Raw genomic sequence first — 230,686 nt, 5'->3', positions numbered from 1 at the left:
ATACAGCACGATCAAGGGTCGTTTTTTTAAAGGACTCACAACACTTTTCCCACGGGATATTGTCGCCTCTATTAAAAGTGTGACCATGGAGCTTTCCTTGAAGCCAAGGGGTAGATAACTCTTGTGGAACGTCCCATCTTTTCTCTTCTGTTAAGGACGAAAAATTTTTCGATACCTCCTTTTCATTTTTACAGCCATCGCAGTAGGTGCTGACAATTTCTCGAACGTCCCGTAATGATCGCGGCTCTCGTTGTAGTAGTTTTCCTATAACTTCAGGGTCTAAGTTTGCTGCACCCGCATAAGTACTGACAATCCACGCCTTAGAAATTGCATTATCTGATTGATCGATATTTGCACCAATCAAAAGTCGTATTTCTTCCCATTGCAGAGGGTTCCAAAAAGCAAAGCAGCGAACACCCGGAGCAGCCTCAATGGGTTGTATTTGTGGCGGAGATATAAGAAAAAGGCAGATAGATCGCTTTGAATACGCAGAATCATTCGTTTTGTAATATTTTGCTGTATCAGACAGAAAACTTTGCCACGCTTGGTCTAATCGACCATCACAATCAAGCTCGAGAACTATTGGTGGATCGTTACCATATGAGGCAAGCAATTCATCAAATCTAGGATCATCAAATGCAAGCTTCTCCGCCAAATCATTTTGGGGATTCTCGCTACTAGGATCCATTGATATGATGCCATCATATAATGCTCCCCTACCATTCTCCCCTAAGCATGCATCCATGGCGGCAATAAAATACTCTTGCCACTTCAACCAAACTTGTTTCGAAGGAAAAGAAAATAATATGAGTTGTCCTGAAGTATCGCCTAAAACTAATTCCTCAGCAATGCCACGAAGGCTGGGCAGAGAGCCGATGGTCAACATGTGATATTCACCTTACAAACCACTCACTATTTTTCAGCCAACAGAAATGTTTTAATCACTTTTCCAGCCAACCCCTCAATCATTAACCCTTCTTGATCTTTACTGTGGTGTGGCAAATAGGCAATATCCAATCCTTTCAACCACTCTTTTAATCGTCTTTCATTTTTTGCCAGCTCAGAGTCCTCTCCAACATCATCACGCCATGTTTCTAGCGAGTCCGAAGATATCTTGAGATGCTCTCCAGTATCACTCCAAGCAAAAAGCGTTGTCAGCATATCATCTCGTAATTGATCACCTGTATTTAGACCAAATTGTTCAAGGAGGAGTTGTGGGGATGAGACAAGTTGATTCGCAAACTCAACCTTTTGCTCTTCCCATAATTGTAATGTGTTAACCTTTTTACCGTTTCGCTTACTCAAGCGATCCAAGCCCCCTTTAATGTGACGATGCCAACCAGAATTCATGGCAAACACCTTTTCACCATTGGTTTTACCGCCAGCAAGTTCTTCTACATTATCCAAGGCATTTGTAATTGCACCATCACTCCATCTCTTCAGAGAGATATAATTAAATGAACTATTCGCTAATAGTTCATCGCGGCCGGGATCATCCAACCAGTTCCAGAGACAATTCGGATCCATAAGAAAAACAAGGTGACCACGGCTGTCTTTGGTGCAAACCTGACGTTGACATTCAGCAAGCACTTCTTTGAAAAAGGAAGATAACGGCAAGTCATGCGCCAATAAGGAAAGGTCTACAACCAAGTAATGGTGATCCCTTTTTCTCGGCTTTAGTTTTTTTGTGACAAAATGAATTAGCTTCTCGGGAATAACGCTTGCGTCAGCAGGAGGAATTAATTCGCTCCAATCTTCATCTTCAATCTCTTCTGAAAATATAACCTTGATTCTGTCTCGGACAGAATCAAGGCCCAAAGCAGCGCTGCCACTAATAACAGTCATGGAAAATGGTATATTGCCGCTAGCAATCTGTCCTTCTTGCTCGGTAGTTAAAGGACTAAAGGTCAAAGGTGTGGCAGGATTATTCGGGTGAAAATTTCTAGAGTTCAACACCCTTGGTTTATCGAGACTGGTAATCCTCATCAATTCATCTTCAATTTGGACCCGAGTGCCCAGCAAACGAAGTAAGTTAGGGCTACGAAGGCGATATGTCCTTACAGAACTTTCATCCTCCCGAACCAAAACTCCCAGTCCCACCATTTCATCCAACACGGCCCGAAGAGCCTGCTGGTCCATCGCCTTAAACACCTGTGGCCACCAGGATTGGGCAATTTGCATAAACTCCCTTTCAGTTCTGGATGCTGCTTGATCTTCCTCGAGTACAATCCCATAGGTCAAGACCTTGTAACGGTCATCCAAATCTAAGGTCCAATCAAAACGCTCCTTGATCTCTTCCTTGAAGCTCGAATTCCTTTCAATTGCTTGTAGATCTTCAGAACGAATCAACCGCTTAGCCTGGTCAGGAGAAGACATAACATTCCCCCATTTCTTGTAGAGATTTTCAACAAGTCGGTGACAGAATATCTGGATCAAACCAGGGTGATAATTCGCTTGTGACAAAATTCTCAGTATTAGGCCTGTTTTTTCAAAGGTAAACCCAATGGCACTTAGGGGAGAAAGAATCAAGCGCTGAGCTGCAGAAGCAGACAAGGGGTTGATAACAATATCGGCCCCAAGCTGAGCAAAAGGATGGTTTTTCCAATTCTTGTATCTCTGAACACTTTGCAGTCCAGCAAGTACTACTTTAAATTGCCTATTATTACTGGCGACCATTCCTCGTAATCGTCTGATAATTGGAAAATTACGGGATGAATCATTATCTAGAAAATTATCGGTTTCATCCAGGAGCAAGTACAAACTTCTCTCACCTGGCAAATCATGTAAAGCCTTGTTGATCTCGTCAACGATTTCGTCTTCAACGGTCTGTGATTTTTTCGCCCGTATTGTTCTTTCTTGTAAAAAACCGATTCGGCACAGATTTCGATAGACCTTTCGCCAAAACATTTCCATCATTTGTTCATGGGTTTGAGGTTCTAAGCCTAAGGAGTCAATTTCTACATAAGCCACATAGGTTTCTTCATTTGGATCATGGAATGTGTTGCAAAAATGGCGTAAAAGGGCTGATTTTCCTAATTGTCGACCTCCATAAATAATGCATGACCCATCTGGATTCTTTATGGACTCAACTTCTTTATCCCGCCCAACGAAGATTTCACTGGGAACATTAGCTCCTTTCATCATATAGGGCTGAACGAAACAGAAAGGCAGCGTTGTGTTGAAAAGAGAGGGCAATCTGTTTTTGATTCCTGAAAGGAAAAATGCTAGACAGAGATCGACAATAAGAACCGAGATCTTCCTCTTAAAGAATAAACGTTGATATTTTTGTCTTTGTTTCGGTCCCATTTCATTGAGATAAAACAAGAAAACCGGCTGATGTTGCAGCCTATTTCTAGTTAGAAAAGAATAAAGTTGATCAACCTCCATTTTGTTTTTCGAAACAACAATATTAGCCGAGGTACCCATGGCTGAACCAAACACTGGCACCGGGCTTGAATCAATGGGAAACTCCAGTGGTACCTGCAGCCATGTAAAATCATCAGCCAGTGGAGTTTTTTCCTTTATAGCTGACGCTTTTACTTTCAGACCAACGTAGCTCGCTATGGTAGCCACTCCATTGGACACATGCTTATTGGATTGATTGAAATTGAGCATGAGCAATTCATTCCAGGCAGAAAGCCCAGAAACTACTTGCTCCAGATGGGCCTTGTCCAATTCTGCATATTTAATCGGAATCTTTCCAATATTTTTTCTGCTTTTTATCGAAGCAATATATGACCGGATGCGTGACTTGTTCCCCAGCAAGTCCTGATAGGTAGGCAATTGCTTGATGAATTGATCAAAATCATCGTTCGCCCCCATGCTCGCTCGAGGGATTGGCATGCCGTCGTTTATGGCCATCTTAACGCGATTTAACAACTCAAAAGCGGCAATATTATCTCTTTGAGAGTTAGCCTCTCCAAAGGCCTTCTCAATATATTCTTTATCCTCTCTCCCTGTTTCAGTATCGGGGAGCTTTTTAATAATAGCAGTAAATTCCTCTCGGACTTTAGCTTGAGATTTGCTGTTTATTTCACTGAGTTCACTTTTGATGCTTTCCACTTTTGGTAAGATATCTCGTATCCTCCAGGAAATAGCAATGTCTGTGTGGTCCAACTGTTTTTCTATTTTATTGAGCTTACCTGTCAACTCACTCCTTAGGGATACTGGTCGCTCATCTGAGTCATGCTCCTCTAATACTGCCAGTTGCCCTAACAAATAAGCATCTTCAACCATATCGTTTAACGCCTTAATATCAGCGTTTAAAGAAGCTTTCAGCCGATCAACCTTATCATGTAGAAAATCATTAGCCCCTGTCAGTTCCTCATGGCTATCGATAATCGCTTTAGCCCTGACAAACTCATTTCGATCAAAAAGAACTTTTATATTTTCTTCTGACAACTCTAGCGTTTTTTCTGTCGAAAAATTCTGTAATAAACAATTCTTAGAGTTCCCTATTATTTCAAAGTCATCATCTAATTCGATTTGTAATTCAGCGATTAGCTCAGAACTAAGTGGTTCAATTTTTCGACATCGTTCACCATTGAGATTCCGTAACAATTGGGTAAAACAATTTTTCAACGCCTTAGCTGCAGTTTTCTCAAGCCCGTCGTGACCGACATCACCAAGATCATCAACCACTTTTTTCAGTGTTCTTTTAAGCTGGATTAATTTTTTCTCCTGTAACGTCTGGTCTCGCTCTTGTTTGCGATAGGACGAGAGGTTCAACCACTCGCGGCCAAGAGAAAGGGTTTCATTCAGTCTACGAATCACCTGGTTTCTCGGACTTCCTGTTATTGGTTTGGTAATCTTCTTTATGCCAAGCTTGTGCGCTTCTGAAACTATTTGTTCCCCTGTGGTATTTTTTATAATTTGCCGGACAAATGATATTTTAGATTCATCATTTTTCTCTACTGCACGGTGAAGCTCTGTAAGCTCGGCCCCCTCCTGATATAACTGCCTTAACAAAATAGTTGCTGGCTCATAGCTCGAAGAGGAACTTCTTATGCGATTTAGTAACTCAAGGGACATTTCCCTCAAGCGGATCACCTCATGTTCTTTGTCTTCTTTACTTAAAACAACATTTAGATCCTCAGATCTAACAGCCCCTTGATACAGGAAATCAGACTTAATCAGATTAACCAAATTATCCAGGTGTTTGACTCCAGTATCCACAAATGAAATCAAAGTAGAAACTTCACCTGACGGTGGGTCAGCAAAGAGTGCTACTCCGGCAATAGCACCAAGTAGGAATAACTTGGAGTGCAAAAAACTAAAATCTTCCGTTACCAGCTTACCGTATAGACTTTGCAATTCTCCAGGGATGGCTGACCCAATACCTATTTGTGAGCCTAAAGCATAAGCCCCTATCAAGTCAGCGGAGAGATCCATTTTGCAAGAGCGGACGACCCAGTAGGCTTTGGCAATTTCATTATTTGCAATACACTTTGCCACAAACTCTTCTTCCGGCAGGCTTGTCCCTTCACAAAAAGTTTCTTTCTCTTCTAGTTCAGGACTTTGAGCCTCGTGGCCGGTTCCGTTTTCATCATATACATCTGGTTTATTATTGTGGGAAGTTGATGGGACGTGCTCAATATTTTTTTGTCCCTCTACGACAGAGACACCTTCACTAAAAGGTTCTACATCTCCAAACTGTTCATCTTCTAATTCAACTGGTTCATTATTATCATCTAATAAAGCATCCTCATCCAGTTCTGCTTTACTAGATAATAAGGGTTCTGGTTCTACTACTTCTGGACCATCAATTTCCTCTAGCTCAGATACGACTGGCTCAGCTTCCTCTTTACCCTCTTCGAGTTTATCCTCTTCTTTAAACCTCAGCCAATCCCATTGACATTCAGCAAGAAACTCAGCCAATTCGGGAAAACTTTCATCAAGCTCATCCAACAACGCTTCGAGCTCTGCACCTTCTAAATTAAAGGCCCATTCAAACCACTCCCTTGCTTCGACCTCAGCACCTTCTAGATCAAACTCCAATTCAACCCAATCTCTTGGTTGTCTTGCATGTGGAAAATTTTTAGGACAATCATTATCTATCTGTTCGCTGAATTCTTCGATAATAGCTTTGAGTGATTCGTTAAATTTAGTTTGTTTACGTGGTAAACGATGAACAACCTCAAGAGTTTCAACAAAATCAATTAATTTTCCATAAAACTGAATCAATTTTGAGCTTTCACTTTCTTGTTCGGCTAAAATATTGCCTAAGTTTGTGCAGTACGTCTCAAAACTCTCTAAATCTCCCCATGGATCTTCTGTAAAACCAACACGTTCAGCCGACTCAAGAATCGTATTCTTTAATGCCGCCCCCTTATCTTTGAGTATCCTTATATAATTGATTGCTTGTTCATCATCTTCACAGAGACCAAGGGCAAGCTTTTGAACTATTTTTCCAAGATCACGGGTAATACCTTCGACTTCCTCGTTAAGTGAAGACCATGGTAAATTCCTTTTGCCTTCATCAGCACAACAGGCCTCATTCTCATCCTCATCGTTTTCCTCAAACAAAGCGGACATAAAATGATCATAGACTAATTCATACTCTGGTTTATCGTTCTCGCTCAGTAGTTCTATTAAATCCTTAACTGGATTTTGAGGCTCTTCTTGTTCGGCTATTTCATTTGCCTTCTCCCTATCAACCTGCTGTGCCATCCACTTAAGCTGAAGAAGAAATCGCTTCCAGAGATGGAAGATTGCTGTTTTCTTCTTAGGTTGCTGGTCATCAAGTTTCACCATAATCCGCTCTAACCTATACCCTTCGTCAAAGTCGGTAACCACAGCAAGTAATTCTTGGTAAAACTCATCATTCTTCAATTTACGATCTGGCCAAACACTACTAAGGCGACGTTTCAAAAACTGGTCAATTTTCTTAATCTGAGTAGGACTCCAGCGGAAAACTTTTTGTAAATCGTCACTGGTTATATCGCGCTCGAGTTCTGCATTCACAGCGCTTTTTTCTGACTCAGTAGTCACTTGGTTCTGTTCAGTTTTCATTTTATGCCTTTTGTCGTGATCAGATAGCAGGTTTTTAACCAATAAAATTAGACCCAGTTTTTTAACCTCAGGCCTCCGACCCTTTCAAACTCCTGCATATTATTTGAGATTAAAATTAGATATAAACTACGCACGTGGCTGGCAGTATGAAGATTGTTGATACCTATGGAAGTCAGTTCCAATAAATCTCACGTTTCCCTTTTTCACACTTTCAGGACATCGTGCTTTAACCGGCAACCTGATTGCTTAGGTTCGATAATTTTTGACAACAGATCCTGCAAACACAATGTCCTCCATATGTTTAGCCTAATATATCAAGAGTGTAGACCAATAAGATATATTCAGCAACGTTGCATAGTACCCAATTCTAAAAAGATAAATTTTTACCATTTTATTTGTCGAAAGACGTACGTTTTTTTACATAGGCAGATTTTTCCTATCAACATAAGGTTGGGTGTAAGATAACTTGTCGAGAATCAAAACAAGGTAAACGCATACAGCATTATCTTTTCGACAGCTTTACCCAATCTGTCAGGATCCCAAAAAGTAAACTTTATGAGACGTTCAGATTGACTTGTCTCAATAAATGTCTCAGAATGTGGTTCTCAAATCGTCTAAGAGTATTTGTGACTAATCTGGTACGGAGGAAATGGGATGGCACTGGTCGGGTATGCACGAGTAAGCTCAATTGGACAAAGTCTAGATGTGCAAATGGATATGCTCCAAGACTGTGATAAAGTTTTCAAAGAGAAAAAAAGCGGTTCTTCTGACAAGCGACCAAGATTGAAAGCCTGCCTCGAATATGTAAGGGAAGGGGATACCCTCGTCGTTACCCGTCTTGACAGACTTGCTCGCTCTACGCTTCACCTGTGCCAAATAGCAGATGAACTACAAAGAAAAAACGTGAACCTTCAGGTCTTATCACAAAACATTAACACCGGTGATGCCACCGGCAGGTTACTTTTCAACATGCTTGGAGCTATATCGCAATTTGAAACAGAGATTCGTGCTGAGCGACAGATGGATGGAATTCTTAAGGCTAAAGAAAAAGGGGTTAGCTTTGGGCGAAAAAAGAAATTGTCCCAGGACCAGATTCAGCAACTACATCAGAGACGAGCAAGTGGGGAGCTGATCAAAACATTGATGAAGGAATACGATCTATCCAAAGCCAGTATCTATCGTTACCTTTCCTCCCGAAAGGGATGATCCATTTTCCAATAAGCGAATAGCTGGTATTGAATTAGGTAAGAATTTAAAAGGTTCAGACGCCCGGAAAAAAGAAGACCTATCCAGGTCAGGTAATCGAAACTGACACCGCATCATTTGTTGCATGCCTAACCACTTTGCAATTCGAATTGCTTGTATGATTTGCTATGAAGAGTCCATTCCCGAAAACAAATCGGCGATAGGAAGACATCTCAGACTGCACCCGTTTAATCTGTTTGTTTAAGGTTTTGCCAATCCTGAAACTCTTTGGGACGAAGACGGTAGCGGGCGTAGTTCCCGGCGTGCAAAGTCTTGATTTCTTCGTTTACAACCTCAAGAAATTGTTCCAGATCATATTCAGGGACCAGTTTTATGGCCATCTGTGAAATAATTTTTGTCGGATCATCCGTATTCCCACTGCCGACTTTACGGATCACTTCCCTCACGCAATCAATCAAAGCCTGGCGATAACGCAGGCGAAACGTATCCGGCTCACCTATGGTATGTCGTATTGCCTGATAACGGGCGCATGATCGTTCATAAGTCCATACAAATACTTCTCGCATCAGTGCAATATGGTTCAACTCATAGATACCCAGCAAGCCATTAATATAAAGATCTTCAGGCACATCCATAAATGATAGAGGGCACAGATTGTGGGTAATAAAAGGAATATTGGCTGCCAGTCTGGAGACTCTTTTATTCACATCCTCAAACGGCTGCAGGTAAGGAAGGTGGACAGTGATAAAAAAAGCCTGCTCAAAGGGATCGGAAATAACGGCGGCGGTATCGAGAATTTTCCCGAAAATTTCATCAATGAGTTGAGGAACGGCCAAGGGCTCATATACCGACTTGCCTATACCAACTGGGATAGTGCGCAGACGGCCTGACGCCATGGAATTGCCAAGCAGATTGTCTGAAAGCAAGGCATGAAGATTTAAAATGGTTGCCCGGTCAAACCCTGCTTCATAGGTCGAATCAACAAGAAACTCAATTGCGGCCTTGTGATTGAGGATCATTTGGGTTTCAAAGGGGGTTTTCCCCGATGCGGCCTCCCCCTGTGCAATCAGGCGCTCAGTTTCCAGGAGAGAATAGGTGTTGCCTTCCATGCGACTCGATGCCCAGGAAAGATCAATTAACAACCTGTCAAGAATATGCCTGATGTATGCTCCCGCAGTATAGTCAACGCCCAACCGCCGTCCCTTGTCCATCAGGTGCAGTCGTATTTTGGGCGACAGGTAAAAAGTGTTATTCGGCTGATAACCATCGATAAATTCTCGCTGATATCCTACAGGATGGCGGGCGGGTATGGGGCGAGAAACCTGCTCAAGAATCTCTTTTGCATCAAGAGACAGGGGAATTCCACTGTCGGCTTCTGTTGGTTGTATGTCGAGGGTAAGGGGTAAGTAGCTGGTGGCTCGTCCAACACCGGTGATTTGTACTCGCCCTGCCTTTTCAAGCTGAACCAGTCGTCGCTGCAGGGTACGACGATTAAAAGACAAACCGTTATCTTTCAGCTGCTTTTCAATTTCACCAATTCGCCATCCAGTTGGTCGATCAGCGAGTAATACTGCGATAGCATGTAACTCTTTTTTAGAAATAGATTTCGGCATTCTTCATTTGTCGTGGAAAGTATTTTATACGACAAATAAACTTTTTTATTTGTCACAAATCAAGTTTTTGTGACAGATTTAATGTCACAAAAAACCGTTTGAAGGCCTGTAGCCACCATTTGGAAAGTTGCTCCATTGCCCAACTAATTACCTAACTGATTACCAAACTTCCCAGTAGTTGCTTACATGATCAATTTTTACTCACCTTTTTCACCTCTGATTTTTGCCTTCATTCAACTTCTGCCGACCACTCTTTTTGATGGCGTTAAAAAGATTTTCCGTCATCTCCACTCCCTTCTGATCATCTAAAGAGGAAATTCCTTTTTGGATGTCTGATTTTAGAGCGTTAATCTGGCCTTCATTGAGATCGTCACGAGATTTAAGCAGTCTCAAGGCCTCTCGAATGACCTCGCTGGCAGAGTTGTATAACCCGCTTTCAACTTTCATTTTGACAAGTTTCTCCAATTCAGGGGTCAGCGAAACGTTCATCTTGTATCTCCATGTTCTCGTTTGATTGCCTTCATTTAGAAATATTCCCGACAACAGACATTGTCAATTTTCGTTATTTTCTTATGCCGTGATAAAGCAATGGGAACCATCGCTCAACAATATCTATCGGAAAGCCTAAGCGCACTGGCCCTCTAGGAGTGTCAGAGACAAGCAACCCTTTCTTTACGAGGGCATACAACACCTCCCTGGCAGCACGATCTTTAAAGCCTGTAATTTCCTGAGTCTTTCCTCTTTGAAATTCACCAATCAGTAATGCTTCACGTAACAGGGCGTAACTACCCTTTGGAAGCTCTTTCATGGCAACCATTTCTTCAACATGAATACGCATACGTTTTGAAAGTACCTTGAAATCAAGAAGACTATTCATGTACTCTACTTGGTCGATACACGTTTCCAGAAAGAATTCACAGAATTTAACCAGAGCTTTTTGAGATAAAGTCCCTCTTCCATCCAAGTCTCCCTGCCTCGGAGCATCGGCTGCTTGCAATATTGATTTGTACTCATCTTTCCGTCTCGCCAGTCTTCGCGCAACTGACCAAAGCTCACTTTCCACCTCGATATTTTTAAAGGCAGCATTCCTGCAAAAGCACTGGCTTTAGAGACCAAGTCAAGCACAAGATCGTTAAGGTCACGTGCACTTTCAGGTGGGAGCATTGGCTCCATTGATCCAATTTTTTCCTTCATGGGAAGCCCTTTTTTTTACCACAATATTTGCCACTATTATTTATTACATAACAAGTGGTTAGGCTGGTATGTACAATGAAATATGCCACTAATTGAGCCGTAGCTATTGAAGCACGTGTGATGCCGTGCGGATCTGTCTGATGCATCAATTACCTAAAGACTTCTGCGTATTTTATCTCAATACCCTGTATTTCCTTATCTGTCAGTTTCTCAAACTCTTTGGTTCGACCACGCTTTGAGAGCTTACCGTTATTCTGGGACAAAAAGCGGATCAGCAGGTCAACCAGGTTGTCTGGCATATCGATATAGTTCTTAATAAACTCGTTGATCAGGTCATATTTTCGTAAATATTCAACCTCCTCAGGCAAAGTTTGTGACACTGTTTCCTCAACGCATTCAAAGAAAAATTCAGCCTGCTTGGTCGCATCAAAATAGCGGTACAGGTCAATTGTCTCATTGAGTACTTCCACGTTATTTTTCTCTGTTGGACGCCACTCAATTAAACCAAGCCTGGGCTTTGAGTAGTGCTCCAGGGTTTTCCGGTATTCATCGATACGTTCCAGGATAACGGCTGACACCGGAAATATGAGCCCTTTGGGCACAAAACCACTCTCGATCAGGATGTGGTGAAACAGGTAGCGGTGAATCCGGCCGTTGCCATCTTCAAAAGGATGAATGAACACAAAGCCAAATGCGATGATCGTGGCCATGAGGACCGCATCAAACTCATTCTCTCGAAGAAGCTCGTAAGTATCAAGCAGGCCTGACATGAGCGTTTCCAGATCGTCCGGACGTGCGGAAATGTGATCCGGCATGGGCATGCCGGATACCCGGTCATGTTCACCGACAAAACCGCCTTCCGTACGCAGTCCCGGTTTAATGAAACGGCTATCCGCTATAACCTGCTTTTGCAGGTACTCAAACTCTTCGACACTTAAGGGACGGCTTCCTGCTTCACCGATAATTCTGCCCCACCTTTCGATGCGGTTATGTGGTGGGCTCTCCCCTTCGATTGTGTATGAGGCTTTGGAGTCTTTCAGGAGAAGGAAAGCTGCTGCACGGCTCAAAAGGTCGGGATGTGTCTGGCCAATGTTGTTGACAGCTGCCTCTGAAAGCTTTTTACCCAGAAATTGTTCAAGCTTTTTTGTTTTTCTGATGAGAGGGCAGAAATTCTTAGTTCCTGGCAGGTTATTCCGGACCCGGTGACGTTTAGAAAGGACGTGTATGCCTTCAAACTGCAGCTTGCTATTAACCAAGGAGACGAAGTTACATTTTGCCGCGTCTTCAAGATCGAGCCGTTCTTCACGTAACCACTCCCATAAAAACCATATTTTCCGGCTATAAATCCCGGTTGGCTCTGATCGAACCATGGATTCAATGCCTGTCGCTCTCACCACCTGGAACAAGGCGTTAAGGAGTCCTAAATCAATCGCTTCATATTTTAGAGCAAATGTGAGGTGCCCATAAAGCGTATCTTCCGGCCTATGACGTGGCGTAAACACATTCCAGCGTCCATCTACGTATCTTTTATGCTTGGTCCCTATGATACAAAGGGTATCAGGCAAAGGCACTTTTAGCCCATGCGCTGCAATGAGCGCAGCGTACCCTGCCAGGAAGGACCCCTTTTCTGGGATAGAAAAACCACGAAAAATGGTTCCTGTATGTGAATTGTGTTTATATATAGTCATTATTATGAATTCCTTTTCCCTTTATTGAATTCATTATGGCACGAAAAAGGTTTTTCTGTCATGAAAAATCGTTTCAAAACTAGATTTTTCGTGAAAAACAAATTTGAATAACAGGCCATAATATCACACCTCCTGTTCGGGTTTCCTCTAATGATTACCCAAAAAAACATTGAGGCAGCAGCTCCCTTGATTATTTTAATGCCACAACTACGAAGTGCCTTGAACATTCCCTGAGTCTTTTGGCGCCTGTCTGTTTATAGCGACACAATCCCTCCGCTACTGTACTCTACTCACTCACATTGCAATACATTCTCATCGATTCACTTAACTCTCTCTTTTCAACAGATTTATCAAATGATGCAAAAATACATTCAGATGACTCGCAAAATAATCACCGCGAGCTATCACTTGATTTGAAATCTGAAAAGAGATAATCTTTACTGAGCAGACAACTTGTTATCTTTTTACCCTTTTCCCAATTAATCTTTTTATATTTGAAACAGCCATGAAAACCATCTCATTCGTCTCTCAAAAGGGCGGCGTAGGAAAAAGCACTCTGGCCCTGGCAACCGCATATGAGGCCTCTAAAAGTGGTGTATCTGTGAAGGTCGCCGATATGGACACTCAGCAGGGAACCCTCTCTGATCTCCATCGGCAGCGCCTTAATAATGGCATATCTTCGATTGGTTCGGTGGAAATCTTTGCGACAATTAACGATCTCCAAAAATCTGTGACAAATAGCAATTATGATTTTCTAATCATTGACGGTACTCCAAGAGCCAGTAAGGGGACCCTCGCTGCCGGGAAAATATCAGACCTCATTGTGTTGCCTTGCTGTTCAAGCAGGGCTGATCTCATCCCGACCATCAAGCTAGGAAATGAACTGGTTAAAAACCAGATACCTCGCGGCAAAATTGTTTTTGCTTTGTCCAGGGTAAACACTGCATCAGAAATCGAAGATGCTCGGGAGTTTATCACCGAGGCCGGCTTTAAGGTGCTTGATGGCTGTATTTTTGAAAAACCTGGTTACAGACAAGCTCAGAACGATGGATACGCTTTGACCGAAACAAAATGGAAAAGCCTCAACGACAAAGCAAACATTGTTCTGGAAAGCATCTTAACCAACTTATTGAGCGAGTAGGGTAATGGCAGACTTCAGCAAGATTAAACAGACCAAGAAAAGTCGTTTTGGTGACGCTCCCTCTCCTGAGGACAATGATAACAATCTCGAAGCGCCGGAAACTGCGCCTGCACGTAAACCACGGAACAAAACTGGTCGTACGGTGCCATTTGCCACAAAAGTCACCGCTGAGTTTGACGAAGAGTTCAGGCGTATTGCCTTTTTTGGAAAAATGAAAAAGGTCGAACTGCTTGAAAAAGCGTTAGAAGCATACAAGGAAGCAAACGATATTGAGTAGATAAATTTATATCTTTTTATCTAATTACCATTTTATCTTTTTCTCTATTTATACTATAATAAAATGATACAGAGAACATCGAGATACCCTCCAGTAAATATAGTAGATCCAGGGAGAAGGATGAAAAATGCTCTGCTACAAGTATTCATATTATGTGTGCATCATCCCCGACCGAAACAAAGAAGCTTTTTATGAGCTCTTCGCTGGAAAAGACCTTTGGGGATTTATCCTGATCAGAAGATGGGGAAGAATTGGTACTAAAGGGCAACCTGGGAAAAAACAGCGCTTTCTCGAAAAAACGGGAATGCTGAAGGAATATGAGCGTGTCCATCATGAACGGATAAAACATGGATACTTGCAGGTGAACCAAACTTTTCACGAGATCATGAAGCAGGAATCTGATACACCTGATTCTCACACATAGCAAAAAATTATATCATTCAACTAAACACAATCAGGAGCAATACATGAACAAGAAGGAACTGGTCGATTACATTGCAGACAACGCTGGACTTGAAAAGAAACAAGCGGCCGCAGCCCTGGATGCAACCCTCAAAGGTATTACCGAAACATTGGTTAAAAAAGACAAGGTCACCCTCATTGGTTTTGGCACTTTCTCAACCTCAGAGAGAGCTGAGAGGCAGGGTAAGAATCCTCAGAACGGCAAAGCTATGACTATTCCGGCCAAAACGGTTGTCAAATTCAAAGTAGGCAAAGCCATGGGAGATGAAGTAAATAATGGGTAACTCGGGATATCCTGAGTTTGACTGCCATAAAAAGTTTGTTAAGGAGTGATCTAGCCATACTCCATTTTCAATTAGTCGCGAGTAAACTTTCAATTGGTCGAGACTATTCTTGCAATTAGTCGGCTGTTCATTTACGATTAGCCGCTATGATAAACCAGAATCTATATCCCCGTTTTCTTCGTGCTCGTGTTGTAGAAGCCTTGGCTGATACGCCGGTGGTACTGATCCATGGACCGCGGCAATGCGGAAAGACTACCTTGGCGCAATTGGTCGGGGAAGAAGAAAACTTTGCGTATTACACCTTTGATGATGATGTACAGCGAGCTGCAGCTCAAGCTGATCCTGTCGGTTATGTAGCGGATCTACCAGAGCGGGTAATCCTTGATGAAGTGCAACGGGTACCGGAGTTATTTACCTCTCTAAAAGCGGAAGTGGATAGGCGGCGGGAGCCTGGTCGTTTCATCCTGACTGGCTCAGCAAATGTTCTGCTGGTACCCAGGTTAGGGGATTCACTGGCAGGACGTATGGAAATCCTGCGGCTGCACCCTTTATCTCAAGCTGAACTTGCCGGTGAAGATACCGGTTTCCTGTCATTGCTTTTCAAAGCTTCCTTCCGGGCAGGGCCATCGGGCAAACGTTTGGGTGTAAAACTCGCTGAGCGAGTGGCGTCGGGGGGCTATCCTGCGGCACTCGCGCGTGCCACATCACGACGGCAAATGACATGGTATAGGGATTATGCCGATACGTTGATTCAGCGCGATATCCGTGATCTTGCGCGGATCAGCGCGTTGGATGCTTTGCCGAGATTATTGGCTCTATCTGCCGGGCAGACGGCATGCCTGATCAACATAACCGAACTTGCCGCACCCTTCCAAATAAGCCGTCCTACTATTCGTGAATATATAACGTTGCTGTCGCGGATATTCTTGCTGGAGGAATTGCCTCCCTGGCACAGCAACCGGATAAAACGCCTCATCAAGACCCCAAAGTTGCATCTTGGTGATACCGGATTAGCCTGTGCTTTACTTGGGCTGGATGCAGAAATGCTGTGGAAGGATCGTGCTATTTTCGGGCACCTTCTTGAAACTTTCATCTATCAAGAATTACGTAGACATGCAAGCTGGCATGATGATGCCATAACCTTCAGCCATTTTCGAAATAAGGACAAGATTGAAATAGACATTGTCCTGGAATCAAGAGGCCTCGTGGCCGGTGTTGAAGTGAAAGCTGCGGCAACGGTAACTGGTGATGATTTTAAAGGGCTACGAAAACTCCAGGAATCCGTTAAAGAACGGTTTACTGCCGGTGTGGTATTATATGACGGTGACTCAGTTGTACCATTTGGAAGCAATCTGTATGCCGTTCCCATATCTTGTCTTTGGTAGACAAAAAGTAGAGCAAAAATCTGATAGAGGGGGCCTGGAGAAATTTCCACAGAACCCATAATTTTAATATGGGTGACTCCTCCAATCTTCATATTTCTATGAGGCGTTGCCTTTTCATTGTTCCGCAGGGAAGGGAACAAAAAAAGCCGCCTCCCCGAAGGAAAGCGGCTGGTAGTCAAGGGCACAGGGGGCAACCCTTGTCTATCCCTATGCGATTTCTTTAGCAAGTTTCCCCATTTCTTGAGTCAACACCCAGAGAGCCTGGTTTAACTTGAGATTCTTATCAAGGGCTTTTACCGGTCTGGTTGTCACCCTTCGTCTTCTTCCATTTGCTCCGATCTTTGATCCACGTAAACCACCATCGATGATATTCGATTGAATTACGTTAAAGGTTCTCCAGATATCACGACCTTCGTCCTCGTACCTTCGTGTCTTCAAAAGATCATCAGATTCGATGGGAGCTTCATCCGGTTTATCGTAAACCAGATTGTGTGCAGCCTTAGCAAAAGCACTCTGTGCCTGTGGTATAAGCTCAATCTGTTTCAACTCATCCATCTGACTGGCGATATCACCTGCAGAACCAGCGATCTGTATAGCGGATTGCATGAAATCATCTGGGTTGAATCCGATATGCTTGTGACTGAAATTGGCATATTCATCACCAATAACCAATCCATTAGAGCAAATGAATCTCCAAATCCCAGCCATTAGCTTGAAAGAGCAACCCCGATCATGGCTGTTATAGAGCAGGAGATCGATACGCTCATCACGCATTATCAAATCTGGCTGTACAAAGCGTATCAGATGTTTTTGATATCCGTCACGTGCTCGCTTTCTTACACCTGACTGCGTGGCAAAGATAGGTTGCCATCCTACGTCACGTAACAGGTCAATGGCCTTTACTGTAGGAACAAAGGAATATTTGGAAGAAACACCCTCCATGGGTTCCCAGGCTCCAGCTGCAGGTGCCATTTCGATGATATCGTCGTTTGAAAGTATAGAAATATTACGTGTCATGGTCTTGTCTCCAATTGGTAAAAATAAAAGCAGGGACAAGATACACCTCCCCCACCGGGGCTGTATGTTGCCCCTGTTGAGGGAGATCGGAACGAGCTTTCCAGCTGAACCGACAGTTTTTTATGTTTGGTTAATCTACTATCTCTCCATTATCATCACACACCCAGTACCAGTCTTCAGTCAGTGTCCGAGCTTCTTCAGGTGTGAGAGAGCTTCCTGCAAGTCTCTCCATAGCTTCAGAAATGAATATCTCTCGTTGCTTCCTGGCCGCCTCAAGAGTTGGATATCGATGGTGTAAGGGACCATGTAAATTGTCGCCTGCCCGATAATATTCAGACTGAGGTATTTTGTTTACATCGGGCTTGCTCACGCCGTTGCCTCCTTGAAAATCCATCTCCCAAACAGCTCAATAGCCTGGTCTCTGGTGACAACCTGAAACCGCCCACCTTTTTCCGACATCTTGCCAGCAAGAAAGCTGGCATTTGGGGAACCTGCTTTGGAAATCCAGGTTAAAACCTGCTGCCGCATATTTCCTGCAGTACGTTTGCAAATGGTGGTGGCATGAGCTGTGCGGATCAAAAGAACTTCGCCATGTACTTCATTGAGCAGCTGATCGCTGACCAACTCGTGGGATTCCGAAACAGTTACGGGATGGATAACGTGTGCTGTTTGCATATCTTGCCTCCATAAGTAAAAAAGGGGCAAGACTCCCCACCGGGGCAGAATTGCCCCTGGTGAAAGGGAATAGTTACTTTAACAAGCCGAGATCTGAGAAGGATGTAACCTCATCGCCGACAACAAGGTGATCAAGCACCTTGATTTGCAAGGGATCCAGGAGGTCTTTGAGCTTTTTAGTTAACTCAATATCCTCTTTACTCGGTGTTGATTGTCCGGATGGATGATTGTGGGCAATAATCACTGCCGACGCATCATGGTTGAAAGCAGCCTTCACCACTTCCCGTGGATGCACAGTATTACAGTTAATAGTCCCGGAGCAAATCACCTCAAAACTGAGACTGTTATGAGCGCTATCGAGAAACAGGCAGGCGAACACTTCCACCCTATGTTTCCGGATTTTCCAGCCCACTGCTACTTTGGCATCGCTTGAGGAGCCAATAAACTCGCCTTTTTCAAGACGCTTGTCACTGAGTCGACTTGCTTCCATAAATACAGCATCCGCTGAAGCCCGTTGATATGTTCCTTTTTCTTCTTGTATGTAGAGCATTGATTGATCCTCCAAAATAAAAAAGGGGAATCAATGCCCTTTTGCCAGGGTTTGATTCCCCTGGTTAATGGGTTTTCTTAGCTATTATTAGGAAGAGGCAGCGTCCTAAAATGGCACATCATTCTGGTAGCTCGGGGGAGCTCCATGGCCAGAATTTCCGTTGCCGCTGACTGCACCGCCAAGCATTTCCATTTCTTTGGCATGAATCTCTGTAATGTAATGCTCTACGTTGTTCTTATCTGTCCACTTACGGGTTTTATTCTTCCCCTCAATGTAGACCTTAGAGCCTTTACCAAGGTACTCGGTACAAATATTTGCCAGGTTGCCCCAAGCGACGATTCTGTGCCATTCGGTTTTTTCCTGCTTGTTTCCCTGTTGATCCTTCCAGCGCTCAGTTGTAGCCACGGAAAATAAGCATACAGGGGTACCGTTTGCATCCCGAAGTTCAGGGTCGTTGCCAAGATTGCCGATGAGAGTTGTTTTTTGCATGAGTTCTCCTTGCATTGAAATTCAGCCCGGAGAACAGAGAGATCCCCACCGCGGGGAAAAATGTTCCCCTGGTTGAGTTGAGGTAAGATTTAATTAACTGGAGCTATTTCTTTTGGAGCTTTCTTGATATCCAAAAAGGAAAATGTTGAAGGCTCCTGAAACTCGGATATGGACGTGCCGTTATCAGCTAAAAAAATATCCAGGCTGGTCATATCCAGATTCTGTCGTGTACGGGTTGTCTTTTTGAGAAGGTAGCCACCGGCCCTGAAATTTCCTCTGGCACGAACCATAGTGAGCAGGATTTTCTTCTGGATGGCGACTTTCTCCTTGTACTTCTTCTCCTTTTCTCTCAGTTCCTGAAAGTCAGCGATGAAGTCATCCATTTCAGGGATATCATCCGCTGCAAACCTGGGGCATGTCCTGATATGGTTACAAAAACCACAAAGCGGCCCCGGCTCTGTCTTCAGTTCTATCTTTTGGCCTTTCAGACTTTGCTGATAGTCGTTCCAGATAGATTCAGCTCTTTGAAGTAATCCATTGTAAAGCGTATCTTGCGGGGTGTAACCGTTGAAAAAAGCAGCGTCGCCATCACCTAGATCAAGGGATAACACCGCTCCTTTGACCATATAGTCAGGATACTTTTTAGCCAGGGCCCCCATCTGCAGATATAGCTGCGACTCCCAGGAGCTGTACGGCTGATCCGGTATCTTCCCGGACTTTACTTCAAGGATGGATTTGATCTTCTTCTGCTGCGCCGTGAACACAAAGTCAATGTGCACCAATGCCGGGAGCTTGTCTGTGGAGATGTCCACTTCCACCTGTCGCTCAAAATTACTGAATCCGGCTGCGGTAAACGCTGCGGCCACAATATCTTCAGTCATATGTCCCCGCTGAAAACGCAACAGGGTAGCCAAATCATGTTCACCGGGATAGATCCTTTCAAGAATTACCTTGCGAGGGCAATGTCCGACATCGGATGCGCCCAGGTAATTCCGTCTGTCACCAAGTGTTTCTTTGGTATGCTGCTTTGAGAGAAGCTGTAAGCTGTTTTGCAGGGTGTTTCGAATATCCATGTCTGTTCTCCTTTAATGAATCGAGGGAGGACACACGAGTATCCCTTTGAGGGAAAAGTGTATTACTCCCTCATTGGGTAAGGTCTCTTGTCGGTTGAAAAGGTGCTATTAATGTACGGCGACCTCCTTGTACCAGTTTTTCTCAGCACCATCCCACCGGAATCCATCAGCTTTTAACAGTTCCTTTTTGTTGAAAGTATCTCCAATGGCAATCAGTCTGCCATTGAGCTGCTGATAGTCAACACCGGCGATTTGAGGGCCGGGTTGAGGTGTCTGTGGAACCGATGTTTGTGGTTGCTGCTTCGGTTGATTATTTCGTTTTTTGTTTTTCTGTACAGATTTTTGTTGCTGTGGGGGAGACTGTCTATTGTTTGTAGGAGGCCTTTTTCCGGATCCACTTTTATATACATCTTCAAGCAGTCCCCGATAGGCATCGGAACCAATAGAGACAAGAGAAAAGCATTTCTGAAGAGCGTCGGTAACGGCACCTTTGTAGGCATCGCCAACGTTTTTTTTCACAATGTTCATCTGCCCTGTATGGGAGCCTTTGCAAAGCCATTCATTTGCTATGCGAATAAAAAGCTTAACCTCCACAACTGCCTGGAAATCAAAAATTTCCTTGCTGACAATTTCATAACGCCAGTTCTCAGGTTGCAGGATCTCATTGACCGCATCAAAAACATATTGTGGTTTGAACCCGTATCTGATCTGACCGATGACTTTGCCATCTCTGTCTTTGAACATTACCTGCTGCACCGCTTCGGAACCAAAGCTCCGTAACTGTGCATTGATCTGTTTTACTGTCTCTGAAAAAGTTTCTGACATGCTGTTTCCTCCTCGTTGTTGATAGGGAGGGAAACAACAATACCCCTGTGGGGAGTATGTAATTTCACTCCCTGGCTTGGGGTTTACTTCTATCTTTGAGGAAAAAAGTCGCAGTGAGGCACTCTCAGTGCTGCGTCAACAAGACGCAATTCTCCTGGACGATTTTCTAAGGAAAAAAGAGAACAGAATTTTTTTACTGCAATTCTGCAGGGGGATTTGCCTGGATTTATAGCAGGAAAGTTCGCTGCTGCAATTAAACTTTGCTGACCAGACGTGCCGTTCGGCTCTGAATCAAGTTCCAAGGGTCATCCACAAAACAAAAGAGGTTCACCTGTGTGATTAAACATTTTGTCTGGAGCCCAGCTAATTCCCGACTTTGCGGGATTACTTGAAAGAATCAAGTGGAATAATACTAAAAAAATATCTCTTTTTTCAAAAAAATCAAAGGAAAATGTTCCGCCCCTGGAAAAGAGTATATAAGAGGGGATTTTTCAGGAGCGGAAATTATGGGAGCGAAATTCCACCAGATCATCGATGCGTTCGTCAATAAACACGGCCTGAGCAAAGGTCAGGTAATAGCTGAGATTGAAAAAACATTTTCTTCCATGCTTTCACGTTGGCACCGGAAAAACGTGGTGGTTGTTTTCACAGACGGTCAGCTTTCAGCACTTGGTTACCATGAAGACGCCGCAGGTCCTCTCCAGATACAGATTGATCTCGCGACCATGCGCGGCTGGAACACGATCAAGCGGATACTGGATAAGAATCTCAGTACAGCTGCCTGTCTGGATGAGGTCGGCAGGTACAAGCGGAAGGAAAAGGGCATTGTATGGGGAGAGGTTATCTCAAGAGATGAGAATAGCCTGGGGATCGAGCTGGATATGAAATTTGGTGTTTCTCTGTATGCTACCTGTCCCCTTCAATATCTCGGCAAACATGAACGAGGGCGATTGCTCATTGGTGATAGAAAGTTTTTCCATATCAGGAGGGTTGAGTCAGTAATGTTTGGCGACATCCCTCGGACACAGATCACGGTCGACCGGGTATCAAAAACTCTTGTGGTTAAGCTTATCAAGCACCAGTTGAGCCCCAAGTTTCATGAGATCAAGCTCCGTTGCACCAAACGCTATGTGGGCCATAAGAGTTTTGTTGAATCCAGTATGTATGTACCCAGGAAAGCAATCACCGAAACTGCTGAAGAGCTGAGTGAACATATCCAGGTGAATGTGATCCGGGAGAGGACGTAAAAGCGCCCATGATATTTACACGCGAAAAGAACAACGAGTGTGCGGTTGAGTTGGGAAGCGGCATCAACCTGGATGCGCCCGAAACAATCATGCAGATCAGGTATCCAGATAGTTACCGAAAAGCCCATTTCTGGTGTTTTGGAACCACCAGGGTCGGCAAAACGAGAGCCATGGAAAACATCATTGAGCAGGATATCCGTAAAGGATACTCGGTGGTGACCATTGATCCTAAAGGTGACGGAGATCTATTTTCCAAGATTGTTCAGGTCGCATTTGAAACGGGCAGGGAAGGGGACCTGATGCTTATCAACCCGATCTTCCCACAGTACAGCGCAACCCTTGATCCTCTGTCTTCGTATTACATGGTTGAGGAGCTGGTCGCGCATATCACGGCAGGCGTAACAATCGGTCGGGAGCCCTACTATTACAGCGTAGCTTATGAGGTGAGCCTGCTTGTTGTGCAGTCCCTCATTATGCTCGCACGGGCTACCGGACAAAAACCGTCCTTCAATCTCAGTGATATCAAAAACAATATCGGCCATGATGATCTGGCTGAACTCAAAGAAAAGCTCGATTATATAGACGATCCGGAGGCCGAACAACTTTCACGAGATCTGGCAAAAATTCTGGTGACCCCGGCAGAATTCAACTCCAAGGTGGGCAGCTCCCTGCGGGTTGCCCTCACTGAGCTGACCTCGGGAAATATTGGCAAGATCATCGGCAATGCTGAAGAGGATCGATTCATTGAGCGACTGGAAGCTGATAAACCTGTCATTTTGGTGGTTCAGCTTGGTTCGCTTCTGACCAAGCGGGCTGCCTACTCCGCAGGAAAAGTGCTCATCTCCATGATGCAGGCCTTTGTTGGCCGTAGGTATTCCAGCGATAAGCGGGTTACTCCACCCTTGGCACTGCATATCGATGAGGCTCAGTCGGTTCTCTACCATGGCATCGAGGATCTTTTTGCAAAGGCCGGTGGTGCTGGGATCTATATTCATGGATACTGCCAATCCATCAGCCAGCTCTATTCAGAGATTGGCCAGGATAGAGCCAACACCATCCTTGATAACTGTAACACTAAGCTGTTCATGCGGGTGCCGGACACAAAAACTGCAAAGTATGTTTCAACCCATCTTGGTGAAAAACGAAGCTACAGTCCAATTATCTCCCTTGGCGGCGGACTGTCAATTCGAGAAACCGAAGAAACAAGGATCAAACATACGGAACTTCTGAATCTGGCTCCCCGGCAATTTTTCCTCACCACCTATTCCGGGGTGTATCGAGGGGTAACCAGGGATGTATCGGAAGCCTCCATTAAGGTTGTATTCCCGGATGTACAGGGGGCTCTCCAGTCATGATCAGTTTTAATAGATTTTTTATCGCCGCCATTGGTTCCCTGCTCCTTTATATCCTAAGCGTTGTGATCCTTGGCAGGCGAAAACAAACACGAACCATTGATCAACAGAAAATTCCGCTCAGTGAACTTGCCGGAATCTGGGCTGAGAGCAAACGTACCGGCCAGATTCATATAAAAGACATTGCACCCTTATGGCGAAAAAGCACAATTACCGAGGAAGAACGCTCTGCCTATCTTTTTAAGTATTCCAGAACCCATCAGTGGTTCCAGAAAAATATTTCAGATCAACCCTGGTTTAACCAGGCAGAAGCACATACGGAAATCTGTTACCAGCTCTTGCGGATGCTTGAGGAAGAAGATCCCTGTCCTTCTGTCGTGAACCCCTCTAACGATGTGGAAGCCTCCTGGAATACAAATACATACAACATGCTTGGCAAAACATCGCTTCTTGACCACAGCCTGCATGTTGCTGAGCAGACAGTTGCACTGCTTATCGATATTAAAGCACACCACGTCATTCCCGATGCCATGGTTGCCGCGCTGGGACATGATATCGGCAAACTACCCACCAATCGAACCCATCTCTACAGTCTGGGAGAGCATCCTCTGGCAGCAGGCCGGGTACTCGCTGAGATTAAATTGTTTGGAGAAATTTCCCGTAAAGAAGAAATTTCAAAAGCAATCAAACATCACCATATGAGGCCTGAAGGGTTGATCGGTAAAACCCTCAAAAAAGCGGATCAAAAAGCCAGGCAACAGGAGCTTGAAGAAGCCGTTAATCTGCAGAAACAGGGGGGAGAACCAGGTGAGGTGCCTGCACATAAATCGGGTTTCCTGCCAGCACCAGAAAACAGTCTGGCGAGACAGGCAGATATTGATATTTACGGTGGTGATGAAAAATCTCGCTCAAAAAATAATAATTCTTCCAGGGCGATTAACCAGATAAATATCTCAAGCTGGTTTGAGTCCAAAGCATTTCTGGATGAACTGAAACCGTATATCAACCGGCTTGAAGGCAGGAGGTTCATGGCCTTCTCCATGCCAGGCGGCCATGTCTATTTTCAACCCAAAGTCATTGAAAAAGTGACCCGGAAACTTGCCGAGAAAGCTGGTGCAATGGACATTGCCACCATGGCGGACAAAGACAAGTCCATGCAGAACGTTCTGTTCAGTGTGGTTGAACAATTTCGGAGCGGCAATGACATGATCGCAAGAGACCTTATCAATGATCAATATTTCGGCGGATATTTCACCATCAAAATGCAAAGCGGCAAAACAATGAAAGGGTATTTCACGCCCTTTAAAGCTGAAGCCTTTGGCTCAATAGCTGAGTTGGAAAATAACAAAAAGGGCATTCTCAAAAATTTTGTTTCCGTAGACGTATATCAGAGTTGAGATGAATCATGGCAGGAAAAGACGATTACAGTACGAATACCACGATTATCCCACTTGGCGGCAGCGGCAGTTACAGGCCACGCAATATCATCAGTGCGATTTCTGAGATCCAGCAGTTCTACGTCATAGAAAGCCAGGGGCAGAATATCCCTTCTGAATTTTTGACCCTGGAAGGTTCCCTGGACCTATTCAAGATTGGGATGAGAAGCGGATTTAACGAGGGGTTGTTTATCGTCCTTTTGTTCCCTGTTTTCTCTTTTTACCTGCTCCCTTTCGTACTTGATACCTCGGATCCATTCGCAAAAGGTATGGTGACCCTGGTTCCCTACCTTCCCCTGATAATCAATACCGTACTCTGTGTCTATATCGGCAGATATTACGTCGGAAACATAACCCGGCGTGCCATCAACTCTCTGTTTATCGGCAGGGGTATGCTGCTGCTCCTGAAAGGGTTCCTGATCTATGTGATCTACCAGATCATCTACAAACTGAGTACACCGGAATATGTCTGGGCTGTTGCACAGAAATTCAGCCAGCCGGAGAAAATCTATCAAGGTTATCTGGAAATCCTACCGGAACTGGTTCCCCTGGCCACCGAGACAGCCGTAGGAATGTGTTTTGCAGCTATCTCGCCCTATCTCGCCTCGTACGCTCTGGATAAATGGAGACTGTATAGAGCAAAGAAAAATATGGAAAAAATACAATAGTATCCATCCACAGGAGATGAATATATGACAAGCCAGCAAAAGAAAACGACAGAAAAAAATGTCACAAACCAAAAACGCCCCAAGTTGAGCCGTGAAGAGATCTTGGAGAGAAAAATCAGCATGGCAAGGGAAAGAGGATCAAGGGTAATTAAAATAAATTCTCCGTTGGGCAGCATAATGTTCAACGTATTACGCCAGTTTGACCAAGCATATGCCAACTTCAAAGGAAAACTCGGTGAGCCAGGTGGTATTTCTTACGAGGACGGTGCCCAGATGATGGCAAAAGCAAGAGACATAACCATGGAATTTTCAGATCTAACCAAGGAGCTCAGTGAACGGGTTGAATTTCGCTACTACACACCAGACGAATTAAAGGAGTTGCAGCCATGAGCGAGTTCGAACATTTGATTACAGTCAAAGAAGCTGCAAAAAAATATCCTTTTGCTGAAAAGACCTTTCGCAACTGGAGATCCTGCGGCATTAATCTGCAGATCTTCGTCAAGGTGAGCGGAAGACTTCTCATTGATACCAGAGAGATGGATTCTATCGTCTATGCAGACAAGCAAGATACGCAGGAGAAGGTTCGGAGGCTTGGTCTTTAACGCAGAGACACATCTACCGGATCAAAATATGTGTGAAGTAAAAACCAGAAAAGCATTCCTTGAAGAGGATATCCCGGTCAACCCGCCCCTACCAGAATACTTCAACTCCACCCCAAATGATGAACGTCCTGAATGGCAGATCGAAGTCTTTTGGAACAGACCGTTCGTTGAGATGATCTCCTTTTTTGGTAATGCGGAATTTCGAGAGGATTGGTACAAGCACTGGCCTTCAGGGATAAGATATGATGTCAGGTGTCTGGATGGTGGAGCATGGGACAGATCAACATGTTGGGGAATGTTTCCGACCCTTGATGAAGCTATCGAATGCTGTAAGAATGGGCCGATGTGGTAAAGTAATCCTTTGTGATATCTGCTATGCCAAAATTCCCCTCACAGAGCACCAGGTAACTAGCCATATACTCAGGGAAAGTATGGATTTTACCAGGCATCAGGCAAGAGGGAAATAACCGGCCATTTTTAAACAATCTCTACCTTGAGAGAAACACCTCCTATCGGAGTAGGTGAGTAGACTGTTCACCTTCGTACTGGCAATGTTAAATGCTGTGATCTCCGTTACTGAGGTTGGCGGTTCTTTGGTAAGGTACACCTTCCTGTCGCTCCATTTTCAACCAATTTCAGCAAATAGCCAGTTCTACCTTCACAGTGTAATGTAAATTTTCAGATTTGCTTAAATGGTTAACATTGCCAATAATAGCCTCTTCCATTTCCCCGAAAGGTATTCTCGTAAGTTAACAGTAGTGTAAGGTGGGGGGGACGATTAAAAAAATCAGATCTGTAATCCGGCAATTTTAATGGGCTTCTCAGAAACGGTGCGTAAGCTTTATCTATTACCACTTCTATTGTTGGCGATATTCATTTTTTCATCCACCGAATTAGTCTTTTTGGTTGGTTACTAAACGTTTGTCGAAGGTTGTGGTTTTGCTGCACGCAGTAAGACACCTTCAGTTTTTGGCGTACTACTAAAACCGGTTTCGCCAACAAGCTCCGCATTTTTGAAACCGGCTTTTTGTAACAAATCCAGGAAGTCCCTTCCCGGTATAGCGCCCCCTTCTCATTGGAACCAATTAGCAAGGCGGGCTGTCATATCTTTTTGGATATTGCCGACTGCCACCTGATCAGCCACCATCAGAAGACCTCCGGGCTTTAAAACTCTTAGCACCTCCTCTAACAAAGCTTCTTTGTCAGGAACGAGATTGATTGCGCCATTTGAGATTACGATATCAAATTCGCCATCCTTAAAAGGCAAATCTTCTCCGGACGCCATTTTGAAAATCACATTTCGTAAATCAGTCATGTTCAGATTTGATTCTGCCCGTTGCAACATTTCCGGCACGATATCAATGCCGACCGCTTTCCCGGTTGGCCCTACTTTCATTGCAGCAAGGATGGTGTCCACTCCTGCGCCACAACCGATATCTAAAACTGTATACCCTTTTTTTATCGTGCCTAAAGAAAAGGGATTGCCCACACCGCAATATGATGAAATAACTGCAGGCGGTAACCTGCCAACAAGTTCCGAGTCGTATTTCTGAGCCTCAATACCAGAACGGCCGGTCGGATATGCGAACAACCCTTCTGGGTTGGTGGCAACCTTGACGTATTTGTTCCGAATGCCTGATTGAATTATATTAAGATCATCCTGAGATATTTGGCTTGTCATGACGTGATCCTCTATTTTTTTTTCAAAGGTATTTATCAACAAATGACTATTTAATTCAACGGCTGTCCACCAATAGGTGCCGCGTTAGCGCCGCCGCACTTCTTCCCATTCACTAGGATAATGTGTTTGATGAGTATTTACACAATTTTTCTATAAGTTCCGCCGCTGCCAAGTAGGCCTGCTTTTTTGATTACCTTCTGAGGTATAGATCCAAATGTATTTTCACCGAGAGGCAATGTCCGGCACTCGGAACCTCCGCAACTATCAGAGCATTTGCTTTTGCTATTTTTACCACCTATCCACTCTTCAAGAAGTTTTCCGTTAAATAACAGGCTATTTGACAGTAACGGATTGTTGACGAAAGCTGAGAAATTCGGTCTAGGTTATGCCAGAAGCCGGTGTCGAAATCTACAGACCAGCAAGGGATAAAATCGATTCTTTTATAGAAAATTTACCCGAACAATTAATGCAAGAGTAACGCTCGGGCACAAAGAAGGTATATCTAGGGAACGAAAGGAATACACTGATGACCAGTTACATATGTTCTTGTTTGGGAAAAACGACCAAGTTGTCTACTTCTGTTGTTATACCAATGGGTTCTCCAAGGGAGTGGTTGTGATGACTTGATACCAGAGCCTGACATTGCTCACCGGAATCCAGCCCAAGCTGATAGAGAATGTTCGGCCCGCGAAATGACTTATGCCAGACCTTCGCCTGTACGGGGGAGTCTTCAACGTGAAGAACATCTTCAGGCCTCACCAATACGTCCACCTCACGGCCAGAGTCGCAAGGTAGCGAAAGATTACATTCCAGAATACCGAGGCTGCATTTAACCTTGTCAGGGCCTGTAACAGTACCGCTAATAAGACAGCCTTCGCCAACGAAAGTAGCGACTTCGAGATTCGTCGGCTTATGGTAGATATCATAAGCGCTGTCCCACTGCTGCATCTTACCCTCAAAAAGCACTGATCGCAGGTCATACTTTGTTATACTTACAGCTCAAGGCGAGGAGATGTTTGAAGAGCATCATCGTTTTCATGAAGCTTTTACCCATGAAATATCTACTGAGTTGTCGAACGATGAAGTTGATATTTTTTCGAATTTACTAGGTAAAATTCTTGTCAAAATGTAGCGGTTTGTTACTGACGAAAGCAGCATGTGAACCGCTACACTTGGTATTCACAAGGGGACCATCAGCAAGACCACCCTGCAGTGGATAGAAAATCTTTATGGGTAGGAAACTCACAAGGTAAATCGGGAAGGAGGCAGATACTGCTTAGAGCAGTACCGCCCAACGCCCCCCACAGAATCGATTAAACCAATTACGCCATCTGCCATTGTGCACCTACTCACGAAGGTGCCCAGCGAACAATGCAAAGTTGAAACTTCGTAAGAGTCGAATGGAGAAGGGTAAAGCAGACGGTAAAGGCTTCCCTTCCCCTTTATCAGAGAGTTGAACTGTATGAAGTTCACCTGTTCCTATTTTCGCCGAAAATCAGGCAACAGAAAGTTGTCTCTCAAGGATGTTAGCAAGTTGATCTGTACAGGATGTGCTTTTTTTACCACAGGTAATACCTTTTACCTTCTCAATAACTTCTTCTACGGGCATACCATCGAGCAATATTGAAATTGCACGGAGCTTTCCTTGACATCCCCCAGCAAAATTAACATTTCGTAATATGTGCCATCCTCTATGTCAAAGGTGATTTCTTTGGGTCTTTGTCATAGTTGCGGAGGAGGTGAAGCCTCCTGTCTAAGTTTCAAGTAAAGTAAAGGTAATTGAAGCAATACACCCGCCTGCTCGTTTTACGATCCTACTGATTGTGGCATTGAATACTTCCAGTTTAGCCGAGGTGGGTTACCCGATGCTTAATCCAGGCCAGATCATTTCTATTGCGGTCTATTGAAATTAAATTATAGGGGACACCTAAGGGGGGAGCAAACCGGAAAAACTATTCATTATCAAGGTGAATGTAGATTGTGATATTAATCACCCCATGAGAATTTCTTTCATCCTGCTATATTCTTCTTGAGAAATTTCTCCTTTCGCAAATCTATTTTTCAAAATAGTTAGAGAATCGTGTCTATCCGGATTGGCATTCGGCCTAGAAAATAGCAACATAACCAACTTCGCTATCACGTAAAGAATAAAAACGAATAGGACGAAGCCCAACAGACCACCAAAAGGACCAAATCCCATTAAATGGTTACCCAGGCCAAATGGTAACCCAGCACCCCAATTACTACAATTCCACATAATTAACTCTCTGGTTGGAAAAATATTTTTAAAGGGGAGCGGAACTCCCCTTTAAGCAACCTTCAATTTACCACATACATGGAACGTACCCATTATTCATCATTCGTCCGCCATGCATCCTTCCATTTCCGCCGCCATAAGCTCGTGCCTTTTCTTGCATTGCTATTTGATTAGTAGCAATACTTTCCGTTAACTCTCTCACACGTTTGCTATCTGGGTTTTGACCAGCCATTAGAGCATTTAACTCGGCCCTGTCCGCCGCAATCTTCACTCGAACCCCTTTTGTTTCATCCAGAAAATTCTGTCTCTCTTCAGCCGTGACTCCAGTACCGGACATCATTCCTGGACCACTCATATGATGACCTCCATTACCCCACCCCCACGCTGATGCGTTCATTGCAGAGAAACCAACGATAAGTGCTGTTGCTGCTATAGCTGCGATTATTTTAGTTTTCATGTTAAAAATCTCCTGTTTTAGTTTATGAGACAATATTATCTCTGTTGTTTATTTGCTTTCTATATAGCATCAACCATGCCAAAACAGAGTGTTTAATATTACAACAACAATAACAATATGTTATGCGCCTAGTTGTCGGTTTCTCGATACAGTCATGCTTGATTACTCTCAAATAGATGTTTAATTAATGTACACTAGCAACAGGTGGTGGTTAAAAAATAGACATCAAGCAAGAGGTAGAAACTCAAGGACACTATATGTCTCAACACCGAAAAAGATATTTTGATAATATTTCTATATGGTTAGTCATAGGCATGAGTGTCATTCTATCCATTGTTGTCCTTGCGCTTGCCTTCATGAATCACAACCGAGAAAAACAATTTATGGTCGAATTTTTAAACGATAAAGGTGCTTCTCTCATTCGTGCCTTTGAAGCTGGAGCCAGAACTGGAATGAAGGGTGGCTTTGGTACTCTGCCAAGACTTGAAACCTTGATTCAGGAAACCGCTGTACAACCAGACATATTATATATTGCCATTGTAGATTCAAGCGGCGAGATAATTGCTCACAATAAACCTGAGCAAATAGGTAGAACATTTCTAGACCAAAACGCCATGACAGCTCTTGAAGTCGATAGAGACGTCAAATGGCGTACTGTGTCAGACACGTCTATTTCAGCTTTTGAAGTATACAGACTATTTCTTCCAGTGCTACCTGGCCAGTCTCAGTCTCACGTGCGGCATATGATGAATAATGGAAGACAAATGATGAAAAATAGAATGGGGGGCTGGCATGGGTCAGAGTGGACCAAAGGACTACAGAGCGAAAAGCTGCTTCACCCGGACAACCGACCAGTTATTGTCATTGGTATGGACGCGGCATCCTTTGAGGAGGCAATGACTGAAGACATAAAACTCATGGTTCTTATTTCTAGCATCTTATTGTTACTGGGTATTGCCGGTGTTGTATCACTATTCTGGGCGCAAAACTATACTAGGTCCAAGAAACTCCTAAGTAATATTAGTGCGATATCTTCAGAAATGATCAACAATTTGCCTGAAGGGATCATCCTGACTGATAATGATCTCAATATTCACTATATGAATGAGATAGCTGGGGATTTATTAGGTGCCAACATACATGAAGCAATTGGGCGCAGTTCACAAGAGGTGTTACCACCTGCTGTTCATGCAATGCAGATAACTACAGACAACAGTAATAAATCAATAGAGACAGAGTTACTACTATATAACGATGGTGGAAAAGAAATTCCCGTTTCCGTGATAGCTACGGAGGTCGTGACAAATGATGGTTTTTATGTGGGACGAATGTACCTTATTAAAAATTTGACACAAGTTAAACAGCTACAAGCAGAGATACAAAGAAAGGACAAAATGGCGGCAATCGGCGATTTAGCTGCTGGAGTTGCCCATGAAGTAAGAAACCCTCTGAGCTCAATTAAAGGATACGCTTCATATTTCAAGTCTCTGTTTAAGGATGATCCTAAGAACAGTGAAGCTGCAGAGGTCTTGGTCAATGAAACTGATAGGCTTAATAGAGTAATCACAGAACTACTTGAGGTCTCAAGACCATCTGACATAAAACCCAAGCCTGTGGATATTAAAGCTATCTTTGATACAACGCTGAGGCTTATTCAACCTGATTCAAATCAGCAGGCGAAACCAGATATCGTGTTGGAAATTGAGGATGGTATTGAAACTATCTATGTCGATCCTGATCGCTTTGTACAGGTTTTGATGAATATTTACCTGAATAGCATCCAGGCTATGCCTGATGGAGGGCTTCTAAAAACAGCAGTAGCTGCTGATAATGGCAAAATCAAGATCGTAATAACTGATGCCGGTAGAGGCATGTCGCTTGAGACCAGGAAGCAGCTCTTTAATCCTTACTTTACAACTAAGAAAACTGGTACAGGCCTGGGAATGGCAATAGTTCTAAAAATTATTGAAGCACATAAAGGAGATATCGCTGTTTTCTCTGAAGAAGGAAAAGGAACTGAAATAACAATTCATTTACCCCAAGATAAAAGGCTGACTCTATCATGAAAGGCGAGATCCTGATTGTTGATGATGATAAAGCACATCTGTCCATGCTTAACACCGTTCTAAATGGTTGGGGGTTTCAAACCGTTGAAGTAGAAGATGGTTCAGATGCTATCAACGAAGTGCATGATAAACCATTTGACTGCATACTTATGGATGTTCGGATGGCTAATGTAGGTGGTATTGAAGCTTTACAGGAAATCAAAACAATTAACCCCTCTATACCCATTATTATCATGACCGCATATTCCGCAGTAGATACTGCTGTTGAAGCCATGAAGCTCGGAGCGTATGATTATCTAACCAAACCACTAAATTTTGACGAGCTCCAACTGACTATCGAACGATCGCTTGCACATCAAGAGCTAAGCAAAGAAAACCAGTCCCTGAAACAACTTCTAGGATCATCTGACGCACTTTCAGCAATCATTGGGTCCAGTACACCGATGAAAGAGCTCAAAGAAATGATTCAAGCCATTGCTCCATCTGAAGCTACAGTACTCATTCTTGGAGAAAGTGGTACAGGTAAAGAATTAATTGCCAAAGCTATTCATGGGTGCAGCAGCAGAAACAGTAAACCGCTTGTATCGGTAAATTGTGCTGCTTTGGCAGACACACTTCTGGAATCAGAGCTGTTCGGCCATGAAAAAGGTTCTTTTACAGGGGCTGACAAACGACGTGACGGTCGTTTTATGCAGGCTAACAAAGGAACAATTTTCCTGGATGAAGTCGGTGAAGTACCTTTACCAATGCAAGCTAAACTTCTGCGAGCCATTCAAGAACGAGAAATTCAGAGGGTTGGCAGTGACTCAGTCTTACATGCAGATGTTCGAATAATCGCAGCTACTAACAAAAACCTACTTGATGGGGTCAAAGAAGGTCGCTTTCGTGAAGATCTCTACTATCGATTAAATGTTGTAACCGTTGAAGTACCATCACTCAAAGAACGATTAGACGACATACCTCTATTAGCTAAATTCTTTTTGGGAAGACATGCTGAAAAAAACAGAAAAACCATTGTAGATTTTAACCCGTTGGCAATGGACTGTCTCACCAAATATGATTGGCCGGGTAATGTCCGTGAGCTTGAAAATGCTGTTGAGCGTGCAGTTGTACTTTGTACCGGAAACTATATCACCGAAAGAGAATTACCACCAACCGTTACTAAATATGTTGTCACAGCTGAATTACAGGATGAGCCATTGAGGAAGATGGCAGGGTTACCTTTAGAAGAGATCGAGAGAGAAGCAATTATCCAAACCCTCAACAAAACCGAAGGCAACAAAAGTGAGGCTTCCAAACTCCTAAATATTACGAGGACGACTCTAAATAATAAAATCAAGAAGTATGGAATTTAATTTAACCCCGAAAGGAGACAATCATGGAGTCGTTTCTAGCCCTTAGCCCTGTTACCCAAGCACTTCTTGCAACACTTTTCACCTGGGGCGTCACAGCTGCCGGTGCAGCATTGGTATTTCTGACACGGGATATTAACTAGAAGTTGATGGATTCCATGTTGGGCTTTGCTGCAGGGGTAATGATTGCCGCCAGTTTCTGGTCTCTATTGTCTCCAGGGATTGAGATGGCAGAAAATTTAGGTCAAATTTCATGGCTAACCGCTGCGATAGGATTCATGGGTGGCGGTATCTTTATGCGATTAATTGATAAGTTCCTGCCACATTTACACCCAGGATTAAGCATTGATAAAACTGAAGGCGTGAAAACCTCATGGCAACGCAGTACTCTCCTTGTGCTTGCCATCACGCTTCATAATATACCAGAAGGTTTAGCTGTCGGTGTGGCTTTCGGCGCTGTCGCTGCTGATCTTCCTTCGGCTACTATTGGTGGCGCAATAGCTCTCGCCCTTGGGATTGGGATTCAGAATTTCCCTGAAGGTACGGCCGTTTCCATGCCTTTAAGGCGAGAAGAAATGTCAAAAACAAAAAGTTTCCTGTACGGGCAGGCTTCCGGCATGGTGGAGCCAGTTGCTGGTGTGCTGGGAGCCTTGTTTGTTATGAACATGCGCTCAATACTTCACTATGCATTGTGCTTTGCTGCGGGTGCAATGATTTTTGTTGTTGTAGAAGAACTTATTCCCGAATCCCAGCGGGAGTATAAAAATATTGATATTGTAACAATGGCAACTATGGCAGGATTTTCAGTTATGATGATCCTTGATGTGGCTCTAGGATAGCCCCAGATCAACTAAACATTCTGTTGAGGTGGCATGAGAGGCATTTCATGCCAGCTCAAGAACTTATCAGGATAGCTATTGGTTTCTCGTATTTTCCCCAATGAAGAATGAGCCATCCTTTTCTATAAATACATTTTTATTCAGGTATTTTGAGGGGATACCTTTCTCTTTGAAGAGAACATAAACCATTTCTGCCCGGACACCGGATTTACAATAAATATATATCTGCTTTCCAGGTGGAATCTCTACTATTCGATTGCCAACTTCATCTGCCGGAATGGTTATGGCGCCAGGGATTATCCCCTGCTCGAATTCTTCGTAAGATCGCACATCGAGAAGTATTGTATTTGAATTTCTGGAAGTCGCTGCTTTTATAAATTCTTCACTATTAACAACCCCTTCCAACACCTTGACTACAGATGCTATCTGACCAGTATCTTTCGACGACGTTTTATATCCAGCATTTTTCCAGGCCGGAAGCCCGCCATAGAGCACTTTTACGTTCGTATAACCAGTTTTCTCTGCTCTCCGAGCAGATTGTGTACTGAGCTTTCAGGCTGTCCCATCACAGTAATAGACAATGAGATGATCTTTCTTTGCCGGGAGTTTGTCTATGTTCTTGTCAAATGCTCCAGTGTATATGGAAATAGCTCCTGGTATATGCTCCTGCTTAAACGATGAAGCTGACCGAGCATCGATTAAGACGACTTCTGCAGTTTTGTCTGAGAGCAGATCAGCCAACGCTCTGGCATTGACCTGGTTACTCGACAGTACAGCAGGGGCCTTAATCGTAGCCTCTATACCGACTGCGAGAAGCACTCCATCTTCCTTGAGGTACTCTATTTCCAAGTTTAAACCTGGTCTAATTAATGAAAAGTCATCGACTCCGGTCAGAATCGTGTCATCATTAAAACTGGACTATGGTGGCCCCGCTGCTTGTAGCCAACTGCAACATAGAAGCTTTGAAAGAAATGGTATCAAGTGTTCCGTTTAATATATTGGTCGCAACTCTACCAACACACTCTTCACAGGTATCGATTTCGGCTAGTGATGATTCTTCCTGGCTCACTCCGGTCATTGGGATTACAAGGAATAGTGTGGCAATTGCTGTGGCCAAAAATCTCATTTTATTGTTGTGCATAGTAACTTGAATTAAATGTTAATCTTTTAGTATTCTCGAGCTGTTTGCCACAGCCAGCAGTGCTGTGCCCACATCAGCAAAAACCGCTTCCCACATGGTGGCAAGACCAATAGCCCCCAAAGTGAGAAAAATAGCCTTCACGCCAAAGGCAAGAATGATATTCTGCCAGACTATATGACGAGTTTTCTTTGCAATGGATATTGATTCTACCAACTTGAGGGGAGAGTCAGTCATGAGTACGACATCCGCTGTTTCAATAGCCGCATCACTGCCAAGGCCACCCATTGCCACACCGACATCAGATCTAGCTAGAACCGGCGCATCATTTATTCCATCACCAACGAACACCGTTTTTCCTTTTCCTGCCGTTTCCCTGACTAATTCTTCGAATTTTTCAACTTTATCCTCTGGCAGTAAACCGGCTTGGTAACTGTTGAGACCTAGTTTTTTGGCAATTTTTCCTGCGGTTTTTTCAGTGTCTCCTGTCAGCATGGAAATGTGATCTATACCAATTTTACGCAATTGCACGATTGCCTCCGCGCTATCAGGCTTCAACTCATCACCGATAGCAATATATCCTCCATAAACACCATCAACGACAACGTGAACTTCAGTGGTATCAAGTTCAGACTTAATATACGGAATTGATTTAGTATTAAGAATGCTGCTGTTACCAACTATGATAGAGTGCTTGCCGTATTGGACAGATACTCCTTGCCCGGAGTAGTTTGTGTGGTTTGATATGTGTTGCTCATCCAATTTGCCACCCCTATCTGAAAAAGCTTTTGAGATAGAAAGGGCAATCGGGTGGTTTGAGTGAAATTCAGCTCCGGCGGCAAACTCAAGGAGTTCCCGTTCAGACCAGGTGGCGTGCGTGATGATCTCCTTAACTTTGAATACCCCACGTGTCAGGGTTCCGGTTTTATCAAAAACAACGGACTTTACGGCTGTCAGCGCGTCTATATAATTGGAGCCCTTAACCAAAATACCATTGCGTGATGCGCGTCCTATTCCTGCGAAATACCCAAGCGGTATGCTGACGACAAGAGCGCATGGGCAAGAGATGACCAGCATTACAAGTGCTCGGTAGAGCCATTCATCAAAAGATGCAGCAAAAAAGAGCGGTGGGATCAGCGCAACAGCTGCCGCAATAGCGACAACGGCAGGTGTGTAATACCTTGCAAAGGTTGTGATGAATTTTTCTGTTCGCGCTTTACGAGCTGTAGCATTCTCTACAAGCTCCATCACTTTGGCAATGGATGAATTCTCAAATAGCCTACTTACCTTTATGGTCAAGGCACCTGTTGTGGCAATTGTACCAGCAAGTACAGTATCCCCGATTTTTGCTCTCACAGGAACAGATTCTCCTGTCAACGCAGAATTATCAACCTGTGAACTTCCGTCTATAACCTGACCATCAAGGGGGATTTTTTCGCCTGGTTTTACAAGGATTATGTTATCGACCTGCACCTGATCGGGTTCGACCTCTTTCAAACCAAACGGTGTCTTGAGCAAAGCAGTATTTGGCCTTGCGGCTAAAAGGCTTCGAATAGACTTGCGGGAATTATTGACAGCACGATCCTGCAGCAGCTCTCCTATTTTGAAGAAAATCATCACGCCAATGGCCTCAGCATAAGCGTGTATAGCAAAGGCTCCGAATGTAGCTATGACCATGAGGACGTTTTCGTCAAAAAACAACCTTCTTTTTATGGTTTTGAAAGCTCCGATGATAACATTCCAACCAGCGAGGAGATAGGCTGTAAATGCAAGAATAAACTCAAGTTGTGTAAAACGTAGAGAATGTAGCCTGTTTTCCATGGTCAACTGTGTGCCAAAAAGAATCATCGCACTAAACAAGGCTAACGTCTCTAGATTGAGCCAATTTGTTGAAGCTGGTAGCGTAGTAGTTTTCGCGGTGCTTAGCTGATAAGGGGTTAGCTCAGCAGCAGGTTCCAGCGCCTTTATCTGTGAGATTACTTTTTCCAGATCAGTGGCCTGAAGGTGCAGAGTCTGGTTGGCAAAGTCAAGAGAGGCATAATCTACCCCCTCCATCTTTTGTAGGTTCCCTTCAATTTTGGCAGCACAACTAGCGCAATCTATATTGGAAATTGTGTATTTTTTAACGTTTTCTCTGTTCATAACTATCTACTTTGTAACTTAAATTATTCGGAGACGTGCTCCATTCCCATGGTAAAAATTTGGCGAACATGGTCATCCGAAAGAGAGTAAAATACCACCTTTCCATCCCTTCGATTTTTTACAATCCTCGACATTTTCAATTTGTTCAACTGGTGGGAAACAGTTGATTGCTTTAAGTTGAGCAATGCACAGATATCGCAAACACACATCTCTGATTCACTTAATGCCCATAAAATTGAAAGGCGTGTACCATCTCCAAACGCTTTAAAAAGGTTAGCGAGTGAACCAACACGCTCCTGACTTGGCATTTTTTGCGCAACTTTCATGACGACATCTTCATGTATTGTTTTTACTTCACACAATTGTGACTCCCGTTCCCGCATACTCTGATTCATTACACCTCCTGATATTTAACCCCAAGAACGTATCAACATATGGCCATGTTTTAATATGTATGCTTTGTGTCAAACCTTGTCAACGCTGTTTTGCGAGGTCAGGGAGTCATTTTTTTTTTGTTCCTAGTGTGTTTAAGAAGTGAGGTGAGGCGTTAAGTGACAGGCAACTCAACGCTTTTTAAAGCGAAGAGTTGCCGAGTTGAAAGGTAAATAAGCAGGATGTTGGACCTATTCTTTTTTGAGTTTCTCCATCTCCTCGTCAATTAGCGTCTGAAACCCACCCGTTGAACGTTCTTTCAGTTTTCGCCCGTTAACGAAAATGGAAGGGGTACTTGTAATTCCAAGTTGTTGAGCTTCAACCATATCGCTGCGGAGGTGGTTTATGCTCTCCGTTGATTGCATATCCGCTTTAAATTTCTTCAAGTCCAGGTTTAGTTCACTCGCTATTTGATCAAAGGATGCGGAATTGATCTTCTTTTCTGCAAACAATTTATCATGATATTCCCAAAATTTTCCTTGCTTTTGGGCTGCGAGTGCGGCCAGGGCAGCTGGTTGTGCCTGGTCATGTATCTTTAAGGGAAGATTCTTGAAAACAATTTTGATTTTCCCTTCATTCTGCTTGAGCACCTGCTCAAAAAGTGGCTTAATTTTGCCACAGTAAGGTCATTGAAAGTCTGAAAAAACGGCAACCACAACCGGTGCATTCATATCTCCTTTGGTTGGGGCATTGGCTGTGTTGATCTGTAGAACATAATCCAGAGCAAGCGTATAGAACGTATTACTGACACTGTCACTGAGATGTAGGTACTGTCCCTGAGGGCCAAGAGCGATTGCATTTACTCCCTGTTCGACGGGGATGCTACCTTGCAGAACACCTGCTTGATCATAAACGTTGACAACGTGTAGCTCGGTCAACACAAAGGCGTACTTTCCATCAAGGGAGTGGGCAATATCTACCGGTTTTTCGTTAACATCAATTTTCCGTACTATTTTCCATTCCAGTTTTTGGTCAGCACCTTTTTCCTGCATTTCAGCATTGGCGAACTGAAACGACAATGTGAGGAAAAAAACAATCATTAATATTCTTGAAATCATAAGATCTTCTCCTGAGTTAAATCAATTAACAGCTCATCAACCACCATAGCTATGAAGCCCTGAAAGCAGGAAGTTTACGCCATAATAGGTGATAATCACGGAAATGAACCCCACAATCGATGCCAAAGACATCCTTGTCCCATCCCAGCCTCGGGTGTATTTAGCATGAAGCGCAAGTGCATATACAAACCAGGTTATTAATGACCAGGTCTCTTTTGGGTCCCAACTCCAGTACGTACCCCAAGCAGAGTTGGCCCATATGGCACCAGTTATGATTCCTGCAGAGAGCCATATGAAACCAAAGACAATCATCCTATAATTAATATCGTCGATGGTATTGAGCAGCTTTTTGGCTTCAGAATCAGCTACATTTCGGTTGCTTTGGTACTTTTTCACCAGGTAAAAAATAGCCATGCCACAAGATACTGCAAAGGCGGCATAACCAATAAAACAGGTAACAACATGTGCTATCAACCAGTTCGACTGCAAGGCCGGGAGTAGTGGTTTAATTTCTTTACCAAACTCAGTAGAATAAGATGCATACGCCATTGCAGTGAAAGCAAAAGGAACAATATAGGTCCCAAAAATTTTTACCTTGTAACTCAGCTCAATAAAAAGGTAGAGCACTGCAATGCATAACGCAAAAAACACGAGTGATTCGTACATGTTCGACAGGGGCACATACCCGATCCCCTGCTTATGAGTTTCCACCCACCTGAGAACTATTCCAGCACTATTGGTAAGAATTGCGAGTATAATTGTTACAAGCCCTGCTTTGGCAAGTAGATCTTTGCGGAAAACTGCATAAGCAACATAGCACACAGTTGCCGCCATATAGATAAAAGTTGTTATCCCTAAAATAAATGAGGAATCCATTTACATCCTCCTTAAAGCTAGTTTTTCCTCTTGGAGAAGTGCAATTATAATCTTCTCTTTGAGACGCTCCATCTTCATGGTGTTTTTATTGGTTTTTCCAAGCACTATAACCTCTCCCCCTTTGTTACCTTGCAGGTATAATACCCAGACCCGAATGTGAGACATGAAAAACGATACATAAAGGCCAAGCAGCATAAGGCCGCATCCTGCATAAACAATCCAAACACCAGGGTCTTTCACTACTTGTAACCCGGTAGCATACCGTTGTGCCATGTTAAGGGTGAACACAGCCTCTCCTCGCTTAATAGTTATCTGCTCATGATCATTTAACAGTCTGGTAAGGGATGAACTGCTGTCTGTAAATTGGATTTTATAAGGGCCATGTCCATGTCCATCGCTACTGGAAGCAAGAATTTGGATTGAAGCTCCAAGACCATCCAATTTTTGTTCAGACTGAGGATGGAGAAAGAATGTTTTTCGAATTTGTTCACTTTTATTCGAGTTGCCAGATTTCGTTACAACAAGTTTATATTCATTGTCTATAGCCTGGTAGCTGGACTGGAAGAATGTTACTCCCTTGTATTTCAAGGGATCGTTGACAGTGATGGATTTATTTAGAACAGGGGTTCGGGCCTCAAGAACTTGAAGATCTGATTTGTATTCTTTTGGGCTACCGTTTGGGTAGTAGTCAGTTTTGAAATTCTGACAGTAGACTTCAAATCCTAGAGGAATCTCTTCGTGTCCTGCGCCGCGCTGGTACACTGATGATTTAGAAGTTCCTTCTGGCACCATAACAAAACCCTTATAGCCAAAATATTTACCAACAAGGGCTCCTAATATAATTAATAAAATACTAGCGTGTACAATGTATGCACCTGTTCGGCTCCATGCCCCCCTCTCGTGAAAGAACAGACATTCTTGCCCTGATGTTTTAGCCTTTTTAAACGAACATCCTCCAAGAGCATTTAATAACAATGACAAATTAGAAGAATCGTAAGGCAGTTTTGATGTTAATTTTTCTGCTTCCGAGTCCTTGGCTAATCTCTTCGTTTTAAGCGCAAGGTTGTCTTTTTTTATAATACTCAAAACACCTGGCAGACGAATCCAGGTGCATATTATGAGATTGAGGCAGAAAAGAAGAAGCAGCCCGTGAAACCAATAAGAAGAGTACATATTGGTAATGTCTAGCAGTTCCAAAATTACTGCAGGTTTGCCGCCATACTGCTGGGCATAAAACTGAAGCGATTCGCCTTGTGGAACTACTGTTCCGGCAATAGAAGTTATCGCTATAGCACTGATTACCAACAAGGCAAATTCTATTGAGGAAAACGTTTTAATTAACATGTTGTTTTTATTAAACATAGTGCAGTCACCATTTTATCCTGTTTTTCAAATTCAGTCCTTCATCGCTTCCAATAACTGTTGAATAGTCTGGCCTGTTGCAAGCTGAAGATCAGGTTTAACTGAGGCGACTTTCTCCCAAGTTTTCATTGCAGCACTTTCATCTTCAAGATCATGAAACTGAACAACACCTATATTAAATAGAGCCTGAAGATTATCTGGGTCATGGGTTATTGCTTTTTCAAAGGTATCAATTGACTTCTCAAACTGGCCATCCTTACGATAAACCACTCCCAGGTCTTGATATACTCCTGATTTTTTCTCAACTAAGGGAATTAGCTTTAAATAGGCTTGAATCGAGTTTTTGTAGTCTTGAGCCTTAAAGTATGCATTGGCCAGTTGAGACCAAACCTCTGCATCATTTGGGTTCTCATCAATGCTCTTTTTGAGATGACTGATATGTTCGGCCCAATCTATTTGATTTGAGGCTTGCTCACCTCTTCCAGTTAATTGAGATGTAATTGAAGGCGATTTGTAGACAGTAAAGACTACACCGCCAAGAAAACCTATTAATAACGAAACAGTAACTAGTGTAAGTATCGAGGGTGAGAATCCTATATTCTTCATGTTTTAATTCCATCTTGAAATTATATTTCCCTTTCCATTGTAAACAAACACACACAAGACCCCCAAAGGGGTCAAGTAGTTACTCTACAAGAAAGAGAACGGTATGTTTCCAGAGTTCTATGTTTTTCAATAATTCTAGACATGGCTAAGTTCCCTAAATTTACTTAGGAAAACTGAACGAATGATTTATTGCAAACTTAGGCAGAGAATTATGCAGTACTCGGAAAACGATTGTCAGTAAAAAATGACGAGACAGAACCAGGACGGTTCTATGATGGTATCAAATAATGAGAACTGTAGATTGGATTGACCTATGTAGATTTAGGCTTTTCCTAAACGGTTGTTGGGCAAGAAAAAGAAATGAACGAGATTGTGTCGGTTCCAACAAAACCATAGATGGAGGTTGGAAGTAAGCAATATTGGGGGTAAAAGTTAAATCTGACTGGTAATTCTGTGAAATAGTTGATGCATATTCTTCAAATGTTAGGTCAAGGCAATCATCGCAATCTACAGGTGATGCATCGTTGCTTTGCTCCATTGGCATACCCGAGGAAGCCAGACATGCTAAAGGAACGTAATGGCAATCTTTGAAAAGCATATCAGGAACGGCTATGGCATCTCCGTCATGGATACACCAACTACTTTGAGCAGGTCCCAACATCAATAGCAACAGCACAAAAATAATAAAATGGCTGCTTCGATATCTGAAGATGTTGAGCTGTAACATTTTAAAGTTTTTAACAATAGAGAGGGATAGTATTTTTTCGTAACAGTTCTAATGTGCCACACAGTATCATGCTGGGATGTTCATGTCAATTTATTGCAAATTGGCGGTGCAGCAAATCCAAGCCGATATATACTCATTTTCTGGGGCCAGGTTATATGTTAATATCATTGAATTGGCAGGTCTCAAATTTTTTTTCATTAATTAGAAACATAGATACATAAAGATGAAGGGCGACCTTGTTTGTTTCTGTTTTAAATATACTAAGTCAGACATTGAGGTGGATATTTTGAAAAACAGGAAATCTACCGTTGAAGAACGGATTAAGGCCGAAAAGAAAGCTGGGGTTTGTGAATGTGGCGCTAAAAATCCTTCGGGCAAGTAATGCTTGGGTGACGTTTACCGTGTTTGAACAAAATTTATGAACGAGAAGGTATTAGCCGAGATATCAACATTCCATTGATGTAACAGGTCATTTTTATAAGGAAAACTCCACGCCATAGTCTTGCAGCTTGTCCCCAAAGGTTAGTGCTGGCAGTATCACATTTCTTTCAACCCTCTCCGGTTAAGACTCTTACTGTCAATGACCGATGCTGACAAGTCGGTCTTTCAACGCCATATATTCCCAAAAATATTACTCCATTTCCATGATCATTGGAGGGAGCACCATTATGCTTCCAACACAAAAAAGAAGTGGTGGGGCACTCTGTCAGGTAATATTACCGTATCACTGAGAATAAAGGAAAGAGGAGGAAGGTGCCGTTTACATCACCCTATAAACGGGCTTTAAGATAGACGTTTTAGAGCAAGTTAATGTTCTGCAGACATTACTGCTAAGGTTAAATCATACCTCAAATGGCCTGTCTGCAGCCGTTTTCGGTACTAAAAACTGGTTCAATTTACCTTTATTAGGAGTTGTTTCCGAAATGGCAGGAATTATATTAACTTTCAGGTATTTATAATTAGTTAATATTGCCATTACAAGCCTCTTTATTGGCACTGGTGACGAATGATACTAGAGGATGCGGCGGCCAGCCGTCCGGTAACAAAACAAATCCGCAAAAGCTTCATGCTTCGGAAAATGGATGTACGGTAAAAACAGGCAGAATGTCTCCGACCGTTACTGGTGAATCCAAGGAGGTGAGAATGGTGATGCCGAGATTTTCGCCCCCACGTATTACTCACTGTTGCAGCGGAAGTTGAATGTGGTCCCGGGCACGACCTAAAAAAATCCAAAATAGTGTGAGAATCTCAAGAGGATCGTAACGCTATGAGCAAGAATATCGCTGCCCCGCTGCCCGCTGCTCATCGTCATTTTGGTCGCGGTTTTATACATCTGGCTTGAGGAGCAGGATAACACCAAACTCCGGGCAATCAGGCTCGGCTCCACTATCGTGCTGGTAGCCGTGCTGCTCTTTGTACACTAATATCCTGTAAGCTCAACAAGCCTGATGCAGAGAGTCATATTACTGCTGTCCAGTTTTACAGGAATCTCGTCCTGCTCCTTCCGATATTCTCAGACCATCACCAGTTAACGCACTTCGAGATATGAGTAGGGGTATGACATTTATAGTTGCCGCTGTTTTGGTCGATGCGAAAATATTAAAAGAAGACTGAGAGGACGGCAGCTCATTAAAATATAGCGGCATACTATTTGCACTGTAAGAGTTAAGGTGGCTCAGAAACGCTTAACGACTACTTAGCTTTTCTCATTAATGAGGTTTGCCAATGAATGATACCGATCACACAAATTCTGGAGAGGAAATACAAAAAACTGATCATACCTCGAGGCAGCAGTATGCTGATCCAGTGTGCGGCATGAAAACCGAGGATAAAGGTGAATTCATCCTGCACCGCTACGAGGGCGAGAGATATTTTTTCTGCAGCGAACATTGTCTTGAAAAATTCAAAGAAAACCCAGAATCATATTTTAATGAACATGACGAGACCCAGGACAGTAAACTATCCGAAAAAACTGACTCCAATGGTCAATACACCTGTCCTATGCACCCGGAAGTTATTGAGGATGAACCCGGTTCGTGCCCCAAGTGCGGTATGGCCCTGGAACCGATGACGGTCAGTCTTGAAGAAGAGGATAAAAGTGAATATCTCGACATGCGCACACGGTTCATTGTTGGCGCAGTCTTTACGCTGCCGTTGGTGATTATTGCCATGCGGGATATGTTACCGGGTGGACATTACATCGAAGAGCTTGCTTCAGCGCCAACCCTTGGCTGGATAGAACTTGTTCTGGCAACACCTGTTGTTGGCTGGTGTGGGTGGGTCTTTCTGATGCGAGCAATTAATTCATTGCGTCAACGCAGTCTCAATATGTTCACGCTGATAGGGCTCGGCGTTTCCATGGCCTATGCCTACAGCGTTATCGCCGTGTTCTCTCCGATGATATTTCCTGAGGCTGTGCGAGGCCCTGAAGGAGCCGTCGGCGTCTACTTCGAAGCAGCAGCGGTCATCGTAACCCTCATTCTTTTGGGACAGGTCCTTGAGCTTAGAGCACGCAGTCAGACCGGAGCGGCAATTAAGGCCCTGCTTGGCCTCGCTCCCAAGACGGCTCATAAGATTGACGATGCGGGAAACGAAACAGATATTCCTCTGGAAGATGTTCAGATCGACGATTTATTAAGGGTGCGACCGGGTGAAAAAATACCGGTAGACGGTGTCGTAACTGACGGTTCGAGTTCAGTTGACGAGTCGATGATCTCAGGCGAACCGGTTCCGGTTAAAAAAGGACGTGATGATAAAGTGATCGGCGCCACTGTAAATAGCACCGGCGCGTTGACTATTTGTGCCGAGAAAATCGGCAGCGATACCGTTCTTTCCCAAATTGTGCACATGGTGGCTGAAGCACAGCGCAGCCGCGCCCCGATTCAGAAACTGGCCGATGTCGTGGCCAGCTATTTTGTTCCGGCCGTAATCGGCACATCGGTAATAGCGTTTTTTATATGGCTCTTTATCGGCCCGGAACCGCGCCTGGCCTATGCGCTCATTGTTTCTGTCTCGGTACTTATCATCGCCTGCCCCTGTGCGCTGGGCCTGGCCACACCGATGTCAATCATGGTGGCGACAGGTAAGGGAGCCAGCCTGGGGGTTCTTTTCAAAGATGCTGAAGCGATTGAAACGCTTTGTAAAGTTGACACCCTTGTTGTCGACAAGACCGGTACGCTTACCAAAGGCCGACCGGAGCTGACTGATGTTGTACCGGTAGAAGACATGTCCGAAGACGCACTGCTTCTCCATGCTGCAAGCCTGGAGAAGGTAAGCGAACATCCGTTGGCTGAGGCGATTGTCCGAGGTGCAGAGGAGCGTGATATTACATTAACTGAAGCTACCGGGTTTGAATCGCATACTGGAAAGGGCGTCTCCGGTAATGTTGACGGCGCCACCGTATTGCTTGGCAATCAGAGATTCATGGAAGAATTTGACATCGATATCTCTTCATATCGTGATGAAGCCGATAAAATGCGCGGTGATGGCCGCACCGTTATGCATGTTGCCGTTGACAATAAGCTGGCTGGTTTGCTGGCCGTGTCCGATCCGATAAAAGAAACCACCCCGGACGCAATTTCAAAGCTTCACAGCGAAGGATTGCGGATTGTCATGCTAACCGGGGATAACCGCTCCACTGCCGAAGCGGTCGCTGCCAATCTCAATATCGATGAGGTGGTTCCGGAAGTTCTACCAGAGCAAAAAGCAGCAAAAGTAAAAGAATTTCAGGAGAATGGCAGTGTCGTGGCGATGGCGGGAGACGGCATTAATGATGCCCCAGCCTTGGCTCAGGCTGATGTCGGTATTGCCATGGGAACCGGCACGGATGTGGCCATGGAATCGGCTGGAGTCACGCTGGTGAAAGGCGATCTCAACGGGATTGTTCGCGCCAAAAAACTCTCCAATGCAACCATGACCAATATCAAGCAGAACCTGTTTTTTGCCTTTATTTACAACGGTCTGGGTATACCGGTGGCAGCCGGAGTTCTGTATCCATTGTGGGGAATATTGCTGTCGCCAATTATAGGTGCAGCTGCCATGAGCCTGTCGTCTGTTTCTGTTATTGGTAATGCTCTGAGACTGCATCGGAAGGAAATCAACTAAAACAATCCACGGCATTGATATGAAAAACAAAGTCAAAAGAAAGCATCTGATATTTCTCGTTTTGACAGTTTCTTTGCTGGTCCTATCAGGTTGTTCCCACCAAAAGATGGATCAGTCGTATCAAGGAGGGAATCATATGATGGGGTACGGTGGTTTTGGAGGGATGTTTATGTGGTTCATCTGGCTGCTCATAGGAGGAGCGATTATCTATTGGATTTTTTCGCGGATAAATAACGCAAATAACAAAGATGATCCTGCGCCGCAGAACTATCTTGATATTCTTAAGAACCGGTATGCCAGCGGAGAAATAAACAAAGAGGAATTTGACCGACTAAAAAAAGAGCTTGAAGACTAGGCAGTGTAAAACCCTAGCAACGGGTTCTGGGAGAACCGATATGAGTGATAAACAAAACTATATTATGAAAATCGAAGAACAGCTGGAATCATGGAGGCGGAATATATAAATTCAATATAATTACCGAGGAGATCGGTGAAGAGGAGCCTGATCATCAAATCAAATATTATCAGGTTATCGAGGATATCGTTGCGAAAGAAAAGAACGTTGCTAAAAAGCTTTCTGAATTAATAGAGAGTGGCGAAAAAGATTGGCAGCGGCTGAAATCTGAAATTGAAACACTCAGGGACCGCATCGACCATGCCATAGATTCAGCCCAGGCTGTTGTTAATTAACCAAGATTGACCGTGGAATGATAAATATTTCCTCCCGGTTTTACTCAGTGATCCGAGTATTGTATTGGTAGCGCTATGGTTATTAAATCATGAGAGGGAGAACCAGGTGTAATAAAAAGATAAGGGTAATAAAAGTAGTTACTTATCACCTGAAAAAATGCTCAATTTCTGTCTTTTTGGGGCTGTGATCAAATTGAAACTGAATAGAAAAAAGTTAAGGAGCCAAGGTTTGGGGACACTTTAGCTGTAGTGATTCAGACCTGATCTGACAGTTGCCGGTTTTTCAGCTGCAATAGCCTGATCCTCTTCCTTGTTTAAAAATCAACCTTCCAGGTCACACATGCCGATAAACGCTAGCATCGCCGCGGCCACAACCGAATATCCCGTGCATATCGAAATTGTACCTTAGGGTGTTAGTTGGCCCAGAGATAAAGCCAAAATCGCTTGAAAAACTGCAGGTTGGTATTAGTTTATTGAGCATTAGTGACTAGTTGAAAGGTAGTAGCGGATACGTTAGGTGCCTACAAAGCGGTTTCGTATTACCTTACTAACTCTTGTCTCAAGGACTGTCTTCTTTGACAACCGTGAGATGAAATGTGCCAGGTGTCGGTGGCGACAGCGATGTACCGCTGTGTTCATTTATCCGACCGTAAACATCACTTCCAGTGGCTATGGTCTAACGGATGACAATTAAATCTACCTAATATAAATACCGATGGGCGAGAACAATTCCTCAAACTACAAAAAAATAGCCTGAAGCTTTGGGGTGCGGTCTCTATGGGCACGGGCGTGATGATTGGCGCCGGCATTTTTGCGCTGACCGGGCAAATCGCCGAGCTGGCTGGTACATGGTTTCCATTGGCTTTTCTCATCGCTGCGATCATTGCAAGCTTCAGCGCCTATTCCTACGTAAAGATGGCACAGACCTATCCGTCGGCGGGCGGTATTGCCATGTTTCTCAAAAAAGCCTACGGCAAGAGCCTGATGACAGGCGCCTGCGCTCTGCTCATGTATTTTTCAATGATCATCAACGAGAGCTTGGTGGCTCGCACCTTCGGCACCTATACCTTGCAGTTGTTTAACGCCGAGCAAGCCGACTGGCTTGTGCCAGCGCTCGGGGTTGGCCTGCTCGTTTTCGCCTTCGGCATCAATCTGCTGAAGAATAAATACATCCAGTCTTTTTCTTTTTTCACCGCTTTCTTGAAGATCGCCGGGCTCGTTGTGCTTGCGGCTGGCGGTCTGTGGGCTTCAGGTCTGGAGTTTGAGAGCGTGAGTGCCACACCCCAGCAGACCGGTGTCGCCGGTTTCCTTGGGGCGGTGGCCTTGGGCATCCTCGGTTACAAAGGTTTCACCACCATCACTAACAGCGGCGACGAGCTGAAGGAGCCGGAGAAGAACGTCGGTCGCGCGATTATCATTTCGATTTTCACCTGCACCGTCCTTTATGTACTTATAGCTCTGGCCGTGGGGGCCAACCTATCGATCGAGGAGATTGTCAAGGCAAAAGACTATTCGCTGGCCGAGGCCTCGCGCCCGGCCTTTGGGCAATACGGACTCTGGTTCACGGTCGGCTTCGCCATCATAGCCACGGTCTCAGGCGTAATCGCCAGTGTCTTCGCCGTCTCGCGGATGCTGACCATGCTCACCACCATGCAGCTCGTGCCGCACCGTCACTTCAAGTTGCCCGGTGGGTTACAGATACACACGCTGATCTACACGGTCGCCATCGCCATCGTGCTGACAATTTTTTTCGACCTTAGCCGCATCGCTTCGCTCGGTGCGATTTTCTACATCATCATGGACATCGGTATCCACTGGGGTGTGTTCAGGCATCTCCGCAAAGACGTCGGCGCCAAAGCGTCCATTCTCATCACTGCTATCGTGCTCGACGTGATTGTGCTCGGTGCCTTTATATGGGTCAAGATACAATCTGACATGACCGTCATCTGGGCATCGATCATCGGCTTGATTCTGGTTTTTGCAGGCGAAAAGTTCTTTCTTAAAGTGCACGAACCCGACGAGGAAGATCCCAACTATAATGATCCTCAAGAGGCTCAATCATGATCTCGATTTTTCTGAACTGCAGCAAACCACACTTTCACCTGTTCCCGCTGGGGGCTATCCTCCCGTGGATGTTGTTTGGGAAGGGTAATTTTTCAAGATTTCATCTTAATCAATTCTTCCACTGGACCCACAAACAACGCGGCCAGTTAACGCCACGCAAACCATAATATTCGGAAAAGACATGAGCCACGGCCACAGTAATGGCATAGGAAATTACAATCGTTCCTTTGCTATTGGCGTTATACTTAATATCTTTTTTGTTGCTGTTGAAGCCAGCTATGGGATATTAGCTGACTCACTTGCACTGATAGCAGACGCAGGACACAATTTAAGTGATGTGGCCAGTTTGTTGCTTGCTTGGGGGGCAAGCGTGCTCGCCACAAAACCTGCAACAGAGAAACGGACGTATGGCTTCCGAAAGGCTACAGTAATGGCCTCTCTAGCTAGTGCGATACTTTTACTTATTGCGCTCGGAGGCATTGCCTGGGAAGCTATCGGGCGTTTTTTCGGCCCGAAGCCTGTTGAAGGTATGACGGTTATTGTGGTTGCTGCGATTGGAGTCGTCATCAACACCTTAACTGCATTACTTTTTGTCAAGGGACAAAAACATGACTTAAACATAAGAGGTGCCTTTCTTCATATGGCTGCTGACGCAGGGGTGTCGCTCGGTGTCGTTGTCGCTGGCATATTCATCATAGTCAAGGGGTGGCTGTGGATCGACCCTGTGGTGAGCCTTATGATCGTCGCTGTTATCCTTGTCGGCACATGGGGATTGCTTCGCGATTCCATAAACTATGCTATGGATGCGGTACCCGACAACATCGATGTCCCCGCAATAAGAAACTATTTGATGAGCTTTGATTATGTAAATCGCATTCACGATCTACATGTCTGGTCGTTGAGTACCACCGAAATTGCACTGACTGTTCATATAGTGGTCAATGACAAATCACTGGATAACAATTTCCTGCGGAACCTCCAGCAACATCTGCACGATCATTTCGGAATAGAGCATTCGACAATCCAGGTTGAGACATCCATGGGTGAAAATAACTGTATGCTGGATAGTAACAAATGCCAGCAGGAAGAGCTGACACGCCGTTCCAATTGAATACAAAAGACCGCGGTGACCTAATTCAGCGTTGGCCGACAAGGACGCTGCGATGCAATTAAGTGATGTCTCTAAAAAATACAATGGTGCTGCACGGTACTATGATCGACTGACCGACATCGTGTTTGGACGCATCCTTGGGCTTGAGCAGTATCGTCACCACGCGATCGACTTTCTCGGTAATCTTGAGGGGGCCACCGTGCTTGATGTCGGATGTGGTACTGGTCGCAACTTTCCATTGCTTGTTGAGCGAGTCGGCGAGCACGGCAATATTATTGGGGTCGACTGCGGTGGCTATTTCCACTATATTGTATCTTTCTTCGGTGTGCCGGTATCAATTCTGTTGAAGACTTAAATAACACTAAACTCGAAGCCAAATGGGCTCGTGGAAAAGACGTGTTGCAGGCACGTCTTGGTAGCTTTAATGAAGAGCACTCTTTGAATGGAGCTGGTTTGATCATCACAGCTGAAAAGCCATACGAAAACTAAATTCAGGGATTTTGATTCCACCATAAAGCGGCGAAACCGGCTAAACAGTTGGCTTACCTCGTCTCGGCAGCATTGGCAGGAAGAAATACAATTTCATGCCGCGGGACTCGGCCGAGCCCATAGATCGTCACCGAAAATTAGACTCGTGTAAGCTAAAAAAAACAAGAGATATCCAACAATTAATCACGGCAGCCAACTCATCAAGTCCGAAGCTGACGTCGCTGCAAGACTCCGTTAATACTGTCGAGCTTTATCCCGGATTTGCTGCTGGAGGTTGAAGATCTCTTTTTCTAAAGAGGCTATTTCCTCTCTGCCTGTCCCGCAATTCTCAGGTATGTGAGATCAAAAGCCAAGATAAATGGCCCGCACGTGGTTAACACGTTTATCAACACTAGTGGCAATAGCTTATAGTTATTCCATATCGGACCAGCGGGGGCATTTGAACGAAAACCTACGGTTTTGGAACTAAATGCCCCCGCTAGTCCTACCTATAAATAGTAGCTTATGCTTACCGTTAGTAAATAATTGTTTCTTACTCCTTACTCACACTCCATTTATAATCAAGCCTATGTACCATCCAAAAACACTACACCAGCGAACCGTGGTGTTTATTATACTACCGATTTTCCTCTTTCTGACTCTGACGGGTGTCTTTGGCTTTATAGCTGTCCGTAATGTTCTGATTGACCAGTGGGGAGAAACGGCGCTAGCTCAGTTGGAAAAAGCCGCCCATAACATTGACATGCAGCTTAACCGTCCGAAACAATTACTTTCTTTTCTCGACGGCATGTCAAAAAGAGATTTTGATACCGGCATCCATGAAATTATTGTTGATCGATTGCAACAAATTCAGGGAGTAACTGATATCAATGCCGAATGGCCCAGTGAAATGGGAAGCCAGGGACTCAAAATGAGACGGCATATATTACACCGGTTAGGAAATGAAAATTATACAGGTAAAGTACTGGGAGTTACCCCGCCTTTCTATGAAGTATCGTTTGAGCAAAATATCGTCCTGTTGAGCACCAGTCTTATCAATATGGAGGATGAAGTAATCGGTAATATAGAGCTATCTATGGATTTTGAACAACTCATAGCGCAAACAATTCAATCCAAATGGTGGAATATCTATAAAGCGTATATTGTTGATCAGGATGGCCACATTCTGGCTCAAACAATTAATAACAAAGAATATCCCGATCAACACTCCACCAAACGGTTTGGCCAGTTTAACGCTCTTGAAAAAAAGACATTAGCTGCGTTATCAACGGATGAGTCTGGAATTATTTTCGGTAAAGGGATTCCCCCGAAACAGATCAGCGGATTTTACCGACTCAATGAAGCCCCCTGGACGATGGTCATTATCACTTCAGGTGAGAAGGTGCTGCAGCCGCTGATAAAATTCAGATCTGCATACATTGTTACAGTTCTGTTCTGTATAGCTATTTTGCTCTGGTTTATTCGTTCCAGCTTTAAACAAACCACACAATCCATCAAGCAGGTTTCAACAGCAGCTGACGAGCTGGCAAACGGAAACTTCAGCAAACCATTTAAGGTGACCACAAAAGATGAAGTCGGTGATTTGCTCCATAGTTTTAATCGCATGACCTCTCAGCTCCAACGAGGCATGCAGCTTCAAAAATCCATGGAAATTGCACAAGAAGTACAAATGACGCTTTTACCACAAAACGACTACTCGGACAAAGGAATAACTGCCAGCGGTATAAGTCTATACTGTGACGAAACCGGAGGAGATTACTTCGATTTTATCGAATCAGAAACACATCCTGGAAAACTTCATGTAGCTGTCGGTGATGTTGTTGGCCACGGAATTGGTGCGGCGCTACTCATGGCAACTCTCAGGGCCCTTTTACGTGTTCGGGTACAGAAGCCAGGCTCCGCAGCAGAACGTATTAACGATGTTAATCGATATCTCTGCTGGGACACATTGCAATACGGTAATTTTTCATCACTGTTTTACCTCGAAATTGAGCCAGGCCTTAACACTGTTCAATGGGTTCGGGCCGGACATGAGCCAGCACTGCTCTTTACACCTGCAAACGGTACCTTTACTGAACTGCAAGGAGCAGGATTAGTGCTCGGCCTTGATGCAGACATCCAATACAATGGTAACGCGTTACAATTGACGCACCAACGGCATCTCCTCATTGTTGGGAGTGATGGAGTGTGGGAACAGGAAAATGAACAGCAGGAACAATTTGGCAAAGAAAGGGTAAAAGAGATTATCCGAAATTACCATCAGTCCCAACCTGCTCAAATAATAAAGCAAATAACAGATAAGGTTACGTTGTTCCGAGGAAAGGCTGAACAGGCGGATGATATTACACTGGTGATTATTGCATTTGAGTCAGACTCTTTGGGCAATAATCTCTCATCGCCCTCAACGATGTCAACCAACAGAAGCGGCAAAACGTGAAAGCTAAAACCCAACCAACAAACACGTCGGTAACTCAAAAAAGCTTGTTTTTCTGGGCGTTTCATAACAATCTAAAGTGGCAGCTGTTGTTACTCTTGTTGATAGCGATAATGGTGTTTGCGAGAGTCGTACCCTTGGAGATGCAAAAAAGAATCATCAACGAGGCAATAGTTCTCAAAAAAATTGACCAACTCTTACTTTATTGCACTATTTACCTTCTTGCTGTCACGGTTACTGGTGCAAGTAAACTGTGTGTCAATTTTCTTCAGGCGAGAATCGGTGAACAGGCCATGTTCTCGATGAGGAAAGAGCTCTATAGCCATATTATCTCCCTACCTCTTCTTTTTTTTCGTAACACCCAACCAGGTGTAGTAGTAGCCTCCCTTATGACCGAACTAGCATCGGCCGGCACCTTTGCCGGAATGGCACTGGCGGTTCCTGTTTCCAATATCTTGACGTTACTCGCCTTTGCCGGTTATTTGCTCTGGCTGCACCCGCAACTTGCTCTTTCCATTTTCGCTATTTATCCAATAGTGGTCATTTTAGTCCCTTACCTACAGAAAAAAGCCAACCGACTCAATAAAAAAAGAGTGGATCAATCCCGGCTGGTTGCAAGTCAAATCACAGAATCGATTACAGGCATACATGAAATCAATGTTCATGGTGCTTCTTCCGTTGAAAAACAAAAATTTAACGAACTCATTGAACGTCTCCGATCCATACGGCTTAAGTGGTCTTTATTTCGTTTTAGTATCAAATCGGTAAACAACTATTTTGTCAATCTTGGGCCCTTTATCGTTTTCATCTTTGGGGGCTATCTGGTCATGAACGGGCAGCTTGCACTTGGCTCAATGGTTGCGTTTCTTTCTGCTCAAGAAAAACTCTATGACCCCTGGAAAGAGCTGATTGAATTTTATCAAGTATATCAGGATGCCTCTGTACGATATCAACGAACCATGAGATCCTTTGATGTTCCTCCTGTGCCTCTACTTACTGGAGACGAAAAGGACTCTATTTCCATTTATGGAGCTTTGGAGTTGTCCAATGTGGGATACACCATTGCAGAAGGAAAAGCACTTTTGCAACAGGTGAGCTTCTCCTTACAACCAGGACAGCATCTCGCGTTGGTAGGTTTTTCCGGTAGTGGTAAGTCAACACTCGTACAATGCATTGCCAAAATGTTTGATTATACCAGCGGTTCCATACAGCTTGACGGGATCGAGATAAAGAATATGCAAAAAGATGAGCTTATTGAACACATGGGATATATTTCTCAAAATCCGTTTATTTTTTCAGGTAGCGTCATCGACAATCTTCTCTATGCACATCGTTCCGCTCACATTCATAACAGCGTTGATAGAGAAACATATAAAACACCTTCCCTTGACAATCTCATTCTGAGCCTACAACATACTGGTTTTTTTGTTGATGTCATTCGATTCGGCCTTGAGACAGTATATGAACATTCACCCACCGCTGTTACCTCAAAGATTATTACCATTCGGAAAAATTTTCAAAATACTGTTGGCTCAACTCTTGAATGTTACATTGAATTCTACGACTACAATGCATATCTACACTATTCAAATATCCTGGAAAATTTAACATTTTCCGTATCGCGGAATCCTGAAGATACCATTAACGCTCTTTTCACCCACACGTTCTTTATAGATTTCCTTAGCAAACACAACCTCATCACCCCTTTACTGACCTTGGGGACACAAATAGCAAAGCAATCTGTCGAGTATTACCTGGCACCTGGGAATAAAGAAAAAGCCATCCAGGCTACGCCGTTAGCTATTAGTAATGCATCGGAATATGCGTCACTTTTCAGTCGACTGGATACAACTCCGAACTATGACCTTTCTCATGAGGAGCAGTGCCTTCTCCTCAAGCCGGCATTGTTGTATAAAGCTGGCATTCAATCTATTTTTTCAATGCCACCTGGCCTTACAACAAGTATCCTCGCTGCCAGGTCGCATTGGACGCAGTTAAGCGATAAAGAATGTACCAGTTTACTTACTCCCCTGAAAAACAATGAACCTCTTAAAGGGCAATCAGTTTTTAATAACATTCTTTTTGGCAAGATGAAGACCGACGAATCGTTACCCAACGAAAAGGTGAACCGGACAATCATCCGTTTACTGATAGAAGAAGATTGCCTGGAAGATGTTGCCGAAGCTGGCATGCAGTATAATGTTGGCAATATGGGTGACAATTTATCCGGTGGACAAAGACAAAAACTTGCCATTGCCAGAGTTCTGTTGAAAGAACCAAAAGTAATCCTCATGGATGAGGCAACCTCCGCTCTGGACAACACATCACAGGCAAGGATCCAACGGCTTATGGAGAGGTGGAAAGGGGAACGAACGGTTATTGCAGTTGTACATCGACTGGATACTATCAAGCATTTTGATGCTGTCGGTGTAATGAAATCAGGTAAGATAGCAGAATACGGTACGTATGAAGAATTGATGCGTTGTAAGGGTGGGCTATACGAACTTGTCACCGGGAAAAAGGCACAATAATAACTGTAAACCCTCTTACGACAAGAGTGTCTGTTCAAAAACGAGGCGTTTGGGTTGGAATCGGTAAAAAACCGTTTCGGGAGAGGTCCGAGAAAAAGCAGTGGATGATATCATTAACAACATGAAAGCACACTTCCTTTTGGATTCATCGGACAAAACTTTCGAGGCATTTCGTATGCAATGCGAAAACTTGGCTGAAACCTGGAATATTTCTCACAGAACAATTTCAGAAATAATCCTGATAATCGAAGAGCTTTATACCAATTATTTCAAATATGCTTCAACAGGTACCACCAATTCAATTGAGGTGTCCCTTGAACGAACAGGCACTGAGCTTCTGATAGTATATAAAGACTCGGGCTCTGCTTTTAACCCTCTTCAAGTATCGCCTCCCGACATACACCTACCTTTTGAAGAGCGACAGGCAGGAGGACTCGGTGTCCACTTGGTACGACATTTTACAGATAGCTATACTTACATAAGAAAAGATCGGAAAAATATACTCAAGTTGACAAAAATTATAAAATAATCACTTAAAAAAAACTCTATGCAAATCACGACATCCGACAATAGCGGCTATATCACTATCGATATAATTGGTCGCCTTGACTCAGGGACAGCTGAAGATGCCGAAAATTGGATATCATCTTTTTCCATACAGCCTGAAAAAACAATTATCATAAATTTTGCTGAACTTGATTATATTTCAAGTGCAGGGCTCAGAGTTATTTTTAACTTTTCACGCAATCTTAAAAAAAGTGGCAATACATTCGCCATATGTAATGCTCAAGACCACGTTCGTGAAATATTTGAGATATCAGGGTTTGATTCCTTCATCCCAATGTTCAATACGTCTGAAGAATTCCTAGCATAGTCAATTCAGACGTTTTTTTTTGCAATCAATGAGTTAGAAGGTTGCGCAACCTTACTCCTCCTAATCAGCATTGGTAGTTTTGAGTTTCATTTTCAGAGCGATTTCAGCAAGGCCACAGTAAAAAATGGGAACCACAAAGATGGTAAGAATGGCAAGCATCATACCTCCGAATGTCGGTATTGCCATGGGCACCATCACATCCGATCCTCTACCAGTAGAGGTGAGTACTGGTAATAACGCCAGGACAGTCGTGGCACTGGTCATCATGGCCGGGCGAACACGTCTTTCAGCTGCTTCCACTGTCGCATCCCTAATTGCTTTAATAGTTGTGGGAGCCTTTTCTTTAAAGACCTGTTGCAGGTAGGTGCAGACAATGACACCGTTATCCGTAGCAATGCCAAAAAGGGCAAGAAAGCCTACCCAGACTGCAACACTCAAATTTATGGTTCCCATCTGGAATAAAGCACGTAGGTTATGCCCAAGGATCTCAAAATTAAGAAACCATGGCTGCCCGTAAAGCCAGATCATAATGAAGCCGCCAGACCAGGCAAAGAGGATCCCGGAGAAAACCAGCATGGTGGTCGAGTTCTTTTTAAATTGAAAATAGAGAATGAGCCAAATAGCAAACAAAGCAATAGGCAACACAACCCTGAGCTTCTTCTCAGCACGCACCTGGTTTTCATAACTGCCGGTAAAAGTATAGTTGACTCCCGCTGGAATGGAAAGCTCACCAGCGCGTATTTTATCCTGTAGAAAACTCTGCGCCTGCTCCACCACTTCCACTTCGGCATAGCCTTCTTGCTTATCAAAAATGACATAGCCGACCAGAAACGTATCTTCGCTTTTAATGACCTGCGGGCCCCGAACATAGTTGATAGAAGCCAACTCGCGCAGCGGTATCTGCGTTCCATCAGGAGCAGCTACCAGAATGGTGAAGATAGATTCAATACTATCTCTCAATTCTCTCATATAGCGCACACGAATTGAGTAGCGTTCACGTCCCTCTACTGTTTGGGTGATGGGTTTGCCGCCTATGGCGACTTCAATCACATCCTGAACCATCTTTACCTTTATTCCGTAACGAGCTATTGCCTCCCTATCTATATCCACCTCAAGGTAAGGTTTGCCGACAATGCGGTCTGCCAGGACAGCGTCAGCCTTGATAGAAGGAACTTGCTTCAAAAGGCCTTCAATTTTCAGTGCTGTCTTTTCGATTGTTTCTAGGTCCGGCCCATAGACTTTCAATCCCATGGGAGCGCGCATACCGCTTTGTAGCATCACTATCCGAGCTGCAATTGGCTGCAATTTAGGTGCTGATGTAGTTCCAGGGATCGAGGCCGCATCAACTATCAAATCCCAGATGTCGTCAGGGCTTTTAATCTCATCACGCCATTGCCGAAAAGGACGGCCATCTTTATCCAGCATCAAGTTGTCGTTATCATCACGGAGAAAAACACCTTTCTTCTCATCATAAGCAAATGTCAGAATACGGCCATCATCGTCAGTCTTAAACTCCGAGGCATAGGTGATAATTGTCTCTATCATTGAAATAGGGGCAGGATCGAGTGGACTTTCCACACGCCCGATTTTACCTACCGCGAGCTCAACCTCTGGGATCGCATTAATGGCCATGTCCTGCTTACGTAACACATCCATTGCCTCACCGATTGAGGCATGGGGCATGGTGGTTGGCATCAGGAGGTATGATCCTTCATCCAGTGCAGGCATGAACTCTTTGCCCAGGCCAGGGACGTTATGGGCCAAAGATACATAAGGACGAGAGTTCTTCACCATTTCCGGCATCCACCCTAACACCCTGTCTGTGCCAAGCCACACCATGAACCCAAAGAGTACGATAATACTGCTGAAGAGGAGGAAGGCTGTCTTGAAGCGTAAAATGGCAACCAGCATCTTTGCATAAAAATGGATGAAGAAATAAATAAATGTCAGTAACCCACCCACAGTAAGGAGTACGAAAATCATATTGTGGGATTGCTGTTCTGGTTCAAGTGGTTTCCAGTCAACGGCCAGCCATATGGCGACCAGCACTGCCACAATGATATTAAAAAGAAACAAAATGATTCGGCGTACCCTGGGAGGGAGCTGTTTATCAGCCAGATGGAAAGCAGCGGTAATGATCATCAGTGCGCCAAGCCACCAAGGAAACCATGAAAGAAAAAGTATCCCGACGAGGCCAGACAGGGCCATGGTTCCCCAAAGACCTATTTTTGACCATCCCGCCTTGTGTGTACCTGCAATAAGCCAGTGAGCGAGTGGTGGGAGGATGGTTAGGGCAACGACAATCGAACCGATAAGAGCAAAAGTCTTTGTATACGCCAACGGACGGAATAATTTCCCTTCTGCAGCTTCCATGGTGAAGACCGGTAAAAAACTGATAACCGTCGTAAGTACGGCGGTAACAACAGCACTGGCAACTTCCGTACAGGCTCGGTATACCACCTCCAGCCTATCTTCTTTAGGATCAGCATCGTCGAGATGTTTGAGGATGTTTTCGGTAAGCACTACTCCCATATCCACGATGGTACCAATGGCAATAGCTATCCCTGACAAGGCTACAACATTGGCATCGACCTTAAAAAGTCGCATACCGATAAAGGCAAAGAGCACTGCAAGGGGAAGAACGCCGGAAATTAACGCAGCGCTCCGTAAATGGAGAACCATCACAACTACAACGATGATCGTCACTAAAATTTGCTGGCGAACGGCATCCTCCAGGGTGCCCAAAGTTTCGTAGATCAGACCAGTACGATCGTAAAAGGGTACAATCTTAACCTGGCTGACAGTGCCGTCTTCCAGTGTTTTTTTAGGCAAGCCAGGCGATATTTTTTCAATTTTCTCTTTCAATCGCTTGATAACCGCAAGCGGATTTTCGCCATAGCGAGTGATGACAACCCCACCGACAGCCTCTGCGCCAGCTTTATCAAGAGCTCCCCGTCGCAGGGCCGGCCCATATGCAACCTGGGCAACCTGATCAAGGGTTACCGGAATGTTGTTGCGCTGGGTGATAACAGTCTGTCGTAGGTCATCAAGGTTTTCAATGAATCCTAGACCGCGGATAACATACTCGACACGATTGACCTCAATCGTACGGGCACCGACATCAAGGTTGCTCGCCCGTACAGCATCAAACACCTCGTGCAAGGCAATATTATAAGTTCGCAGGGCATCAGGATCGACATCGACCTGGTATTCTTTTACAAACCCGCCAATGGATGCCACTTCTGCCACCCCATCGACACCTTGCAAACCATAACGAACATACCAGTCCTGGGTACTTCGCAATTCTTCCAGGTCCCACCCACCGCTTGGGTTACCACTGCTATCCATGCCTTCTAAGGTATACCAAAAAACCTGGCCAAGAGCGGTGGCGTCCGGCCCCAATTGTGGCGTAACCCCCTGGGGTAAGGTCCCGGATGGCAAACTGTTAAGTTTTTCCAGAATTCGACTGCGTGTCCAGTAGAACTCAACGTCTTCTTTAAAAATGATATAGATGGAAGAAAAGCCAAACATCGAGTAGCTGCGAATGGTTTTTACCTGTGGGAGACCAAGTAACGCTGTTGTTAGTGGATAGGTTATTTGGTCTTCAATATCTTGGGGCGAGCGGCCCATCCACTTGGTAAACACTATTTGCTGATTTTCACCGATATCCGGGATTGCGTCGACCGGTACCGGATCCCGTGGAAATGTTTCAAATTCCCAATCAAACGGAGCGACCATCACTCCCCATAGAATCAGGACAACAGTAAAAAGGACCACAACAAGCTTGTTTTCCAGACAAAAACGGATGAGCTTGTTTATCGGATTGGATGATTGCTCAGTGATCATGCTCGTCGTTTCCATTTTTGGTTGGAATCAGCCTTTCTTTAACGTCACCGCAACTCAACATAACAGCTCCAAAATAGGGATTTTGGAGTGGTTCCGACATCTGTAGCCAGTCCGCCCCGCGATCGCCAAATGCCATTGGGCAATGCATGATCAGTAATTCGTTGGTGAAAGATGCAGGGCTTGCTTTGACGGCCGCAATCATTGCATTGGAAAGCGTTTCAAAATGGGGCCGCCGTACGTCGTCCAATGATTCCGCAGCAAGCATGGTGTGGAGCAACTCAGCGAGCTTTCCTGAATGACCGGTAAGCTCCATCATTGTTTTGAGGCTTGCCTTGGCAGCATCCAGGTTATCTGCAGCCAGGGCCGCCTGGAGTGCAAGATAGGGTGTCATCAGCTGGGTGACAAGGTTACCGGCAACTTCAAGCATTGCAGTTCCCTCATGCTGGATGTTATCTGTTACTGCTGTGCCGCTTGCATCGCCATGATCATGTCCAGGTACAGCCCCTCCCCCTTGTGGGTTCATCATACTTGGTTTGGCCTGAATCTGGAGAGCACTGTCAATCTTGAAGGCACCATTGCTCACTACCCGTTCACCTTCGACCAAACCACTTTTGACGATAAAAGAGCTACCTGCCCGTGCTCCCAGCACAACTTCCCGTCCTTCGTACGTGGGCCGCTCGGCATCTTTTTGGGCCACATACACAACGGCCCGTTTTCCGGTACGCAAGACCGCAGAATCAGGGATAACTAATGGCTTGGAAACGTCTACATTTCCCACATAGCCAAGCTCTTCAGCCGGGACAAGATCCATACCACAGACATCACACTTCCCTGGCCCATCCTTAATAACTTCCGGATGCATGGGACTGATCCATTTACCCGCAAATTCAGGTGCGTAAACCTGCCCCTCTTCTGCCATCTTAACGGCAACATTTCCACGGGCAAACATACCCGGCTTGAGTCGTCCATTGATGTTAGGGACATTAACCCGGATGGAAACAGTACGTGTTTTACTGTCTACCTCTGGTTCTATAAACGCAATCAGACCATGAAATTGTTCACCAGGAAAAGCCTCCACCGAAAATGTCACCGCCTGTCCATAGCGGAGCCAGGTGATATCTGATTCGTAGGCATCCAGGTAGAGCCACAGTTCGGTGAAATCGACAATACGGAAAAAAGGACTCCCTACTTTAACGTAATCCCCTTCTTTGACATTCTTAGATACAACGACCCCGCCTATTGGCGCACGTAACACAAAGTGATCACGGGGCTTTCCTTTTTTGATGATACTGTCAATTTGATACGGTAAAAGGCCCCAAAGGCGAAGCTTTCCACGAGCAGCTCGCGTTATTGAGCTTTTGGGATCCCGTTTATAGGAAGTCAGCAGTTCCCGCTGAGCAGTAAGGAGTTCAGGGCTGTAGACCTTGGCCAGATGTTCGCCTGTTTGTACTTTAATGCCGGTAAAATTGACATACAACTCATCAATCCGAGCAGGAAACCTGGCCGTAATAGATTTCACTTGGGTTTCGTCATAGGCTAATTTGCCCACCAATCGAACCTGCATCTCTGGGAACTCGCGTAGCACTGGCGTAGTCTGGATATCTGCAAGCGCTCGAGAACTCTCGCTCATGCTCATGGTTCGGGGAGAGTCATCATTGCCGCTATCCTGTTCAAGTGGAATCAATTCCATGCCGCAAATAGGACAGTTCCCAGGCTCTGGCTGCTGTATCTGCGGGTGCATAGAGCAGGTCCAGATGACGGGCTCCTGCGTTTCAGTCTCTCCGTTTGAAGCCAGCTGGATGTAGGCCTCGTTTTCGGACTCAGGTGTTGAAGGAAGAAAGTAGCGACCTAGGCCAAGACCAGCAAAAAACAGAGCACTACACAGTACAATTATAGCTGTTTTATTCATCTTGTTTCTCCGCACTCGCGAGCCCCTGTATTGGCTGGTTGGCAAGAGTCTGGATAATAACCCGCTGTTTCCATGCATCGGTAGCCGCCCGCCAGGAGAGCAGCTGTAAATCTAGCAGCGAGCGTTCACTGTCAATAACTTCCAGGATGCCGGTTCGACCGCTTTCATAACTGGTCCGACTGTTTTCAACTGCCTGTTCAGCCAACCCCAATAGCTCGTTCCCGTAGAGCTCTAATCGACGGTTAGCATCATCTAAAAGAGCGAGGCTGGCACGCATTTCCGCTTCTAACGCATTTGCACGGTTTGTATATGCATGTATAACTGCCCGCTTACCGGCTATAGCCTCGGCCCGAGTAGCTTCATTTTTTTCAAACCAAAGGGGGATATTCATGGAGGCCGTTATTCCCCAAGGGTCATTACCCGCATCTGGTGTGTTGGGATTGACTTCTGGATCACCAATTTGGATGTAAGTTACACCAAAGGTGAAGTCAGGGTAGCTCGCTAATCTGGCTATCTCCTGGCGCGCTTCTGCGCTATGGATTTTACGCTTAATCATTTGCAGCTCAGGGTTGTTAAGTGCAATGGCGTCTAGCAATGGCTTTGCTTCAAGCGCAGCAACCGCTGGAAAATCCAGCTGGGGTAACGGCAATACCGCACCACCCGTTACCGCAAGCAACTCGCTTAACTGAGCTGATTGTGCAATCCTTTTTTGCTTCAACGATGCCAGTTTGTCGGCTATCTTGCCCACTTCAACCTTAAGCCGTAGCAGGGCATTGATATCTTCACCTCCCCTGACTTTCTCCTCTATAATAGGCTCCAACTCTGCTAACCAGTGTAGGTTCTCATTGGTTAAGGTGATAGCTTTCCCGGTAAATCCGTAATCGAAATAGCGTGTTGCCACCTTTCGCGCCAAAAGTAACTGCCTGCTCTGATAAGCATACCAGAGAGCTTCTGCCTCAGCAGAAGCGACATTCTCTCTACTGCTTAACTTCCCAAACCAGGGTAAACGCTGGCTCAGCATAAAGATGTTTTCCTGAGGGCCGGTTCGCGTTTGGACGGACTCAACAAAATGGGTAACTTGCAGCATTGGATCCGGCAATGACGATACCTGCGGAGCACGCTGCAAAGCCGCCTCGTATCGTGCTTGAAATGCCTTTAAATCAGGATTTGTTGTTTGAGCCTGGTGGAGATATTCTTCTAGCGTAGTTGCTTTAAAAACAATTTCCTTGGCCTGTACATTGCTCCACGTGATCAAGGAAAGTAATGCGCAACAAAGGGCTCTCGTTACAACACGTTTACCGTTCAGTGTACTCATAGAAGCCTCAAAGATGTTTTCTGTGACCATTACCAACGAACGTCTATCTAATTATCTATTATATTAAAATTAATGGTAAAACATACCTATACAAGAGGACATTGTTTTTTTTTGCCATATTCGCAACAAGGGACAACAGGATAACAAAACAAATGTGATACAAAACCAGGAGGTTGTCTCTCTTACAGAGTATGTTCTTTTTTCCTTCCCCAAGCAACCTCCAGAAACAGCCGTTTGGTATACAGACAACTGGAGAGGAGCCTGCTACCTAAAAGGCTGGACAACCTGAAATGATAGAATCATTTGAAACCATATTTATAGAGAAGCCATTGTGTCCTGCTAGTAAATGACTAAAGTTTATATCACAATGTGGTCTCATCATCTATAAGGAGATGTATAATGGTACAATTAAAGAGAGTAATACTGATTATAACACTGTTGCTGTTTGCAACAACAGGCTGGGCAATGAAAGGAATGGACCATGACGATCATGACATCATGTCAGGGGAAAAAATGGATCACTCCTCAATGACCCATGATAGCGGTACCAAGTCTGGTCATTTTAAACATACAACCATGGCCGATGGGATTCATGCGACGTTTCAAATCATGAGTCTTGCCAGTATGAAGATGAAAGATCCTCAAGGGAAAACGCATCATACAATGGTTTCCTTCTCTCAAAATAACCAGAAAATGAAAGCGGTCGATGGGGACATAACAGCCGTTTCACCATCGGGAAAAGAACAGGTAGGAAAACTGAAAAACTTTGGTGGCGGTATGTATGCTGCGAATTTTACCTTTAATGAGGCAGGCGAATGGCACGTTACCTGCCATTTTAAAGAACAGGCAACCGAACATACGATTAAGTTCACCTATCCCCATGACCAGATGTAGTCATCTCAACGGAGATTATAATTAATCCCATAGTGGGCTTGCCAACGTATTCATAATGTTAAGCGTTGCAGTATACAATACTGGTAGTCAAATTGACCGTAGATGTCAGTTAGTATAATTATAGGCCATAACTCGAATACATCGATTATTATGCCGCCCCGAGATCAGCAAGGCTTGCACTGCCAGTATCAAAAACATCCAAAACGACCATACTGAGCATCCTGCTGATCACTTAATGTCAGCGATCTATCATTTGAACTTAACATTGCCAAAACAAAGATAATCAATGTTGCTGCATACTGTAATGAAAGGTGTTTCCTGTATTTACGTTTACGAAATTACTCTTAACAATCTCCGAACATTCCCAATAAAGGCAACAACTGATTTTTTTACTCTTCATTTTAAAACCCTGTTTTGATAGATTGGGATAGTAGAAATGGAATGAACCTCATACGTAACTATTCTTGCGTGTAAATATCAAATTTTTAATCGTCACGGATTATGAGCAAAAATATATTGAGTACAGGCGTTTTTTTTACGCTGTTAATTACCTTGTTACTGACCTTTTCTTTGTCCGCACAGGCTGATAAACCTTCATGGGCTGGCAATAACAAAGGGAATAGTTCGAAAAATAATCAAAAAGATAAGACTAACAGCTCATCACGCGATAAATCTAATATTGTTATCGACTTAAATTTTTCTTTCAGTAACGAGCAACGGAAGGTTATCCGCAATTATTATCGAAAAAAGTTTCATCGTGGCCACTGTCCACCTGGCCTCGCCAAAAAGAACAATGGTTGTATGCCTCCAGGTCAGGCCAAAAAATGGAAAAAGGGCCACCCTCTCTCCAGCGATGTTATCTACTACGATCTTCCTTCTGCTCTTGTTGTAGAGCTCGGCATACCGCCTGAGGGAAGTCGATATGTTCGCGTGGCGAATGACGTCCTGCTAATGGCAGTAGGAACAGGCATGATTGTGGATGCAGTTCAGGATATAAGCAGCATGTAGTTAGCGTTGCTGATAATCTGGATATTCCTGTGCAGATCACATATTCCGTTCTTCTGTACTCACCTCATCAAAAGGCTACATACACACAATAGCCTGAAATTGCAGTCGAAGGCTTAGTCGATCATCAGCCGATGTTCGACGAAATACTGCTGGTAAGGTTAGCCGAAAATAATATTCTATATTTTCAGAATGATGGGCTGGCAGGCCAAGCTGCTTTTATTGAAAATCTGACGTTTTTTATTATGTGGAATGGAAATATTTAAAGTTGTAGTCCCATTACTTTTTTGAGAGGTTTTACCTGCCAACCTCAACAACTGGTCTTGACCGACATGAAAGTAGTATCGTGCTTCAAGCTGGGGAATGTTACTTCACTGGATGGTATTTATAGATGAAAGAAAATCTAATATGTTACTGTTTTGGTTATACAAGATCTGATATCAAGGCTGATATTCTTGCAAGCAAGAGGTCAACCATCGAAGAGCGGATAAGGGCCAAGAAGAAAGCCGGAGCATGTGAATGCGCCTCCAAGAATCCGTCTGGAAAATGATGTCTGGGTGACGTTCACCGTGTTGTGAACGAAATTTTTGAGCAAGAAGGTATTAGCCGAAAAATCAACATTCCATTTATGTAGATTCAACTCAGGAAGTAGTAAGTGACTGTAATCAAGTGAATAATATCTAAAATTATAGTATCATGTGCATGACTTTACAGAAAAATCCTGAAAAAGGCGTGGACATGATTTGATACAGGAGCAGCAAGCAGCTCACGCTCGACGGATTCACTCTGCCATTCGGCGGGAAACTGAATTCCGAAAACAGGTGGGTGAAGTGGAGCGAAATTATTCCCTGGGATGACCTTGCCGTCGGTTACTATACGACTATGAATGACCGATTGGGACGGCCAGGTAAAGATGCTAGGATGGTGATTGGCGCTCTCATCATAAAACACGAGCTGACGCTGAGCGATGAAGAAACGGTCCTGCAAATCCAGGAGAACCCATACCTCCAGTACTTCATCGGCTTTTCCAGCTACAAGGATGAGCCACCGTTTGTACCCAGTTTGTTTGTGGATATTCGTAAGCGGATGGGGCAAGAGGTGTTTAGCTCATTTGAGCAGGTAATCCTTGAAAAAGTTGGCAGCAGTCGAAAGACAGGTGCCGAGCCAGTTACGAATAAAGGCAAGTTGCTGGTCGATGCCACTGTTGCTGAGCAGGCAATTCGATATCCGACGGACTTGAGTTTGCTCAACGAGGCCAGAGAAATCTCTGAGCACCTGATCGAAGAGCTGTACGCATTAAGCGACTATTCAAGAAAACTTCGGACTTATCGGAGAAAAGCGAGAAAGCTGTATCTGAACCTGGCGAAAAATAAAAAGCTAGGCGTGAAGTTGAGGCGTCGTGGCCTTCGGGAGCAACTCCCATTTCTGAGAAGAAACCTGAAGCATATTTCCTGCTTGCTTGATCATCTTGGGAGTACGCCGTTTCTTTTGGAGTACAAATTGCAGCGGAAGTCTTGGATCATTCAGCATCTCTACAATCAACAAGACGGGATTTATAGAAGTAAGCAGAGGCGGTGTGATGATCGGATCGTCTCCATATCACAACCCCATGTTCGCCCGATAGTACGCGGCAAGGCAAGAAAGAGTACAGAATTTGGTGCCACGATCAATGTCAGCATGACCGATGGTTTGGCTTTTGTAGATCATCTCAGTTGGGATGCCTTTAATGAGAGCAAGGACTTGAAGCAGCAAGTCGAAGAGTATCGTCGGAGATACGGCTATTACCCGGAAGTGGTTCTTGGTGATCAGTTGTATGGAACACGGGAAAACAGAAGGTACCTCAAGGCAAATGGGATTCGGTTCGGTGGAAAGGCTTTGGGACGCCCGGCCAAACAGACGACTGAAAATACCGATCGCCTCAAGCAAATCAAAGCGCAACGTATTCAGGACAGCCGGGAGAGGATACCAATCAAAGGCAAATTCGGCCAAGGCAAGAATGGGTACCGATTAAACTATATTCGGGCCAGGCTTCAAAAAACCTCTGAAGCCTGGATCAATAGTATTTTCCAGGTAATGAACCTGAAGGTGCTATGGGAAAAATTGGATAAAAAAAATAAAAAAACGCTTTTCTCAGAGTGGCGCTTGTTGGTTATGGATGATGGTGCTCGTCCACTATGGAAACGGAACCACTTCTGCTCGTTGCTCTCTATTTTTTGATGGGAGGACAATCATTTTTCTGAGGAAGCTCTATGTAACCATCTTTTCTCCAAGAAAGACTCCATGGCAGTATCGTGCAACTCGGCCATGAAAGTTAGCCCTGGCAGTATCACATTTTTTCCAGCATGCCACGGTAAATACTATTCCTGTTTATACGAAATTATTCTCTGTCGAAATCCTAACAATAAACACGTGACTTGAAAGCTGATATTTCCATGAGAGGTTACGGAGACGCACAATATCGCTGTGGTAGAGGTTAGTTTGGGCAATATTAACCTAAGGCACCTGAAGGGCATTACCCAACAATGCTCTCCTCATTATTGCTGCCGTTGAGAACCTTTCCAGCTATATTCGCACTCTTTCTAAGAGCCTCATCCAATAGATGAGCATACCGCTGGGTCATTTGAGGCGATTGATGATTGAGAAGTTTTTGAAGAGTATAAAGGTCCACTTCGCCAGAACTCGCCATATACGAGGCGTAAGTATGTCTCAGACCATGGAATCTGAAATTTTTAGGTAACTTGGCTTTATCTTTAATATTGTTCCAGATTTTGTTGAAAGATACCCTCCGATTACCCCATTTGTTTGGAAAAACCCACTCGCAGTCTGGGGTTGGCAATAATTTCTCTGCCTCTTCGATGATTTTCAAAGCATCATCGCCAAGAGGGAGAACCGTTGGTTTTCCTTTTGGGTCTTCGAGTTTTAAAAATCCACCATTTCGGTCGATATCTGCAAATCGTAGTCCCAAAATTTCGCCTTGCCGGAGTCCCGTCAATAGAGCAAAATGAATGATTAAAGCAGCACGCCTATTTCCCCATATTTGTACGGTTTTGAGTAAGCGATCCACCTCTTCTTTACTCAAACACTCAGTAACCTGATTGTTGACTTTTGGGGGCTTTACTTTTTTGCATGGATTGGCTCCTTCATAGATGTCCATCTGGATAGCCCAATTGAACAACCGCCTCATAATGTTGAAGACGTGCTTGATGCTTTGGGCAGAGTAGGGCTTTCCTCTGTTGTTGGTTTGGCCCATCATCTCATTCAAGACCTTCTGGATATCCTTTGCAAAAATTGTGTCCAGTTTCTTACCGCCAAGATATTCTTTGATGTGCCTGTTGTACCTCTGTTCATCTTCTTTCCAACTCTTCTTGTGTGCTTTGGCGTATGGTAGATATTTTTCAAAAACATCCTGCATGTGAGGAGCTCTTTGGATGTGAAGTAACTTTTTCTCCACAATCTCAACCTTCAATTTAGACTCAACGGTCCTTGCAAGGGAGAGTGAACCATCAATCGTTCGAGTGATTCTTCTACCGTTCTGCTTCTTGACATTTACCTTGTAACGTTTAGATTTTGCTAAAGAAAGATTGCAAGTAGGACATACCTTGTTCTTAAGTGAATAAAAAGAATTACACTTGCTGCAGCCAACCAGGATAGCCATATTTCGACCTCATTTTCAGGTAACCATTAGGTAACTTTTTGGCGGTTTTTAGGGGTATATTGCGGGATATTTAAGGTATTATAGCAGATATATGAAAAATAAAAAGTTAAATAAAATGGACAGTTTAGGTGGGTTTGGGACATGGCGGGATAGTATACACCAACGGCCTTCTAAGCCGTAGGTCGCAGGTTCGAATCCTGCCTGGCGTGCCATTTATATCAAGCACTTAGTCGATTTCGGCTAAGTGCTTTTTTTATGTCGAATGACATATAGGTGACATCCGGGGCAATTTTGTTCATGTATTTTTTCAAGTTTTCATTCTTGATTTAGTCCCACGCCATCAGTTGAAATAGTTCCGTTTCAGTACTTAAAGGTACTTCCAGGAAAAAAGGTAATGCGGGGCTGGGCAGCGCGAAACTTTCTCAGCGGGGCATTTTTTAGGGATGCGATAGGAAAAAATATTTATTTAATGATCAAAACTTGCACCCCCAAGGTTATCCCTTGTAGCAATTGCCGCCTCTTCCTGGGGCCCGCTCATCTTCCGCCTTTACACCGTTTTTAAAAGAGGATTATCCTCCCCTTTAAATTTGCCGCCACCAATTACCCCTGTTTAGGGTAATACCATTACGGGAAAACCCCGTATTGGTTAACTCCCTCCATTGGAGTAAGAACAACTCCTCTGTTTAACTTTCCCGGTAATTGGCCGCCCCATGTTTGGGGGCGTAGAAGGGCGCAGTTTTGCGTTGGCCTAGTTAAGTAGCGGATCCAATTTTGGATTGGCTAGATGGGTCCAAGTTTGGACTGATCCAATATCCGGATTTTAATTTATTGGAATTACTCGCATTAAAAGGGATGTAATCCTTTAGAGCGATAGCGTTTACGCCAATGGTGGACATACCTCTAGGCGGGGTTACTTCTTCCAGGGCTTTTTCTGGTTCGGGGGCGCGGGAGAGTTCAAGGAGGGCTAATATTGAAAACGGTCCTACGTGTCGGGTTTGATCTAATATCTACTGGAGCGAGCTTTTGTGTTGAATTTACTTTGGTTTGACAAATAAAAAGGCAGAGCCATTTCTGCCCCTGCCTTTTTCCGACGTTCTTGTACTAGATGATTTTATTTTTCTTTAATATTTATCTCTTCCTTGGCCCAGATTTCATTGACACCATCTGCTGTTGCCTTTTGGTCAACTTCTAGTTGACTCTTTCCTTCGAAAATCTTGGCCTTGAAGTCTAGGCTCCATGGAACATAATCTCCAGTATAGATGACATCCATTAAATCCGGTAGCGAGTCACCAGCATTTATAGTAAAGGTTGCCTTGAGTCTCGACTGTCCGATTGCAGCTTCTGCCCCACTACACACATCCACAGCTTTGTTGCCGAAGATAGTTTCTGTTGCGTTGAAATCAAAGTCATTGTTAGCAAGAGCTTCGATGGATTGCGCGAACCCCATGGCATTTTTAGTATGCAGGACTACCTGGACCTTCGCCTTACCGTCTGGAAGCGGAAATTCTACGACTGAACCGGTGATCTTCGTTCCTACCGTGATACCGCAATCTTCAATGAGGTATTGAGCCGCAACCCCCGCATAGTCAACCAGTGCGAAGGTTATAAAACTCGCATCAGCCCAACCGACATAATCACCTACTGGAGGGAAAAAACTGCTCCCCTGTCCCTGGTTATCAATGAAATCGCTCAGAGGGCGAGGTGTAGCTCCCTTTCCCATTCCCTTTGCTAGAGACGACTCAGCGGCAAGGAAAAAGGAAAAAACACACACGGCAAGGACACACATAACCTTCATGCTAACTCTTGTTTTTTTCATGACACCTCTCCTTTTTGATTTGTGATTGTACAAATGCAACATTCCTGTCAACTCAGCTCTACAAAAAGCAAAAGTTATTCCAGTGTGATTAATAAAAGTTGTGTCATTGGATATATCGACAATTTTACAGTGACTTATCTGTGCAACAGGTAAAGTTGTGAGTCAAACAAGTTGGTAAGAATGTGGAGGGTTTGGTGCATATGCACCAAACTCGGTGGTGCATTTCAACCAAGAACCAACAACGGGCAAGGGATCTTCGAAAGAGTGGCGTATTTTCCTGGGAAAATAACAGGGGATGTACCACGTTTTTAAACTATTTGAAGGCTATTGGAGCTATCGAGGTGAGCCTTTGCTCAAAATCGGAGCATGTAGGGCTTTCCCCCTTACTGGTAACCGCACGCACCTTGGACTAAATAGTAGGACAGGATGGTTGGCCGGTTTGGGAAGGTTTTAAATGCTGATGAACCTTCAGCTTCATATTTATCCCTATTGGTGTCATCAAGTTAGAGATAAAAAAACTAATTATTCAAAAGACCTCAGAGTGTGTCGAAATGGCAGAGTGTATCCAACTTGAATGTGACACCAGCTGTGACACATTTTTATTTTTCTAAAAAAAATCTGTAACCTGCACAAGTCTATCTTTCTATTATTAAAATTTATCTCCTTGTGACGGGGTAAAGCTGAGGGAACCATCGTTCGACAACGTCTATCGGAAATCCCAAACGCACTGGACCTCTTGGCGTGTCCGAGACAAGCAATCCTTTTTTTACGAGAGCATACAGCACTTCTCTGGCGGCACGATCTTTAAAACCTGTGATTTCCTGAGCCTTTCCTTTTTGAAATTCACCAATCAGTAATGCCTCACGCAACAGGGTGTAACTACCTTTGGGAAGTTCTTTCATGGCCGTCATCTCTTCAACATGGATGCGTATGCGCTCTGAAAGCACCTTGAAATCAAGGAGAATGTTCATGTATTCCACCTGATCAATACAGATTTTCAGGAAGAACTCACAGAATTTGACAAGCGTTTTTTGAGATAAGCTTCCTCTACCATCCAGGTCTCCCTGCCGTGGAGCATCCGCTGCTTGCAGGATTGCTTTATACTCATTTTTCTGTCTCGCTAATCCTCGTGCAACAGGCCAAAGGTCACTTCCTATATCGATATTTTTAAAAGCCGCGTAAGACATCAAGCGAACTACTCGGCCATTACTATCGAGAAACGGGTGCATCCATACATAACGATGATGAGAAGCCGCAACCGAGGTAATGCGTTGCAGCTTTGAAAGCGGCTTGCATCGTAAACTTCATCGAAGCGTTTTAAGAACATATCAAGGTTTTCAGGGGGTGGTGGAATATGTCGTCCAACCCTGACGGTTTTTTCGCGGTGGGCACCCGGAATAACTTTTATCTTCTCGCCAGTATCTGGATTTGCAACCCAGAGTAGCTATTCCGGCATACGATCACAAAACTCCTTATGTGTCCACCTGCCATATTCTGACGAGAGAGGGCAGACAGCCGGTGCCTTTCCTTCATCTATCATCTTTTGTACAGCGATATGGGCTACAGCCTCTTTTTGCAGAGCACGTTTTTCGGGCTCGTTTGAATAGTCTTGTGCTATGGCTAGGTCAATATCATGAGGATGCGTGTCATGCCCCTCAATCAAGTTGGAGTAATAGCAATTTATGGAACGAACCAAATCCCCCACTGACCGCGCTGCAACAGGATTCACCCTTCCTGCAAAAGCACTGGCTTTAGAGACCAAGTCAAGCGCAAGATCGTTAAGGTCACGTGCGCTTTCAGGTGGGAGCATTGGCTCCATTGATCCAATTTTTTTCTTCATGGAAAGCCCTTTTTTACCACAATATTTACTACTAATATTTATTATATAACATGTATTTAAGCTGAAATATGCAGTGGAATATGCCACTAATTGAGCCGTAGCTATTGAAGCAAGTGTGGTGCCGTGCGGATCTGTATCTTTTTGGGTATGAAAATCTCCTTGAAGTATTCGTCCAAAAAGATTTCTTCTACCATCTGATTCTATGCGTCGTTACCCTCCGAAAACGATGGCGGAATCCTCTGGAATCAGTGGCCGGATTGCCTTGGAATACACAAGCATACAACGCCATTCAAGAGATTTACCTTCCACATGGTCCCTCTTTCAACATGGATTCAGACGATATCTTCTTTCACTGTTTTTTTTTCTGTAATGTAGCAAGAACACCATGATTTCATTTATATTGTTGCTGTAATGCGTAACAATAGAAAGCCTGGATATAGAGTTAAAAGAACATAATCAAAGTTGCTGCCGACCACTCTTTGTGATGGAGTTGAAAAGCTTTTTCGTCATCTCCATTCCCATCATCATCATCCAAAGAGGAATTTCCTTTTTAGATGTCTAATTTTAGAGCGTTAATTCGGCTTTCATTGAGATCCTTACGAGATTTGAGAAGCCTCAGGGCCTCTTGGGTGACCTCGCCGGCAGAGTTGTATAATCCGGTTTCAACTTTCATTTTGAGAGGTTCCTCAAGTTCAGGGAGAAGCGAAACAATAGATTGTTTTTACTCGAAAAATGAGCCACAATTTCTAAGTCATGGTGGTGCAGAAATGTCTGATGCATCAATTATCTAAAGATTTCTGCGTATTTTATCTCAATAGCCTGTATTTCTTTATCTGTCAGTTTATCAAACTCTTTGGTTCGACCACGCTTTGAGAGCTTACCGTTGTTCTGGGACAAAAAGCGGATCAGCAGGTCAACCAGGTTGTCCGGCATATCGATATAGTTCTTAATAAACGCGTTGAGCAGGTCATATTTTCGTAAATATTCAACCTCCTCAGGCAAAGTTTGTGACACTGTTTCCTCAACGCATTCAAAGAAAAATTCAGCCTGCTTGGTCGCATCAAAATAACGGTATAGGTCAAGTGTTTCATTGAGCACTTCCACGTTATTTTTTTCTGTTGGACGCCACTTGATTAAACCAAGCCTGGGTTTTGAATAGTGCTCCAGGGTTTTCCGGTATTCATCGATACGTTCCAGGATAACGGCTGACACCGGAAATATGAGCCCTTTGGGCACAAAACCTTTCTCGGCCAGGATATGGTGAAACAGGTAGCGGTGAATCCGGCCGTTGCCATCTTCAAAAGGATGAATGAACACGAAGCCAAATGCGATGATCGTAGCCATGAGGACCGCATCAAATTCATTCTCCCGAAGAAGTCCGTAGGTATCAAGCAGGCCTGACATGAGCGTTTTCAGATCGTCCGGACGGGCGGAAATGTGATCCGGCATGGGCATCCCTGATACCCGGTCATGTTCACCGACAAAACCGCCTTCCGTACGCATCCCCGGTTTAATGAAACGGCTATCCGTTATAACCTGCTTTTGCAGGTACTCAAACTCTTCGACACTTAAGGGGCGGCTTCCTGCCTCACCGATAATTCTGCCCCACCTTTCGATGCGGTTATGTGGTGGGCTCTCCCCTTCGATTGCGTATGAGGCTTTAGAGTCTTTCAGGAGAAGGAAAGCTGCTGCACGGCTCAAAAGGTCGGGATGCGTCTGGCTAATGTTGTTGACAGCTGCCTCTGAAAGCTTTTTACCCAGAAATTGTTCAAGCTTTTTTGTTTTTCTGATGAGAGGGCAGAAATGTTTAGTTCCCGGCAGGTTATTCCGGATCCGGTGACGTTTGGAAAGGACGTGTATGCCTTCAAACTGCAGCTTGCTATTAACCAAGGAGACGAAGTTACATTTTGCCGCGTCTTCAAGATCGAGCCGTTTTTCACGTAACCACTCCCATAAAAACCAGATTTTCCGGCTATAAATACCGGTTGGCTCTGATCGAACCATGGATTCAATGTCTGTCGCTCTCACCACCTGGAACAAGGCGTTAAGGAGTCCTAAATCAATCGCTTCATATTTTAGAGCAAATGTGAGGTGCCCATAAAGCGTATCTTCCGGCTTATGACGTGGCGTAAACACATTCCAGCGTCCATCTACGTATTTTTTATGCTTGGTCCCTATTATACAAAGGGTATCAGGCAAAGGCACTTTTAGCCCATGCGCTGCAATGAGTTCAGCGTACCCTGCCAGGAAGGATCCTTTTTCTGGGATAGAAAAACTACGAAAAATGGTTCCAGTATGTGAATTTTGGTTATATATGGCCATTGTTGTGAATTCCTTTTCCCATTATTGAAGTCATTATGGCACGAAAAAGGTTTCTCTGTCATGAGAAATCGCTTCAAAACTAGACCTTTCATGAAAAACAAATCTGAATAACAGGCCATACTATCACAGCCTCCTGTTCAGGTTTCCTCTAATGATTATCCAAAAAAAACGTCGAGGCAGCGGTTCCCTCGGTCATTTTACTGCCACAACTACCAAGTGCCTTGAACATTCCCGGAGCCTACTGGTATATGTCTGTTTACAGCGACACAATCCCTCCTCTACTGTAAAAACCCGCAGAACGGTAAAGCTATGACTATTCCGGCTCAAACGGTTGTCAAATTCAAGGTTGACAAGGCTTTGGGCGATGAAGTGAACAATGGTTAACTTGGGATATCCTGATTTTGACTGCCATAAAAAGTTTGTTAAGGAGTGATCTGGCCATACTCCATTTTCAATTAGTCGCGAGTAAACTTTCAATTGGTCGAGGCTGTTCATTTACGATTAGCCGCTATGATAAACCAGAATTTATATCCCCGTTTTCTTCGTGCTCGTGTTGTAGAAGCCTTGGCTGATACGCCGGTGGTGCTGATCCATGGACCGCGGCAATGCGGAAAGACTACCTTGGCGCGATGGGTCGGGGAAGAAGAAAACTTTGCGTATTACACCTTTGATGATGATGTACAGCGAGCTGCAGCTCAAGCTGATCCTGTCGGCTATGTAGCGGATCTACCAGAGCGGGTAATCCTTGATGAAGTGCAACGGGTACCGGAGTTATTTACCTCTCTAAAAGCGGAAGTGGATAGGAGGCGGGATCCTGGTCGTTTCATCCTGACTGGCTCAGCAAATGTTTTGCTGGTACCCAGGTTAGGAGATTCACTGGCAGGACGTATGGAAATCCTACGGCTACACCCTTTATCTCAAGCAGAACTTGCCGGTGAGGATACCGGTTTCCTGTCATTGCTTTTCAAAGTTTCCTTCAGGGCGGGGCCATCGGGCAAACGTTTGGGTGTGAAACTCGCTTGAAGTCGGTGGTTGCTTAGTGTCCTGGTTTAAAACTTGATGTTTTGCGCCACAGTACAAATATTTTGTAAACCTTTCTACAGTTTGATATTTTGTAATTTTGTTCCAATGCGGCATTGTACGCCGAGTAGTAATAGGGCGAAATAATAGAGGACGTACCACGTTTTCAAACTATTTGGAGGCTATTGGAGTTATCGAGATGAGCCTTTGCTCAAATCGGAGCATGTAGGGCTTTCCCCCTTACTGGTAACCGAGTTAGCTCGCTACCACTTTCCTTTTGCCTGTGCCACTTGCCTCCCTGTATACTGGCATTTTTTCGATATTTCCTGATATTCAGGGCTTTCTGTCCTACTTCTTTAGGATGACCACGTGCTTATTGACGAACTTGAAGTCAAACGCGACTTTACCGACAAGTTCACCTGCCTTCACCATGGCGTTGTTTCCGTCTGAAACGTCCAGGACTCTCACCTCATAGTTTGAAGCGATAAGAATGCCTATGAAAACAAATGCGATGGCGGCTATCGCGTTACGAATAATTTTCACCACTTTTTTCACCGTCTGTTTGTATTGAGATATGTATAACGTCTTTCATTTATTAAACTCATCTGTTTTGGGTAGTTCGTTGTGCGTTTTTTAGCAACAAAATGTAAACAAGCTTTAAGCTCCTGCATTTTCGTGGAGTGTTAAAAAGCCTACTGGTTTTCCATCCTTGAGTGCCAACGGAATGATTTTTCCTGACCACATCAGGCTACGTGCTACTTCCGCCAGGCTTGCCGATAGTTGTCCGATTAAGAGTTCTCCTTGAGTTGACAGTCACCACAACGTGGCATAACGTTTAATTGTGAGGTAATTTTGCTCGCTGATTTAGGCATCAAGCAAAAATAATGTATACACCTTGCTTACCCTTTTGTTTGTTTGCTGTGGGTTGCTGTATCAAGCTTTACATAATTCGTTGTATGCAGCTTGATACAACTTGTAAACAATCAAAATTTCGGCGCAATGTGAACAACTCGTTTTTACTTACAGCCTTGACCTATTAAAAATAACCTTATTGTGAAATGGGGAGGAAAGACCATGGGAGGTACAGGGTAGCCGGTTTGCCACTTAGAATAGTAATCCTGCTATTTTGTCCTGTCACATTTCTTGATTAGGTTAAATGTATATTTCAGTTTTTATGGGGTGCATAGAGTCTGCGTAACATGGAGATAGTGTCATGAAACCTCAAACGATTACAGGCATTGAAGAATTACGAAACAACTTTACCGGTGAGCTCATTGTTCCCGGGGATGCGCGATACGATGATTCCCGAAAAGTTTGGAACGGAATGTTTGATAAATACCCAGCCATTATCGCTCAATGTGCTGATTCAAATGATGTTGTTGAAGCTGTAAAGTTTTCGAGAAAACACAACCTGCTGGTTGCGGTTCGTGGCGGTGGGCATAACTCAGCAGGAAAAGCAACGTGTGACAATGGGATAATAATTGATCTCTCCAATATGCGTACTGTGAGCGTTAATCCGACGAGTAAAACTGTTCGTGTCGGCGGCGGCGCATTACTTGGTGATGTCGATAAGGAAACCCAGCGTTACGGACTGGCTGTGTCGGCTGGAATCGTATCGCATACAGGAGTTGGAGGATTAACGCTTGGCGGGGGATTTGGTTGGTTGAGCAGGAAATATGGATTTTCCATCGATAACCTTCTCTCGGCAGAAGTCGTTACAGCTAGCGGGGAGTTGCTGGTTGCAAGTAAAGATGAAAATACTGATTTATTTTGGGGATTGTGTGGTGGTGGCGGCAACTTTGGCGTTGTGACTTCCTTTGAGTTCCAGTGTGCAGACATAGGTACAGAGGTTTTTGCAGGTATCATTGTGAAAAAATTCATGGATGCCGAGCAATACTTCCGGTTTCATCGGGAATATGTAAGAACCCTCCCAGACGAAATGACCGTTTGGCTGGTCGCCAGAAAAGCACCACCGCTTCCTTTTCTGCCGGAAACAGTTCATGGCAGATTGGTGCTTCTTGTTCCTTTTGTTTGGCTGGGCAGCCAGGCTGAAGGTGAGGAGTTAATTAAACCCATTCAGGATATCACTCCATCACATGGTGAATTTGCAGGTATGACACCATGGGTAGAGTGGCAGGCCGGGTTTGATGGTCTGGTCACACATGGAGCCAGGAACTACTGGAAGTCTCACCATCTGAAAGAGCTTTCCGATGACTGCGTCGGTCGAATACTGTCTTACGCAAAAGGAATGCCGACAGAGGAGTGCGAAATATTCATTCCTCACATGGAAGGTGCTCCCAGTCGGGTTGGTGAAACTCTTACAGCATTTGCCCATCGTGGTACACCTTTTGTCCTTAATATTCATACGCGCTGGCAGAACAGTGCTGATGATGACCTGTGCATGGCCTGGGCAAAAAACTTTCATCAGGCTACAGAACCGTTTTCCCAAGGTGTGTATGTCAATTTTCTTAGCGATGAAGGGGAAGAAAGAGTCAAAGACGCTTACACCGATGAGGTATGGGGCCGACTTGTTGAGATTAAAAATAAATATGATCCTGATAACCTGTTCCGTTTAAACCAAAATATTAAACCATCGGTTGGCTAATTCACAGGTGAGGGGATATGGGACATACAAAAGAAGAAACCCAGGATCTGGCAAGATTGTATGCCAAACAGGGTGATCCCGATGGGTGGTTTGAGGAGTTTTACGCTCGTGCAGGCGGTGATATACAGAAAATTTACTGGGCAGATTTGCAGCCTAATCCGATGTTGCTCACCTGGCTTAAGCAGCAAAGAGGGGGAGCCGGAAAAAAGGCTGTCCTTGTAGGGTGTGGATTAGGTGATGATGCAGAGGTTTTGGCAGGAAATGGATATCACGTCACCGCATTTGATATTTCAAACTCAGCCATCGATATGTGTCGTCACCGGTTCCCTGACAGCTTGGTCGATTATCAGATTGCCGATCTTTTTAACAGGCCGCCTGGTTGGCGCCAGTCATTCGACCTAGTGTATGAATGTAATACAGTTCAGATTTTAACCGGTGCAAATCGTAACCGTGCTATCGAGGCCATAACAGATCTTGTCGCTGTTGGAGGGGAGCTGATTGTTTCTTGCCGTAGTGGACAGAAAAATGAGGTTTCTGGTACATTCCCGGTCCCACTGGACCGCAATGAAATTGACGGATTTATAAGAGCAGGGTTAATTGAGGCGGAATTTATAAGCTATGATGATGACCAGACACCGCCTGTTCCTCATTATTTTGCGGTTTACAGGAGGCAGCTTTAGCCCGGCCTCGTTTTTACATGATAAGTTGAGGCTTCAAATTTTTTTCAATATTTTTTCGAGGATACTGCCCAGTTGATCAATTTCCTCAGGGTCAAGATCAACCGTTAGTTCTTCGGTCATATTGATATGAAACTGATGGTGGTGGGCAAAGTGCTTTTTCCCTTCAGGCGTCAATTCGATAAGATAAGCCTGACGATCCCGTTCATGGGGTTTTCGTACCAGTAGGTCTTTTTTTTTCTAGCCTGTCCACGGCCACGGTCAAGGTTCCTGTGGTCACCCCTAGTTTCTCGGCCAGATCTTTCATTTTGATTGAGCCTGCATGGCCGACGATTTCGATGGTATTGGCCTGGGCCGTGGTTAGTCCACTTTCCCGGACCACAGAGTCTTCCCAGGACGAGAGTTTTTCGTAAAATTCAACAATAATTTCTGATAAACGTCTAAGTTCCATTGCTTGCCTTTGCAGTCCCTATTTAAGTGTTTTTTGTTTTTCGTGTTGACTTGTCTAGCATAGACGATTTTTGCCGGCAATCGAGAAAGGAAAACGAGGAACAAATAACACGATCATCGATATTTTTGGTCCAGAGCTACCACTGCCGGCAATCGCGGGTCGAGCAATTTATAGAGAAAGCAAAGGCAAGAAACATTTTGCCGGTGGGCTTTTTGTTGTTGGATTTGTGAATATGATTGTGCCGTGTCCCACTGTTGCCGTCATGTATGGTTATGCGATCAATTCGGGGAGCATGGTTACAGCGATTGCCGTTTTTGGTGTGTATGCCATTTCCATCGTCTTTGCAGTGGGAGGGGGCATCTATCTCTTGTATACAGCATCAAAGATGATAACTCCCTTGGATCATCATCGATTGGGGCCGATGATTATGCGTCTATCCGGGGTTGTTATCGTCGTCTTCTCCGATTATGGAGTGTTCCACTCAATATATTTGTAGAAAACACAACGTATTGCTTCTGTAAGAGAAGAGAAGAAAGCATTTTTTGCCTGGATGGCACCAACTTGGCTGGTAGGCTTCGGAGTAACTCGCTGAAAGCAAGGGGCTACCCGTTTTCCAGCGGCTATTGGACGAAATTTCTTTGATGGTTGAAAGTGATGACTACCCTTGTCCAAAAAAGGGTGGTGATTACTGTTTGTATATCGTATGAATGTGTGCGCATATGTTTATAGGAAGAGTGGATATGAATGAAGGAGCGGATATGAATGATGCAGTGTGTGATGAGCAAGTGCCCCTTGAGGAAATACGATGGAAAATGCCTCTGGATGTGGAAATGCAGGAACTTGCCAATTTTTTCAAGGTTTTTGGTGAGCTTAGTCGAATAAAAATTCTTTCAATTCTTTTTCACAAGGAACTGTGCGTTTGTGAGTTGGTTGAAATTTTAGCGATGAATCAGTCGGCAATTTCTCATCAGTTACGAGTGCTACGGGCTGCAAAGATCGTGAAATCGAGAAAAGAAGGGAAACATATTTTTTACTCCTTAGATGATGACCATGTAAGGGAATTGCTATGGGACGGTTTGGAACATATTCGGGGTGATTGTGGGTAATCATCAGCATAGGCTTGAAAGTTATATTTCAAGCCCCTGTTCGTATATATATTGCCGAAAGGTAGATGTGGAATTAAATACTAGGAAGACATAATGGAAACTATAACCGGGGCAGCTTTTGAAGTCTTGGCAGCGGTTTGGGATATTTTGCTGGAGTCGTCCCTGTTTGTGTTATTCGGTTTTTTTGTGGCCGGATTGCTCAAGGGGTTTATTCCAGATGATTTCATTCAACGGCATCTGGGGGGGAGTCGAAAACGTAGTATTGTAAAGGCATCATTGTTTGGTATTCCCATACCACTTTGTAGTTGCGGGGTCATTCCTGCTGCTGCTGGCCTGCAGAAGCAGGGAGCAGGAAAAGGGGCGGTTACTTCTTTTATGATTTCCACCCCGGAGACGGGGGTGGATTCAATGGCAGTGACCTACGCATTGTTAGATCCCATCATGACCGTGATGCGGCCGGTAGCAGCCTTTTTTACTGCCACCTGCACCGGTCTGCTGGTCAACCTTTTTGATAGGGATGTTCAGCCGGAATCCGAAGAATCAAAAAAGGCAGCTGTACCTCTGCCTATGGCATCGACATCCTGTTGCTCGCAGGATTGCGGCTGTGAGGATCATGGTACTGAAGAGGCAAGGGCGATAGTTGTCGTGTGGCAGAAGTTTCGTCAGGGGATGTCCTTTGCTTTTGGCAGTCTCCTCAGTGATATTGGACCCTGGTTATTGCTTGGCATCGGCCTTGCGGGCATTATAACCGTGACCCTCTCTCCGGAATTTATTACCTCCTACCTGGGCGACGGCCTGCTCTCCATGGTCATTATGATTGCCTTGGCCACTCCTCTCTATGTGTGTGCCACCGCTTCAACTCCCATTGCTGCGGCCCTTGCCCTCAAGGGGCTTTCTCCTGGGGCCGCCCTGGTTTTTCTTTTGGCCGGACCGGCAACCAATATGGCCACCATCACGGTGGTTGCCAAGTTGTTTGGGAGAAAGGTAGCCATTATCTATGTGGGAAGCATCATGTTTTGCTCGCTTGCCTTAGGCCTGGTTGTCAACTGGATTTATATACACCTTGGATTGGATATTGCGAGCTGGGTGGCTGGTGGCGAACATTCAACCCATGGCCTTGTGGCTACGATTTCCGCTCTGGCGCTGGTGCTGCTCATCGTGTGGCCCTGGTTAATCGGGATCTACAACCGAATATCTGGAGCAGAAGAACATACACACAAGCACCACCACCATGATCATCACCATGACTGTAACTGTAGGCATTGAGTACATGTATTTTCAGCCCGAATTTCTCATGAGTTTTTTGATTTTCGACTTAAATTTTTGATATTTATAGAAAATACAGTAGCGCTAAAAAAAACAGACTGTTTTTTCGTCGATAATCAAAAAAACTCACCCTCCGGGTCAGCGGATTTTTCCGCAGACTCTTTGTTGCATGCCATTTGCGGTAGCTTGCTATCGGAGTCTACGCTTACCTGCTGCGTGTCCTGCGCCTCGATCTGCGAAAAACTTCACTGCTGAGAAATACGGTCTAGGAGGCAAGAATTACCGTTGGTATTCTCCAGGGTCGCATCAAGAGGATTCATGATTATGCGAATCCTGTTTCATAACTATCATTGATATTAGAGGGTATATTGAATGATTCGTTATTAAGTTCGAGGTCAGGTACGCTATGTCTTCGAGGCCTGTGATAAAATTTTATGCATAACGAGGTAAGCGTAAGACTTCGGGAGAGCGGGGGAACAGGCAATTATGCAAAATCGTCTAAAATTGCTACAATACAGTACTGCGGTTACTGACAGATGTGTTGAGATATCAATTGGATGTTTGCGGCAAATTTAACAGAAGTACAAAAAGAGGCTGAATAAAGATGGATTTTGCGCCAACCACAGACTTTGCATTCACCGAGTATATTGAGCCAACTCTCTGTTTTTCGGAAAATAAAATTAAAATTAGTGATACCTATCCCCTGGAAAAACTTCCTGTAACCAAGTTGGTAAAAAGAGATCAGGTGATGCTTGAGTTTAGCGACTCTGGTTTGCCGGAAACCAGTCAGCTTGTGCGAAGAACTGTCACTGCCGGAGAGCATGTCTACCTTTCTGAAGATGGTAAGGAAGTGCTGGCAGGGACAATTGGCTATCCACGTATAGAATTTCGTTCAACAGAGGAAAGTGAAGAAAAAGTGCTGCATGTTTGGGTTGAGCCGTTATTTCGGTTATCCAAAAACAAGATGGAAGCAGCCGTTATAATAAAACCGCTTCTATTTCATTACAATCTTATCTCCAGCGAAGATCTGTATCGATTACTCATCGATGCGGGGATTGTGCATGGAGTCATGTATAAGCAACTGAACCTGGCCAGGGAATACATCCGTACTCAAAACGGTGAACTGGAAAGCATTACCCTGGCAAAAGGGAGAGAACCAACTCCTGGAATCAACGCCCACCTCACATTTCATTTGGAAATCGGACCGATTGCCGGAGAACTGCTTCCCGATGGGAGCATCGACTTCAGGGAACGAAAGATAATGGTTCCGGTTGCTGCTGGCCAAGTCATTGCTACCAAAGTGCCGGCAACAAAAGGCAGACCCGGAATGAGCGTCCTTGGCGAACGAATAGCCCAGAGGCAAGGGAGGGATATTGAAATTGAGACCATTGATCATGCTGTTTATTTGCCTGAAAAACAGCAGGTATTGGCGACCAGTGACGGTGTCCTTTCTGTTGTGAACAACAATGTGATCAAGGTCTGCAGCAAGCTTGAGATTCCCGGAGATATCGATTATTCGACCGGTAACATAGAATCGAGAAACAGTGTTGTTGTTCACGGTTCGGTTCTTCCCGGTTTCCAGGTGAAAACCGGCGGTGATTTAGAAGTGAAGGGAAGTGTCATGTCCACCCAGGTGACCAGCATGGCTAATATTGTCATCAAAGGAGGAATCACCGGAAATGTCAGCACCGTGACAGGGACGGGTGATGTTGACATTCATTTTATCGAACAAGGGCGGATTCGCTGTAACGGCAACTGTGTGATCCGTAAGCAATGCTATTACAGTAAGGTTTATTGCGGTGCAAACATACGGTGTCGGGAACACAGTGCGGTGGTCGGTGGAGAACTGGTTGCTGAAGGGAGTATTACACTGGGGGATGCCGGTGCATCCGGAGCTGACCCGGTTTTTATCGGGGCCGGAGTCAGTGCGGAGAGACTCTTTTATTCGAGAAAACTTTTTCAGCGCCTTAAAGATGATAAACAGTTAATTATGCAGCGCCTCAAACAATTTACCGGTACGGCTAGAACCAAAAAACTCAGGACCCTCAAAGGGAGCCTGGAAGAAATGAAGCTACGCTACCTGCGGATAAATATGATTCCTGGAACCGGTCTATACTCAAGTCCTGTTGAAGGGGCAAAAAGTGGTCAAGGGGTTCAGGACGCAGGAAATAGAAAACAAAATAAAGCGAATGGTCCTGATATAGGAACTCTCACCATTGATGTTCACGGTACGGTCTTTGCCGGAACCATTCTTCAGATAGGCAACCGGTCCCTGACCGTTGAGCAAACCGTAGTCGGGCAACGTTTTCAACTAGATGATTCCGGCAACTACATTGTTGGCGTACCGCTACGAACAAGAAAAGGGTAATAAGCATGCTCGTTTAGCCCTGATCGGTCATCCCATATTCGCTGAACAAGAAACTTTTACAGGAATTTTTTTTTGATCGAATTACGAGAAGTAATGGTGTTGCTGAAAGTGGCCGTGCCTTAGTTTGATGTTTTGGTTAAGTTTAGCTTTATTAATAAATTATTTTTAACTGAAACTAATATTTTGTTTGCAATGTTGAGTTTATTTTTTTAAGCATCCACCATATGAAGTCGTGCGGAAGCGAATTGGTCAGTCGTGTTGCCGGTTAGAAGGTAAAGGGTGAGTGACCATCGTTTTTCAGATGCTAAAAAAAGCTCTATGAGGTCTCTATGTTACAGAAAGGCCAAATTCTCCACGTTCTCACTATTCTTTGGGATAATTTGCAGGAGAGCCATCCCCAACTTGTACCCGCAGAACAAATCGCTGAAAAAATGGATATGGATTTTTCTGCCCTTAAGCCCGTTTTGAAGGTAATGAAAGGCATGGGGGTTATCGAAATCGATCCCGACCTTCACTACACGCTTATTACGCAAAAGGGACTGCGTTGGCTCAGCGAGTATAATCCTATGCAGTCAAGCTGTTATCTTGACTGTATGTCGGAGGGCGGGTTGGTTGAAGAGGCGATTGGTGGAGTCAGTGTGTGATAGGTGTGGGTAACATCTGCATGGTTTGCTGATATTATTTCTCTATTTCAATAGCTATTTCAGAATCCTCTACGTGGTTAGGGGTTTCTGAGTAGTCTTTTGCGCGGTCTTTCATAATTGGGCTAGCCCTTTTTTGAAAAATAAATCGTTGTCTCATGTCCCGCACTAACGCCTGGAAATTCTTTCCCTTTGGCAGCAAATTCTCTTTGTCTTAACCGATATTTCAACAAGCCCGGTTCCTCTGCGTCTTGTTCTCATTTGAGTTTTATGCAACTTTTGCTATGATTCTGTTTGCGAAGTACAACAGTACATTTTTGAAAGACAGGATACCAGTATGATAGAGAGTACGGGAAATGAGCAGCTTGATGGTCTTCTTGGTGGGTTGCGAACAGGGGATAATGTGGTATGGCATGATGAGTCAGGCAGTCTTGCGCCAGATTTTTTCTTTAGTTTTATGCGCTCTTCTTTCCAAGACGGAGCCCATGTTGTGTATGTCAGCTTTGATAGATCTCCCAAAAATCTTCTTTCTGTATTAGGGGACCTGGCAGAAAACAACCGCTTGACGATACTGGACTGTTTCACCCATGGTAAAGGGGGGGGCAGTGAACTTTTTTTAAAATTTTATAAAAAACTGCAAGCTGATACTCCTTTCAAGGTTATCCCTGTCAAGAAACCGGAAAATCCAGATGTTGTGGCTGATACGCTAGGCACGGTATACAGCATGTGTGGCGGAAAGGTGAATTATATTTTTGAAAGCCTGACTGGGATTCAGGATCTGTGGGACTCCGAGGAAAAGACGCTCAAATTTTATACCAGAACCTGCCCTAAGCTGTACGAATTGAATACTATCGCCTATTGGGTGTTGGAGTATAAAGCGCACAGTAGCAGACTTATATCAGGGGTGAGCCAGATCGCTCAGGTCGTGATGGAACTTAGTGTTAAGCGGGGCACCAATTATCTTACCGTTAAAAAGGCGGAAGGCAGGGATCTGAAAGCTCCCAATAAGGCGCATAGTTATCGGATGAGCGACGGAAAGGCAGTTTTTGATCATAAAAGCGGGCAAATGGGGGGTAAGCATGATTTGGGGAAGCGGATTAAATCTTACCGAACCAGTCGAGGCTTGCCGCAAACTGTACTGGCAAAGCACGTTGGGGTGACACCAAGTACCATTTCACAGGTGGAAAGCGGGCAGATTTACCCTTCTATTCCGGCTTTACTCAAGATTAGTCAATTACTTTCTGTTGATATAGCCTCTTTTTTCGGCAGTGAAGAGAGCGAATGTGACCGGATTTTTTACCCGGAATCAGAGGGGGTGGAAATCGCCATCCCAGGTGTGAGTGGCAACGGTGTTACAGTAAAAGAAATTATTCCCCCAAACAGAGAAGAGGGATTTGACCCTTATCTGATAGAGTTTGCGCCAGGCACTGTGCTTAAATCTCATTTTTTCCATCACAAAGGAGATGAGTTCGGTTTTCTTCTTGCCGGTACACTTATGATGGATTGCGGTAATGATGCCGTAAAAGAGGTGGAAGCAGGAACGCTTGTTAATCTGAGCCGGGATATGGCAGCTGGGTGGAGCAACACTTCGGGTGATGTGGCCAGGTTGTTGTGGGTAAAAGTGAAAAAATAGTAAATATTCAGCAGCACCCCACGGAGTCTGCGCTTACCTCCCTCCACGATCTGCTCGGCCGGCATATCGATGCATCGAAGTCGGGGCTTATCTGCTTAATAGTTCAGCTTGTGAACATTTTGAGCACTGCTGAACAGTTGCAGTTCGTGGTAGATTGACAGTTTTTAGATATTTGCTGAATAGTTACATGAAAATTTTCGAGCAGGCTTTTACAGCCTGCCCGAAGGTTGGATCGGTCTGAATGTCTTTTAGAGGGTATTGAGAATTTTTAAGGCGGATTCGTTGTTGACTTCAGTCATGTATGGGATCCCTGTTTCACGAGCGGTTTCTCTGTTACCGGAAATAATATCATCACGTGTTATTTCATTTAAACTAAACTTTCTCGCTCCCGCCATAAGCTGCTGGAGCCCACAGCCAATCTTGTCGGCCATGGTCCAGAATGCGATCGCGCCATAAGGAATGTTCTTCATTTCGTCTTTACCGACCAGTTTTTCAACATCGTGGTAACAGGCAAAAATTTCTTCTGCAGAAGAGCCGATGTTGGTGACTGTCTTGGGTAGTTTGTCCCAGTTGCCATAGACCGCAGATTTTCGTTCCGGTCTGAGGACACCCTCGATATTAGAGCCAAGGAAACCAGGGATCATAATGCCGCGACCCATGCAAATCAGCTTGGCATATGGTGCTCCAAGAGCAAGGCCCTTAAAGATGCTGTCTTCATAGGAAAAACCGCCTGCAAAAGAAAGATCTACCACTTTTTTCCCTTTGGCAGCCAGTATGGATGCATATTCATATGCCTTTGAATGTAGATTGACTGAAGGAATCCCCCAGCTTTGCATCATATTCCAGGGGCTCATTCCTGTTCCCCCTCCTGCGCCATCAATGGTCAACAGGTCGAGCTTGGCATCGGTGGCGAATTTGATGGCCATGGCCAGTTCTTCCATCCCGTACGAGCCTGTTTTTAAGGAAATTCTTTTGAAGCCAAGACTCCTTAAGTAGTCGACGCTTTTCATGAAGTCTTCTTTCACGTCATCTACGTTCGCAAGATCGGTTCCACCAAGACGGGAGTGGCGGGCAAAGGACTTGATAGCTCCGGCCTTGTATGCTTCTTCTACTTCAGGAAGCAGAGGGTTGGGGTCGACAACATAGCCCCTTTTTTTCAAAAATTTCGCATAATCAAGGCTTTTGACCTGGATTTCCCCGCCGATATCTTTAGCGCCTTGGCCCCATTTCAACTCGATGATGCATTTGTCGCCATATTTTTCCGCGACATATTCGGCAACACCGTTTCTGGTGTCCTCAACGTTCAATTGGATAATTATGGCGCCATAGCCGTTGTAGTACCTGAGATATGTCTCGATTCTACGATCCAGTTCCGGGGCTTTGGTGATCTTGCCATTGCTTATTTCGGACTGCTTGTCGACTCCAACAACATTTTCTCCAACAACGACGGGAACACCAACCAGGGAGCAGCCAATAGCAAAAGAGTCCCAGTAATGGGCGGCAATAAAGGTGGAGCCGAGCGCTCCAGTCATAAGAGGGATTTTACATTTGGTTTTAATCTCGTTACCGAATTCGGTTTCAAGATTAACATTTGGAAAGATGCAGTTGTCCGCGTCTACGGGCAGATCTTTATGGAGTCCTTTTGAGCCATACGCATATCCCTGGATGCGAAGGGAGTTGTAAGAAACGCCGACATGCCTGGTATTGTTGGCCCCGGCGGTAACTAAACCAAAATCTCTTGGGTAAAGAAGTTTTCTGCCGAGCATGCTGGACAGCCAGGTTTCGCATTTGCCCTGACAATCTGCTCTGCAAAGGGTGCAAAGTCCTGACTCAGCTGAATTGCCACGATTTACGGTTCCGAGGACGTCATTAGCTTTTGAAAAACGCATCTACCTGCTACTCCTTGTTGTTTATGATCCAAAGTGGGAAGAAGGGCACCAGGATAACAAGCAGTCGCACAAAAAAAAACACGGGTGCCCTCTCGTTATCCGAATAGAGACACCCTTGTCGCTACAACTATATATTAAGCATACGCCATTGTACGCTTGTGAACTTATCAGTTCAAATAAATTGTTGCGGCCTATTATTAGCGAAACTGAAAATTTGTCAAGGTTTTTTTTGATAATAGTAAAGTGAAACGCAGGTTTTGTTGTTAGGTATCAGATCTGTTGAGACGTGAGGCTATTGGGAAGGACGAATTCATTACCAAAAACTTTGAACCCGGCACTGCCTGAACTGATGAGAAATCTGGGTTATTCAAGATGCCCTTGATTTGAGTGAGATACAAGGTGGGGGTATTTTTCCTCTATTCGGATAATTCTTCCGATAAAATAATAGCCTCTGCAATTTCACTCATGGAACGTCTTGTATCCATGCTTTTCTTTTGAATCCAGCGGAAGGATTCGTCTGCACTGATTTTACGACGGGCAATTATAATTTCTTTGGCTTTCTCAACTAGTTTTCGAGTTCGTAACTGTTCGCGAATATTACGGGCATCCATTGCAAGTTTAGTGTTGTGGATAGCCAGGGCTGCCTGATTGGCTACGGTGGCGATTAGATTGATTTCTGATTTGGGAAAATCATGAGGTTTGTCGGTAAAACAGTTGAGTACACCGATTACATCATCTCCTACTTTGAGCGGTACTCCGGCCATGGCTACCAGACCTAATTTCTGGGCCATCTCCTTTTCTTTGAACAGGGAATACTCTTTAACATCTTTTATAATTAATGGGCGTTGCTGGGTTGCTACCATGCCGACAACCCCTTCATTCAAGTGCAGTATCCTGTCTTTGACGTATACCTGATCTATAGCCTGGGTTGTTTTTAATCTGATGATTTTTTCCCCATTTTGTTCATCGAGCAGCCAAAGAGAGCAAATTTCCACCCCTGTGACTCGGGCAGTAACCAAGACTATCAACTTGAGGACATCGTCAAGGTAGTGATCAGAAATCACCGCTTGGCTGATTTCCATAAGAGCTTTGAAGTAATTTTCGTATAATTCTGAGGAAGTATCCTGCATTCGTATATCCTGAAAAGGTCGTTGAAATTATAGTCGACGCAAAACTGCGTGGTATTATAAGCGAGAAGATGAGTGCTTGTTTACCTGCTGATATACATGAAAATGGGTAAAAGCGTGGCTCCATTGTTCCAGGGAGAGCGGTACTGAGAAAAACATTCTAAAATCAAATAATTATAACATGTATTTGTTTTTGTGCGCAACTTATTAAATTGAGCCTAGAGAAGAGGGGGTGCACGCTTTACCCTTGCCGCTGATCAGTAAAAAGAGCGTTCGCTGTTGCAGGGGTGCAGGCGTTATTTATTATCGATACTTTCTTTTCCACCAGTAGCTTAATCGTTCCATGATAGTCACCTCTGCCGGGGTAGTCTGTGGTTGGTAGATGCGATGTTGGCGGATGCTGTCCGGCAGGTACTGTTGATTGACAAAATTTCCGGGGAAGTCATGGGGATATTGATACCCTTTTTTATAGCCCATTTCCTGCATTAACTGGGTGGGGGCATTTCGCAGATGCATGGGGACCGGGAGATTACCGGTTTCGCGCACCAGGGCCTGGGCTTTGCCTATGGCAAGATAGGCTGCATTGCTTTTGGGAGAGGACGCTAGATAGAGAGCGGTTTCGGAAAGTATTATCCTCGATTCCGGCATCCCTACCTGTGTCACTGCCTGAAAGCAGGAAGTGGCTAAAAGCAGGGCATTGGGGTTGGCCAGGCCAATATCCTCGCTGGCCGATATGACCAACCTTCGAGCAATGAATTTTGGATCTTCACCACCTTCGATCATTCGTGCAAGCCAGTAGACGGCTGCGTCGGGATCACTGCCCCGGATCGATTTAATCAGTGCTGAGGCTATATCATAGTGCTGTTCGCCATCTTTATCATAAAGAGAGGGGTTTTCCTGCAGTTCGCGCAGCACCATCTCGTTTGTAATACTTATTTCTTCTTCCTGCTGAGCATTGATAACCAGCTCGAGCATGTTCAATAGTTTACGTGCATCGCCGCCTGCAAATTTGAGCAATGCGTCTTTTTCCTGAAAGGAAATGCTTTTTGTCTTTAAGGCCGTGTCGGTTGCGACCGCATAGTCAAGCAGATCCTCCAGATCCTTATGCTCTAAGGGGTTGAGGACGTATACCTGGCACCTGGAGAGGAGCGGAGAAATAATTTCAAACGATGGATTCTCAGTGGTTGCACCAATCAGGACAACTGTCCCCATCTCCACAGCACCGAGCAAAGAATCCTGCTGAGATTTGCTGAAGCGATGAATTTCGTCGATAAAAAGAATTGGGCTCGGCGTGTAAAAGACTTTCTGTTTTTCTGCTTTGGCAATAACAGCACGTACGTCCTTAACTCCTGAACTCACAGCGGAAAGAGTATGGAAATGGCGGTTTAACTGTTTGGCAATGATTTTTGCCAAGGTGGTTTTTCCTACACCGGGTGGGCCCCACAATATAAAAGAAGAAATGTTTTCCGAATCAAGCATCTTGCGGAGAATGCCTTTGTTGCCGACCAGGTGATTTTGTCCCCGGTATTGATCAAGTGTTTCAGGGCGGATTCTCTCGGCTAAGGGTTGGGTGGTGTGTATCATTCCAAGGTCGTTTGGTAAAGTCTATTGATTGGGAGGCGAATATATAGAAATGGGCGGCAGTGTATCGATTACTGATTGCCGATATACACCGGCCGAAACGTTGTTTCAGCTCTCTGCAGGGCCTGATCGATTTGATTGATGAGCAAGGGTTTTGCAGAGGGGAGTTTTCCCTCAAGATTGATATAATTGGTGTAGTGATCACTGGTGAGCAGAGATGACGCGTTTAATTGTTCAAGCATTTTTTTTGTCTCCAGCAGTACCTCATGCGGACCGAGCATTGAGAATTTGTGGTTAAGGATATCCTCCAGTAGCGGTGTGTCTTTTTTGGGAAGAAAGGTTCGCAGGCGGATAAAAGTAGGCTCAATAGCATCGAGTACCTTGGCGGTTGCTGCCGCATGTTGCATGGTTCGTTCTTTGCCGCCGATTCCGAGCATGGCGTAAAGGCTCAGTTCCATGCCGGCTCTCATAACCCACTGTCCTGCCTCAATTTGCTGGGTGCTGTTGGTGCCTTTACAGATGCGGCGTAGAATTTCGTCATCACCGGATTCGAGGCCAACATGAATTCGCGTTAGCCCGGCATGTACTAATTGCTGTAACTCCTCCAGTCCTTTTGCGTGAATATACTGAAACGAGCCATAAACAGTTATTCTTTCCAACTTGGGGAAGAGTTGGTAGGCATGCTCGCATATTGTACAGAGGTCTTTGGTTTTCATGGCAATGGTGTTGCCTGCCGGGAAAAAAAGAGTGGACACTTTAGCTCCATACTCCTGCGCTGCTTGTTCCATGTCTTTGCAGATTGCCGCTACCGGCAGCACTTTGAACGGCGGACCGTTTTTGTACACCATGCAAAAAGTACATTTATTGTGCGGGCAACCGACAGTAGCTTGGATCAGTAACGAGTCTGCTTCACTTGGTGGTCTATAGATGGGGCCTTCGTAGTGCATGATCAGTGGAGGAGCTATTAATAAAATTTTGAAATGAAATGTACAAAATGTACATTCAGGAGTAATAAGCCATTTTAAGGGTACCTTGGAAAAAGTTTTTTTGCCATGCTGAGCATTAATGCCTACCAGGCCGTGGTTAAAAAAATGGCTCTCCTGAAGTTGAGGATCTGGCTATAGACATAAAAAATAAGGAGATAATCTAAAAATAGCGATTTATATGAAGTCATTTTGCGCTGGTATTTATTTTTCTTACATCATTCATCTATTTTTCTTATTCTTTTTCTTTTGTTTAAGGACCACATTGTGTATATAGTATGAGCCAATATAGCACAACTTTAACTGATACTGTTATGCAAGAGAGGTGTACTGATGGAGCAAATTGTAACCACACGACCCACGGCAGACGAAGCCCTGAGTCTGCTTTTAGAAGGAAACAAGAGATTTATTTCCTGTTCGTTGGAGCACCCCAATCATTGCGAGGAATCAAGGGGAAGATTAGTGGAAGGTCAGGAGCCAATCGCTTGTATCCTGACCTGTGCGGATTCCCGTGTTCCTCCGGTTGATATTTTTGATCAGGGGCTTGGAGATGTCTTTGTGTTGCGCGTTGCAGGTAACATCGTCAATGATCAAATCCTTGGAAGCATTGAGTATGCAGTAAAGCATCTTCACTGTCCTTTGGTGATGGTACTTGGCCATACCAGTTGCGGAGCTGTGGGGGCAGTGGCAGGGGGTACCCGTTTAGGCGGGCATATCGCCAGTTTGACACCACCCATTGATGCTGCAATAAAAAACGTTCAAGGAAAAGATGGCAATTTAGTGAACAATGCCTCTATGGAATTGGCGAAAAATATGGCGACTAAGATTGAGCAGTCAGAACCATATGTTGCCGATTTGGTAAAGGATGGTAAGGTGAAAGTTGTGGCAAGTTTTTATAATTTGGAAACCGGAGAGGTGTCCATGCTCGATTAGAACCAGCCAATTTCTTCTTTTTTTTCAAACGCAGCATAGGCGAATTTGTATTGTCGCTTTTGCTGCGTTTTTTGTTTTATATCTCGTAACTGGTCTGCAAGCACCCCAACTCTCAACTATCTGCCCACCCAGCATACCAATGTATCGAAGTCAGGGCTTATTCCCTCAATCAGTCAGTTTGTGAGCATTTGGAGCACTGCTGAGCAGTTACAGTTCGAGGCAAATCGACAATTTTAAGTCTTCGCTGAACAGTAACTACGTCTCTTGTATCTCGAAAATAGTGGTGCCGCTAGCCTTGCTTTTGTTTAAGGTTCTTTGTCATTGTCGGCTGTATCCCCGGCAGTGTAAAAGTTGATTTAGTTCTTTATGGCCTTGATATCTTGTTATATTTAAGAGTATTCTTTTTGTGTGGGGTAGTGAGGTGAGTGCAGCTACCTCAAACAGAAAGAGCGGATTGTTGACATAATACACAGGCTAGGGGGGAGTGATGAAGACTTTTTTTCGTTGGCTGGTAAAGGGTTTTTTGGTGGTGGTTGTATGTCTTGTTCTGCTTATCGGTGCGGTAACTTTCTTTAAAATTCCGATTAACCTGACTTCTTACAAAGATCCTGTCGAAAGCATTATCAGCAACGCCCTGCATCGACCGGTCATTATAGACGGTTCCATTGTTATCTCTACTTCTCTGCAACCTGTTTTTACTCTCAAGGGGCTGCAAATTCAAAACCCAGCAGGTTTTAGCCAAGAGAAATTTCTTTCTCTGGATCAGGCCAGAGTACAGATAGCTCTCCTGCCTCTTTTGCAAAAAAAACTGCATATCCCCGAAATTAATGTTCAGCAATTAATCGTCACTCTTGAAGAAAATAAAAACGGCGCTGTTAACTGGACATTTACTGGAGATGACAGTGCAGAGGAGAAGTCGCCTGTTGCAAAGCGACCACCTGAAAAAAGCAAAGAAGGTGCGCAAAAACTTGAATTGACCGATGATTCGATTGTGGTGGAGAAGCTTCGGTTTGATAATATTATCGTCACCCACTACACGCCTGGGACCAAAGAACCTGCAACGTTCGAGCTGAAAGAATGTACTGGTTCCATGATGCCTGGTTCTCCTCTACAGCTTGATATGGCCGGGGAGTTACTCACCTTCCCTTATTCATTGAACGTTTCTGTTGCCTCCATTGAGGAGTTTCTCACCAGTAGCAGTACTTGGATGGAGATTCAAGCAGAGGTTGCCGATACTCTGCTTGGTTTCGTGGGTAAGGTAGACCTTGTACCGGCCCAAAGAGCACTGGCCCTGAAGGTCAATATTGAGGGCGAAAATTTAAAAAGTCTTGACCAGCTTTTGCAGGTCGATTTGCCGCCGCTGGCTAAATATAGTGTTGAAACTGACCTAACATTGCAAAAAGAACGGTTTGATTTGAAAAATTTAGCTGTTTCTACTGGGAGCAGCAGCCTTGTTGGGACGGCAACCCTTGTCAGAGAAAAAAAGGTTACTGCTGAGGTTGACTTTCATTCACCATTGATTCAGCTTGATGATTTTGTGTTTGATGACTGGTCGTGGAGAGGCGAAAAGGTCTCGCAAGAAAAAGAGCAAGGGGAGGATACGGAGGAGAAAACCGTAGCAAAAGAAAAGACAGGAAAAGAAGTACGAAATCTGCTTGATCCGGATTTGCTTGATGATTTTGATATTGGCCTGACCGTTCGTGCCGACCAGGTCCTGTCTGGGGAAGATCAGTTGGGTAGTGGTTCCTTGAAGGCGGTTTTACGCGACGGGCGGATGGCAATTGAACCTCTTGCATTACAAATTCCGGGGGGTGAGATAACGATGTCCACATCTCTTAAGCCGGGCCAAGAGGCAGCAGATGCTACTTTTCGAGCTGTAGTTCATAATTTTGATATTGGCATCTATGTACGTCGGCAGAAGCCGGAGTCGAAAATGTCGGGGTTGGTTAATCTCGATGTGGACCTTTACTCTTCTGCAAGTACTGTTAATCAGATTTTTGCCAACGGAAACGGCTATTTTGATTTTTCAGGACATCTAGATAATCTTGGTGCCGGAATTATTGATCTGTGGGCGGTGAATTTGATCGCAGCTATTGTATCAAGTACTGAGGAGGAGCAATCTGAAGTGAATTGTGCCGTCGGCAGATGGAAGGTGGAGGATGGACTGTTGACCCCCGATGTTTTTTTCATTGATACGAGTAAAATACGTATCTGTGGCAAAGGGCAGGTCGATTTCAGAAAAAATACAGTGAACTTAACGGTTTCACCAACACCAAAGAAGCCGGAATTTTTTAATCTTGCAACACCATTAAAGATAAGTGGCAGCTTTGATGATATTAACTTCGGGCTTCGGAAAGGAGCATTGGTAGGAACTGCTGCAAGGTTTATTGCCAGCCCGTTGGTTGTCCCGATTGAACGGGTCTTTTCCGATCAGATCCCCGAAGATGGCAGCGATGCCTGCGGGCTGCCCCTGGGGCCTGACAATCGGTCTGAAATATATGTGAAGGGGTGCGACTGAACTCTTCAACCGGGTGTGTAGGCTGCTATTGTTGGCTTATGTTCTTGCAAGCAATAACGACTGATTATTACAATATCAGTTCTCTGGCGAGCTGTTCGGCCTGCAGGGCATAACTGCTTATATCTGTATTGGGCATCATGTCCAGGTCAGCCGCCATGATCGTTTTTACAGAGAAACCGTAGAGCTTAAGATACATGCTATATCTCTTCAGCACGTCTTCGTGGGCGATACGGGCATCAACCTGGGAGAGGATGAGCAGTGCTGTCTTCCCCTTGGGAAGGCGGCTGGCATCGGTAGGGTCTGAAATATATTCAGGCCGTATGAGCGACCACATTCGATCATAAAATGATTTGAACTGACCGGAGGTGTCCCCAAAATAAATAGGGGAAGAGAATAATGTGATATCTGCCGTGAACAGATCTTCTAAAATCTGGGTCGCATCGTCGCGGAGAATGCATTTGTCCGAACGTGTATGGCACCCTTCACAGCCTTGACAACCCCTATATTGCATGCCGTTAAGATAATAGTTTTTAACAACAGCGCCACGACGTTCCGCAGTTTCAGTGAATGCCCTGGCAATACGAGCAGTGGTGCCGTTTTTTCTCGGACTACCAAGAATGTTTATAATTTCCAATGGTTTCATCGTGTTCTAATGGTCTGGGCAAGTATCTGTTAGGGCTATCTTGAAAAATTGCTCATTCATCCAACTTCTTTGCTATACCCAAAATTTTATCCTCAGAGGTAAACGCAGGCTCCGATATCAACTCTATGCCTGTGGTAAAATTTTAGATGCGCCTCGAAGTTGAACGAATTTTCTATTTTTTCAAGCCACCCTTAAGTAGTGGGTTAGGGTAATTTGCAAAGATCTTTAGCATATTTTTACGAAATTATCCCTGATAATTAACACCTCCAATAAAACCTGTTTTTATTCAGCGGTTTTCATAAATGGTCGGTATCTTGCTTTATCGACCCCATACCCACTGTAAAATATTGTGCATGCCTCGGATTATAGCGCTTGCCTGTTCTCAACGTAATATTCTCAATTTCGGGCTATCGGGCTAGGCACAGACAATGGTAAAGAAATGGAGCAGGGTTGGTTATTTCTGCCACGTGTGATCAGTGATGGTGTTAGCATGCCGAAACCGTGGTTGGCAGAGGGCGAGGTGGCTCTTTTTGGCAGCAACAAGACTTCTGCTGCCCCGCATCAGTTGCAGCGTTGAAAGTACTTCCTCAATGGTGCGTGGTGATGAATTGAGGCAATCGATTAGAAAAATTGGTAGCCGGCCAAATAAAATTTGGTGCAATGCCGCGAGGCTCTGCACCAGGTGAGGCAGCGATAAGGAACCATCCATGAGCGAAATCGTTTGCCCCTGAAGAGCAATGCTCGCCGGGGAGGAAAGAGGGGAGAACATACTTTGTATCAGTTGGTTGAGTTCTTCCTGCGTAGGGTTGGATCGAAGAACGGTATTGTTGTTCAATAAATCGGTGAACAAGGTAAGCGGGAGACGGGTATTTCCATCGACTTGGTCGACGAGGTGAATAAACAAGGGTACTTGTGGATAAATTGCTTTTTTGGCAAGGATAAATCGTTGAGAACGCTGGGCCGTATGGAGCAAGCCGGTATACATCTCTTTTTGGGCAGGGCCTATCACGGGTGAAAGGGCTGTCAGTTGATCAATAAGAGTTTGATCTAATCCACGGTGCAGACGGTCTGTGCCTTTTCGTAGAGCAGTCATCTCTTTGAGCGGCTGGAGGATTTTTGACGGACATTGTTTTGTTAGGTCGTCAAGCAGTTGCCGTAGCGGCTGATCGATTTCGCTCCATCTGGCTGAGCTTGACAGTTCAACAAAATTCATCCAACGGCTGAGATCAATGCGGCGTCCCACTTCAATTCGATCGAGTTCGTACAGCGCGTCATCCAGGGAAGCAATGTCTCTTACTAGAGTGTTGTCTGCTGAAAAAATTGCAAATGCAGCTGTCTTTTTTTTGGGTATAACTCGTTTAGTGTAGCCATTTTGACTCACACTTTGCCTCATGTTTGTTGTGAGCGGCCGTAGGTGGGCGGAAGACGGAGGTTGTATGGTTTGCAGGAGCTCAAACACTGCCTGCACCGCTTTTGGGTCCTCGCCGGCAAGAATATTCACGCCATCTTTGACCTGTATCCAGTGTGTGTCTGCAAGCACTTTATGCGCTCGAATTCGAAATTGGAGCAGTTCCATAGTTTACCGATGGCAAAAAGATTAATATAAGTAGTTGGAAATGATAGACACGAAGTGGCATTTGTGCCACTGTGGCGGCAATACTTTGTTTCGTTGCCAGGGAGTTTCATGTTGGCAAGAGAAAAAACTTGACATCTTTTCCTTGGATGAGAGACTGTACATAGGAGGCTGTTTGCGAATATTATTTTCCGATAGGCTCTCCTGGAACATAAGCTTTTTCGTATCCCTTTAACTCCATTTTGTCATATGAAATCCGTCTTGCAGACACTTTTCAGATCAAAAGTGCAGCCTCTGGTTGAAGATGTCCCGCCTCAAGAGGAAGGGCAATGGAGAAAAAAGCCCCGTAAGGCAAGTAAAGTCGCCCTGCAGGGCGATATCGCATCGATTTCCATTGATGACATTTTTCAACTTTTTAGTCATGCAGGGCTTACCGGAGAACTCGAAGTCCTCACCACGGGGAACAGTGGATGCTTTTTTTTCACCAAGGGGGTCTTGGTCTTCGGCATGCTTGAAACCAGTCAGAAAAAGATCGGTGAGATTTTGCTGGCGGAACAGCAGATTACCTCCCAACAGTTGGAGGAGTGCCTCGCCATCCACCGAGAAGGTGATCGAGAGCAGCGACTTGGGCATATTTTAATCCAACAAGGCTATATCCATCCAGACAACCTGACGTATTCTCTTGGGCGACAGATAAAGGATGCCTTTTTCGAGGCTCTTTCCTGGAAAGAGGGTAACTTTCTGTTTTATGTCGATCAGGCCCCTGAGGAAGACCGATTGTTAGTTAATGAGCGCATAGATCATCTGCTTTTGGAAGGTATGGTTTATATTGACGACAACAACTCTTGAGTGCTTCTTGTCATTTTTGTTCCCTCCCATTCTTGCCTTTTTTTTACTTATTTTTTAGAACGCTTACTTACTGTTCGATAATACCGTTTCACTGTAGTATAGGGCAGTAGCACCAGAGCGTTATTCACACGAAATTAGCAATGTATAATTCTGCCTCACCCTGACTGCACCGGCAGGGAGTGGGTCTCTGCCTATAGGGAGCGTTCAGTATTAATCATGGATTCTGAAAACGTATTTCAACACCTTCTCCAGATCATCGAGCGGTATCATGAAAATCTTACCCAGGGCCGGTATGTAGCCTATCACGAACCCGAGGCGCTCTACAATCTACTGCAGCTGGATGAGCAGACGGAAGGAGATTGGAACAAGCTCTTCGAGTGGGTGGAAAAATATCTGACCTATGCGGTGAAAACAGGCAATCCTGCCTATGTTAACCGGATGTGGGCAGGAGCGAATCTCCCTTCCATCATCGGCGAAATAGTGACTGCGGTTTCCAATACCTCTGCATGCACCTTTGAGACCGCTCCGGTATCTACGTTGATGGAGCAGTACATGCTGCGGGAAATGCTTGCTCTTGTCCGGTTTGAAGATGGGGTCGGCCAGATGACGACAGGCTCCAGCAATGCGAATATGATTGTCATGATGGCTGCTCGCAATGTCGCTTGTGAAAAGGGTAAGTCTTGTGGGTTGTTCGGTCAGTCAAGACTTTGTGCTTTTGTTAACAGAGATGCCCATTATTCCATGGATCGGGCTGCAGCGATTTTAGGGATAGGAACGGATAACCTGATCAAGATCGCAACCGATAGCCATGGCAGAATGGACCTTGTGGACCTGGAGCAACAGATTGTACGGGTAAAGGAGGAAGGCGCGATTCCATTTTTTGTGGCAGCAACGGCTGGGACAACGGTTCGTGGAGCATATGATGCGATTGAACCAATGCTGGCATTACGTGAGCAGTATGGTTTTTGGCTGCATGTGGATGGTGCCTGGGGTGGTGCGGCAATTTTGAGCGATACGCTGCGATCACGATATTTATCGCATGTGGAGGACGCGGATTCTTTTACCCTGGATTTTCACAAAATGCTCGGGACAGCCCTTATGTGTAACGTGGTGCTGTTTAACAAGCGGCCATCTATTCTTCAGCAAATATGCAGTGCTGGTGATGAGAGTTACATCTTTCGTAAGGGCGTTGGGGGAGAGTTGCGGGATCTCGGGAGTCAGTCGCTGCAATGCGGCAGAAAGGTAGATGCTTTAAAGTGGTTTCTTGATTGGAAATTTTATGGGCGTAAAGGGCTGGCTGAGCGAGTTGAAGAGTATCTGCAACTTTGTATGTATGCCGAGGAACGTATACACGCTGAGGCGGAGTTGGAGATGGTCGTCCCTAGGGAATCCTTTAATGTTTGTTTTCGCTACAAAGCTCCACCGGGTGAGTCCGCAGGCGATTTTAATATTAGACTGCGCAACCGTATGCAGCAAAAAGAACGGGGATTGGTAGGTACTGGTTATGTGGATGGCCAACTGGCTCTTAGGTTGTTAGTCACAAATTTTAATGTGGGTAAGCCTGAGCTTGATACGTTTTTTGAAAATATTCTTTTGACCGGGCTCGAGATAATAGAGGCATAATAACCATGACATCATGGAAATAAGGCAGCGTAAGCTCGCCTTTGGTGAACATTTTGTTGAGTGTATATCTCGTAACTATAATTAGATGGAGTTGTAAATTTTCACAATGTTCACCAAATGTCAGTCCATGTCCATGCGGTACCATTTTCTTCAGTATTTTGGCAGTAAAAGGTAAGCGTAGACTCCGATAGTCTACTATAATTCACTCCCAAAAACTTTGAACCCGGCACTGCCTGAACTGATGAGAAATCCGGGCTAACTCATTGTTTTATAACTTTTTCGGCAAGATAAGATTGCAGGATGCCCTTTTCTACGTTTTATTAGCTTATCAGCTACTGGGCGTACCAAGAATTTGAGTGGAAAAGAGGTGGGTATTAATGAGTGATAGTGATTTCCAGGTAACACAGAAGCAGGCTGCCGAATATCTCAATGTCTCTACCAAAACCATCAGCAGGTATCGAAAAAAAGGATTACCTTATAAGATGATATTGAACCCTGTCACAGGGAAGCAGGAGGTTCGATTTCGTGAGGAAGATCTGCGGCGATGGCATGATGGCCGAAATTTGCTGGCAACGTATGGACAGGAAGGCAACGCTGGAAAACAGGGTGCGCAGCAGGCCACCGTTTCGACACCAACAAGTGCTGTCTCAGGTTCACACCAGGCGGCAACCAACGATTATCTGGCAGAACTGCTTGAAGTGTACAAAGAGCAAATTCAACTCCTGCGTGAACAGCTGGAAGATATGCGGGGCCAGCTAGCACGGCGGGATCGTCAAATTGACGACCTGATGCGTTTGATGGTCGGGTTGCAGCTTGAGTATAATCCGGAACCTGCCGAAAATATGCAGCAGGTTGAGCTGGGAACTGATAACAGGACCGTTGATGTCGATGGTGATAAAAAAATATTCAGCAAAGAAGAGTTGTCCGAGTCTGTGCTCAGGCTCCGTCAGCGTGGCAAGAGTTACGCCGAAATTGCCCGGGGCCTGAATCATATTAATGCGGCAACTCTTTCAGGTACCCCTCTTTGGAGTGCTGCCGAGGTACAGAGCCTTTTACCCTCACTGGTCGATAATAATCATGGGGTGATTGAACTTTAATGTGTGTTGAAGCTCTTTATAGAGCAGGCTGGTAAAGAGCTGTCCGCAAACAACACCTAAAGCAAAATTATTGTCCAAGATACTGCAGTATACCGTTGGCAGCTTGTCTTCCTTCCCAGATAGCTGTAACAACCAGGTCTGACCCTCGAACCATATCCCCACCCGCAAAAATCTTTGGGTGACTGGTCTGCATTGGGAATGCGCTTGTTTCGGTTGCCACAATTCCACCCCAGTTGTTGATTTTGACCCCGCTTTGGATCAGCCAATCGGGTGGGTCCGGTCGAAAACCAAAAGCGATAAGTACGATATCCGCCTCCAGGGTTTGCTTGCTGTCAGGAATGATAACAGGGCGGCGACGACCGGTTTCATCAGCTTCTCCCAGCTCGGTTGTGACCAGGTCCACCCCTTTCACTTTGTTTTCACCGACGATACCCATTGGCTGGCGGTTAAACAGAAAGGTGACCCCTTCCTCCCCGGCATTAACAACTTCCTTTCGAGATCCAGGCATGTTGGCTTTATCCCTCCGATAGGCACAGGTGACACTTTTAGCACCTTGCCGAAGTGCTGTTCTGCAACAGTCCATGGCTGTGTCGCCTCCACCCAGGACAACCACGTTTTTTGCGGCAGTGTCGATGAAGTCAGCAAGTTGAGTTGAATATCCAAGGTTATGGCAGACATTGCCTATCAGAAAAGGCAGCGCCTCGTACACCCCCGGCAGTTGCTCGCCCTGGAAATTCCCCTTAAGTGACTGGTATGTCCCCATGCCGAGAAAAACTGCATCATAGGTGGCAAGCAACTCCGCAAAGGCTTCACTGTTAGCGATTTCCGTGTTCAGCTCAAAGCGAATCCCCATTTCGGTAAATATTTCGCGCCTCCGTTGAAGTACGCTTTTTTCGAGCTTAAATTCAGGGATGCCAAAGGTCAGGAGGCCGCCGATTTCCGGGTAACGATCAAACACCACCGGGCGGACGCCATTGCGGACCAGTACGTCGGCACAGCCAAGTCCGGCTGGGCCTGCGCCAATGACGGCCACCTTTTTGTCTGTCCACTGCACATGGGACATGTCCGGCCTCCACCCTTGGGCAAGAGCACGTTCGGTAATATATTTTTCAACATTACCAATGGTCACGGCTCCGAAGCCGTCGTTTAAAGTACAGGCCTCCTCACACAGCCTGTCTTGTGGGCAGACCCGACCACAGACTTCGGGAAGGGTGTTGGTCTGGTGGCAAAGCTCGACCGCTTCATTAATATTTCCCTCTGTGATGAGCTTGAGCCAGTTGGGGATAAAATTGTGGACCGGGCACTTCCATTCACAGTAAGGATTACCGCATTCCAGGCATCTGTGGGCTTGATCCTGTACATGCTGCAAGGGGACCTCTTCATAGATTTCACGAAAAGCGGCCTTACGGGTGATGATGCTCACCTTGGGGGGTAATTTACGTTCAACATCAAGAAACTGGAATGCATTCTCAAATCTGTTTTTCATGGCATTGTCTGTTCGTGCGCTTGTTATCGGCTATTCACCGCGTTGGCGGAGTCGGTTGAGGAGGTTGGAAAAGTCGGCAGCCTTAGGCTTCACCATCCAAAATTTACCGATATAATCCATGTAATCATCCAGGAGATGCCAGCCCCAGTCGCTGTTGGTTTCCCGGCAATACTCTTCAATCACCATGTGAAGATGATGTCGGTATTCCTCCATGTAGCCGGAGTGAATACGTTGTATCTCCACCAGTTCGTGATTGTATTTATCGACAAAGGTGTTCTCCATATCAAGAACATAGGCAAATCCACCGGTCATGCCTGCGCCGAAATTTGCCCCGGTCGCGCCGAGAACGGTGACCAAACCGCCGGTCATGTATTCACAGCAATGGTCGCCGGCCCCTTCGATAACAGCATGGGCACCTGAGTTACGAACCGCAAATCGTTGGCCGGCAAGACCAGCAGCAAAGAGCTTGCCTCCGGTGGCACCATAGAGGCAGGTATTGCCCAGAATGCTGGTTTCGTTGCTCTTGAAGGTTGACTGGTGGGGCGGTCGGATAACGATTTTGCCGCCTGCCATCCCTTTGCCGACGTAATCATTGGCATCACCGTCAAGGTACATTTCCAAGCCGCCTGCATTCCAAGCGCCAAAGCTTTGGCCGGCAATACCTGTCAGCTTCACCTTGAGCGGGTTAGCTTTCATGCCTGTGTTACCGTACCTTTTGGCGATTTCCCCGCTAAGTCTGGCACCTATGGATCGATCACAGTTGGTTAGGGTAAAGGCGTGAGTGCCACCATTTTGTTTTTCAATGTCCGGCATCATTTGCCTAACCATTTTTTCCGCCAGCTCACCTCGGTCAAAGGGAATGTTTCTGGCGATGGTGCAGTGTTGCGGCTTAAGGTCAAGCTTTGTGTCGCGATGGAGAAGCGGGGTTAGGTCGAGTTTGTTCTGTTTGCTTGTTGCACCGGACACCGGGGTAAGCAGATCAACCCTTCCGATGAGTTCATTGATTGAACGTACGCCAAGAAAGGCCATCCATTGCCGAGCTTCCTGGGCAACAAAGCGAAAGTAATGCATGGCCTTTTCCACGGTACCGGAGAAGTGATTCCGGCGGAGATCATCGCGCTGGGTCGCAACCCCTGTTGCACAGTTATTGAGATGACAGATGCGCAGATATTTACATCCCAGGGCAACCATGGGCGCAGTACCAAACCCGAAACTTTCTGCACCCAGGATGGCTGCTTTGACAACATCCAACCCCGTTTTTAAGCCACCGTCGGTTTGCAACCGGACCTTGTCGCGCAGGTCGTTAGCCCGCAGCGTCTGGTGAACCTCACTGAGTCCAAGTTCCCAGGGAGATCCGGCATGGTGAATGGAAGAAAGCGGACTTGCCGCTGTGCCCCCGTCATATCCTGAAATGGTAATCAGGTCTGCATATGCTTTCGCTACCCCGGCAGCAATGGTCCCTACGCCTGGACGGGAAACCAGTTTAACAGAGACCAGAGCGTCGGGATTCACCTGTTTCAGGTCATAAATGAGCTGTGCCAGGTCTTCAATGGAATAAATGTCATGATGAGGTGGGGGTGAGATAAGCGTTACCCCAGGGATGGAATAGCGTAATCGGGCGATGAGTTCCGTTACCTTACTGCCGGGAAGCTGCCCCCCTTCTCCTGGTTTGGCCCCTTGGGCAATTTTGATCTGCAGCACTTCTGCGTTGGCAAGATAATGGGGGGTTACACCGAATCTTCCCGAGGCGATTTGTTTTATTTTAGAAACCTTGTTGGTGCCGAATCTGGCCGGGTCCTCGCCACCCTCACCACTGTTCGACCTGCCTCCCAAGGCGTTCATGGCCATGGCCAAGGCTTCGTGTGCTTCCGGCGACAAAGCACCCAGGGACATGGCGGCAGAGTCAAACCTGCTGATAATTGCTTCTACCGGTTCAACTTCTTCAATGGGAACAGAGGGACCGGATTCGGACAGAGTAAGCAGGTCACGCAGGGTTGCCTGTGGGCGTGTATTGATCAGCTCTGCACAGGTTTGCCATTTATCGTAGCTGCCGCTTGTGACTGCAGCTTGCATGGTGGTGACCACGTCGGGGTTAAAGGCATGATACTCCTGGCCGTAGATAAATTTGAGTGCCCCGCCGGCCTGGACTGGAATTTGAGGGGTAAACGCAATCTTTGCCAATTGTTGCTGGTCAGCTTGAAGATCACTGAAACTCGCTCCCTGGATTCGGCTCGGGGTACCGGTAAAACAATAATCAACCACCTCGCTGCCAAGGCCTACTATCTCAAAGAGCTGGGCTCCCCGATAGGAGGAGATGGTGGAAATACCCATTTTCGAAAGGATCTTGCGTAGCCCTTTGTTGATTCCTTTGCGATAGTTTTTAAAGGCCTGATCCACGCTGACTGTGAGGTCATCTTTTTCGTGGAGCTGGTTAAGCACGGAATAACTCAAATATGGGTAGACCGCCGTCGCTCCATAGCCGAGAAGGCAAGCTACCTGGTGTGCATCTCTTGCAGAGGCGGTTTCGACAATGATATTTGCATCGCATCGTATACCGAGTTTTGTCAGGTGCTGGTGGACTGCACCGGTTGCCAACAGCGAGTGGATAGGGAGCAGATCAGGTTCGTAATGGTCATCGGTGAGCAAGAGTATTACTGCACCATTGTTGACCGCCTTTGCAGCCTCATCACATAAACGCTGAAGGGCTGTGTGCAGATTTTCCTGTCCTGGATCATGATAGAGCTTGAGCCTTTGAACCGGATAGCCCCATCGATCAAGATTAACCAGCGCCTTGAAGCTGCCTGTGGAAAGTATTGGCGAACTCAGTTTAACGCGATTTGCATGCTGTTCCGTTTCTTCAAAGATCGAGAGCTCCGGACCGATGCAGGTCTCAAGCGACATCACCACCGCCTCGCGCAGCGGGTCGATGGGCGGGTTCGTTACCTGGGCAAATTGTTGGCGAAAATAATCATAAAGCGGCCGTTGTCGCCTGGAAAGTACCGCCATGGGGGTATCGTCGCCCATGGAGCCGGTTGCCTCCTGGCTGGTTTCGGCAAGCGGGCGCAGCAGCTGGTCCTGTTCCTCAAAGGTAACCTGAAACAGTTTCATAGCCGCTTTGAGGATGTTTTCCGGCAGTTTTCGTTCGATATCTTCTTTTTCAAGGGTAGCTTCAATACGAAGAGTATTGTCTTTAAGCCACTGCTTGTATGGTTTTTGCTTTTTTAATTGCTCATCCACATCTCTGGTGTGCATGAGTTGTCCGGTATGGGTGTCGATGGAGAGTATTTTTCCTGGGCCGAGCTGCCCCTTGGCAACCACCGCTGACGGGTCATAGTTGTACACCCCTATTTCCGAGGCAACCGTGATAATATCGTCTTTGGTCAGCACCCAGCGGGAAGGACGCAATCCATTGCGGTCCAGAGCACACACCGCATACCTGCCATCGGTAATGACCAGGCCGGCAGGGCCGTCCCATGGCTCAATATGCATGGAGTTGTATTCATAAAAAGCGCGAAGATCCGGGTCGAGGTGTTCGACGTTTTGCCAGGCAGGCGGCATCAGGATGCGAATTGCCCGATGGAGCTCCATTCCTCCAGCAAGCAGAAGCTCAAGCATATTATCAAGGCTGGAAGAGTCTGAACCGCTTCGGTTCACAAGCGGGGTGATTTCGTCAAGGTTCGGTAGCAGCGGTGTTTGGAATTTTGGAGTTCGAGCTACTGCCCAGTTGCGGTTGCCTGATATAGTATTTATTTCGCCGTTATGAGCAAGAAGGCGAAAGGGTTGGGCCAGTGGCCAGCGTGGCATGGTGTTGGTTGAAAAACGCTGGTGGAAAACGCAGATAGCTGTTTCCAGGTTTTCATCTGCCAGATCGGGAAAAAAACGAGGCAAATCAACGGGCATCATCAGCCCTTTATAAGAAAGAACAGAGGTGCTGAGGCTGGCGACATGAAAGTCAGGATCGTGTTGCAGGCGGATTTCAGCTTTGCGGCGGGCAAGCAGGAGCCTGGCATTGCATTGATCAAGCGGCAAATCATTGCAGTTGACGAACACATGGTTGAAGACAGGTAAGCTATCGAGCGCTATGGGACCGAGACAATCTGTATTGGTAGGCACTTCCCGCCACCCTGCAACCTCAAGTCCTTCGGTCGCCAGCGTTTCTGCAAGTATTTTCCGGGCAGCTTCAGCCAGTGAGCTGTCCTGGCTGAGCATCACCGATCCCACTGCGTACACCGAAGGTAGCGGGTTCGCGCAGCATTTGCCGGCAATGCTGCGCAAAAAAGCATCCGGTTTCCGGATCAGGAGGCCGCAGCCGTCTCCGGTGCGCCCATCAGCTGCAATGCCGCCTCGGTGCGTCATACAGGTCAGCGCCTCTATGGCTGTCTGTAGCAATCTATGACTTGCATTGCCTTTAAGGTGGGCAATGAGGCCGAAACCGCAATTGTCCTTGAATTCATTTTGATTGTAAAGCCCTGGCATCAGCATATCCTTGTGATCCGGATGAAAAAAAGTGCTCAATGCGGAGGTTGCAGAGCAAGAAGACGTCTTTTGTGCCTGGAAGGACACAAAGCTCGGTGCTGCTGCATTGAGCATGGCCTGTGAAAAAATAATCTACCAGATGTCTTCCAAATCAACAAGCTGGATGGCTTCGGAAAGGAAGAGAAGCAGGGCTTGCTCACGACTTCTTGGCTTGACAGTTCCCCATAACTATATACACTGAAGTGAGACTACTGGTTGGAAGCCATTGCAACTGCATATCTTCTTTTTTGAGGGGTGTGCAACACAGGCCTATGGCAGGTATTATTTTCTCCTTTTTAAGAGCATTGCATGCAAATAGCAACGACCCATAAGAATACTGATTTTGACGGATTAGCATCCATCCTGGCGGCGACACTTGTTTACCCCGGCTGCGTGGCTGTTTGTCCTAAGAATGTTAATCCTAACGTTAAGCGGTTTCTTGCCCTGCACAAAACGGCTTTCACCGTTGTGTTGCCAAACGAAATTGATATGAATAAAGTTGACAGCTTGATCATAGCCGATACCAACCAGTGGAAGCGGCTTGATCGGATGGAATCGCTAAAGGATCGTTTGGATGTGGAAATACTGCTGTGGGACCACCATATGGGACTCGGCGATGTCAACTCGCAATGGCAAAATGTGGCTCCGGTGGGGGCAACGATTACTTTATTTGTTCAAGAAATACAAAGGCAGCATATTGAACTTACCCCGCTACAGGCAACAGTGTTTTTGCTTGGACTGTATGAAGATACGGGACAGCTGACCTTCAGTTCAACAACTCCGGCAGATGCTCGTGTGGCTGCATTTCTTCTCGAGCAGGGAGCTGATTTAACCATTGCCGTTGATTTTTTAAACATGGCCTATGGTGAGACGCAAAAAAAGGTGTTGTTTCGTCTTTTACGCGATGCAGAGGAGATAGATATTAAAGGCCACCATGTCAGCATCGGCGTCGTATGGGTACATAAATACACAGAACTTGCCATGGTGGTTCAGTTGTACAGGAAAATTGTCAATGCAGATGCCGTGTTTGCCATTTTTGTCAATCAGGATGAAAAGCAGTTTATTATCGGTCGCAGTGGTGTTGCAGACATCAATGTACATGCTCTTCTTGCTCCGTTTGGCGGCGGAGGACATCCGGGAGCTGGTTCAGCTGTTGTCAGTGAACCTGGAGTCACACCTGGGCTCATGCGTCAGAAAATTATTGCAGCCCTGAAAGAAGATCAGAGTGGACGCGCGCTGGTGGCCGACATGATGTCTTTCCCCGTAACAACAGTGCCTGCAGAAACACCCATGCATGAGGTGCGAGCCATCATGGAGCAGGAAAAAATTCGGGGAGTGATTGTTGCTGACGAGCAGGGGATACAGGGGATTATTGTGCTATGGGATCTGAAAAAGCTGAAATTAGAAAAACAGTGGAACAGCCCGGTAAAGGCTTTTATGAAAAGAGATGTCGCAACTATTCATCCCGATGCCCTTGCCAGCGAAGCTGCAGAATTGATGGTGAGTAAAAATATCGGTCACCTGCCGGTTCAGCAAGGGAAAGAGGTCATCGGAATCGTGACCCGTACAGATATTATCAACTATCTGTACGGGATGCTGCCGGAATAAGAAGTCTTTTTAGCCTGGAGGCCATTGCATGCTGCGTCCGCCCAGAATGTGCATGTGGATGTGAAACACTGATTGCCCGGCCTGTTCACCATTGTTGAACACCACCCGGTACTGGTCAATACCCTCTTTGGCGGCAAGTTCATTCCCTATGCGCATAATTTTTCCGATCAGTTTGTCATCCTCGCTGGTGACAGCGGCCGGCCCTTTAATATGTTTTTTAGGGATAACAAGGAAATGGACTGGTGCCTGCGGCGCAATATCTCTGAACGCCAGTATCTCGTCATCTTCGTACAGTTTGTCGGCGGGTATCTCTCCTGCAATGATTTTACAAAACAGACAGTTAGTTTCCATTTTTTCCCTCTTATAGTGTGGGTTGCGGCTGCAGATTGATCATCAGGGCGTTATCACGCCCTGTAATATCAACTGGTACCATGGTCAAAGGAAATGGCTTTTCTCCAAGTTTAAAGTTAGTTAGCTTTAGTGTATCCAGTTGTAAAGGATACTCCTGCCCCTCGAGCGCTTTCAAGAGCGGACGAATTGCATCGGATCCGGTGTCTGACTGTTCTGGGGCAGGGAAAAATGGGGTGACGAAAAGTTGTTGTTTCCCTTTGTCAAATCGAGTTAGAAGATCACAGGAAACAGGAAGGTTAACTTCTCCTAATTTCAGGCGAATTTTTTGATTGGCAATGGTGGTTACCATTGACAGATTTTTGCCTCTGACAACGCCTTGGACGGAAAGAGTATTGTCGTTTATTGCCAATTTTTTTAACGATTGCAGCGTGATCTGTCCCTGCAGATCAGGATTATTAGTATTGATTTTCAGGGGGAGCATTTTTTGTAATGAGTGTAGTACTGTCTCTGCTGGAAGGGTGATAATGATATCTCTGTCACGGCTCTTCTCAGCTGCTCCAGCTACAAGAGGGACACAAAGAGTAACAGCACATACAAACAGCAAGAGATAAAAAATAGAGCGTATCATAAAAAGAAGGTGGTAGGTGAAAAGTGACTGGGTTTATTTACGTTGAGCTACTTTACTTTTTTTTCTAAAGATCGCAAGCAGCCAGATGGCAAGTACCGTAAAAATGCCGACAAAAGAATAAAGGTCCCGCTGGCTGGAATGAACGTGATAGGCCGTCACTTTTACAGTGTTCCGGTCTTGGAAAGTTCCTTGTAGAGAAATTTTTGTTTTTTCAGCAAGCGCCATTGGATGGATGTGCAGTTTTTCTCCGGTAAAAATTTGGATGGTTGATGTCTGCGGGTCATAGTTGCCGCGGTCAATGGCCAAGGTGTTGCCGGTTCGTGCCGCTTGATCGCGAAGGGTTTGGATAAAGTGGTTGTCGGCTGCAAAAGGGCCGTCCATGAAAAGAGGCGGTGCTGCAAGGTAAAAGAGCAGCAGCAGGCCGGCAAAAAGAGTGTTGAGTGGTTTAATGACCAGGTCAAGTTCCTGATGTCGATCTGAAAAAGCGAAAAACAGCAGTACAATACATCCCAAAAGAGAAAGAGCCTGGGTGGCCCAGTGCTCCGGCCAGAACAAACCAAAAGAGGTCAGGTGCCAGGAAAAGGGAGCGAGCAGATGGACCCCGTTGGCCCATTTTATTTGGAGGCTGTCCAGCAGCAGATGGAGCAGGCTGTTGCCGCTTAATACCAAAAAGAGGATTTTCTTGTTGCAAGCGAGCAGGCAGAGAGCACCACTGAGGAGCAGGCAGAAAAAAAGTGAAGCCTGCACCATGGTATATGCGCGCAGGGTGATGAAATCAACGCCGGGAGCAAGCCAGTGAACAATACGCTGTATGATCCACGGTATATCCGGAATAATACAGCCAACAGCAATCCACTTTACGTCAATCGTGTGATCCACGGCCTTGGTGGCTATGGTCTGTACCCCAAGATGGGCAAGGGTATTCGGCATGGTATTTTTAGCCCGGATTTTTCATGAGCATTGTGTCAACTTGTTAAAGTACACACAATTTCTGTTTGTTATGCAAGCTCAAATGGAGTTAACAGTTTTGCACAATGTTCACCAAAGGTCAGTCCATCAAGCCTCATCTTCTTCAGTCTTTTGATGATGAATATAATTTATTATCGGAGTCTGCGCTTACCCGGAGTCTGCGCTTACCCGGAGTCTGCGCTTACCCGGAGTCTGCGCTTACCTATTCATAAACAAAAAATTTGAACCTGACGCCGCCTGAAATGATGAGAAATCCAGGTCTAGGAGAAGAGATGGAGGCAGGGAGCACCGGCAAGGTACCAGAGAGGGGCAAACATGGCAAGCCATCCCGGCAACAGATAGAGCTGGTGGTGGGTAAGGAGTGTTGCCTTAAAGGGGCGCCTGAAGCGTTACAAGAGAAAATACGCTCAGCACTGACCATTGATAATCCCAAATATAAGGCAGCTCAGCGATATGGCCGGTGGATAGGCAAACAGCTCAAGCCAACGCTCTCTTTTTATACGCAATGCGGCGGCGATCTTTGCTTTCCCAGGGGATTTGGTAATCAGGCAGTCCGCATCTGTCGTAGTCTGGCCGGTGCTACGCCGCAGGTGGTTGATAAGCGGTGGCGATGTGATCCCCTTGCTCTGGAGTTTAAGGGAGAACTGCGTCCTTATCAGCGTGATGCCGTGGAGGCAGTGTGTCGGCATTCTTTTGGAGTACTGGAGGCTGGAACAGGTTCTGGTAAAACTGTTATGGCTCTTGATATTATTGCCAGACGTCGGCAGCCAACCCTGGTGATTGTGCATTCTAAAGAGCTGCTCTTTCAGTGGAAAGAACGAATTGCGCAGTTTTTGGATATCAGTGCCGGACAGGCGGGTGACGGAGTGCTGGACTTGCAGCCGGTGACCGTTGCCATAGTCAATACCGCCCGTAAACAGCTGGACACTTTGCCGCACCTGTTTGGTCATATTATTGTCGATGAATGTCACCGGGTACCGGCTAGTCTTTTTACAGACGTGGTGGCTGCCTTTGATAGCTATTATATGTTGGGTCTTTCTGCGACAGCCTTTCGTAGAGAAGATGGCATGACCAAGTTGATTTATACCTATATGGGCGACCGTATCCACAGGGTTGCCAGTGAAGAGTTGGCTGCCAGCGGAGCGGTTGTTTTGCCTGAGTTTATTCAACGAGCCACTGAGTTTACCTATGGTTATCGGGGGGAATATGCCAAACTGATTAAAGCGTTGGCCAAAAATGAGCAACGCAATCTACAGATTGCCGGTGATGTGGCAGAGTTGATCAAGAAGGGACACCAGGGGACTATATTGCTTGTTTCCGACCGGGTTGCGCACTGTGAAATTTTTGCTGAGCTGCTGCGGGCGCGGGATGTTCATGTCGCTTTGCTCACCGGGCAGGTAGGCAAGGAGCAGCGGGAACAGATCGTGCAGGATGTGCTGCAGGGCAAGGTAGAAGTGCTTATTTCGACCATCCAGCTCATCGGCGAAGGATTTGATTGTCCTGGGTTAACGACTCTTATTTTAGCAACCCCCATCAAGTTTGCAGGCCGTCTATTGCAGGTAGTCGGCCGAATTATGCGTCCGGCTCCAGGGAAAAAGGCAGTGGTGATAGATTATGTTGACGAGCATGTTCCCGTTCTTCGTCGTTCTGCTGTCAACCGCAGAGAATTATTTGCTGACTGGTGAGCAGGCCAGGGTATGCCTGCAACAGGTACATGTGATCGTGCTGGAGTTTATCTGCTTGTAAGTGCGTTTTTTACAAGAGTTTGCTTGTGCTTTTACGTCTCTTGCTGTAGACTCAGCGCTTTTTTTGATAACCTTCGGCATGCAAGACAGTGTATGCTTTCTTTTACACGTTACCTAAATTGACATCATAGCACATTATCATTGCTTGATAATGTATGCATGTCGTCTACCCCCTCTTGGGGGGACAGAGAGACAAATCTTCCTGGCAGAGGCGGGAAAGTATGGAGCAGAAAAACATTCGAAACGTCGCAATTATCGCTCATGTCGATCACGGCAAAACAACCCTTGTTGATCAGTTATTTCGCCAGAGCGGCATGTTTCGTGACAATCAGGAAGTTGCCGAGCGTCTGATGGATTCCATGGATCTTGAGCGCGAGCGCGGGATTACCATTGCATCCAAAAATGGTTCTTATATTCATAAGGGATATAAGATAAACATTATTGACACCCCGGGGCATGCCGACTTCGGAGGACAGGTGGAAAGGGTCCTGCGCATGGCAGATGGAGCAGTGCTTCTCGTCGATGCCCAGGAAGGCCCTATGCCGCAGACTTTTTTTGTAGTGAAAAAAGCACTGGCAGCAGGACTGCCCATCCTGGTTGTGATAAATAAAATCGATAAGCCTGCTGCTCGGTGTGATTGGGTGGTTGATCAGGTGTTTGACATGCTTGTGCGCCTGGACGCTCCTGATGACGTTCTTGATTTTCCTGTCATCTATGCTTCTGCTAAAGCCGGCTATGCTATTAATGAGCTCGATGATCCCGTGTCTGCAGAAACAGGGATGCACGTTGTCTCTGATATGATTGTCGACCACGTTCCACCACCAAAAGGTGATCCGGAAGCTCCATTGCAAATGCAGGTGAATACCATAGATTACTCCCAGTATATGGGGCGGTTGGGTATCGGCAAGGTGGCCAACGGTCGGTTGGATTTGCGCTCCAATCTTGCTGTTGCTCGGCGTGATGGGACCATCTCGCCGGTTCGGATTAATAAAATTTTTCTTTTTGACGGTGATAAAAAGGTGCCGGCAGAAAGTGCAACTGTTGGGGACATCGTCGCTGTCGCCGGGATGGTGGATGTTACTGTTGGGGTCACCTTTACCGACCCTGATGATCCGCAGCCAATGCCGTTGATTGAGATCGATCCACCCACCATCTCCATGCATTTTATTCCCAATGATAGTCCGTTTGCGGGCCAGGATGGAAAATTTGTTACCTCGCGCCATCTGGAAGAAAGGCTGGCAAGAGAAACCCTGGCCGACGTTGCCCTCAAGGTTGAAACCCTGACCGAAGGGGTGGGGTTCAAGGTTTCCGGCAGGGGGGAGCTACACCTTTCCATTTTGATTGAGAAAATGCGACGCGAAGACTACGAGTTCCAGGTCACCCGTCCTCAAGTCATCATGATGGAGCAGGATGGGAAAATGATGGAGCCCTATGAGGAGCTCTCGGTGGATGTGGATGAACAGTACCAGGGGGTCGTGATTGAAAAGCTGGGCAAACTAAAAGGCCAGTTGCTCGACATGCAGGTCGAGAATCAGATGGCAAAAATGAAATTCAAGGTGCCAACCCGCGGTTTACTCGGGTATCGTTCGCAGTTCTTGACCGATACCAGAGGCATGGGTGTGATGAACTATGTCTTTGCCGAATGGGGGCCTTATGCGGGCGAACTGCAGCAGCGTATCAACGGTGTTATGGTGGTCAAGGAAACGAGCACAACTGTGGCTTATGCGTTGTTTAACCTTCAGGAACGCGGGCAGCTCTTCATTGGCCCGGGTATCGATACCTACCAGGGACAGATTATAGGGGAGAACTGTCGCCCTGCGGATCTGGTTGTGAATCCGGCAAAAGGGAAGAAGTTGACCAACGTGCGGGCCTCTGGTTCAGATGATGCTGTTGTTCTTACCCCGCCGGTTGACATGAGCCTGGAAGAGTGCATAGCATATATAAATGATGATGAATTAGTTGAAATTACCCCTAAGGCCATTCGGCTGAGAAAAAAGACCGGTGTACGGGTCAGGGGATAAAACGAGAGGAAGCAGGCCGTGAAAGATATATTTTTACTGGCAGCAGCAGCTGTGATAGGAGTGATAGCGCTGACAGTTATCATTAAAAAAGCCGGTGATAACTGCACGCCCTGACTGTTGATCTATGGCTCCATAGGTGTGGGGCTGGTAAGCTATCTGCTGTTAAAAATGCTTTTTTAGAGATGATGTTTGATGCCGGTGATAGACAACTTTTGGTCTGTCACCGGCAATTTATTTTTTTCTGGGCTGTTACGCTTGCGTGATTGCAGGTCTGTTGCCCGTTTTTTTGAAGTGAAAATAGTCGTCCAGTATTTGCTGGTGATCAAAGGCAAGGGACGGCAAGTTGTCCTGGTTGTAAATAACGGCTTGTGCTGCATCGTCAGCGCCTTTGGGCTTGCCGGTTGCGGTACCTATAAACACGGTAGAGCTGTTATGTTGGCGAGCATCCCTGGACGGGTCGGAATAGGTATAAAACTGGTGGGTGAGAGTGACCTGTAACCCCGTTTCTTCTTCTGCCTCCCTCCTTGCAGCATGTTCAAATGATTCCCCATAATCAACAAAACCGCCGGGCAATGCCCAGCCGAGTGGTTCATTTTTGCGCTCAATCAGTACAATTCCTCCGCCTATTTCAATAATGATATCCACTGTTGGGGTTGGATTTCGGTAGACGGTGGGTGAGGTGTCGGTCTTTGGGGTATTCATGTTTTTTTATAAGGGTTGCTGTCGTTTATCAAAGACAAAGGGCACGGATTTCCTCCCAATTCTGTACGGCGGGGAGAGTGTTGTGGGCGCGGTTCCAGGGCTGGGAAAAGAGGATTGATCTAACCCCTGCCTGTTCAAGCTGTTTACAGGTTTCTGCACGATCATCAATGAAGTGGGAGAGATCCAGTCTGTGGACATGGCGAACCTTGTCGTCGTGGTCGCCCATGGCAACTAGTCTAATTTTATTGATAAGAGGGGAGGGCATGTGCTCCTCCATCCAGCGATGCACCGGGTCAGCCAGGGGTCTTGCGGTGATGATGGTTATCGGTGCATGGGTGCTGAGTTCCTCAAGGACCTGGATCGCTCCTTTCATGGGCATCAGCTGGGTGCCAACTGAATCATGGAGTATCGAGGTAAAGATTTCCTCCACAATTTCATAGTGAAGCTCTGTGCATTCTTCCACCTCAAATCGGGTGATATGTTCAAGCTCGATACCGCAATAATCATACTGCTCACAGGCAATCCGAATAAAAGCCTCTGCAGTGTCAGCTATAACACCGTCAAAGTCGAATCCTATTTGTGCAGGATGAATTTTCTGTTCCATGGATAAATCTCGTCTTGGAAATTACATCACTGTTTGATTGATGCCTCTTCGATGATCACGGCATACTTGTAACCAGCGCCAAAGTCCCGATTGGCATGAAGGGTGCCGCTGAAGGTAACAATTGTCCCCATTTCCGGCAGCTCCTGGGTGGTTAGAACCAGATCATGCGTGTTTTGCATGGGACTCCCGGTGCCGTCTTGAAGGTGGACCCAGTTTTTGCCCATGATCCTGGGGGAGACTTTGACCACTTTGCCGCGTACTGTGACTGAACTGTTATCCAGATCTTTTGCTTTGCTATAACATTCCCCCACAGTGTAACTGCTGCTGCCGCCGGCCTTTTCCACTACAATGTCTTTGGAAGGAACAATCGCGCCAAGGCTTCCCGGCGATTGACCAACGGGTTGCACACCCATGGTTTCTGTAGCTGGGTGTTGCTGCTCAGCTTCTAAGGCTTGGGCAAAGCCCGAGTCTGTGGCCGGTGCTTTGGCTGTCATACCATGAGGGGAAGGCATAGGAGCTTCCTCGGCATTTGCAACGCCTGGAGAAAAAATGATGGACGGAAAGGTACGTTTGAGTGTTTTTGACTCAAAGTCGCGCATCTCCATGCCTGGTCTGCAGGTAATTTCCGCACCTTTTGTCACCTTTGTTTCCGGGATGGCTACCCAGACGGATTGTTCGCCTTTGTTCAACCGAAGATAGGTATAGCCTCCGGTGTTCATGGTTTCGGTGACGGTCCCTCGCAGGCCCTGTTCGGCCATTGTTGCTGTCGGTGGTGTAACTTCGGCAGCAGCAAAAGCAGCTGCAGGCAGCAGGATCAGGGTTGCTGTATATAAGGCTGAAAAGATGCGGTTCATGCTGGAATCTCCAAGTATATTTTTGTGTATACACAGTGGTCGGTTGTTAGTAGATTTATCAGGGAAAGCGCAGTCGGTGCCACCCATAACAGCAATATTGATAAGCCGTGACCGAGAGATTGTCAACGTTGTTCCTTATTGTCGGACATCCTGTAAAAATGTTGCTATTTCCTCGGCCCATACCTGATAACCTCGTGTGCTCAGGTGTACTTGGTCATTGAGGAATCCGGGTTTTGTTATCGGCAAACATTTTTCATTGAACGGGGGAACCATATCAAGATAAAAACAGTTTTCTGTCTGGGTGGTTATCTCCTGGAGTTGTTTGTTGATTTCCTCCAGCTTATGGCTTGGAATTATGGACATGGGCATCAGAGAACTGATGATAATGGAGCAGGAAGGGTAAAAGGTGCGGATGGTTGGCACCATACTGGAGTGGATTGCAGGAAAGTGCGGCGATCCCATGAGCAGGTTGTTGGTTCCTGACTGAATCAGGACTGCATCAGGTTCGGCGGTACTGTTAATTTCATCTATGAGCCGGCCTGCGAGCCCTTCGGTACATTCACCGGCCATCCCTCTGTTTATAACGTTGTATTCCGGCAGCAGTGTAGGCCAATCACCCCATTCGACAAGCGAATCGCCTAGCATGAGCAATGTTTTCATTTTTTTTCCTTATCTGTTTTTGCGATGGTGGACTGGAGCACCACACACCCCATGTTCGGAACAATCACACGGGCACCGTTTTTTACGGTCGGTGCCGCATGTAACTCCATAAAATCCTCAGGACCGCTGAGCCCTGTGTCGATTATTTTTTTCCAGATCCTTTGGTGTGGTCGTATTGGTGGGGCTGGAATGGTGAATGTCTTGGTTGTCTGGATATTACCGTTAAGCATCACGTAAAAATCATCGTCTTCTTCCGGCAGCTGGGAGCCGTTGAGGAGAAAGCTCAGCGTGTGACACCCGTCTGACCAGTTTTGTTGACCTGGTAAAAGACTATGCCAGCTTATTTCCTGCATATGGAGAGGTTCGTCTGCATTGTCAGCGGTGAGGAAAAAATCGTCGCGCCTAAAAACAACATGCTCCCGGCGCAATCGGATCAGCTGCTGTACAAAGCGGAACATGGTTTCATTCTTTTTCCAGAGCTGCCAGTTGAGCCAGCTTGTCTCGTTATCCTGGCACCATGCATTATTGTTGCCCTGTTGAGTGCGGGAAAACTCATCACCAGCCACAATCATGGGCACACCTTGGGAGAGAAAGAGAATGGCAAGCATGGTTCGAGATCGACGGGAGCGGAGTGCCAACACAGCTTTATCGTTGGTCGGCCCCTCTTTGCCACTGTTCCAGCTGATGTTATGATTGTCTCCGTCACGGTTGTCTTCTCCGTTTGGAAGGTTGTGTTTGTGGTTGTAACTGACAAGATCAGCCAAGGTAAAGCCGTCGTGGCTCGTGATAAAATTAATTGAGTTGCACGGGCGTCTGTCGCTGTGCTGGTAGAGATCAGAGCTGCCTGCGATGCGGGTGGCAAGGGAGGCAACCGTATTTTTATGACCACACATAAAAGAACGTACATCGTCGCGGAATTTACCATTCCACTCAGCCCAACGATGATGCGTTGAAAAACTCCCTACCTGGTATAAGCCGGCTGCATCCCAGGCTTCTGCGATAATTTTTGTGTCGGCAAGCACAGGGTCTTCGGCGATCATTTCAACCATCGGCGGATTGGCGAGGACATGCCCGTTGGAGTCCCTGCCCAGGATGGAGGCTAGGTCAAAGCGAAAACCATCCACATGCATCTCAATAACCCACCAGTGGAGGGCATCCATAATGAGGCTGCGGACAATGGGATGGTTGCAGTTGCAGGTGTTGCCGCAGCCGGAAAAATTGAGATAGTTCCTGGTCCAGGGATCGAGTAGATAATAAATGGTATTGTCTATTCCCCTGAAACTGGTTGTCGGACCATCGATGCCTCCTTCTGCAGTATGGTTGTAGACAATATCTAAAATAACTTCTATGCCCGCTTTATGCAGCGCTTTGACCATGTCCCTGAATTCATTGAGAGGATCCTTTGGTTGACTGCAATAGCCGGATTTTGGAGAGAAGAAGGAGAGCGGGCTGTAGCCCCAGTAGTTTTTTAACTTTTCACCTGTTTCGGGGTTGATAAAGAGTGTTTCATTCTCATTGAATTCTGTGACCGGCATTAATTCTACGGCCGTGACCCCCAAATCCTGCAAGTATTCGATCTTTTCCGTAATTCCTTTGAAGGTACCTGGATGAGCAACATGCGATGATGGGTCCTGGGTGAATCCGCGAACATGGAGTTCATAAATAACAGAGTCCTTGAGAGGGATGTTCAACGGACGATCATCTTCCCAGTCGTAATGTGGCGGCTGGATACGACAGCAGGGTTGTTTTCCCAGGCCTCCCCATTTCTCTCCCCAATGCGAGGAGCGCAGCTCTTTTGCATAGGGGTCAAGGATAATGAGTGAATCGTCATAAGCATGTCCGCTTCCCTCCGGGTCAAAAGGCCCGGATATCCGGTAGCCGTAATAGCAGGGCATGCTCAGCTCAGGAATGAGGATGTGCCATATGTCCCCTGTTTTATTAATTTTCGGGTGAAGCTTTATCTTGAGTTGCTGAGGCTTACCGCGCTTTTTGAACTCGAGGATAAGGGTAACTGCGTCGGCATTTCTGGAAAAAAGAGCAAAGTTCATTCCTGCAGGGGTTGGTGAAGTGCCTAGAGGCAGAGGAAGGCCGGCGGGAAAGGTTGTCAGCTGATTCATCTTGACCTGATAATAATAATCATTATATAAAATGAGAGGATTTTATTTTTGCCAACACTCTACTTGGTTTTAGATTTTTTCTAAACACTTAAGGAGGATTTATGGGACTGTTCAAAAAACTGCAAATTCCGGGAATGCCTACCATCGATTGGGATATGACTCCGGAATACACCTTTGGTACCTTCGAAAGTTGGGGTGGTGTGGAGCGTGTTCGCAGTAAGAATGAGCGGGTTTATTACTTTTTTATTGATGCTTGGGGAGAACCTTCGAAGTTATGTCTCATGGAGCGGGGTATTAAACATGCCAGGGTGGTAGCAGAAATTCTTGCCCCGCAGGAGCTGGTCGATGAATGTGTTGGTGAGCAGGGAAAGGTGGCCATGTTCGAGCGTACCCATCCCATCAATGAACGGCTTAGAACGTGGCTGATTGAGCACGTTATCGAAACTGAAGATGATTCAAAAATTATCCCCATTGAGGACGAACGTATTGATATTCTTGGTTCCTCAGGGCTACCAACTGTTGACGAAGCCGGCGAGGATGTAGAATCGGTAGAATTTCCGGATCAACCATCAGAGTTGAGTGAAGAAGATGTGGTGGAGCTGGTCACCAAGTACAACCTCGTTGACCATGAGCGTAAACCTGATGGCAGCTATGAGAGTTGTCTCGTTGACAGTGGAGATGGGAAGACTGTTATTGATAAGAAGTCGGGTTTGATGTGGCAGCGGGAAGGGGCGGACATCATGAGCAATCGCTCTATGCGGCGGGAAGTGGAAAAACACAATAAAGAAAAATTTGCAGGATATGATGACTGGCGCCTGCCTACCATGGCCGAAGGGCTCTCGTTGATGTGCAAAGAAAAAAACAGCAAAGACCAGTATCTCCATCCCTGTTTTTCGGCAGCACAGCCGTTTGTTTTTGTCGATGCCACCCGAAAACCGGGTGGATACTGGTTTGTCGACTATAAACACGGCAGGGCATTTTGGGCCTCTGGGACTATTCCGGGTGGTTTTGGAAGATTCTGTAGAAAGGTAAAATAGAAAAAGTGTAAAAAGCAGTTGCCTGGTAGCTCTTCTCACTGCTATTATAAGGGTAATATGTTTACATTATTACCCTTTGATAGGAGTTGGGTCATTTGAAGCGGATACTAGTTGTAGATGATGAGGATCAGATTCGCACAATGCTGACACAGATGCTTTCTCAAGAAGGCTATGAAGTGCATACCGCAGAAAACGGTGAAGATGGTATGTCGCTTGTGGGCAAATATTCTTTTGACCTTGTGATTACCGATATGATTATGCCCGTGAAAGATGGGCTCAAGTTTATCATGGAATTGGTCCGGGATTATCCTGACCTCAGAATACTGGCCATTTCCGGTGGTGGCGCAATTAAGGCGGAACGCTATTTGACCATGGCCGGCTATTTAGGTGATATTGCAACCCTTGAGAAACCTTTCAAACGTGACGTCCTTCTTAGCCTGGTAAGTCAACAACTGGAAAAATAATCCATGAAATGTGCTTAACAGTCTGGATGTGGGTGCAAACCTTTAACGTTAGTTGATGGCCGCTGCCGGGGGGGAAGCCGCCGCCTTGGCGTAGCGAAGCTGCTGTTTTTTCTTGAAGCCGTAGTCAACAAGTTTTTTCACATCGCTCCACATGGTTTCGCTGCCCATGATTGCGACCACTATACGTTCCCCGTCTCGAGAAAATTGACCAACATAGGTTTGCCGGGCTGCTGATGTATAACCCGTTTTTCCGGCTTGCGTTCCCTTTACCCGCCACAGCGCTTTATTGTGATTGTAGAGCGTTTTTCCCTCAGTGGTTACAACTTTGCGTTTTTTCATCCGACGGGCAAATTCAGCATTTTGCATGGCATGTCTGAATATATTTGCCAGATCTCTTGCCGTTGACTGTTGACCCTTGGCAGTGAGTCCGGATGCTGTTTTGCAGATTGTACGCTTTGCTCCCCACAGCTTTGCTCTCAAGGTCATCATGTAAGCAAATTTTTTTTCGTTGCCGGCTATTTTTTCAGCCAATGCCACACTGGCATCGTTGGCTGAGGCGAGCAGCACTGCATTGATAAGGTCTGTAGCCAGATAGTCTTTTTTTGGATCGAGGTAGACCTTCGAACTCGGCATTCGGGATGCCTTTTGACTAACACCTACTTTTTCTCTCTTCTCTAACAATTTTAAAGCGATCGACCCTGTGAGCACCTTGATGGTGGAGGCCGGCTGGCGAGGGGTATCGGGTGATTTGGCAAAGATGGTCTCTCCGGTAACCGCATCCATTACCATCACGCACTTGGAACTGATCTGTTTGTTGATTTTTGGCAGATGGACGCGCTCCTCTTTGGTTGGGGTGCCAATTCGCCTCTTAACCGCTGTGATCTTGTATGCTTCCCCCAAGGAAATAACCGCTGAGGTTGAGTTCACTTGATTCTGGGAAGCGGTCCTTCCGAATGTCGTAGGATGACTGGGAGCAGAAATTTGCGTAGCTGCTTCGCCGGTTTGGGCGCCTGGTCTCGTCTTGGCACTGTTTTCCAGGACCGGGAGTTGCATAGCCGCAACATCCTGGACATGAAAAAGCGAACACAAGAAACAGAGAAAAAGAAAAAAAGGTATGCCTCGTTGCATGAGAATGAATCTCTTGATTTTGATCAATTGAAAAGAATTGGAATTTTAATATCGGTGTCAGTTGACTGTCAAGCCATTTGAGCCCGTTTCCTTTGAAAACTCTCATTGTTTATGGTATCAACAGTCCAAAATGACAATGGCTAAGGTCTGTATCTGGAGAATAGCATGAACGATGAAATGAAAATAGAGAACAAGGAGCATGACGGACAAATACCCGTTGATACCATCTCCACTGAAAATCTGCCAGCTATCCAGGAAAATGCGGCAACTTTAAATGAACTTATTGACATAAGCTGCAGGCGATTTCGCCATTTACCTGCTACAGGAATGGCCCTTGAGAAACCCTTAAGTTACAAGGAGTTTCATGTTCGGATTCTCAGTCTGGCGGCCTATCTCGCTTCTCTGGGAGTCAAGCGGGGTGATAGGGTGGCCATCCTCAGCGAAAATTCACATTTTTGGGGCATGGTTTATTTTGCCATTGTCAGGTTGGGAGCCCATGTCGTGCCTCTTTTTCCGGACTTGCCGGAAGCCGACGTCCATCACATCCTCAATGAAATGGAATGTGATATTATTTTTCTCACCCAGAGACAAATAGAAAAAATTTATGATCTCAAAAAAGAGCTTAGCACAGTTGTAACCCTTGATGATTATATCGATGATACCGGGCTCATTACCCTGCAGACATTTAGTAGCTTTTTAGACAAGGCACTCGACCAGTTCGCAGCTGAGGCGGAAAACGAAACGTTAACTTTTCCAGTAGTTAAGGCCGAAGATATTGCCTCTGTTTTGTATACTTCCGGGACTTCCGGCTTTTCCAAGGCCGTGGTACTCAGTCACGAAAATTTGTGTTCCAATGCGTATTCGGCCAGTGGTGTTATGGATATTCAGGCAGAATGGGTTTTCCTTTCTGTACTACCGATTTCACATACTTATGAATTTACAACTGGTTTCCTGCTGCCCCTGTTGACCGGCGGACGTGTTGTGTATGCTGGGAAAACGCCGACTCCTGCAATTTTACAGCGAATTTGTGCAAAAGAGCGGCCCCATGTGATGCTGGTCGTGCCGCTGGTTATCGAAAAAATATTCAAGAAACGGGTGGTTCCAGCGGTTGAGAAGAGCAAGATGCTCTCTTTTGCCTGCCGATTTAATATAGGCAGAAAAATGGTGTATAAAAAAATCGGCAGCAAACTCACCGACTTTTTCGGTGGAAGGCTGCAGCTCATGGGTATTGGCGGGGCTGCCCTTAATCCTGAGGTCGAGACTTTTCTGCGCGATGCAGGCTTTCCCTTTTTGGTTGGCTACGGGTTAACCGAAGCCTCTCCATTGCTTGCCGGCGGCCCCCATGGTGACAAGACCGTCAACCTGGGATCGGTTGGTAAGCCGGTGCCAAGGGTGGAAGTTCGTATTGATGAAGGCCGTTTTGAAGATGGTATTGGTGAAGTTCAGGCAAGAGGTCCCAATATTATGCAGGGCTATCTGAATGATCCTGAAGCAACCCAGGCCACTTTTACAGAAGATGGTTGGCTGAAAACCGGCGATTTAGGTTTTTTAGACAGCGAGGGGAATCTGTACATTAAGGGGCGCTCAAAATCGGTTATAGTGCTGTCAAATGGGGAAAATGTCTATCCAGAGGCCATAGAGCATAAAGTGAATTCATGCCCCTATGTGGTTGAGTCTCTTGTTGTGGAAAATCGCGGTGTACTGGAAGTCTGGGTGTACCCGGATTATGAATTTATTGATAATAAAACTGTTGGTAAGAGTCGCACGCAGCGACATCATTTTATCTCGTCCATGTTGGAAGAGATGCGGGTAGAAGTAAATGAAAAATTGCCCCCTTCTTCAAGGCTTTCTCGCGTATTGGAGCGGCGCGAGCCGTTCATAAAAACGGCAACTCATAAAATTAAAAGATATTTGTATTCAGCAGACAATATGCATGTGTGATTCAACCAAAAATACAAAAGGAGGGGAGATGAAAAAAATTGCAGTGGTGGCAGCGGTTTTACTTGTAGGAGCGGGGGCAGCATATGGATCGGGGTGGAGGATACCTGAGCAGTCGGTCAATTCTACAGCACGCGCAGGAGCCTACGTGGCGTATACACCTGGGGCAGATGCAACGTATTATAATCCTGCAAATATGTCATGGCTTGACGACCGGGGATATCTGGAGGTAGATGCTACCTGGATACATCTTGCCTCAATTTCATATACTGACAGCAGAACCCCATCGTACAACGGTGAATCGGAAAAAGAAAATTTCTTTCTGCCAACCTTTTTTGCTGTGTCTCCCTATTACGGCGATTTCCGTGTAGGTTTTTCTTTTACCGCACCGGCAGGTTTGTCTAAGCAGTGGCATGATCCGTTTCCAAGAACCTTTGCTGAAGAGTTTACCCTTAAGGTTTTTGAGGCAAATCCAACCATATCCTATCGCTTTTGTGATCAGTTTTCCGTTGGAGTCGGCATTCGGGGGATCTATGCAGATGGCAAGGTAAAGAGCACGGGGATGACCCCCACCGGAATTGGCATAAGTCGCGATATGGACGGTGATGCCTGGGAAGCTGGTTATAATATTGCGCTGACAGCGCGTCCGGTTGAGGACCTGAACATTTCGGTTACCTACCGCTCTAAGGTTGATCTTGATGTAACCGGTACGGCAAGACTGGCTACTTCCTTGGGGCCAAGTACTTACAACGGTGATGTTGATGTTGCTATTCCTGTTCCTGCAGTTTTGGCTATTGCGGCCTCTTATACCTTTTTTGATCAACTGACCGTTGAATTGGAATATGATAGGACGTACTGGTCAGAGTATGAAACACTTGATTTCGATTATCCTGTTTCCCTCGGTAACCCTGTACTCACAGCGGTGTTTGACCAGCCTATGGCAAGAAACTGGTCAGATACGAACACCTTTCGCATGGGCATAGAGTATGATTTTAAAAATGATTTTGTGCTCATGGCTGGTTTTGCACTGGATGAAAACCCTGCGCCCAGTGAGGCCCTTGGTTTTGAGTTACCCGACTCAGATGCACAGCTTTATTCCATAGGTTTGCGCTACAAGGCGACCGAAGATATGGAGGTGGGAATTGCCTATCTCTATGATAAGAAGGACAGCCGTACAGTTACCCAGGATACCATTAACGGAACCTTTGACGATGCCGCGGCGCATCTCGTGACCATCGGATTGTCCTGGAAATTGTAAAAAAAAAATAAGATGTTACACACCGAAAAAAGGCGGAGTCAGCGATGGTTGACTTCGCCTTTTTTCTTTGTCTGGCAATCTTTTTTAGGGAGATGGAGAGGTTTAGTATCTCCAGTAGCTTGCAATTAGAGCAGGACATTGTTGGTGTGGACCGTCGTAACTAGTGGAGATGTCATGTATACTGAGACTGTATATGACTTGGTGAAAGCATTGTTTCGCCAGTATCCCTTTTATCAACAAAAGGGGGAAGGAAATGAAGAAAGCGAGCTATCCGATTATTGTGATGGCCTTGGCAATAAGTGTTTCTTTGGTCTTTAGCTCATCGTTGTTTGCGGCGACCTGCAAGGGGCAGTCCAGGTCGAAATGCGAATCAAGCAGTGATTGCAGCTGGGTAAAAAGCTATAAAACCAAGGCTGGAAAAACTGTAGACGCCTATTGCCGAGCTAAATCAGGCAAAAGTAAAAAAACTTCTGCTACTACTGATAGCAAGAAGAAAAACTCCAGCAGTAAAAAATCCAGCTCGAGCAAGACGACAAAAGATACGTCTGGTTCATAACCAGTGCTGCTGAACAGTGATTGTTCGAGGTGAAGGCGAGGTTATTTGTTATTCGCTGAAGAGTTGTACTCATTGCTGATAAACGGTGCCTTGGAAAAAGTCTTTTTCCAAGGCACCGTTTATTTTGTTACAGAGTAACGATGGAGATACCCTTGTGAATTCTTCTCCATAGCAGTGTCTGGTTATACCAATTTGCTGACGGGCCGTGGGCAAACCCGTTTGGACTTAAATAAAAGCCCTGCCGGCTGTATATATCCAGCGACTGTAACAGCCTGATGCCAGTGTTGGTGAAACCTGATACTCGTTGACCTGTAGCGCGCTCTTGTTAGACTTTGTCAACACAGCATGTTGGCATGATGTATTAATCTTGCAGTGCGACTTGCAGGTTTTGGTCGAGTTTGGCGAGGAATTCCTCGGTGCTGAGAAATGGTTGATCGCCACCAACCAGTAATGCTAAATCTTTGGTCATGGCACCGGATTCAACTGTGTCGATACATACCTTTTCCAGCGTTTCGGCAAATCGGATCACCTCCGGAGTTTCGTCATATTTGCCGCGATAGGCCAGGCCGCGGGTCCAGGCAAAGATGGAGGCAATAGGGTTGGTAGAGGTCTTGTTCCCTTTCTGGTGTTCACGATAGTGACGGGTGACGGTACCGTGGGCCGCTTCTGCTTCAACGGTTTTACCATCTTCTGTCATCAGGACCGAGGTCATGAGGCCAAGGGAGCCGAATCCCTGGGCAACAGTATCTGACTGGACATCGCCATCATAATTTTTACAAGCCCATATAAAACCACCTTCCCACTTGAGGGCGGCTGCAACCATATCATCGATCAGTCGATGCTCATAGGTAATACCGGCTTGCTGAAATTGTTCGGCAAATTCCTGCTCGTAGACTTCCTGGAAAATATCTTTAAAACGACCATCGTATTTTTTCAAGATGGTGTTCTTGGTGGAGAGGTATACCGGCCAGCCCAGGTTAAGCCCATAGTTCATGCAGGAACGGGCAAAACCGCGGATGGATGCGTCCAGGTTATACATCCCCATGGCGCAGCCGCTGTCTGGAAATTCAAACACTTTATGTTCAATTGGGGCGCTGCCGTCTGCCGGTTCAAATTTCATGGTGAGTTTCCCTGGACCGGGAACAAGAAAGTCGGTGGCGCGGTACTGATCGCCAAAGGCATGTCTGCCTATAACGATTGGCTTTTTCCATCCTGGTACAAGCCGGGGGATGTTGTTGCAGATGATGGGCTGCCGAAAGACCGTACCGCCAATGATGTTACGGATGGTACCGTTGGGTGATTTCCACATCTGTTTGAGGTCGAATTCTTCAACCCGAGCTTCATCAGGGGTGATCGTAGCACATTTTACTCCAACGCCGTATTCTTTAATTGCGTTGGCTGCGTCAACCGTAATTTGGTCGTCGGTTTCATCACGTTTTTGGATGGAGAGGTCATAATATTTAATATCCACATCCAGGTAAGGAAGAATCAGCTTTTGTTTAATAAAATCCCAGATGATTCTGGTCATTTCATCGCCATCAAGCTCAACAATCGGATTTTTAACTTTGATTTTTGCCATAAAGTCACTCCTGTAGGGTAAGGGCGTGGTAGTATACTCTGTTTGTAATTGTATGCTTATAAAGGGGCGACCGCTATGGTTGAGTTACCCCTGTTTTTATCGAACTGTTTTTTACGCTAATAATTACAGTATCCGGTTGCTTCATAACTTTTAAGAAGGATTTAAACTTAATCAAGGCGGTCTTCAATTATTAATTGTTATAAGAGGTTAGTTAAGAGCTCCTTACCCATTTAAAATACAAGATATTGTTACAATGTACATCTTCCTTTGCTGCCTTTTTTAAGGCACCCTCTGCGCAAAATTTTTTGCCTTGTCAGCAACCGATAGACCAGGATGGCGCATGATCAATACAACGGCTACATAAATATAATTAGTTGGCCAGTTGACAGCGGGTTTGAAGTAATTATCTTTTGTATGTCTTCATCTCTCCTTCATTGAAGACAGCACCCTGACCCTCCTTTCGCCCAGCACCCCTGGTCAGGGTGCTTCTTTTTATAGATTTCATAGATGGTCCTCATCGTAATACTCTCCCCCTTCATATTGTCCATAGCCGTTGATAAATAAAGGAAGTTTTGTATACTAGTGCTATTCAGGTGTTTGATACCACTTGGTAGAAGGAAAGACGGTGGGAATCCGTCACAAACCAGTCATTGCTGTATTCGAAGTCTGTAGAGGCTGCTGCTCGTGCAAGACGGGTGTGCATCTCTGTAAGGGGAGTCACTGGAGTGAGTAATCTCTGGGAAGGCCGCCTCTGCAGTATACTTCGTGAGTCAGAAAGCCTGCCTGAATATACACAGATACGTATGATCTGTGACCACAGCCAACCACTGGATTCCTGTGTTTTATCATTTCTATACAACATTAATGCAGCATTTTGCTGAAGAGTCTTTGCTGTCGCTGTCCTCTTTACCCGGTCAGGTAGTGAGAACATTGACCGAGATACAGTGATTTGCAACCAGAAGGGGGAACTGGTTATGGATATTGCCTTAAATAAGGATTTTGGAAAGGTCATTACCGGTCTGATTCGGGGAGAGAGCTTGAATGCCGAACAGGCCTGTAATGCCTTTTGGCAGGTGTTAAATAATGACATTAGTGAGATGCAGCAGGGTGCGTTTCTTGCGGCGTTGACTGCAAAAGGGGAGACAGCCGAAGAAGTTGCCGGCGGGTGGAAGGCTATCTATGAACTGGATACGACAAAGGTCTCACTCCATGGAGAGGGGCCTGTTGTTGATAATTGCGGGACAGGGATGGATACCTATAAGACTTTTAATATCAGTACTGCTGCCTCCCTGGTTGCAGCCTCAGGTGGTATTACCGTCGCCCGCCATGGTGCGCGGGGCATTACTTCCTCTTGCGGGACCGTAGATATTGCCGAGGCACTGGGGGTGGACGTAGAATGTGATGTCGCCTATGTCGCAGATGCAATCGATAAGGTCGGGGTCGGCCTGTTCAATGGCATGAGTCCTAAGGTTCACCCTATGGCGTTAGGAAGAATATTATCCCAGATCTATTTTGGTTCACCTTTAAATATTGCGGCCTCCCTGGCCAATCCTGCCTTGCCGAAGATGGCCGTTCGTGGCGTATATGCCAAGGACTTGATTCTGCCAGTTGCCAAGGTCATGCAATCGATCGGTTATACAAAGGCCACTGTAGTGTACGGCGGAATTGATGGGAGTGACAAGGGGATGGATGAGGCTTCGGTGTGCGGTACGACCTACGGTGCACGACTTATTGATGGAGAAATTAGTGAATTTACCCTTACCCCTGAGCAGTGCGGGATACAGCAGCATCGGCCAGACGCTCTTGCTGCAGATCCAGACTTGGATCAGGCAGCCCTGAAAATGGTGGAACTGCTGCATGGGAAAGGTGATCCTGCACGCAGAGATGCAGTGCTGCTTAACAGTGGTCTTCTGTTTGAGTTAACCGGTAAAGCACCATCGATCGAGCAGGGGGTGACAATGGCCAGGGAATATTTGAAGGATGGACAACCGATTGACGTTTTAACCAGGTGGGTTGCTGAACAGAATCGTGATCCGGATAAGGGAATAGCGAAATTGGATGCTCTGATACAACAGGTTTAGCCATGCAGCAGCTCTTTATTCTTAAATCAGGCACTGAGTATTTTCGTTTTACCGACACCGAGTACACACGATGCTCCCTGCAAAAGGCCAGCGTTTATCCCATGGATTGTCTGGACAAGGTAAAACAACTGCATCAACAGCTGCAAGACGACGGCATCAGTGAAGCCGCTATCTTTATCCTGACCCTTACCGAACAACCCTTTACCGAACAGGCTGGTCGCGAATAATGAAACTCTCTCTCCTCGGTCCCGGAAAGCTTCAACCTGAGCATGTTGACATAGATTCACCCTGCGATAGCGGCAATGTACGACTCAAGGTCTGTTACTGTGCCATATGCCGTACAGATGCAAAAATGTGGGAGCAAGGCCATCGGGATCTCGTCCTCCCCAGGGTACTTGGTCATGAGCTGGTTGGCATTGAAGCAAAGAGTGGCGATTGGTACACGGTGTGGCCGGGGCAAGTATGCGGTACATGCTGGTATTGCGAACATGACCGGGAAAATTTATGCGATGCAATGCGTATTACCGGGTTTCATCATGATGGCGGCTTTGCCGATACAGTCGTCGTCCCAAAAGCAAGTTTAGTGCCCGTGCCGGTGATAGGGTCTCCCCATTTGTATTGTTTTGCTGAACCGGTTGCCTGTATTTTTAATGGTTTTGCAAATTTGTCCATAGGCCGGGGCAGCAAAGTCATTATTTATGGCGGCGGTGTTCTTGGCCTCTTGGCTGCTGTGGTGGCTCGTGCAATGGGTGCTGCGCCGGTGGTGGTTGAGCGCAGTGCCGAGAAAATAGCCAAGGCGCAACCGTTAATCGAGAATACATCCATCCGGATCTGTAAGGAGACCGTGGAGAGCGACTTTGACTGCGGTATTAATGCCTGTGACAGTAGCGTGGCCTTTAGTCTTTGTCTGACAAAACTGCGCAAAGGCGGCCGGCTCGCCTATTTTTCAGGTGTGAGCAAAAAGGAAGAAATAGGGTTTAATCTCCTTAACCTGATCCACTACAAAGAATTGGAGGTATTCGGCTCCTATGGTCCACGTCGAGAGCATGTTGTCAAAGCCGTTGCCTTTTGTGCCTCCCACCAATCCCAACTTGCCGGCCTGGTTGAGGCCATTGTTTTCCCGGAAACGGTACCATCGCTGATGCCTGAAGTGCTCAGCGGCAGGTCCTTTAAATATATTATTGATTTCAACCAGTCCGTGTCTGTGGGGCAAAAGCCTGCTCCAGCTGCAGTGGAGCGTACTGTCAGGCGTCCCCGTACGACGGTGCCCGCTCAGCTCAAATTACTGGTTGAAAAAGTTAGGCCCGTTGCCGAGGATATGCGCCGGTCTGCAGAAAAGAAGATCGATCTCAAGACCAAACCACTTGGCGCCTTGGGGCGAATAGAACCCCTGGCAGTTGCGTTAAGCGTGATGCAGCACTCATTGCAGCCGGCGATACAACAGCGACGAATGTTTGTTTTTGCCGGTGATCACGGCATTGTCGAAGAGGGGGTATCGGCCTATCCGAGCAAAGTGACAGTGCAAATGGTGGAGAATTTCTTGGCTGGTGGAGCGGCAATTAATGTTTTTTGCAATTTTTATGATATCGATTTGACGGTGGTCGATATGGGGGTCAAGGGTTCCTTTGCTTCCCATCCCTTGTTGATTGACAAAAAAGTGGCGGCCGGCACCCGCAATTTTGCCATTGAACAAGCCATGAGTAAGGATGAAGCGCTGTTGTCCATCGACTATGGGGCACAGGTGATAGGCCCCCGCAGAGAGGCCTCCAAGATGGAAATTATCGGTCTGGGAGAAATGGGCATCGGTAATACAACCGCTGCCACTGCAGTTATCAGTGCGGTTACCGGAATAGCTCCCGCACAACTTGCAGGAAGGGGAACCGGGGTTGATAATGAAGGCCTGCAGCGAAAGATCGAGATTCTTGAGAAAGCGCTTTCACTGCATCGACCCAATCCTGCGGACGGGCTTGAGATTCTTTCCAAGGTAGGCGGGTTTGAACTAGGTGGTATCTGCGGAGCAGTCTTAGCCGCAGCAGGCAATGGCTCTTGTGTGGTTTTGGATGGTATTATTTCTACGGCAGCAGGGCTGCTTGCCTATCTGCTTTGTCCCGAGGTGGGTGGCTATCTTGTTGCCGGGCATAAATCGGTTGAACAGGGGCAGCAAGCCGCACTGGAGTTCATGGGGCTAGAGCCGGTCTTGGATATGAATATGCGGCTTGGGGAGGGGACCGGGGCAGCCATGACCATGCACATAGCAGAGTTGGCAGCAAGGGTGATGTGCGATATGGCTTCTTTTACGGAAGCAGGGGTTGATGCACAACTCTAGATTAAAGCAATCGATGTGAGAACAAGGCACAACATCTTTTGTCGAGATGTTGTGCCCAATAGTATAACCGAAGAAAAGCGGTTACAGGCTTTTAGCCCGAAGGGGGAACTTTTTGATTGAAAACGAAAAACAGACTGTTAATTATACAATTACTTTTTGAGCAATAATATCAATTAATTGAGTTTGAAATCAAAAAGTTCATGAGAATTCGGGCTAGCAGCATTTGCCGGGTGCTTCTGCCTGGCGTACTGTTTCCTTGTATTCTTCGGTGTCGGTAAATTTTTCTTTTTCGATCTCTTCAATTTCTTCCCTGCTGAGATGAATTTGTCCGCATGCAGGGCAGTTAATTTCAAAGTCAGAGTCAGCGGCAATGGCTACGAGTTCATCCACAGTCATATGGCCGACATCTCCACAGGCCGTATCCGGGGCGGTTGCCCGAACCACTCGGCGCTGTTTTTTTGCTTTTGGTTCGCTCATCAGGCATCTCCTTTGTTGGTACGTACCTATTTGGGAGTGCTCCTGAATAGGTACGCTGGTATAAGAGGGCTGCCGAGGCAGCCCCGATTCTTATTCCATGTTTGACAGGTTAGCCAATTCTTCGCCTTTGGCGTTAACGATTGTAACAGACATTGGTGTACCACCATCCAGGTGGTGTGTCGCGCACGAAATTCATGGGTCGTAGGCGCGCACCGCCATTTCTACTTTGTTCAGTAGTCCCTCGTCATACACACCATCTTTAATAAGTGTGGTTGCTGCCTGCTTAACGCTCATGTTCATGGGCGCCACATTATGGGTGGTGCCGACAATCATGTTTGCTTTTACTATACAACCATTGTCATCGGTTTCATAATCATGGATCAGAGTGCCACGTGGTGCTTCCACCATACCCACGCCCCTTCCTGCTTGTGGTTCCACTTCATTACGGACATGGGTGTCGGTAATGCTGGTGTCGCTGAGCAGTTCCAGCGATCGTTCGCATGCATAGATTAATTCAATCAAACGGGCGTAATGGTAGAGCAGCGTGTACTGCGGGTACCGACCGAAGGAGGTCCTGAATTCTTCAAGCGCCGCCTGTGCTTTGGGAGTACCGATATGATCGCAGACATTGAGACGGGCAAGGGTATTGGCTCGGTAAATCCCCTTTGGCGCGTCCAGATCCATGGAAAAACCTTCGTCCCAGGTCTTTGCATACGGCATCTTCGCGTAGGACCAAGGCTCAACATGTTCACCAAGATAATCGGTGTACTCTTCGACAGGGAAGTCAGTGTACTCGCCGGTTGCACGCATCAGGCGAAGCTTACCGTCATAGATGTTGAGTCCGCCTTGTTCATCCACTGTGCCGAGAAAACCGGTGTTGATCACTCCTAACTGCTGAATCGCATCCATATACTTGCTAAAGACATTGTCTTTTGCAAAGTCGAGTGCGAAACAGGAGAAATCAAGCAAGGTCCGGCAGTCCCGAAGCATTTCCTGACGCTCACTTTCAAGCATAGGCTTGGCAAAACCGCCGGTAACCGCTGCAATCGGGTGAATTGCCTTGCCTGCAAATTTGTCGATCATCATCTGCCCTAGCTGACGCATCCGCACGACTTGAGTGGCCAGTTCCGGTGCCTGCTTGACAATACCCATTACATTTCGAACAGAGTAGTCACTGTCGGGCCCGATCACAAAGTCGGGAGCAGCGAGAAAAAAGAAATGGAGGATTTTGTCGTTGATGTGAGCCATTGTTTGGCAAAGTTCCCGCAGCTTGTGCCCGGTTGGGGATGGGGTTACGCCAAAACAACCGTCTACAGCCTTGTTGGAGGCCAAATGGTGCATCCAGGGGCAGATGCCGCAGATACGATTAACAATCCGCGGGACCTCTTCAGCGGGTCGCCCTTGGACAAATTTTTCAAACCCTCGCAACGACATCAGATGCATCTTGGCATCACTGACGTTACCGTTGTCATCAAGCTCGATGGCAATGGAAGCATGCCCCTCGATCCTGGTGACAGGTTGAATATTAATTACTTTTCCCATGGTATTATCACCTGTTATCTGAGCTTGTTATGTGCACCGGAGAACCTGAGCAGGTTCTTGCGGTCAACAACAGAGGTAAAGTCGATGCCGTTACTGGCAAGAGCATTCATCATGTCCAGCATCTGGTTGCCCTTATTGAGGACAGGACCGTAACAGCCCCGGCACGGAACCCGTGCGCTTATGCAACTGGGAGCGCCTCTTTTGGCACAACCTGCGGCTGTTACCGGCCCCATGCACATGAACCCCTGTTCGAGCAGGCACTGCATTTCTTCAACCCCTTTTTCAGGGTCAAATGCTGCGTTGGTTGTAAAACGTTTCACTTCCTTGATATCACCCTTGCCTTTTCTGATGGTTGGGCAGGTATCACAGACACTTTTGGTTGGCAGCTGCACCTCTTTGCCTTCCAGAAGTGCTGTAATAGCGCCGGCAATGTGGGCCGGATTGGGCGGACATCCAGGAACCAGAAGATCGATATCCACTATTTCGTCTAGGGCGTAGACCCTGTCCAGTGGTTTGGGCACGCCCTGGGTCGGTACCTGTGCACCTTCATCGGTGGTGGTGGTGCTAAAGGCTTCGTCAAATGCAGCCTCTGTGCCCCAGCTATTGATGAGAGCGGGCAACCCGCCGTGGGTGGCGCAGGTGCCCAGAGCAATGAGGATCTTGCATTTTTTGCGCATTTCCTCAAGTATTTCTTTGTGCTCTTCATTGGCGCACCCCCCGGAGACAATACCCACGTCTGCTTCGGGTATTTCCAGGTGTTCCTTGTCGCCGAGCTGGCCAAAATATTTATTGTCCATCAGTACCGGGATATGGACAAATTCAAGTTTTGAAAGCAACTCCACCAGAGGCTCGCCTATATTGAGAATGGCGATCTCGCATCCGGAGCACGAATGAAGCCATTCTTCTGCTACACGTACAGCCATGTTATGCCTCCTTATTTTGCTGTTTCGGTTGCTTTGACAGGGCCAAGTTTTTTCACGCGGCCTGTTACTTCTTTGACTGCAGCAACGAATTTATCAGGTTCGGCAGAGGACACCCAACTGATTTGAAATCTCTTGGGGTCTATGTTGTAGTCCTCCAGCAGAGTACTGATCATTTCCGAGCGGGTCATAGCTTTATAATTACCATCCAGGTAATGACATTCACCGAGGTGTCAGCCAAGAACCATGACCCCGTCTGCGCCGAGTTCAAAAGATTCCAGGACGGTCTCCGGGTGAACCATCCCAGAGCACATCACGCGCACAATCCTCACGTTGGAAGGATATTCCATGCGCGATATCCCCGCCAGGTCTGCAGCGGCGTAGGAACACCAGTTGCAGCAAAAGGCGATTATTTTCGGCTCGAAACTCATAATTTGCTCCTCATAAAGTAAATGGATCTGCTGGGTAAGTGCATTAAACTCCCCAGCGGCAACATGGAGAATATCTCGGTATCCGGTACGTCGATATTATCCATGACGCTTACTGGTTCACTTGTTGCGGATCCATAGTTCGGTGATTGGTGCAACACTGTTCTGGTCGTTATACTTCCAGCGCCGCCACAACCTGTTCTCGAATTTGATCAAGGGTAAAGCCGGCCACATTAATTCCCCGTTTGGGGCAGGTGCCCTGACAGAGACCGCAACCCTTGCATTTAGCCTTGTTAACCGTCACCCGCTTGGAAATAATACCTTCCTCATTGGTAGATTCGGTCAGACTGATCGCATGGTAAGGGCAGACATCTATACAAAGAGCGCAACCATCACAGTTTTCCTTGACCACTTCAGCCTTGATGGCCTCCAGGTTGATGGACTGCTTGGAAAGCACTGTTGCCGCTCTTGCTGCCGCTGCCATGGCCTGGGAAATGGATTCCTCCACAGGCTTGGGATAGTGGGCAAGGCCGGCTACAAACAGCCCTTCTGTTGCAAAATCAACCGGGCGCAGTTTAGCGTGCGCTTCCTGGAAAAAGCCGTCACCGTCCACCGGCAATTTAAACAGGGTGCCGATCTTTTTGGCGTCGGGGTTAGCCAGAATGGCCTCGGCCAGCACTACTGCGTCTGCCTGGATGGATACCGGTCGGTGTAGGACATGGTCCATCACCTTGACTCGGAGACCGTGCTCTGCATCCTGTTTGACTTCAGGTGCACCGTACAGTTCGTAATTGATAAAAAGAACACCCATTTCGCGTGCTTTTTTATACAATGCCTCGCGCTCTCCATAGGAGCGGATGTCACGATACAGGATATAGATTTGCCTGCTTGGATCTTCACGCTTGAGCTTGATCGCCGTTGCAATGGAGTGGGTACAGCAGACCTTTGAACAATACAACCTGTCAGTCTGCCTGGAGCCGACGCACTGGATAAAGACCACCGATTTGACGGATTTGGTGTTTTTATCACCAACGCGGCGGGCAACATCAAACTCAATCCCGGTATAAACTCCTTTCAGCTTGCCGTAACCATATTCCGTCACTGGTCGGTAACGTTTCCCGCCGGTAGCTATAACACCAGCTCCATGGTCAATGGTTACGGTTGCACCGTCTTTCTTCTGCACTGTGGTTTTAAAGTTGCCGATAAACCCTTCCACAGCGCTCACCTCTGCTTCCATGTGCAGGGTGATGTTATGATGTTCGTCGATACGCTGGGTCAACTGGGCGAGCTGCGGCTGGATATCTTCACCCTGCCAGGTGCGGTCAAGCCTTTTGGCAAAGCCGCACAGTTGGTCAGTTTTCTCAACCAGGTGGACAGGGTATCCCTGGTCTGCCAGGTTAAGGGCCGAGGTCATTCCTGCAAGACCGCCACCAATGACCAGTGCGGTTTGATTGACATCAACCGACAGCTGGTAAAGTGGTTTTTGGGGAAGGACCTTGGCCACTGCCATCCGGATCAGATCTTTTGCTTTCTGAGTGGCCTTTTTCGGCTCAGCCCCGTGGACCCAGGAGTTCTGGTTACGGATATTGGCCATCTCAAACAGGTATTCATTGATCCCTGCTTCTTTCAGGGTCTCCCGGAAAAGCGGTTCATGGGTACGTGGGGTACAGGCTGCAACCACAATCCTGTTCAGTCCCTTTTCCCTGATCCGTTTTGCCATTTGGTCCTGGGTGTCCTGGGAGCAGGAAAAGAGGTTACGCTCTACGTAGACAACACCTGGCAGTGTTTCTGCATAGGCGGCAACGTCCTCAACATCCACAACGCCGGCGATATTGGATCCGCAATGACAGACAAAGACGCCAACTGCGGTTTCTTCGTCACTTATGTCACGCTCTTGGGGAAAGGTCTGCTGCTGGGTAAGGCTGCCTCTGGAATTGCTCAGTAACTGAGCAGCACCAGCTGCGGCAGCAGAGCCTTCCATAACCGATTGCGGAATATCCTTGGGCCCGGCAAAGGCGCCGCAGGTGAAAATACCCGGCTTTGAGGTGAGTACCGGCAGGAAGTTGGAGGTCTGGGCAAAGTTGCCGCTGGTCATGGCTATGCCCAGGTTGTCGGCAAGGTTGACCACCTCTTTTGGGGTTTCAAGGCCAACCGAAAGCACGACCATGTCGTAGAATTCCTCAATCTGGCGACCATCTTCGTTTATATAGTGAACCCTGAGGTCACCTTCTGCGTTGACAGGCTCGACTCCGTGGATTCGACTCCGGATAAAACGGACACCGGAATCCTGTTTTGCCTTTTCATAGTAGCGGTCAAAATCTTTACCATGGGTTCGCATGTCCATGAAAAAGATACTGGTTTCCAGGCCTGGCGCATGATCCTTGGCAATAACAGCCTCTTTGATGGCATACATACAGCAAACCGAAGAGCAGTAGCCATTGCCGCATTTATTTTCGTCGCGGCTGCCGATACATTGCAGGAAAGCAACCTTACGGGCGGGTTTGCCGTCGGAGGGACGAATCAGATGCCCTTCGGTCGGCCCCGTTGCTGAACAGTACCGCTCAAGCTGCATGGTGGTGATGACATTTGGATACTTGCCATAGCCCCAGATGTTAGCCTCGCCGGGGGTAAAGGCCTGAAATCCTGGTGCCATGATGATCGAGCCCACGTTAATTTCGTGGATTTTTTCTTTATCATCAAAGTTGATGGCTCCTGCCGGGCAGACCTTTTCACAGGCACCACAGCGGCCCGGTTTGTTCAGATAGATACAGTTGTCCGGATCTATCTGGTATTTGAGAGGGACAGCCTGGGAGTATTTAACATAGATGGCCTTACGCTTGCCTGTACCGGCGTTGTATTCGTCTGTAACTTTTTTAGGACATTTTATCGCGCATTCACCACAGGCAATACATTTGTCCATATCCACATAGCGGGGAGATTCCTTGACGGTTACGGAAAAATCTCCTTCGCTGCCCTTGACGTCCATGACCTCGGATAAGGTCATCAGTTGTATATTTAAGTGCCGACCGCACTCAACCAATTTTGGCGCGATTATTCACATCGCGCAGTCGTTGGTGGGAAACGTCTTGTCCAGTTGGGCCATGGCACCGCCAATAGCCCCGCTGTTTTCCAGCAGATAGACAAAGTAACCGGAGTTGGCGAGGTCAAGCGCTGACTGCATTCCTGCAACCCCGCCCCCAACGACCATGACTGATCCGACAGTTTGATTTTGAGACACCGTTATTTCCTCCATAGTAACTTCGAATATTATTCGGCTGTTTCCTTATCAGCTTCCACTTCCTGGCCGGGAACGACCAGTGAGTCAGCAACCAGTTCCCAGAGATATTTGACTTCGATTCCAAGATCGAACTCTTTGTTCAGGGATTTCATGAGCTGATCTCTGCAGTTGTGACAGGGAGCAATGACAAGTTCTGCGCCGGTGTCTTCAATCTGTCTTGCCTTGACCCTGCCATAAAAAATGCGTTCTGCATTATATGGGAGTGCCCAGGCACCGCCGCCGGCTCCACAGCAGTAATTGAATTCACGGTTAGGTTCCATGTCCTGGAAGTCAGCACAGCATTCCTTGGTAATTATTCTGCCTTCCTCGTAATACCCGTAACCAAAGGCCTTTTCCGATTTCCTGCCGTAGTTGCAGGGATCGTGATAGGTAGCTTTCATGGTATGGAAATCTTGGCTGAGGGTAATCTTACCGGACTGGATGTATTCCAGCATCAGGTCGAAGACTGAGTATATTTTGATTTTTTCGAGTACTTCAGGAAACCATTTTTGCAACCCAGACCGGGTCGCGAAGTATGCATGGCCTCATTCGGGGAGGAGAAGGGCTTCGCAGCCGAGTTTCTCTATATTGTCGACAATTCTGCCGACAATGATTTTTTGCGACTTATCGTCACCGGAAAAAAGACCCCAGTTCACGCCTTCCCAGTTTTCACTGGCAACTGTCCAGTCCTCTTTTGCGGTGTGGAAAATTTTCCACCAGAACTTCATGTCATCGGGTTCGGCAAAAGGTTCCTTGGAGTTGATGGTTACCAACAGGCGAGCACCTTTTTTGTCGACTGGGACTGTAAACCCAGGGCACCCTTCTTCCTGCATTTCTTCCGCGAGATCTTCCAGCAAAAACAGAAAATCATCTTTTGGAATGCCAAGATTATTCCCTCGCTCAAGGCAGGTAGCAACACCTTTGTGGATCGGCCCCGGCACCTTGTCACGTTCCCTTTTGGAGCGCAGTTTCCGCATGAGGGCAACGATTTCAATGTTCATGGGACAAGCGTTTTCGCACTTGGCGCACATGGTACATTTCCATGGCCAGGTGGAATCAACTAGCTCGTCTTCCAGGCCAAACATAGCCATGCGTACTATTTTGCGGGGATCAAGGTCATCAACGCCTGCAATGGGACAGGCGCTGGCGCAGGTGCCGCATGTCAGGCAGGCATCGGCCCAGGAAGGATCCGTATAAAGGCTGTCTGTTTTTCGGTTGTTGAGGTCAATGGCATGGTTGCCGTTCTCCATTTCCGCCAGAGACTTAATTTCTTCGACCTCAATGGCCATGTTGACATCAACCTTGGGTACACGACCGAATTTGTCGCAGAGTTTAATGTACTCAGCAACATCCATCATGTAGCGTTTTCCAGGCCCTTCTTTGGCCGGTATGGTCCCAGTCCTGATCCAGTCGCGGATGGTGTTGCGGCGAACACCAATTTCCTCGGCCAGATCAGACGCTTTGAATTCATACATCATAGTACTGTCACCTCATTTGTGAGTCGCAGACACAATGTCCATTATCAAGTTGCAGGCAGTCGGCACTGCCTGTTGTATATCCAGTGAGAGGCCCTCAGTAACCTCTTCTGCCGGTTCGCTGATTTGAGCTACAACAATTGAAACCTTCACCTTGGTAAACTCCTGCAGTTCCTGCAGCATATTGACGGTCGGGAACTGATGGAGGGAAAAATCGTGTATTTTCTGGGCGGGAATGGCATCCGGGTCGATAGTGAAAACCTCGCCCGGTTGCCGGTCTTCGCGGTCTATGGAGTCAACAATGATGATATGTTTCGGGCGTAGTGTTTCGGCCAGCAGAAAATCAAAGAGCTGGTCTCGAATCGAGGTTCCGGCATCTATTGCCTCAACCTTTTCCGGGAGAGCGTTGTCTTTGTTTAAAGCGTTGATAACAGCCGGCCCAAAACCGTCGTCACCAAGATAGATGTTTCCGCAGCCAAAAATAACAACATCAGGGGCTGTAAATTTTTCTACAGGGAAAGCAGAAGTGAAATCTACGGTGTGCTTATTGTGTAAACTGTCTGGAAAGGATGCCATTTTTCTCCTACTCATGCAGTCAAACTGGTTGGTGTGGTGTAGAATTTATCTCGTATAGTACCATACTGGCAGCTATGCAAGCGATTTTTGTTGCAAATATGCAATGTTTACACTTTGCACAATTCGCATATCGAAAATCTAAGTTTTCCGAAATAGTGACAACTATTGATTCCTATTGAAGGATTTTGAATTGCTGTGTTGGAGAAGGCAGGAAAATACGTGGTGTGAAAAAATAATCACCGCTAAGTGGTGATGGAGAGCTCAGATAAATTGAATTGATACAATAAGATAAGTTTAATTGATTTTAGAGGGGCCTAACAATGAAGGGGGTGGGAAAGGGTCTTTTTCGATGAGTTGTGATCTTATAAACTGAGGTTTGTAAGGCACCATCAACTCACCGAACACGTAACATCAGGTTTGAGGTGTTTGTGTGGGTGCAGCCAACACCTCGTCTTCGACAAAGACCAACCGCTTATCAACCGTACTGTGATTGAAAAAGAGGATCACCAGCAGCCAGCAGTAACAAACTACGGCCAAGATGGCATAAAGAGGAAAGAAGTAACCAAGAGGGCAAAGAATGAAGACTGTTACCCAGTGGAGGATTATTAGCTTTTGCGAGTGGAGCTGGATAGGAAAATCCGCATGCCGACTGATTACGGCCATACCACTGAGGTTCCATCCGTAGAGTGCGGTAAAGGCATGGAGCCGCAGTAACGGGTGGCTGATCTCTTGTGTATAATATTGGGAAAATGACAGCAGGATATAGGCAATCCCGGTTATAGAGGTGATGAGCAGAAACATGATGCCGGAGGTGAGGAAAGTTTTTTGCTGTAGTCGTATACCTTTTTGCCAATAGAGGTAGAGAATATAGACAACTGCCAGAAAAAGAATGGTCGCTATTACCACTTGAGAAATAAAAAATTCTGCAAGAATAAATAGAAAAAAAATGATAACGCCCAGATTAATGGTCCAGAAGGCTGCTTCCTTAAATACTGCAGTGATTTGGATGCCGTCATTTCTCATAAGCGAAAAAATGACTGACATGGAGATCAGGGAAATCGGGAAAGAAAAGCCAAGAAAAAAAGTGTCGAGCTTTAGTTTTTCAATAGTGAACCAGTGCAGGTAGACAGAGTTGAGAATCACTGGGCTGGAAAAGATCAAGGCCAGGGAAAGGCAGAGCAGCGCTGCCTGGTGAAATTTTCTGGCCACACTTTCCTGTCGCGAAAATAATGCTCTTGGGAAACAGCAGTCAAAGTGGGTCATTCGCACCTTCTCCGTAATTACGGCGAGGCAGAGCGGAATGATCAATGCTGGGATATACCACTGCATGAAGGCACAAAAGGCAAAAGCAAGTGCCAAGCCGAGAAAAACCTGGCCTCGTTTGGAGAGTTGGGGTTTATCCTCGGTAAAATAAATAAGGAGTGTCCCGCCGCTGCAAAGGTTGAAAAGAAAGATATGCAGTCGTTCAAAATTGAGTATTTCAGGGGCAACCAGATGATGAAGAAACCCACAGCCAAGGGCGATGGTCATCATGGCCAACAGTAATGTTTTCAGTTTCCAGCTCACTGTGATTAACTTCCGATATGATGTTGAGATTATTTTTTGCCCAAAAGTGTTTTCAGGGCGGTTTCCAGGGAGGGGTGGCGAAAGGTAAAACCCGATTGCTGCAGCTTGTCTGTTGCAACCCGACATCCGCCGAGCAGTACTTCAGAAGCCATCTGCCCGTACAGCGTTTTCAGCGCACGCGCAGGAATACCAGGCAAAAGGGGGCGTCCCACGACCGTAGCCAGGGTGCGCATCAGTGCGGCATTGGTGACCGGTTCCGGGGCCGCAATGTTGACCGGTCCGCAAAGGGTATCGCAATGCAGGGCATGGAGCATGGCCGATATCATGTCATCGATACTGATCCAGCTGATGTACTGCTCGCCTGATCCGAAACTTTTAAAAAAACCGACAGGAGACGTGCCAAGGAGGCGCTGCAGCGCTCCGCCTTTGGGGCTGAGCACCACACCTATGCGCATAAAAATCGTTCTGATCCCCGCTTGCTCGGCAGGTGTGGCTGATCGTTCCCAGAGCGAACAGACATCGGAAATAAAATCGGTCCCGGACAGATCCTCTTCGCGCATGCAGCAATCTTGGCAGTCACCGTAAAACCCGACTGCAGACGCACTGAGCAAGACCTTAGGCTTATGGTCGAGTGCGGCAATGGTTCTTGCGATCAACCCTGTTCCCTGTTCGCGGCTGGCAATCACCCGCTGTTTTTTTGCATCGCTCCAGCGACCTTCACCTATATTGTCACCTGCCAGGTGGATTACCCCGTCAAGCTCCGGTAGGGCCTTGGTGTCTATGATACCCTGTTCCGGATTCCAAAATATTTCATTTTTTGCGGGGTCTGGTGTCCTTCTTACCAGCCGCCATACTTGATGGCCGCCTGTCGTCAGTAAAGGGCAGAGCGCCCGGCCTAGGACACCGCTGGCTCCGGTGATCAGGATGCGCATCGGTTTGCTGCTGTATTTTTTATGGAGCTCGATATCACCTCGCAACGTCGCATGGCGATAAGAAAATATCCTTTCCAGCATGGACTCAACCATACGCTCCGAAAAATCGGGCAAGAGCGAGTGGACGGGCAGTCTGTATACGATACTGTCTTCCAGTTTGCTTCCTTGTGGATCGGTATAGAACAAGTGGCTGTGCTCCCAGCGGGCAAATGGCCCCTTGTGCTGGATGTCTTTGAACATCACACCTGGAATGTCTTCCACGTGGCGTGCGTGCCACTGGTAAGGGATGGGGCCTGCATGCAGTTTCAGGGTGGTGGTTCCTCCTGGAGCTATTCCTCCCTGTTTGGCAATAACAGAGGTGTTTTCCCAGGGAGGAATCAACCTTTCCAGAGCACCTTCACGGCTATGCCAGGCGTACAATTCGTACGGGGAACAGGGAAAGCTGGAGGCGTAGGTAAAGGTTTTGTCTTCAGCCACGAAGTATCTCCTGCAGCGCGGGTTTTAGTTCCGGATAGGAAAAAATGTACCCATGGTTTTCAAGGGCCTCGGGAATAGTTTTTTGTCCCTGGAGTAACGATTCGCCAAATTCTCCAAGGATAAGTTTCATTATAAAGGCCGGGGTCGGAAGAAATGCCGGACGATTGATAACCTGGCCAAGTTGACGAGCAAATTCTTTTTGGCGAACAGCCTGTGGAGCTGTAAAGTTGAAGGCGCCATGGATGTCATCACCGAGCAGGATGAAGAGAATGGCGTTTATGATGTCATCAAGGTGGATCCAGGGAAACCATTGTTTTCCAGAACCGATCGGTCCTCCAAGGCCAAATTTAAAGGGCAGTTTCATGGTCTGTATCGCACCGCCTCCTTTACCAAGGACCACACCAAACCGCATCAAGGCAACCCTGCTCCCCTTTTGCTCTGCTCGGAGAGCCTCATTTTCCCAGTCGCGACATACTTTGGCCAGAAAGTCTGTTCCATTCTCAGCTGTTTCTCTTTTTTCATGTTCGCCTCCATCACCATAGTAGCCTGCTGCAGATGTGCTGAGCAGGATCGTGTCTGCATTGGAGGGGATAGCCTCAACCAAGTGACGGGTCGTGAGTACACGGCTATTGTAAATCTTTTCCTTGTAGCTGGCGGTCCAGAGATTGAATACAGAACGACCGGCCAGGTTGACAAAGGCTTCGTGGTCGGCAACGCTTAGCTGCCATTCACCTGGCTTGCTGGTATCGGCGGAAATATAGTTCAGATGTGGGTGAGATGGGAGACGGCATTGACTGCTGCTGCCGAGTATGGTGGTTTCATGGCCAAGTTCCAGTAAACGCGCGGTCAGTGCCGCACCGACAAAACCGGTTCCTCCGGTAATGAAAATCTTCATTGGCTCCTCCTCTCTGTTGTGGCATAGGCTCAAAATGGTAAGTCTTCTTTGGTAGCTTGTAGCGTTGCCTGTTTCCGGCTAAAGATGAACTTTGTAACAATTTATAATCATTTGAGATTGTTTGCCCACTCATTTCTTGAAAATAGAGTTGAATTTAGCAGACACAACGTGCTGCGTTTATTTGAATCTTTTGTGCTTCTTGCATACCTGGTACCCATAGAGGATTCGCATACAAGCAGTGAAAAAGCAACAGCTGCCAAAAAACCAGGCAACAGGTTGAAAGAAGACTGGAAACAGGCAGCAGACGGCAAAAAAGAAAATGGTTTCCGTGCCCTCTGTGAGCCCACCTAGATAGTAAAATCCTTTGTTGGGGAGGCGGAGGCTGATCAGCTGAAAACGTTCTGCCATAATCGAAAAGGCAAGAAAACTCGCACTGGTGCCCATAAAAGAAAAAAGGAGGAAGGACGCTGCAAGGCTGTTCTCGGCAGGGTTGCTGAGTCCAAAGCCAAAAACCACTGCCGCGTAGAAAAGAAAGTCCAGTACAATGTCCAGAAAGGCGCCGCTTTCAGTAGGCCGGGTGAGTCTGGCCAGTGGGCCGTCCAGTCCGTCTGCCAGGCGATTGACGAGAATGACAGCAAGCGTTGTCAGGTAGCAGTGCTTCCATAGCAAGGGGATAACAAGCAGGCCCACTGCAAAACCGCTGAGAGTGACCTGGTTCGCACTGATGCCGCATCGGTTGAGGGCAAGGGCTCCTTGGTGCAGCGGTTTGTTGAGTAATTTGAGGGAGAGTCGGTCAAGCATGGCTGCCTCTTTTGACTCCCTTTGCACGTTGATATAAGCGGGCGAGTCGAGCAGGAGGGATGCCCATCAGGTGACCAATGATAATCAGCTGGTTTATAAGGGTGGTTTTGACAATACCCATGTTGTCCCACCTGCGGCTGGAGGTGATCACGGCCTGGGGCAGGGTTATGATTTTTCCTCTTTTGCCTAGGCTGCGTACAAAATAATAGTCTTCCATTATGGGCAGGTTGGGGAAACCACCAACAGCTCGAAACGTTGCAGCTGTGGTAAAAAGCCCCTGGTCGCCATAAGGCAGCTGCAATATTTTTGAGCGGAGATTGGCTCCGGCAGCAATACAGTGCAATGACCAGTGTGCACTGTCTATATACAGGGAAAAAGCCCCGCACGATACATCGGGTATTTGCAGGGCTTGCGTAATGAGGGGGGCGTATCCTTTGGGGAGTAGGGTGTCTCCGTGGAGGAAGAGCAGGATGGTTCCTGCTGCATGATATGCACCAGCGTTCATCTGTGTAGCCCTACCTGGCGGACTATGGATAACTGTCGCACCTGCCAGGGTAGCCAGTTCCTCGGTATTGTCGGTGCTGCCGCCATCCACCACCACTATTTCGATTGTATCGCCGGCCTCAATGGTATCGATCACAGTGGTAATGGTTGCAGCTTCGTTGAGGGTGGGGATAATAATCGAAAGCATTGTGTTCATTCCAGCAGCTCACTTGGCAGGGTGTCAAGATCATCTGGTCGGTCGATATCGCGCAGCAGGGGAAGCGGAGCAAAGGTGATGTGATGCTTTTTGAGTGCGGCAATGGTTTGTTTGCATACCTTGGAGGTGGACCAGGTAATGTCTGTAAACAGTGAGGATAAAAGCCAGGGTAGGGCCTGCCGGTGAATACCAATCAGATAATAACCGCCGTCAGTGGATGGGCCGATAACTGCCGTATGGCTTGTAAGGTCGCTGAAGGCTTTTTTTAACAGGGGCGTGTCAATGGCAGGAATGTCGCTCCCTATAAGAATAATATGCTCTGCACCATCAGTGTAGCCATCCATAAAGGCGTTATACATACGCATGCCAATATCTTTGCCGTGCTGTTTTACATAGCGAAGTTCCTTGCCCAACCATTGTTCCATCTGCCGCACTGTGCCGCCTTCGTAGTAAATAAAAATATCTGTTGCTTGATCACTGTGGAGCAGCAGAGCCTGTTGTATCATCAGCTCCGTCATTTTTCGCTGCAGCTCAGCCGCACCATGTGGACCGAGCTGTGGTATCAGCCGTGTTTTAGTCGTTCCCGGTTGTGGGAAACGGGTAAAGAGGATAAGGCGTCTCGGGGCGTACATGGGACTGGTAATAATCAGAACCGAATAAAAGGGGAAAAAAGGGAGCGTATAAACGTGGCATCCATATAGCGGGTCAGTGTTTTCCAGGTTTGCTCATTGCGTACTCCTGCAAAATCCTGTTGATAAGCAACCCATGCCATGGCTGACCAGGAAATGCCGCGCAAGAGCACATAAGGCATTTTTAATCGCATGCGCTCATCCAAGGTATCTTTGAGGGACTGATTGTGTATGTGTTGTGTGTAGGTGTTTAAAAAAAGCTTGGTTGACAAAGTATCAATACGGTAGTCTGTTTTCCAGAGGGTTGTCAATGGGGAGATAAAGTGGCACAGGTCACTTGAGGGGTCTCCCCAGCGTGGCATTTCCCAGTCAATGAGGTGGATGGTGTCGTTTGTTGGGTTAACGATGAAATTGCCGGAATTGACCTCGGTGTTCACGATGCATTGGTAGGGAGCATCCAGGTAATATGTTTCCTTTGTTTTGTTCTCCGCTGCCCAGGCCAGGATATCCTCCAGGAGGGAGGCTATTTTTCGGTCAGCAATGGGGGCCTTGAAATAGCTCTCCAGCAGTCCGCTGCATTCATCAAAAATAAGGGTCAGTGGTTGTTTTTCTCTGATCAGGTGGTTGTTTTCCGGGGCCACCTGAACTTGATGGATCGTACTGAATACCTTGGCTGCTGCTGCAATGTCGGTGGTGTAATTCAGCGACCTTCCCGGCAGGTATTCCATGATCAATATCCCCTTGTCTATCAGCTCTTTGCTGTCATCCACATGGTAGGGCTGTGGTGTAACCCCGGAGTGGCGAAGAAGCTGCAGCGCGTTGTATTCGTAGAGGATTTGGTCTGGTCGATTGATCTGGGAGGCGATATTGATCCGGAACACTGCTTTCGACATCGGTCCGGAAAGCAGGTAATTGATATTGTATTCTCCTTGAGCCAGTGGCTTGACCGATATGGCTGCAGGCTTGTCGCCACCTGGAAACGGCGGTTTTATTTGCTCAAGGTAGTTCATAACCTTGGACTGATATTCGGCAAAAGGGGAATCGTTTGAAAAAGAATTGTTAGAGTCCATGGTTACCGGTAGGGTGGAAAGTAAATGGATGCATTATTTTGATTGTCTTCTCCTCATAACATAAGAGCTTCCCGAGTTAGTTGGAATTGTACATTATTCTGCACCCCTTTGGGGCGCTAATTCGCGTTTTGGCCGTGATCGTCAATATTGCTCATATGCGTTTCTAGCGACATTTGGACAATGGGGCACGAGAAGTATCCTTGTCTTGAAGAAAAAACGGCTACAGCAATGCTCCAGTGAGTGTTTGCGGAATACACTAAAAACCGAGTCGATCTAAAATCGAAAAATATATGGCACAAAATGAGAGGCTGAACAAGCCATTCGGAGTACATAAAGGTATTGTGTGATCCCCAACAGATCCAGTAAAGATAGGATTTTTTCACCAGCACCATTTGAAGGTAACGACAATACAGAGCAGGGCAACGTAATGAAGTTTGCTTCCTATTACTGACGCCCGACCCATCTTAAACCTACTTCTTTAGAGGAATAACAACTTGGAAACAGATTTCAAAACCAATCTCCTTAAAATGGCTAACAGAATAAGAACGGATGCCGGCTATGAAGTAAACAATGATTACCACAAGTCATCATCCTTGGTAGCGTCCGATATAATGGTCAAAATTCATGCCGCCAAGTTAATCTTTCCATCTGCCGAATCACTTGGTGTCAACGATGCTATTACAAGTTCTATTATGATGTGTTTGATATGTTCCAGTATAGCCGACAATTTGGATAACGAAGGGGTGAAAGTTGATGTAGCTGAAATTGTAAATGAAACAGGCAAGACCATTTATGCACTTCTCGCAGAAGACACCGCGCAGACAATCGTTAACAAAGGTTTTGAGAACTATCTGGTGCTGGTAAATGCCGTTACCACACAAGAGCAGATTAAAAAGTTTATCGAGACAATGTCCAAAATAACCACCTCATACATTGTATCATCCAATATGAATAGTGATCAGGAAGTGCAGGAAAAAGTGATGTATGTCTATGGCCAGCAGTTTGACCAGTTAAAACAGACGCTTGCTTAAGTGTGGCGATCCGGGCCGGGTGGCTCGTGAGGAAAAAAGGAGCAGGTTCTGCTCATTTTTTCCGTTGGTGCGGAGATGTCATTGACAGAGTAACTCTCCGTTTTCCAATGGACATTGCTTGTCATGACTGTCACTTGAAATATTTTAAAAAAGATGCCTTGAATATTGGCTTTTTCCTTTTCGCCGGAAAGCGTTTTTTTATCATCTTATCATTATACTGCCTATGTCGATCTCGAATCTGTCCGTTGATGAACTCCGTCTCACCGTTAATCCCGACGCGCTTGGGTTTGCCGACACCTCGGAACTGCTGGGACAATCGCTGCCTTGGATTGGACAGGAACGTGCTGAAAACGCCGCGCGCTTCGGGCTGGAAATGGAACAGGCGGATTATAACCTGTTCGTACTGGGTGAGGTCGGTAGTGGCCGCTCTTCGCTTCTCCAACAGGCTATGCAGGAGGTAGCCTCAAAAAGACCGACTCCGCCAGACTTGTGCTACTTGCATAATTTCGACACGCCGAAACATCCCTGCGCGGTACGCCTGCCCGCAGGGCAGGGTCGTTTGCTCCGCCAATACATGGACCGCATGATGAAGAATCTGTTGACGGAAATACCGCTTCAGCTTGATGGCCCAGATTTTAAGGTGGAAAGCGAGCGGATAGAAAAATCCTACAATGAGGAAGAATCCAAGGCCTTTGCTGAACTTGAAACCTTTGGCGAAGCTCGTCATTTCAGGATGCACCGCGAAGCCAATCAGATACTCTTCACCCTGCACGGTAAGAAGGGGCATGCCATGACCGAGAATGAAATGCTTGCCTTGCCCAAGGGGCGACGTACCGCTATCGTAAAGGCAGAGCAGGAACTGCTCGCCGAAATCAATCGTTATTTCGAGAAAACCCGTCCTTTGGAACGGACGAAGAATGAGGCCCTTGCTGCCTTGGGTCGTCAGGTGGTCAAACCGCTGCTGGAGAGCGAGTTGCAAAAAATTCGAACTGCACTGGAGATCAATGATTCCGCCAAGCTCGACGTCTATCTGGATCAGGTTATGGGCGACCTGCTCGACAATCTGGAATTATTCAAAGCGTCTGAAACCGATGATGAGCTGCGCACAGAAACGTTAAACAAGGTGCTGTCTCACTATCAGGTTAATTTGGTGGTGGACAATCACGGCTTGGATGGAGCGCCGGTTATCGTTGAAGACAATCCCGTGTTTCGTTCACTGTTCGGCAGCATTGAGTACCAAACCGAGAGCGACGTGCTGGTAACGGGATTTTCCCGTATCCACGCAGGTAGCCTGCACAAAGCTCATGGAGGCTTTCTGATGCTCCATCTTCGTGATCTGCTCACAGACCCTCTGGTGTGGGAAAAACTGCGACGTTTTTTTCGCAGCGGACGCCTCCAGATTGAGGAGCCAGGCACCGCCTTTGCTCCGATAGCGGCTGTTTCGCTTGTGCCCGAAGCGGTTGACGCCACCGTAAAGGTCGTTCTGATCGGCTCGCGCGAGCTCTATTATGAATTACAAGAGGGTGATCTCGAATTTGCTCGCCGTTTCCGGGTGAAGGTGGACTTTGCCGGCCGATTTGCCGCCAACGATGATACGCGTCGCGCTTCGGCAATCTTTGTTGCGCATACCTGTCAAAAACTGGACCTGCCCCATTTCTCAGCAGCTGCGGTCGCGCGTCTGTTGGAACAGGGCCATCGCGAAGTAGAAGACCGCTCACGCCAAAGTGCCATCTTTGGCCGCACCAAGGCGCTGGTAATGGAAAGTGCCGTCCTGTGCCGGAAACAAGACGCTTGCCTGGTCGAGGCGAGTGATGTCGATGCGGCTCTGGCTGCACGCAAACTGCGTCATGATTACCCTGAGCAGCGTATGCTGGAAGCCATCGTCGAAGGCGAGGTGCTGATTTCCCTGCATGGAAGTCAGGTCGGTCGGCTTAACGCCTTGACCGTCGCGGACTCGGGGGATCATTGCTTCGGTTTCCCCATGCGGGTCACTGCGCGGACCTATGCGGGTGAAGATGGGCTGATGAACATCGAGCGCGAGGTGGAGATGTCCGGTCCTGTCCACGACAAGGGGGTGCTCATCCTCCAAAACTATCTGTCAGCGCTGTTTGCACGCAACGCCCCTCTGGCCCTCAATGCTTCTCTTGTTTTTGAGCAGGAATACAGCGGCATCGAAGGCGATTCCGCCTCCTGTGCCGAATTGTATGCCTTACTCTCGTCGTTGTCCGGATTGCCGCTCAAGCAGGGCATAGCGGTGACCGGTGCACTCAATCAGCACGGCGATGTACTCCCGGTGGGCGGGATCAATGAAAAGATCGAAGGTTATTTCAAGGTCTGCGCCGCTGCCGGACTGGACGGCAGTCAGGGCGTGCTGATGCCGCATCGAAATCGTCGCCACTTGATGCTCGATCACCAGATACTCGAAGCTGTGGGCCAGGGGTTGTTTCATATTCATGCGGTAGAGCATGTCTCCGACGGACTGGAACTGCTCACCGGAGTAGTGGCGGGCTGCGCAAACAAAAACGGCATCTTTCCACGCGGCAGCGCGTTGAGCCATGCCCAGAGAACCCTGCTGGCTTATCGAAAGGCTTGTCGGGACTCGCAACACGGCAAGACGGTGGACAAGCATTCGTCTTGAGCATGGTACTACGAAGAGGTGTTCGGGGAGCGATCAATCTAGAGCTACGAAATAGTAAGATCAGGCTGTTCCTGTTCGCCGAATATACGCTGAGTGACTTTTTAGAATTACATAGCAAGAATCTGAGTGTTTCTTTTTATGCGGATTGTATCATGTTTCTCCAATCGAAATAAGTATCCAAGGGAAAAAGCACATGCAATCCACTGTAAAGTCAATGAGCCCTTATGAGTGGCTACTGTTAGTCGTTTTGTCAATTTTATGGGGCGGTTCTTTTTTCTTTGTCGGGGTGGCGGTCGAAGCTCTTCCTCCGCTTACCATTGTCACTCTCCGTGTGTCTTTAGCAGCAATTGCCCTTTGGGGAGTTGTCTGCTTTTGCGGTTTGAGAGTGCCATCTGATCCCACCGTATGGCTTGCATTCATCGGTATGGGTATTTTGAACAATGTTATTCCATTTGTTTTAATCGTTTGGGGGCAGACCCATATTGCGAGTGGACTGGCCTCGATACTCAATGCAACCACGCCGTTATTTACAGTTGTTGCAGCGCATTTTCTGACCAGTGATGAAAAGATGTCCACGCTCAAGATTTTGGGCGTCATCTTTGGTCTGATAGGTGTTGTAATAATGATTGGGCAGGAAGCGTTTGGGGGACAGGGAGGCAGTATTCTCGGGCAGATCGCTGTGCTGGGGGCTGCAATTTCCTATTCTTTTGCAGGGATTTATGGACGTCGCTTCAAGCGGTTAGGCCTACAGCCTGTTGTAACTGCAACAGGACAGGTAACGGCCTCCAGTCTGCTGCTTATTCCTGTTGCCTTGTTTTATGATCATCCCTTTACGTTACCAGTTCCTGATGTTGAGGTGTGGCTGGCGATCCTTTGTTTAGCCCTGTTCTCTACAGCGCTTGCTTATATTCTTTATTTCCGCATCCTGTCAGCTGCAGGAGCTACTAATGTGCTCCTTGTTACATTGCTCGTGCCTGTCAGCGCGATAGTGCTTGGAACAGCCATTCTCGGCGAACAGCTTGAATTCAAGCATATGGTCGGTATGGGTATGATTAGTCTTGGCTTGTTGACGATAGATGGTCGTCTGTTGCAATTAATAGGTGATAGATTCCGCATTCAGCCAGTTTGCCAAAAAAAGAATGGTTAATGGATAGGGGCCCAAAATGGCCGATGCGCAATTCAGTACAGATGGTGCCAGGTGGAAAGCCGTTGTCTCTAACGATTCGAGCGCTGATGGTGCATTCTATTATGCAGTAAAAACTACGGGCGTGTATTGTCGCCCGAGCTGTACATCCAGATTACCCAACCGGGCAAATACAGAGTATTTTGCAACCTGTGCCGAGGCCGAAGCGGCAGGTTATCGAGCATGCAAAAGGTGTAGACCCACGGAAACGTCAAAGGTCGAGGGTCTTGAGCAGAAGATCATTCATGCATGCAGGATTATAGAAGAAAGTGAAAAATTTCTCCCATTAGACAAATTAGCAATGCTCGTAAATTTGAGCCCTTATCATTTCCATCGACTTTTCAAAAAGATAGTTGGTGTGACTCCAAAGCAATATGCTGCCAGGCATCAATCACTGCGTTTTCAAAAAAATCTCAAAACAAGTCCATCTATTACTGATGCGATTTATTCCGCTGGATATGGTTCCAGTGGCAGCGCCTATGATAAGAAACGAGACCAATTAGCAATGAAGCCTACGGTCTATCGCAAAGGAGCCGCAGGAGTACTGATAACCTATGGAATTGCTCCGTGTTTTCTCGGGTGGATAATTGTTGCCGCAACTGACCGAGGAATCTGCGCGATTGAGTTTGGAGACAATGCAGACATGCTTCCAGAACTGATTCAGGCGCGATTTCCAAATGCTCAGTTCAACAGGGATGATGTCGAATTTAAGGCGCTGGTTAACGACGTTGTCGATTTTATAGAATCACCAGAAGATACGTTTCAACTGCCTCTTGATATTCAAGGAACAGCTTTTCAACAACAGGTCTGGGAAGTCCTAAGAGAGATAAAACCGGGCGAAACAAAGAGCTATACCGATGTAGCTGCGCGTATTGGCAAACCAAACGCGGTCCGGGCTGTAGCATCTGCATGTGCTTCAAACAAACTAGCAGTAGCTATCCCATGCCACAGGGTTGTATCGAAATCTGGAACAACGGGTGGGTATCGATGGGGAAAGGAACGTAAGAAAAGACTGCTTGCATGTGAACAAGAGTCAACCGGGTAAATAGGGATGCTCTAGGGCTTATGCATAAGCAGTCTATTGTGCTGAACAGTTACTAACGTAGAACATTTAAGGAAAGTCAAATGCAACTCATCGTAAAAAATGATTGTTCCGGAGTCGAATGGGAAGCTGTCGCAGCAACGTTGCAACTCGCAGGTATGGCATTTCATGACCCTGATAAACACCGGAGAGCCTTTGAAGCCAGCTATGCGGTCGTTTTCCTGTACGACAGCGGAAAACTGATAGGATTTGGGAGAGCTATTTCAGACGGAGAGTATCAAGCAGCAATCTACGATTGTGCAGTTACTCCAAGCTATCAAGGCAAAGGGCTGGGAAGGGTGATTATGGAGAATCTTCATGCCGGTATCGCCCATTGCAACATCATTTTGTATGCATCCCCGGGAAAAGAAGGATTCTATGAAAAATACCATTTTCGAAGAATGAAAACCGGTATGGCGTTGTTTACTGACCGGGATGCGAAAAAAGAGAAGGGGTTCACCGAATAAGCTCTTCGACTTCGTCGAGGTAGCAATCATATACCTATGATAGTTCCATAACCCGGACTCCCGGGGAAGAGGGAGCAGGCATGCTTCCCATGATGTTTCGCCTTACGTATATATACATCTGGCCCCCTGTGGTGTATAATGATGGAATTCTAATTGTTTCGCTGTGGCGGGACTGGTATTGTTAGATTCTTATGTGTTAAATGAACGGAGGCCGTAGTAGCTGGGTATCCTGCTGTTGCTGTCCAATTTTGTTGTTTTTATTCATCGACTGCAGGTGGTCTTGGGTATGGAATCATTTGAATGGGGAGCGCAATTTGTTTTAGGCATTGCTGATGTCGATGAGCAGCATCAGTGCCTAGTGGCTATTATAAACAGGTTCGGAGAGGCCGTGACTGAAAATGTGCTTGATGAAAAGTTCGTCAGTGGCATTCTGGAAGAACTTGCTGAGTACGCTCAGACTCATTTTGCATGCGAAGAAAAGTTGATGCATGGACATAATGTTGATCCCAGACATGTTACGCCTCATGTTGTTGAGCACCATGATTTTTTCGTTGATGTTGCTGGTTTTACCAATTCGATTACTCCAGGCAACCAGAAAGGATATCGATCGCTGTTTGAATACCTTGTCCATTGGCTTGCTTACCACATACTGGGAACAGACCGCGACATGGCTCTTCAGATCGCTAACATTGAAGAGGGAGGCGATCCAGCACAAGCGTATAATAAAGAAAAACGAGCTGTCAGCAAGTCGACAGAACCATTGCTAACCGCTTTAAATGGTCTTTTTGCTCTTGTTTCTGAGCGAAATAAAGCGCTTTCCCAATTAAATCAAACATTGGAAATACGGGTAGCAGAACAAACGCGTGACCTGCTGAAAGCCAATGAAGCACTGGAACACATATCTATTACAGATCCTTTGACCCAGCTCCCCAACAGACGATTTGCCATGAGGCAGCTGCGCTTGTTGTGGGACGAAGCGCTTTCGAACCATCAGCCGTTGGCCTGTCTTATGATAGATGCTGATGGTTTTAAGACTATTAATGATACGTATGGCCATGATGCCGGTGATCATGTTCTCCAGCAGCTTGCCAACGAATTACGTGACGCTGTGCGAAGTGATGATATTGTGTGCAGATTGGGAGGTGACGAATTTTTTGCCATTTGCCCCAATACCGATCTCGATGGGGGGCTGCATGTTGCCAATCAGATTAGGAGGAAGGTAGCTGCGCTTAAGGTCCCAGCCGGCAAGGGCTATTGGGCTGGATCTGTCAGTATAGGTGTTGCCGTAAAACGCGCTGAAATGAAAGACATTGAGGCACTTATAAAAGCTGCTGATGAGGGTGTCTATATTGCCAAAAAAGATGGAAGGAATTGCGTCAGGACAAGGTAATGAAGAAGGCGTGCCACTTTTTTTATTGATATCCCCTCGCAGGGAGGCGAAAAAAAAACGTGTTGTACGCGTTTTGTTCGGTCAAGATCGAAGAGATTATTGTTGCATATTTGAATTTGGTGCATCTTTAATCGGAAAATATGGGGTTACGATTAAAGGTAGCTTTCAACGAAGAGCTAAAAGTTGTCACTCTACCCCGAGCTGTAACTGTTCAGTAGTGTTTGATGCATCCTGCTAATGCTATGCTTTTTTTGTCTCATTGTACGTTGAGGTAAGCATAGATTCCGTGGGTTGCCTGTGAGTTACACCTGTTCAACTGTAAGGAGGTCGCATGTTCCAGTGTATTCTCCGATTAACCACTTTGCCTCAACCCTTTCCGCCCGTAAAGCCTGACTCGCTTATCCCCGATTTGAGCCCTGTTTCGGGGGCCGATCCTTTTTCATATAAAAAACAATATGACCTAAATCCTGCAATTGCCAAGTTTGCCGAAGGTGCGAGGCTGCGTACACGCAGACGTACTGTAGTACTTCAAGTGTTCGCAAACAAAGCAGATTCGGTAAAATCGAAATGCAAGATTTAGGTATGACCTTGTTTAACCGATGCTACCCATCAGGCAAAGCAGGATAGTATCACAATCAACGCTCATGAACCCCTTTTAATCAACACATTTTGCAGCATTCAACCCATGGAGGCAGACATATGTTTATGCGAAAAATGATGGTTGCAGTTGGATTAATAGGTTTTTTAACGACACCTGTATTTGCGGTAGAAGAGGCAGAACTCCCTGTAGCCGTTTACAAATCAAAGGAAATGATTGTAACCGCCAATCCTTTGGCAACTGCTGCCGGTGAGGAGATACTGAAAAAAGGCGGTACCGCTGTCGATGCCATGATCGTTGCGCAAACAGTTTTAGGACTGGTAGAGCCGCAGTCAAGTGGAATTGGCGGGGGGGCATTTGTTGTGTACTATGATGCAAAATCGAAAAAGCTCACCACGTTTGATGCAAGGGAAAAAGCCCCGTTGGCCGCTACGGAGAAGCGTTTCTACGATGCGGATGGAAACAAACTCAGCTGGTATACGGCATGGCAAAGTGGTCTTTCCATTGGGGTGCCAGGTGTACCAAAACTCATGGAAACCATGCATGCGAAGTATGGCAGGTTGCCCTGGCCGAGCCTCTTTCATCCTGCACAACAGTTGGCCGGCAAAGGATTTAAGTTAACAAAGCGGACCAGCTCTCAAGTTGAAGAGCTCTTGCAGAAAAACACATCTTGCCTTGATAAGGATAGAATCTATTTCCGTGATCCCGCAGCCTTTACCTATTTCGTTAATCCAGATGACTGTATCGCAAAGCCGGCAGGAACAGTAATGCAGAATAAAGAGTACGCCAACACCATGCAGCAACTGGCAAATCATGGCTCCGGCACTTTTTATCATGGGAAAATGGCCTTTGATATTGCCTCCGCTGTGCAGCGCGACTTGCGTATTCCAGGCGATATGACCATGGGAGACCTTGCTCGTTATGAAGTGGTGGAACGTGAACCGGTTTGTATGGACTATCGTGGCTACGAAGTTTGCGGGATGGGACCCCCTTCTTCAGGTGGCCTTGCCGTTGGGCAGATGCTGGGTATTCTAAGTAACTTCGATCTTGAAAGATATACAGTACATGAACCGCAAATGGTCCACCTTTTTGCACAGGCAGGTAGGCTCGCATTTGCAGATAGAAATAAGTACGTTGGCGATAGCGACTATGTAACCGTACCCATTGAAGGAATGCTTGATGAAGAATATTTGCGAGCACGCTCGTTACTCATACAATCGACTGACATGGGCAGTGCGGATCCCGGAACGCCTCCTGGATCCTTTGACCCATATGGAGCAGATCCTACCATTAAGGATAGTGGCACCAGCCACATCTCCATTGTGGATCGTTACGGTAACGCTCTGTCTATGACTACCTCTGTTGAAAGTTCGTTTGGCAGCGGGGTCATGGTAAGAGGTTTTCTGTTGAATAATCAGCTGACGGATTTTTCTTTTGCCCCAGAGGATGAAGAGGGCGTTCCCATTGCTAACCGTGTGCAACCTGGGAAAAGACCAAGAAGCTCAATGTCGCCGACCATTGTGTTGAATAGAGATGGCAAAGTAGAGCTCGTAACCGGTTCCCCGGGTGGCTCCCGTATCATAGGTTATACCGCGCAGTCCATCATCAATGTGCTTGATTTCGGTATGGATCCACAGGAAGCGATTAATGTACCTCATTACACCAACCGAAACTCTTCGTATACCCAGATTGAGGAACCAATCAGAGGTGTAACTGTGGGGTATGATGCGGTGGCTTTGGCTAAAGAGCTTAGGGATGAATTTTCCTATGACGATGTCAGGGTAGACACGTTGACAAGTGGTTTGTCAATCATTCAACGCAAAGAATTTCAATGGGAAAAGAACAGCAGCAAACAGCCGTCTTTGAACATAACAACACTGCTTATTGGCGGTGCTGATAAACGACGGGATGGGACCGTCGGTGGACGTTAATAGTACAGTATATTTTTCGGTAAACGTAAAATTACCCTTCTTTCCATTTCTCCTGCTCGATCTGGAAAGGGGGAATGGACTGGATTTACCTGGTAAAAGATGGAGTCCCCATAACCAAGCCAAGTAAATTTTGCCGTCTGTGCAAAGATATTATTCGTAAAACCGAGAAAGGTCTTCTGAACTGTTATAGCATTTCTGCTACCAGATCGATTTAGCGCTGTAATGGTGCTTATAAAAATAAGAGCTGCTGCGCCCATGACGGTTGACATTATTCTTGATTTTCGCCTTTGGCCTCATCCAGCACTTTTCGGATTGTTTGGGCAAACTCGGCTTTGTTCAGAGGTTTCATGACAAATGCAGCCACACCAATGTTTTCAGCCTCCTTTTTAGATAATTTTGCACTATACCCAGTGCATATAATCGTTGGCATATCAGGACGGACTTTCAAAACTTCCGTGATCAAATGTTCCCCAGTCATTGCCGGCATGGTCATATCTGAAATCATCAGGTCGAATTTACCTGGATTCGTTTTGACTATTTTTAATGCCTGTAAAGGGTCGGTAGTTGATTCAGCAGTGTAGCCGAGGCTTTCTAAATGGCGTTTGCCTAATTTTGCTATCGATGGTTCATCATCTACATACAAAACCCTTTCATTTCCGGAGGCAAGAACAGTTTGCTTATCACTTTGATCTTCAGACAATCTCTCATGGATAGGTAAATAGATGGTGAAGGTTGTGCCTTGACCAAGATGGCTATCGGCAAAAATTGAACCACAATGCCGCTCAACAATACCGTGGACAACGGCCAAACCGATTCCTGTCCCCTTGCCTACTTCTTTGGTTGTAAAAAATGGATCAAATATTTTATCAAGTGTTTTTTTGTCCATCCCAATTCCATTATCACAGACCATTAGTTTGACATACTGACCGGATGCCAATGATACGTGTCTCTTCCCATCCACCGTTTCATTGGATAGATCAATAGTCAGTATCCCCCCAGAACTTGGCATGGCATCAACAGCATTATTACTCAAATTGATGAGCAATTGACTAATCTGTGTGGCATTGCCGAAGACCGAGAAAACATCTTCAGTCAGATTTTGCCGGATTGCTATATTTGCAGGAGTAGATGACCGGATCAGCTTCGTGGATTCTTTGACAACAGATCCTATATCGATAACTGTTTTAGCGGCATTGTCCCGCCTGCTGAAGGTTAAGAGCTGTTTAACCACATCCCTGGCCCGCATCCCTGCAATCCGTATTTCTTCAGTACTCTCTCGAGCAAGGCTCCACTCGGGCAAATCTTCCATAACGAGTTCATTATTGCCAATTATGATGCTTAATATATTGTTGAATTCATGGGCAATGCCGCCAGCTAAATTTCCTATAGACTCAAGTTTCTGGGACTGAAGCAATTGATTTTCGAGTTTTTTTCTCTCCGATATGTCCACATGAGTGCCGATAATTCTAATTGCTTTATTATTTTTATCAAATGTGGCATTTGCCCTGGCAAGTATATCTACCCAATGTCCCTCTTTGTGTTTCATTTTAAATTCAATTTCAAATTTATCGAGCTTCCCGTTAATAAGTTTATTTTGCAATTCCCATGAACGCTTGACATCCTCAGGTTGAGTCAGTGTTTCCCAGACTGTAAAGTCGTTAGGCAGCTCATCATCCTGATACCCCAACATTCGTTTCCACATAGGGGAATAATAAATTTCATTGGTTTCCAGATTCCAATCAAAAAGGCCGTCGTTAGCAAATTCCATGGCAAGCGCAAATCTTTCTTCACTTTCTTTTAAGGCTATTTCCGCGTTTTTCTGATCAGTAACATCGTTATAGATTGTTACAACTTCGCCGGTTGGAATCTTAAAAATATAATTTTCATAGTAGCTTGAGAAAACTTCATCCTGGTAAATTTTGACAGGAAAGTATGAAGGTTCCCCAGTCTGCCAAACTTTTTTCATAGCTGCCACCAGGCCGTAATCATCGATACCGGGCCTCAATTCAAAAAGACTCTTTCCAACAACTTGCTGCAAAGTTTTACCTTCAATTTCCAGACTTTTATTGTTGAAATTTTTAACTATATAATCAGATCCTTTTGATCCGTCATTGAGGACTTTGTAAATGGCAGCGCCACTAGTCATGTTGTCGTATAATCCCCTAAAAAGGGCTTCGTTACTCTTTAATTTTTGATTGATTTCATAATGTTCAGTAATATCCCTTGTACTGTAAATAATCTGATGGGGTGATTGGTTTTCATCCAGCAAGACCTCACCTATTGTTTCAAGCCACAAATAGTTGCCGCTTTTATGCTGATATCTATACTGTACTTTTTTTGTCCCTCCCCTTTTTAAAAAAGTTTGAAATTCGTCGATTATTCTTGATACATCGTCGGGATGGACCAAATCAATTATGTTCTTGCCGGTCATTTCATTGGCGGTATATCCTAGTGCTCTTTCGTACGAATCACTGACAAACATAAAGTTACCCTCAAGATCTGAGAGTGACACCATGTCAAACATGTGTTTTGAAATATCTTCCAACAACAGCGTTTTTTCCTTTAATGCTTCTTCTGCCTGCTTACGTTCGGAAATGTCAATCAAGCTGGCTATTGCACCATTATACTTACCAGCATTATCAAGAATCGGGGCTGTTACCAATGTTGTAAAAACTCGGGTGCCATCTTTTCTTATAAATTCAAAATCATGTTGTTCACTGACACCTTGCCGGCAGCGCGCCAATTTTTTTTTGGCAAGATATGTTCCCTCATCATCCATGAAATGGAATAGATTCTTTCCAAGCATTTCATCGCATGTACACCCTAGCATTTTGGCCACATTGTTGTTCGCGAATTGAGTATTGTCCTCTTGATCAATTACCCATATACCCTCTTGCGCCCAATTAATGAGATAACGATATTTTTTTTCGCTTTCTTGGAGCAGTTTTTCTCTGATTTTTTGTTGGGTGATATCTTGCGCCGATCCGTATAATTTGACCGTCTTGCCGTAGCTATCCAGTTTGGCTCTTCCGCATGCCCGTACATATCTTTCTTCACCGGTGTCTTGGCGTATAATTCGGTGCTCAATCTCATAATCGGAGCCTTCAGCAACCACCATATCCAAAGCTTTTTGAATATCATATAAGTCATCCGGGTGAGCCATAGGTAAGAGTTCAGGGGTTTTAAGGTGACGTTTAGAGCACCCATGTATGCGAAGCCAATTGTCTGAAAAGATCCACTTATCCTTGACGATATCCCATTCCCATCCACCAACACTTACCAATTTTTCTGTCTCTGCCATTATGGCAAACAGGGCCTCTTTGTCAAAATCATCGTGCATATTCTCTTCAGACATAGAAACACCCTTAATTTTTCTTTAAACGCAAAATCATACATGCTTGTAGGACAATTAAACTGCTGGATATTTGAATATAGCACAGTTATTTATTAGGAAACAAGCACTTGAGCCTATTGCCGGAGGTTTTCTGCAAAGGTAAAATTGTGATAGTCCTTCTTTGGTCAGTTCTTTTAACCTTGCTGGTTGTAACTTCATTACCTCCATATTCGAGAGACATTGAGGTTTCTACTGTGGAGCTACGAAGACAAAGATTATCCAAAGGCAGAGGCTTATCGTGGCAATATTAAGCCTCTAGTATTGCGACAATGGTATTGTTAAATTTCTACAGAAATAAACGAGGGTATTGGGCAGAAATGCCTGTTGATTAAAATACAGTATACCAAAATTAATTATTAACTCTGATTAAAAAAACAGAACTTAGAAATCCTTCTTTTTTTTAAACAAGGCTGGAGGATTGGAAATTGGACGTAGGGTTTGGAAAACTCATGTGTAGTAGTTCAAACCTGATGTGACAGACACTGTTCGATGACGACCCTAAGCGGTCATTATTCACTTCACCTCCTGCTGTGATAGCTGGTGGTCGGTAAGTGTTCGACTTTTCGGTAGATCAGGAGCCCCTTCAGACATTCAGCAAAGACAGGCAACATAAAGATTAAATGCAGTAAGGAGGTACGGACTTGATTGAGGAATATGAAAAGCGGCGAGTAAATATTTTATAGTAACTCGCAAATGAATTGAGCCTTAGCCAAGCTGTTAACATTTTAACAAATCGTAACTCTTGGTTTGGTTTTCAGTTGGGCACCAATTCATCTGCTATGGACTATAGTTAGATGGATCGACGCGCTCATCATCGCTGGAATTATAGGTTCTCTTATCTGACTATTGCTTTTTTTGCGGCAATTGAATAGTGCTTCTACTTGGTTTTTTCTTTGCCTTATTCTGAGCGCTGTCGCTCTGCTCAGCATGCTTGCTGGCCCCGTCATGAACCGTATGAAAATAGGTCTAACGGCTGGAGCGGTTTCAATTAGCATACTGGTTCTAAGTCTACTGCTTTTCCGTATCGGATAAAATAAGAATCTGAATTCATTTAGTAAATCATACGAGGCAGTATCAGGCGATGCTTGACTAATGTGTCATACTTTCACATTTTGTATGTGTATCCTTTGTCCCGAAATCTGAAAGGAAATCAATTCAATCTTAAAAGTGAATACCGATTAAGTTTGTCTACAAATACACTCAAACTCCAGTATAAAAAATATACATTCATTTGGATTCATCTAGTACCTTTCTGACAACTTTAGCAAGGTCTGATTTCAAAACAGGTTTCATAAGCAAGCCATTTATGCCTATTTTTTGCATATTGTCTTCTCTGATTCTCTCGCTGAAGCCAGTGCAAATGATGATGGGGATATCGGGTCTGATGGCTTTTAGTTCCTTCGCCAAGATATCACCAGCCATTTTTGGCATGGCCATATCGGATATTACCAGGTCAAATGAGTGGGATTTTTCTTTGAACAGCTCTAATGCTTCAATGCAGCTAACTCGAGATGTTACTTTGTATCCCAAACGTTCAAGCATTCGCAGTTCTAACGTTACGATGGCTTCTTCATCGTCAACCAAAAGGATTCGTTCATTCCCCCTTTCGATTGCTCCTCGATCTACAAGAGTTTGACAGGCAATCGGTTTCTCCATCAATGGCAGATAAATATCAAAAGTTGTACCTTTGCCAATCTCACTATCGACCTTTATAGCTCCTCCATGCCCCTTGACTATCCCGTGAACCACAGCCAATCCAAGACCGGTACCTTTTCCTTGTTCCTTCGTAGTAAAATAGGGATCAAAAATTTTTCCGATAAGCTCTTTTGACATTCCAGAACCAGTATCAGATACTTGCAAAACTGCATAGAATCCCGGGCCGATATCAATATCCTTGGCTTTTTCTTCATCTAGTACCGCTTGACTCAACTTAACGTTGATCTTCCCACCCGAGTCCTCAACTGCATGATATGCATTGGTAATAAGATTCATAGCAACTTGATGAAGCTGAGAAGGATCGCCTAGTATTAGACCACAGTTGGGGTCGATATCTTTATTGAGTTCAATATATGCAGGAATGGTGGATCGAGAAAGTTTAAGTACTTCCTTTAAAGTATGTTGGATGCGGGTTGGAATAAATTCTTGGCCAGGCTGACGGCTGAATGAAAGAATTTGTTTTACAAGATCACGACCTCTTTTTCCGGCTTTGAGAATGTTATTTACGTCTTCCCATTCTCTACTCTGTTGAGGCAGTTCATCTATCAACATTTCGGAATAACCAATGATCGGAGAAAGGATATTGTTAAAATCATGGGCAATCCCACCTGCAAGGTCGCCGATGGATTCCATTCTCTGCGCCTTGCGGAGCTGTTCCTCATATTTTAACTGGTCGGTTATGTCCTCTACCAATTCAATCGCTGCGGTCACCTCTCCTTTTGAATTGACAATCGGGGATGACACTATTCGAAAGTTTCTAATACCATCTGTACCTGGGGTCTCAGAAATTGACTCGTGAATTTTTCCATCCTGAAGCGTTTTGCATGTTGGGCAGCAATCACAGATAGTATCTTTTGGGGGGTGGTTTAGCACTTGATAGCATAAGGGGTTCAGCGCAGTATCAACAGCTGGAAACCAATTTCGCATCTGCTTATTGAGTTCAACAATCTCCATATCTTGGTTTATTAAAGCCACCCCTATGCCAATGTTCTCAAGCATGGATTGGTATTTTTGTTTTGATTCTAAAAGAGCCTGCTCTACCATTTGAAGTTCGGTGAGGTCAAACATCGTCGTGATGATGTGTTCCTGGCCCTCTAGTCTAATAACTTCCGCAGAGAAGAGACCTTGCCGTTTTTCCTTCTGCTTCGTAGTAAACTCGATCTTGAGGTTTCTGAAAGAACCATCTCTCCTGAGCTGTGAGACAACTTCTTCACGCTGGGTTAATCCCTTTGGCCAGAAATTTGTTTCCGCTGTTTTTCTGCCGACAAGTTCAGACTTGGTATAGCCGGTTATAGTCTCTATGCTCTCGTTACAATCTATTATGACACCATCTTTCAAGGTGGTTATTACAATTCCGGCAGGGTTGTTACGAAAGATCGCTTTAAGTTTTGCTTCACTGGACTTGAGGTGTTCTTCAGATGTGATCCGATCAGTGATGTCGGTTGCCATGACAATCACACCTGAAACAATACCGTCGGAGTCAATATAAGGGACTTTATCAGTCAGTAACCACCGGGTATCCCCCCTGGTATCAAACAGAGGTTCAATTATACCAATTTTGGATTGCTTGGACTTGATGACTTCTAGATCATCCTTCCAATATTGGTCCGCCATGTCTGGATAGATGTCCCGAGAATGTCTTCCCTCAATTTCATGTCTTGGTAAGCCTGTCAAATCAGCAACACTTTGACTTATATGAATAATATTATTTTGTGTATCTTTGAAAAAGATAAGAGAATGAATATTATCCAAAATAGCACTTTGATCATTCACTAATTTGTTTAACTTCTGCCGCTCAAGATAAACCTGAGTGATATCGTTATAGGTAACAACAATACCATAGTTTTCTATGGGAATAGGGGTCGCCGCAACGGCTAGCCACACAACGTCACCGTTAGGTTTTCTCACCCCCATTTCAACACCGGAGATTGTTCTTTTTTCTAATAATGCTGCGACACTTGGCCATTCTTCCTGAGGCATCTCAGTACCATCTGGCCGGATTATCGTCCACTCACCCCCATCTATTTTTCGTTTTTCATGGTCAGTTTTACCTATACCCAGGAGCTGTTCTGCGACTTCATTTGTTTCAACAATAGCCCCTGAGGAGTCTGAAACAGTTATACCATACGGGAATAAATGGAAAAGTGTTGCGTATTTTGAAAGTGCTTCCTCTAAGCTTGCTTTTGTCTCTTTATGGCTTGCAAGCTCTTCATGCAACGATTGGGTTCTTGAAGCCACTTGAGACCGGAGAGACCGAGACCAAAGGTAGAGTAATATTGAGATTGATACCATTACGGATAAAGCCAATAAAAAAACATTCCGAATTCGGATATTACCTCTTATTGACTCTCGTCCTGGATCATAAATGTAACTATTTAAATCATTAACATCTGGAGCCATGTTCAAGTTGCTGTATATCTCAGCAATTCTTCTCCACCGAGCAACACTTTGAGTTCCAATAGGAATATGGTCAGGGAGAATCAAAGACCTCATGGTGAGCAACTCGTAACGTAAGTGGTCTTCAGAACGATCGTTCGTGTTATAACTTTCTAAAATAATTCTAATTGATTCATCCGGGTTGTCGAATGCATACTTCCACCCTTTCAAAGAAGCTCGAATAAATCGTTCTGCAAGCTCCGGATCCTTCTTCAAGAGTGTTTTTGTGCTAAACAAACAGTCACCATAAAAATCAACACCGTAATCAATGGGCTTTATCAATTTTGGTTGATGATTCTTCTGCTTAAATATAAATGGTTCGTTTGTTTGGTATACGCTGAAAGCATCAATTGTAAGATCTGTAAAGTCCGGTGGTCCTTGGAAGGGGTTGACAAATTTGATGGTTTCCAGATTGACGCCTTCATTGATAAGCATCGCTTGAACTTCAGCCGTTCTAGGAATAATTGCCATGTACATTCTTTTTCCGGCCAGTTGTTGAGGATTGTTAATGCCAGAACTGTCCCTCACCATAATGGCGTATGGAGAATGTTGAAAAATGACCGCAGCAGATTGAACCGGAGTTCCCTTTAGATATTCTATTACCAGCTCACTTCCGGCTATTCCGAAGTCGGCATGCCCTTGCAGCACCTGATCAACGTGATTTATGCCAACCCCTCCCTCAAGAAAAGAAATATCAAGTTTTTCTTCGGCATAAAATCCTTTTTCTTGTGCAACATAGTACCCAATGAACTGGCCGCCATGATGCCATCGTAATTGAAGCGTTATTTCATCTTGGCCATAGGAATTATGTGTTAGAAATGCTTGTACAATGCACAAAATTGTCAACATTTTAATCATCATACTCTAAACTCGTATCCTATGATTATTTTTTCTGAACCAACATATGAACCACTATGATTCAGGATACCATATATCATATCTGGCATTAAGATGTATATTACCGAGTAATTTTATCACATCATCTAACTTAACCCGGATTTCTCATCAGTTCAGGCGGCGTCAGGTTCAAAGTTTTTGGCTGTGAACTATAGTTGCCTATGTTTACTGCCAAAATACTGCAGAAGATGGTGTCGCCTGAATTGACCTTTGGTGAACATTTTGAAAATTTGACATCTTTTTTGGTTAAGTCTAACCATTTACTATAAATCAGTGTTTTCGAATTTTAGAAAATATTCGTGAGAAGTGCGGGTTAAACACTTTGGCATCTCTTGGCCAGCGGAATGTGGACTTGTACATGAGTGTTGGTGTGAAGGGGAAATGGTGCATTTAGTGCAAGTATGGTGGTGGTTTTGAACCACGAACCAAGGTGTGTTGTTGGCAAAGAAAGGGATAGAAACAGTGGGATCTTATAATGACATGAAAAGGTGGAGTTATATTCGAAAGTGTGTTTGAGAGAGCGATGAAAAAATAAATGGCGTATCCTGAAAGATGAGTGGATTCGAAACTAATCCTGGCAGAGAATGGATGTGTTTTGCGTATTGCTTTCGTAGTATAAGGATAAATCGAATATGAGAGACAAGAGCATGCAAGAGAGAAACAGGAGAAACACGCGGGCCACCCATGGGTTGGAGTGTAGAGAGTGATTCCCTGGGAAGAAATCGATCGGGCGGACGTTCCGGGAGGTGAGGGAGAAGTTATTCTGCGCAAGCGTGGCACAGAATTTTCGATCCGCACCGATACCACCGAACTTATGAACAGTCGCCTCCATGGGGCTGAAGATGCATTGGCTGAACTGACGTGTAACCGCATTGCGCGAAAAAAACAGCACCGTATTCTGATCGGTGGCCTTGGCATGGGGTATACTTTGGCAGCGGCGCTCCAGTATTCAGAGGCTGATTCTCTTGTTACCGTAGTGGAATTGATTCCGGCTGTGGTCAGGTGGAACCGGGAACATTTGGGGCACTTGGCCGGAAACCCCTTGGATGATGGTCGAGTCTCAGTTTTGGAAGAAGATGTGGCGGCAATTATCAGCAGCAAAAAATCCACCTGGGACGCCATACTGCTTGATGTTGATAACGGTCCTGATGGACTTACCCGGCAGGCCAATGATCGAATCTATGGTATGGGTGGTTTGCAGAAAGCATTCAGAGCCCTTCGTCCAGGCGGGATTTTATCCATATGGTCTTCTGGGGCAGACGAACGCTTCACCCGTCGCCTTAACCAGTGTCAATTCCAGACAGAAAATGTCGCAGTGCGGGCTCGGAAGTCAGGGAAAGGCAGCAGGCATACAATCTGGCTTGCGGCCAAATGCTGAGCAAGCATTGAAGGGAAGAGAGACGGCGCAAATTTCAGCTTTTGCAGTGAAGAACGAATACAGGGAGTAATTTTTGGATCTCATAGTCAATAATATTTTTATTCCCATTGAAATAGATGCAATGGGCGAATATCTCAAAGCTGCATCCAAAGAGTTGCAAATCGATCCAGGTCGTCTCACGGTTGTCAAAATTTTGAGTAAATCGCTCGAAATTAAGAATACAGAACAGTTTTATTATAAGATTACGCTGGTTGTGAGTGTCCCTGCAGACTTTGCAAACAAACAAAAATTTCCTGAGTACACGAAAGGCGTAGAAGCAGAGAGAAAAACACCCATCCTTAAGGATAGACCTCTTATCGTTGGTTTTGGGCCTGCCGGGATGTTTGCCGCTCTTGAATTTATTGCACATGGGATTCAACCAATAATATTTGAGCGGGGAAAAAAAATAGAAGAACGCTCCGTTGACGTGCAAAGGTTTATCAGGGAAAGAGAGATCAACACCGAGTCAAACATTCAGTTTGGGGAAGGCGGTGCCGGCTCATATTCGGACGGAAAGCTCTTTTCCCGGAGAAATAATAATACGAGTTATATCAACAGGGTACTGCGAACCTTTGTCAAGTTTGGTGCACCAGAGGAGATTGAGTATATCAGTAAACCCCATTTGGGCACTGATGTGTTGTGTAAGATCGTGCGAAATGTCAGGCGCTATATCCAGGATAGAGGCGGTGAGATACACTATAGCGCAAAAATGACGGACCTCCTTATCTCGGAAGGTGTGGCAACCGGGGTACGGATAAATGATACGAAAGACTATCTTTCTTCAACCATCTATATCGCTCTTGGACATTCAGCGCGCGATACATACAAGATGCTGCATGCGCGTAACGTTGCTCTTGAGCAGAAACCTATTTCTGTCGGGGTGCGGATAGAGCATCCTGTTGAAACAATCAATCTCATGCGATACGGGAATAAATACAAGGACAATAAAAAAATAGGGGCAGCCACCTATTCTCTAAACTATACCAATCGAACAATCCGTAGAGGGGTATATACCTTCTGCATGTGCCCTGGAGGTGAGGTCGTCAATGCCTCATCCAGTAGTGGCATGATAGTCGTCAACGGGATGAGTTATTCACAGCGGTCATCACCATTTTCCAATGCGGCGTTGGTGGTCAGTTGTCATACCGACGATTACCCTTCAAGCAATCCTTTGGCAGGTTTGGAGTTTCAACAGGAAATTGAGCAAAACGCTTTTAGAGCAGGTGGTGGGATGTGGAAATCACCGGCGCAGAATTTGATGGATTTTTTAGGCGAGTCCCGTTCTGCCGGTTTACAGGAAACTTCCTTTAAAATGGGAGTTGTGGCTGCTAATATGCGAGAAATTGTTCCGGTATTCGTGGCCGACCAATTGGTGGCAGCATTCACGAAATGGAAACAAGAGGTTCCCTTGTTTGTATCCGATCAGGCCATATTAATTGGTGCGGAAACCCGCACTTCCTCTCCTGTTCGCATTACGCGCAACAAAAAGTATGAATCGGAAAATGTAAAAAACCTCTACCCGATCGGTGAAGGGGCAGGCTATACGGGGGGTATTACCAGTTCGGCAGCTGATGCTATCAAGGCTGTTGAAAAGTATGTGGCAAGCCTCTGAGAATCAACAACAGGAGAAGAGATGGAGTTTCAGTATACGCGTTCGTATATCGGTAACGTTAAGCTGGTCGTTTTTGACTGGGCGGGAACCGTGGTGGATTACGGCTGTCAGGCCCCGATTCGTGCCTTTGTCCAAGGATTTAAGGATATGGGTGTTGCCGTGAGCATGGAATCCGCCCGGGGGCCCATGGGGATGGAGAAGTGGGCCCATATAAAGGCGGTTACCGAACTTGATGAGGTAAAACAAGCGTGGCGCAACGTGCATAAAAGAGAGGTAACTGATGCGGATATTGATGCCATGTTCGAAAATTTTTCCAAACTGCTGCTCGATTCCATTGCTGCAAAGAGCAGGTTGCTGCCTGGTGTAGTCAACTCCATCGAGGCATTGCGCACTGAAGGCATCAAGATAGCCGGCTCGACCGGTTATTTTACTGAGGCTGCCGATATAGTTGCGGAATGCGCGGCAAAGGAGGGCTACTGTCCCGATTTCACTACCTGTGCTTCCAATGTACCGGCGGGCCGTCCAGCTCCCTGGATGATTTACCAGGCCATGCAGGAACTTGGCGTCTATCCGGTTGAAGCTGTGGTTAATGTAGGGGACACTCCGGTTGATATGGAAACAGCGCTCAATGCCGGGGTTTGGTCCGTTGGTGTAGCCGCTACCGGCAACCAGATGGGACTCACCGAAGAGGAGATTGAGGCCCTTGATCCGAAGGAGTATGCAATGCGTCTGGCTAAGGCCCGTGAAAGCCTCTTTAAGGCGGGAGCCCATTTTGTCATAAACACCATGGAAGAATTGCCCGAGGTTATCGATATGATCAACGAATACCTTGTCCAAGGCTCCAAACCCTAACCCGAAATTCTCATTTGAAGAGAAATCCGAGCTGATTTCACCAAAAGTCATTGCAGCCGGCATGATTTTCTACAGTCGGTTGGCAATAAATATAGGTAACTAACGGATGCGTCGTTTATCCGGAATTATCGCTTACCTCGGAGGGCGTTGCGCTTGTACAATAATATGCACTGCCGAGGACGGAATGGAAAGGTATACCTGCTCACCTCTGCTGTATTGATTGCTGCTGGAGAAAACCGTGAGCTCACAGGATGATGTCTCAATTGCCAGCCGGGTGTAGACTCCCTCAAAACTGATCGATGTGACTGTGCCCTTTACGGCATCAGGACAACCGTCCGGAGCAAGGTTGATTTGTTCCGGGCGGATGACGGCCGTACACTGGTCGTGGTTTGCAGAAATGACCGGAACGTGTATCTCGCCGGATGAAAATATATTGTCTTGGATTGTTCCTTTCAGCAGGTTGGGGCAGCCGAAAAAGGAAGCGACCTCGGTATCCTGTGGCTGATAAAACAGCTCATGGGGCGTGCCGAGCTGGCGGAGCCTTCCCTGAAGTAAGAGTGCTATCCTATCACTGAGCATGAGCGCTTCACTCTGGTCATGGGTAACAAACAAGGTGGTAATTCCGGTTTGTTGGCGGATGTGTTGGATTAACTCTCGCATCTGGTGGCGAAGATCGGCATCCAGGTTTGAAAGAGGCTCGTCCAGAAGCAGGATCGACGGCCGCAGGACCAACCCCCTGGCAAGAGCAACACGCTGCTGCTGCCCTCCGGAAAGTTGATGCACTTTTCGCCGTTCCAGACCTTTTAGTCCTGTAAGCTCTACCATCTCTGCAATCTGCATTGCACTCTGTTTGCTGCGTATGCCCTGCATGCGAAGGCCAAATCCTATGTTGTCGTGCACATTGAGAAAAGGAAACAGGAGTGGTTTTTGAAAAACCAGCACCACATCCCTTTTTTCAGCTGCAATCCTGTTTACCTCCAGGCCGTTGATCAGGATGTGGCCTCCGAGGGGCGGAAGGAGACCGGCAATTGTTTTTAAAATAGTGGTTTTGCCTTCGCCGCTGGGACCAAGAATGGCAACCATCTCTCCTTCTTGTACCGCCAGGGACAGTTCTTTGATAACCGGCCGGCCTCTATATCCTGCTGATATGTTATCAAGGATAAGTTGTTCCATCAACGAACTCCCGTCATCCCCTGTCTACCCAAAAAGTGAGCATTGACCAAGAGGGCGAACAGAGCCGGAAGGACAAAGACCAGGCTCACCGCAGCCGCAACAGGGCGGTCCCCGCTATCCATGAGCGCAAAGAGGAGGATGGGCAGGGTCAACAAACGACCGCCACCAATGATCAGCGTGGAAAGGTACTGCGACCAGCTAAGGAGAAAGGAAAACAGGGCGGCAATACATATTCCAGGCAAAATCATGGGCAGGGTAATGTTGACCAGAACCTGTATCGGGGAGGCTCCCAGTGAGCGCGCTTGATGCTCAAAGTCTGGATCATAATCAGTGAATACGCCCCAGAGGACAAAAATCGTATAAGGCAGACAAAAGGTCAGGTGCGCCATTACCACCCCGGCAAAGGTCTCGGCCAGGCCGAGTCGGATGAACCAGAGATGGTAGCCCATGGACACACAAAGGGGGGGAATAATGATCGGCAGCAGCAGAAATAAACCGATCGCTTTTTTGCCGGGAAAGCAGTAGAGGCCCAGGGCTCTTGCTGCAGGGAGTGCGACTGTCAAAGAACAGCAGGTGGTGACCAGAGCCAGCGAAGTGCTTTGCACTAATCCTTCAGTTATCTGTTGTCCTGCGGTTGAAAGTATATACTGCCAGCTTCGGAGCCCAAACTGTTGAGGCAGCAGTGCCGGATAAAACCATTGGTTGCTTACCGACCACAGCAAAAGCGGCAGGAACGGGAGCAGGACTGCCGCTATAATACTCAGTCCGAGGAGAAAGGAACGTATATTCACCCTGGATACTCTCTCTGTCTGCGCGCAATTTGCATCAACCCCTGGGAAAGCAGGAGCGAACAGATAACAATCGCGGCAATGATCAGGCCGATGGCAATGCCTTCCGGGCGGGCCATCAGGTCAATATCCGCGTAGTTTTTATACGCCCAGACCGGCAAAACCATTGGATAGGTTCTGCCCAGCAGGTAAGGCACTTCAAAGGCGCCAAAGGTAAAGGCAAACACAATGAATCCGGCCGCTCCAAGGCTTGGAGCGATCAACGGCAGGGTGATGTGGTAAAATCGCTGCCATGCATTTGCTCTGAGTGTGCGGCCCGCATCATCCAGTTCAGGACCGCTGTTTTTTAAGACCGCCAGGATCATGAAGGTAATAAAGGGAATTTCCTTCCAGATATAGGTCAACAAAATGCCAATCGCATAGGTATCGTTTATGAGCAGGGGAAAGGAGGCTGCTCCTGCAGTCATACCCAAAAAAGAGCATAGGCGGGAGAGGATACCGGTTGGCGCGAGGAGAAAAAGAAGTGATATGGCAATCACCAGGTGAGGAACGGTGAGCGGAATCTGAAGAAAGAAATGCAGGACCCGGTTTGCAGCTGCACAACGAACCAGTGATATGGCCAGAGCAACACTGGCAAGCACTGCAACCAGGGTGGAAACGGTTGCAATGTACATGGTCATGGCAAAACTTGTGGCAAAGTCGGGATCAGTCAGCACCGCGATGAAATGGGCAAAGGTGAAACTGCTTTTTTCTGTGAACGGCTGACTGCCAAGAGCCTGCAGGCTGCCGAGCAGTAACCCGCCGCCAAAGAGCAGCAGAATGATCAGGAGCGCCGGAGCAAGCAGGAGCAGTAAATGCGCTGTTTCAATGGTGCGGGTTCGTGCTGCATCTTCAGTAACAGGGGCAAACATCAGCGCCCTTTGAGAACATGCTGCTCCCAGCCCTTTTCAAGCTGGATAAGGATCTCGCTCGGCGGTTCCGGCAGCTGATGTGCTTGTAGTTCCTGGTTGGAAAGTGTTGCCGGGCCACGCGGCAGGTCAATAAACTGCTGCTGCTGTTGCCTGGGCAGGCGGGTAATGTCCAGGGCTGGGAAATCGCCCCATACATCTGGTTTAGCCTTTTCCATCTGTGCCTCGGCAGAGAGCAGAAAATTTGCCGTAACCATTGCTGCAGCTGTATCTGCTGCATTGTATGGAATGGCGACAAAATGGGTATTGGCAATGGTTCCCTGGTCAAACACAAAAGACCTGACTGTTGGTGGGAAAAGACCGTCCTGGATATTGCGTGACGCCTCTGCCTGGTGGTAGGAGAAGGAAAAATCAATTTCTCCATCGGCAAAAAGGGTGTTCATTCTGACTGGTGATTCGGGGTAGGTCGTCCCCTGCCGCCATAACGCCGGTTTCAGTTCGGTGAGCAGGCGATAGGTGGCACTGGCTGCCTTTTCAAATTGTTTTTGGGTGTATTCGCCTTGCCAGAGATTAACGTCCTCGGAATAGTGATAAAAAACGTGGCGTACAAAAACCGAGCCGGTAAAATCCGGGGGCGCTGGATAGGCGAATTTCCCTGGATGCTTCCGTATCCAGTCGATCAGCTGCGCCATGGACCTCGGAGGTTCAGGGGTTCTGGCGGTATCATAGATCATTACCATCTGTGCGCTGCCCCAGGGAGATTCCATCCCTTCTACCGGAGTACCGAAATCATTATAAACAGACGGCTTGCTCCAGTCTACAAAACGCTGATTGGGCAGTTTGTCGGCAAAGGGACCAAAGAGCAGATCGTGACGTTTGCAAGTGCGAAAGTTTTCTCCGTTGATCCACATCAAGTCTACATTGCCACCTGATGTTTTGCCGGCCTGTTTTTCAATCACCAGTTTACTGACCACCTCGGCAATGTCTTTGACTGGTACCTGGCGCAGGGTGATATTATATTTTTCCTTTAACCGGGCAGCAACATAGGTATTCACATAGGTGTTTACTGCAGGGAAACCGCCCCACATATACCAGTCAACGGTTTGTCCGTCCGCTGCCTGGACAATTTCATCCCAAGATGCCTTGTGCAGGTCAATTGCCTGAGTTTTGTCCACCTGGCAGGTGAGAGAAATAACTAACAGTAACAAAACGAGCTGCAATGTTTTTTTCATATGCTTTCCATTCGTATGCAGGCTTGATTTAATTGATAAGGTTCGCGAGTAGTATTTTTCTGCACAAAGGTGTTGAGGCAAAAATATACTCGAACCGGCATCTCATAAAAATAAATAAATCAAGAGGCTGTCCCTTTTTTCGTGGGAAGCTTGAGGGAGAAGGCTTTAAAAGAGGATATGGCTAGTTAGAATTCGGGATGCGTCAAGAGGGATGATTTCCGGCTCTATACGTTGCAAATCATCCATGTTCCAGTGACCGTCTTGGGCAAGTAACTGGTAGGCTTCCTCTTTAGACGTGGCCATAACTGCCACCTCCGCTGAAGTATACCTGTCATTGTAAATTTGTGGTTCATCGATCATGGACCAGCTGGAGAATTGGTTGCTGTGGCGCCAGAGATAAATGTGCATAGATTCTGTCCAAGCTCTGAGGTGGATAGTGGAGAAGTAATCACAAACGCCAATATACCAATTTTGTAGAATTTAGCACATTGCAAATACAGCAGCAGGCTGAGTCAAGCCTGCAGATGATGCTACTTATCAAGCGGCAGGCCGTATGTTGTTTGACCCAGGAGGTGGATGGAGTCTTTACCGAATAATGAAAGGAAACTGTCGTCTGCCATGTTGCATTTAAAACCGCGACAGGCTCTTGGCCGATAATGATAGATAGTGCAATAGTATTTATTGTTTCTTTTTTGGAGAAACGTGCAGCCTTTATCATCTGGATGAATCATAAAGACTTTTCCCCGTTGCATAGCGTCTTTTTGGGCTTGTTCCAGTCCTTTTTTCAAGATTTCAGTAATGCTGATGTCGTAACCGACATGACCTCCCAGTTTTTTAATATGTTCCACTTCATCTGGTTGGAGGGTGATTTTTCGGTACTGCTTACAGCAGGTTCCACACTGATGGCATTCATGGAAAATTGTGTTGAGCCGGTTGGCGTCGAGTGGGACATGTTTTGTCATTTGTCTGCCTCTATAAGGTCCAGAATGCATGGAGAGGATGGTTTGTGAAAAGAGCATCAGCTCGTTCGGAATGGAGGATGCCAACTCTGGATCCATGGGGCTGCAGCAGGCTGTCGATAGTAGCAAGAACCGATTTTTCCAGTGAGACCGGGTTGTATCCGCCTTCAAGAATAAACAGCAGTCGATCGTCGCAGATATCCCGGGCGCACTGTCTGAGCAGGGTGGTGATGGTGTGAAAACTATGGGTGGAGAGGAAGGTTGAGCTGATTGAGTCTTCCCGGTGGCCGTCGTATCCTGCAGAAACAAGAATGATCTCAGGCAAGTACTGCTCTGCAACGCTTTGCAGGAGTTTGCCCAGAAGGAAGGTGTACTCCTGGTCACCGAAATGGCTGTGCACAGGGATGTTGATATTATAGCCGAGCCCCTCTGCATTGCCTATTTCGGCAATATCACCCGAGAAAGGGAAAATATTATTTTGGTGGATGGAGATGAACAAAACCTTGTCCGAGTCGTAGAAGGCTTCCTGGGTCCCATTGCCGTGATGAACGTCGAAATCGATGACCAGAATTCTATCGAGCTGGAAGTGATCCTGGAGATACTGTGCGGTAATGGCAATATTGTTGAGGATACAAAATCCCATGCCTCTGCCCGGTTCTGCATGATGGCCTGGAGGGCGAATAAGGGCAAATCCCTGTTCGAGGCTGCCGCCCATAATCTGATCAGCAAGTTCCAGGCAACCGCCGGCCGCAAGCTGGGCTGTTGCAAGGGAAAGCTCCATGAGGTACGTGTCTTTGTCGTAGGAGAACGGATCGCCCTTGATGGCATGTTCGCGAATCTGATTAAGGTAAAAATTTGAGTGAATCTGCTCAATATCTTCCAGTCGTGCTTCACGCGGCTGCACCGTCTCCAGCCTGTTGTTAAATTGCTGCTTGACTGCTCCAAAAAGGCTGCGCAGTCTGTCAGGGTTTTCCCTCGTCGGTTGCGTGATGCGATGATCCAGATAGCGTGTGTCAAATACAATGCCAGGCTTATTCATAGTGGTAATGAAAAACGGGATATTCTTGGAAGCGGTTCTCCCCCAGCCGGTAAAGGTGTCCAAAGCGGGGTACCTGGTGGTCCTCGTAGGAAAGGGATTCAATCAGTTCAAAACCTAACTTGGTCAGGCAACGTTGTTGCGCCATGTTATTGACGTCAGTATACATCTCTATTTCTTTGACTTTTGCCCGTTCAAACAGATTTATGATCAGGTATTTTTGTGCTTCCGTGCCAAAGCCTTTGCCGCGTTGCTGTGGTTCGGCAATCTTAAGCTGGGCAACAGCGCATTCCTCTCGCTCCGGACGGAGCCAGTAATGGATTGTACCGATGGGGTCCCCGTTACGCGGTTCAATCATGAAAAATTTATTTTTTTCGGTCCAAAAAGTACCGGATTGCAACCTCTCCATGCATGTTTGTTCCGTCATCTTTTCCGGGGTGAGATAGTTGCCGTGCGCCTCTTCCGCATTACTCCACGCTACAACCTGTGACAGGTCTTCCATACAAATTTTACGAATTTTCAAACGTGGTGTAAATATGGCTTCGCTAAAAAGTGTCATGGTTTCTCATGCCTGACCGGCCTTTGCAGACCGGTCAGGAAAAGGAAAGATTTACAGGTTGTTGACAGCTTTCTGCAATTCTTTATTGGAGGCTGTCAGTTGGGTCAGTGCTGCCACCGTGTCGGTAAGGGATTGATTGACCACAGCAGTTGATTCCTGGTTTTTCTTGGATGAGTTGGCAACGGTCTCGATTTTTTCCATGACCTTACTGCCGCTGTCACTTAATGCTTCAGCCGTTCCACTGACTTTATCAACCGAGTCGGAAATGGTGACAATGCCTTTGGAGATGGTTTCCATGGACTCAAGGGCCGTATTTATCACCCGGCCGCCTTCACCAAGCATGTTCATCCCTTCCTGCATGGCATTGATGGTGTGGTTTGAATCTTTTTCAACATTCTTCACGATATTGGAGATGTCAATTGCCGATTTTGAGCTGTTTTCAGCGAGCTTGCGCACCTCATCGGCAACAACGGCAAAACCGCGGCCTGCGTCTCCGGCGCGTGCAGCTTCAATGGCGGCATTAAAAGCAAGCAGGTTGGTCTGGGAGGCAATTTCTTTAATAATATCAACGAAGCTGGAGATTTTCTCCAGCTGGTTGACCAGGCCGTTGACCATTTCATTGTTTTTTTGCATGGTGTCGTTGATGTCAGCCAATTTTTGGCCTGCGTCGCGGCCTGCTATCTTTCCACTCTCAGCCTCTTTTGCCAGTTCTATTGCCAGTTGGTTTGACTGTGCAGATATGCTCAGCATTTCTTTGGAACTTTCAAGCATATCGCGGACAGTGACCATTGAGTCGTCAAGCTGCTGCACCGCCTGATCAATGGAATCATTCATGCCGTCAACCTGGGTATTGGCCTGATCCATTTGCAGCTTGGAGGCATTGACCAGGCTGTCAACTTCACCCACTGCACTGGCAATCAGTCGTTCTATCTCCTTTTCTGCCGTTACATCGTTGATGTATTCTAGTGCGCCCTTGATATTACCTTTTGCATCCTTGATTGGGGACCCCGTATATTTGATAGGCATTTCCACTCCTTGTGGATTCGCAACGGTCTGGTCGTAAACTACGGAGTCTGTCTTCATGGCGCGGGTACAGGCACATTGCTCGGTATTACAGTGTTTGGTTCGGAAAAGATCGTAACATTTTTTGCCGATAGCCTGGTCCGGTGTCAAGCCTGCTGCCTGGGCACCGCTTGGATTGATAAAGGTGATATTAAAATCTGTATCAATCGAAAGAATGGGAGTGGGAATGGTATTGAGGTTTTCAATTTTTTCGTCGGCAGCCTGTTTTTGTTTAGCCTCTTCGGTCTGATCGAGAATGTATTCGAGTGCGCCCTTGATGTTACCTTTTGCGTCTTTTATCGGTGATCCTGTGTACTTGATGGGGATGATGACCCCTTCCGCCGGTCTGGCAATGGTCTGCTCGGTAACCACGGCATCATTTTTCATGGCCTGTTTGCAGGCACATTTATCGGTTTTACAGTGAGGCGTTTTAAAGAGGTCGTAGCATTTTTTCCCTACCAGTTCATCAGGGGTGGAGCCGACTACAGCTGCTCCGGCCGGGTTCATGAAGGTGACATTGTAGTCTGTGTCAATCGACATGATGGGAGTGGGAATGGTATTGAGGTTTTCAATTTTTTCGTCGGCAGCCTGTTTTTGTTTAGCCTCTTCGGTCTGATCGAGAATGTATTCGAGTGCGCCTCTGATGTTACCTTTTGCGTCTTTTATCGGTGATCCTGTGTACTTGATGGGGATGATGACCCCTTCCGCCGGTCTGGCAATGGTCTGCTCGGTAATCACAGCATCATTTTTCATGGCCTGCTTACAGGCACATTTATCGGTTTTACAGTGAGGTGTTTTAAAGAGGTCGTAGCATTTTTTTCCTACCAGTTCATCAGGGGTGGAGCCGACCACAGCTGCTCCGGCCGGGTTCATGAAGGTGACATTGTAGTCTGTGTCAATCGACATGATGGGAGTGGGAATGGTATTGAGGTTTTCAATTTTTTCGTCGGCAGCCTGTTTTTGTTTAGCCTCTTCGGTCTGATCGAGAATGTATTCGAGTGCGCCCTTGATGTTACCTTTTGCGTCTTTAATCGGTGATCCTGTGTACTTGATGGGGATGATGACCCCTTCCGCTGGTCTAGCAATGGTCTGCTCGGTAACCACGGCGTCATTTTTCATGGCCTGAGTACAGGCACATTTGTCTGTTTTGCAGTGAGGTGTTTTAAAGAGGTCGTAGCATTTTTTTCCTACCAGTTCATCGGGCGTAGAGCCGACCACTGCTGCGCCGGCCGGGTTGATGAAGGTGATATTGTAGTCGATGTCAATCGACATGATGGGAGTGGGGATGGTATTGAGGTTCTCAATTTTCTCGTCAGCAGCCTGTTTCTGTTTTGTCTCTTCGGTCTGATCGAGTACGTATTCAATTGCGCCCTTGATGTTTCCTTTGGCGTCTTTAATCGGTGCCCCTGTATATTTTATGGGGACAATAACCCCATCTTTTGGCCTGGCAATGGTATGTTCGGTGATCACAGAGTCGGTTTTCATGGCTCTTGCGCAGGCACATTTGTCGGTTTTGCAATGGGGTGTTTTAAAGAGATCGTAGCATTTTTTACCCACTACTTCGTCCGGAGTTGAGCCAACTACTGCGGCACCTGCCGGGTTCATGAACGTGATCGAGAAATTTTTATCAATCTCAATGATCGGGGTAGGGATAATGTTGAGGTCTGTTAGGACCTGGCGAAGATCTGCCTGGGTATTCTTTAGTTCGGTAATATCGGTCATGGAAACAAAGGTACCGCTTCCCTTACCATTGACCGGACGGGCAGAGGATGTAAATTGGCGAATCTGATCTTCAGCAGTTTTATAGATGACTTCCGCAGATGCAGGTTTGCCGATCCTGGTTGATTTCTCCACAGGGCAGTCTTTTGTGCCGCAAAGCTGGGTCACGCAGGCCTCCTCACAAGACATCTTATCGATGACATCAGCCCGCTGCAGATTGAAGTTGTCAAGAAAAACATCATTGGCCCAGGTAATGATACGTTCATCGTTGACAATAAATCCGGGGTTCATCATGAGGTTCAGACTCGAAGTGTTGATGGCTGGTGCTGTGGTCTCTTTTTTGGTTTCCATTGGTGCTTACCCCTTTGCTTGTTCAGTTATTGTGTCGTCGGCATGTTGATCAGCATGCAGGTCTGCTGCCTGTCGACTCGTTGTTTCAAGTTGGAGATGATTACGGATTAGGCTGTGTATGTTCAGTACCAGGACATGTTCATTTATCTCTTGATCGTTGAGGAACTCAATTAGTCTGTCCAGCGTGTCTTTTTTGCTTCGCAGCTGGTTGCCCAGAGAGGGCGTGGCATAGAACTGCTCTTGTTTATAAATCGTCACTATTTTGTCTACTTCCAGAGCAACTGTTTGCCCGTGAGCACTGCAGATAATCAATTTGTTTGTTTCAGATTTTTTCTTCGTATCAAATTGATAAAAATTTCTGAGGTTTATGATAGGGACAACTTCACCACGTAGATTTATGACCTCTGTACTGCAGCCGGAGGCTCCCGGCACTCTCATTACATGGTCGTTTTCTATTATTTCGTTTACGTCTTTTATCTCGATGGCAAAGTTTTTACCGATGGAGAAGATCAGGTAGCAGTTTTCAGTAATAAGGTGGTGAGTAACAGTGTGAGCACCTGTATCGCTATCCTCATGTTCCTGTTCTTTATGATTGCCGATGTTGGCCATGGATTTAATAGCTTCAACATGGTTGCAGAGGAGATTATGTACATCCAGCAAAATGGTATTCTCACCATCGAGCCGGGAAAGCATCCCTTTCACATTGTCATTATCGCTATAGGGGAAGGGAAGGATCGAGTCATCAGCCACAGTGGTTATTTCTTTAATATGGTCTACGATCATACCGACAGAACAGTTTTTTGCAGAAAGAATCAGGATACGGGAGTGTTCGTCGGTGATCAGTTCTGTCGTTTCGCTGTTGGTGAAAAGTGCCTGGGTGTCGATGATGGGAATGGTCCGGCCCCTGAGTTCAATAGCACCGGCGACTATTCCCGTCCTGAAAATTTCATTTATTTCTCTGCAAAAGGTTATTTCTCTCGCTATCTCTACAGATACGCCGTACTCCTGCCCACCTGAACTGAAGACAACATAGCGTGAGTAAGTCCTCTGCTTGGCCGTCGATTCATGGGGAGGTTCTTCATTGGTATAGTCTATGTTTGAGCCGGCAAACAAGTGGTCCAGGTCGAGTAATTCCACCGCTCTTTTGCCTGGTTCAACTTTTATCAGTGCCGAGATTGCCTGGTCATCGGTTCGCAGCGCAGGATTAATAGGGAGTATTTTTTCCGGTTTGACTCGGAAGACCTCCTTGATATCCTCAAAAAGTAGTCCGTATCGGGTGTTAAAATGGGAGACAACAGCTACTTTAGCCTCTTGAGTATAGCTGTCCGGGGTGAAGCCGAGCCGTTTTTTCAGGTTAATCACCGGGATGACATCGTCACGAAGGTGCATAACTCCTTCAAGGAAATCGACGCTGCCGGGCAGTTTCTGGATACCTCCCTGAATGTGGGTTGCCTCGGTTACCTGTTCAGCCCGCAGGGCAATTTCCACCCCTTGGGTTTGGTCGAGCAAAAATGAGGCAAAGAGTTTTTCCTGGGTCATGGATTCACCTTTCAGAAGGTTGAAATGGGGCTTTGTGAGCGGGCTGTTGCTTGAGAGCTGCAAACGGGATGGCGTGGGCCGCACATTTTTTGGACAACGTCTTTCAACACACTTACATCCTGTTGAGAGGTCATAATAAAGCGGGGTGCCAGCAAGTGGTAGCTCCTGCTGTTGTGGTAGGCTTGTTCACCGATGATAAGAATAAGACGGAACTGTTCAACAACCTTTCGTTTTTCCACTAATTTTTCCAGAGCTTCCCGACTTTCAGTGTGGAGAATAAGCAGGTCTCCGCTTTTGAGCGGTGATGTTAGAGAAGGGGTGAAAAGCGAGTCGGTTGGGAACGGATTTATTTCGGAAAGACAGGGAATCTCCCGGAGCGTAAACAGGTATTTTTCCGGACAGTGCCAAAACGAGCACTCCTGGCCGCATGGATATTTTATGAAGGAAGAGAAAAATATATTCATTGCATAGTCTGAGCAGTGGACACGTTGCTGTGCACTTTTAAAAACAATTTGATTTCTTGCTTATAGAGTAGCAGTAACCGTGCCGTTTTGTATTAAGCAATTGTTTATGAAATAATGTATACTTTTCAGACTGTTAGGGAGCTAAGGGGATAGAGGGCGAAAAAAGGAAAACGTAAAAGGTGTTAACAATCGTGTGCTTGTTAACTTTTGTGGACGGAAAGGGGAGAGCTTGGGCTAGCTGATTACTCAGAATTTTCGCTCAGGATTGAGGAGTACGAAAGAGGATACCGCCGACTGGGCTCTATTTTTAATCTGATTACCCATGAAACTCAGCCATTTTTTTTTGGGGGACTCGGGAGACAGATCGGAGTCTTCGCTTACCTAAATTTCTCAGTACTGAGGTAGGGGACTGATCGAAGTCTACGCTATCTTTTTTTCATGGTTTTTTTATGAAAATTAATCTGTCTCCCGGGTTAAAAAGAGAAATAAAATCAGTCTCCTGTCTGTTTCGATGGATAATTGGCTGAGTTTTGTACGTAATCAGAATTTTTAAAGCAGCTATCTTTTTTCGCCCTGCTCCTTGTTAATGGGTGTTGATCAGGAAAATGGCAGTCCGTATTTTTTAATGAGCTGGTACAGCCTTGTTCGCGATAGACCGGAGAGTTTACATGCCCGGCTGACATTGCCTTTGGCTGTGGAGCGTAATTTAGTCATATATTCCTGTTCGCATTGCTCTTTAAAAACACGCCAGGGTAAGAGTTCCTCAGGTTTTGGTTGGGAGAAGGGGGTATTTTCTCTGTCTTGAAAACCTGCCCGGAGTTGTAATATTCTGAATTTCTCTGGAAGGTGAATAGAAAAACAGGTTGGCCCAAGGGAAGGATTGGTAAAGAGTTGTTCAATGGTTTGGTACAGTTCTCGAACATTTCCAGGCCAGTCATAAGCCGTCAAGGTTTCTATCAGGTCGGTGCCGATACCTTTTGATTCGGTATTGTAGCGTTCACAGAGTTGCGAAATAAAATAGGTGACCAATTCTCTAATATCTTCCAAACGTTCTTTGAGAAGAGGAAGGTGGAGGGGGAAAGCTTCAAGCCTGAAAAGCAGGTCACTTCTAAAACTCCCTTCCTTGACCATGTCCTCAAGATTTCTGTTGGTGGCCGCAATCAGCCTGAAATTACTGTGTTGATGACGCGATGAACCTACCGGTCGATATTCATGCTCCTGGAGCAGGCGAAGAAAGGTTTTTTGGATAGAGAGCGGAAGCTCCCCAACCTCATCGAGAAAAAGAGTTCCCTGATGTGCATGTTTAACCAAGCCATCCTGGCCTTTGTCAGCCCCGGTAAATGCACCCTTGACATGCCCAAAAAGTGTACTTTCTATGAGCGTTTCCGGTAGAGCAGCACAGTCGACAATAATAAAATTTTCGTTGCATCTGGCACTGTTTTCGTGGATGGCTTTGGCAAAAAGTTCTTTGCCCGTCCCGCTGGAACCGGTTATCAGGACGCTCACGTCTGATGCTGCTGCTCTGGCCACCTGATCGAGGCAGGTGTTGAGCACTGCACTGCTACCGATGATCTTCTCTCTTTTCAGTGCGACCGGTATTTTTTGTATTTTCTGTTTCTCTTTGCGATACTGGAGAGCTCTGGTCAGATTGAGATCCAGTTCCCTGATAACATGTGGTTTTTCAATATAGCTCCAGGCACCGCTGATTACCGCATGCTCAGCGCCATCTGCTTCTCCCTGGCCGGTTATAATGATGACTTCCGGCTCTGATCGACTATTTCTGAAGCTGGGAATATGCTCAAGACCATTACCGTCAGGCAACTCTACATCCAGGAGCACCACATCAAAGGACTCAACTTGTACAGCGGCAATCCCTGCGGCAAGGGTATGGGTCATGACAGCTGTATGCCCCTTGTTTTCCATCTGTTCCCACAGCATCTTGCACAGCACTTTGTCATCATCGAGGATGAGAATGTTAGCCATTGTCCAGCACCTTTCTGATTGTACGGATCAGATCGTTTTTTTTCAGGGGTTTTTCCATAATTTCGCGGACACCTATCCTTTGAGCCTTTCCATTGTGAATGCCGTCACTGTAGCCGGTTGTCAGGATAACCGGCAGTGATGGGCGAAGAGACAAAATTTCACGAGTCAGTTCCACTCCTGTCATGTCCGGCATGGTTAGATCGGTGATGACCAGATCAAAATTGTCGCTGTTGTTCCGGAAATGTTTGACAGCCTGTATGCTCTCGGTAAAGGCGGTGACTCTGTACCCGGTTCTTTTGAGTAAAAAACTGAGGAAATTAACAAGCATAGGCTCATCATCTACGATAAGTATGTGTTCGTTTTTTACTGGGCCTTGTTTTGTTTTCGGTTCTGCTTTGTTTTCTTTTGTTTGTATTGCTGGGAATAACAAGGTAAAGGTCGTTCCCCGGTCGACCTGGCTGTGTACATTAATGGTGCCGCCATGTTTTTTTATAATGCCGTGTACCACCGACATTCCAAGTCCTGTGCCGTAATGCTTGGGATGGGTCGTGAAAAAAGGATCAAAAATACGTTTGACAGCCTGGCTGTCCATCCCGCAGCCATTGTCGGTAATTTTGAGACAAATGCTTTTTTCGTTGTCCAGTTGTGTTAATTGGACCCTGATAAGGCCATAATTTTTATTGATGGCTTCTTTGGCATTTGCCAGAAGATTCATTATGACCTGATGCATTTCTCCGGGATCGGCCAGGATAGCATTGCAATCATTATCAATGTCCTGCTCAATTTTAATGGTTGCCGGCAGTGAAGCCCGTATCAGCTTGAGAGCTTCTTTGAGTATGTATTGTATCTTGACAGGGGCATAAGGTCCGGTTGACTGCTCTTGTCTGCTGAAAGTCAAAATCTGTTTGATAAGGTCTGCGGCTCGATCGCCTGAGGAGAGGATGTTATCCAGTGCATAGTCTGCTGAAGAATTGTCTCCTATATGGCTTTTAGCAATATGGGCGTATCCGAGCATTGCCGAAAGGATATTGTTGAAATCATGAGCGATGCCGCCCGCAAGGGTTGCGATTGCTTCAAGTTTGATCGCTTGCTGCATCTGTTTTTCGAGGGCTTTCTCCTTGCTCACATCACGCTTGACCGCGACAAATGAGGTTATTTTTCCGTCTGCATCAATGATTGGTGAGATGGTTGACTCGTCAGAGTAGAGTGTATTGTCCTTTCTTTTGTTGATGAATTGCCCTTTCCAGACATTGCCCTGCATGAGTTGGTTCCAGAGCTGTTTGTAGAAGGCAGCATCATGTTTGCCACTCTTCAAAATACGTATATTGCTGCCGACTGCCTCCTGGTTGGAATAGCCGGTTGTCTGTGTAAATGCAGGGTTGGTATATTGAATTGTTCCTTTCGTATCTGTAACAATAATGACCTCGGATGTCTGTTCTATTGCAGTGGTCAGTTTTTTACTTTTTTCCTCTTGTTCCATGGCTGTGGTGATGTCGCGGGCAATGTGCACGATCATGCTCAGTTGGCCATACTCGTCAAGTAAAGGGGAGCCGGAAATGTCGAAGGTTTTGTTGGATTGTGCAAACCGTTTGCAGAATCGATGTTTTGCAGCATTTTCTACTGTTTGTAAAACAGGACAATCTTCGCACGGCTCAGGTTCATTATAAAATGCTTGGTGGCATTTCATGCCGACCAATTCGCCGATTTTATAATTGAATAAATGGTGGGCTGCTTTGTTGGCCCGTATGATGCGCATTTCCTTATCTAAAATGGTGATGATATCATCAATCGCATCAACGGTCTTTTCCCATTCATTTTTCCCTTTTTCAATAATGTGCAGGAACTGTTCTTGAGCGTGGGAGGGATCTGGGGTGGTAGGTTGTTTTGTCGGATTCGGAGTGGAATGTTTGCCTGGAGAAGAGGTGTTTTTGTGATTGCCGCTCATTGTATTGAAAAACGTGGTAAGTTATAAACAGTTTGTTCACATGGTTATGATCCTGTATTTTATAAAATTTCCCAACATTTAAGTGTATCAAAACAAGAAGGGTAATAGCAAGTTTTTAGGTGAGATTTGCTTGAAATTAGAAGAAGTGGTAGCCGTTTTCATGCCAGCTCTTCACTCTTTGATATATTGCCATTTATGAACAAAGCAATAATACCAGAGAGTGAAGAGCTGGTTTTTGTTAAGCAGGGATAACCGATAACTGTTGAACGGCACCCCAATTTCCTCGATCAGGCGTCCTCGCATGACCAACCGTAGCTCGGCCGCCTGCTTGGACCGACCTGGAGCACAGGTCGATCGGTTACTGGTTCAGATTACGCGGTTACCTCTTACACTCAGGTGAACGATTACGAGAACAACACAAGTTGAGTTTTTGCATTACACTTTGAACCTCTTGACCAGGACATCAAGTTGTTCAGCAAGCCGTGAAAGTTCTTCAGCACTTGATTGTACTTGTGTGCTACCGCTGTCGACTTCACTTGAAGCCTGGTTAACCATCGCAATTTCTTTGGTAATATCACTTATAGCAACCGTACTCTGAGCAACATTTTCGTTTACCTCGGCTATCCCTTCTGACACCTGAGCAACGTTGGTTGATATTTCAGTAGTTGCTGCAGATTGCTGCTCAACCGCTGAAGCAATAGAATTGATGACGCTGTTGATATCGTTAATAATTTCGCTGATATCGTTCATGTCGGTCACTGTGATATGAGTTGTGTCCTGCATCTCTTCAATTTGATTTTTTATATCAACCGTTGCTTCAGCTGTTTGTTTGGCAAGGTCTTTTATCTCATTGGCCACAACAGCAAATCCTTTGCCTGCTTCCCCTGCTCGAGCAGCTTCAATTGTTGCATTTAAAGCTAGCAGATTGGTTTGCTCGGAAATCTCGGTAATAGTTTCGGTAACTCTACCGATTTTATTTGCGCTTTCACCAAGTTGGCTCATCTTTTCGGATGTAGAAGTTGATTTGACAACGGCCTTCTCGGAAACAGATCTTGCACTTTCAGCGCTTCGAGCAATTTCTCCTATTGTTGCAGACATCTCTTCTGTGGCAGATGCAACCATACCGGTATTAGCAGAGGATTGTTCCATAGCAGCGGAAACTGAGTTGATGTTAGCACTCATCTCCTCTGCTGCAGCGGCAACGGTTTCAGCCTTATGGGACGTTTCGTTTGAAGCCGTCATCAATTGATTTGATACACTGGCAAGCTCAGTGGAAGATGATGACAGAGTTCCCACCCCTTGAGTAATTTCTTGAATCATAGCGCTAAGTTCGGAAACCATGTCGTTCAGAGCTTTAGCCATCACGCCGATTTCATCTTTTTGATTGATAGGCAATTTCGAAGTGAAATCCCCGCCGGCAATTTTTTGGACAAACTTCACGGCAAGCTGTACCGGAGTGGTGATTGAACGGGTGAGAAATATGGAAATTATTATCCCGATTACAAGGGCAACACAGGCTATAATCAGCATTATGGTTATAGAGGTACTGCTCTGTTTTTGTAAACGTGGCCCAAGTTCATCTTGCTCTGTTTTGACGGACAGCTTAACGTCTTCAACTGCTTGCGCCACTTGCGGACCGATTTTGTCAAGCGAGTTGGTAATGATGCCGTTCCTCTCATAAATGATTCTTGTGAGCTCCTCATAAGCGGCAATATATGCTTGGGCTTCTTCTTTCACCTTGACCATGAGGGCACGGCGCTTTGGATTTTCAAGCATAGAGTCAAGCGTGTCTAATCCTTTGAATATACTTGAAAATTCACTTTTGATTCGATCGAAATCTTCAGGTGCATTGGTAGACAGAAACTTTTGACCATAAAGCCGTCCGAGTAACATATGACGCAAGACGATACCTGCTTCATAGGCTGCCTCGGCATCACTGTCATTTTTTGCTGAAGCCATGATCTCTGTCAGAGCTTTCTCCATACTCGGTCCTGCTTTCTGTAAACTTCCATTGACGATGGCGTCACGTTCTTTACGAATTTCCACTACCCTGGCAAAAGAAGATTCATAGGTCTTCAGAGCCTGTGTGACTAGATCTATTTTTGCAGCTCGCTCAGGATGCTGAATTTCCTCATGAGCGGTTTCGAGAAAACCATTCACCTTTTCAACATAGTCTTTATACTGCTTTTGATCCTTTTCACTGCCGGTGATAATGAAATCTTTCACGTTCATGCGTACCATGAGCATATTTGCCTGAAGCCTTCCGGCCAGGTTCGTGTCGCGTGCCAGCCCTCTATATGTAACAAAACCATCCGTGACCCCGGTCAGCCCTTTCCAGCCAACAAATGAAACAATCACCAGTAACAGTAGCACTAGAGCAAAACCACCACCGATCTTTTGAGCAAGTGACAAATTTTTCATCATTTCTCCTTTTTTATTTCTGATTACCCATGAAACTCAGCCATTTTTTTCGGGACTCGGGAGACAGATTAAATTTCTCAGTACTGAGGTAGGGGACTGATTTTTTTTCATGGTTTTTTATGAAAATTAATCTGTCTCCCGGGTTAAAAAGAGAAATAAAATCAGTCCCCTGTCTGTTTCGATAGATAATTGGCTGAGTTTTGTACGTAATCAAATTTTTATTTGTATGGCAAGAAAGCCATGAACATGATGAACCAGCAGGTCCCAATCCCACCCGCTTAGGAAGCCGGATTCATTTTTAAATATTGTTGCTATTCTGAAAACTTACCGCTTGATACAAATTTTGTTTAGCTAATGCCGCAACACGTCCTGTCTTGAAACTATCAAAAGCATGAATAATGCCAACACGATCTCTCTTCGCTGAAAAAGGGGGTACTCCCTTTATTCTATTTGAAATTATTCGTTATTTTTGGGTTCGTATGAAAAAACAGATAAAGAGATGACACTGCCGAAAACGACAAAGTCGAGTCAAAGGAGGTAGTAAAAAGGATACCTTTTGATGCGCAATTTTGAGATAATGCCTATGTGAAATTGCCTGAAAGTCACCTAACTTGCTTAAAAATATAATTATTTTTCGGTCTGTGCATGGTGGTGTTTTTGCCACCCTGTTGCACGTCAATTGGATGAGTGAGAAGTAAATGACAACAGGGGGCGACCTGGTAAGGTGGTATTTTTACTACCCGCTGAATTTTTTCAAACAATCAGCAGCCAGTGCAGCAAACATAAAAATAGAGCTTTCTGTTTCAGTAAAAAGAGCATGAATAGCTCAACAATTTGATACAATAGAAAAAAGCTGTGTTTATCAAAGGAAGATAGAGGTGCCTGCAATTGAAACAATCTGAAAATACGTGTTCTATGACGGCACGAATAGTGCTTGAAGAATAGACAGCCAATGAAAGATGTCGCCCCGCTACGTGCGACGACATCGGTTCGAATTGGACGTAATTACGTAAATGGAACCCAATTATGAAATATAAAGAGACCTTCTATTCAAAATTTGGAGAAAAGAGCGAGGCACTCTTCAAAGATTTGCTCTATGAGTATAAATACCTGCAGTCTTTGCAGCGTGTGACTCGTGGAATCACCCATAATTATAACAATATATTTGCCGGAGCAACCGGTCAGCTCTCCCTGGATTCTACAACAACATCAGACCGGGAGCGACTGGCCACCTTCTCCTCCCTTATTGATCGCGGCATACATAACACAGAGGTCCTTTTCGCTTTTGCACGATATAGAAGTGGCGAAAAAGGTTGCCACAGCCTGCAAAGAATACTTTATCAAACAAGAGACGTCCTGCAGGCAATATCTCCAATGGCCATTATCCATATAAACAATGCAGATGATTTTTCAAAAATTGAAGGGGATTTTAACGAGCTGGTCCTTATGTTGTTTTATCTTGTCGAAAATAAAATCGAGGACTTGCAGAAAAACGACAGAATTATTTTTGATGTGAATCTATCAAGACGGCACAATGAGAAGGAAATGGTCTCTGTCATTATTAAAAGTGAAACCCCGTTTAATAGATTAACAAATTCGTACAAAGGGGTTGATTTTTTTGCCCCCCCTGGTGAGGAAAATACCCTTTCCGGGCTAGGTTTACATATCAGCCGGGAAATAGCTAAAAACCATGGGGGAGAGATTCGGGTAGATAACAATGAGCACTTTTCGTCCTTCATCGTAGTCTTACCGACAAGTGAGCCGAAAAAAATCCCGGTGCCTCCTCCTGTTGAATCTAATACGCCAGTCCCTGAAAATCATGCTGTCGGACGTGAAAAGAAGGTATTTTTTCTTGTTGAAGACGACAGCGTACTTTTAAAATATCTTGCGAGTGGGTTGCAGCGTAAAGGTCATATAGTATTTTCGACAGAGAGCTGTGCAGAAGCTGTTGAGGAATTCAAACTTGTCAACCAGGTTGTCGAAGTAGTGTTGATTGATATCGGTTTAACGGATTGTGATGGTTTTGAATGCATGAAACAGCTTTCCGAAATCAACAATAATGTACAGACAATTTTTATGTCCGGAGATATTGATTATAACAATGGCCGCATGCCTCCAGAATCGTCATCTCTCATAAAACCTTTTACCATAAGGCAACTGGAGGAATTGGTTTATGCCTATACCATCAAAGATTAATGTGGATGAAGAGGTGCGAGTCCTCGTCGTTGACGATGAGATACATATTGTTAATTTTATTTCCGACACGCTTACCAACCATGGATACGATGTTGATGCATTTAGCGACCCTGAAGCAGCATATCGAATTTTACCCGATAAAAAATTTGATCTGGCACTTATCGATATCAATATGCCACATATTGACGGCACTGAACTATCCAAAGCGTTTCGTAAACATAATCACGATGCTGAAATTATCATTATCACCGGTGCTTCTGATGAGAAAAACCTGGATCCTTGCCTGAAACTAGGCCTGACGCACTTCCTCTTTAAACCATTCAATAAATCACAGTTGCTCTATACTGTCTACGCGGCCCTTCATTTCCAACGATTACGACGATCTTACATCGCAGACCTGCAGAATTCGACACAGAGTAAACTCGTGGGGATTTCCAAGTCCATAAGAGAGGTAAAGCAAGAAATAAGAACAACGGCTCAGGTAGAGCTTCCTGTTCTCATCACTGGAGAATCAGGGACAGGAAAGGAAATCATTGCCCATGAGGTACACCATGTAAGTAACAGGCGAAAAAAGGCCTTTCTTCCTATCAATTGCGCGATACTCGGCAGTCTCGCTGAGTCAGAACTTTTCGGCCACGCGAAAGGTGCTTTTACCGGGTCCCACACCGCCACCAATGGGTACGTTGGTGCATCTGAAGGCGGCACACTTTTTTTGGATGAGATTGGAGAGCTTTCAATAAACATACAGGCCAAACTTCTTCGCTTTCTTGACAGCGGCGAATATATGAGGGTTGGAGAATCAAGCCTTAGAGTAGCAGACATTAGAATTGTGGCAGCAACCAATAGAGATCTTGAATCGATGTGCCGGGAGGGGACATTCAGGAAAGATTTATTTTATCGTCTATCAGGGCTTACAATACGTACAACACCTCTTCATGACAGAAAAGAAGATATAACACCTCTTATATGGCACTTTCTCACCCAATTTGGAACCTCCCACAGTAGAACATATGATATTTCGTCGGATGCTTGCACTTTGCTGGTGAATCATGCCTGGCCGGGAAACGTTCGCCAGCTTAAACAAACCTTGTTTAAAATAGCTCAGCTCACTGCAGGAAACAAAATCCTTTCCCATGATGTAGAAAAAGTCATTGGTGCACCAATCAGTTCAAGTCATCAAACGTTCAAGCAGGCAAAGCAGGAGGTAGTGGAGGATTTTGAACGAAGGTATCTGATCAAGACACTCCAAATTTCCAAGGGCAACCTGAAAAAAGCTCTTGCATTAAGTGGAATGCATAAAAAAAATTTTTACACCAAGATTAATAACCTTGGGCTTTTCCTAAAAGATTTCAATCCAAATAAAACATGACAATTCGATTACATGGTAAACATACGAGTTTTTTTTTATAGCAGCCATAACTCGATGTATCCAAATAAAACGATAAGGCATTAAGAGTGTGGATATCCTATTGCCATGGATCGATTCATATAAGCACAAGGTAATTTAATGGCCGGTAATATTACTTTAACTGTAGATGAATTAAGGGGAAAATTAAAGTCTGCAGGGTGGGTATTAGGCATCTGTTGGCTGCTAATCATAGGCGGCTTTCTATGGTGGGAGCTGTCTGCCTACAAAAATACGATCATAGATTTGGCGACAACCGAAGCCCGTGCCGTTTTTAATAAAGATCTTGAATATAGACGTTGGATAGTATCCCTCGGAGGCTTATATGTCCCAATTACACCTGAGTCTTCTCCTGATCTTTATTTGAAAGATGTTGATCAAAAAGAAATCATCACTAGTTCAGGTAAAAAACTCACCCTCTTAGACCCTGCCTACATGACCAGAGAAATTCATGAACTTGCAGGGAATCAGTACGGCACACGGGGGCACATTACCAGTCTGGACCCTTTGTGCCCTAATAAAAAACCCGACCAATGGGAAAAGGACGCACTGAGAGCCTTTTCCAACGGAACAAAGGAAGTCGTATCGCTACGTTTTGTTGAGGGTGAGGAATATCTCCGTCTTATGCGCCCTATGATCGGAGAAAAGCTATGTCTAAAATGCTATGCCGATCAAGAAGGCTCCAAGGAAAAGGATATGTGTGGCGGTATGAGTGTTTCCATTCCAATGGCAGGCTACAGGACTATTGAAAAACGCCATATTTTCACCATGGCAGGTGTGCATTTCGTCATATTCCTGCTTGGAATAGGTGGTATTCGCTCAAGTTTTATCGGCATTAATCGCTCTCTAAAAAAAAGTATGACCACAGAACGTGCTCTAGAAGATAGCGAGAACTATTTAAAAACGCTTGTTAATGCAGCAGACAATGTCGCATTTCTAACAACTGATCTTGGAGAAAAAGAGGCCAGAATTACAGGATTCAGCCCTGGCGCAGAAAATATTTTTGGGTATACAGCTGATGAGATCATCGGCCAAAATAGTAAAATACTGCATCCTCCAGACAGCGATACTCATTTTCTAAAGATGCGAGAGGCTCTTCAACATAGCAAAAATACGTGCGCACAAGAAAAAGTACTATTAAAAAAATCTGGAAAACCTTTCCACGCATTATTCTCCGTTCGTCCACTTTGCGACAGTGATGGAAAAGTAGTTGGGACCATAGGCGTAATAGTAGATATTTCAGAACAGAAAAAATTTGAAGCATCTCTACAACAAAGTGAGAAAACAGCCAGAGCGCTCCTCAACGCCATCACCGAATCTGCCTTGCTTATTAAACCTGATGGTACGCTGATTACCATGAATGAGTTGTCCGTACAACGACTCGGTCGCAGTGTGGATGAGCTGATTGGAAAACGTGTTTATGATTTCCTTCCTGAAAAGATCGCTACTTCTCGAAAAGGTAAAATTAAATCAGTTGCCAGAACAAGGCAGGCCTGCCGTTTTATTGATGAGCGGGAGGGTATTATCTTTGATAATAATATTTACCCTCTTTTCGATTCAGACGGCAGCATCAACCAGTTAGCAATTTTCTCTCGTGATATTACAAAAGAAAAAAAGGCTGAAGAAGCACTTTGGGCCAGTAAGCAAAAGTTTCAAAACATTTTTCTGCAGGCCCCGATAAGCTATCAGTCTTTGGATGAAAATGGAAAATTTTTAGAGGTGAATGCGACCTGGCTAAATACAATGGGGTACACCAAAGAGGAGGTTATCGGCAGAAATTTCAGTGATTTTTTAGTTCCTGAATGGAAAGACCATTTTGCAGCAAATTTTCTGCGTTTTATAGCCGTGGGTGAATTACTGGGAATTGAGTTTGAGATGGTCAAAAAAAACGGAAACGCCATCCTGGTATCCTTCCACGGGAAAATAGGCACAGGCGTAGACGGCCAGTTCGAAAGAACCCATTGTGTTTTTGATGATATCACACATCAGCGAGCAGCAGAAGAGACACTGCTCAATGATCTTGCACTCAATAAATCTATAGCCGATATTTCTAAAGAGTTACTGTCAGAAGAATATAATATCGAGAAGGTTGCAGAGGCAGTCCTTGATGCCGCCAAATCCCTGACACACAGTGAACACGGACTAGCATCTTCAGTCGATCAAAAGACCAACGAAAACATTTGCCACACTTTAACGAAAATGCTCGAGAAAAAATGCAAAGTTAAAGAGGGGAAATTTGTATTCCCAATTGGTGAAGATGGTACCTACCCTGGACTTTTGGGGCATGCCCTGAATACAAAAGAACCGTTTTTTACCAACAATCCAGACGCTCACCCCCATTCAAAAGGGCTTCCGCCTGGACATCTCCAGTTGGTAAATTACCTGGCAGTACCAGTGATGGCCGGCGACAACTTGCTTGGCTTAATAGCACTTGCAAACTCTAAAAGAAGTTTCTCCCACAAAGATATTTCCACTGTCGAGCGTATTGCAGAAATCTTTGCCCTGGCAATTCACAGGCAGGAATACGAGACACAACGAATGGAGATGGAACAAAATCTCCGCCAGCTGCAGAAGAACGAAGCAATAGGCACTCTGGCAGGAGGAATAGCACACGATTTTAACAACATACTCGCCCCGATTATTGGGTATACAGAATTTTTAAAAGAGGACCTGGAAAAAAGCAGTCCCTTACTCGAAAATGTATACCAAATCCTTGCTGCTGCCGGCAGAGCTAAAGAACTAGTGGGACAGATTTTAACCTTCAGTCGGGACCATAAGCAAGAAGTGATTCCTTTAAAACCGCAATTGGTGGTTAAAGAGGTCGTGAAACTCATCAAAGCGACACTTCCCTCTACCATTGAGGTACAACAAAAAATAAATGACAAATGCTACGCCATACTGGCTGACCCAACCCAGATACATCAAGTTGCCATGAATTTATTAACCAATGCCTACCATGCAATGCAGGATGCAGGCGGCGTTTTATCCGTCTCTTTGAGTAATTTGTATTTGGAAAAAGATCAGTCCATTGGAGATCTTAATGCAGGGCCCTATGTTGTGCTGACTATTGAGGACACCGGCACCGGTATACATAAGGCTGCTATAGATAAAATATTTGACCCGTATTTCACGACAAAATCTCAAGGAAAAGGCACTGGACTCGGCTTGTCTATGGTGTATGGAATCGTAAAAAAATATAAAGGAAATATACAGGTAGAAAGTAGTCCAGGAAAAGGGACACGGTTTCAAATTTATCTACCTGCTATTGAACAGAAAATGAACACACATGAGCACTTACGGCAAAAGCAGGACGCTAAAGGTAATGAGTCCATACTGCTTGTTGACGATGAAATAGCTATCTTGGATATTGAGAGGATACTACTTGAACGCTTAGGCTATACTGTAACTGTTTTTGGAGACAGCACTGAAGCCCTGCAGGAAATTGTATCTTTTCCTGAAAAATACGATTTATTGGTCACGGATATGACCATGCCTAAACTTACGGGAGAGCGCCTTACCTGCGAAATCAGGAAAAGAAACATACCAGTACCCATAATCATATGTACTGGTTTTAGCGAGAGCATGACCATGGATCGAGCTCATTTTATCGGCGCTGATGATTTATTGATGAAACCTGTTTCCGGTTCTCAACTGGCTACCGCAGTCCGCAAGCACTTGGATGCCTAAATTGTAATGAAACCTAAATCTTGCATGTCAAACATGACAAAAACGCTTTTAGTTATGTTTTTCCAGCCTGTTATCGGTTTTGTCAACAAGAAATCAATTCACTTTTAATGTGAGTTAGGTTTAAGAGCATTTTTCTCATGCTTGCCACCCTTCGGGATTGCCGATTTTACCGAATCTGCTTTGTTTGCGCACACTTGAAGTACTACAGTACGTCTGCGTGTACGCAGCCTCGCACCTTCGGCAAACTTGGCAATTGCAGGATTTAGGTGAAATATTATTCATGTACACTTTTTACTAAAATTTGCCTTGTCAAAATAAGCGACAAGGCATCTCCATATTTATCAAGATAGTATTGGTGTTGCCTATGAGATTTAATAATAAAGGTCGCATTACTGGGGGCTGGAAGAACTTCGTAAAAACGACTTTTCTTGGCGTTACTGCAATTCTCTTTGTTTTACTTGCATATTCGTTTTCTTACGCAGCAGTTAAAAAAAGAGTCCTCTTGGTCAGTTCTTACCACCCGGCATTTCCGACTTTTTTTCAGCAAATAGATGGAATTAAAGATAGATTTTCAGGGGAAGATATTTATCTCGACATCGAATTTATGGATTCGAAACGATTCCCCGGCAGTGTTAGCAGGGGGCAGTTCATAGAATTATTAGCATCAAAGCTTTCACGGACAGAACCATATGACGCGGTCATGACTGCCGACGATAATGCACTTGTCTTTGCCCTGGAACAGCAAAAAAATCTTTTCAAGGATACACCTATAGTCTTTTTCGGCATAAACAACCGGCTGCTCGCTCAACAGCAAAATGACAATCCCCTGGTAACCGGGATTGTCGAAGCAGTATCAATGAAAGATACCATAGAACTTATTAGCAGGCTGCAGCCCGAAACGAAAAAGGTGATAGCGATTGTTGACGGCACGCCTAGTGGTCAAGGCGATTTAACTAAATTTCATCAGATAGCAGAACATGTTGATACGGTGGAATTATCTGAGATTTCGTTAACCAGGCTAACATGGCAAGAGTTGGCAAAAACCCTGCAAAATGTTTCCAGCGACAGCGCTCTTTTACTTCTGTCAGCATATAAAGATAAAAACAATGTTACCATGGAGTTTCAGGACAGCCTCAATTTCATTAAGAATCACAGAGCTGGATCCATATATCACCTTTGGTATCATGGCATTGGTAGTGGTGTGGTTGGTGGAAAGGTAATCAGCCAATATGAGCAAGGAAATGTTGCCGCAAAAGTTGTCCTCAACGTGCTAAATGGAGCAGCAGTTGAGCAGATAACGGTAACTGAGGATAGTCCCAATAGATATGTTTTTGATTTTCATCTTCTGCAAAAATATCAAATACCCATATCCCGGCTTCCAGCCGAAAGTATCGTTTTAAACCAACCTTCTTCGTTCTATAAAGAGTTTAAGCACATCATTTGGGGAATCACCTGTGGGTTTGTCGTTCTTTTGTTAGCCTTGTTTTTTTCCATGCTCAATATTGTTCGCCGAAAAAATGTTGAGAGACAATTAAGAGCGGGTGAGGAGAAGTATAGAAGTCTTATTGAGGGAACATCCGATGCTGTTATTTCAATAGATAGCCACGGGTCGGTTGTGTCGTGGAATACGGGAGCAACAAACATGTTCGGCTTTAGCCCCGGTGAGATTGTCGGCAAGCATATAGGTGCCATTACTCCGAAGGAGCTGCGGGGACAGCAACGCAAGATGCTTGAAAAGGTACGGGCAACAGACGATCACCAACGGTATAAGACTTTTCGACTGACCAAAGATGGTACAAAGGTACCAGTCGACATTCTATTACATAGAAAGTGTGATGCAGATGGAACCGTTATAGGAACATCTGCTTTTATCAGGGATATAACTGAACAGCATAACATCGAAAAGGCTTTACGGGCGTCGGAAATGAAATTTTCAAAAGCCTTTCAAAGTGCACCTCTGTTGATGACCATAAGTGCCGTTGAAGATGGAGTTTATTTAGATGTGAATGATGCCTTCACCCAAACCACAGGGTACAGGCGGGAAAAGGCTATAGGCACGAGTTCCGTGGAGCTTGGTTTTATAAATGTGCAAGCCAGGGATCAAATCAAGCAGGAAATGATCAACAAAGGATATGTGCATGACCTGGAGCTGGAGCTGAAAAAGGCTGATGGGTCAGGCCTTTGTTGTCTCTACTCCGGGGAATTTATAGAGGTGGGCGGCACCAATCGCCTCCTTTCGATTGCAACTGATATTACAGCGCGAAGGAAACTGGAAAAAGACTTGCTGCAATCGCAAAAAATGGAGGCCATAGGGACCTTGGCTGGAGGAATTGCCCATGATTTCAATAATATACTTGCTGCGATGATCGGTTACACCGAGATAGCTCTGGAAGAACGCCATCCTGCAGCAAACAGAGCGAGACATTTAAACAAGGTCTTGGATGCTGGCGAGAGAGCAAAAGGTTTGGTGCGGCAGATACTTACCTTCAGCCGCCAAAGTAGTACGGAAAAAGTCCGGATACAATCGGCTGACCGTGTTCAAGAGGCGTTAAAAATACTGCGCCCTTCTTTGCCCAGTACTATAGAAATAAGTACAGACATTGATCCCGAAGCCGGGGTGCTCTTTATGGGCGCCACACAGCTGAATCAAATAGTGATGAACCTCTGCACAAACGCTTTTCATGCCATGGAAAAGAAAGGCGGAAAGTTGAGCGTCTCGTTAAAAAGGGCGACTGTTGATTCTACAGGATATGTTCAGTTATCCGTTAGTGATACAGGGGCTGGTATTGATCCTGGTACTAAAAAAAGAATATTTGAACCATATTTTACGACAAAGGAAACTGGAAAAGGTACAGGGATGGGGCTTGCGATTGTCCATGGACTTGTGACGAGTTACAAAGGCTTTGTTTCCATTGACAGTGAGTTGGGTAAAGGAACAACCGTACATGTGTATCTTCCCGCATCACAAGGCCGCGTTGATGGGAATTCGGAAGCGGTCTGTGCTGTGCCGACAGGTAACGAAAGCATTCTTTTTGTTGATGATGAAGAATTGATTACCACGATGGGCAAAACCATGCTCGAAAGGCTTGGTTATAGGGTTACCGCCAGCACCAGTAGTTGTGAAGCGTTAGAAACGTTTCGGAATGAACCCGATCAATTTGATCTTGTGATCACAGATCAGACAATGCCAAAAATAACAGGTGTCGAACTTGCACAAAGGATGATGCAGATTCGACCCGACATCCCCATAATATTGTGCACCGGTTACAGTGCCATTACGTCTGAAACAGAGGCAAAGCTGTTGGGGATAAAAGCGTTTGCTTATAAACCGCTTGTCAAAAAACAGTTAGCGGGACTACTTCGATCGGTTTTAGATTCGTAATCGAACCAGATGCAATGGCTTTTAGAAAATGAGACCCGGCAAAAAACAGTTTCAATACAAACAAACAAATGTATCCATCTTTCTCCGCAAGATATTTACTTGTATCTTTATTTCTTTTTTTATCATTGGCAATACCCAGTCAGATGCTTCTGAAAAGGTGATAATTGGAATTCTTGCGAAAAGGGGAGAGCAGGTAACCTTCAAAAGATGGCAACCTCTCGCTAAATATCTGGACCAACAGGTGCCGGGATATCACTTTGAAATACTTCCCCTTGATTTCGACCACATCTCTAACGCTGTTGCCAACCATGCCGCGGATTTCTTTTTTATAAATTCCGGTATCTTTATTGAGCTCGAAATGAAATACGGTGTGCGTCCCATCGCAACCGTACGTACACTACGGGGAGATAAAGGGGTTTCTTTGTTTTCCGGTTTGATTATCACCCGTGCCGACCGCACAGATATCCGCTCTTTTAAAGACCTTCGCGGGAAAAATTTCGCGGCAGTAAAAAAGAACTCTCTTGGCGGTTGGCTCATGGCCAAAAGAGAACTTGAAGGGGCTGGGATAAATACTGATCATGATTTCAAGAATTTCATTTTTGCCGGTACCCATGATGCAGTTGTGTACAAAGTTATGCAAGGAGTTGTCGACGCTGGTACTGTTCGATCAGATACCCTTGAGCACATGTCCAGAGACCACTTGTTGGACATAAAAAAAGTCAAGGTTATGCATGGCGATAAAGTACATTACAATTTTGGATTAGGTGAAAAGGATTTCCCTTTTCCCCATAGTACAGATATTTATCCGGAATGGCCCATGGTGAAACTGGCAAGTACGCCGGATGAACTTGCAAAAAAAGTTGCTATTGCTTTACTCAACATCAAGGGAGACGAACAGGCCGCCAAACAAGCAGGTATCAAAGGATGGGATATCGCCCGAAATTATCAACCCGTCCATGACCTTTATCGAGAATTCCGCCTCGGTCCATATCGTGAGATCAAGCACTTGAACCTGATAGATGTATGGGGAAAATTCTGGCCGATAATTACCTCGTTGCTCATACTGTTAGGGACCTTATGCTGTTGTCTCGTTATTCTTATGCACTTACGCTCCAGACTCATAAAAGCCAATCACCGTATCACCCATATGGCGATGCATGACCCATTAACCCTTTTACCAAACAGACGCTTTTTTCGATCACTTGCACTCCGTGCTTTTTCCCAGGCACGAAGAGAAGAGTGGAAAGTGTATTTACTGCTCATCGATTTAGATGACTTTAAAGTGGTTAATGACACGCATGGGCATGAATATGGAGACGCATTGTTGCGGCAGGTCGGCAACCGTATTCGTATTGTTTTGCCAGTTGATGAAGGCGTCGGCATTCCGCGCAATAAGGCTGTGCTGCCGCTACATAAGCAAGCGACATCGGATGGCGTTCTTAGAGCGGAGGATTGTGTGGCACGCCTTGGTGGTGATGAATTTAGCTGTTTGTTAATTCATGTGCAGAATTTAGAAGACGCCTTATCCATAGCCGAGAGGATCGTTCAAGCAATCGAAAAACCTTTTGATATTTTTAACCGTCAATTTTTTGTCGGAGCAAGTATCGGGGTCAGCGTATATCCGGATGATGGAGACAGTCTGGATGAATTATTCAAAAAAGCCGACATGGCAATGTATGACGCAAAACGATCTGGAAAAGGTACTTACAAGACATACGATAAATCATCTGGTTAACATGATCCTGCCTGGAAACCAATCTGGAGCTGTCACCTCATGACCTGTATGATGAGATAGATCTGTTTTTTGGCTGTCATTGCAAAATAACTGTTCGACTTGTTATAACCTTCCAGCTTGCCGGGCCAAAGGGAAGGCAATTTTCACAGATTAGTCCTTTAAAAGAGAAAAAAGTGTCATTATGGGGTAACAAGATTGCCGTTTCTTTTGTATATGAGCTGTATCAGCCCTTGTAATGATGGATTTTGCAAGGTGCGAGATAGGGGCTGGAAGCTGGGGCAGTAATTAGAAGTTGCAGGAAGAACACATACATGAGTATTCGCATTGCTATTAATGGATATGGAAGAATAGGGCGTTGCATTTTGCGGGCGCTTTATGAATCAGGGAAACGGGAAAAACTGCAGATTGTTGCCATTAACGAACTGGCAAGCCTGGCATCCATAACCCATTTGACACAGTTTGATTCAACCCACGGTAAATTCGGTGGTACTGTTTCCTGCGACGGGACCAATCTGGTGGTAAACAAGGATGTCATAAAGATCACCTGCGAAAAGGATATCTCCCGTTTGCCCTGGAAAGATTGTGAGGTAGATGTAGTTCTGGAATGCAGTGGCTGGTATAGTGACCGCACAGCAGCAGAGCAACACCTGCAAAGCGGGGCCGGCAAGGTTCTGTTTTCCTGCCCTGCCCAAAGTGATGTGGATGCGACCATTGTCTATGGCCTCAACCATGAACTGCTTACCGCCGAAAGCAGGATCGTCTCCAATGCGTCGTGTACAACCAATTGCATTAGCCATGTCATATATCTTCTCGATCAACTCTGTTCCATCGAGAGCGGAGTGATCACCACCACTCATTCGATGATGAATGACCAGCCGGTGATTGATGCCTACCATAATCCAGATTTACGAAAAAGCAGGAGCTCCGGTAATTCAATTATCCCGGTTGACACCGGGTTGGCAAAAGGCATAGACCGCTTGTTTCCGCATCTACAAAATCGGTTTAAAGCGGTTTCTCTGCGAGTGCCGACCATGAATGTCTCTTTAATGCAGCTGACGGCGGCTGTAAGAGAGCAGGCAAGTGTAGAGGCTATAAATGCGGTGTTTAAACAGGCTGCCGATGGAGAGTTGAATCAGGTGCTGGGGTATACGGATTTACCACTGGTATCGTGCGACTTTAATCATGATCCACACTCAGCTGTATTGGACAGTAACCAGACCAGTACCAGTGGCGATACCCTGGTTAACCTCATGGCCTGGTTTGATAATGAGTGGGGGTATGCCAATCGAATGCTGGATACGGTCTTGGTCATGATGCACTGTAAATGATGCTCTATTGTAGCAGTTGATTAAGGCGTGGACTCGAGAACCACACGATTTTTGAAGGAGAGAGCATATGCGGGTAATTATCTTTGGTGCAGGGGCCATGGGGTGTTTGTTTGGTGCATGGCTGTCGCGTGTGGCGGAGGTTGTGTTGTATGACATTCAATCGGAAACGGTGGAGAGTATCAGCAACAATGGGGTGGTTGTTACTGGTATAGACGGAACTGTGGACAAGGCGAAAGTTGAGGTAATCAATCGGGTAGAACAGTTTCAGGGCAAGGCAGACCTGGCGGTTGTTTTTACCAAAAGCCATGCTACAAAAAGTGCGGCACAGGCTGCAAGGACCGTTTTGAGTCACGATGGTGTGGTCGTTACCCTGCAAAACGGGGTGGGTAATGTGGAACAGATTGATGCTGTTTTCGGATGTCCAACGGGCGTGGCTGGAATTACTGCCCAGGCAGCCAATACTATCGGCCCAGGACATACCCGTCATGCCGGCATTGGGATGACATGGCTTGCAGGTTCACCCGGACTGAAGAAGGTTGAACAGGTGCAACAGCTTTTTCAGCAAGCCGGCATAGAATGTGGCTTGAGTGAAGATGCTCAGGGGCTGATCTGGGGAAAACTGTTGGTCAATGTGGGGATAAACGCACTGACAGCACTGTTAAGAGTACATAATGGGGTGCTGGCAGAGGTTCCTGCCTGTAAGGATATTATGGAACAGGCCGTGTCCGAAGCGGCTGCAGTTGCCGATGCTCTCGGTATCAGGCTGCCTTACCGTGATCCTATGGAAGCCGTGGTCAGTGTGTGTCGGGATACGGCAGCGAACAAGGCCAGTATGCTCCAGGATGCCTTGCGGCATACTGTCACTGAAATTGATGTAATTAATGGGGCGATTGTTGCTAAAGGAGGAGAGGTCGGGGTGGCAACACCTGTTAATGATCTCCTTACCCGCATGGTTAAGGCGCTGGAAGCAACCTATGAAAGACGTATTGACGAGATAAAACCAGAGGCATGATATGAAAAAGCTGACAATACCGGATATAAAAGCACGCAAAGGTGATGAATCCAAAATAGCCATGCTCACCGCATATGATTATCCCTGGGCAAGGATGATAGACCAGGCTGGGATTGATATTGCCCTGGTCGGTGATTCCCTGGCCATGGTGGTGCTTGGTCATACAGATACAGTTTCGGTTACCATGGAGGAAATGTTGCATCATACACGTGCGGTCGTCCGTGGAACGGAGCGTGCCCTGGTTGTTGCGGATATGCCTTTTGGTTCCTATAACAGTTCTATACCCGGGGCTGTCAAAAATGCGACTCGCTTTTTAAAAGAGGCCGGGGCTGATGCGGTCAAACTCGAAGGTGGGCGTAATGTGGCCGATACCGTGGAAGCTATTGTGGATGGGGGGATCCCGGTTATGGGCCATATTGGCCTCACTCCGCAGACTGCGACCTCGCTCGGCGGATTTAAGGTACAGGGAAAAAGTGCTGAGGCGGCACGCCGTTTAATGGATGATGCTTTGGTCTTGGAGGATGCAGGTTGCTTTTCTCTGGTCCTTGAAGCTATTCCCGCGCCTATTGCCGAGAAAATTACCGCTTCCGTCACCATTCCGACCATCGGTATAGGTGCTGGGGTGGACTGTGACGGACAGGTACTGGTCACCCATGACATGGTCGGTCTGTTTGACGGGTTTACCCCGAAATTTGTGAAGCAATATACCCAAATGCGTGAGTCGATTATAGAAGCCATCGGCCAGTACAGGCATGAAGTGCAAAACAGTACTTTTCCCGAGCAGGTCCATAGTTTTGCCATGCGACCTGAGGAAATGGAAAAACTCAAGGACCTTTAATCCGGACTACCTGGGATTTGATCTGACAGGTTGCATAAGCCGGTCTCGACTTTGCCTTGCTGCCCATCATGAAAACGGCTCTCTCGGAAATGTACAGAAGCGTGTTATCTATCGAAAAATGTACGAAATTGATCTCTTGGATTGAGCAATGTTAAGTTCAAAGTTCAGGTGCTGAAATTACCTGAACAGGAACAAGGTCATTTTAGAGTGATTTTTATCAGTAACGTTAACTACATGCTGCTTATATCCTGGACTGCATCAACAACCATTCCTGTTCCTACCGCCATTAGCAGGATGTCGTTCGCCACGCGGACATAGCGATTTCCCTTAGGCGGTTTACCGAGCTGTGCAACAAGAGCAGAAGGAAGATCGTAGTAGACGACATCGCTGGGGAGCGGGTGACCCTTTTTCCATTTTTTTGCCTGACCTGGAGGCATGCAACCATTATTCATTTTGGCGAGGCCAGGTGGACAGTGGCCACGGCGATACCCTTCCAGATAATAATTGCGGATGACCTTCTGCTGCTTGTTATTGAAATAGACATTTAAATTGATAACATCACTGTATTTGTCGTGAGAGAAGCTGTTGCTCTTATCTTTTTTGTTATTTTTCGTACTATTCCCTTTATTATTGCCAGCCCATGAAGGCTTATCAGCCTGGGCGGGCAAGGAAAAAGCAAGCAGCAAGGTAGTTACCAGGATAAGGAAAACGCTTGTATTTAAAATATTTTTACTCATAATCAATGACGATTAAAAATTTGATATTTACACACAGGTTTGCTCACGTATGAGGTTCATTCAATTTCCAATACCCCAGTCTATCAAAACAGGGTTTCAAAATGAAGGGTAAAACATATCAATTATTGCTTTTATTGAGAATGTTCGGAGATAGTCGGAAGTAATTTGGCATGCGGAAATGCACAGGAATAACCCTAATCGTACTTATTTTGCTCTATTTTAACCTTTCCACTCGATATGATAGTAACTCGATAAAAGATTGAATAAGTTATATAGTGATATCAAATTTGTTTAGTTTCGAGTTCATTACTGCTTGATGAATACCTCTTCCTTTATCGTAAAGGACGAACAGATGCCAAAGAAAAAAATATGGGGAAAATTAATCTGTTGCTCTTGCTGTTTATGATGTTCAATGTTCAAGCGTTTGCCCAGGAGGAAGTAATCTGGATGCACAACGATTATCCTCCTAACAGATTTTTGTCTGAGCCGTATTTTGGAGAGGGTGATTGTGACAGTGCAATGCTCAGCGCCCAAGAACATCTCTCAGAAGATCGCCATATTTTACGTAATTATTCCTTTGGACGTTTCCTTAAATTACTCAAATCGAAACCTAACTACTGTACCTCCTGTTTACTGAAAACCCCTCAGCGAGAAGAATTTGTATTATTCTCTAAGCCGTTCAATTATTCTGAAAATAATATGCTCATTACACGAGCCTCAGATGCAAAACTATATAGTCCATACCTCGACAGCGATGGCAAAATTGATCTAGAAGCCCTGTTGCAATCAAAAAAAGTTGTCCTGGCAACTAATCACGGAAGAAGTTACGGGGCTTATATCGACAGTATTCTAGTGCCGTTTAGAGATACCGAAGCAATAACGACTATCAGCAGCCACAGTTCTCTGCAATTGATGTTCAGGCGTCTTGTAACAATGCAGCCGTATGATGCCTTATTAGGGTATTCAACCGAACTTATCTGGCATTCTGGTGAATTAAAAATCCCATTGAAAGAATTTGCTATCTATCAAATTAAAGGAATTGATGACTTCGATAGCAAATCATACGTTTATTTTGCCTGTTCAAAAAGTGAAACAGGAGAAAGAATCATTGCAACCATAGACGCCAATATTAACGATATTCGCAAGACGTCAATGAATAAATACAGGCATTGGCTTGACGAGGAAGCCCGTGAACGACACATCAAATTCGAATCTCTATTTTATAGAAAAAATCCTTAAATTGAGCAGGATTTCTCTGGGGCTTTCCTTTTAACATATCGAAATAGTGTGTAAAAAAGATGTTCAAGACAGCCTGGTTTAAAAATGCGAGATTGCGCAATTTCATAGTAGGTAGCCTGTTCATAGGCCTGCTTATACCTGTCAGTATTTCCAGCTGCCTAACTATTTATTGGGAAAACAAAAAACTAAGTAATAACCTTGAGGAATTCCATTCCCGCAGTGTGGAGATTTTGGCAGCCAACATGCGTGAACCCATCTGGGACGCCAGAGAGGATTTTGCTATGGAGATTGCTGATGCGTTTATGCAAGATCAACGTATTGTTGGGATTACAGTGACTGACCTGGAAACCGGTACACTTTTTTTAGAGGAAATTAGAGAAAATGGGCAAATAGGAAACCTGTTAACAAAAAAGGCTGTTGTTTTGCACGAAAAGCAGGTTGCAATCGGTGAAGTAACCCTGATCGTCACAGATTTTTATATGAAGGAACAACTGCGCGAGTACAGTCAGCAGCTTATCTTCATTTTCGGAACTCAGCTGATTCTCGGACTTCTTTTGTTATTGCCCCTGATTTATGAAAAGATACTTCGTCCCCTTTCTCAGCTCAGAGTCCAAGCTGAGAAACTATCCAACAATGAATTAGACACTGCTTTTTGTTGGGAGCAAGGGGACGAATTCGGCTTGGTAGGTAAAACATTTGAACGTGCAAGAACTGTAATCAGCAGCATGATTCATGAGCTTCAATCCGCCAGGATCAAGGCTGAGTCAGCTGGCGAGGAAAAAAGTCTTTTCCTGGCCAACATAAGTCATGAGCTTCGCACTCCTTTAAATGCAATAATTGGTTTAAGCCACCTCACCCTTCAAACATCACTTGCCCGGCAGCAACGTGACTACGTCAATAATATCGACGTATCAGCAAAAAAACTCCTTCGTTTGCTGGGAAATACGCTTGATTTTTCAAAAATAGAAGCGGGAAAACTTGAGTTGGAAGACATATCTTTTTCCCCGCAGGATATTCTGAATAAGTTGAATTCTCTACTTCATCCTCAATGTGAGGCAAAAGAGATTAATTTTTCGCTTGATGTCGCTAAGAAAATTCCGGTTCGTTTGCTCGGCGATGCTCTTCGCCTTGAGCAAATATTGATTAATTTAGGCTCTAATGCCGTAAAATTTACCCATAATGGCAAAATATCCGTTGTTGCTGATATTGAGAAGGAGACAGAACACGATGTAATTCTCAGGTTTAGCTTTATCGACACGGGGGTAGGATTGAGCCAAGATCAGGTTGACGATTTGTTCCAGCCGTTTCATCAGGCCGATGCATCAACGACTCGTAACTATGGTGGCACAGGACTAGGGTTGGCAATTTGTAAACGACTGGTTGAAATGATGGGAGGGGAGATAATTGTTACCAGCGCATTAGGAAAGGGCAGCACGTTCAGCTTCACCGTTCGACTTGATAAGGCAAAGAACGATCATGTAGTAGTACCAAATTTTTCAATGAATCAGGCTAAATCGTTATTGGCAGGGTATCGTATCCTGTTGGTAGAAGATAATGAAATTAATCAGCACGTTGCCTACGAATTACTCCAGAAGGTCGGAATAGAGGTAGTCTCTGTTCGCACGGGTATAGAAGCCATTAATGCAACAACGGAAGATTCTTTCGACGCCATTCTCATGGACCTGCAAATGCCGGAAATGGACGGTTTCAGGGCAACGGCTGAGATCAGGAAGTACTATTCCTCTTCTGAGCTTCCAATCATGGCCATGACGGCTGATGTGCAGAAAGAAACTCGAGAAAAATGTCTAGCTACAGGCATGAACGATTATATTTCCAAGCCGATTGAGCCTTCGTTTCTGTATGAGAAGTTAATACACCAACTGAGACCGGATGTCGAACCGGAATTGGTTACAAAAACTACTGACCTCGGAAAACAGGTCTTTGATATTGAAAAAATTCCCAGGTTACACGGGGTGAACCCAAAACTAAGCTTGATTAATATGGATCATAATGCGGAATTGTACCGGAAAATATTGCGGCGAGTATTCAAAGATTATCATGATAGAGGAAAAGATATACACCAAAATTTGCTAATGGGGGATTATAAGACTGCTGGTCAATTAACGCATACCATTAAAGGTGTGTTTGGGACATTGGGTGCAGAGCAGCTTTATGGCGTAGCAGGTGACCTGGAACAGGCAATTATAACTGCAGATATAGAGCGCATTGCTCATCTTATAACCATATTCACCTATAATTTTGAAAAATTTATGTATTCACTTGAAAATTTTATCCTTCAAGAACAAGATTCCTTTACGGATACAGAAGCACTTAAAAACCTAGCGACTGCTCCACAATTTTAAAGCTAAGCCACGACTCATTCCGATTATCGATTGACCTACTCTATACATATTTTAACCGCGCGAAGCGCTTGCTTAGATTTAATTTTTTCCTGTCCATGACCGATGCTGACAAGTTGGTCTTCACTCCATATCTTTCCCCAAATGTTACTCCATTTCCATGATCATTGGAGGGGCCACCATCATGCTACCAGCACAAAAACAAGTGGTGAGGCACTATGCGAGGTAATATTACCGTATCACCGAGAATCAGCGTGCCTCAGGATAACCTTACTAACAATTTCGATAGGATTAGCTGACCTGGAAGCATAGGTGGCAGAGTGACGGCGAAGGTCATGGGGAAGTAGTTTAATGCCGACCATCTCACCGGCCTTCCCGACTACTTTCCTTGCACCTGTATAGGTGATTGGAAAAATAAATTGATTAGAAGAAATGGATGTGCCTCGAATGAAATTCTGCAGGCGACTGCTCAGCTTTTCTGGTATGAAGATAATCTCTCGCTCCCGACCACTTTTGGGTGTGTGAAGCAGAAGTTTTTGTCCATCAATATCTTGCGGTTTGAGCCCAGGCGCCTCGCTTATTTTCATGCCGCCTCGGGCCATCAGTTCAAGGCGTAACCTATTTCGGATATTCAGTGTCCTGAAAATTTCCTCATCTATGTTGTCTTTATCAAATATTGTCCAATGATATTTTTTGGGCTTTGGGAAATGGTTTTTAGCAGCAGGAGACAGGCATGGATTTCTCATCATAGGAAGCAAAGTGGTACCAAGTAAACGGGTTTCGTAAGGTGTGGGAATATCTTGCCGGAAAAGAAGCGGTTTGAGATTGAAGATTTTTGGCCGGGATTTTCAGCTTTTGAAATAAAGCTTCTTGGTGAGCAGGCAGCGTTAATATAGCCAACTCAGACGTCTTGCTTTTCTTTTAATTTCAAAACTATACATACTTCCTGTAAATTAACAGGCGAGAGCCGGTTCCCCCCACCCGTTGTAAACTGCCTATCCATAAAGCGCTTCAACCCACCGAATTGCTTTAGTGTCATTGACCTTCCCGAAGAAATACCGCAGAGTTGTTGAAAGGTAGGCATGGCGCAGGCTGACCTTGCTGACAATTTCTATTGGAGTACCAAGCCTTGAGGCATAGGTGGCTGAATGGCGGCGGAGGTCGTGTGGCCGAAGCTCTATCCCGAATTTCTCATGAGTTTTTTTATTTTCGACTTAAGTTTTTGATATTTATAGAAAATACGGTAGCGCTAAAAAACAGACTGTTTTTTCGTCGATAATCAAAAAACTCACCCTCCGGGTCAGCGGATTTTTCCGCAGACTCTTTGTTGCAGGCCATTTGCGGTAGCTTACTATCGGAGTCTACGCTTAACTGCTGCGTGTCTTGCGCCTCGATCTGCGAAAAACTTCACTGATGAGAAATCCGGGCTATATTGACCAACTTTCCACCCTTCTTCACCATTGACCGGGCAGCAACGTATGATATCGGAAATATACGTTCATCGGTGCCGAAATTATTGGCTTTTACATACTTGTTTAACTTTACCAGGATTTATCGTGGAACATAAACTGTCTCTTTCGCTCATCCACTTTTTGGGGTCTGGATGTTCAGGGAGCTGTCCTGGATATCGCGAGGTGTGAGGTGTCTTTTATCACAAGATATTAATAGGCCTCTTTTTTTTTTTCTCAGGCTCCATTGAAAGACGTTATCATCCCGCCGGATGGATATTCGTTTCCCAGGTTTTTTTCAAAGACAGGACTAAACTTGTGTTGAGCCTTAATCCATTCAACGATATCACTCATCACGTTTTCAGCCTGAAGGTCTCTTAAAAGCATATGATATCCATTTTCATAAACGATCAATTGTGGCCGTACTTGATCCTCCCTCAAAGGTAATCGTTTGTACAATTTAAAAACCGGCTCACGGGGTATTATTTCATCTTTTTCACCATACAAAATTAATGTATTCACCCTTAGAAGCTCTGCGTTCCTGTAGGCTTCATCCATCAAATTCGATAAACCGTAGAGAGTATCAACTCTTGTAGCTTTAATAACCAGGGGGTCTTTGCCTAATTCCTTGAGCATTTCAATATTATCTGAAGCGGTAATCTCAAGAAATTCTCCTGTCACTTTTTTCCAGGGCAGCGTATGCGCTGCAATGCATAAAAGCCACCTTTGATAAAAAGGCATCTCGGATCGAGCCCACACGGCAGGAGCGACAAGTATGACGCCTTGTATTTCAGCAGGATTTTCTTTTGCCAAAGCCGCAATGGCTACAGCGCCACCCATGCTGTCTCCCAGGATATAAACAGGAAGAGAAGGATATGTTTGGGAAACATGCGTAATAAAAACAGATAAATCTTTTACCATCGCTTTGGTTCCAGCCCACCGTCCCTTTGCTTTGGTCGCTCCAAACCCTCTCTGATCATATGAATAGACTGCCAGGTGATGATCATTGAAAAACGCGGCAGCATTTTTGAAAGAATTGGAATAGTCGTTGAAACCATGCACCGCAATAATTACACCAGCTGTTGCGTGGTCAGGGAGCCAGACTTTCATTGGCAGTTCAACTCCATCATATGAGGTGAATATGTCCTCTGAAAGGCCAGGGAGATTTGGTTCTGCCTGCGGAAATACTGCAAAATCGGGAGAGCATGCTGTCAGAAGTAAGAGCATGCAAATGTTTAAAAAAGGATAGGCTCTTTTATATCGAAGAGATGGGAGGATCTGCATTGCAAGCTGAAAGGAAGATAGCGTACGGTAAAGTATGTTTGCATATATAAAGAACATAGTGTGGATATTATGTAGGATTTTTTTCGATCGTTATGTGTATCCACATTATCACATGTGTAGAAAGAATGCCGAAAATCTATACCAGACCAGCTTGATAAACGATAACATCGATGGCAAACTTTACTAACAGTTGACATCAGGTTATGAAACTCAAGGATATAGAGGTGTACGTTATGAGAGGAGCCGGCAAGATCAGTGATTAGATTACCTGAAGAGGGGGATGACCATGACGATGTTAATGAATCCACACTCCGGTTCAGTGGCAACCGAAGAAGAATGGCGTGAAAAGTTTGCAAACTCATCTCCCGAAGAGTGGGGTGGAGAAAACTTTGAAGATGCAGACTTAACTCCTGTCATCTTTAATAGTGTTGGGGTTTGGGTGGAAGTTGATTGAAATGGAAACACACAGAATAGTTCCAATTAGAATGAAGTTATATGGATCTTGCAGATGCCGAAAAGATGATACGGGAAACCCAGCAGTATGCGAAAACAATCCTAAACTCACTCTCAGCGCACATCGCCATTATTGACTCCCCTGGAGGGGGAAACAGCACTTTTGATCAGAGAGGGGAAAACAAGTAAGGAAATTGATGAGTTCCTTACTTTATAAGAACCGACCGTTAACTTTCATCGGCAAAACCTCCGAACAAAAATTAGCCTCACCGGCACTTCATCTAACCTCCGCACCTGTCTCCTTATACTGGCAAAATGATAGGTTTTGCCTATTATTCTACCAGCAATCTTCTCGTATTGTCTCTCCCTAACCCCTGAGTTATGTTTCTGGGCAATGAACGGCATGTTCGTAATTTATTAATTTATGAATGATGGATCGTGACCATTCAGCGAATATCTAAAAAATGTTAATCTGTACCGAACTGCAACTGTTTCGCAGATAAGCTCCAACTTCGAAACATCGGTATGCTGACGGGCAAATCGTGCTGAGTTGGAGCACTGCTGTAGAGTTACGATGGATCAATAATGATGTAGAAAAGCGCAGGCTGTAAATGACCAGCGTGATGGTACTTGCCACACATTAGTAAACCTTTTTGGTGACGCTATCAAAATTTTACAACTGCAGGAGCTAGACCATGTATTGCACGTTATCAGGACTCAACAAACAGGATATTGAGCAGGTTCAGACATTGGAAAATGAATTGGGCCAAAGATTACCGGCATTTTCATGTCATTATATCCAGCTGGCATTGCTCAGTTCTAAAAAACAAAAAAAAACAATGATCTAGAGGAAAAACTGGGTGCTTCACTGTTGGCTTTACACAATGCCGAGTAATGATTCCCCTCTCCGATCTGTTGATAACATCACGTTGGCAATGACTGATTATCCAACAGTTGAAGCCCAGGATAGTGATAAGGCTTGTATTGTTACATCAGAGAAACCGAAATTTTTCATGATTGAAGCAAAAATGGGTCCCAACGTTTGGCGACCCATTGGAGAAGTTTACCCTCAAATCGAACAGACTTTATCCTACCGCGAATGGGATCAGGCAAAATATGCGAAAACAAGGTTGAAAGCACTCTTGCTTGGTCCGTATAAAAATCAAGTTAAAAAGAGGCCCATACGGATCCTAAAAATATTTAAGGTACTTTGACAGGGGGGCGCTCGGGGAAGAACATCTTCACCCTATGTCACATGATCCAGTCCACAATAAAACGGCAATCTTCAGGAGGTAATCATTTCATCTGAAATGCTTTTGTCATTGCTTAAGGTGATTTTTTTTAAAAAAATCAGTGCGTTTTCAAGATCAACGACTGCAGGGCAGAACGTATTGGATATACGAAGGGGGTAGAGCATATGCAGTTTGAAAGAAAAGGGAGGTACAACATTGAACGAATGGCAAAAAATAAAGCGGGAAGAAATAATTAAAGGTATCTGCGACCATTTCAGTTCGCAGATCCTTAAGGATCCCCAAAAGGCACTCTCCACAATTGAGCAGGAAATCCACAGCCAGGAAATTTATCTGGGTAACGATTGGCTTGGTCGCGGAGTGGTTGGGGATACAGTCATCCACGCAACCATTGAAGGGCTGGAAATTGTTCGAAGTGACTGCCTGGTTAGACTGAAAGATGCTGACACCATAGGGTAAACCCAGCCAGGGAGCAGGAATATAACCAAAATAAGGTCAAACACAGTAATCTCTATAAAGATAGAAGGCTGACAGGAAGAAGGTTGATATAGAGTAACTCCCATTTTGGTCACGATTTGATCCGGCACCCTAAGAACGTTGATGTGTAGAAAACATTTTGTATGAAATCAAAAAGGCAGAACCCTTTTTGGCCCTGCCTTTTGTTACATTCAAATACAGAAGATTTGCTTAGGATTTTTCCAGCGACCTTGCATATAAAAATCAACTTCATGCGACTCGATCCAATGCACTTAAAGCTAAAGCATAAATGAAATTATTCTGTCGCGCCTGGTATCTTTCTGATTACCTCTTTCAACATGCTTAACTTGTATGGTTTTTGGAGGAAACCAGCCAGCCCCTTGCCAACGAATTTTTGAGTGATTTCATCATTACTGAAGCCGCTGGACATGATCACTTTGATATCAGGCTGTAACTGTCTCAGCTCACGAAAACATTGCTCACCATCCATGTGGGGCATTGTTAGATCAAGGATGACGAAACTGATAGCGGGGTTATTTTTGAATTGTTCGACAGCTTCACAGCCATCATTAGCCGTGATAGTTTCAAAACCAAGTTCCTTGAGCATTTCAATACCGACACCACGCACACTTTCCTCGTCGTCTACCAGCAGAACCGTGCCGCTTCCCTTCCAGTCGTTTGTGTGATTATTTTCGTTAAAAAACTCAACTGGCTTGTCGGAGGCAGGGAGCAGTATTTTAAACGATGTCCCCTTGTTGATCTCACTGTAGACTTTAATGGCACCCTTGTGACCACGGATGATTCCAAGTACGGCAGCCATTCCAAGGCCTCTGCCGGTGAATTTCGTGGTAAAGAAAGGGTCGAAAAGCTTGGACATGGTATTTTTATCCATCCCGCAACCGGTATCGGCAATTTCAAGGTAGACGTAGAGTCCGGCGGACAAATTTTCATCAAGCCACACATTTTCAAGGTATCTACGGTCGCAATCCATACACCCGGTGGAGATGGCAATTACACCACTCTTGTCACCTATGGCTTCAGAGGCATTTATGATGAGATTCATAATGACCTGGCGCAACTGCGTAGCATCGGCTTCCACCTGCGGAAGCGGTTGAAATGGGTTGAGTCGTAGTACCGCTTTTTTTGAAATAGAAACCTCAAGCATATGAAGCATTTCTTCCAGCAGGTTGTTCAGGTCAATATTTTCAACAACGAATTTACCTTTTCCGGAATAAGCGAGCATTTGTTTGGCCAGGTCAGCGGCACTGGCTGTTGCCTTTTCAATGCTTTTCAGGTTATCTACTGCTGGAGATTGCGGGTTGAGTCGCATCAGAGCCAAATCGGCGTTACCCATTATGGACATCAGAAGATTATTAAAGTCATGTGCGATGCCACCAGCCATTACGCCGAGGCTCTCTAACTTTTGGGTATGCAGAAGCTTCTTTTCGAAGCCTATGCGCTCTTCTTCAGCACGTTTGCGATTGCTAATATCTCGAACAAAGGAACAATTGAGCTCCTCAGACTCATACCGCACATAATTAGCGACGATTTCCACAGGGATTAAGCGTCCGTCTTTGGTTAGTTGTTCAGATTCAAACTTCAGTGAATCGCACGACCTCAATTCAGCAAAATGTTGAGGCCACTGCTCAGCTGAGTAGTGCGGGTTAATATCCAACATGGTCATTTGCAACAATTCCTGCCGCGTATAACCAAGGCTCCGGCACGCCGCTTCGTTGACATCCACAATGCGGGCACCAGGCGTTGTCCAAAAAATGGAATCCGAAGCGTGTTCGAGGGAAAATCGAGTCAGCCGCAATGCTTTTTCTGCCTGCTTCTGTTTGGTAATATCCCTAAACTCAACGGTTCGCATATTTTGCCCTTTGTAAGGAACATTTCGTGCCTCTAGGCGCATTGGATATTCTTCTCCGTTTTTACGTAAACCTACAGCCTCATAAGGGTTTTCATCACCGGCTAAAATCTTACTCATCACATAGTCTCGATATCTTTCCGCAATCAGCATTAAACCATTCATCCCAATCAATTCGGTCGTAGAATAGCCGGTCATTTCTGCAAGTCCTCGATTGCATTCTAAGATAATCCCCTTGTCATGAATTGATATACCGCCAAAAGAGGCATTATGAAGAGCTTTAAAACGAGTTTCACTTTCAGAAAGGATTTGTTCTGTCTGTTTGCGCTCTCGAATTTCTCTATTCAACCTTCTGTTCCAGAGGGTAACAAGCAAAAGAATCGCCGCAAATATACCAATGATCAGTAAAATCCATTTCACAACGTCACGTTTGCTGATACCGTATTCATAGCGAACATTGAGCCATCTATTCAGTATCTCTGTGTGCTGTTCCGGAGTAATGCTGGATAGAACTTTGTTGATGATCAAAACCAGTTCAGGCCAGTCTTTGCGAACCGCTATATATAAATCATAGTTTTTATAGTGTGTGGGAGCGGCAATCTTAAGATTTGTCAGCCCATTGTGGAGGATCAAATAGGTTGTAGCTGCAAGGTTTTCGATTGTAGCATCGGCCTCACCCGATGAAACAGCCTGTAGTGCTTCGAGCGGCGTTTTCACAAAGTATGGGGAAAAGTTGATTTTATCTTTCAAAATCAAGTCATAGGTTACATTCCCTTTAACAAGAGCAATCGTTTTATCGTGTAGATTTCCCATTCCGCTGACAAATGGAGCATCGGTTTTTGTTACAATCACCAGGGGAAAAGAAAGATATGAATCTGTGAACAGCAGGTATTTTTCTCGATCAGTGCTTTTTGCAGAAATGGAAATGAGATCAATTTCCTTGTCTTGTGATTTTTTTAATACTTCGGGCCAGAACAAGTCACTTTGCACATCAGGCGTTACCTGCAAAAGATCGCATATGAGGTCGACGTAATCTGCAGCAACACCCTGGGCATTACCATGTGCATCGAAAAAATGAAAAGGAGGGAAAGCCCTGGGCCCACTTATACGTATGCTTTTGTGGTTTTGCAGCCATGCTTTTTCAGCTTTGGTAAGTTGGAGAAGGGGTGCATGTGGTTTGGCTTGTTGAATATCAGTGCCTAATGTCTGGCGTTTTTCGATTTCATACAGCTCATCATTCGAGGTGCTATCCAATCCTTTGCTTGTTACCTCTGCGGTAAGTGAGCCCGAGGAAGAATAAGAAATTTGCGTATCAATCAGAGTAAATAACAACGCTGAGATAAATATCAGAGGGTAAATTTTTTGAGTCAACTGCACAATTTCTCCCATCCACTCCAGTATTACAGGATGTGCCGGTTCATTTTTATTTTTCAGAGGTAACGCCGCTGGTTAACATTTCAGCTGGGAGCTATATAAAAAAAGTCGCAAAAGTGATACTGACCGAAATCTAATCGTACAATAAAAAAGTGGAATCAGAGATATACCACCTTTCTTTTTTCCTCCTTCTTCCACAAATACGTTTACAACGGATTAAGTGGCAATCTCAACTTTTTTCCTATATCTGCTGCTTAAACGTATTCCAGTTCATGTAATTTCAGTACCTGGGCTTTGGACTTAAGGTTGCCATATATAATCTGTCTGGGTATGGATGGTTGTCGGGTTACTTCGCCACCTGGTTATATCAACCTGTCAGGTCATTGCTGAGCGACGGCATTTAATGGTTAACTCCTCAACACGCTCCCCCCTTAAATGTTGATTTTGTCCCAGCGGAGCAAGGTGTCAAAGAGGATGCCGATCACAAATCCAGCAGCTAGGTTGGATGCCAGAGTGATGCCGACGATCATGATTGGGACAACCATTTCTTTTCTGGACTGCAGGTCCAAAAGAGTCAGGGCCAGTTGTAATCCGGCAAAGATCAGCAGTACGCCTAGAGCGGAAAATGGGATCAAATTAATGAGGGCAACTGCATTGGGACCAAGGAAAAAGACCAGTCCCAGGAAAATACCGCCTATGATGAGGTTTGAACCTGCTGTTCGTGCTCCGAATCGGTATCGTGAGGCAAGGCCGCCGGCACCATGACACATGGGGATTCCACCGATGAAAAAACTACCGATATTGGCAAGCGCCATACTTAAACAAAGGCTCCTATAGGTTACCCGTTTGCCGGTGTCTGGAAAATATTGGCCTGTAAGATCGGCATTGCTGATGATGGCGTTGCCTACGGTCATTGGGAGCTGAGGAAGCACCAGCACAATGAATGCAATGGTAAGCTCATCAAGGGTTGGGAGCCCGTAGGGCAAGAGGGCGGGGAGAAAAATTCCCAGTTGAATGCGCTCAAGGTTCTCCGGTGCTGAAAAGAGCAGGCCTGCTCCAATGCCGGTGGCCACGACTATGATGGCAGCTGGGAGATGTTTATTGTCAAGCAGCAGAAGTGCCAGCAGTCCCAAAAGTCCGCCAATCAGCCAGCTTAATTGAATCGGTCCAATCGCCTGTACCGTCATATTCGGTTCAGCCATATGTTGGATCAGCTGCATTGGTGATGTGCCTGCCATCAGTTTAACGCCTTGCATAACCAGCATCAGGCCGGTCGCAAGCTGCACACCCCTGATCACTGGTTTTCGTATTATTTTTCCGATGGATGTGATCATGCCGCTTGTGCCGAGAATGAGCAGCAGCAAAAAAAACCACAGACATGATGCCTGGATCTGGCCCACAGATATTCCTGTTGCCAGAGCATAAGAGCTGATAACCTTCATCGGCTCGGCAGGGCAGGTAACCCGGAAATACATCCCAGAGAGAATATAAAAAAGACCGAATCCCAGAAAAACACCAGTGGGGTGCATACCGTTGATCATGATCATGCCGACGGCCAGAGGGAGTATTGTTCCCAGGTCGCCGAGGGATCCTGCAAATTCCATGCGGTTGAACCGAAAGGAGGCAGACATGTATTCCTCTTCTTGTAGAGTATAGGCACCTTGATTTTCAAGCTACCCTGTATACTATGATGAATGTTGATAAAGTAGCGGATAAGATAAAGTACCCTGGGGACATTGTACAATATTTAATCGTTGTGGCAGGTGTAAACAATTGAGAGTAGAAACAATTTGTACGTGTAAGGTGTGGGGAGAATTTTTTAAAGGAACAAAAACAGAGGTGTATTAAATGATTACCTATCTCTATTGGTTTGCCGCTATAGCAGTGGCTATTGCCCTTGTTTATGGTTTTACCGTGGTGGGCAAGAACTGGAAGGCTGGAGCGGTTCTGGCACTGATTGTGCTTGTTGTTGCTTGGGGAACCTATTATTTCCGACTGCAGCAGGTGTTTGTTAAGCACTATGGCGGGGTTATGACCATTAGCGTTCCCAAAGGGCAGTTGCATCTGGGGGCCACCTGGAAAGATGATAACCTGTGGATTGAGAATTACGATCCTGCCACCAATTCCTGCTATTTTACAGAGTATTCTAAAGGGAACCTGCTCCAGGGGAAGGTTACTATCAAGGACTGTAATCCGATGATGCCGCAGAAGTGATCAACCTGGAATGTCCTGATCTAGTCGCGTAAGAAGGGCAAGGCAAGGGAGCATGCCCTTCTTGCCTAAGGCTATCTTGAAAAATAGCTAAGTCCTCCAACTTTTTTGTTACATCCAACATTTTATTCTCAAAGGTAAGCGCAGGCCCCGGTAACCTATCTGTGCGGGAGATCGTGACCGTCCAAAGGAGTAACCCCTTTTTGTTTTACAGAGGGGACTACTCTCAAGCAGTTGAGCTGACTCCGTACACGCAACAAACATTCTTAGTGCTGATTTTCATCAAGTTCAGTTAAAAGCTTCATGGAAAATACGGACTGATTCTTATGGTATCGGTGTGCGTACAAGCTGTCCCCCCCCTCCATACACAGGCAATCCATCCCAAATGCCTTCATCGTGCCAATCAAGACCATCACCTACCCCTTTGTAAAACAACATGCGAGCAGGCCGCGTTGCTTACGGTGTTATCGGAGTAATCGGCTCAATAGAATAGCAAGCGATGTTTGAACGGACAGTATTCTCAATTTTTGAGTGACTGAGCAGGGCTGTTTTTTTTTCTGATTACCCATGAAACTCAGCCAATTATCTACCGAAACAGACAGGGGACTGATTTTATTTCTCTTTAAACCCGGGAGACAGATTAATTTTCATAAAAAACCATGAAAAAAAATCAGTCCCCTACCTAAATATTGAGAAATTTAGGTAAGTGAAGACTCCGATCTGTCTCCCGGGCCCAAAAAAAATTGGCTGAGTTTTGTACGTAATCAGATTTTTTTTGAAATGCTGTCGGGAAAAGTCATGATAAGTCATTATGAAGAAAAGGATGCTTTGCGATCAGCTATGATGTTATGCTGTTTTTTTATTCGAACTGTGTTGTGTTTCTAAAGTGTTGATTAATTAGTTTTTTTTAGAGCGAGTGTTGGTTTTTCTATCGAGGAAAAAGTAAAAAAAGTAATGTTTTTTGGTAATGATTTTTAACAGCATCAAGAGGGCAGATTTTATTTTTCGTTATCTCTTTTTTATACGATCGGAAAATAGTTTGCTTTGTAGATCTCCTTTCTTTTGTTGCGATACATTTATGGAAAAGAGGTTCTTGTAATGAGTGCGCGTGTTTTAGGGGCAGAAAAAAACCTCTATGAAAATTGGCAGGCCTTCATAGGCTCTGGTGAACGTAATCTTCCCTTTGTACGAACGCAAATTTTCCGGTCATGGAATCGATGTGCGGAGGCAGGCGTTGATCCGTTGAACATTGGCCTGCGTGATTGTATCCATGGAGATAAGCTTGCCGTAGCACTTCTGGAGCGTGAGGAGCTTATCAGTGTTGCCCATCCGTTTATGGCGGACCTGTATAGTATTGTCAGCGGAACAGGTTTTGTTGTCGTGCTTACCAATGAGCAGGGATATGTCCTTGAAATTTTTGGAGACAAGGAAGCTTCCAAGGCACCGCTGACCAGTAATTTTTTTATAGGTGCAAGTTGGCAGGAAAAGGATGCCGGTACCAATGCTATTGGCACGGCTTTGGAGGAGCAGCAACCTGTGCAGGTATCTGGGCCTGAACATTTTTGCGAGAAACACCATGGTCTTACCTGTTCGGCTGCGCCAATAGTCGACCCCATTGGCAACCTTATAGGTACATTAAATATTTCCGGTGCATATGAAAGTGCCCACATCCATACTCTTGGGATGGTGGTTGCCGGCGCTAAGGCTATTATTGCTCAGTTACGGATTATTAAACAGAATAATCAGTTGGCACAGGCCAATAAAAAGCTGGTTGATTTTTTTAATATGGTTTCTGACGCGGTCATGATTCTTGATTGCTACGGCGTTATAGTAGAACTCAATCCTGCTGCAGAAAAAATTTTTTGTAAAAAACGGACGGAGTTGGCAGGAATGCCTTTGCATCGTCTGCTCTCAGGCGGCACTGGGGAGAAAGACGTCTCTGCCATCCTCAATTGCCGGTGCTCGCGTTCTGAGATTGAGCTAACATTGGAAACAGCGCAAGGCAGTTGCAGGTGCCTTGCTTCAGTTGAGCCCATTATCAACGAGCTGGAAACGTTTACAGGCAGTTTCGTAACATTGCGTCCGCTCAAGGCTGTCCAAAATCTTGTCCATCGATACAGCGGATATTTAGCGTCTCTGCAGTTTAAAGATATTATTGGTGAGAGCCGGGAGATGCAGGAAGCTATTCAGCTGGCCAAACTTTCAGCTAAAAGTTCCTCCAATGTGCTTCTGGAGGGTGAGTCGGGTACAGGCAAAGAGATTTTTGCACAGTCTATTCATAACCAGAGCAGTCGAGGGGCAGCTCCTTTTATACCCCTTAACTGCGGGGCTATTCCAAGGGAGTTGGTAGGGAGTGAGCTTTTTGGATATGATGACGGTGCTTTTACCGGTGCTCGCAAAAGTGGTAAACCCGGTAAGTTTGAACTGGCGTCCGGCGGGACCCTTTTTCTTGACGAAATCGGCGACATGCCCCTAGAGCATCAAGCTGTCCTGTTGCGCGTAATTCAGGAGAAGCGACTGACCCGGATAGGGGGTCTTAAGGAGATACCGGTTGATGTCAGGCTCATCTGTGCAACCCATAAAAATCTTTTGCAACAGGTCAGGAATGGGACTTTTCGTCAGGATTTGTATTACCGCCTCAATGTAATGTCTATCACTATTCCTCCTTTGCGAAATCGAAAGGAAGACATTCCGCTGTTATTTAAACATTTTCTCGCTAAGCTCTGTAACGATAGAGGTGCCAGGCTGAGGGTGGACAGCGATCTTATGCATTATCTGTATTCCTACCTTTGGCCTGGGAATGTACGTGAATTGCAGAATGTTGTGGAACGGGCTGCTAATCTTGCCATTAACGGGGTGGTAAGTGTCAACCAGTTACCCAGTGAGATTACCCATAAAAGCTTGCAGGGCCTGCCAGGGGGCATTGCAACGCCTAAGCAGTCGAGTCTTGACCAGCAGCGCAAGCAGCAGCAGGAAAGAGAGAAACAGCAGCTTCTTCACCTGCTTGATATGCACCACGGGAATGTGAGCAAAGTTGCCAGGGAGCTCGGCGTCTCCCGGAAAACCGTATACAATCGAATGCACCGCTACAATATCATCAACTGACCATGCAGGTAGTGTGAAGTATCTGTAACCTTTTGCTCGCTGATGGGTCACAGGTGCTTCACAGGTGTTTCACACATCTTGCCTCAGGTTTGTTCCCGCCTCTTTTTCTTACCCAGCCGTTATAAGCGAAATCCCTTCCTTTTTTCTTTTCTTGGCAAAATTCTCTGCAGATGGATCGAAATTTGCTTTTGAAATGCATTGTGTATTTTTGGTTATTTTGAAACTGTTTGTATCGTTTTGATAATTTCAAAAAGTATATTTTTTTATTCTTACTAAAAATTACTAAAAATAACACATGCAGCATTCTTGAAGGAGTGTTGGTTGCGTTTTGATGTATTTTTTTAAAGGGGAGGGAAATGAAGGCAATTCCTGTAGAGCAGGCTGTAGGGACTGTGCTGTGTCACGATATTACCCGTATCGTCCCCGGCGAATCCAAAGGGCCGGCATTTAGAAGAGGACATGTGGTAACAGGGCAGGATATTTCAACTCTGCTCGATATCGGTAAGGCAAATCTCTATGTTTATGACCCAAAGGATGGCTATGTCCATGAAGATGAGGCTGCTATCCGAATCGCCTCGGCAGCTGCAGGCCAAAACATTACGTTCGATGGACCTACCGAAGGAAAAGTGACGTTGACTGCCGCTATTGATGGGTTGCTCTCTATTGATGTTGAGGGGCTCACATCACTGAACACCCTTGAGGATATAACTTTCGGCACCATCCATAGCAATCAGTTTGTACGTAAGGGACGGGCACTGGCCGGAACCCGGGTTATTCCGCTGGCGGTTACCGAAGAACTGCTGATGAAAGCTGGAAATATTTGCAGGGCAAGTAAGCCAGTTATTCAGGTGAAGCCTCTCAAGTCCGCGAAGGTCGGGGTAGTAACAACAGGCAGTGAAGTCTATAGCGGCAGAATTAAAGACGGATTCGGCCCGGTACTAAAAAACAAATTTAAGACGCTGGGTTCGACTGTGATTGATCAGATATTTGTCTCTGACGAAGTCGAGATGACGGTTGCAGCTATCCATTCTTTGGTGGCAGAGGGTGCGGATCTGATTGCAGTGACAGGCGGCATGAGTGTCGATCCTGATGATGTAACCCCATCTGCAATCAAAAGCACCGGCGCAGACATCGTTACCTATGGAGCTCCGATTTTTCCGGGGGCAATGTTTTTGCTTGCCTACCTGGGAGGCATTCCAGTCGTTGGGTTGCCGGGGTGTGTGATGTACTACAAAGCCAGTATTTTTGATCTGGTAATTCCGAGGATTCTTGCGGGAGAACAGTTGAGCCGCAAGGATATAGTCGCTTTGGGTCATGGTGGCTTTTGTGAAAGCTGTGACAAGTGTCGGTATCCGGTTTGCGGTTTTGGAAAAGCTTGAATGGGTTCATCCCATTGATGAAATAATTATTAATTTGGAGGAACAGGAATGATCAACAAGGAAGTTGTTATTAACGGTATTAATCGGAGCCTGGTTGTCGGGTCCGAGGATACCCTGTCCACGGTAATACGGAACAATTTGATGCTTACCGGCACCAAGGTAGGTTGTAATACCGGGCAGTGTGGTGCCTGTAGCGTCATTATGAATGGCAAAGTAGTGCGTTCCTGTGCCTTGAAAATGAGGCGTGTTCCTGATGGTGCCCAAATAACCACTATTGAGGGTATAGGTACTCCAGATAATCTTCATCCCATTCAGATGGCCTGGATTGCACATGGTGGAGCGCAGTGTGGTTTTTGTACTCCTGGTTTTATTGTTTCTGTTAAAGGGTTGCTGGACACCAATCCCAGCCCTACCAGGGAAGATGTGCGCGACTGGTTTAGCAAGCATAGTAATGCCTGTCGTTGTACGGGGTATAAGCACTTGGTGGACGCTACCATGGACGCTGCCAAAGTCCTGCGCGGTGAGATGAGCATGGATGAACTTGCTTTTAAAATTCCGGAAGACGGAAGGATTTGGGGCACAAGATACCCACGGCCGAGCGCCATTGCCAAGGTTACCGGGACCACCGATTTTGGTGCAGACCTCGGTGTGAAAATGCCGGAGGAAACCCTTAAGTGCGCTTTGGTACAGGCTGAGGTTTCTCACGCAAAGATTCTGTCGATTGATGTCTCCGAGGCCGAGGCAATGGCTGGTGTGACCAAGGTGGTAACCCACAAGGATATCAAGGGTAAGAACCGCATCACCGGCTTGATCACCTTTCCTACCAACAAAGGTGACGGTTGGGACCGTCCGATTCTCTGTGATGAAAAGGTGTTCCAGTATGGTGACGCCATTGCCATTGTCTGTGCCGAGACAGAAAAAATTGCCAGGGAAGCAGCTAAACTCGTCAAGGTAGAGTTAGAGCAATTACCGGAGTATATGAGTGCGCCGGCAGCCATGGCAGAGGATGCCATGGAGATCCACCCCGGTACGCCCAACGTTTATTTTACTCAGAAAGTCGCCAAGGGCGAAGACACTGCTCCTATTTTTGACGCTGCCGACGTGGTGGTCGAGGGCGATTATTTCACCTCCCGTCAACCGCACTTGCCCATTGAACCGGACGTGGGGTTTGCCTACCAGAACGACGAGGGTAAGCTTTGTATTCACTCCAAGTCAATCGGACTGCACCTGCACCTCTACATGATTGCACCCGGCCTTGGCGTTGAGCCGGAAGACATGGTTATGGTCCAAAATCCAACAGGTGGTACCTTTGGCTATAAGTTCAGCCCGACCATGGAAGCCCTTGTCGGTGCAGCAGCCTTGGCAACCGGCCGTCCTGTATATCTGGGCTATGACTACTACCAGCAGCAGACCTATACCGGGAAGCGTTCGCCTCAGTTCACCAGCGTGCGCCTGGCAGCCGACAAAGACGGTAAACTTCTGGGCATGGAAACAGACTGGACCGTGGATCACGGGCCTTATTCAGAGTTCGGCGATTTGTTGACAATTCGTGGCGCCCAGTACATTGGGGCAGGCTATGATATTCCGGCCATTCGTGGTGAAGGGCGTACCGTGTGCACCAACCACGCTTGGGGTGCGGCTTTCCGTGGATACGGCGGACCTGAAGCAGAGTTCCCATCGGAAGTACTTATGGACGAATTGGCAGAAAAGTTGGGTATGGATCCGTTGGAACTGCGTTACAAAAACGTTTACCGCAAAGGATCCACCACCCCAACCGGTCAGGACCCAGAGGTGTATTCGCTGCCCGAAATGCTCGACAAAATTCGTCCTAAGTATGAGGCCGCCAAGAAAAAAGCCGCTGCCGATTCCACTGATGAAGTTAAGCGAGGTGTTGGTATTGCTGTTGGCGTTTACGGCGCTGGTCTTGACGGGCCGGATAGCTCTGAAGTAGACGCGGCCCTCAATGCTGATGATACTGTTACCATTTTCACCTGCTGGGAAGACCATGGTCAGGGTGCGGACATGGGAACATTGGGTACGGCTCATGAAGCTTTGCGTCCCCTGGGTCTTTCTCCAGACCAGATCAAGTTAGTTATGAACGATACCAGCAAGGCTCCCAACGCCGGTCCGGCAGGCGGTAGTCGTAGCCAGGTCATGACCGGCCAGGCCACGAAAAATGCTTGTGAATTGCTCATTGAAGGCATGAAAAAGGCTGACGGTTCTTTCCGCACGTATGCAGAAATGGAGGCCGAAGGCCTTGATCTGCGTTATCATGGAAAATTCACCGCTCCGGCTACTGACTGCGATGAAAACGGTCAGGGCAAACCTTTCTGCTGCTACATGTACGGCGTGTTTATGGCAGAAGTGGCGGTGGATATTGCTACCGGAAAGACCTCTGTGGAGGGTATGACCATGGTGGCCGACATTGGGAAGGTCAACAATTTCCTGATTGTTGACGGCCAGATGTACGGTGGAATGGCCCAGGGTATCGGCCTGGCTTTGTCTGAAAACTACGAAGACATCAAGAAGCACTCCACCATGAGGGGTGCCGGTTTTCCATATATCAAGCAGGTGCCTGATGATATGGAGGTCATGTATGTGGAGACTCCGCGTCCTGACGGCCCCTTCGGCGCTTCCGGTGCTGGCGAGATTCCGCTGTGTGCTCCGCATCCGGCAATCATCAATGGAATCTACAATGCCTGCGGAGTTCGTATTAAAGAACTGCCTGCACTGCCTGAAAAGGTACTTGCTGGATTGCAGGCCAAGTAAATCGCTCTGTAAAACACTGTAGAAGTCTATTTTTTATACCGTCCCTCCGGATAGCTGTTCCCCCTTTGCTATCCGGGGGGGTACTTGTTTCAGCCCCAAGGAGCAAATATGGAGCAGAAGGAATTACGGGCATGGGAAGCCCTCTGTATTCAGGAAGAACCACCGGCTTGTAGAGCCGGATGCCCTTTAAATGTTGACGCTAGATCATTTGCCGCTGCCATGGCAAAAGGCGAGTGGAGTTCGGCTAGAGCGATCCTGGAAAAGTCCATGCCGATCGGTGGGATTGTCGCCCGAATCTGTGAAGCTCCATGTGAGCAGTATTGTATAAGAAAAGATCTCGGCGGTGCGATCGCGCTTAGTGCGCTTGAGCGCGTTTGTGTCGTCAATGCTCCTTCGCGGAGGAAGGTGTTTCGTTTGCCTCCTCGTCCTAAGCGAGTTGTTGCTCTCGGTGGCGGACTATCCAGCCTGACGGTTGCCTTTGACCTGGCAAAAAAGGGATATCCGGTCACGGTGTATTTTGGCGGTGAACGGCCGGGAGGTTCCTTAAATCGTTTTCCTGAAGAAACACTGCCTCAAGCTGTAGTTGAAGATGAACTGAATCATCTAGAAAAACTAAGCGTTGCTTTTAAGCCGATCGAAAATTTCACCCCGGATTGTATTGCCTCAGCCGACAGCATCTATGTCGGTCAAGATGACATCCTGCCCGAAACACTCACGGTTCCGATTCAATATCCGGACAGCGCGACCTTCGCTCTTGCTGAACCCGGCTGGTTTACCGGAGGAATGCATGGCAAAGAGCATCGCTATCGGTTCATAACAAACATCTCAGAAGGAAGACAGACTGCGATTTCCATCGATCGTTATCTGCAGCAAGCTTCCCTTACTTCCGGCCGGGCTGCACTCAGAAACGGTAAAACCAAGCTGTACACCCGAACCGATCATATTGCTGATGTTCCAAGAAAAAAGCCGGCTGTCACTACAGGGTATACCCTTGAGGAGGCAATAGAAGAGGCTGCGCGATGTATTAACTGCCAATGCCTGGAATGCGTTAATCACTGTAAGTATCTCGAGAATTTTGGCACTTTCCCAAGGGTATATGCCCGACAGATATATAATAACTCGGCAATCGTCAAGGGTACGCATATGGCGAATACGCTGATCAACTCCTGCTCTCTGTGTAGACAGTGCGAGGAATTGTGCCCCAATGATTTTTCCATGGCGGATCTTTGCCTTGAGGCGCGGCAAACCATGGTTCGTGAACAGCGGATGCCGTCTTCGGCACACTGGTTTGCTCTTGAGGAAATGCACTCCGCCCGCACAGAAGGCTCACTCGTACGGCATGCCCCTGGAGCAGAGACAAGTGATACCCTTTTTTATCCCGGCTGCCAACTGGGAGGGATTCGTCCGCAGCAAACACTACGCTTGTACGAGCGTTTGCTGGAGCTCCAGCCTCTGACCGGGATTTGGCTCGACTGTTGTGGGGCTCCAGCACACTGGGCCGGCAGGGAAGAGGAATTTACAGAGATTGTTCAACAGGTGGAAAAGGTTTGGCAGGAAATGGGAAGTCCTCGAGTGGTGACTGCTTGTTCGACTTGTCTGCAAATGTTTCGTGACCACTTGCCTGCGGTGCCGGTGGAGTCTGTATGGCGTGTACTTGCTGAGCAGGCTGCTGTCGATGGCGATCCTTTGCAAGCAATGGCGATCTCTGATCCGTGCACAGCTCGAGATGACTGGGATACCAGGGCAGCGGTGCGAACATTACTCAAAGGACTTGGCAGAGTTGAGGCACCTCTTCCCATGTCTGGAAAGTTAACTGAGTGCTGCGGTTTTGGTGGGCTGATGGACTGTGCCAATCCAGCGCAGGCACGCCAGGTAGCAGAGGCAAGAGTCGCCCAGACCGATGCTGAGATCATAACCTACTGCGCCATGTGTCGCGATCAATTGGCAAGGACCGGCAAACCTGTTTCTCATATCCTGGATCTGCTGTTCAGCGACCTGGCTCACCCGGCAGAGGAAAAACCACAGTCTATTTCGGCAAGAAGGATACACCGACGCCGGCTCAAATCAGCGTTACTGAACAGGTATCCTGCTGAACAACAGGAAGAAAAAGCAGCCTGGGAAGACGTGGAGCTGATCATACCGGAAACCGTGGCAATGATGATGGAAGAGCGGAGAATCCTGGAAGACGATATCCGAAAAGTGCTCCATAAAGGAGCAAATGGGGGGCAGCGTTTTGTGCACGATCAAAGCGGCCTTGCAATTGCCTCTGCTGTACTTGGTGCGGTCACCTTCTGGGTGGAATATACAGTGGAAAAAGATCAATATCGACTGGAACGGTGTTGGAGTCATCGAATGGTGATGAGGAGAGAAAAGGCATGAACCTGAGCTTTTTACCTGCAGACATGAACTGGACATGCCAACCTTGTGGTGAAAAGCTGCAGCCGGGTATGGTTGAGTTGGAATACATGGGCAATGTGTTCAGGGTGGAGCTTCCGGTGTGCCCGAAATGTTCCGCCGTTTTGATATCTGAGGACCTGGCCATGGGGCGAATGTTGGAAGTGGAGCAATTGCTGGAGGATAAATGAAGCCGCTGTATCTGGCTGATTCTGTCCGTGAAGTACTGGGCAAAAGTCTGCGACCAGGGGGAGAAACGCTCACGCGACGAATGGTGTCGTTGGTCCGTCCTGCAACCGGCGATCTGCTGCTCGATGCAGGCTGTGGTGCCGGGGCGAGTATGATGTTGCTGCGTGAAAGCGATACATGCCGGGTTGTTGGGATCGATTTTGATCAAGGGTTGACAGCAGAAGCCCGGAACAGCGGATTAAATGTTGCTCAGGCCGATATGGCACAATTACCATTGCTAAGCGATACTGTGGACACTGTATTGTGTGAATGTGCGTGGAACCTCACTAACAAACAACAGGCGTTGGCTGAATTTTTTCGGGTGCTGCGTCCTGGAGGTCTGCTGGCACTGAGTGATATTTATCTTCGTCATCTTGAAGGTCAACAGTGTAAGAGGGCCTGGCCAAATCGCTCCTGTTTTTTCCAGGCAACTGATCTGGAGACCGTGCGGGGGATGGTAAGCAGGGCTGGATTTGAAATTTTGCAGCTGGAAGATCACAGTCAGCTCTTGAAAAAGACTGCGGCAGAGTTTGTTTTTGCCCATGGATCCTTGCAGGGGTTCTGGGAGGCCGTAATGGGCGACAGCAAACAGGCCAAGGCGGCTTGTACAGCTTCGGCAGCCGCCAGGCCCGGCCTTTTTTTGCTTATTGGAAAACGGAAAAAAGCATGAATGAGTATGATTTT

Annotated in this window: 177 protein-coding genes, 5 pseudogenes and 1 riboswitch (2 of these 183 only partly in view); of the genes and pseudogenes, 88 read left to right on the top strand and 94 right to left on the bottom strand. The window is 45.8% G+C overall.

Features of this window, described 5'->3' with window-relative positions:
* Positions 1 to 886, bottom strand: partial view of a hypothetical protein gene (locus ACHZCY_RS08140; protein ID WP_319548507.1) — the 5' portion only. It extends 305 nt beyond the left edge of the window; 886 of the gene's 1,191 nt are visible here — the first part of the coding sequence; the start codon lies at positions 884 to 886; the stop codon falls past the left edge of the window.
* A gap of 26 nt (positions 887 to 912) precedes the next feature.
* On the bottom strand, positions 913 to 7,011 hold the full coding sequence (locus tag ACHZCY_RS08135) for a hypothetical protein (RefSeq protein ID WP_319548506.1): 6,099 nt from the start codon (positions 7,009 to 7,011) through the stop codon (positions 913 to 915).
* A gap of 654 nt (positions 7,012 to 7,665) precedes the next feature.
* Between ACHZCY_RS08135 and ACHZCY_RS08130 the strand changes: the two genes are divergently transcribed.
* The gene (locus ACHZCY_RS08130) at positions 7,666 to 8,217 is read left to right on the top strand and encodes a recombinase family protein (RefSeq protein WP_319548505.1); all 552 of its coding nucleotides are present in this window, start codon (positions 7,666 to 7,668) and stop codon (positions 8,215 to 8,217) included.
* 227 nt (positions 8,218 to 8,444) lie between these two features.
* Here the strand turns inward: ACHZCY_RS08130 and ACHZCY_RS08125 are convergent, their stop codons facing one another.
* The 5 genes from ACHZCY_RS08125 to ACHZCY_RS08105 form a co-directional block, all read right to left on the bottom strand.
* On the bottom strand, positions 8,445 to 9,830 hold the full coding sequence (locus tag ACHZCY_RS08125; protein ID WP_319548504.1) for a Fic family protein: 1,386 nt from the start codon (positions 9,828 to 9,830) through the stop codon (positions 8,445 to 8,447).
* Between the two features lie 210 nt (positions 9,831 to 10,040).
* A complete protein-coding gene (locus ACHZCY_RS08120) occupies positions 10,041 to 10,319 on the bottom strand; it encodes a type II toxin-antitoxin system ParD family antitoxin (RefSeq protein ID WP_319548503.1) in 279 nt (92 codons plus the stop codon).
* 73 nt (positions 10,320 to 10,392) lie between these two features.
* On the bottom strand, positions 10,393 to 10,707 hold the full coding sequence (locus tag ACHZCY_RS08115) for a hypothetical protein (protein WP_319548502.1): 315 nt from the start codon (positions 10,705 to 10,707) through the stop codon (positions 10,393 to 10,395).
* A 5-nt stretch (positions 10,708 to 10,712) separates the two neighbouring features.
* Positions 10,713 to 11,024 carry a hypothetical protein gene (locus ACHZCY_RS08110; RefSeq protein WP_319548501.1) on the bottom strand — a complete coding sequence of 104 codons (312 nt, stop codon included), beginning with the start codon at positions 11,022 to 11,024 and terminating at the stop codon, positions 10,713 to 10,715.
* Between the two features lie 149 nt (positions 11,025 to 11,173).
* Complete coding sequence (locus tag ACHZCY_RS08105) at positions 11,174 to 12,712, bottom strand: Fic family protein (protein ID WP_319548500.1); 1,539 nt, start codon at positions 12,710 to 12,712, stop codon at positions 11,174 to 11,176.
* A gap of 505 nt (positions 12,713 to 13,217) precedes the next feature.
* Between ACHZCY_RS08105 and ACHZCY_RS08100 the strand changes: the two genes are divergently transcribed.
* From ACHZCY_RS08100 to ACHZCY_RS08080, 5 genes are all read left to right on the top strand, one after another.
* A complete protein-coding gene (locus ACHZCY_RS08100; RefSeq protein WP_319548499.1) occupies positions 13,218 to 13,853 on the top strand; it encodes a ParA family protein in 636 nt (211 codons plus the stop codon).
* Positions 13,854 to 13,857: 4 nt separating this feature from the next.
* Positions 13,858 to 14,130 carry a hypothetical protein gene (locus tag ACHZCY_RS08095; protein ID WP_319548498.1) on the top strand — a complete coding sequence of 91 codons (273 nt, stop codon included), beginning with the start codon at positions 13,858 to 13,860 and terminating at the stop codon, positions 14,128 to 14,130.
* A 127-nt stretch (positions 14,131 to 14,257) separates the two neighbouring features.
* A complete protein-coding gene (locus ACHZCY_RS08090) occupies positions 14,258 to 14,554 on the top strand; it encodes a WGR domain-containing protein (RefSeq protein WP_319548497.1) in 297 nt (98 codons plus the stop codon).
* On the top strand, positions 14,541 to 14,876 hold the full coding sequence (locus ACHZCY_RS08085) for an HU family DNA-binding protein (protein WP_319548621.1): 336 nt from the start codon (positions 14,541 to 14,543) through the stop codon (positions 14,874 to 14,876). The genes ACHZCY_RS08090 and ACHZCY_RS08085 overlap by 14 nt, the downstream gene beginning before the upstream one ends.
* 146 nt (positions 14,877 to 15,022) lie before the next feature.
* Positions 15,023 to 16,261 (top strand): ATP-binding protein, encoded by a 1,239-nt coding sequence (locus ACHZCY_RS08080; protein ID WP_319548496.1) that lies wholly within the window; start codon positions 15,023 to 15,025, stop codon positions 16,259 to 16,261.
* A gap of 207 nt (positions 16,262 to 16,468) precedes the next feature.
* Here the strand turns inward: ACHZCY_RS08080 and ACHZCY_RS08075 are convergent, their stop codons facing one another.
* The 7 genes from ACHZCY_RS08075 to ACHZCY_RS08045 all read right to left on the bottom strand — a co-directional run bounded on the left by ACHZCY_RS08075 (position 16,469) and on the right by ACHZCY_RS08045 (position 20,890).
* On the bottom strand, positions 16,469 to 17,278 hold the full coding sequence (locus ACHZCY_RS08075) for a DUF932 domain-containing protein (protein ID WP_319548495.1): 810 nt from the start codon (positions 17,276 to 17,278) through the stop codon (positions 16,469 to 16,471).
* A 130-nt stretch (positions 17,279 to 17,408) separates the two neighbouring features.
* On the bottom strand, positions 17,409 to 17,648 hold the full coding sequence (locus tag ACHZCY_RS08070; RefSeq protein ID WP_319548494.1) for a hypothetical protein: 240 nt from the start codon (positions 17,646 to 17,648) through the stop codon (positions 17,409 to 17,411).
* On the bottom strand, positions 17,645 to 17,953 hold the full coding sequence (locus ACHZCY_RS08065) for a hypothetical protein (protein ID WP_319548493.1): 309 nt from the start codon (positions 17,951 to 17,953) through the stop codon (positions 17,645 to 17,647). The genes ACHZCY_RS08070 and ACHZCY_RS08065 overlap by 4 nt, the downstream gene beginning before the upstream one ends.
* A gap of 73 nt (positions 17,954 to 18,026) precedes the next feature.
* Positions 18,027 to 18,503 carry a JAB domain-containing protein gene (locus ACHZCY_RS08060; RefSeq protein ID WP_319548492.1) on the bottom strand — a complete coding sequence of 159 codons (477 nt, stop codon included), beginning with the start codon at positions 18,501 to 18,503 and terminating at the stop codon, positions 18,027 to 18,029.
* A gap of 105 nt (positions 18,504 to 18,608) precedes the next feature.
* Positions 18,609 to 18,992, bottom strand: coding sequence for a single-stranded DNA-binding protein (locus ACHZCY_RS08055; RefSeq protein WP_319548491.1), 384 nt, complete (start codon positions 18,990 to 18,992; stop codon positions 18,609 to 18,611).
* 89 nt (positions 18,993 to 19,081) lie between these two features.
* Complete coding sequence (locus ACHZCY_RS08050) at positions 19,082 to 20,065, bottom strand: hypothetical protein (protein ID WP_319548490.1); 984 nt, start codon at positions 20,063 to 20,065, stop codon at positions 19,082 to 19,084.
* 108 nt (positions 20,066 to 20,173) lie between these two features.
* Positions 20,174 to 20,890: a hypothetical protein gene (locus ACHZCY_RS08045; RefSeq protein WP_319548489.1), complete on the bottom strand. Its 717-nt coding sequence runs from the start codon at positions 20,888 to 20,890 to the stop codon at positions 20,174 to 20,176.
* Between the two features lie 506 nt (positions 20,891 to 21,396).
* Between ACHZCY_RS08045 and ACHZCY_RS08040 the strand changes: the two genes are divergently transcribed.
* Genes ACHZCY_RS08040 through ACHZCY_RS08010 form a run of 7 tightly spaced genes read left to right on the top strand, consistent with a single transcriptional unit; the run spans position 21,397 to position 26,547 of the window.
* Complete coding sequence (locus ACHZCY_RS08040; RefSeq protein ID WP_319548488.1) at positions 21,397 to 22,137, top strand: hypothetical protein; 741 nt, start codon at positions 21,397 to 21,399, stop codon at positions 22,135 to 22,137.
* A gap of 8 nt (positions 22,138 to 22,145) precedes the next feature.
* Positions 22,146 to 23,492 carry a type IV secretory system conjugative DNA transfer family protein gene (locus ACHZCY_RS08035; RefSeq protein WP_319548487.1) on the top strand — a complete coding sequence of 449 codons (1,347 nt, stop codon included), beginning with the start codon at positions 22,146 to 22,148 and terminating at the stop codon, positions 23,490 to 23,492.
* A complete protein-coding gene (locus ACHZCY_RS08030; RefSeq protein ID WP_319548486.1) occupies positions 23,489 to 24,886 on the top strand; it encodes an HD domain-containing protein in 1,398 nt (465 codons plus the stop codon). Before ACHZCY_RS08035 ends, ACHZCY_RS08030 begins: the two co-directional genes overlap by 4 nt.
* An 8-nt stretch (positions 24,887 to 24,894) precedes the next feature.
* A complete protein-coding gene (locus ACHZCY_RS08025) occupies positions 24,895 to 25,593 on the top strand; it encodes a hypothetical protein (RefSeq protein ID WP_319548485.1) in 699 nt (232 codons plus the stop codon).
* Positions 25,594 to 25,617: 24 nt separating this feature from the next.
* Positions 25,618 to 25,983: a recombinase gene (locus tag ACHZCY_RS08020; RefSeq protein ID WP_319548484.1), complete on the top strand. Its 366-nt coding sequence runs from the start codon at positions 25,618 to 25,620 to the stop codon at positions 25,981 to 25,983.
* On the top strand, positions 25,980 to 26,195 hold the full coding sequence (locus ACHZCY_RS08015; RefSeq protein WP_205224583.1) for a hypothetical protein: 216 nt from the start codon (positions 25,980 to 25,982) through the stop codon (positions 26,193 to 26,195). The genes ACHZCY_RS08020 and ACHZCY_RS08015 overlap by 4 nt, the downstream gene beginning before the upstream one ends.
* A 28-nt stretch (positions 26,196 to 26,223) precedes the next feature.
* On the top strand, positions 26,224 to 26,547 hold the full coding sequence (locus ACHZCY_RS08010; RefSeq protein ID WP_319548483.1) for a hypothetical protein: 324 nt from the start codon (positions 26,224 to 26,226) through the stop codon (positions 26,545 to 26,547).
* A 582-nt stretch (positions 26,548 to 27,129) separates the two neighbouring features.
* Here ACHZCY_RS08010 and ACHZCY_RS08005 read toward each other — a convergent pair.
* The 6 genes and pseudogenes from ACHZCY_RS08005 to ACHZCY_RS07980 all read right to left on the bottom strand — a co-directional run.
* Positions 27,130 to 27,876: pseudogene (locus ACHZCY_RS08005) on the bottom strand (methyltransferase domain-containing protein); the annotation flags it as partial.
* A gap of 137 nt (positions 27,877 to 28,013) precedes the next feature.
* Positions 28,014 to 28,226: pseudogene (locus tag ACHZCY_RS08000) on the bottom strand (DUF2703 domain-containing protein); the annotation flags it as partial.
* A gap of 184 nt (positions 28,227 to 28,410) precedes the next feature.
* Complete coding sequence (locus tag ACHZCY_RS07995; RefSeq protein ID WP_319548481.1) at positions 28,411 to 28,824, bottom strand: TOBE domain-containing protein; 414 nt, start codon at positions 28,822 to 28,824, stop codon at positions 28,411 to 28,413.
* A gap of 547 nt (positions 28,825 to 29,371) precedes the next feature.
* Positions 29,372 to 29,497, bottom strand: a complete 126-nt coding sequence (locus ACHZCY_RS07990) for a TSCPD domain-containing protein (protein ID WP_394713375.1) — start codon at positions 29,495 to 29,497, stop codon at positions 29,372 to 29,374.
* A 369-nt stretch (positions 29,498 to 29,866) separates the two neighbouring features.
* Positions 29,867 to 29,998: an SHOCT domain-containing protein gene (locus ACHZCY_RS07985; protein WP_394713390.1), complete on the bottom strand. Its 132-nt coding sequence runs from the start codon at positions 29,996 to 29,998 to the stop codon at positions 29,867 to 29,869.
* 202 nt (positions 29,999 to 30,200) lie between these two features.
* Positions 30,201 to 30,590, bottom strand: coding sequence for a hypothetical protein (locus ACHZCY_RS07980; RefSeq protein ID WP_319548480.1), 390 nt, complete (start codon positions 30,588 to 30,590; stop codon positions 30,201 to 30,203).
* A 257-nt stretch (positions 30,591 to 30,847) separates the two neighbouring features.
* On the opposite strand from ACHZCY_RS07980, the gene ACHZCY_RS07975 reads away from it, so the two are divergent.
* From ACHZCY_RS07975 to ACHZCY_RS07965, 3 genes and pseudogenes are all read left to right on the top strand, one after another.
* Entirely contained in the window at positions 30,848 to 32,656 is a 1,809-nt protein-coding gene (locus ACHZCY_RS07975; RefSeq protein WP_319548479.1) for an ATP-binding protein, read from the top strand.
* Positions 32,653 to 34,011: a sigma-54-dependent transcriptional regulator gene (locus tag ACHZCY_RS07970; protein ID WP_319548478.1), complete on the top strand. Its 1,359-nt coding sequence runs from the start codon at positions 32,653 to 32,655 to the stop codon at positions 34,009 to 34,011. Before ACHZCY_RS07975 ends, ACHZCY_RS07970 begins: the two co-directional genes overlap by 4 nt.
* A 23-nt stretch (positions 34,012 to 34,034) precedes the next feature.
* Positions 34,035 to 34,847 (top strand): annotated as a pseudogene (locus ACHZCY_RS07965) (ZIP family metal transporter).
* A gap of 75 nt (positions 34,848 to 34,922) precedes the next feature.
* On the opposite strand, the gene ACHZCY_RS07960 reads toward ACHZCY_RS07965, so the two are convergent.
* From ACHZCY_RS07960 to ACHZCY_RS07910, 11 genes and pseudogenes are all read right to left on the bottom strand, one after another.
* Entirely contained in the window at positions 34,923 to 35,342 is a 420-nt protein-coding gene (locus ACHZCY_RS07960) for a rhodanese-like domain-containing protein (RefSeq protein ID WP_319548476.1), read from the bottom strand.
* Positions 35,343 to 35,399: 57 nt separating this feature from the next.
* A complete protein-coding gene (locus ACHZCY_RS07955; RefSeq protein WP_319548475.1) occupies positions 35,400 to 35,696 on the bottom strand; it encodes a rhodanese-like domain-containing protein in 297 nt (98 codons plus the stop codon).
* A 58-nt stretch (positions 35,697 to 35,754) separates the two neighbouring features.
* A complete protein-coding gene (locus tag ACHZCY_RS07950; protein ID WP_319548474.1) occupies positions 35,755 to 35,964 on the bottom strand; it encodes a hypothetical protein in 210 nt (69 codons plus the stop codon).
* A 42-nt stretch (positions 35,965 to 36,006) separates the two neighbouring features.
* Positions 36,007 to 38,127, bottom strand: coding sequence for a heavy metal translocating P-type ATPase (locus tag ACHZCY_RS07945; protein ID WP_319548473.1), 2,121 nt, complete (start codon positions 38,125 to 38,127; stop codon positions 36,007 to 36,009).
* Between the two features lie 23 nt (positions 38,128 to 38,150).
* Positions 38,151 to 38,522 carry an ArsR/SmtB family transcription factor gene (locus tag ACHZCY_RS07940; RefSeq protein WP_319548472.1) on the bottom strand — a complete coding sequence of 124 codons (372 nt, stop codon included), beginning with the start codon at positions 38,520 to 38,522 and terminating at the stop codon, positions 38,151 to 38,153.
* 228 nt (positions 38,523 to 38,750) lie between these two features.
* Positions 38,751 to 39,173, bottom strand: a pseudogene (locus ACHZCY_RS07935) (DsbA family protein); the annotation flags it as partial.
* A 12-nt stretch (positions 39,174 to 39,185) separates the two neighbouring features.
* Positions 39,186 to 39,617, bottom strand: a complete 432-nt coding sequence (locus tag ACHZCY_RS07930) for a YncE family protein (RefSeq protein WP_319548471.1) — start codon at positions 39,615 to 39,617, stop codon at positions 39,186 to 39,188.
* A gap of 36 nt (positions 39,618 to 39,653) precedes the next feature.
* Positions 39,654 to 40,493 carry a c-type cytochrome biogenesis protein CcsB gene (gene ccsB, locus ACHZCY_RS07925; protein ID WP_319548470.1) on the bottom strand — a complete coding sequence of 280 codons (840 nt, stop codon included), beginning with the start codon at positions 40,491 to 40,493 and terminating at the stop codon, positions 39,654 to 39,656.
* The gene (locus tag ACHZCY_RS07920; RefSeq protein WP_319548469.1) at positions 40,494 to 41,855 is read right to left on the bottom strand and encodes a cytochrome c biogenesis protein ResB; all 1,362 of its coding nucleotides are present in this window, start codon (positions 41,853 to 41,855) and stop codon (positions 40,494 to 40,496) included.
* Between the two features lie 33 nt (positions 41,856 to 41,888).
* Positions 41,889 to 42,461, bottom strand: a complete 573-nt coding sequence (locus ACHZCY_RS07915; RefSeq protein ID WP_319548468.1) for a tetratricopeptide repeat protein — start codon at positions 42,459 to 42,461, stop codon at positions 41,889 to 41,891.
* Positions 42,462 to 44,029: 1,568 nt separating this feature from the next.
* Positions 44,030 to 44,164: a hypothetical protein gene (locus tag ACHZCY_RS07910; RefSeq protein WP_319548467.1), complete on the bottom strand. Its 135-nt coding sequence runs from the start codon at positions 44,162 to 44,164 to the stop codon at positions 44,030 to 44,032.
* Between the two features lie 749 nt (positions 44,165 to 44,913).
* On the opposite strand from ACHZCY_RS07910, the gene ACHZCY_RS07905 reads away from it, so the two are divergent.
* The 10 genes from ACHZCY_RS07905 to ACHZCY_RS07865 all read left to right on the top strand — a co-directional run bounded on the left by ACHZCY_RS07905 (position 44,914) and on the right by ACHZCY_RS07865 (position 57,485).
* Complete coding sequence (locus tag ACHZCY_RS07905; protein WP_319548466.1) at positions 44,914 to 47,292, top strand: heavy metal translocating P-type ATPase; 2,379 nt, start codon at positions 44,914 to 44,916, stop codon at positions 47,290 to 47,292.
* Positions 47,293 to 47,428: 136 nt separating this feature from the next.
* On the top strand, positions 47,429 to 47,647 hold the full coding sequence (locus tag ACHZCY_RS07900; RefSeq protein WP_319548465.1) for an SHOCT domain-containing protein: 219 nt from the start codon (positions 47,429 to 47,431) through the stop codon (positions 47,645 to 47,647).
* Between the two features lie 101 nt (positions 47,648 to 47,748).
* Positions 47,749 to 47,982, top strand: a complete 234-nt coding sequence (locus tag ACHZCY_RS23590) for a sll1863 family stress response protein (protein WP_462687164.1) — start codon at positions 47,749 to 47,751, stop codon at positions 47,980 to 47,982.
* Between the two features lie 777 nt (positions 47,983 to 48,759).
* Complete coding sequence (locus ACHZCY_RS07895; RefSeq protein ID WP_394713374.1) at positions 48,760 to 50,046, top strand: APC family permease; 1,287 nt, start codon at positions 48,760 to 48,762, stop codon at positions 50,044 to 50,046.
* 181 nt (positions 50,047 to 50,227) lie between these two features.
* Entirely contained in the window at positions 50,228 to 51,157 is a 930-nt protein-coding gene (locus ACHZCY_RS07890) for a cation diffusion facilitator family transporter (RefSeq protein WP_319548464.1), read from the top strand.
* 52 nt (positions 51,158 to 51,209) lie between these two features.
* The gene (locus tag ACHZCY_RS07885; RefSeq protein ID WP_319548463.1) at positions 51,210 to 51,512 is read left to right on the top strand and encodes a class I SAM-dependent methyltransferase; all 303 of its coding nucleotides are present in this window, start codon (positions 51,210 to 51,212) and stop codon (positions 51,510 to 51,512) included.
* 735 nt (positions 51,513 to 52,247) lie between these two features.
* Positions 52,248 to 54,083, top strand: a complete 1,836-nt coding sequence (locus ACHZCY_RS07880) for a SpoIIE family protein phosphatase (protein WP_319548462.1) — start codon at positions 52,248 to 52,250, stop codon at positions 54,081 to 54,083.
* Between the two features lie 110 nt (positions 54,084 to 54,193).
* The gene (locus tag ACHZCY_RS07875; protein ID WP_319548461.1) at positions 54,194 to 56,611 is read left to right on the top strand and encodes an ABC transporter ATP-binding protein/permease; all 2,418 of its coding nucleotides are present in this window, start codon (positions 54,194 to 54,196) and stop codon (positions 56,609 to 56,611) included.
* A 121-nt stretch (positions 56,612 to 56,732) separates the two neighbouring features.
* Positions 56,733 to 57,140: an ATP-binding protein gene (locus ACHZCY_RS07870; RefSeq protein ID WP_394713389.1), complete on the top strand. Its 408-nt coding sequence runs from the start codon at positions 56,733 to 56,735 to the stop codon at positions 57,138 to 57,140.
* A gap of 18 nt (positions 57,141 to 57,158) precedes the next feature.
* Complete coding sequence (locus ACHZCY_RS07865; protein WP_319548460.1) at positions 57,159 to 57,485, top strand: STAS domain-containing protein; 327 nt, start codon at positions 57,159 to 57,161, stop codon at positions 57,483 to 57,485.
* Positions 57,486 to 57,545: 60 nt separating this feature from the next.
* Here ACHZCY_RS07865 and ACHZCY_RS07860 read toward each other — a convergent pair whose 3' ends face one another.
* From ACHZCY_RS07860 to ACHZCY_RS07850, 3 genes are read right to left on the bottom strand one after another with little or no spacing between them, the layout of a single operon-like run.
* Positions 57,546 to 61,331, bottom strand: coding sequence for an efflux RND transporter permease subunit (locus ACHZCY_RS07860; RefSeq protein ID WP_319548459.1), 3,786 nt, complete (start codon positions 61,329 to 61,331; stop codon positions 57,546 to 57,548).
* On the bottom strand, positions 61,321 to 63,240 hold the full coding sequence (locus ACHZCY_RS07855) for an efflux RND transporter periplasmic adaptor subunit (RefSeq protein ID WP_319548458.1): 1,920 nt from the start codon (positions 63,238 to 63,240) through the stop codon (positions 61,321 to 61,323). The genes ACHZCY_RS07860 and ACHZCY_RS07855 overlap by 11 nt, the downstream gene beginning before the upstream one ends.
* A complete protein-coding gene (locus ACHZCY_RS07850; RefSeq protein ID WP_319548457.1) occupies positions 63,233 to 64,555 on the bottom strand; it encodes a TolC family protein in 1,323 nt (440 codons plus the stop codon). The genes ACHZCY_RS07855 and ACHZCY_RS07850 overlap by 8 nt, the downstream gene beginning before the upstream one ends.
* Before the next feature lie 399 nt (positions 64,556 to 64,954).
* On the opposite strand from ACHZCY_RS07850, the gene ACHZCY_RS07845 reads away from it, so the two are divergent.
* The 3 genes from ACHZCY_RS07845 to ACHZCY_RS07835 all read left to right on the top strand — a co-directional run bounded on the left by ACHZCY_RS07845 (position 64,955) and on the right by ACHZCY_RS07835 (position 68,671).
* The gene (locus ACHZCY_RS07845) at positions 64,955 to 65,449 is read left to right on the top strand and encodes a hypothetical protein (protein WP_319548456.1); all 495 of its coding nucleotides are present in this window, start codon (positions 64,955 to 64,957) and stop codon (positions 65,447 to 65,449) included.
* A 501-nt stretch (positions 65,450 to 65,950) separates the two neighbouring features.
* Positions 65,951 to 66,457: a hypothetical protein gene (locus ACHZCY_RS07840; RefSeq protein WP_319548455.1), complete on the top strand. Its 507-nt coding sequence runs from the start codon at positions 65,951 to 65,953 to the stop codon at positions 66,455 to 66,457.
* Positions 66,458 to 67,240: 783 nt separating this feature from the next.
* On the top strand, positions 67,241 to 68,671 hold the full coding sequence (locus ACHZCY_RS07835) for an IS5 family transposase (RefSeq protein WP_462687163.1): 1,431 nt from the start codon (positions 67,241 to 67,243) through the stop codon (positions 68,669 to 68,671).
* 295 nt (positions 68,672 to 68,966) lie between these two features.
* Here ACHZCY_RS07835 and ACHZCY_RS07830 read toward each other — a convergent pair whose 3' ends face one another.
* The 5 genes from ACHZCY_RS07830 to ACHZCY_RS07810 form a co-directional block, all read right to left on the bottom strand.
* Positions 68,967 to 70,109 (bottom strand): tyrosine-type recombinase/integrase, encoded by a 1,143-nt coding sequence (locus ACHZCY_RS07830; RefSeq protein ID WP_319548454.1) that lies wholly within the window; start codon positions 70,107 to 70,109, stop codon positions 68,967 to 68,969.
* 1,111 nt (positions 70,110 to 71,220) lie between these two features.
* Complete coding sequence (locus ACHZCY_RS07825; RefSeq protein ID WP_319548453.1) at positions 71,221 to 71,925, bottom strand: hypothetical protein; 705 nt, start codon at positions 71,923 to 71,925, stop codon at positions 71,221 to 71,223.
* A gap of 656 nt (positions 71,926 to 72,581) precedes the next feature.
* Positions 72,582 to 73,112, bottom strand: a complete 531-nt coding sequence (locus ACHZCY_RS07820; protein ID WP_319548452.1) for a hypothetical protein — start codon at positions 73,110 to 73,112, stop codon at positions 72,582 to 72,584.
* 257 nt (positions 73,113 to 73,369) lie between these two features.
* Positions 73,370 to 73,765 (bottom strand): Fic family protein, encoded by a 396-nt coding sequence (locus tag ACHZCY_RS07815; protein ID WP_319548451.1) that lies wholly within the window; start codon positions 73,763 to 73,765, stop codon positions 73,370 to 73,372.
* A 783-nt stretch (positions 73,766 to 74,548) separates the two neighbouring features.
* Positions 74,549 to 76,087 carry a Fic family protein gene (locus tag ACHZCY_RS07810; RefSeq protein WP_319548450.1) on the bottom strand — a complete coding sequence of 513 codons (1,539 nt, stop codon included), beginning with the start codon at positions 76,085 to 76,087 and terminating at the stop codon, positions 74,549 to 74,551.
* A 246-nt stretch (positions 76,088 to 76,333) separates the two neighbouring features.
* On the opposite strand from ACHZCY_RS07810, the gene ACHZCY_RS07805 reads away from it, so the two are divergent.
* On the top strand, positions 76,334 to 76,471 hold the full coding sequence (locus tag ACHZCY_RS07805; protein ID WP_394713388.1) for an HU family DNA-binding protein: 138 nt from the start codon (positions 76,334 to 76,336) through the stop codon (positions 76,469 to 76,471).
* Positions 76,472 to 76,597: 126 nt separating this feature from the next.
* Positions 76,598 to 77,107 (top strand): annotated as a pseudogene (locus tag ACHZCY_RS07800) (ATP-binding protein); the annotation flags it as partial.
* 348 nt (positions 77,108 to 77,455) lie between these two features.
* Here ACHZCY_RS07800 and ACHZCY_RS07795 read toward each other — a convergent pair.
* Positions 77,456 to 77,653, bottom strand: a complete 198-nt coding sequence (locus ACHZCY_RS07795) for a hypothetical protein (RefSeq protein WP_319548449.1) — start codon at positions 77,651 to 77,653, stop codon at positions 77,456 to 77,458.
* Between the two features lie 667 nt (positions 77,654 to 78,320).
* On the opposite strand from ACHZCY_RS07795, the gene ACHZCY_RS07790 reads away from it, so the two are divergent.
* Together ACHZCY_RS07790 and ACHZCY_RS07785 are read left to right on the top strand one after the other, a co-directional pair.
* Positions 78,321 to 79,712: an FAD-binding oxidoreductase gene (locus ACHZCY_RS07790; protein WP_319548448.1), complete on the top strand. Its 1,392-nt coding sequence runs from the start codon at positions 78,321 to 78,323 to the stop codon at positions 79,710 to 79,712.
* A gap of 17 nt (positions 79,713 to 79,729) precedes the next feature.
* A complete protein-coding gene (locus tag ACHZCY_RS07785) occupies positions 79,730 to 80,392 on the top strand; it encodes a class I SAM-dependent methyltransferase (RefSeq protein ID WP_319548447.1) in 663 nt (220 codons plus the stop codon).
* Between the two features lie 202 nt (positions 80,393 to 80,594).
* On the opposite strand, the gene ACHZCY_RS07780 is transcribed toward ACHZCY_RS07785, so the two are convergent.
* Positions 80,595 to 80,840: a MarR family winged helix-turn-helix transcriptional regulator gene (locus ACHZCY_RS07780; RefSeq protein WP_319548446.1), complete on the bottom strand. Its 246-nt coding sequence runs from the start codon at positions 80,838 to 80,840 to the stop codon at positions 80,595 to 80,597.
* A gap of 70 nt (positions 80,841 to 80,910) precedes the next feature.
* Here ACHZCY_RS07780 and ACHZCY_RS07775 point away from each other — a divergent pair, with 70 nt between their 5' ends.
* The 6 genes from ACHZCY_RS07775 to ACHZCY_RS07750 all read left to right on the top strand — a co-directional run bounded on the left by ACHZCY_RS07775 (position 80,911) and on the right by ACHZCY_RS07750 (position 87,854).
* The gene (locus ACHZCY_RS07775; RefSeq protein ID WP_319548445.1) at positions 80,911 to 81,336 is read left to right on the top strand and encodes an urease accessory protein UreH domain-containing protein; all 426 of its coding nucleotides are present in this window, start codon (positions 80,911 to 80,913) and stop codon (positions 81,334 to 81,336) included.
* Positions 81,337 to 81,580: 244 nt separating this feature from the next.
* The gene (locus ACHZCY_RS07770) at positions 81,581 to 81,946 is read left to right on the top strand and encodes an ArsR/SmtB family transcription factor (RefSeq protein WP_205221619.1); all 366 of its coding nucleotides are present in this window, start codon (positions 81,581 to 81,583) and stop codon (positions 81,944 to 81,946) included.
* Positions 81,947 to 82,039: 93 nt separating this feature from the next.
* Positions 82,040 to 83,212: an SO_0444 family Cu/Zn efflux transporter gene (locus ACHZCY_RS07765; protein ID WP_205221617.1), complete on the top strand. Its 1,173-nt coding sequence runs from the start codon at positions 82,040 to 82,042 to the stop codon at positions 83,210 to 83,212.
* Positions 83,213 to 83,816: 604 nt separating this feature from the next.
* Complete coding sequence (locus ACHZCY_RS07760; RefSeq protein WP_319548444.1) at positions 83,817 to 85,580, top strand: DUF342 domain-containing protein; 1,764 nt, start codon at positions 83,817 to 83,819, stop codon at positions 85,578 to 85,580.
* 329 nt (positions 85,581 to 85,909) lie between these two features.
* A complete protein-coding gene (locus ACHZCY_RS07755) occupies positions 85,910 to 86,224 on the top strand; it encodes a hypothetical protein (RefSeq protein ID WP_319548443.1) in 315 nt (104 codons plus the stop codon).
* A 334-nt stretch (positions 86,225 to 86,558) separates the two neighbouring features.
* Positions 86,559 to 87,854 carry a helix-turn-helix transcriptional regulator gene (locus tag ACHZCY_RS07750; RefSeq protein ID WP_205221612.1) on the top strand — a complete coding sequence of 432 codons (1,296 nt, stop codon included), beginning with the start codon at positions 86,559 to 86,561 and terminating at the stop codon, positions 87,852 to 87,854.
* A gap of 248 nt (positions 87,855 to 88,102) precedes the next feature.
* On the opposite strand, the gene ACHZCY_RS07745 is transcribed toward ACHZCY_RS07750, so the two are convergent.
* The 4 genes from ACHZCY_RS07745 to ACHZCY_RS07730 form a co-directional block, all read right to left on the bottom strand.
* Positions 88,103 to 89,743, bottom strand: a complete 1,641-nt coding sequence (locus ACHZCY_RS07745; RefSeq protein ID WP_319548442.1) for a glutamate synthase-related protein — start codon at positions 89,741 to 89,743, stop codon at positions 88,103 to 88,105.
* Positions 89,744 to 90,159: 416 nt separating this feature from the next.
* Positions 90,160 to 90,873: a GAF domain-containing protein gene (locus ACHZCY_RS07740; RefSeq protein ID WP_205221610.1), complete on the bottom strand. Its 714-nt coding sequence runs from the start codon at positions 90,871 to 90,873 to the stop codon at positions 90,160 to 90,162.
* 300 nt (positions 90,874 to 91,173) lie between these two features.
* Complete coding sequence (locus ACHZCY_RS07735) at positions 91,174 to 92,454, bottom strand: replication-associated recombination protein A (RefSeq protein WP_205221609.1); 1,281 nt, start codon at positions 92,452 to 92,454, stop codon at positions 91,174 to 91,176.
* 68 nt (positions 92,455 to 92,522) lie between these two features.
* Positions 92,523 to 93,398 carry a radical SAM protein gene (locus ACHZCY_RS07730; RefSeq protein ID WP_319548441.1) on the bottom strand — a complete coding sequence of 292 codons (876 nt, stop codon included), beginning with the start codon at positions 93,396 to 93,398 and terminating at the stop codon, positions 92,523 to 92,525.
* A gap of 369 nt (positions 93,399 to 93,767) precedes the next feature.
* Here ACHZCY_RS07730 and ACHZCY_RS07725 point away from each other — a divergent pair, with 369 nt between their 5' ends.
* On the top strand, positions 93,768 to 94,367 hold the full coding sequence (locus ACHZCY_RS07725; protein ID WP_205221607.1) for a carbonic anhydrase: 600 nt from the start codon (positions 93,768 to 93,770) through the stop codon (positions 94,365 to 94,367).
* Between the two features lie 487 nt (positions 94,368 to 94,854).
* A complete protein-coding gene (locus ACHZCY_RS07720) occupies positions 94,855 to 96,885 on the top strand; it encodes an AsmA family protein (RefSeq protein ID WP_319548440.1) in 2,031 nt (676 codons plus the stop codon).
* A gap of 67 nt (positions 96,886 to 96,952) precedes the next feature.
* Here ACHZCY_RS07720 and ACHZCY_RS07715 read toward each other — a convergent pair whose 3' ends face one another.
* Together ACHZCY_RS07715 and ACHZCY_RS07710 are read right to left on the bottom strand one after the other, a co-directional pair.
* Positions 96,953 to 97,528: a flavodoxin family protein gene (locus ACHZCY_RS07715; RefSeq protein WP_205221605.1), complete on the bottom strand. Its 576-nt coding sequence runs from the start codon at positions 97,526 to 97,528 to the stop codon at positions 96,953 to 96,955.
* Positions 97,529 to 97,982: 454 nt separating this feature from the next.
* Entirely contained in the window at positions 97,983 to 99,104 is a 1,122-nt protein-coding gene (locus tag ACHZCY_RS07710; protein ID WP_319548439.1) for a hypothetical protein, read from the bottom strand.
* 258 nt (positions 99,105 to 99,362) lie between these two features.
* Between ACHZCY_RS07710 and ACHZCY_RS07705 the strand changes: the two genes are divergently transcribed.
* The 3 genes from ACHZCY_RS07705 to ACHZCY_RS07695 all read left to right on the top strand — a co-directional run bounded on the left by ACHZCY_RS07705 (position 99,363) and on the right by ACHZCY_RS07695 (position 102,670).
* Positions 99,363 to 99,950 (top strand): DUF4388 domain-containing protein, encoded by a 588-nt coding sequence (locus tag ACHZCY_RS07705; RefSeq protein ID WP_319548438.1) that lies wholly within the window; start codon positions 99,363 to 99,365, stop codon positions 99,948 to 99,950.
* Between the two features lie 216 nt (positions 99,951 to 100,166).
* Complete coding sequence (locus ACHZCY_RS07700) at positions 100,167 to 101,573, top strand: pyridoxal phosphate-dependent decarboxylase family protein (RefSeq protein WP_319548437.1); 1,407 nt, start codon at positions 100,167 to 100,169, stop codon at positions 101,571 to 101,573.
* 377 nt (positions 101,574 to 101,950) lie between these two features.
* Positions 101,951 to 102,670 (top strand): helix-turn-helix domain-containing protein, encoded by a 720-nt coding sequence (locus tag ACHZCY_RS07695; protein ID WP_205221601.1) that lies wholly within the window; start codon positions 101,951 to 101,953, stop codon positions 102,668 to 102,670.
* A gap of 67 nt (positions 102,671 to 102,737) precedes the next feature.
* On the opposite strand, the gene ACHZCY_RS07690 is transcribed toward ACHZCY_RS07695, so the two are convergent.
* A complete protein-coding gene (locus tag ACHZCY_RS07690; protein WP_205221600.1) occupies positions 102,738 to 104,156 on the bottom strand; it encodes an FAD-dependent oxidoreductase in 1,419 nt (472 codons plus the stop codon).
* A gap of 30 nt (positions 104,157 to 104,186) precedes the next feature.
* Entirely contained in the window at positions 104,187 to 108,635 is a 4,449-nt protein-coding gene (gltB, locus tag ACHZCY_RS07685; RefSeq protein WP_394713387.1) for a glutamate synthase large subunit, read from the bottom strand.
* A 345-nt stretch (positions 108,636 to 108,980) separates the two neighbouring features.
* Between gltB and ACHZCY_RS07680 the strand changes: the two genes are divergently transcribed.
* Entirely contained in the window at positions 108,981 to 110,279 is a 1,299-nt protein-coding gene (locus tag ACHZCY_RS07680) for a CBS domain-containing protein (RefSeq protein WP_205221598.1), read from the top strand.
* 9 nt (positions 110,280 to 110,288) lie between these two features.
* On the opposite strand, the gene ACHZCY_RS07675 is transcribed toward ACHZCY_RS07680, so the two are convergent.
* From ACHZCY_RS07675 to ACHZCY_RS07665, 3 genes are read right to left on the bottom strand one after another with little or no spacing between them, the layout of a single operon-like run.
* On the bottom strand, positions 110,289 to 110,630 hold the full coding sequence (locus ACHZCY_RS07675) for a histidine triad nucleotide-binding protein (RefSeq protein WP_205221597.1): 342 nt from the start codon (positions 110,628 to 110,630) through the stop codon (positions 110,289 to 110,291).
* Between the two features lie 10 nt (positions 110,631 to 110,640).
* Positions 110,641 to 111,258, bottom strand: a complete 618-nt coding sequence (locus ACHZCY_RS07670) for a hypothetical protein (protein ID WP_205221596.1) — start codon at positions 111,256 to 111,258, stop codon at positions 110,641 to 110,643.
* 33 nt (positions 111,259 to 111,291) lie between these two features.
* Entirely contained in the window at positions 111,292 to 112,188 is an 897-nt protein-coding gene (locus ACHZCY_RS07665; RefSeq protein ID WP_319548435.1) for a hypothetical protein, read from the bottom strand.
* A gap of 311 nt (positions 112,189 to 112,499) precedes the next feature.
* On the opposite strand from ACHZCY_RS07665, the gene ACHZCY_RS07660 reads away from it, so the two are divergent.
* A complete protein-coding gene (locus ACHZCY_RS07660) occupies positions 112,500 to 113,912 on the top strand; it encodes a DEAD/DEAH box helicase (RefSeq protein ID WP_205221594.1) in 1,413 nt (470 codons plus the stop codon).
* A 281-nt stretch (positions 113,913 to 114,193) separates the two neighbouring features.
* Complete coding sequence (gene typA, locus ACHZCY_RS07655) at positions 114,194 to 115,993, top strand: translational GTPase TypA (protein ID WP_205221593.1); 1,800 nt, start codon at positions 114,194 to 114,196, stop codon at positions 115,991 to 115,993.
* Between the two features lie 249 nt (positions 115,994 to 116,242).
* Here typA and ACHZCY_RS07650 read toward each other — a convergent pair whose 3' ends face one another.
* The 5 genes from ACHZCY_RS07650 to glgX form a co-directional block, all read right to left on the bottom strand.
* Complete coding sequence (locus ACHZCY_RS07650; RefSeq protein ID WP_205221592.1) at positions 116,243 to 116,695, bottom strand: NUDIX domain-containing protein; 453 nt, start codon at positions 116,693 to 116,695, stop codon at positions 116,243 to 116,245.
* 28 nt (positions 116,696 to 116,723) lie between these two features.
* Positions 116,724 to 117,299: a 5' nucleotidase, NT5C type gene (locus tag ACHZCY_RS07645; RefSeq protein WP_205221591.1), complete on the bottom strand. Its 576-nt coding sequence runs from the start codon at positions 117,297 to 117,299 to the stop codon at positions 116,724 to 116,726.
* Positions 117,300 to 117,325: 26 nt separating this feature from the next.
* Positions 117,326 to 118,153, bottom strand: a complete 828-nt coding sequence (locus ACHZCY_RS07640) for a DNA-binding protein (protein WP_319548434.1) — start codon at positions 118,151 to 118,153, stop codon at positions 117,326 to 117,328.
* 135 nt (positions 118,154 to 118,288) lie between these two features.
* Positions 118,289 to 118,813 carry a GDSL-type esterase/lipase family protein gene (locus ACHZCY_RS07635; RefSeq protein ID WP_319548433.1) on the bottom strand — a complete coding sequence of 175 codons (525 nt, stop codon included), beginning with the start codon at positions 118,811 to 118,813 and terminating at the stop codon, positions 118,289 to 118,291.
* Positions 118,810 to 120,930, bottom strand: a complete 2,121-nt coding sequence (glgX, locus tag ACHZCY_RS07630) for a glycogen debranching protein GlgX (RefSeq protein WP_319548432.1) — start codon at positions 120,928 to 120,930, stop codon at positions 118,810 to 118,812. Before glgX ends, ACHZCY_RS07635 begins: the two co-directional genes overlap by 4 nt.
* Positions 120,931 to 121,031: 101 nt before the next feature.
* On the opposite strand from glgX, the gene ACHZCY_RS07625 reads away from it, so the two are divergent.
* Both ACHZCY_RS07625 and ACHZCY_RS07620 read left to right on the top strand, forming a co-directional pair.
* Positions 121,032 to 121,967 carry an Lcl C-terminal domain-containing protein gene (locus ACHZCY_RS07625; RefSeq protein WP_319548431.1) on the top strand — a complete coding sequence of 312 codons (936 nt, stop codon included), beginning with the start codon at positions 121,032 to 121,034 and terminating at the stop codon, positions 121,965 to 121,967.
* 95 nt (positions 121,968 to 122,062) lie between these two features.
* On the top strand, positions 122,063 to 122,431 hold the full coding sequence (locus tag ACHZCY_RS07620) for a response regulator (RefSeq protein ID WP_319548430.1): 369 nt from the start codon (positions 122,063 to 122,065) through the stop codon (positions 122,429 to 122,431).
* A 48-nt stretch (positions 122,432 to 122,479) separates the two neighbouring features.
* Here the strand turns inward: ACHZCY_RS07620 and ACHZCY_RS07615 are convergent, their stop codons facing one another.
* Positions 122,480 to 123,559, bottom strand: coding sequence for a D-alanyl-D-alanine carboxypeptidase family protein (locus ACHZCY_RS07615; RefSeq protein ID WP_319548429.1), 1,080 nt, complete (start codon positions 123,557 to 123,559; stop codon positions 122,480 to 122,482).
* Between the two features lie 165 nt (positions 123,560 to 123,724).
* Between ACHZCY_RS07615 and ACHZCY_RS07610 the strand changes: the two genes are divergently transcribed.
* The 3 genes from ACHZCY_RS07610 to ACHZCY_RS07600 all read left to right on the top strand — a co-directional run bounded on the left by ACHZCY_RS07610 (position 123,725) and on the right by ACHZCY_RS07600 (position 127,311).
* A complete protein-coding gene (locus tag ACHZCY_RS07610; protein ID WP_319548428.1) occupies positions 123,725 to 125,500 on the top strand; it encodes an AMP-binding protein in 1,776 nt (591 codons plus the stop codon).
* A 28-nt stretch (positions 125,501 to 125,528) separates the two neighbouring features.
* Positions 125,529 to 126,755, top strand: coding sequence for an OmpP1/FadL family transporter (locus ACHZCY_RS07605; protein WP_205221583.1), 1,227 nt, complete (start codon positions 125,529 to 125,531; stop codon positions 126,753 to 126,755).
* A 253-nt stretch (positions 126,756 to 127,008) separates the two neighbouring features.
* Positions 127,009 to 127,311 (top strand): hypothetical protein, encoded by a 303-nt coding sequence (locus tag ACHZCY_RS07600; protein ID WP_319548427.1) that lies wholly within the window; start codon positions 127,009 to 127,011, stop codon positions 127,309 to 127,311.
* A 361-nt stretch (positions 127,312 to 127,672) separates the two neighbouring features.
* Here the strand turns inward: ACHZCY_RS07600 and ACHZCY_RS07595 are convergent, their stop codons facing one another.
* A complete protein-coding gene (locus ACHZCY_RS07595) occupies positions 127,673 to 128,890 on the bottom strand; it encodes an NADP-dependent isocitrate dehydrogenase (protein WP_205221581.1) in 1,218 nt (405 codons plus the stop codon).
* 574 nt (positions 128,891 to 129,464) lie between these two features.
* Positions 129,465 to 129,691: riboswitch (cobalamin riboswitch) on the top strand.
* Between the two features lie 173 nt (positions 129,692 to 129,864).
* Here ACHZCY_RS07595 and trpD point away from each other — a divergent pair.
* Genes trpD through cobT form a run of 3 tightly spaced genes read left to right on the top strand, consistent with a single transcriptional unit; the run spans position 129,865 to position 133,297 of the window.
* The gene (gene trpD, locus ACHZCY_RS07590; RefSeq protein ID WP_319548426.1) at positions 129,865 to 130,971 is read left to right on the top strand and encodes an anthranilate phosphoribosyltransferase; all 1,107 of its coding nucleotides are present in this window, start codon (positions 129,865 to 129,867) and stop codon (positions 130,969 to 130,971) included.
* Positions 130,972 to 130,973: 2 nt separating this feature from the next.
* Positions 130,974 to 131,198, top strand: coding sequence for a hypothetical protein (locus ACHZCY_RS07585; RefSeq protein WP_205221579.1), 225 nt, complete (start codon positions 130,974 to 130,976; stop codon positions 131,196 to 131,198).
* Positions 131,198 to 133,297: a nicotinate-nucleotide--dimethylbenzimidazole phosphoribosyltransferase gene (cobT, locus tag ACHZCY_RS07580; RefSeq protein ID WP_319548425.1), complete on the top strand. Its 2,100-nt coding sequence runs from the start codon at positions 131,198 to 131,200 to the stop codon at positions 133,295 to 133,297. Before ACHZCY_RS07585 ends, cobT begins: the two co-directional genes overlap by 1 nt.
* A 213-nt stretch (positions 133,298 to 133,510) precedes the next feature.
* Here the strand turns inward: cobT and ACHZCY_RS07575 are convergent, their stop codons facing one another.
* From ACHZCY_RS07575 to ACHZCY_RS07510, 14 genes are all read right to left on the bottom strand, one after another.
* A complete protein-coding gene (locus tag ACHZCY_RS07575) occupies positions 133,511 to 133,774 on the bottom strand; it encodes a hypothetical protein (RefSeq protein ID WP_205221577.1) in 264 nt (87 codons plus the stop codon).
* Positions 133,775 to 133,864: 90 nt separating this feature from the next.
* The gene (locus ACHZCY_RS07570) at positions 133,865 to 135,334 is read right to left on the bottom strand and encodes a Ni/Fe hydrogenase subunit alpha (RefSeq protein ID WP_394713386.1); all 1,470 of its coding nucleotides are present in this window, start codon (positions 135,332 to 135,334) and stop codon (positions 133,865 to 133,867) included.
* Positions 135,331 to 136,239, bottom strand: coding sequence for an NADH-quinone oxidoreductase subunit B family protein (locus ACHZCY_RS07565; protein ID WP_205221575.1), 909 nt, complete (start codon positions 136,237 to 136,239; stop codon positions 135,331 to 135,333). The genes ACHZCY_RS07570 and ACHZCY_RS07565 overlap by 4 nt, the downstream gene beginning before the upstream one ends.
* A gap of 11 nt (positions 136,240 to 136,250) precedes the next feature.
* Positions 136,251 to 136,667 (bottom strand): hydrogenase iron-sulfur subunit, encoded by a 417-nt coding sequence (locus tag ACHZCY_RS07560; protein WP_205221574.1) that lies wholly within the window; start codon positions 136,665 to 136,667, stop codon positions 136,251 to 136,253.
* A 169-nt stretch (positions 136,668 to 136,836) separates the two neighbouring features.
* Positions 136,837 to 139,917 carry an FAD-dependent oxidoreductase gene (locus ACHZCY_RS07555; protein WP_319548423.1) on the bottom strand — a complete coding sequence of 1,027 codons (3,081 nt, stop codon included), beginning with the start codon at positions 139,915 to 139,917 and terminating at the stop codon, positions 136,837 to 136,839.
* Positions 139,918 to 139,931: 14 nt separating this feature from the next.
* Positions 139,932 to 141,416, bottom strand: coding sequence for a 4Fe-4S dicluster domain-containing protein (locus tag ACHZCY_RS07550; protein ID WP_394713385.1), 1,485 nt, complete (start codon positions 141,414 to 141,416; stop codon positions 139,932 to 139,934).
* A gap of 15 nt (positions 141,417 to 141,431) precedes the next feature.
* The gene (locus tag ACHZCY_RS07545; RefSeq protein WP_205221571.1) at positions 141,432 to 141,992 is read right to left on the bottom strand and encodes a hydrogenase maturation protease; all 561 of its coding nucleotides are present in this window, start codon (positions 141,990 to 141,992) and stop codon (positions 141,432 to 141,434) included.
* Between the two features lie 411 nt (positions 141,993 to 142,403).
* Positions 142,404 to 143,558, bottom strand: coding sequence for a hypothetical protein (locus ACHZCY_RS07540; RefSeq protein ID WP_319548421.1), 1,155 nt, complete (start codon positions 143,556 to 143,558; stop codon positions 142,404 to 142,406).
* 29 nt (positions 143,559 to 143,587) lie between these two features.
* Positions 143,588 to 144,967, bottom strand: coding sequence for a TIGR01777 family oxidoreductase (locus tag ACHZCY_RS07535; RefSeq protein ID WP_319548420.1), 1,380 nt, complete (start codon positions 144,965 to 144,967; stop codon positions 143,588 to 143,590).
* On the bottom strand, positions 144,960 to 145,862 hold the full coding sequence (locus ACHZCY_RS07530; protein ID WP_205221568.1) for a TIGR01777 family oxidoreductase: 903 nt from the start codon (positions 145,860 to 145,862) through the stop codon (positions 144,960 to 144,962). The genes ACHZCY_RS07535 and ACHZCY_RS07530 overlap by 8 nt, the downstream gene beginning before the upstream one ends.
* 177 nt (positions 145,863 to 146,039) lie before the next feature.
* The gene (locus ACHZCY_RS07525; RefSeq protein WP_319548419.1) at positions 146,040 to 146,663 is read right to left on the bottom strand and encodes a CDP-alcohol phosphatidyltransferase family protein; all 624 of its coding nucleotides are present in this window, start codon (positions 146,661 to 146,663) and stop codon (positions 146,040 to 146,042) included.
* Positions 146,656 to 147,363 carry a TIGR04283 family arsenosugar biosynthesis glycosyltransferase gene (locus ACHZCY_RS07520; RefSeq protein WP_205221566.1) on the bottom strand — a complete coding sequence of 236 codons (708 nt, stop codon included), beginning with the start codon at positions 147,361 to 147,363 and terminating at the stop codon, positions 146,656 to 146,658. The genes ACHZCY_RS07525 and ACHZCY_RS07520 overlap by 8 nt, the downstream gene beginning before the upstream one ends.
* Positions 147,360 to 147,995: a TIGR04282 family arsenosugar biosynthesis glycosyltransferase gene (locus ACHZCY_RS07515; RefSeq protein ID WP_319548418.1), complete on the bottom strand. Its 636-nt coding sequence runs from the start codon at positions 147,993 to 147,995 to the stop codon at positions 147,360 to 147,362. Before ACHZCY_RS07515 ends, ACHZCY_RS07520 begins: the two co-directional genes overlap by 4 nt.
* Before the next feature lie 14 nt (positions 147,996 to 148,009).
* Positions 148,010 to 149,062: a phosphotransferase family protein gene (locus tag ACHZCY_RS07510; RefSeq protein ID WP_319548417.1), complete on the bottom strand. Its 1,053-nt coding sequence runs from the start codon at positions 149,060 to 149,062 to the stop codon at positions 148,010 to 148,012.
* A 494-nt stretch (positions 149,063 to 149,556) separates the two neighbouring features.
* Between ACHZCY_RS07510 and ACHZCY_RS07505 the strand changes: the two genes are divergently transcribed.
* The 8 genes from ACHZCY_RS07505 (at position 149,557) to ACHZCY_RS07470 (ending at position 159,596) form a co-directional block, all read left to right on the top strand.
* Positions 149,557 to 150,093, top strand: a complete 537-nt coding sequence (locus ACHZCY_RS07505; RefSeq protein ID WP_205221563.1) for a hypothetical protein — start codon at positions 149,557 to 149,559, stop codon at positions 150,091 to 150,093.
* A gap of 223 nt (positions 150,094 to 150,316) precedes the next feature.
* Complete coding sequence (locus tag ACHZCY_RS07500) at positions 150,317 to 152,731, top strand: Lon protease family protein (RefSeq protein WP_319548416.1); 2,415 nt, start codon at positions 150,317 to 150,319, stop codon at positions 152,729 to 152,731.
* A 193-nt stretch (positions 152,732 to 152,924) separates the two neighbouring features.
* Positions 152,925 to 153,878: a DMT family transporter gene (locus tag ACHZCY_RS07495; protein ID WP_319548415.1), complete on the top strand. Its 954-nt coding sequence runs from the start codon at positions 152,925 to 152,927 to the stop codon at positions 153,876 to 153,878.
* A 16-nt stretch (positions 153,879 to 153,894) separates the two neighbouring features.
* Positions 153,895 to 154,959: a bifunctional DNA-binding transcriptional regulator/O6-methylguanine-DNA methyltransferase Ada gene (gene ada, locus ACHZCY_RS07490; RefSeq protein WP_319548414.1), complete on the top strand. Its 1,065-nt coding sequence runs from the start codon at positions 153,895 to 153,897 to the stop codon at positions 154,957 to 154,959.
* Positions 154,960 to 155,039: 80 nt separating this feature from the next.
* Entirely contained in the window at positions 155,040 to 155,462 is a 423-nt protein-coding gene (locus ACHZCY_RS07485; RefSeq protein ID WP_319548413.1) for a GNAT family N-acetyltransferase, read from the top strand.
* Between the two features lie 286 nt (positions 155,463 to 155,748).
* Complete coding sequence (locus tag ACHZCY_RS07480) at positions 155,749 to 156,852, top strand: GGDEF domain-containing protein (protein WP_319548412.1); 1,104 nt, start codon at positions 155,749 to 155,751, stop codon at positions 156,850 to 156,852.
* A 699-nt stretch (positions 156,853 to 157,551) separates the two neighbouring features.
* Positions 157,552 to 159,381 (top strand): gamma-glutamyltransferase, encoded by a 1,830-nt coding sequence (ggt, locus tag ACHZCY_RS07475; protein ID WP_319548411.1) that lies wholly within the window; start codon positions 157,552 to 157,554, stop codon positions 159,379 to 159,381.
* Between the two features lie 74 nt (positions 159,382 to 159,455).
* Complete coding sequence (locus tag ACHZCY_RS07470) at positions 159,456 to 159,596, top strand: PocR ligand-binding domain-containing protein (RefSeq protein ID WP_394713373.1); 141 nt, start codon at positions 159,456 to 159,458, stop codon at positions 159,594 to 159,596.
* Positions 159,597 to 159,649: 53 nt separating this feature from the next.
* On the opposite strand, the gene ACHZCY_RS07465 is transcribed toward ACHZCY_RS07470, so the two are convergent.
* Both ACHZCY_RS07465 and ACHZCY_RS07460 read right to left on the bottom strand, forming a co-directional pair.
* The gene (locus ACHZCY_RS07465) at positions 159,650 to 162,682 is read right to left on the bottom strand and encodes a PAS domain S-box protein (RefSeq protein ID WP_319548410.1); all 3,033 of its coding nucleotides are present in this window, start codon (positions 162,680 to 162,682) and stop codon (positions 159,650 to 159,652) included.
* 1,320 nt (positions 162,683 to 164,002) lie between these two features.
* Positions 164,003 to 167,788 (bottom strand): PAS domain S-box protein, encoded by a 3,786-nt coding sequence (locus ACHZCY_RS07460; protein ID WP_319548409.1) that lies wholly within the window; start codon positions 167,786 to 167,788, stop codon positions 164,003 to 164,005.
* A 739-nt stretch (positions 167,789 to 168,527) separates the two neighbouring features.
* Here ACHZCY_RS07460 and ACHZCY_RS07455 point away from each other — a divergent pair.
* The 3 genes from ACHZCY_RS07455 (at position 168,528) to phnX (ending at position 171,705) form a co-directional block, all read left to right on the top strand.
* The gene (locus tag ACHZCY_RS07455) at positions 168,528 to 169,202 is read left to right on the top strand and encodes a spermidine synthase (protein ID WP_319548408.1); all 675 of its coding nucleotides are present in this window, start codon (positions 168,528 to 168,530) and stop codon (positions 169,200 to 169,202) included.
* A 73-nt stretch (positions 169,203 to 169,275) separates the two neighbouring features.
* A complete protein-coding gene (locus tag ACHZCY_RS07450) occupies positions 169,276 to 170,853 on the top strand; it encodes an NAD(P)/FAD-dependent oxidoreductase (RefSeq protein ID WP_319548407.1) in 1,578 nt (525 codons plus the stop codon).
* Between the two features lie 21 nt (positions 170,854 to 170,874).
* Positions 170,875 to 171,705: a phosphonoacetaldehyde hydrolase gene (gene phnX, locus ACHZCY_RS07445; protein ID WP_319548406.1), complete on the top strand. Its 831-nt coding sequence runs from the start codon at positions 170,875 to 170,877 to the stop codon at positions 171,703 to 171,705.
* A gap of 132 nt (positions 171,706 to 171,837) precedes the next feature.
* Here phnX and ACHZCY_RS07440 read toward each other — a convergent pair whose 3' ends face one another.
* The 14 genes from ACHZCY_RS07440 to ACHZCY_RS07375 all read right to left on the bottom strand — a co-directional run bounded on the left by ACHZCY_RS07440 (position 171,838) and on the right by ACHZCY_RS07375 (position 189,847).
* Positions 171,838 to 172,878, bottom strand: coding sequence for an ABC transporter ATP-binding protein (locus ACHZCY_RS07440; RefSeq protein ID WP_319548405.1), 1,041 nt, complete (start codon positions 172,876 to 172,878; stop codon positions 171,838 to 171,840).
* Positions 172,878 to 173,669, bottom strand: coding sequence for an ABC transporter permease (locus ACHZCY_RS07435; RefSeq protein ID WP_319548404.1), 792 nt, complete (start codon positions 173,667 to 173,669; stop codon positions 172,878 to 172,880). The genes ACHZCY_RS07440 and ACHZCY_RS07435 overlap by 1 nt, the downstream gene beginning before the upstream one ends.
* Positions 173,666 to 174,577: an ABC transporter permease gene (locus ACHZCY_RS07430; RefSeq protein WP_319548403.1), complete on the bottom strand. Its 912-nt coding sequence runs from the start codon at positions 174,575 to 174,577 to the stop codon at positions 173,666 to 173,668. The genes ACHZCY_RS07435 and ACHZCY_RS07430 overlap by 4 nt, the downstream gene beginning before the upstream one ends.
* Positions 174,577 to 175,806 carry an ABC transporter substrate-binding protein gene (locus ACHZCY_RS07425; protein ID WP_319548402.1) on the bottom strand — a complete coding sequence of 410 codons (1,230 nt, stop codon included), beginning with the start codon at positions 175,804 to 175,806 and terminating at the stop codon, positions 174,577 to 174,579. Before ACHZCY_RS07425 ends, ACHZCY_RS07430 begins: the two co-directional genes overlap by 1 nt.
* Positions 175,807 to 175,971: 165 nt before the next feature.
* Entirely contained in the window at positions 175,972 to 176,214 is a 243-nt protein-coding gene (locus tag ACHZCY_RS07420) for a hypothetical protein (protein ID WP_319548401.1), read from the bottom strand.
* 122 nt (positions 176,215 to 176,336) lie between these two features.
* Positions 176,337 to 176,768, bottom strand: coding sequence for a YkgJ family cysteine cluster protein (locus tag ACHZCY_RS07415; RefSeq protein ID WP_319548400.1), 432 nt, complete (start codon positions 176,766 to 176,768; stop codon positions 176,337 to 176,339).
* Between the two features lie 10 nt (positions 176,769 to 176,778).
* Positions 176,779 to 177,804 (bottom strand): histone deacetylase family protein, encoded by a 1,026-nt coding sequence (locus tag ACHZCY_RS07410; protein ID WP_319548399.1) that lies wholly within the window; start codon positions 177,802 to 177,804, stop codon positions 176,779 to 176,781.
* On the bottom strand, positions 177,797 to 178,360 hold the full coding sequence (locus ACHZCY_RS07405) for a GNAT family N-acetyltransferase (RefSeq protein ID WP_319548398.1): 564 nt from the start codon (positions 178,358 to 178,360) through the stop codon (positions 177,797 to 177,799). Before ACHZCY_RS07405 ends, ACHZCY_RS07410 begins: the two co-directional genes overlap by 8 nt.
* Positions 178,361 to 178,411: 51 nt before the next feature.
* Positions 178,412 to 181,492: a PAS domain-containing protein gene (locus tag ACHZCY_RS07400; protein ID WP_319548397.1), complete on the bottom strand. Its 3,081-nt coding sequence runs from the start codon at positions 181,490 to 181,492 to the stop codon at positions 178,412 to 178,414.
* A 6-nt stretch (positions 181,493 to 181,498) separates the two neighbouring features.
* Complete coding sequence (locus tag ACHZCY_RS07395) at positions 181,499 to 183,031, bottom strand: chemotaxis protein CheW (RefSeq protein ID WP_319548396.1); 1,533 nt, start codon at positions 183,029 to 183,031, stop codon at positions 181,499 to 181,501.
* An 11-nt stretch (positions 183,032 to 183,042) separates the two neighbouring features.
* Positions 183,043 to 183,495: a hypothetical protein gene (locus ACHZCY_RS07390; protein WP_319548395.1), complete on the bottom strand. Its 453-nt coding sequence runs from the start codon at positions 183,493 to 183,495 to the stop codon at positions 183,043 to 183,045.
* Between the two features lie 597 nt (positions 183,496 to 184,092).
* A complete protein-coding gene (locus tag ACHZCY_RS07385) occupies positions 184,093 to 185,478 on the bottom strand; it encodes a sigma-54-dependent transcriptional regulator (RefSeq protein WP_319548394.1) in 1,386 nt (461 codons plus the stop codon).
* Positions 185,471 to 187,423 (bottom strand): hybrid sensor histidine kinase/response regulator, encoded by a 1,953-nt coding sequence (locus ACHZCY_RS07380; protein ID WP_319548393.1) that lies wholly within the window; start codon positions 187,421 to 187,423, stop codon positions 185,471 to 185,473. The genes ACHZCY_RS07385 and ACHZCY_RS07380 overlap by 8 nt, the downstream gene beginning before the upstream one ends.
* 435 nt (positions 187,424 to 187,858) lie before the next feature.
* Complete coding sequence (locus tag ACHZCY_RS07375) at positions 187,859 to 189,847, bottom strand: methyl-accepting chemotaxis protein (protein ID WP_319548392.1); 1,989 nt, start codon at positions 189,845 to 189,847, stop codon at positions 187,859 to 187,861.
* A gap of 1,023 nt (positions 189,848 to 190,870) precedes the next feature.
* On the opposite strand from ACHZCY_RS07375, the gene ACHZCY_RS07370 reads away from it, so the two are divergent.
* From ACHZCY_RS07370 to panB, 8 genes are all read left to right on the top strand, one after another.
* The gene (locus tag ACHZCY_RS07370) at positions 190,871 to 192,040 is read left to right on the top strand and encodes an ATP-binding response regulator (RefSeq protein ID WP_319548391.1); all 1,170 of its coding nucleotides are present in this window, start codon (positions 190,871 to 190,873) and stop codon (positions 192,038 to 192,040) included.
* A complete protein-coding gene (locus ACHZCY_RS07365) occupies positions 192,018 to 193,409 on the top strand; it encodes a sigma-54-dependent transcriptional regulator (RefSeq protein ID WP_319548390.1) in 1,392 nt (463 codons plus the stop codon). The genes ACHZCY_RS07370 and ACHZCY_RS07365 overlap by 23 nt, the downstream gene beginning before the upstream one ends.
* Before the next feature lie 138 nt (positions 193,410 to 193,547).
* Complete coding sequence (locus tag ACHZCY_RS07360; protein ID WP_319548389.1) at positions 193,548 to 197,132, top strand: PAS domain S-box protein; 3,585 nt, start codon at positions 193,548 to 193,550, stop codon at positions 197,130 to 197,132.
* A gap of 364 nt (positions 197,133 to 197,496) precedes the next feature.
* Positions 197,497 to 200,514, top strand: a complete 3,018-nt coding sequence (locus ACHZCY_RS07355; protein ID WP_319548388.1) for a hybrid sensor histidine kinase/response regulator — start codon at positions 197,497 to 197,499, stop codon at positions 200,512 to 200,514.
* A 28-nt stretch (positions 200,515 to 200,542) separates the two neighbouring features.
* Positions 200,543 to 202,249, top strand: coding sequence for a PhnD/SsuA/transferrin family substrate-binding protein (locus ACHZCY_RS07350; RefSeq protein WP_319548387.1), 1,707 nt, complete (start codon positions 200,543 to 200,545; stop codon positions 202,247 to 202,249).
* Between the two features lie 311 nt (positions 202,250 to 202,560).
* On the top strand, positions 202,561 to 203,577 hold the full coding sequence (locus ACHZCY_RS07345) for a glyceraldehyde 3-phosphate dehydrogenase NAD-binding domain-containing protein (protein WP_319548386.1): 1,017 nt from the start codon (positions 202,561 to 202,563) through the stop codon (positions 203,575 to 203,577).
* 67 nt (positions 203,578 to 203,644) lie between these two features.
* A complete protein-coding gene (locus ACHZCY_RS07340; RefSeq protein ID WP_205221546.1) occupies positions 203,645 to 204,589 on the top strand; it encodes a ketopantoate reductase family protein in 945 nt (314 codons plus the stop codon).
* A gap of 1 nt (position 204,590) precedes the next feature.
* Entirely contained in the window at positions 204,591 to 205,427 is an 837-nt protein-coding gene (gene panB, locus ACHZCY_RS07335; protein WP_205221545.1) for a 3-methyl-2-oxobutanoate hydroxymethyltransferase, read from the top strand.
* Between the two features lie 230 nt (positions 205,428 to 205,657).
* Here the strand turns inward: panB and ACHZCY_RS07330 are convergent, their stop codons facing one another.
* Positions 205,658 to 206,164, bottom strand: a complete 507-nt coding sequence (locus tag ACHZCY_RS07330) for an RcnB family protein (protein WP_205221544.1) — start codon at positions 206,162 to 206,164, stop codon at positions 205,658 to 205,660.
* 369 nt (positions 206,165 to 206,533) lie between these two features.
* On the opposite strand from ACHZCY_RS07330, the gene ACHZCY_RS07325 reads away from it, so the two are divergent.
* Both ACHZCY_RS07325 and ACHZCY_RS07320 read left to right on the top strand, forming a co-directional pair.
* The gene (locus ACHZCY_RS07325; RefSeq protein ID WP_319548385.1) at positions 206,534 to 207,403 is read left to right on the top strand and encodes a hypothetical protein; all 870 of its coding nucleotides are present in this window, start codon (positions 206,534 to 206,536) and stop codon (positions 207,401 to 207,403) included.
* Positions 207,404 to 207,645: 242 nt separating this feature from the next.
* Positions 207,646 to 209,766 carry an ATP-binding protein gene (locus ACHZCY_RS07320; RefSeq protein WP_319548384.1) on the top strand — a complete coding sequence of 707 codons (2,121 nt, stop codon included), beginning with the start codon at positions 207,646 to 207,648 and terminating at the stop codon, positions 209,764 to 209,766.
* A gap of 236 nt (positions 209,767 to 210,002) precedes the next feature.
* On the opposite strand, the gene ACHZCY_RS07315 is transcribed toward ACHZCY_RS07320, so the two are convergent.
* Entirely contained in the window at positions 210,003 to 210,512 is a 510-nt protein-coding gene (locus tag ACHZCY_RS07315; protein WP_319548383.1) for a site-specific integrase, read from the bottom strand.
* Between the two features lie 936 nt (positions 210,513 to 211,448).
* Entirely contained in the window at positions 211,449 to 212,321 is an 873-nt protein-coding gene (locus tag ACHZCY_RS07310) for an alpha/beta hydrolase (RefSeq protein WP_319548382.1), read from the bottom strand.
* Between the two features lie 460 nt (positions 212,322 to 212,781).
* Here ACHZCY_RS07310 and ACHZCY_RS07305 point away from each other — a divergent pair, with 460 nt between their 5' ends.
* The 4 genes from ACHZCY_RS07305 (at position 212,782) to ACHZCY_RS07290 (ending at position 214,657) form a co-directional block, all read left to right on the top strand.
* Positions 212,782 to 212,949 (top strand): hypothetical protein, encoded by a 168-nt coding sequence (locus ACHZCY_RS07305; RefSeq protein WP_319548381.1) that lies wholly within the window; start codon positions 212,782 to 212,784, stop codon positions 212,947 to 212,949.
* 694 nt (positions 212,950 to 213,643) lie between these two features.
* Positions 213,644 to 213,796 (top strand): hypothetical protein, encoded by a 153-nt coding sequence (locus ACHZCY_RS07300; RefSeq protein ID WP_319548380.1) that lies wholly within the window; start codon positions 213,644 to 213,646, stop codon positions 213,794 to 213,796.
* Between the two features lie 87 nt (positions 213,797 to 213,883).
* Entirely contained in the window at positions 213,884 to 214,162 is a 279-nt protein-coding gene (locus ACHZCY_RS07295) for a hypothetical protein (protein WP_319548379.1), read from the top strand.
* 234 nt (positions 214,163 to 214,396) lie between these two features.
* The gene (locus tag ACHZCY_RS07290) at positions 214,397 to 214,657 is read left to right on the top strand and encodes a hypothetical protein (RefSeq protein ID WP_319548378.1); all 261 of its coding nucleotides are present in this window, start codon (positions 214,397 to 214,399) and stop codon (positions 214,655 to 214,657) included.
* Between the two features lie 313 nt (positions 214,658 to 214,970).
* Here ACHZCY_RS07290 and ACHZCY_RS07285 read toward each other — a convergent pair whose 3' ends face one another.
* Complete coding sequence (locus ACHZCY_RS07285) at positions 214,971 to 217,931, bottom strand: PAS domain S-box protein (protein WP_319548377.1); 2,961 nt, start codon at positions 217,929 to 217,931, stop codon at positions 214,971 to 214,973.
* A gap of 416 nt (positions 217,932 to 218,347) precedes the next feature.
* On the bottom strand, positions 218,348 to 219,547 hold the full coding sequence (locus ACHZCY_RS07280; protein ID WP_319548376.1) for a putative sulfate/molybdate transporter: 1,200 nt from the start codon (positions 219,545 to 219,547) through the stop codon (positions 218,348 to 218,350).
* 217 nt (positions 219,548 to 219,764) lie between these two features.
* On the opposite strand from ACHZCY_RS07280, the gene ACHZCY_RS07275 reads away from it, so the two are divergent.
* From ACHZCY_RS07275 to ACHZCY_RS07240, 8 genes are all read left to right on the top strand, one after another.
* Positions 219,765 to 220,130, top strand: a complete 366-nt coding sequence (locus tag ACHZCY_RS07275) for a hypothetical protein (protein ID WP_319548375.1) — start codon at positions 219,765 to 219,767, stop codon at positions 220,128 to 220,130.
* Between the two features lie 1,095 nt (positions 220,131 to 221,225).
* Positions 221,226 to 223,232, top strand: coding sequence for a sigma-54-dependent Fis family transcriptional regulator (locus ACHZCY_RS07270; protein WP_319548374.1), 2,007 nt, complete (start codon positions 221,226 to 221,228; stop codon positions 223,230 to 223,232).
* Positions 223,233 to 223,588: 356 nt separating this feature from the next.
* A complete protein-coding gene (locus tag ACHZCY_RS07265; protein WP_319548373.1) occupies positions 223,589 to 224,611 on the top strand; it encodes a molybdopterin-binding protein in 1,023 nt (340 codons plus the stop codon).
* Between the two features lie 48 nt (positions 224,612 to 224,659).
* Positions 224,660 to 227,380, top strand: coding sequence for a molybdopterin-dependent aldehyde oxidoreductase (locus ACHZCY_RS07260; RefSeq protein ID WP_319548372.1), 2,721 nt, complete (start codon positions 224,660 to 224,662; stop codon positions 227,378 to 227,380).
* 108 nt (positions 227,381 to 227,488) lie between these two features.
* On the top strand, positions 227,489 to 229,759 hold the full coding sequence (locus ACHZCY_RS07255; RefSeq protein ID WP_319548371.1) for a pyridine nucleotide-disulfide oxidoreductase/dicluster-binding protein: 2,271 nt from the start codon (positions 227,489 to 227,491) through the stop codon (positions 229,757 to 229,759).
* Positions 229,756 to 229,965: a DVU_1557 family redox protein gene (locus tag ACHZCY_RS07250; protein ID WP_319548370.1), complete on the top strand. Its 210-nt coding sequence runs from the start codon at positions 229,756 to 229,758 to the stop codon at positions 229,963 to 229,965. The genes ACHZCY_RS07255 and ACHZCY_RS07250 overlap by 4 nt, the downstream gene beginning before the upstream one ends.
* On the top strand, positions 229,962 to 230,672 hold the full coding sequence (gene trsM, locus ACHZCY_RS07245; protein ID WP_319548369.1) for a DVU_1556 family methyltransferase: 711 nt from the start codon (positions 229,962 to 229,964) through the stop codon (positions 230,670 to 230,672). Before ACHZCY_RS07250 ends, trsM begins: the two co-directional genes overlap by 4 nt.
* On the top strand, positions 230,669 to 230,686 hold the 5' portion of the coding sequence (locus ACHZCY_RS07240; protein ID WP_319548368.1) for a DVU_1555 family C-GCAxxG-C-C protein. It continues 417 nt past the right edge of the window; 18 of the gene's 435 nt are visible here — the first part of the coding sequence; its start codon is at positions 230,669 to 230,671; its stop codon lies beyond the right edge, outside the window. The genes trsM and ACHZCY_RS07240 overlap by 4 nt, the downstream gene beginning before the upstream one ends.

The sequence above is a fragment of the Desulfogranum marinum genome, assembly GCF_963675105.2.
GTDB lineage: Bacteria > Desulfobacterota > Desulfobulbia > Desulfobulbales > Desulfobulbaceae > Desulfogranum > Desulfogranum marinum.
Note: the sequence above shows the minus strand (reverse complement) of the source record. Positions and strands in the feature narration are given on the sequence as shown.

What these genes read in the sequence shown, in the direction of transcription:
- ACHZCY_RS07415 (WP_319548400.1), bottom strand. Translation starts at nt 176,768, where the DNA reads ATGACAAAACATGTCCCACTCGACGCCAACCGGCTCAACACAATTTTC.
- ACHZCY_RS07700 (WP_319548437.1), top strand. Translation starts at nt 100,167, where the DNA reads ATGGATTCTGAAAACGTATTTCAACACCTTCTCCAGATCATCGAGCGG.
- ACHZCY_RS07420 (WP_319548401.1), bottom strand. Translation starts at nt 176,214, where the DNA reads ATGCACATTTATCTCTGGCGCCACAGCAACCAATTCTCCAGCTGGTCC.
- ACHZCY_RS07390 (WP_319548395.1), bottom strand. Translation starts at nt 183,495, where the DNA reads ATGAATATATTTTTCTCTTCCTTCATAAAATATCCATGCGGCCAGGAG.
- ACHZCY_RS07815 (WP_319548451.1), bottom strand. Translation starts at nt 73,765, where the DNA reads ATGAAGAAAAAAATTGGATCAATGGAGCCAATGCTCCCACCTGAAAGC.
- ACHZCY_RS07790 (WP_319548448.1), top strand. Translation starts at nt 78,321, where the DNA reads ATGAAACCTCAAACGATTACAGGCATTGAAGAATTACGAAACAACTTT.
- cobT (WP_319548425.1), top strand. Translation starts at nt 131,198, where the DNA reads ATGAAACTCTCTCTCCTCGGTCCCGGAAAGCTTCAACCTGAGCATGTT.
- ACHZCY_RS08035 (WP_319548487.1), top strand. Translation starts at nt 22,146, where the DNA reads ATGATATTTACACGCGAAAAGAACAACGAGTGTGCGGTTGAGTTGGGA.
- ACHZCY_RS07865 (WP_319548460.1), top strand. Translation starts at nt 57,159, where the DNA reads ATGCAAATCACGACATCCGACAATAGCGGCTATATCACTATCGATATA.
- ACHZCY_RS07530 (WP_205221568.1), bottom strand. Translation starts at nt 145,862, where the DNA reads ATGAAGATTTTCATTACCGGAGGAACCGGTTTTGTCGGTGCGGCACTG.
- ACHZCY_RS07890 (WP_319548464.1), top strand. Translation starts at nt 50,228, where the DNA reads ATGAGCCACGGCCACAGTAATGGCATAGGAAATTACAATCGTTCCTTT.
- ACHZCY_RS07380 (WP_319548393.1), bottom strand. Translation starts at nt 187,423, where the DNA reads ATGAGCGGCAATCACAAAAACACCTCTTCTCCAGGCAAACATTCCACT.
- ACHZCY_RS07610 (WP_319548428.1), top strand. Translation starts at nt 123,725, where the DNA reads ATGAACGATGAAATGAAAATAGAGAACAAGGAGCATGACGGACAAATA.
- ACHZCY_RS07895 (WP_394713374.1), top strand. Translation starts at nt 48,760, where the DNA reads ATGGGCACGGGCGTGATGATTGGCGCCGGCATTTTTGCGCTGACCGGG.
- trsM (WP_319548369.1), top strand. Translation starts at nt 229,962, where the DNA reads ATGAAGCCGCTGTATCTGGCTGATTCTGTCCGTGAAGTACTGGGCAAA.
- ACHZCY_RS07825 (WP_319548453.1), bottom strand. Translation starts at nt 71,925, where the DNA reads ATGAAAAAAACAAGAGTTAGCATGAAGGTTATGTGTGTCCTTGCCGTG.
- ACHZCY_RS07310 (WP_319548382.1), bottom strand. Translation starts at nt 212,321, where the DNA reads ATGAAAGTCTGGCTCCCTGACCACGCAACAGCTGGTGTAATTATTGCG.
- ACHZCY_RS08080 (WP_319548496.1), top strand. Translation starts at nt 15,023, where the DNA reads ATGATAAACCAGAATCTATATCCCCGTTTTCTTCGTGCTCGTGTTGTA.
- ACHZCY_RS07980 (WP_319548480.1), bottom strand. Translation starts at nt 30,590, where the DNA reads ATGAAAACTAAAATAATCGCAGCTATAGCAGCAACAGCACTTATCGTT.
- ACHZCY_RS07820 (WP_319548452.1), bottom strand. Translation starts at nt 73,112, where the DNA reads ATGTCTTACGCGGCTTTTAAAAATATCGATATAGGAAGTGACCTTTGG.
- ACHZCY_RS07945 (WP_319548473.1), bottom strand. Translation starts at nt 38,127, where the DNA reads ATGAACAGAGAAAACGTTAAAAAATACACAATTTCCAATATAGATTGC.
- ACHZCY_RS07640 (WP_319548434.1), bottom strand. Translation starts at nt 118,153, where the DNA reads ATGAACCGCATCTTTTCAGCCTTATATACAGCAACCCTGATCCTGCTG.
- ACHZCY_RS07345 (WP_319548386.1), top strand. Translation starts at nt 202,561, where the DNA reads ATGAGTATTCGCATTGCTATTAATGGATATGGAAGAATAGGGCGTTGC.
- ACHZCY_RS07600 (WP_319548427.1), top strand. Translation starts at nt 127,009, where the DNA reads ATGAAGAAAGCGAGCTATCCGATTATTGTGATGGCCTTGGCAATAAGT.
- ACHZCY_RS07410 (WP_319548399.1), bottom strand. Translation starts at nt 177,804, where the DNA reads ATGAATAAGCCTGGCATTGTATTTGACACACGCTATCTGGATCATCGC.
- ACHZCY_RS07635 (WP_319548433.1), bottom strand. Translation starts at nt 118,813, where the DNA reads ATGAAAACATTGCTCATGCTAGGCGATTCGCTTGTCGAATGGGGTGAT.
- ACHZCY_RS07325 (WP_319548385.1), top strand. Translation starts at nt 206,534, where the DNA reads ATGGGGAAAATTAATCTGTTGCTCTTGCTGTTTATGATGTTCAATGTT.
- ACHZCY_RS07910 (WP_319548467.1), bottom strand. Translation starts at nt 44,164, where the DNA reads ATGGCAATATTAACTAATTATAAATACCTGAAAGTTAATATAATTCCT.
- ACHZCY_RS07565 (WP_205221575.1), bottom strand. Translation starts at nt 136,239, where the DNA reads ATGGCTGTACGTGTAGCAGAAGAATGGCTTCATTCGTGCTCCGGATGC.
- ACHZCY_RS07840 (WP_319548455.1), top strand. Translation starts at nt 65,951, where the DNA reads ATGAGCAAAAATATATTGAGTACAGGCGTTTTTTTTACGCTGTTAATT.
- ACHZCY_RS07625 (WP_319548431.1), top strand. Translation starts at nt 121,032, where the DNA reads ATGGGACTGTTCAAAAAACTGCAAATTCCGGGAATGCCTACCATCGAT.
- ACHZCY_RS07585 (WP_205221579.1), top strand. Translation starts at nt 130,974, where the DNA reads ATGCAGCAGCTCTTTATTCTTAAATCAGGCACTGAGTATTTTCGTTTT.
- ada (WP_319548414.1), top strand. Translation starts at nt 153,895, where the DNA reads ATGGCCGATGCGCAATTCAGTACAGATGGTGCCAGGTGGAAAGCCGTT.
- ACHZCY_RS08110 (WP_319548501.1), bottom strand. Translation starts at nt 11,024, where the DNA reads ATGAAGGAAAAAATTGGATCAATGGAGCCAATGCTCCCACCTGAAAGT.
- ACHZCY_RS08060 (WP_319548492.1), bottom strand. Translation starts at nt 18,503, where the DNA reads ATGCTCTACATACAAGAAGAAAAAGGAACATATCAACGGGCTTCAGCG.
- ACHZCY_RS07605 (WP_205221583.1), top strand. Translation starts at nt 125,529, where the DNA reads ATGAAAAAAATTGCAGTGGTGGCAGCGGTTTTACTTGTAGGAGCGGGG.
- ACHZCY_RS08075 (WP_319548495.1), bottom strand. Translation starts at nt 17,278, where the DNA reads ATGACACGTAATATTTCTATACTTTCAAACGACGATATCATCGAAATG.
- ACHZCY_RS08115 (WP_319548502.1), bottom strand. Translation starts at nt 10,707, where the DNA reads ATGAATAGTCTTCTTGATTTCAAGGTACTTTCAAAACGTATGCGTATT.
- ACHZCY_RS08130 (WP_319548505.1), top strand. Translation starts at nt 7,666, where the DNA reads ATGGCACTGGTCGGGTATGCACGAGTAAGCTCAATTGGACAAAGTCTA.
- panB (WP_205221545.1), top strand. Translation starts at nt 204,591, where the DNA reads ATGAAAAAGCTGACAATACCGGATATAAAAGCACGCAAAGGTGATGAA.
- ACHZCY_RS07480 (WP_319548412.1), top strand. Translation starts at nt 155,749, where the DNA reads ATGGAATCATTTGAATGGGGAGCGCAATTTGTTTTAGGCATTGCTGAT.
- ACHZCY_RS07470 (WP_394713373.1), top strand. Translation starts at nt 159,456, where the DNA reads ATGGACTGGATTTACCTGGTAAAAGATGGAGTCCCCATAACCAAGCCA.
- ACHZCY_RS08065 (WP_319548493.1), bottom strand. Translation starts at nt 17,953, where the DNA reads ATGCAAACAGCACACGTTATCCATCCCGTAACTGTTTCGGAATCCCAC.
- ACHZCY_RS07680 (WP_205221598.1), top strand. Translation starts at nt 108,981, where the DNA reads ATGCAAATAGCAACGACCCATAAGAATACTGATTTTGACGGATTAGCA.
- ACHZCY_RS07940 (WP_319548472.1), bottom strand. Translation starts at nt 38,522, where the DNA reads ATGAATCAGAGTATGCGGGAACGGGAGTCACAATTGTGTGAAGTAAAA.
- ACHZCY_RS07305 (WP_319548381.1), top strand. Translation starts at nt 212,782, where the DNA reads ATGACGATGTTAATGAATCCACACTCCGGTTCAGTGGCAACCGAAGAA.
- ACHZCY_RS08020 (WP_319548484.1), top strand. Translation starts at nt 25,618, where the DNA reads ATGACAAGCCAGCAAAAGAAAACGACAGAAAAAAATGTCACAAACCAA.
- ACHZCY_RS07440 (WP_319548405.1), bottom strand. Translation starts at nt 172,878, where the DNA reads ATGGAACAACTTATCCTTGATAACATATCAGCAGGATATAGAGGCCGG.
- ACHZCY_RS07830 (WP_319548454.1), bottom strand. Translation starts at nt 70,109, where the DNA reads ATGGCTATCCTGGTTGGCTGCAGCAAGTGTAATTCTTTTTATTCACTT.
- ACHZCY_RS07260 (WP_319548372.1), top strand. Translation starts at nt 224,660, where the DNA reads ATGATCAACAAGGAAGTTGTTATTAACGGTATTAATCGGAGCCTGGTT.
- ACHZCY_RS07500 (WP_319548416.1), top strand. Translation starts at nt 150,317, where the DNA reads ATGTCGATCTCGAATCTGTCCGTTGATGAACTCCGTCTCACCGTTAAT.
- ACHZCY_RS07365 (WP_319548390.1), top strand. Translation starts at nt 192,018, where the DNA reads ATGCCTATACCATCAAAGATTAATGTGGATGAAGAGGTGCGAGTCCTC.
- ACHZCY_RS07845 (WP_319548456.1), top strand. Translation starts at nt 64,955, where the DNA reads ATGGTACAATTAAAGAGAGTAATACTGATTATAACACTGTTGCTGTTT.
- ACHZCY_RS08040 (WP_319548488.1), top strand. Translation starts at nt 21,397, where the DNA reads ATGGGAGCGAAATTCCACCAGATCATCGATGCGTTCGTCAATAAACAC.
- ACHZCY_RS07350 (WP_319548387.1), top strand. Translation starts at nt 200,543, where the DNA reads ATGAGACCCGGCAAAAAACAGTTTCAATACAAACAAACAAATGTATCC.
- ACHZCY_RS07545 (WP_205221571.1), bottom strand. Translation starts at nt 141,992, where the DNA reads ATGGCATCCTTTCCAGACAGTTTACACAATAAGCACACCGTAGATTTC.
- ACHZCY_RS07985 (WP_394713390.1), bottom strand. Translation starts at nt 29,998, where the DNA reads ATGTTGCTATTTTCTAGGCCGAATGCCAATCCGGATAGACACGATTCT.
- ACHZCY_RS07595 (WP_205221581.1), bottom strand. Translation starts at nt 128,890, where the DNA reads ATGGCAAAAATCAAAGTTAAAAATCCGATTGTTGAGCTTGATGGCGAT.
- ACHZCY_RS07740 (WP_205221610.1), bottom strand. Translation starts at nt 90,873, where the DNA reads ATGCAGGATACTTCCTCAGAATTATACGAAAATTACTTCAAAGCTCTT.
- ACHZCY_RS07995 (WP_319548481.1), bottom strand. Translation starts at nt 28,824, where the DNA reads ATGCAGCAGTGGGACAGCGCTTATGATATCTACCATAAGCCGACGAAT.
- typA (WP_205221593.1), top strand. Translation starts at nt 114,194, where the DNA reads ATGGAGCAGAAAAACATTCGAAACGTCGCAATTATCGCTCATGTCGAT.
- ACHZCY_RS08055 (WP_319548491.1), bottom strand. Translation starts at nt 18,992, where the DNA reads ATGCAAAAAACAACTCTCATCGGCAATCTTGGCAACGACCCTGAACTT.
- ACHZCY_RS07755 (WP_319548443.1), top strand. Translation starts at nt 85,910, where the DNA reads ATGTTACAGAAAGGCCAAATTCTCCACGTTCTCACTATTCTTTGGGAT.
- ACHZCY_RS07900 (WP_319548465.1), top strand. Translation starts at nt 47,429, where the DNA reads ATGATGGGGTACGGTGGTTTTGGAGGGATGTTTATGTGGTTCATCTGG.
- ACHZCY_RS07720 (WP_319548440.1), top strand. Translation starts at nt 94,855, where the DNA reads ATGAAGACTTTTTTTCGTTGGCTGGTAAAGGGTTTTTTGGTGGTGGTT.
- ACHZCY_RS07810 (WP_319548450.1), bottom strand. Translation starts at nt 76,087, where the DNA reads ATGGCCATATATAACCAAAATTCACATACTGGAACCATTTTTCGTAGT.
- ACHZCY_RS07280 (WP_319548376.1), bottom strand. Translation starts at nt 219,547, where the DNA reads ATGTCTGCCTCCTTTCGGTTCAACCGCATGGAATTTGCAGGATCCCTC.
- ACHZCY_RS07300 (WP_319548380.1), top strand. Translation starts at nt 213,644, where the DNA reads ATGTATTGCACGTTATCAGGACTCAACAAACAGGATATTGAGCAGGTT.
- ACHZCY_RS07250 (WP_319548370.1), top strand. Translation starts at nt 229,756, where the DNA reads ATGAACCTGAGCTTTTTACCTGCAGACATGAACTGGACATGCCAACCT.
- ACHZCY_RS07355 (WP_319548388.1), top strand. Translation starts at nt 197,497, where the DNA reads ATGAGATTTAATAATAAAGGTCGCATTACTGGGGGCTGGAAGAACTTC.
- ccsB (WP_319548470.1), bottom strand. Translation starts at nt 40,493, where the DNA reads ATGGATTCCTCATTTATTTTAGGGATAACAACTTTTATCTATATGGCG.
- ACHZCY_RS08120 (WP_319548503.1), bottom strand. Translation starts at nt 10,319, where the DNA reads ATGAACGTTTCGCTGACCCCTGAATTGGAGAAACTTGTCAAAATGAAA.
- ACHZCY_RS07770 (WP_205221619.1), top strand. Translation starts at nt 81,581, where the DNA reads ATGAATGAAGGAGCGGATATGAATGATGCAGTGTGTGATGAGCAAGTG.
- ACHZCY_RS07785 (WP_319548447.1), top strand. Translation starts at nt 79,730, where the DNA reads ATGGGACATACAAAAGAAGAAACCCAGGATCTGGCAAGATTGTATGCC.
- ACHZCY_RS07485 (WP_319548413.1), top strand. Translation starts at nt 155,040, where the DNA reads ATGCAACTCATCGTAAAAAATGATTGTTCCGGAGTCGAATGGGAAGCT.
- ACHZCY_RS08010 (WP_319548483.1), top strand. Translation starts at nt 26,224, where the DNA reads ATGTGTGAAGTAAAAACCAGAAAAGCATTCCTTGAAGAGGATATCCCG.
- ACHZCY_RS07400 (WP_319548397.1), bottom strand. Translation starts at nt 181,492, where the DNA reads ATGGAAACCAAAAAAGAGACCACAGCACCAGCCATCAACACTTCGAGT.
- ACHZCY_RS07930 (WP_319548471.1), bottom strand. Translation starts at nt 39,617, where the DNA reads ATGATTTCAAGAATATTAATGATTGTTTTTTTCCTCACATTGTCGTTT.
- ACHZCY_RS07430 (WP_319548403.1), bottom strand. Translation starts at nt 174,577, where the DNA reads ATGTTTGCCCCTGTTACTGAAGATGCAGCACGAACCCGCACCATTGAA.
- ACHZCY_RS07780 (WP_319548446.1), bottom strand. Translation starts at nt 80,840, where the DNA reads ATGGAACTTAGACGTTTATCAGAAATTATTGTTGAATTTTACGAAAAA.
- ACHZCY_RS07650 (WP_205221592.1), bottom strand. Translation starts at nt 116,695, where the DNA reads ATGAATACCCCAAAGACCGACACCTCACCCACCGTCTACCGAAATCCA.
- ACHZCY_RS07495 (WP_319548415.1), top strand. Translation starts at nt 152,925, where the DNA reads ATGCAATCCACTGTAAAGTCAATGAGCCCTTATGAGTGGCTACTGTTA.
- ACHZCY_RS07870 (WP_394713389.1), top strand. Translation starts at nt 56,733, where the DNA reads ATGAAAGCACACTTCCTTTTGGATTCATCGGACAAAACTTTCGAGGCA.
- ACHZCY_RS07750 (WP_205221612.1), top strand. Translation starts at nt 86,559, where the DNA reads ATGATAGAGAGTACGGGAAATGAGCAGCTTGATGGTCTTCTTGGTGGG.
- ACHZCY_RS07765 (WP_205221617.1), top strand. Translation starts at nt 82,040, where the DNA reads ATGGAAACTATAACCGGGGCAGCTTTTGAAGTCTTGGCAGCGGTTTGG.
- ACHZCY_RS07520 (WP_205221566.1), bottom strand. Translation starts at nt 147,363, where the DNA reads ATGAACACAATGCTTTCGATTATTATCCCCACCCTCAACGAAGCTGCA.
- ACHZCY_RS07375 (WP_319548392.1), bottom strand. Translation starts at nt 189,847, where the DNA reads ATGATGAAAAATTTGTCACTTGCTCAAAAGATCGGTGGTGGTTTTGCT.
- ACHZCY_RS08030 (WP_319548486.1), top strand. Translation starts at nt 23,489, where the DNA reads ATGATCAGTTTTAATAGATTTTTTATCGCCGCCATTGGTTCCCTGCTC.
- ACHZCY_RS07745 (WP_319548442.1), bottom strand. Translation starts at nt 89,743, where the DNA reads ATGCGTTTTTCAAAAGCTAATGACGTCCTCGGAACCGTAAATCGTGGC.
- ACHZCY_RS07905 (WP_319548466.1), top strand. Translation starts at nt 44,914, where the DNA reads ATGAATGATACCGATCACACAAATTCTGGAGAGGAAATACAAAAAACT.
- ACHZCY_RS07690 (WP_205221600.1), bottom strand. Translation starts at nt 104,156, where the DNA reads ATGAAAAACAGATTTGAGAATGCATTCCAGTTTCTTGATGTTGAACGT.
- ACHZCY_RS07425 (WP_319548402.1), bottom strand. Translation starts at nt 175,806, where the DNA reads ATGAAAAAAACATTGCAGCTCGTTTTGTTACTGTTAGTTATTTCTCTC.
- ACHZCY_RS08125 (WP_319548504.1), bottom strand. Translation starts at nt 9,830, where the DNA reads ATGCCGAAATCTATTTCTAAAAAAGAGTTACATGCTATCGCAGTATTA.
- ACHZCY_RS07360 (WP_319548389.1), top strand. Translation starts at nt 193,548, where the DNA reads ATGGCCGGTAATATTACTTTAACTGTAGATGAATTAAGGGGAAAATTA.
- ACHZCY_RS08135 (WP_319548506.1), bottom strand. Translation starts at nt 7,011, where the DNA reads ATGAAAACTGAACAGAACCAAGTGACTACTGAGTCAGAAAAAAGCGCT.
- ACHZCY_RS07330 (WP_205221544.1), bottom strand. Translation starts at nt 206,164, where the DNA reads ATGAGTAAAAATATTTTAAATACAAGCGTTTTCCTTATCCTGGTAACT.
- ACHZCY_RS07710 (WP_319548439.1), bottom strand. Translation starts at nt 99,104, where the DNA reads ATGGAACTGCTCCAATTTCGAATTCGAGCGCATAAAGTGCTTGCAGAC.
- ACHZCY_RS07525 (WP_319548419.1), bottom strand. Translation starts at nt 146,663, where the DNA reads ATGCTTGACCGACTCTCCCTCAAATTACTCAACAAACCGCTGCACCAA.
- ggt (WP_319548411.1), top strand. Translation starts at nt 157,552, where the DNA reads ATGTTTATGCGAAAAATGATGGTTGCAGTTGGATTAATAGGTTTTTTA.
- ACHZCY_RS07975 (WP_319548479.1), top strand. Translation starts at nt 30,848, where the DNA reads ATGTCTCAACACCGAAAAAGATATTTTGATAATATTTCTATATGGTTA.
- ACHZCY_RS07295 (WP_319548379.1), top strand. Translation starts at nt 213,884, where the DNA reads ATGACTGATTATCCAACAGTTGAAGCCCAGGATAGTGATAAGGCTTGT.
- ACHZCY_RS07860 (WP_319548459.1), bottom strand. Translation starts at nt 61,331, where the DNA reads ATGATCACTGAGCAATCATCCAATCCGATAAACAAGCTCATCCGTTTT.
- ACHZCY_RS08050 (WP_319548490.1), bottom strand. Translation starts at nt 20,065, where the DNA reads ATGGATATTCGAAACACCCTGCAAAACAGCTTACAGCTTCTCTCAAAG.
- ACHZCY_RS07970 (WP_319548478.1), top strand. Translation starts at nt 32,653, where the DNA reads ATGAAAGGCGAGATCCTGATTGTTGATGATGATAAAGCACATCTGTCC.
- ACHZCY_RS07920 (WP_319548469.1), bottom strand. Translation starts at nt 41,855, where the DNA reads ATGTTTAATAAAAACAACATGTTAATTAAAACGTTTTCCTCAATAGAA.
- ACHZCY_RS08090 (WP_319548497.1), top strand. Translation starts at nt 14,258, where the DNA reads ATGCTCTGCTACAAGTATTCATATTATGTGTGCATCATCCCCGACCGA.
- ACHZCY_RS07575 (WP_205221577.1), bottom strand. Translation starts at nt 133,774, where the DNA reads ATGAGCGAACCAAAAGCAAAAAAACAGCGCCGAGTGGTTCGGGCAACC.
- ACHZCY_RS07725 (WP_205221607.1), top strand. Translation starts at nt 93,768, where the DNA reads ATGGAGCAAATTGTAACCACACGACCCACGGCAGACGAAGCCCTGAGT.
- ACHZCY_RS08100 (WP_319548499.1), top strand. Translation starts at nt 13,218, where the DNA reads ATGAAAACCATCTCATTCGTCTCTCAAAAGGGCGGCGTAGGAAAAAGC.
- ACHZCY_RS07730 (WP_319548441.1), bottom strand. Translation starts at nt 93,398, where the DNA reads ATGCACTACGAAGGCCCCATCTATAGACCACCAAGTGAAGCAGACTCG.
- ACHZCY_RS07665 (WP_319548435.1), bottom strand. Translation starts at nt 112,188, where the DNA reads ATGCCGAATACCCTTGCCCATCTTGGGGTACAGACCATAGCCACCAAG.
- ACHZCY_RS07675 (WP_205221597.1), bottom strand. Translation starts at nt 110,630, where the DNA reads ATGGAAACTAACTGTCTGTTTTGTAAAATCATTGCAGGAGAGATACCC.
- ACHZCY_RS07270 (WP_319548374.1), top strand. Translation starts at nt 221,226, where the DNA reads ATGAGTGCGCGTGTTTTAGGGGCAGAAAAAAACCTCTATGAAAATTGG.
- ACHZCY_RS07855 (WP_319548458.1), bottom strand. Translation starts at nt 63,240, where the DNA reads ATGAATAAAACAGCTATAATTGTACTGTGTAGTGCTCTGTTTTTTGCT.
- ACHZCY_RS07850 (WP_319548457.1), bottom strand. Translation starts at nt 64,555, where the DNA reads ATGAGTACACTGAACGGTAAACGTGTTGTAACGAGAGCCCTTTGTTGC.
- trpD (WP_319548426.1), top strand. Translation starts at nt 129,865, where the DNA reads ATGGATATTGCCTTAAATAAGGATTTTGGAAAGGTCATTACCGGTCTG.
- glgX (WP_319548432.1), bottom strand. Translation starts at nt 120,930, where the DNA reads ATGAATCAGCTGACAACCTTTCCCGCCGGCCTTCCTCTGCCTCTAGGC.
- ACHZCY_RS07760 (WP_319548444.1), top strand. Translation starts at nt 83,817, where the DNA reads ATGGATTTTGCGCCAACCACAGACTTTGCATTCACCGAGTATATTGAG.
- ACHZCY_RS07255 (WP_319548371.1), top strand. Translation starts at nt 227,489, where the DNA reads ATGGAGCAGAAGGAATTACGGGCATGGGAAGCCCTCTGTATTCAGGAA.
- ACHZCY_RS07320 (WP_319548384.1), top strand. Translation starts at nt 207,646, where the DNA reads ATGCGTGAACCCATCTGGGACGCCAGAGAGGATTTTGCTATGGAGATT.
- ACHZCY_RS08025 (WP_319548485.1), top strand. Translation starts at nt 24,895, where the DNA reads ATGGCAGGAAAAGACGATTACAGTACGAATACCACGATTATCCCACTT.
- ACHZCY_RS07615 (WP_319548429.1), bottom strand. Translation starts at nt 123,559, where the DNA reads ATGCAACGAGGCATACCTTTTTTTCTTTTTCTCTGTTTCTTGTGTTCG.
- ACHZCY_RS08045 (WP_319548489.1), bottom strand. Translation starts at nt 20,890, where the DNA reads ATGTCAGAAACTTTTTCAGAGACAGTAAAACAGATCAATGCACAGTTA.
- ACHZCY_RS07395 (WP_319548396.1), bottom strand. Translation starts at nt 183,031, where the DNA reads ATGACCCAGGAAAAACTCTTTGCCTCATTTTTGCTCGACCAAACCCAA.
- ACHZCY_RS08015 (WP_205224583.1), top strand. Translation starts at nt 25,980, where the DNA reads ATGAGCGAGTTCGAACATTTGATTACAGTCAAAGAAGCTGCAAAAAAA.
- ACHZCY_RS07315 (WP_319548383.1), bottom strand. Translation starts at nt 210,512, where the DNA reads ATGATGAGAAATCCATGCCTGTCTCCTGCTGCTAAAAACCATTTCCCA.
- ACHZCY_RS08105 (WP_319548500.1), bottom strand. Translation starts at nt 12,712, where the DNA reads ATGACTATATATAAACACAATTCACATACAGGAACCATTTTTCGTGGT.
- ACHZCY_RS07465 (WP_319548410.1), bottom strand. Translation starts at nt 162,682, where the DNA reads ATGGCAGAGACAGAAAAATTGGTAAGTGTTGGTGGATGGGAATGGGAT.
- ACHZCY_RS07645 (WP_205221591.1), bottom strand. Translation starts at nt 117,299, where the DNA reads ATGGAACAGAAAATTCATCCTGCACAAATAGGATTCGACTTTGACGGT.
- ACHZCY_RS07670 (WP_205221596.1), bottom strand. Translation starts at nt 111,258, where the DNA reads ATGATACGCTCTATTTTTTATCTCTTGCTGTTTGTATGTGCTGTTACT.
- ACHZCY_RS07275 (WP_319548375.1), top strand. Translation starts at nt 219,765, where the DNA reads ATGATTACCTATCTCTATTGGTTTGCCGCTATAGCAGTGGCTATTGCC.
- ACHZCY_RS07715 (WP_205221605.1), bottom strand. Translation starts at nt 97,528, where the DNA reads ATGAAACCATTGGAAATTATAAACATTCTTGGTAGTCCGAGAAAAAAC.
- ACHZCY_RS07405 (WP_319548398.1), bottom strand. Translation starts at nt 178,360, where the DNA reads ATGACACTTTTTAGCGAAGCCATATTTACACCACGTTTGAAAATTCGT.
- ACHZCY_RS07915 (WP_319548468.1), bottom strand. Translation starts at nt 42,461, where the DNA reads ATGAAGAATATAGGATTCTCACCCTCGATACTTACACTAGTTACTGTT.
- ACHZCY_RS07385 (WP_319548394.1), bottom strand. Translation starts at nt 185,478, where the DNA reads ATGGCTAACATTCTCATCCTCGATGATGACAAAGTGCTGTGCAAGATG.
- ACHZCY_RS08095 (WP_319548498.1), top strand. Translation starts at nt 13,858, where the DNA reads ATGGCAGACTTCAGCAAGATTAAACAGACCAAGAAAAGTCGTTTTGGT.
- ACHZCY_RS07515 (WP_319548418.1), bottom strand. Translation starts at nt 147,995, where the DNA reads ATGTACGCCCCGAGACGCCTTATCCTCTTTACCCGTTTCCCACAACCG.
- ACHZCY_RS07660 (WP_205221594.1), top strand. Translation starts at nt 112,500, where the DNA reads ATGGAGGCAGGGAGCACCGGCAAGGTACCAGAGAGGGGCAAACATGGC.
- ACHZCY_RS07885 (WP_319548463.1), top strand. Translation starts at nt 51,210, where the DNA reads ATGCAATTAAGTGATGTCTCTAAAAAATACAATGGTGCTGCACGGTAC.
- ACHZCY_RS07460 (WP_319548409.1), bottom strand. Translation starts at nt 167,788, where the DNA reads ATGATGATTAAAATGTTGACAATTTTGTGCATTGTACAAGCATTTCTA.
- phnX (WP_319548406.1), top strand. Translation starts at nt 170,875, where the DNA reads ATGGAGTTTCAGTATACGCGTTCGTATATCGGTAACGTTAAGCTGGTC.
- ACHZCY_RS07370 (WP_319548391.1), top strand. Translation starts at nt 190,871, where the DNA reads ATGAAATATAAAGAGACCTTCTATTCAAAATTTGGAGAAAAGAGCGAG.
- ACHZCY_RS07735 (WP_205221609.1), bottom strand. Translation starts at nt 92,454, where the DNA reads ATGATACACACCACCCAACCCTTAGCCGAGAGAATCCGCCCTGAAACA.
- ACHZCY_RS07265 (WP_319548373.1), top strand. Translation starts at nt 223,589, where the DNA reads ATGAAGGCAATTCCTGTAGAGCAGGCTGTAGGGACTGTGCTGTGTCAC.
- ACHZCY_RS07285 (WP_319548377.1), bottom strand. Translation starts at nt 217,931, where the DNA reads ATGGGAGAAATTGTGCAGTTGACTCAAAAAATTTACCCTCTGATATTT.
- ACHZCY_RS07510 (WP_319548417.1), bottom strand. Translation starts at nt 149,062, where the DNA reads ATGGACTCTAACAATTCTTTTTCAAACGATTCCCCTTTTGCCGAATAT.
- ACHZCY_RS07695 (WP_205221601.1), top strand. Translation starts at nt 101,951, where the DNA reads ATGAGTGATAGTGATTTCCAGGTAACACAGAAGCAGGCTGCCGAATAT.
- ACHZCY_RS07340 (WP_205221546.1), top strand. Translation starts at nt 203,645, where the DNA reads ATGCGGGTAATTATCTTTGGTGCAGGGGCCATGGGGTGTTTGTTTGGT.
- ACHZCY_RS07875 (WP_319548461.1), top strand. Translation starts at nt 54,194, where the DNA reads ATGGTGTTTGCGAGAGTCGTACCCTTGGAGATGCAAAAAAGAATCATC.